Origin of the sequence: Edaphobacter flagellatus, assembly GCF_025264665.1 — a bacterium.
GTDB lineage: Bacteria > Acidobacteriota > Terriglobia > Terriglobales > Acidobacteriaceae > Edaphobacter > Edaphobacter flagellatus.
Map to the genome: position 1 here is coordinate 4013491 of NZ_CP073697.1, position 230686 is coordinate 4244176.

Genomic DNA, 230686 nt, shown 5'->3' on the forward strand with positions numbered 1-230686 from the left:
CTTTTGTGTTGTCGCGTTTTTCGCGCAATAGCACAAGGCTTAAAGCTGGAGTCCACGTCACGGCAAGCAGCAGTGATGTGAGGAGGGCGATGGTCATCGTGATGGCAAGGGCTCGGAAGAAACTACCGGTAACGCCGGTTACTGAGATCAGCGGAAGAAAGACGACAACTGGAGTGATGGTCGATCCGAGGAGCGGGACAGCAATTTCTTTCAGCGCAAGGCGAGCTGCTATTGCACGGTTTTCTCCATTATCGCGGTGCAGGACAATGTTCTCCACAACAACAATGGCGTCGTCGATGACCAGGCCTATTGCGGCAGCGAGGCCGCCTAACGTCATCAGGTTGAAGCTTTCGCCGATTGACTTCAGCAAAAGGATCGTAATCGCAACAGTGACGGGTATTACCAGACCAGCTACCAGCGAAGATGTCCAATCACCAAGGAAAATGAAGAGAACGATGCAGGCGAGTACTAATCCAGTGAGGATGGCATCCCGGACGCTACGGATGCTTTCGCGCACAAGCTCAGATTGGTCATAGTAAGTCTCGAGCTTAACCCCAGCGGGGAGCGTCTTTCGTAGCTTGTCGATCTGCGTGGTCACCGTATCTACAACGGCGACGGTGTTGCTTGATGGCTGGCGTGTGATATTCAGCAAGACAGCATCTTGACCATTTGCAGTAACGGTTGTGTAGACAGGGAGTACTCCAGGTTGAACGGTGGCAACGTCCGCGATTCTGATGACAACTCCAGATTGCGAAGTTTTTACCGCAAGACGGCCTAGTTGGCTTGCATCATGAGCTTGCGCGCCAACAAGGCCGAGGATCAGCTGATGATTTGCTTCATACAGCCCGGGGGAATCGACAATATTGGATGCATCGACAGCGTTGACAAGGTCAAGGATGGTAACGCCAGCGGTTTGCATGCGCGCCATATTTGGCACGATATGGAACTCAGGTATCTTCCCGCCCTGCACTGTGACCGTGCTGACGCCGGGAAGGCGATTCAGTTGCGGCTTCAACTGATATGTTGCAAGCTCCCAGAGCTGGGTCTGTGACAAACGGTCTGAGGTGAGGCTGTAGCCCGCAATTGGAAATGTTGCGAAGGTAAGGCGATTGGTGGTGATGACGGCAGTTGCAGGAAGTGTCTGACGGACCTTGCCGAGAGCAGCATCGACTAACTGGAGCGTCCTGAACATATCAACGTTCCAGTCGAAAAACAGGCTTACCTCAGCTGAGCCTCTGCTTGTTGTTGAGCGGACGGTAAGCAAGCCAGGGACGGCATTCACCGCGTCCTCAATGGGCTTGGTTACGGTTACCTGCATCTGTTCGACAGGCATCACTCCGTTATCGACGCCAATGACGACACGTGGAAAATTCGTTTCCGGAAAAACGGAGATTGGAACTTGCGTTGCAGCATAGAGCCCGGCGATCGTAAGGACGATCAGGAAAAAGAAGATTGGGCCGCGATAGCGTACAAGCCAGAAGTGTCCCTCGACGTTAGCAGGATGCTGATCCATCAATTTTTATCTCCGCTGGGCTTCTCTTCGTCCTCTTTGCCGATCTTGACTTTGGTTCCTTCGTCCAGACCATAGGCGCCGGTTGTGATCACTGTTTCGGAGCCGCCAAGGCCCTGAGTGATCTGAATATCAGTTCCGTCATTAATGCCTACCTGCACAGGCTTTTTGTGAGCAGTGCCGTCATCTCCGGCGACCATGACGAACTTGGAGCCGTCTTGGTTTGTAAGGACAGATGCCATCGGTACTTTTATGGCTTTTGTTACTGTCCTTCCGGTGATGGATGTCCGTACCGGAGTTCCAGCTTTGTACTTGTTCGAATCATTCTCTATGCGGAGCCAAACCTCAACCGTAGTGCTTCCTGGATCAAGCGCCGGACTGATGAGCGTGATTTTTGCAGGAACTGGCTCGTCAACACCGGGTATTGAGACGGATGCGGAATCGCCGACGTGCAACCTTTGAGCGAGAGTTTGTGAGAGATGGACCTTTGCAAGAAGTGCTGACGTGTCCATAACGGTGATGAGCGGACTGCCGGATGCAGCCGTTTCGCCAGGGAAGAGTGGCCTGTCTGTAACAACTCCGGAGATGGGGCTGTGAATTTCGGAATAAGACACTAAGGCTTCTGCTGCTAAATACTTTCCCTTTGCAGAGGAGAGCTGGCCTTGGGCCTGCTGCATTGTTGCCGTACGGCTCACTTTTTGCAATGAGTTGAGATGGTTCAACGCAACATCATAGGCCGACTTCGCTTGGACGAGAGCGGCTACAGCAGTGTCATAGTCTCTGCCTGCGATGGCGCCTTCATCGAGAAGCCTTTTGCGCGATGCAGTAATCTCTTCCTGCAGATGCAGTTGTGCCTTTGCCTGCGCGACATCTAATTCCGCCTTGTTGTAGTCCTCGGGAACCTGGGCCTTTGTCTGCATCTGAAACGCGGCTTCAGCAGCGTTGTATTGCCCTTTATTGTCCTGAGCCTGCGCAACGAGATCCTGATTCTCAAGGACAGCGAGCAGCTGCCCCGCTTTAACCTTTGAACCACGTTGAACATAAAAAGCCTTAACTGGCGCCGTAATTTTGGGCGAGATTGCGGCCTGCGCGAGGGGCGAGAGGGTAGCGTCGGCAGTGATGTGTTCAGATATCTCGCCAACTTCGGGGCGCTCAGCCTGAACTGTGACCAGGGGTGCCGTATCGGCGTCCGTGTTCTTTTTGCAGCCTTGCAATGAAAAGGCTGACAGCAATAACGAAGCTAGCGTGAGTGTACGAAAGAAGTTTTTATTTGGATTCACGTTCTGGCTCACAGTGTTCCTGTAAGAATTTGGAGTGCTGCAAGTGCTGACTGGTAGCGAACAGCCCCATCCGCCTGGGCTATCTGTGCTGCAAGCAAAGTATTTTGCGCGTCAACTACTTCCAGTGCCGTTGATTCGCCCGCTGAATAACGAAGCTTTGTAAGTCGCAAACTCTCGATCGAAGAGTGCACGCTCTGGTCGAGCAGATTGAGCTGATCGCGTGCGGTGTTGGCCTCGGCATAGGCTTCTTCCAGAGTTGCGATCAGGCGTCTCTGTGTAGCAGTCAACATCGTTTTCGCTGCGTCTCGCTGGATTTCACTTTGCTTGATACGTTTCTGAGTGGAGAGCCAGTCCCATACCGGGATATCGAGTGTTCCGCTGATGGAGTAGCCAAGATTTCGCACGCCATCCGGACCATACTTGGCAAATTGTGCGGCATCGATGCCATAGGAAAAATTCAGAGCCAGATCTGGAAGGTATCCGGCTTTGGCCGATGTAACCCCAGCATCGCCAGCCTGCACGCTTGCGAGTGCACTTCGTAAATCAGGATTATTGGCAAAAGCTGACTGATTCACTTCATCACGCGTCGGCATTGCAGGAGGCGCTCCGGGAGCTTGCGTGGTGTAGGCGGTTCGGGGATCGGGGAAGAGAAGAACTCCTAATTCCAGTCTGGCTTTGTCTGCGGCTAGAACTGCATCGCTAAGGTCTCGTTGGCGTTGCTGCTGCTGAAGCTGAGCTTTGACGACATCTGCATGCGCGATCTCGCGGCTGGCCTCGCGTTTTTGGGTTAAGTCCGCGAAGGTAGTGGCTTCGTCATAGGCTTCACGCAAAAGTTGTCTTTTGGTCTCTGAAGTCGATACCTGGTAGTAGAGATTGACAACCGCAGCGACTAATCCGCGCCGAGCTACTTCCAGGTCAGCTGATGCAACGGCCGCGTTAGCTGACGCAACGCGCGCATCGGCTAACTGCTTGACTCCGATTGTTTCGTTAATGGAGGCCTGGCTCACATATTCGTGAACGGCATTATTAGCGATGAAAGCTGGGAGCGTCATCGTTCCCTGGTTAGTCTGACCATTCGGCTGCGTATATAGCATCTGGTTGTGATACACCACCGATGGGAGAAGTGCCGCCTTAGCAAGGTAGCTATTAATTCCTGCATTCTGTTGCGCTGCGATTGCGCGAGCGAAGACTGGCTCATTTTGCTGTGCGCGATGGATAGCATCGGAGAGAGAGATGATCGGGCTGGTTGTTGCCTCCTGACCCCGAGCAAGCAGAGCGAGGCTTGAGAGAACCAGAACAGCTGGAAATCGAACTTTCGGCCAGCGACACCCTTTTTTTATCAACAGCATAATGAGAAGGATAAGCCCATAACCTTAAAGCTGGATGAAGCTTTAAAAGGGGGCAGAGTTCTGCTTTTTCGACAAAATCTATATATTTTGTGAGTTCATTGCCGGGTGGAGTTTAAAGTTTGTCGAGTTTGCTGCCGGCAAATAAATAGTAAAAACAGATCCTTGTGCAGGCTGACTCACCACGGAAATTGTTCCGCCATGGGCTTCTACAATAGCCCGGCTGATAGCAAGCCCCATGCCGGTTCCTTGTGCAGAGTGCTCTTGAAAACGGCCACGGTAAAAGCGTTCAAAGATCAAAGCTTGCTCGGTAGAATCGATACCTATTCCTCGATCTGCAACGCTGATGGCTACCATATCCATATGCCGTTCTGCGCGAACGATGATCGGAGTACCTGCATTGGAATATTTGGCCGCATTCTCGAGAAGGTTGCAGATCACCTTTTCCAGCAACGTGGCGTCCGCATGAATGGCCAGCTCATCATCAATTTGAGCCTGCAACGGATGTTGATCTTCTATCCAGGAGCAGGCATCGCGTGCAGCATTCACCAGATGGCGTACGCTTACCGTGTCAAAGTGCATCTGAACTTGCTGGGCATCCAGTTGTGCCATCTGCACTGCTTCGGAGACAAGCAGGTTAAGTCGATCGCTTTCCTCATTAATAATGCTTAGCAACTCTCGTTGATCGGTGGGACTGACCTCGCTTTGTAAGAGAGTAGTCGCGGCCCCTTTAATTGAAGTTAGAGGCGTCCGCAGGGCATGTGTGATGGAGTCGATCATCAGTGTGCGCAGCCGCTCACTTTCCTTTGCGGCATCGTTTCTCGCAACACTCTCCAGTGCCAGTGCGCGATCGATTGCAATGGATATCACTCCACCCAGAGCATCGGCTGTCTTTGCAGAGAGAGTTGCTCCTCGCAGCAGCAGCAGCCCTTTAGGGCGTACGCCAGAACGTAGCGGAACCTGTATCTCATCGTTTTCAACCTGTGTGTTTTGTAGAGAAGTGGCAAGTTGTCGAAAATGTGGAATTTCAATTTCTGAGATAGAGTCGTTGCCTGCCTGATATAAGCGGTCACCTTCTAGCAGGTAAAGCATGCCAAAGGGGGCTCCTGTTACTCCTACCACTGCCGAGGGCAATGAGGTTAGCAGGGCCGGAAGGCTTTCAGATTGCAAGATCTCCCGGCTTAGCTGAAATAAAATCTCAAGCTCTCTTTGTCGGGTGCGGGCATCATCGGCTTCGTCCCGCGCCTTCTGGGCCAGACGGCTGGCCGTTATGGCTGTAGATAAGAATGCAAAAAGTGCGATCCAGTTCTGAGTGTCCGCAATCGTAAACGTATTGAGCGGAGGAAGAAAGAAGAAGTTATAGCAGGCAGCAGCAGCAAAAGAGATAACTACGGCATAGCGTAATCCCCAGTTTGCTGCCAGAAGCAGAACAAGCAGTAGTAGAGTAAGTGCTACTGTCGTTGGGTTAACATGGAGCCAGCGCTTACATACGAGTACAATTCCGGCGAGAGCGCCGAGTGCAAGAAACCATTTGGTGGCAGCAAGTGTGCGCCGAGAGTTCATGGAGGCATTGTACGACTTGAGTGATCCCGTAAAGTCGCCAGAAGATTGGCTCTCCGTCTCGGAGACAGAAAAGCAGAGAGGGCGCTTTAAGATCTTTTTGGGCTATGCCCCAGGAGTAGGCAAGACATTCAGCATGCTGAGTGAGGGTATCCGACGCCGGAGCCGTGGCGAGGATGTCGTCATTGGTATTGTGGAAACGCATGGACGTGCGGGAACATCAGAGCTGGCTGCCAAACTTGAGCAGATCCCACGCAAAGAGGTCGAATACAAGGGCACTGTCTTTTATGAGATGGATGTCGACGGTATCCTTGCGCGAATGCCGCAAGTCGCTTTAATAGACGAATTGGCACATACGAACATTGAGGGTAGTCGATTCGCGAAACGCTACGAAGACGTTTTTCTTCTGCTCGAAAACAAGATCGACGTGCTGAGCACGGTCAATATTCAGCATGTTGAAAGTCTTTCTACACGCGTAAGAGCGCTCACCGGAGTGAGCGTGCGGGAGCAGGTGCCGGATTGGGTTTTGGACCGGGCTGATGAAATCGTGATTAGCGATTTGACTCCCGAAGCTCTCATCACGCGTATGCGACGTGGTGATATCTACCCCATGGAGCGTGTGGAGCGCTCGCTATCGAACTTTTTCCGCCGTGGGAATCTCATTGCACTGCGTGAGATGGCGCTTCAACGTGTCACTCGTGCAGTCGATCGGAATCTAGACGATTATGTAAGGCGTAAGAAGCTGGGATCACATTGGATGGTCTCTGAAAAGATTGCCGTGTGCATCAGCTCGGGCACGCAGTCCCGGGATCTTATCGCTCGAGGAGCGCGTATGGCTGAGGCGCTGGACGCGGAATTGTATGTGCTTCATGTGGCGAGCGAACGGGATGAAGAGCCTGATCGTAAGAGGCTGCTGGAAGCAAGTTTTCAGTTCGCGCGAAATCTCGGAGCATCCGTTATTGAGTTGACTGGTAATGATACGCCGAGGACAACAGCCGCCTTTATTAGAGAGAATCGAATTACACAGGCATTGGTTGGCCGCTCGGCTACGCATGGCCTTAGAAGCTATTTCTACTACCTTGCTATTCAGAAATTCATGTCAGAAGCGCCACATGTGGACCTTCATATTGTTACGCAGGAGAGCCATTGAAACGTATCCTGGTTGTAGATGATGAGCCCCAGATCAAAAGAATGTTGCGTACATCCCTGCAAAGTAGCGGGTACGAGGTCATTCTTGCCGCGAATGGTTTGGAGGGCCTCGCAGAAGTTGAAAAGCATCAGCCAGATTTGATTATCACCGATTTGGCCATGCCAGAAATGAATGGTTTGGAGTTGACGCAAGCAGTTCGGCGAATCACGTCCACACCCATTATTGTCTTGAGTGTCAGGGATACAGATGTGATGAAGGTATCCGCTCTCGATCAAGGAGCCGATGACTATCTCACGAAGCCCTTCAGCATGCCGGAGCTATTGGCCCGTGTCCGAGCGCAGCTTAGGCGCGTTCCTGATGCGGAGGTCATGGCATCACGTCTTGCGGTGGGAGATTTTACGATCGACACGGACGCTCATGAAGTGACGGTGCGTGGTGAAGTGGTTCATCTTACGCCAAAGGAGTTTGACCTCCTGCTCCATTTCGCTCGATCCCCCGAAAAGGTTTTAACGCATAAAGTCTTGCTAAAAGCGATATGGGGGCCTGCGGGAGAAAATCAGCCTGAATATCTCAGGGTCTTAGTCGCAGGATTGCGCAAAAAAATAGAGCGTGGTGAAGGGCTTCGGTATATTCAAAGCGAGCCTTGGGTTGGTTATCGGTTTCATCCAACGCTGGATTGATTTACGCTTTCTTAACTTTTTTTCTACGGACTTCCAATGCCTTACGGGATTTCAATAACCCATGAGGCGATAGATGAAGTCTCTGGAATTATTGAAGTCTCCTGCCCCCACTACTCTTCGCAAGTTGTACCCTACCTGTTTTTTCATAATGAAAAACGATAGAGAAGATCGCGCAGAGAAAAACCTGCGTGCCGTGCCCGTTTTTGAGGGCAATAAAAGTATTCGCTTCGTGCGCGTTTACAAAGAAAGACGCATAAACAGAGGTTGGAATGACTGACATTGTCTGCGTAGCTTCGCTAGCCTTTCTCTTTGCCCTGAGCGTGCTTTACGTATACGGCTGCGACGGCCTGAAAGGGAAGTCCCGATGATGATTAATGTTTTGCTTTTCGCCGTTTCCATAGCTCTGCTTGTCTATCTTGTCTATGCCCTCCTGCGTCCGGAGAAATTTTGATGTCAGTTAATGGTTGGCTACAAATCATTTTATTTATTGCCATCGTTGTCTTGTTAGCGAAGCCTCTGGGCATCTACATGGCACGTGTTTTTGAGCGGCGAAAGACTTTCTTGGATCCGGTGTTGCTCCCAATAGAGCGGCTTATTTACCGGATGACGGGTGTCCAGGCCGATACTGAGATGGTATGGACAGAATATGCTGTTGCCACAATAGCGTTCAGCGCGGCTACGTTGTTTCTGACATATGCCGTTGAGCGAGTTCAGCACCTGCTTCCTCTCAATCCGCAACACTTATCAGCCGTAGAGCCCATTCTGGCACTTAATACTGCAATCTCGTTTACAACGAATACAAACTGGCAGAGTTATACCCCAGAAACGACGATGAGCTATCTCACACAGATGCTCGGACTGGCAACGCATAATTTCTGGTCTGCCGGAGTGGGCATAGCTTTGGCTATAGCGTTTGTTCGCGGTATATCTCGCAAAGAGACTAGGTTACTGGGTAACTTCTGGGTTGATTTGACTCGGGCCACTCTTTGGGTCCTGGGACCGATTTCACTGATTCTCGCTCTGGCGCTAGTCTCACAAGGAGTTGTGCAGAATTTTCGGCCATACGATACCGCCAAGGTTCTTGAAGTTCAGAAAACGGTTGGAGCAGATGGAAAAGCTGCGACCGTAGCAACCCAAACAATTGCTCAAGGCCCTGTTGCTTCTCAGGAAGCAATCAAAATGCTTGGTACAAATGGTGGTGGGTTCTTCAATGCGAATAGCGCTCACCCATTTGAGAATCCAACGCCGCTAACGAACTTCCTGCAAATGCTGGCTATATTCATTATTCCGGCTGGACTGGTAATGACACTTAGCCAAATGGTTGGATCTCCCAGGCATGGATGGGCTGTTTTGGCTGCGATGATCTTCCTGTGGTTTGCGGGGGTGTTCACATGTTACTGGGCTGAATCGCAACCAAACCTTCTGGTACATGGTGTTGATCAGCATGTTTCGGTTCTTCAGGCTGGCGGCAATATGGAGGGGAAGGAGGTTCGCTTCGGTATTGCCAACTCGGCTCTGTTTGCGACCGTCACTACGGATGCAAGCTGCGGCGCAGTGAATAGTATGCATGACAGTTTCATGCCGTTGGGTGGAATGGTGCCCATGATAAATATCCTGCTGGGCGAAATTGTGTTCGGTGGAGTTGGTGCGGGGCTTTACGGCATGCTTATCTTTGTCATCCTGGCTGTCTTTATCGCTGGATTGATGGTAGGCAGAACCCCTGAGTATCTCGGGAAAAAGATAGAGGCGTACGACGTGCAAATGTCGATGCTTTACATCCTTATCTTCCCGCTGATCATTCTTGGGTTTGCAGCAGTCTCGGTGCTAATGCCGAACGTTGCCCTAACAAGCCTTACCAATCATGGTGCTCACGGGCTAAGTGAAATTCTTTACGCTTATGCTTCAGCGACCGGGAACAATGGGTCGGCCTTTGCTGGGTTAAATGCGAACACGCATTGGTACAACTACTCACTTGGCGTCGCCATGTTTTTTGGCCGATTCATGATGATGATTCCAATGCTTGCTGTTGCAGGGAATCTTGCCCGTAAGAAGATAGTTCCTGCATCGGCTGGAACATTTCCTGTGACAACATCTCTTTTCACGATTCTTCTTGTAGGCGTGATTTTGATCGTGGGCGCTTTGACGTTCTTCCCGGCACTGTCTCTCGGACCAGTTCTTGAACATCTGCTGCTGCACGCTGGAAAAGCGTTTTGAAGGAATTAGGAGATCTAAAGTGTCATCTCATCGACGTTCGTTATTTGATAAAAAAATCTTGCGCCGTGCCCTCGTTGACGCATTCGTTAAACTTAGCCCAAGCGTGATGATGCGCAATCCGGTGATGTTTGTCGTGGAGGTAGGAAGCGTCCTTACTGCAATCCTTCTTATTAAAGATAAGGTGACCGGAGCGGGCCATTTTGGCTTCAATCTGCAGATCACGCTGTGGCTGTGGTTTACCGTATTATTCGCCAATTTTGCAGAAGCGATGGCTGAAGGACGCGGCAAGGCACAAGCGGATGCGCTTCGTCAGGCAAAGTCCGAGACCACTGCATACCGTTTAGAAAAGGGGCAGATTGAGGAAGTTCCCAGCTCTCGCCTGCGTGTCGATGACATTGTTCAGGTTACAGCCGGCCAGATGATCCCTGGCGATGGCGAGGTAATCGAAGGTGTTGCTTCGGTTGATGAATCTGCTATTACGGGTGAATCTGCGCCAGTCATTCGTGAAGCGGGTGGTGATCGCTCTGCTGTCACCGGAGGCACGCGCGTTCTCTCTGACGTTATTACTGTCCGCATCACATCGAACCCGGGAGAAACCTTTCTCGATCGCATGATCGCGTTGGTCGAGGGTGCGGAGAGGCAAAAGACTCCAAACGAAATCGCGTTGAATATTCTTCTTGCTGGTCTCACGGTGATATTTCTTCTTGCAGTGGTGACGCTTCAGCCGTTTGCTGTGTATTCCGGAGCTCCTCAGACGGTATTTGTTCTTATCTCTCTGCTGGTCTGTCTTATTCCCACGACGATTGGCGGCCTTCTCTCGGCTATCGGTATCGCCGGGATGGATCGGCTCGTCCAGCACAACGTGCTTGCTACTTCTGGGCGAGCTGTTGAGGCGGCAGGCGATGTCAATACATTGCTGTTGGATAAAACCGGCACAATTACGATCGGGAACCGTCAGGCCGCAGAGTTTGTGGCAGCACCTGGCGTAAGTGATGAAACGTTGGCGGATGCGGCGCAGCTTTCTTCTCTTGCGGATGAAACTCCAGAGGGGCGCTCCATCGTCATTTTGGCGAAGGAGAAATACAATTTGCGCGCCCGCGAGCTTACTCAAGCCAAAGCGGAGTTTGTCCCCTTCTCCGCGACAACGCGCATGAGTGGAATCGAGGTGATGGGCCGCAGCATCCGCAAAGGTGCAGTGGATGCGATTGCGCGCCATCTGGAGGAGCATGGAGCGCATATGCCGCCAGAGGTACGTAGTTCGGTCGAAAGCATCGCGCGGAGCGGGGGAACGCCTCTTGTAGTTGCCGAAAACGGTCGCGCCCTTGGTGTGATTCATCTCAAGGATGTCGTCAAGGGAGGAATGCGCGAGCGTTTCGATCAGCTTCGCGCGATGGGAATCCGCACGGTAATGATTACCGGCGACAATCCCCTGACTGCAGCTGCGATTGCACGGGAAGCCGGCGTCGACGACTTCCTGGCTGAAGCAAAGCCCAAGGACAAGATGGATCTCATCAAACGCGAGCAGGCTGAGGGCAAGCTTGTTGCGATGACGGGTGACGGAACCAATGATGCTCCAGCTCTTGCACAGGCAGATGTAGGAGTTGCTATGAACTCGGGCACTCAAGCCGCAAAAGAGGCTGGCAATATGGTGGATCTGGACTCCAATCCAACCAAGCTGATTGAAATTGTCGCTATTGGAAAGCAGTTGCTGATGACGCGTGGTGCACTCACAACGTTTTCCATCTCGAACGACGTCGCGAAGTACTTCGCTATCATCCCCGCTATGTTTGCAGGAGTTTTCCCGGTATTGAACACGCTCAATGTAATGCACCTGCACAATGCGGAATCAGCGATTCTTTCAGCTGTCATCTTCAATGCTCTGATTATCATCGCTTTGATCCCACTCGCTTTGCGCGGTGTCTCATACAGACCGATGTCGGCTGCTGCGCTATTGCGGCGCAATCTGTGGGTTTATGGAGCAGGAGGGGTTGTAGTCCCTTTTATCGGAATCAAGCTGATTGATATGGCTATCACTGCTCTTCACCTCGCTTAGAAGGGACATGACATGAAAAGACATTTTGTTACCGCAGTCTTATATACGATTGTTACAGCGGTCCTCCTGGGCCTTGTCTATCCAATGGTTGTCGCTGGTCTTGGCCATCTTCTCTTTCGAGAGAAGGCGAACGGACAGCTTATGGTGAAGAACGGCGAAATCGTTGGTTCGCGCCTTATCGGGCAGCCCTTTACTGGGCCACGCTACTTCCATAGCCGACCTTCTGCGGCGGGTACTGGTTACGATGCTTCGTCTTCGTCCGGTTCCAATCTTGGCCCGACGAGCAAAACGCTGATCGACAGAATCAACAGCAGTGTCGCAACTGAAATGGCTGCAGGGGACGTTCCGGTTGATCTTGTGACGGCGTCGGGTTCGGGGCTCGATCCGGATATCACTCCGGCCTCCGCGCTCTATCAGGTGAGCAGAGTAGCCAAAGAGAGAGGTTTGCCCGACGACAAGGTTCGTGGGCTTGTTCTGCAGCACATCACTCCGCGGCAGTTCGGACTTCTGGGAGAGCCGCGAGTCAATGTTCTGGAATTGAATATGGCGCTCGATCAAATGAGCTGAGCTTCATTCATCCTGAATATCGCTAGAAGCGGAAGGCTATTGTGGCCTTCCGCTTCTTTGTTCTGCTCACAAGTGCTGCGATCTGGTCTCCGAGGCGCTTATGGTTTGGTTTACAGGTGAGAGTCAATTTCCGTCTGCTGATGGTAGCGTATACATCTGAAGTAGGATTTGGATACGCGATCCTAGTCCAGAGGACCTTTTCCATATGAAGAAACGCCTGCTAACTATCTCTGCCACCATTTTTGCGTGTGGTTTGAACGTCTTGGGTCAGGATGCTGTTCGGTCCGTCGATGCTTCTCAACAGTGGTATCTGAATGCAGGCGAGAGCACCTATGTTGTTGGCATTAATGAGCGTCACATGCTGCAGAGTCTCTACTGGGGACCAGCGCTTCCTGCGGATGCTCGCTTGCCGCAGGCGCACAGTTCAGGTGAATGGGCCTCCTTTGATACGCCAGCCAACACAACGGCGCTTGAGTATCCAGCGTGGGGAGAAGGTCTGTTTGCGGAGCCGGCGTTGAAGGTTGACTCGCCGAATGGCGATCGCACGCTGGTTTTGGTTTATGAGAGCGCGAAGGTCTCGAAGAGCGAGCTGGAGATCGTGCTTCACGATACGGTGCAGCCGATCAAGGTGCATCTTTTTTATGAGGTTTTTCCCCAAGGGATTCTGTCGCGTTGGTCGCGTATTGAAAATGCAGGCTCGCAGACCTTCGTCGTCGAGCAGGCGGCGTCGGCCGTCTGGAATCTTCCTGCGGCAGAGGATTATTCGCTTAGTTGGCTGACGGGTCAGTGGGCCGGCGAGTGGCAGCTGCATTCGGAGTTGATTCAGGCTGGTTCGCATGTGATGGAGAGTCGCCGCGGGAGCACAGGACATCAGGCTAATCCGTGGTTTGCTATCGGGCGGGAACATGCGACCACGGAAGATAACGGTCCTGTCTGGTTTGGCGAGCTTGGCTGGAGCGGAAGCTGGCGGATGAATGTCGAAGGTACATCGCAGAACAAAGTTCGTGTTACTGCGGGCTACAACCCGTTCGACTTCGCGTATGTGCTGGAGCCGGGCAAGAGCCTGGAGACGCCGAAGTTTTACGCAGGTTATACCTCGCACGGTCAAGGGGAGGCATCGCGCATTCTGCATCGCTTTCAGCTGGCTGAAATCCTTCCGACGCATCCCAATCCGAAACCGCGTCCTGTCATCTACAACTCGTGGGAGGCGACTGAGTTTGCCGTCAACGAGGCTGGTCAGATATCGCTTGCCGAAAAGGCAGCCAAACTCGGCGTCGAGCGATTTGTCGTCGATGATGGATGGTTCGGACAGCGTTTGACGGATAAGGCTGGTCTCGGCGACTGGTATGTCAATAAGACGAAGTTTCCGAACGGGCTGAAGCCGCTGATCGACCGTGTTCATGCGCTTGGGATGGACTTCGGCCTTTGGGTTGAGCCGGAGATGGTGAATCCTGACAGCGACCTGTATCGCGCGCATCCGGATTGGGCGATGCATTTCCCGGATCGCAACCGGACTGAAGCGCGCAATCAGCTTGTGTTGAATCTTGCTCGGGAAGACGTGAAAGAGTATGTCTTCAATTTTCTCGATCGTCTTGTTACCGAGAACGACATCGCATTTCTCAAGTGGGACTATAACCGCAATTGGAGCGAGCCAGGCTGGTCAGAGGCTTCCGGTTCTGCGAATGGTTCTGCTGAAGTTGCGAAGCAGAAGGAGATCTATGTTCGCTATGTAGAGAATCTCTACGACATTCTGGCGAAGCTGCGTGCGAAGCATCCTAAGCTGGAGATTGAATCCTGCTCAGGCGGTAGCGGCCGCGTGGATCTTGGCATCCTGCGCTATACCGATGAGGTTTGGACTTCGGACAACACGGACGCGCTCGACAGGCTTGCGATTCAGTATGGCTTCACGCACGCGTATGCGCCTGAGACGATGGCTGCGTGGGTGACAGACGTTCCGAACTTTCTTAATAGGCGCTCGATTCCGTTGCAGTTCCGGTTTCTGTCGGCGATGCAGGGAGCGCTTGGTATCGGCGGCAACCTGAATAAATGGACGACTGACGATATGGCTCTGGCGACAAAGCTGACTGCGTTCTATAAGGACATCCGAACGACGGTCCAGCATGGCAATCTTTATCGGTTGCAATCGCCGTTGAAGAGCGAGAGCAGTCACGTTGAGTATGTTGCACAGGATGGATCGCAGGCTGTGCTTTTCAGCTACCTGCGTTCGCAGCACTTTGGAATGGCTTTGCCGAAGGTGCAGCTGAAGGGGCTGGAGCCGAAGGCAAGTTATCAAGTGCGTGCGCTGGACGCGGGCAAATACAAAGGTGAAGCTGTGGTCTCCGGTGCGGTCCTGATGGGCGAGGGAATCAACCTGGGACTGGCAGGAGACTATGACAGCACGGCCGTGGTGCTGGAACGGCTGGAAACGCGCCGGTGATGCCAGCCCCCTCCCCCCGGGGTGGCTATATAAGTTGCTTGGTTTCAAAAAGTTGAGCGATTTGCACAGGCTAAAATATTGAGGGCAGGGGAGTTAACTCTAAAAATATAGATTCTAAATGAGTTAGCCTCCAGCAAGGGCTGGAGGCTAACTCATTTCTTTCTGATCTGTATTAAGTGTAGCAAAACGGGTAGGGGGAATCGGCACTTTAAAACGCCTCTATTTTATTTGAAATGAATGATTTGCGATTTCAGGGGGCTTGACAGGATTTTGGTGGAGAGCCGAGGAGGCCAGATACGACTTCCGCCAGATGCATGGGATAAAGAGAGCAGCTAGGATGAGAGCACAATGACATGTGGTAGCGATATAACGACGAAGGGATGCTGCACGCCTGCGTCAGAACGTGATGTTCCGGTGGCCCAGGCGGACAGTGGTGTGCACTCCGCTTCTGAGGTCTCATCCGCGACGCTTGAGGGGATGATTGCTCTGCCGGGCGGAAGTTTTTTGATGGGGACGGACTATGCGGAGGCGTTTCCGGCGGACGGTGAGGGGCCTGTCCGTGAGGTGACTGTGGATGCATTTCGCATCGACCGCTATCCGGTGACGAACAAGCGGTTCGCCGAGTTTGTTGCTGCGACCGGGTACAAGACCGAGGCGGAGCAGTATGGCTGGTCTTTCGTCTTCTGGTCGCATGTGCCGAAGGACCGTTTTTACGAGATGGTAGAGGATACGGTTGCTGCGGCTCCGTGGTGGTGCAAGGTGCGAGGCGCGTACTGGAATGCTCCGGAGGGGCCGGGTTCGAATGTTTTGAAGCGTGGCGATCATCCTGTCGTTCACGTTTCGTGGAACGATGCGGTGGCCTTTTGCCAGTGGTCGGGGCAGCGATTGTTGACGGAGGCGGAATGGGAGTATGCAGCGCGCGGCGGGCTGGAGCAGAAGCTGTATCCGTGGGGAGACAAGCTGCGGCCCAATGGAGAGCATCGCTGCAACATCTGGCAGGGTGAGTTCCCGAAGGTGGATACGGCAGACGATGGCTATGCGGGGACGTGTCCGGTCGAGGCCTTTCCAGCGAACGAATATGGTTTGTTTTCGATTACAGGAAATGCCTGGGAGTGGTGCGCGGACTGGTTCGATACGGCGTTTCATCGCGCGGCGACGGCGGCAACGAGGATCAACCCCAAGGGGCCGCCGACAGGTACGGGGCGGGTGGTGAAGGGCGGTTCGTTTCTCTGCCACAAGTCGTACTGCAATCGGTATCGGGTTGCGGCGCGCAGCTCGAACACGCCGGACAGCTCGACCTCGAATATGGGATTTCGTTGCGCCTTGTGAGGGAGCGGATACATCGCTACCCTATCGCAGGATTTCCGGCGGAATGGCTGGCACAATATTGCAGTAAAGGATAAAAAATAAGTCGAAAGTGTGAGGAGAAAGTTTGGCGTTCTATCTGGCGTTGGATGTGGGCGGTACGAAGACAGAGTATGTACTGGCGGATGAGACGAAGGAGCTGGCGCGCGTACGCGGAGGCACGATCAAGCGGATGCGAACGGATGCGGCTTCGGCGCAGGAGAACCTGGACAAGGCAATTGCCGAGCTTGAGGCGCAGAGCGGCATCGATCTGAAGTCTGTTACGCGGAGCTGCGTTGGCGCCGCTGGAATCACGGTTCCGATGGTGACGGAATGGATTGAAGAGGCATTTTCCAAACGCATCGGCGGCTCGCTGATTATGGTGGGCGATGTTGAGATTGCGTTGGACGCTGCGTTCTTTGGCGGTCCGGGTGTGCTGGTGATGGCAGGCACGGGCTCGAATGTGGCAGGGCGGACGACTTCGGGCAAGCTGATGACGGTTGGCGGCTGGGGGCCAGCGCTTGCCGATCAGGCATCGGGAGCGCGGATCGGGCAGCAGGCGCTGCGGGATACGTTTCTTGCGATCGATGAGCAGAAAGAAACGATGCTGCTGCCGGCGATTCTTAAGTTATGGGACCTGCCGGATGCGATGGCCATCGTGGACTATGCCAACAGAATTCCTTCACCCGATGTGACGAAGCTGGCTCCGGTCGTGGTGGCATGCGCGGCTGCGGGCGATGCTGTGGCGTCGCGGGTGCTACGCCGTGAGGCCGAAGAGCTGGGGCATCTTGCGCGGGTGATGATTGATCGTGTGCGACGCGAAGAAGGAAGATCGGACTGGATACCGGATCTGGCGTTTACAGGCAGCATTCTGGAGCACGTCGATGCTGTGCGAAACGGGATCGTCGAGGTGCTGCGCGTGGATTTTCCCGGCCTGAAGGTGCTGCCGGGGGTTGTCGATCCGCTGCAGGGTGCGCTGTGGCGAGCACGTCACGGCTGAGGTTCTACGGTTGCAGCAGCTCGGGGTGCGTTGCTGCAACCGTTCCAAGAAGCTCTCCGAAGAGCGTGTTGGCCCAGGCAAACCAGGCGCGCGTGAAGTTCTTCGGATCGTTTTTGAAGTAGCTCTCGTGCATAAAGCCGAAGCCCTGCGCGGAGCCTTTGAGCATGTGGAGCGAGCGGCGGATCTCGTCGGGGTTGCTGCTGGTGAGTGCATAGATGATCTGCGACATGGGCCAGATCATGTCGCGACCTACGTGCGGGCCGCCGATGCCTTCTCCTGCAGTGCCCTGGAAGAACCAGGGATTGCGCGGGCTCCAGCAGAAGGCGCGCGTGCGGTTGTAGAGCGCAGGATCGGGAGAAGCGTCGAGGTAGGGAAGGCCGAGCAGGCTGGGGACGTTGGCGTCGTCCATCAAGAGCTGGCTGCCATAACCGTCGACCTCGTAGGCCCAGATGGTGCCTTCAGGAGTTGTGGCAATGGCGTGTTGGTGCAGTGCCTGTTCGACCTCTTTGGCTAGAGAGGAAGCTTTGTTTGCAAGCTCATCGTCGTGCGCGACGGTGTGTGCCATCTCGGCGAGCTGGCGCAGCGAGGTGACGGCGAAGAGATTGGACGGCACGAGGAAGGGGAAGATGCAGGCGTCGTCAGAGGGGCGGAAGCCGGAGGCGATGAGGCCGACGGGTTTGACGGGATTGCCGAGGCCGGCTGCGGGCAGGGTCTCTGTCGAGGTGTCGGAGATGCGGCGGAAGATGTAAGGGCCGTCGCCATCTTTACGTTGCTGGACACGGAAGGTTTCGACGATCAGGTACATCGCCTGCAGCCAGCGCTGATCGAAGGGGCCAGTGTCGCCGGTGTGTTTCCAGTAGCCGTGCGAGAGGCGAATGGGGTAGCAGAGGGAGTCGACTTCCCACTTGCGCTCGCCGACGCCGCGCTTGAGGTCGGTCTTGTCCTTGAGGCTCCATGGGAGAGGCGGGGCATTGAGATCGGCCATGATGGCGTTGGCGTAGGGGTCGATGAGGATGCAGCGTGCCTGGCGGCGGATGACCCCCTCGAGGAGATCGCGGAGTGGGCGGTCGTTCTTCGCCAGAGGAAGGTAGGGCCAGACCTGTGCGGAGGAGTCGCGGAGCCACATGGCGGCGATGTCTCCGGTGAGGACGGCGGTGTCGGGCTTGCCCTGGTAGGTGCCGGGCTCAACGGTGGTGTCGAGTGTGTTGGGGAAACAGTTGACGAAGAGTGCGCGCAGGGCAGGATCGGCGATGCGCGTCTGGCGTTCGGTGAGGAACTGCTCGACGGCGGTGCTGCGGAATTTGCGCTGGGCGACAGGGGGACGTCCGTGGGCCATGTCCCACGGGGCTTTTACGGGTGGCACCTCGACGGAGGATTGCGCCTCGGCGAGAGCGGCTTCGCCGGCTGTGTTTACGAAGAGGGCGGCTGCGCTGGTGCTGTAGAGAAAATTTCTTCGGCTGATGGTCATGTGAGAAAAGGTTCGTCGCTCCGCTCGTGCCATTGTGTCATATTTGCTTGTGCTTTCTGCTTTGCGTGAGAATGGTTGCGGATAGTAAACAGCCAACGAAAACGGAAGATGGGGTAAGCATGATCAGTCGCAGGAATTTTTTGCAGGGAAGCTCCGCTGCTTGCGTCGTAGGCGCAACGACGATGAACAAATTTGCCGGCGCTGCTGTGCTTGGACAAAAGGCGGATGATCCGCTTCGCTGGGTGGACCAGCGGATTGGCACGGGCGGGCATGGTCATTGCTATCCCGGTGCTTCGATGCCGTTTGGTGCTGTGCAGCTAAGCCCCGACACATTCAACGATGGCTGGGACTGGTGTTCGGGCTATCACGTTTCGGACGATTCGATTATGGGGTTCAGCCATACGCATCTGAGTGGCACGGGGTGCGGTGACCTGCTGGATTTTCTGGTGATGGCGGGAACTGGGACGGCACATCTTGTGCCGGGAGATCGACGGTTTCCTGAGAAGGGATATCGTTCTCGTTTCGATCACGCGGACGAGCAGATGGAGCCGGGTTACTACTCGGTGCTGTTGAAGGACTACGGTGTGCGCGCAGAGCTGACTGCGACGGAGCGCGTTGGCGTGCATCGTTATACGTTTCCGGCAAGCGATAAGGCTTATCTGATTCTCGACCTGCAGCATGGATATGGGCCAGGAGAAGGGCCGGTGACTTCGGCTGAGCTGCGTCAGGTGGCGGCGGATACGCTTGCGGGAGGGCGACGGACTTCGGCATGGGGGAAGGACCGCCATGCGTACTTCACGATGAAGGTGTCGAAGCAGCCGGAGCGGATTGTGTTTTTTGTCGATGACAAAGAGGTTGCTGCGCCCGCCAGCAACGAAGATCTTCGCGGCAAGAATTTGAAGTGCGTTCTTTACTTCAAGACGAAGGCCAAGGAGACGATTCTGGTCAAGACGGGTATCTCCGGTGTGGATGCGGATGGCGCCGCGAAGAATGTGGCTGCCGAGGTTTCCGCGTGGGAGTTCGACAAGGTGCGTGCTGCCGCTCGCGAGGCATGGCGCCGACAGCTTTCGAAGGTGCGCGTGCAGGGCGCGAACGAGACGCATAAGAAGATTTTTTACACGGCGCTGTATCACATGTCGCTGGGGCCGACGTTATTTGACGATGTGGACGGGCGATATCGCGGCATGGACAACCAGGTCCATACGCTGGCGGCGGGAGAGCACAATTTCTCGACGTTCTCGTTGTGGGATACCTTCCGTGCGGCGCATCCTGCCTACACGCTGATTGAGCAGGAGCGTGTGCCGTTGCTGGTGAACACGTTGATCCGGATGGCGGAGCAGAGCCCGGAGGGCATGCCGGTCTGGCCGCTGATGTCAACTGAAACGGGAACGATGACGGGCTATCATTCTGCCGCGGTGATCTCGGAGGCGTGCAATAAGGGCTTCAAGGGCGTCGATTATGAGAAGGCTTACGGGCTGATGATGAAGCGCGCCATGGTCGATGACTTCCGCGGCCTGAGCTACTATCGCAAGCTCGGTTATATTCCGGCCGACAAAGAGGGCGAGTCGGTATCGAAGACCTTCGAGTACTGCTATGACGACTGGTCGATTGCGCATGTCGCGAAGAAGCTTGGTAAGACCGATGATGCTGCGATGCTGCGTAAGCGCTCGACCAACTATCGCAACTACTTCGATGCGTCGGTGGGCTTTATGCGTCCTAAGCTCGAAGACGGAAGCTGGACATCGCCGTTCCGGCCGATCGATATGGGCCACTCGAAGAAGTGGCGCGACTATACGGAATCAAACGCATGGCAGACGACGTTTGGTGTGCAGCATGACGCGGCTGGCCTGATTCAGCTCTTCGGTGGCAACGAGCCGTTTGTGGCGAAGCTGGATTCTCTGTTCACCGTTCCGTCGGATCTGCCGGAAGATGCTCCGCCGGATATTGCCGGTATGGTGGGGCAGTATGCGCATGGCAATGAACCTTCGCACCACATTTCGTATTTGTATGTTTATGCCGGTGCACCGCACAAGACGCAGGCCCGCGTTCGCAGCCTGCTGGAGACGATGTATGCGGCATTGCCGGATGGCATGCAGGGCAATGAAGATGTGGGACAGATGTCTGCCTGGTATCTGCTGAGTGCACTTGGTTTCTATCCGGTCGATCCGGTCAGCGGCAACTATATTCTGGGCTCTCCGTTATTCGAGGGAGCGACGGTCGATCTGGGACATGGCAAGAAGCTTGAGATTGTGGTGGAACGAAAGGATCCGTCGCATCGGTACATCCAGTCGTTCTCGCTGAATGGACAGCCGCAGCAGCGTGCCTGGTTCAACCATGCCGACATAGCGCAGGGAGGCAAGCTGGTCTTCACGATGGGTGCAGAGCCAAATCTGAAGTTTGGTTCGGATGCCGCATCGATTCCTCCGTCGCTGACGCTGTAGCGAGGGGGACCGAAGCGTAGAGGTCGTCAGAAGGATTCAAATCGGCAGTGCGGGTGGATTGTGCGATTCGTTGCGCGGTTTACTTTGCCTGCCGTTTCTTTTGCGTGCTGCTACGGATTGGCTTCCGGGTGGGCAGATCGTTGAGGTGAATCAACGCAGCGGCTGCGGTATAACGAACGATCTCTTTCGGGTTGTCGAGGTACATTTCTACGGTGCTTCGCGTGCCTGGATCGCCTCGCTGCGCGATGGCGGCCAGGGCCGCAACCTGAACCTGCCAGCTATTGTCTCTGCATGCTGCTTCAAGGGCGGCGAGAGATTTCGGGTCGGGATCTGCGGCCAGTATTCTGGCTGCGGCAGCTCGTATCGGCGAAACATCATCTTTGGTGAGCGAGCGAACGACGGTCAGGCCCAGGCCGCCGAAGGGAACAAAACCTACACCTTGTTCAAATCCAAATTGAGCGAGCTTCTGCGGATCCTTGAGCATCTTTTTCTGATCTTCCATCAAGCCACCACCGCTCTTTTTCTCGCCGGTCAGTACGGCGTAGAAGACGCCGTAGCCCAGGGAGTCGTCCATCGCGATAAGAGCACGCGCTGCTCCCAGTACAACGGGAGCTTCCTTATCGTGCTGAATGACTTCGGTGAGTTGGGGGATGGCGGACTTTGCCTTAAGGCGGCCGAGGGCATCGGTGGCTGCTTCGCGTACTTCGGGCTTCTCGTCCTTGAGTGCTTCGAGCGCGAATTGCGGTGCTTTCTGTTCCTCCGGCAGCAAACCGAGAAGCCGGACGGCGGCGGCGCGGCTTTCGGTGTTCTTGTCGGACAGGCCAGCCTGCAGTACTGTCCATGCCTGATCGAGGGATGCCTGCGGGTAGCCGATTCGAGTGAGGGCGATCAGTATGGCGAAGGAAAGCAGTCGGGAGCGCGGGATGATCATGGAGGATTCCTTTGGAGAAGCCAAGGTAGTATACGAAACGATAAAGGCTCGTTATGCGCTTCGGCCGTCGACATGGCTTTCGGCATTCTGCTAAATAAGTTTCATGGCATTCGATCCCACGAAGCAAACAGCGGCGTCCCTGCTTGGCAGGCTCAAAGGAAAGTTGATTGTCTCTTGTCAGGCGGATCGTGGCGATCCGATGGATCACGCCGAGACGATAATCCGGCTGGCTGCTGCGGTGCTGCGTGGTGGGGCGGAAGGTCTTCGCGCTGAGGGAGCTGAACGGATTCGTGCTTTTCGGGCGCTCTCTCCGGCGCCGATTCTTGGCATGGCGAAGACGTGGGATGCGCAAGGCGAGGTCTACATTACTCCTACGTTTGCGTTGGCCCGGGATGTAAACGATGCCGGTGCCGATATGATTGCGCTGGACTGTACGCGTCGCCGTTTGAGCGAGGCTGAGCCGTGGCCGGAGATGGTGAAGCGCATTCAGATAGAGCTGCAGAGACCCGTGCTGGGAGATATTGCATCGTTAGAGGACGGGATTATGGCAGAGGAAGCAGGGGTGGATGCGATTGCGACAACACTCTACGGATATACCGCGGAGACTGCCGGCAAACGCAGCTTTAACTGGGATTTGCTTGAGGCTCTGGTGGCGAGACTCCGCATCCCGGTTTTTGCCGAAGGGCATATCGAACAACCGGAGGAAGTGCAGCGCGCCCTAAAGCTAGGGGCACATGCTGTGGTGGTGGGTTCGGCTATTACGCGTCCGGAGAAGATCACGGCGCGCTTCGTTGCGGCGACTCGGTTGTAATCTGCGGCGATTATTCGATGGTTGTTGTTGGAACACGGATCAATGCTCGATAGCGATCGCCACGATATCGAGAGCACGCGATTTCGATCGGGACTTGTTCGGTTGTAATGATGACACGTGAGATGGAGAGAACGCTGGCGCGGCGGGGAATGGTCAGCAGCTCGGATTCTTCTTTGGTGGCCGGCAGCGCTTCGATGGTCTCGTCGGCCCAGGCGACACGAACACCATAGTCTTCGCGAAGGGTGTAGTAGAGAGACTGCTTCGCAAAGTTGATGCGTTCGAGATGAGGGAAGGGGCTGAGAGGAATATGGGATTCTTCGAGAGCCATTGGGATGTCGTCTGCAAGCCGTAGGCGGCGGAGCTTCATGACGGAGGCTGCCGGCTCAATCCTGAGTGTTTCGGCGAGTTCGTCGGTTGCCTGGATGACGGTCTGCTCCAGCAGCTTTGAGCTGGGTACCATGCCGCGCTGCTTCATATCTTCGGTAAAGCCGCGCAGGTGCATGATGTTTTTTTCCATCTTTGGCCGGGTAACAAAGGTTCCACGGCCTTTCTGGCTGTGGGCGTAGCCTCGTGACTTGAGGCCATGCAGAGCCTGACGGGCAGTCATCCGGCTGACCTGATAGGAGCGTGCGAGCTCTTCTTCGGAGGCCAGCAGGTCGCCCTCGGCGAGGGCGCCGGATTGAATCTTCTCCATGAGTACGCGCTGAATCTGGTAGTAGAGGGGGACAAACCCGTGCTTGTCGAGTGGGTGCACTTCGGTGGCTGGCCGTGCCTGAGTTTTTGCTCTGTGATGGTCTGGCATGTACGTGACTTAGGCTGCTTCTCCCCTAAACCTCTCTGGCTGCGGTCATATTCCCTTACGTATGAAAAGCGGATTAGTTCCGTATGAAGGGAAAAGTATAGCCATATAGACAGATTTTAGAAAGCGTGTTGTTTCAGCCGGTTGTGCTGGCCTCTATGAAAGCGGCCTTTCATATATGATCCGGTCGTGGCTGTTTTTCGCCAAACCAGCGTCGCCTGTTCAGCGGGTGAGCCAAATATTAAAAATCAGGGGGAAGCCGGATGCGGAAGATCGGCATCATCATGAACGGTGTGACTGGGCGCATGGGGACCAACCAGCACCTGGGCCGTTCGATTGCGGCGATTCGTAAGCAGGGCGGACTGGAGCTGCGCGATAAGACGGTTATCATGCCGGAGCCGGTGCTCGTAGGAAGAAATGCCGGAAAGCTGGAAAAGCTGGCTAAGGAATGGGAGATCGACCATTGGTCGACCGATCTGAACGAGTGCCTGGCAAAGAAAGAGAATCTGATCTACTTTGACGCGCAGTCGACGTTGCTGCGCGCCGAAAGCGTCAAGGCTGCCCTCAAGGCGGGCAAGCATATTTACTGCGAAAAGCCGCTTGCGGGAACTCTGGAGGAGAGCCTGGAACTTGCTCGCGAGGCGGCAAAGGCTGGAGTGAAGAACGGGGTCGTTCAGGACAAGCTGTTTCTGCCCGGGCTGCTGAAGTTAAAGCAGGTGATCTCGAGCGGCTTTCTCGGCAAAGTGCTCTCAGTGCGCGGAGAGTTTGGCTATTGGGTCTTTGAAGGGCCGACGCCGCCTGCGCAACGCCCTTCGTGGAACTACCGTAAGGAAGATGGCGGCGGCATCATCCTCGATATGTTTCCTCACTGGCAATATGTACTGGAGAATCTCTTTGGCCGCATTACAGGCGTAAGCTGCATCGCAAGAACAACGATCCCGACACGTATAGATGAGACGGGGGCCAGTTATAACTGCACGGCAGACGACGCGGCCTATGCGACGTTTGAGATTGCGGGTGGTGTTGTTGCGCATATTAACTCGTCCTGGGCAACGCGCGTCAATCGCGATGAGCTGCTGGAGCTGCATGTCGATGGAACGGAGGGAAGCGCTGTGGCCGGTCTTCGCGAGTGCAAAGTTCAGCCGCGCGTGGCGACGCCGAAGGCGATCTGGAATCCGGATATTCCTAATCCCATCAAGTTCCGCGACGGATGGCAGACGGTTCCGACTACGGGTGCTGAAGAAAATGCCTTCAGGATTCAGTGGGAGATGTTTTTCCGCCACGTGCTTGAGGATGCGCCGTTCCCGCACGGATTTCTTGAGGCCGCGAAGGGAGTGCAGCTTGCTGAGGCAGGCATCCAGTCGTGGAGCGAGAGACGCTGGGTGGAGCTGCCCGAGCTGACGTTGAACTAAGACTATCTTTGAGATCATTGATTGACCCATGAGCCTGCAAATTCGTCTTCCGCTCGCTGAAGGACTTTCTAACTATCGGCTGAATGAGGCTGGCCCGCTCCCCGTGATTGCGGGGCAACCTCCAACATTGCGCGTGGCCTATGCGGCAGCGCATGTTGTCGTCGATCCGCTGCGTCCGCAGGTGCTCGACATGGATGCGACGATGGCGTTTCGACGCTATCTCTGGTCGTTGGGTTTTGGCGTCGCGGAGGCGATGGACACCTCGCAGCGCGGCATGGGGCTTGATTGGGCGTCGGCGCGTGAGTTGATTCGGGTCTCTGCCGGGGAACGCGGTGGGGAGATCGCGTGTGGAGCGAACACCGATCAGCTTGACCCTGCGCAGCAGGCAACGATCGATGAGGTTATCGCTGCCTACGAGGAGCAATGCGAGACGATCGAGGCAGCGGGCGGACGCGTCATTTTGATGGCTAGTCGCGCGCTTGTGAAGTGCGCGAAGACTCCTGAGGACTATGCCAGGGTCTATGGAAGGCTGCTGCAGGGGCTGCGTCAGCCGGCGATTCTGCATTGGCTTGGCGAGGCCTTCGATCCGCAGCTTCGCGGCTACTGGGGAAGTAGGAATGTTCCCGATGCGATGGCGACATGCCTCCACATCATTCGCGAGAATCAGCACAAGGTCGATGGTGTGAAGATCTCGCTGCTTGATAAGCAGCAGGAGATCATCATGCGGCGGCAGCTACCGCATGGTGTCAGGATGTATACCGGCGACGACTTCGATTACGCGGAGTTGATTCGCGGCGATGAGGTCGGGCACAGTGATGCGCTGCTGGGTATATTTGACGGCATCGCACCTGCGGCGGCATTGGCTCTGCGCGCTCTGGATGTGGGCGATCTCGTCCAGTATGAGGAGCTGCTCGCACCGACGGTTCCGCTCTCGCGGCATATCTTTCAGGCGCCAACGTACTTCTATAAGACGGGCCTGGTTTTTCTTGCTTATCTCAACGGACGACAGCGTCACTTTGTGATGCTGGGCGGTCAGCAGAGCGCACGCTCGATTACGCACCTTGCCGAGCTGTTCGTACTGGCGGATAAGGCACGTCTCCTCGTTGATCCTGACCTCGCATGTCATCGCATGAGGCTGGTGCTTGAGCTCGCCGGAGTGGAAGGCTGATGGCCGATCTCTCCAGACTGAGCTTCAACCAGATGACGGCGGGAAAGGCTTCGCTGGGTGACGTCGTCAAGGCTTGCGTGAAGCACAACGTTGGGTGGATCGGGCCGTGGCGTCATGCCGTCGGCGTGAATCCGCAAGCCGCAGCACAGTTGATTCGCAGCGCGGGTTTGAAGGTGTCCAGCCTGTGCCGCGGCGGTATGTTTCCTGCTGCTACGGCAGAAGAGCGTCGCCGTCGCATTGAGGACAATCTTCGCGCTATCGATGAGGCTGCAGCGATCGGCACCGATCTTCTGGTGCTCGTCAACGGCCCTGCTCCAGGACGCGATATCGATGGGGCGCGTCAGATGGTTGTTGATGGTATTGCCGCCGTTGCAGGCCATGCGGCGCAGAGCGGAGTACGGCTCGGCGTTGAGCCGCTGCATCCCATGTTTGCCGCTGACCGTAGTGTGGTCGTGACTATGGGGGAGGCGAATGAGATTGCAGCTCGCTTTCCGGCGGGACAGGTTGGCCTGGTCGTCGATGTCTATCACATCTGGTGGGACCCGCAGGTGTATGCAGAGATCGCGAAAGCAGGTGACAGGATATTCGCGTTTCATGTGTCGGACTGGATCGTGCCGACTCCCGATTTTTTGATGGGACGTGGCATGATGGGTGACGGTGTTATCGAGCTGCAGCGTCTACGGGGCGCCGCCGAGCGCGCAGGGTACAAAGGGCCGATTGAGGTTGAGATTTTCAATGAGGCGCTCTGGGCTCGGCCGGCGGATGAGATCGTTGGGCTTGTGGCGGAACGCTTTCAGGAGTTTGTCTGAAAAGCCGGCCGTACGAATCCCTAGACGTGATAGAGATTAGGACATGAGAGCGCGATGGTCTGAACGGGTGGCAGTTTTGCTTCTTCTGTTGGCTGTAGTTCTGCCGGCAGTGTCGCAGACAAAGCGGACGGCTTTTCCGGCAGTCGTCATGGCTCCGGTTCAGGCTAGATTTCAGCCTGCTCCTGTCAGGGTCGACAATCGATCCATCATTGAAATCTCCTGGGGCTTTGGCAGTATCAGCCCTGAGGTTCGCGCCCGGGCGATCTCTGAGCGGCTCGACAAGCTTGCGCGGGATACATCGCAAGCCGTCCATTTCACCATCAATGAGACGGACACGAGCACGGACATTATGGAGGACGACCTCGTCATCGCATCGGTCTTCGATGGCGATGCGGCTGCTGCGGGTGTCTCACGGACTGCGCTTGCGAACCAGTGGCTGACGGCGCTGAGTGGAGCGGTCAATCAGTATCGCGCCGAGCACAGTCGCGAGCGACTGCTGTTGCGTATTGGACTGACGGTTCTGGTGCTTGTCGTGACGCTGGCTCTATTGTGGCTGCTGGTGCCGCTTACGCGCTGGCTCGCAGATGTAACGGCGCGTTCGGTCTTCGACCGGCTGGCTCACTCTCGCCGTCAGAGCTGGTCTTTGATCGATACGAAGGAGCTGAATGGCTTGCTTCGGCTTGTCTTCAGGACAGTGCGCCTGGCGGCTTCGGTCTTCGTTCTCTATCTTGCGTTCCAGATTTTGTTTTCTCTCTTTCCGCAGACTCGCCCGCTTGGCGAACGGATGCTCGATGGCGTTTTGCGGCCCGCGGAGCAGTTCGGACGGGCGGCGTGGAACAGTGCTCCTTCGCTGGTCTTCATTCTGATCATCGCGCTGGTCTGTCGTTATGTTCTGCATCTTGTCTCCTTTGCTTTTGCCCGCATTGGCGAAGGGCAAGTACGCATTGAAGGCTTCAGGCCGCAGTGGGCACCAGTCACGTCCAGGCTGGTGAGTCTTGCGCTGATTCTGCTGGCTGTTCTGATTGCTTATCCATATATTCCCGGGTCGGAGTCGGCGGCGTTCAAGGGCTTTTCGCTCTTTCTCGGAGTGCTGGTCTCGCTGGGATCGACGGGCATGGTTGCGAATGTTTTCAACGGCATTGTGCTGACGTATATGGACTCGTTTCAGACAGGCGATTTTATCCAGATCGGCGAGACGCAGGGATATGTAGAGTCGACTTCTTTGTTTGTTACGAGGCTGCGTACGCGACAGCAGCGGGTTGTGACGATTCCAAATGCTCAGGTGCTGAGCAGCCAGATTACGAACTTCAGTACGGCGGCGACGAACTCGCTGACGCTTTCGACGACTGCGGGTATCGGTTATGACACGCCGTGGCGACAGGTGGAGGCGATGTTGCTGGGCGCGGCGCGGAATACGCGGACGGTGCGCCAGACGCCGCCTCCGTTCGTGCTTGAGGTGTCGTTGAACTCGTTCGATATCACTTATGAGCTGACTGTCTTTCTGACGGGTGAGGTTCCGATTAATGTTGTGCGGGCTGAGCTCAACCGCAACATTCTGGATGAGTTCAATCAGTACGGTGTGCAGATTATGACGCCGTCGTATGTGGCTGATCCGGCCAAGCCTGCGGTTGTGGCTCCGGAGAACTGGTTTGCGGAGCCTTCGGAGAAGCCGGCTGCAAGTGAAAAGAAGCCCGATTTGCAGCCGTAATCGATGCAATTTGTGTCGATGCGTTTTACCATAGAGAGATGAGCGAAGTTCTGGAGCAGCAAGCGAACGCAGGGGCGGGGCACGCCCAAAAGTACACGCGGAACAATCCGTACCAGTCGAATGTCAATGTCAACTACCTTCTGACGGCTGAGGGTTCGGAGAAGGAGACGCGTCACGTCGAGCTGGCGGTTGAAGCGGGCATGACGTATACGCCGGGCGACGCGGTTGGCATTATTCCGGAGAACCGTCCTGAGGCGGTCGCGGATGTGCTGAAGGCGCTGAGTTATAAGGGTGACGAGCGCGTTCTGGACCACTACAAGGTTGAGATCTCGCTGGAAGAGGCGCTGCGCACGCGTCTTGGAATCGGCAAGCTGGCGCGCGGCAGCGTGGGACAGTATGCAAAGCTGGCTCCGAACGTCGAAGGGCTTCAGGTTCTGACCGGGCCTGACAATCGCGCCCGCGCTGAGGAGTATTGCTGGGGCCGTGAGTTTGTCGATCTGGCTACGGATTTTCCCGGCGTGATCACCGATCCGCAGCAGTTGTTCAACGTGCTGCAGCGCCTGACGCCGCGCATGTACTCGATCTCGTCGAGCCAGAAGGTTCATCCTGACAGCGTGCACACGACAGTGCGCGTGATTCGTTACGATTCGCACGGACGCGAGCGGCAGGGTGTGGCGAGCGGACATATTGGCGATCGCGCGGGTGAGGGAACGGTGATGCCAATCTTCCTGCACTCGAACAACAACTTCCGCTTACCGGAGGACTCGAATGCTCCGGTGATCATGATCGGGCCGGGAACCGGTATCGCGCCGTTCCGCGCGTTTCTTGAGGAGCGCGAGGCGACGGGCGCGAAGGGCAAGAACTGGCTGTTCTTCGGCGAGCAGCGCGAGAAGATGGACTTTCTGTATAAGGACCAGCTTCTGGGCATGGTGAACAAGGGCGTACTGACGCATCTGCATACCGCGTTTTCGCGCGACCAGCACAACAAGGTATATGTGCAGGACCGTATTCAGGAGAACGCCAAAGAGGTGTTCGACTGGCTGGAGCAGGGCGCTTACTTCTATGTTTGCGGCGATGCGACGCGCATGGCAAAGGACGTAGAGAATGCTCTGCTGGATGCGATTGCGAAGGGCTCAAACGGCACGCTGGAACATGCTGCCGAGTACCTGGCGACGATGAAGAAGCAGAAGCGCTATCAGCGCGACGTGTATTAGGCTCTGACCCCTCCCCCCAGGGGGTGGTTGGGAAAGTTGAATGGTTTCAATGTCTTGCGAGATTTCAACAAGGCAAAATATTGAAATCAGAGGCTTTAAGCCTAAAAATATAGATTCCAAACGAGTTAGCCCCGCTATGAAAAGACGGGGCTAACTCGTTTCTTTTGCGATCTGTATTAAGTTTAGCAAATCGGGCTGGGTGAATCGGCAGATTTTTTGACCTCTATTTCCTTTGGATTGTTGAGGTTGTGATTTAAGGGGGCTTGACTTAAATTCCTGACCCGATCATCCGGTGATGAGTGCGTTAGGGCTGAAGCCATCCTTTGGCAAGCAAGGCTGGAATGTGAATCTTGACAATCGATAGTCGAATGTCTACTATCGCCCTCTATCGAGGGTCGGATGTCTACCATGGATAAGAATATGCAGCAGCGTGCGAACGTACTCCAGGGAACTCTGGACATGCTCATTCTGCGAACACTTGTTTACGGCCCAGCTCATGGTCGTGAGATTGGCAAGCATATTCAGCGGACCACCAACGACTTCCTTCAAATGCAGCATGGCTCTCTCTATCCTGCGCTGCACCGTCTGGAAGCAAAGGGATGGGTTGTTTCCAAATGGGAGACGGCGCCTGATCGCAATCGGGAATTCAAGTATTACCGGCTTACCGAAAAAGGCAGAAAACAGCTTGTAATCGAAGAATCGCAGTGGAAGCAGATGGCCGAAGCTGTGGCGCGCGTCATGTGGCCCGCCGGTGAGGAGAGCTGAGATGAGATGGTGGGAGATCAGGAAACGGGATGCAGACCTACAGCGGGAACTAGACTCTGACCTCGAACTGGAAATGGAAGAGCAGCGGGAACGCGGCCTATCACCAGAAGAAGCCCGCCTCGCCGCCCTGCGTGCCTTCGGCAATCCGACACTTATTCGCGAGCAAAGTCATCTCGCCTGGGGCCTGGAATGGCTGGAAAGCTTTCTGAAGGATGTCGCCTACGGCATGCGCTCCCTGCTCCGCAGCCCCGCCCTCACCGCCGTCGCCGTGCTTTCGCTTGGCCTCGGCATCGGCGCCAACACTGCCATCTTCAGCTTTCTTGACGCAATCCTGCTCCGCAACCTGCCTGTCCAGCAGCCTTCGCAACTCGTCCTTCTTGGCACGGGCGCCTGGAGCGGAATATCAGATTCCTGGGCGATCACTGAGCTCCATTCCTATCCGTTCTACCGCGATCTGCAGAAGGACAACACTGTCTTCAGCGACACGGCTGCTGTTTTAAGCATGACGAACCCGGTCTTCGGCACAGTCGACCACCGCGACCACACCGAGCCGATGAAGGTTCAGCTCGTCTCGGGCACCTACTTTCCCACGCTCGGGGTCTGCCCGCTGATGGGCCGTCTTTTCACCGATGAAGACGACAACACCGAAGGCAACCATCCCGTCGCCGTCGTCAGCTACGCCTGGTGGGCCGGCAGTCTCTTCCGCGATCCGCAAGTCCTCAACCGCAAACTCAAACTCGGCGACACCACCTTCGACATCGTTGGGGTCGCTCCTCAGGAATTCTTCGGGACTACCGTTGGTCAGCAGCCCGATATCTGGGTCCCGATGTCGATGATCGCTTCAGTCCCACCAAACTGGGGCAGCTATACCGACAAGCGCAGCGAATCGCTTTACGTCTTTGGCCGACTCAAACCCGGTGTCTCGCTCGATCAGGCAACTTCCAACATCAATCTCGTCTTCCACCAGATCTGGCTTAGCTATCGCAATGAGCATGTCACCCAGCAAGACCTCGCCGACCTCCAAAAAACTCAAATCCCCCTTACGCCCATGGAGAAAGGACTCTCAGGCCTACGTCGCGAGTACTCCCAGCCTCTGAAGGTCCTCATCTCGCTGACCGGAATTGTTCTCCTCATCGCCTGCGCCAACATCGCAAACCTTCTCCTCGCCCGCTCCACCGTCCGTGTCCGCGAATTCGCCGTCCGTCAGGCTCTTGGCGCAAAACGCTCCCGTCTCATTCGCCAACTCCTCACCGAATCCCTTTTGCTCGCCGCTGCAGGTGGCGCACTCGGCATTGTCTTCGCAGGTCTCGCTGATCGCATTCTGCTCCACATGATCTCCGGCGGTCCCGATACCGTTCCACTCGATGTCTCCATCCATACCAACGTCCTGCTTTTCACGATCGCAGTCAGCGTATTCACCGCCCTTCTCTTCGGAACTCTCCCAGCTCTTCGCGCTACCAGGCTCGAGCTCACCGAATCTCTCAAAGACGGTCGCAACGCCAACAGTGGCTCTCCAAAAACGCCGCTCGCCAATGGCCTCATCATCACGCAGGTCGCCTTCTCGCTCGTCCTTCTGGTTGGCGCGGTTCTCTTCGTCCACAGCCTTATCAATCTCAACGAGGTCGATACCGGCTTCAACCGCGAAAATACCCTTGTCATCAACCTCGATCCCAGTTCCATCGGGTACAAGGATTTTGAACCCCGGCTCAACACCCTCTATCAGCAGATTGAGCAACGCGTTGCTGCCATCCACGGCATTACCTCTGCCAGCTTTGCCATGATCACTTTCAATCAGGGCGCCTGGACCAATTCCGTCATCATCCCAGGCATTGATCCGAGCCTTTCCCACAACATCATCCAGAATGTTGTCGGCAACGATTACTTCAAGGCGATGCAGATCCCACTCATCGCCGGCCGCTCCTTTGGCCCGCAGGACACATCCACCTCGCAAAAAGTCACCATCATCAGCGAGAGCTTTGCCAAAAAATTTTTCCCCAACACAAATCCCATCGGCCACCACTTTGCCATTGGCGCTGACCAAGATATTTCCCAGTACGACATGGAGATCATCGGCATCGCCAAAGACGTAAAGTCCCAGGGACTCAAAGAAGGCCGTATCGCTAGCGACTACCTGCCTTACGTCCAGCGTCCGCGATATCTCCACAACCTCGTAGTCCGTTATACCGGCGACTCCACCATGGTCTCGTCGGCTGTCCAGACCGCAATCCGCTCCATAGACCGCACCCTCCCCATCACCGGCGTCTCGTCACTCGATGAACAGGTCACCGGTTCCATTACCCAGCAGCGCACCGTTGCTCAGCTCTCCACCTTCTTCGGCCTGCTCGCCGTCTTCCTCTCCTGCATCGGGATCTACGGTTTGATGTCCTACATGGTCTCCCGCCGCACCAACGAGATTGGCATCCGGATGGCCCTCGGTGCCGAACGCTCCAACGTCAGCTGGCTCATCATGCGCGAGATTATGCTGCTTGTCGCCATTGGCGTTGTCATCGGCGTGCCCGTCACTCTCGCTGGCTCCCGCCTCGTCACCAACATGCTCTTCGGGATTCAAGGCGCAGACACCATCACTCTCATTGCCTCTGTCGCCGCCCTGCTCCTCGTCGGCCTCATCTCCGGCTACCTGCCTGCCCGCCGTGCCTCGCAAGTCGATCCTATGATCGCCCTACGCTACGAATGATGCACTGGCGTGCGCTGGCCGCTGTCGGTTTCCAGCGTTGTTTTCTAAACGGTGGCTCAGTGGAACGGCGCATAGTTACTTGAAGCGGCGCGAATCGCTCGTGTCACCCAAGAATGCTTTTGGATTCACGCAGGATCGCCGAGTATCAAATCGAGCAGCCTCATCGCACGCTTGTTCCGGTGTAATGAGGCTGCGATCGTTTCGCTCTCAGCTTCTCTCCAGAGTAAGGTGAGTCGCATATTCCGAGGTTTTACGGTCGGTCACCGAAAACCCAAGTTCCCGCAGGTCCAACCCCTGGAACAGTGCTTCACCTCTGCCCAGGAGAACAGGCGCCGACACGAGGTGAAGCGAGTCAATCAATCCAGCCTGCAGGTACTGTCGCACCGTCGAGACTCCGCCGCCAATCTTGACATCTTTCGTTCCAGCGGCTTTCTTCGCGCGATCCAGAGCTTCCTCGATTCCGCCGGTTACAAAGTAGAAGGTGGTTCCGCCTTCCATGACGATGGGCTCACGTTCATAGTGAGTCAGAATAAAGGTCGGCGCATGATACGGCGGATTGTCGCCCCACCAGCCCTTCCATGAATCGTCCGGCCAGGGACCACGTACGGGGCCGAACATGTTGCGTCCGAGGATGAACGCACCGAAGTTTTCCATTGCTCGAGAGCCAAAGACATCATCGATGTCGCCGACCGATCCACCCTCTTTGCCGACCATTGAACAGAAGGTCCGCGTATGGAAGAACCACTGAAAAATCTCCGGTCCTCGCTTTCCAAGCGGATCGGTCAGGCTCTGTTCAGGCCCTGCGCCGAACCCGTCCAAAGAGACCCCAAATCCAGCGACTCGCACTCTCGACATGTTTATTCCTTTCAAGTTCCTGGTGGCTAGTTTGTCTGGGTAGATGCAAAAGATGGGCAAATGGTGCTCGTCTTCGAATCTTTTATCTCGAGTTTGTGACGTGTGTCCATCTGCTCATGCCCAGACCGCCAGTCAAAGTGAATCTCTAGATCATGCCGAGTGATTGCAGCCATGTTCCTACCAGCTGGGGCCATGCAGTTACGGGAAGTTTGGTTCGGCGGAGGCCGAAGGCGTGTCCCCCTTGCGGATAGAGGTGCATTTCTACGGGGACACCGGCGTTTTTGAGCGCGATGTAGTAGGTGAGCGCGTCGTCGACGTTGTCGACGTGATCGTCTTCGTTCTGCAGCAGGAAGGTGGGCGGCGTTTGGCGTGTGATGTGCAGGTCGGGGTTCAGGGCCAGATATTTGTCAGTGTTTGGCGGATAGTGAAGCGGGATTTTTTTGGTGCCCTGTCTGGCGTCCCACTCGGTTGCTGAACGCGAGAGGTGGCCTGGGTAGATGGCAACTGCGAAGTCGGGGCGGCAGCTTAGTTTGTCGGCGGCGTCTAGGGCGGGGTAGAGGCGCTGCTGGAAGTGATTGCTGATGGCGGCGACCAGGTGTCCTCCGGCGGAGAAGCCGAGGACGCCGATCTTGTGCGGGTCGATGTGCCACTGGGCGGCGTGAAGGCGTACGAGCCCGAGGGTTCTTTGTGCGTCTTCGAGTGCCATGGGCGATTCCGGATAGGGGCCGGATTTTGGATAGTCGCCCATATCCGTGACGCGGTACTTGAGGAGGATGCAGGTGATGCCTCGTGGTATGAGCCAGTCGCAGACCTCTGTGCCTTCGAGATCGATGGCGAGCATCTGATAGCCTCCGCCGGGAAAGACGACGACGGCTGCGCCGGTGTTTTTTCCTTTTGGTGAGTAGACGGTCATGGTCGGTTGCGTCACATTGCTGACGCCGACGATAGGCTTGCCCGCAATTAGAGAAGTCTTATCTGTCGTTGTAGTCTCTGGCCCTTTGACGGGTTGAGGATCGGGAGCTTTTCCGGGCCATATCGGAATTTGTGTGTATCCGGGGGCAGGCTGCCAGGTCTGAGGATGGGCGCTGAGTGTGGAGAGGAGGAAGAGGGCGAGGAGAGGTTTCATTTGCGGGCTCCGCTGGTGTGGAAGGACTGAGCGGAGTGTAGGCCTGAGGCGGGTGGATAAAAGAGTGGATAACCTGTGACGGCGGGGATGGGGAATCGAGTCCATTAATACGTCGAATGTTATGGAGCGTGAACGGTGCCTGGTGCGTAGCCGTATGCAATGTTCACGCAATGCAGGGGCGGCAGGATTGTGTACGCCGATTGATCCTGGGGCGGCGACGCCGTTGGCTATGGGGAGTTGGATGTCTGATCTGGAGAAACGTTCAGGTTGTTCTGATGTGCTGTCTTTCCTGGGTGCGTGGGTGTCGGCACCTGTTTCGATCGGCGCGGTGGCTCCTTCGGGGAGGGCTTTGGCAGAGTTGATTGCGTGCGAGGTGACGCCTGCATCGGGCTCGGTGATTGAGCTTGGGCCGGGGACGGGTGTGTTTACGCGCGCGGTTCTGGCTCGTGGTGTGAGCGAGGAGAACATGACGCTTGTCGAATCGATGCCGGAGTTTGCAGAGGCTCTTCAGCAGAAGTTTCCGAAGGCGCGTGTGCTTTGCATGGACGCGGCACGTTTGCGCGAGCGGAATCTGTATGAGGAGGCTTGCGTCGGCAGTGTGATCAGCGGCCTTCCGCTGCTGAACATGTCGTCGAAGCGTGTGATGTCGATTTTGAAAGGCGCGTTCGGGTACATGGGAGCGCACGGCGCTTTTTATCAATTCACGTATGGTCCGTGGTGCCCGGTGCCCCGCATGCTGCTGGACCGGCTGGGCCTAAAGGCGACTCGCGTTGGCGGTACTGTTCTCAACGTCCCTCCAGCTACGGTGTATCGCATTACGCGGCGGCGTGTGCCGAGGCTTGCGCTAGTCTGAGGGATGGAGTGGTGAGGTATGCGGGTTCTGCTGGTGGAAGATGAGCCGGAGATGGCTTCGGCGTTGTCGTCGGCGCTGAAGAAGTATGACATTGTTGTTGACTGCACGCGTACGCTGCGTGAGGCGAAGGAACTGCTTGCGGCGGGTGTGCATGATGCGATTCTTCTGGATCGCCAGCTTCCGGATGGCGATGGGCTGACTCTGATCGCGGCGCTGCGTGCTCAAGGGGCGATTGTGCCGGTGATTGTGTTGACGGCGAAGGGAGAACTGACGGAGAGGATCGCAGGTCTGGATAGCGGCGCCGACGACTATCTTGCCAAGCCATTTGCGATTGAGGAACTGCTGGCTCGTCTGCGGGCTGTGTTGCGGCGGCCAAGTCGTGTTCCTGCCGATACGGTGCGAGTGGGCAATCTCAGCTTCGATTTCAGCCATCGTGAGGCGAGTGTTGAAGGGCAGGTGCTGGATCTGCCACGTCGCGAGCTGTTGGTATTGGAGGCGCTGCTGCGAAGGATGGGGAGAACGGTGCTGCGTTCGGCGCTGGAGGAGTCGGTCTTCAGCTTTGATGACGAGGTGCAATCGAATGCGCTGGATACGCATGTGTCGAGGCTGCGGCGAAAGTTATCGGAGTCGCGGTCGGGTGTGGAGATTCATGGAATCCGCGGTGTCGGCTATCTGCTGAGGCAGAGTGCATGAGGTGGCGGCGGGACGGATCGCTGCGCTGGAGTCTTATCTGGCGGCTGATGACGATGCAGAGTGTGGTGCTGGGAGTCATCTGCATCCTGATTGTTGGGGTGCTGTACTGGACGGGTGGGCTGCTGACGCTGGAGTCTGAGGACCAGGTGATCGGCGTTTTGCAGAAGGCTGTCGATCGCGATGCGAAGGGCGGATTGGTGCTGCGGCCAACGCCGGAGCTTGTGAGCCTGAGGAAGAAGGTTCCGGGGCTTTGGTTTGTTATCAGGGACAAAGAAGGGCACTCGTTATCCGAGGGGAGTGTGCCGCCGGAATTTTCGCATATTGGCGATTCGCTGGATGCGGTGAGTCAGGCGAGGCTGGGGTGGCAACTGGGTGATCCGCCGCGTCCGAATGCGGTGATGCGGTGGAGTAAGACGTCTGCGGGAAGAGTTCAGATCTTAACGGGTCCGGGGGGCAAGGTAAGGCTGCGTGCAGCGTTGCTGGCGATAGTGATTGTGATGATGACGTATATCGGGCCGTTGCTGATCCTGATGGTGATTGCGACGCTGATCGCGACACCGATTGTCATTCGCAACGCGCTGGCGGGTTTGGGGGCGGCTGCGTCGGAGGCTGCACAGATCGATATCGACCAGCGCGGAACGAGGCTGTCGGTGGAGCGTGTACCGGCGGAGGTGCGTCCGTTGGTGAAGGCCGTGAACGATGCGCTTGGGCGGCTGGATGAAGGGTATGAGCGACAGGGCCGTTTTCTTGCGGACGCGGCGCATGAGCTACGGACCCCGATTGCGATTTTGAATACGCGTCTGGAGTCGTATCCGGTCAGTCCGGAGAATGAGCGGCTGATGGAGGATGTTTCGCGGCTGTCGATTCTTGCGGAGCAACTGCTCGATCTGGAGCGCCTGAATCGTGGTGGGTTACGACTTTTGCAGGTCGATCTGGTGGCGATGGGAGAACGCGTGGCAGCGGACCTGGCTCCGCTGGCTATTGCTGCCGGTTACAGGCTGTCGTTTGATGCGCTGAGGCGTCCTGTGATGGTGATGGGGGATCGGGCTTCGTTGGAGCGAGCTTTGATCAATCTTGTGCAGAATGCGATCGAGCATGGCGGGCGCAGAGGAATGATCACCATCACGGTTCGGCCGTTAGGTGCGATCGAGGTGATGGACGAAGGGCCGGGGATTCCTGCAGCGGATCGCGAACGTATCTTCGAGCCGTTTTATCGTCTGGAGACGCGGGATCGAGGCGTTGGACTGGGGCTGAACCTGGTGCGGGAGATCGTTGAGCTGCACAAGGGAAGTGTGGTGGCTGTTGCCGGGGAGACGGGTGGAGCCTGTTTCAGGATGACGCTGCCACTCAGCGGAGAGTCAACAGCGAACTGACGCGATGCGCTACGCGCCGAGGTGCAGAAGGTGGAGTAGCCGGGTGCTGCCGAAGATGTAGAGCGCGGAGCATAGGCCTTCGCCGATGAAGACGCCGAAGAGGAGTTTGAGGATGTTGAGCTTCATGGCTCCACTGACGCAGCAGATGGCGTCGGTGGGGAGGGCGGGAAAGAAGCTCCAGCCGATGATGATGGGGAGCTGATGATGTTTCAGGCCAGATTCGATGGTGGCCAGGCGCCTGCGGTTTCTGCGCTGCAGGTGCTCGTAGAGCTTGAATGATGCAGAGAAGTAATAGATGCCTGCGGATGAGATGAGTGCGCCGATCATGGTGAGAGCAAAGAGCGGAACAGGAGGCAGAAAGAAGGAGCCTGCTCCGATCAGGACGAGCAGAGGCACGAAGGTGAATCCACGAAGGCAGCCGATAAGAAGATAAAGCGCGCAGGCGCTGAGCGTGGAGACAGAGGCAAGGTTGCGCGCTTCTGCTGGCGAAAGGAAGGCGTGGGTGAAGCGAAGGTAGAGCGCCGCTGTGACGCATAGGGCGAGCAGGCTATAGCGCAGCAGCGGGTTTTTCATCGGGTTTTCCATTGGCACAATCTCAGCGTCACAAGTGACGACTCCATAGAGCTTGCGGCTGGAGAATTGCGTGAACATTGCGTTCGAGGGGATCGCCTTCTGCGCTATGACCTGGGCGTGGCGGAGGAGCAAGACAGAGATTTTCACAGACATTTTCGCTAAAAGTAGGTTCTTGAGCGTAACGTATGAATCCTTCGGTAAATTGGCACATCTGTATAAACGACAAATGTTGTCGAATAGGAGGAAATAGCAATGAACGTAGTAGTTTACGGAGCGACAGGAAATGCGGGTTCGGAGATTGTGAAGGAGCTGGTAGCTCGCGGACATAAGGTGACGGGTGTGGCCAGGAAGGTGGACGCGTTGAAGTCGCAGCCGGAAGTTACGGCGAAGGTTGACGACCTTTCGAATGCGGACACGGTGGCTTCGATCATCAAGGGAGCCGATGTCGTGGTTTCGGCATATCAGCCTCCGGCAGACAATACGGACAAGCTGGTGGATGTGACGAAGCTGCAGATTGAGGCGGTGAAGAAGGCTGGTGGTCCGAGGCTGATCGTTGTCGGCGGAGCAGGGCAGCTGGAGGTAGCTCCCGGAGTGACGCTGATCAAATCGGGATATCTGCCGGCGGAGTACCTGCCGATTGCGACGTCGCATGAGAAGGCGGCGGAGGTGCTGAAGGGATCGGATATCAACTGGACCTACATTGCTCCGGCTGCGTTTTTTGTTCCGGGTGAGCGGACGGGCAAGTACCGTACGGGTACCAACAATCTGGTGGCAGATGCGAAGGGCGAGAGCAAGATCTCGTTTGCGGATTATGCGATTGCTCTGGTGGATGAGATCGAGAAGCCGCAGCACGAGAAGAAACTGTTTTCGGTTGGCTATTGAGGTTTTGCGGAAGTGAAGAGGCGGCCAAGGCCGCCTCTTTTTCGTGGGGAACTCATCAGAGACACACTTCTGGCTGCTCTTGAAGAGCAAGCCTTTTGAGCATGTCCGTCGGATTTGGCGTCAATGAAAGATTTGGACTAGAAGAGACGAACTGGAAGACGACGTACACATTAACTTCGTTGCAAAACCATGGAGGCTCCTCGGTCCCGATTTTGACCAGATCGGCGTAGGAACGGTCGTCGCCATAACAACATCTGCTAGAAAATTGAAGATTTTTCAGCCGCAAAGATGTCTCAACGTCGTTGCGGTTCATCCCCGGCATAAAAGCTTCTTCATAGGAACGAAGAGCTTGCTGATATGTCTTCTCGCGTTGTTGCCTGGAATGTTTCTTCCATGCTTGGTATACCGCGAAGCTCAAGACCAAGATGCAGCAAGACATCACTAAGATTTTGCCAATCTGTTTCATAACTTTCTACACGCGGTGGTTGTCGGGGCGCCAGTTGGTGATGGCTTGTTTGATGGCTTTAGGCTCGAGGTTCTGGGTGAGGGTCTTGTGGAAGAGAGCGGGCAGCTCGGCGTCAGAGGCGAAGCGGAGAGCGACGAACTGTTTGAGGGTGAGGTCGTCAATGTGCTGGCGCTGGTCGGGTGGGAGAAGCGCTTCGAGGCGCAGGCGCTCTTCGAGGCGGATGAGGCGGTCCTGCAGCTTGAGGTCGTTGATGCGGGATTTGAAGGCGAGGACGAGGAGGGCGAGCGCAACGATGATGGACCAGTGGCCGAGCCAGGGGTGTTCGTGCCGGAAGCGGATGGCGATGTAGACGGCGACTCCCAGGTTGGCGATGACGACTGGGAAGACGAAGAGGTGCATGGGGGAGTCGGTGCGAGCGTGGTTGCTGAAGCTTTGCGGGGCGGCCATCGTGCGGAGTCCTTTCGTTTTGGCGCAGCGGCATCAGCATAGCAGGTGCGTTAGGCTGGAAAGATGGCGAAGAAGCGTATTGGAGTTCATGTAGGAACGGGCGGCGGTGTTTGGACGGCAGTGGATCGCGCGGTAGCGGCTGGTGCGAACACATTTCAGATTTTTTCGGCGAGTCCGCGCATGTGGAAGGCTCCGGCAGTGAAGCCTGCGGATGCGGCGAAGTTGCTGGAACTGCGGGCGAAGCATGATGTGGGGCCGGCTGTGATTCATGCGAACTATCTGATCAATGTGTGCAGCCAGACAGAGGCGGTGCGGGAGAATTCGGTGACCGCGTTTCGTGGCGAGGTGGAGCGTGCGCTGGCGTTGGGCGCCGAGTATCTTGTGCTCCATCCGGGGAGCTGGAAGGGACTGACGCGTGACGAGGGGCTGAAGTTGGCGGCGGAGTCGATTGAGCGTGCGGTGCAGGGGATTGATTTTTCGAAGGCCATGAGCCCGGGGAAGGACTTTCATCTGCTGATTGAGAACACGGCGGGCGCGGAGTTTTCGCTGGGAGGGAAGCTGGAACAGGTAGCGGAACTGGTGGAGAAGCTGAAGGCGCATCTGCCGGTGGCGGTGTGTCTGGATACGTGTCATGTGCATGTGTCGGGGTATGACATCGTGTCGGCGGATGGGTACATCGAGACGATGAAGCTGGTGGAGTCGACGGTGGGTTTCGATGCGGTGAAGGTGTGGCACTGCAACGATGCGAAGGCGGCAATGGGATCAAAGCTGGACCGGCACGAGCATATTGGAGAGGGCACGATTGGGGCGGAGGCGTTCCGGCGGCTGCTGCATGATCCGAAGTTTGCGCATGCAGCATTTGTGGCGGAGACGCCTGTGGATTCGCCGGGGGATGAGGCGCGTAATGTGGGCGTGTTGCGAACGCTGGCAGCGGGGTGAAATTTCGCTGCTGCTATTTACGGCGCGACAGGATGCGGTTGTGTCATTCCGAGCGAAATGCGGGGGTTCCTCGCTTCGCTCGGAATGACGCGGGTTGTTAACTGACCGCTGCTAGGAGTAGAGCTCGGCGGAGATGAATTCGTTGCGGAATTTGCCTTTGGGGTCGTACTGCTGGACGAGGGCTTTGAAGTCGTCGAGCTTTGGGTAGACCTTGCGGAAGTGATCGGCTTTGAGGGTGGAAAGCTTAGCCCAGTGGGGGCGCGGGTTGAAGGGCGCGAGTTTGGCTTCGATGAGAGGGAGAATCTTCTGTACCTCGGGCCACTGGAGCTTCCAGGTGAAATGGATGGCGAGCGAATCCTGCTGGTAGGCCATCGAGAGCCAGAGGTTGTCGGCAGCGATGGTGCGCAGCTCGGTGGTGAGCAGGTGCGGGGTGATCTTGTCGTGCAAGGTTTCGACGGCGCGGATGACCTGATAGCCCTGGGCGCGAGGGACGAAGTATTCCGTCTGCAGCTCTTCGCCGCTGGAAGGTGTGAAGTTCATGCGGAAGTGCGGGAGGCGCTCGTACCAGGGGCCCGGAACATTCATCTGCGGTGTGCAATTGACGGGATCGAGTGCGGGGATGGGGTGGAGGTTTTTGGTGGCGAGCGTGGCGTTGTAGAAGAGCTCGGGCGTGTCGAGGGGATGATCAGCGGTGACGAGGCGCTTGAGCCAGAGCTCGGTGCCGCGTGCGTGCTGCCAGTCGGTGAAGATGCTGACGGAGTAGCCGGCGCCGAAGATCGCGTCGAAGTGATGCCCGAGCTCGGCGAAGGGAATGTCGGTGTAGACGGTCTGGGCGATCTGGAAGGAGGGTTCGAGATCGAGGGTGACCCGGGTCATGACGCCGAGCAGCCCGAGGTTGACGACGGCTCCGTTGAACTTGTCTCCGTCGGCGCGGGAGAGAGTGTGGAGGTCGCCGTTGGCGTCGACGAACTCGATGGCGGCTACGGACGATGACAGGTTTTTGTTGTGGAGGCCGGAGCCGTGGGTTCCAGTCGCGATGGCTCCTGCGACGGAGATGTGAGGCAGGGAGGCGAGATTGTGGATGGCGAAGCCTTTGGCGTCGATGACGGGGGCGAGGTCGCCGTAGCGGATGCCTGCGCCGACGGTGACAGTATGGGCCTTTTCGTCGATGGTGATGTCTTTGAAGTTCGAGAGCGCGACCTGGGCCTGCGTGCTGTCGGCGAGGGCATTGAAGGAGTGACGGGTGCCGAGGGGGCGGATGCTGGGGTGATCCTTGACGATCTGCTGGAGCTCGGCGAGGGTTGCTGGTTCGAAGAGGTTGTCGGTGTGGTAGGTCAGGTTGCCGGCCCAGTTGGTCCGCGGCTTTGCGCTGCGCTGTGCGGTATCCGGGTTGGCGAAGCGGGAGAGGAAGCTGCCGGTCACGAGGACTCCTGAGGACTTGAGAAACTGTCGTTTATCCATGATCACGCTCGAAGCGAAGGGGTGACGTGCTGCCTGGGCAGGATGATTGTAGTTGCTGATGGGAATGTGTGGCGGGCGAATCGATGCAGAGATTCTTTACAATGAAGAGATATGGCTGAATTTGCGAGAGATGAGAACGAGCGCCAGGGGCGTTATAACCCGGCGGAGATCGAACCGAAGTGGCAGGCGCGGTGGGACGCCGATCCGGCTCTTTATGCAGCCGAAGGACATGATTCGGGCAAGCCGAAGTATTACTGCCTGGAGATGCTGCCGTATCCGAGCGGGCAGCTGCATATGGGGCATGTGCGGAACTACTCGATCGGCGATGCGCTGGCCAGGCACATGTGGATGCGCGGGTACAACGTGCTGCACCCGATGGGATGGGACGCGTTTGGTTTGCCGGCTGAGAATGCAGCGCTGAAGAACAACACGCCTCCGCGCGAGTGGACGCTGAAGAATATTGCTGCGATGAAGTCGCAGATGCGGCGCATTGGCTTGAGCTATGACTGGTCGAACGAGGTGACGACCTGTCTGCCGGATTACTACCACTGGAACCAGTGGTTCTTCCTGAAGATGTACGAGAAGGGCTTGGCGTACCGGAAGAAGAGCAAGGTGAACTGGTGTCCTGATTGCCAGACGGTGCTTGCCAATGAGCAGGTGATCAATGGGCGCTGCTGGCGGCATGAGGATACGATCGTCGAGCTGCGCGATCTGACGCAGTGGTTTTTGAAGATTACGAAGTACGCCGATGAGCTGCTGGATGGGCTCGACAAGCTGGAAGGCTGGCCGGAGAAGGTGCGCACGATGCAACGCAACTGGATCGGTCGCAGCGAAGGCGCGCTGGTGGATTTTGCCGTCGACGGTGAGGTGAAGGCCGATTGCGGCAAGATCACAGTATTTACGACGCGTATCGATACGATTCTGGGTGCGACGTCGGTGCAGCTGGCTCCAGAGCATGCGGTGGCGAAGGCGTTTGCGGCTGAGGATGCGGAGTTGGCCGCGAAGGTCGAGGCTTTGCTGGCCGAGCAGCAGAAGGCGCGTGAGTCGGACGATTTGGGCAATATCGAAAAGCACGGAGTGAACACGGGGCGCTTTGCCGTGAATCCGTTCAACGGCAAGCGTGTGCCGATCTGGGTGGGAAATTACATCCTGGCCGATTACGGTACGGGCGCGATCATGAGCGTTCCGGCACACGATGAGCGCGACTACGAGTTTGCGATCAAGTATGGGTTGGAGATCAAGCGCGTCATTGCTCCGAAAGACGTGGCTCCGCAGGATGGCGGTGAGCCTGAGCTGCCGTATACGGCGGAAGAGGATGCGGTGCTGATCGATTCGGGTGAGTGGACGGGGTTGAACTGTGTTGAGGCACAGCAGAAGATGGCCGCGTTTGCGAAGACGAAGGGATTTGGCGAGCCGACGGTAACGTATCGACTGAAGGACTGGGGCGTGAGCCGTCAGCGTTACTGGGGCACGCCGATTCCGATGGTGTATTGCCAGAACGGACATGCGAATGTAGAACCGGGCGGTGTCGTTGCGTTGCCGGAGAGCGCATTGCCGGTATTGCTGCCGGAGAATGTGGAGATTACGCAGGAGGGCGGATCGCCTCTGGGTAAGCTGCCGGAATTCCTGAACACGACGTGCCCGGTGTGTGGTGGTCCTGCGAAGCGTGAGACGGACACGATGGATACGTTCGTCGATTCGAGCTGGTACTTCTACCGCTATACGGATGCGAAGGACGCATCGTTGCCGTTTGCGAGTGACAAGGCGAACTATTGGTTCCCGATCGATCAGTACATCGGCGGCGTGGAGCATGCAATTCTTCACCTCATCTATTCGCGCTTCTGGACGAAGGTTGCGCGCGACCTGGGCATGATCAAAAACGATGAGCCTGCAGAGCGGTTGTTTACGCAGGGCATGGTGATCAAGGACGGCGCAAAGATGTCGAAGTCGAAGGGCAATGTGGTTTCGCCCGACGACATGATTGCTCGTTATGGCGCCGATGCGACGCGTATGTATGCGCTGTTTGCGGCTCCACCGGACCGCGATCTGGAGTGGCAGGAGGAGGGCGTTGCCGGGATCAGCCGCTTCCTCGGACGCGTACATCGACTGGCAACGAAGTATGTCGGCCTTGTGCACAAAGGCCAGCAGCCGTTGCTGGAGAGCCGAACAGTCACTGACCAGAAGCTGCTGCGTAAGCTGCATCAGACGATTGCGAAGATCACGCAGGACTTTGGCGGGCGCTGGCACTTCAATACGTCGATCGCGGCGATCATGACGCTTATCAATGAGATCAGCGCGGCTGAACCGGCAATCGATGCGGGTGAGGTCTCACCTGCTGCAGTGGCGGAGATCTTCCGCAATCTGGTTCTTCTGCTCGCGCCGTTTGCGCCGTTCTTTGCGGCGGAGATGTGGGAGCAGATCGGTGGCGAAGGAGTCGTGTTCCGCGCACCGTGGCCCAAGGCTGACGAAGAGCTCGCACGTGAGGATGAGGTTGAGATCCCGGTGCAGGTGAACGGCAAGCTGGTGAACGTCGTGAAGGTTCCGGCTGGCAGCGATGATGGAACTGTGAAGGCCGCGGCGCTTGCGGATGAGAAGGTAAAGGCTCGCGTTGAAGGCAAGACGGTTGTGAAGGTGATCGTGGTGCCGAACAAGCTGGTCAACCTTGTGGTGAAGTAGTGGCGGCATCTTTTAATGACGGTAAGGGCACGATCGTCTCTGCGGGGGGCGGGGACGTTCGTGCGACGCAGTCGTTTGTCCGTGTGTTGTCGGAGTGCTGGAAGCGTCCGACGCTGACGGCGGTGGAGGTCCTGTGGCGGTGGCTGTATGGGATTCCAGCATTGCTGGTGCTGTGGCGTGCCGGAATGAGGATCGCTGCGGCGGCTCCGATGAGCATCAAGGCGCTGGAGTCGATGACGGTGACGCAGCCGATGAAGGTGGCGGAGACGATCGCGGAGGCGATGGCCGATCTGCTGCCTCCGATAGCGGCCGAAGCGGTGTGGCTTGGGCCGCTGCTGCTGGTGACGTGGGTGGTATGGTCTTCGCTTGGGCGGACGATGGTGCTTCGCAAGATGGACCCGGCTTTGCATGCGCGGCCCTGGACGCTGATGGTGCTGCAGGCGATCCGCATTGTCGCTTTGGCGGCGAGCTTTGTCGTGTGGTTTTTGTGTTTGCAGTGGGCTGCGAACATGACGGTGACCGGGCCGCTGTCGCACGGTGGTGAACCGAATCTGGTTGGGTACTTCGCGCTGGCGATCATCGCGACGCTGGTGTTGTTTGTGCTGTGGGCGGTGGTGAGCTGGGTCTTCAGCGTGGCTCCTCTGCTGGCGATGCTGCGTAATGTCGGCGTGGGGGCGAGCCTTGCGTCGGCGTTTCAGCTGGGTCCGCTGAAGAGCAAGCTGGTGGAAATCAATCTGGTGATGGGAATCGTCAAGATCGCGCTGATTGTGTTGGCGCTGGTCTTTTCATCGACGCCGCTGCCATTTGAGAGTGTGGCGACGCCGGAGTTTCTCTATACCTGGTGGGCCGGTGTGGCGGTGCTGTATCTGGTGGCATCGGACTTCTTCCACGTGGCCCGGCTGCTTGGCTACCTGAGGCTGTGGCGAGCCTACGAAACGCCTGAGAAGGAATCGCAGAATTGACGGGGCATTTACACTGGATGTGTGGACACCTCGACAATCGTTATCCTGGACTTTGGGTCGCAATATACGCAGCTCATCGCGCGGCGCATCCGCGAATTTAATGTCTTTTCGGTCGTGCTGCCGTGCACGACGCCGCTGGAAAAGATTCGTGAACTGAACCCTAAGGGATTGATCCTGTCAGGTGGGCCCAGCTCGGTCTATGACGCCGATGCTCCTGCGGCCGATCCGGCGTTGCTGAAGATGGAGCTGCCGGTGCTCGGTATCTGTTACGGGCTGCAGTTCATCACGCACCATCTCGGCGGCAAGGTGGAATCGGCTCCCGCGCGCGAGTATGGCCATGCGCAGGTGAGTGTGATTGCCGAGACGCCGCTCTTTCGCGGGCTGCCGCAGACACTGGATGTGTGGATGTCGCATGGCGATGAGGCGAAGATGCTGCCCGAGGGCTTCAGGCTGACGGCGCAGACGTCGAACGCCGTTGCAGGAATCGCCAACGAAGAGCGCAGGATGTGGGCAGTGCAGTTTCATCCCGAGGTCGCACACACGCGGCAGGGCATGGAGTTGCTGAAGAACTTCTGCATCGACATCTGTGGCGCGAAGCAGGACTGGACGCCGGAACATTTTATTCAGTCGACGGTGGAGCGGATTCGTAAACAGGTGGGTGATGGCCATGCGATCTGCGGTTTGAGCGGGGGGGTGGATTCGTCGGTTGCCGCGGTGCTTGTTGCCAAGGCGATTGGCGACAGACTGACGTGCATCTTCGTGAACAACGGCGTGCTGCGCAAGGATGAGTTTGCCAAGGTGCAGAAGACAATGCGCGAGGGCCTAGGCCTGAATGTCGTTGCCGTCGATGCGGGCGAACGTTTTCTGACGAAGCTGGCAGGCGTTACCGATCCCGAGAAGAAGCGCAAGATCATTGGCAATGAGTTCATTGCGGTGTTCGACGACGAGGCCGCGAAGATATTCCAGGCTGAGAAGAGCGCGGGGGAAGAGGTCGCGTGGCTGGTGCAGGGAACGCTGTATCCGGATGTGATCGAGTCGTCGAGTGTGCATGGCCCCTCACATACGATCAAGAGCCACCATAATGTGGGTGGTTTGCCGGAGAACATGAAGCTGAAGCTGATCGAGCCGCTGCGCGATCTGTTCAAGGATGAAGTGCGCAGGATCGGACGTGATCTCGGCATGCCGGATGAGATTCTGGAGCGCCAGCCGTTCCCAGGACCGGGGTTGGCGGTGCGTATTCTGGGCGAGGTGACGGCGGATCGCGTTGCTCTGTTGCAAGAGGCCGACGAGATCGTCGTTACGGAGATCAAGAAGGCGGGGCTCTATCGCAAGGTGTGGCAGAGCTTTGCCGTTCTGCTGCCGGTGAAGAGCGTGGGTGTGATGGGTGACCAGCGCACCTACGCGTTCACCTGCGCGATTCGTGCAGTAGAGAGCGAAGACGGCATGACAGCCGACTGGGCTCCACTGCCATATGAGGTATTGCGAACGATTTCGAGCCGTATTGTGAGCGAGGTGCGCGGCATCAATCGTGTGGTGTACGACATCACCTCGAAGCCGCCCGGAACGATTGAGTGGGAGTAGAAGTCCCTCTGATCGACTGACGCTATTTATTGTTGCTGCGAAGTACCGAAGCGTTGCGCGGCATGGCTTCAATGACGAGTCGCGTATCGCGTGCGAAGGTGACATCGTGCCCGTGTGCGATCCAGCGACGATAGAGCGATACGGCTGTACCGTAGGCGCCGATTCCAGCTGCAACATTGGGCGAGGTGCCGGACATCGCGATGATGCGTGCCGCGAGGCCGAATCCATTGGCGCCGACAAAATTTTTGCCAAGCTGTCCGTCGCGGTCCCGATCCAGAGGACGGGTTGCGAGCAAGGCGAGGAGCAGCGGCACGACAATCTTGTCCTGTGGCTTGGGCTTGACCTTGCCTTCGGAGTCCATTGCGAGATTGGCGGTCGAGGCAGTGTCTGCGCCGGTGAGTGCTGACTGTACGTTTTGCGTCTGGCCACCAGGCAGGACAATCTGGCGGAAGTCGAAGCCTAGCGTACCTGCACGTGCGAAGGAGCGCGCAGGCTTTGCCCGGGTGACGGCACCGATGAGAACGGCGCCTGCGGGAATCGCAAGTGTGTGGTCGGCGTTATAGATGGGTTCGGCGACGACAGCCTGGACGGGCTCACCCGTCTTTGCTGTTGCAGATGTGAGCTGGTCCCGCAGATAGGCCTGGATCATCCAGGCATCCTTGGTTGCGGGTGCTGGTGTTGTTGGGTCTGGTTTCGGCGCTGCATGAAGGACGGGGAAGGTGACTGGTTGCGTCGTCTCCACGGTCCATGCAGTACCCGATTCGATGCGCTCCGGATGGTAGGGAAGCTGATGATAGAAGAGCTGCAAAAGCCGGTCACCTTTTTCGGGCGCGGTGACGACGGCGATCTGGCCGTGCAGAATCTGCATGCCTGTATCCCACTGCTTGCGAATGAAGCCACCTTTGCGCGGCTCAGGAGCGGTGAGGCGCAGAATAGGGGCACCATTGGTTGCAGGGCCGGCTGTGAATGGGATCGAGGTGCCGTCGCTCAACATAATCTGAGTGAACTGAACGACAGGAATATGGAAGGGAGTGAAGTCCCCGTTCAGCCGTGCCTGCACACGCTGGGAGTGATTGGAGTTGAGCTGGATGACGGTACCGATGACAGCGGTCTTTTCAGGTAGAACAATCTCCTGGCCGATGTATACGGGATAGATCAGCTCGCCGCGGACTGTCTCTCCAATACGCATCGGAAGATGACCCACGATGCGAACAGGCAATGGGGTTCCTGCAGGGAGAGTCGCTGTCGGTGGATCACACCATGCAGCGCGGCCAGCAAGGAGGAGTAAAGGCAACAGAAATAGAAACTTGAACTGGCGCTGTGAGGAGGGCATTGAAGTCAAAGGTAGCGGCGATGGATTAAGCCGTGCTGAAGAGACGTAGCTGTCTACGGATCGTCACTGAAAATGTAAAAAGCGCACTTTTGCAGAAATATTTGATTCCTAGTGGTTGACAACTGCGTCTATATCGCTAGACTTCAGAATAGAATTGCCATGATGCGGCAGAAATCCATTTCGGACAGGTTGTTACTCGGCGCGATTTTCTTCGGGCTGAACCTGCTCTGCTTTTTTGGCGTCATGCACGGCCACCATGTGGTTCATCACACCCGTGTGAACTATTCGCATATCACAGCTCATGCGACGCGCAGAGCTGGATCGCGCAGTGGCCGCGACAGCGTAGCATTTGCTGTCGATGCAAACTTCGATCATTCGGCTGTCGATCATGCGCCGAAGGTGACGCTGTCGAAGGCGTCGCCTGCAGGGAAGACAATCTTTGCTCCGGTTGCAGTAGCAGCTGTTGCATTTGTGCTTCCTCGTCCTGAAGAGCGGACTGAACCGCTTGCTCAGGAAAACGTCATTGCTCTGGGTTCTGCTCCTCGTGCGCCCGGGCTTGGACGTGCCCCTCCTATCGCTGCTTAGTCCTCCATCGCAGAACTGCATTGTGCGTTCGGTATAGGTGCGTTTCAGCACCCATCGAATCGCAGGTTCTTCAACCAACAATGCGTGTATTCATGACGATTTTGCGCAGTGCCTGACCAGATTCGGGCCTGCAGCACGGAGAAATACTATGCAGCAGTTGATTGATGGCTACAGCCGTTTCCGTTCCAAGGTCTATCCGCAGCACTCCAAACTCTTCGAAAAACTTGCCAAAGGCCAGCAGCCGCAGGCTCTGTTCATCACCTGCGCAGACTCGCGTGTGATGCCCGAGATGATGATGCAGTGCGAGCCTGGTGTGCTGTTTTCGTGCCGCAATGCGGGCAACCTGATTCCTCCTCCGAGCGAAGTTGGCAGCGGTGTGCCGGCGACGATCGAGTATGCGATCCGCGTTCTGAAGATTCGTGACATTGTGGTTTGCGGTCACTCGGATTGCGGCGCTATGAAGGGCATTCTGAAGATAGATGAGCTGGAGTCGCTGCCGGTGGTTCGGGGCTGGCTGGAGCATGCGGGCCCATCGGCGCGCTGGCTGACGAAGATGCTGAAGAAGACGACCACGATGTCCTTTGAGGAGACGCTGGAGGCGGTGACCGAAGCCAACATCATCGTCCAGATGCAGAACCTGAGGATGCATCCGTCGGTGGATGAGGCGATCCGGCAGGGAGCGTTACATCTGCATGGATGGATGTACGACATCGGCAGCGGTGCGATCCGGCAGTTCGATCCTGAGACGGGAGCCTTCACCCCCTTGATTGCAGACGGCCGCACGGAAACGCACAGCGAGCCTGCGAAGAAGATCGCCTAACCACAGATCGCCAGCAAAGGAGAGCGACCGTGAACACTACAGTGGACATCATTACACCCAAGCATCAAGCAAACTCCGCAGGCGGCCCGCCGGGCGCATCGACGGGCTCGGCGAAGGCGGGAGCGTGGATGCGCGACCTCTCCGCTTCTCTCGTTGTCTTTCTGGTGGCGTTGCCGCTGTGCATGGGCATTGCACTGGCTTCAGGCATGCCTCCCGCCGCTGGCCTGGTGACGGGCATTATCGGTGGTCTCGTCGTTGGATTTCTTGCGGGGCAACCGCTGCAGGTTTCGGGACCTGCAGCGGGACTCGCCGTTATCGTCTTTCAGATGGTGCGTGAGCACGGCGTCGGCGCGCTTGGGCCGATTCTGATGCTGGCCGGTGCTGTTCAGCTTGTAGCCGGATTGCTGAAGACGGGCCGTTGGTTCCGGGCGATTTCGCCTGAGGTGATTCACGGCATGCTTGCCGGCATCGGCGTGCTGATTGTGATCCAGCAGTTCCATGTCGTTCTGGATCGTGCACCGGAACACAGTGGACCGGCAAACATCAAGGCGATGTGGGGCGCGATCTTTGGCGGACTGTTTCCGCTGAATGGCAGCAAGGAAGAGGCAGCCGCGCTGGTCGGTATTACGACGATCGCCGTCATGCTGCTGTGGGAGCGATTCCGTCCGGCGAAGCTGAAGCTGGTTCCGGGCGCGCTGCTGGGCATTACGGCTGCGACGACGATGGCACAGGTGCTGGGGCTGCATGTAAACCGCGTAAAGGTTCCAGCGAATCTGACGCAGATGATTTCGTTTCCCAGTCTGGATGCACTGCATGGGCTCAAGCTTTCCACAATTGTGGGCACCGCGCTTGCACTTGCATTTATCGCCAGCGCAGAGACGCTGCTTTCTGCCGCTGCCGTCGATCAGATGCAGACGCGCTCGAAGACGAACTACGACCGCGAGCTCGCGGCGCAGGGTATTGGCAATATTTTGTGCGGCCTGGTTGGATCGCTGCCGATGACAGGCGTGATTGTTCGCAGCTCTGCAAACGTACAGGCCGGGGCGGAGACACGGCGCTCGGCGATTCTGCACGGGGCGTGGATGTTGGTTTCCGTCGTGCTGCTTGGATCGATGCTGCGCTTGATTCCAACGGCGAGCCTGGCTGCGGTGCTGGTGCTGGTCGGTATCAAGTTAGTGAAGCCGGCAGAGATAAAAAAACTGGGCCGCTTCGGTGTGGTTCCGGTACTGATCTACTTCGCTTCGATGATCACGATTGTTGCTACGGACCTGTTGACTGGCGTACTGGTCGGCGTTGGATTGTCGCTGATGCGCCTGCTGTACACCGTCACGCACCTTGAGGCACGCGTCGTTGAAGAGGAGAACAACACCCATATTCATCTGAACGGGGTGGGCACATTCCTGGCGATTCCGCGGATTGCACAGGCGCTCGACAAAGTTGGCCCGGGCAAGGATGTGCACATCCACTGCGCGAATCTGCGCTACATCGATCATGCCTGCATCGAGGTGATCGAAGGCTGGACGGAGCAGAGAGAGCAGAATGGACAGCTTGTCCATGTCGAGATCGAGAAGCTGCATTTGCGGTATCGCGCACGGGTGAGCGAGTCCGTGAGCTAAACAAGATTGGTTTTTCGCAGGAGCGGGGCTGCAATCCCGTCGGCCCCGCTCTCTTTTTTCAAGTTCTTACGATGTTGTCCGAGAGCAGTACAGACGATGTAAATGCAGTAGATCAGTAGAAAAAGAGAGCGGCGAACTCATTCGTGGGTTCGCCGCTCTTATTCGTGGGTTCGCCGCTCTTAATTGATATTTCTGTTTTCGTTTTAGCCAAGCTCAGCGAGGCTCTTGGCACCGAATTTGAGGTACCAGGGGCTGGCGGCCTTGAGAGCATTATTGACGTTCTCGATGTTCTGCACCCCGGTGGTCTCGAGCCACTCGTGGAAGGCTTTTGCACCCTGCTTGGCGTAGATCGGGATGCCATCCTTCCAGGTGGCGCGGCCGCAGAGGACGCCGTTGAACTTGGTACCGGATTCGGCGGCGAGCTCGAGAGTTTCAATAAAGACCGGGTTGGAGACGCCAGCCGAGAGGTAGATAAAGGGCTTGTGGGTCATGGTTTCGGCGTCGCGGAAGTGTTGCAGCGCCTCAGCGCGTGTATAGGCACGCTCGCCCTTGAAGGCTTTGGTGCCCTCGACGAAGGCCATTTCGACGGGAACCTCAACCTTGAGGACGTCGACGTTGTAGCGCTCTTTGCCGAACTCGGCCATGGAACCAGAGACGACCTCGGGCTTCTTCTTGGCGTATTCGAGCGACTTCTCATCGCCGCCCTCGGCGTCGTAACCGACGGTTTCGAGGAAGAAGGGAATGTCGTGGGCGAGGCACTCGTCGCCGATACGCTCAACCCAGGCATGCTTGTGATTGTTGATGGAGCTCTTCTCGTAGGGGGTGTAGTAGAGAAGAATCTTGATGCAGTCGGCCCCGGCTTCCTTGAGGCGGCGAACGCTCCAGAGATCGAGCAGGTCGGGCAGACGGCCAGGGGTGGCAGCGTCGTATCCGGTCTTCTCATAGGCGAGCAGGAGACCAGCCTTGTTGCGTTCCTTGGAGGCGGGCAGGCCATATTCGGGATCGAGGAGGATGGCGGAAGCATGCTTTGTAAGCACTTCGGTGACGTTGATCTTGAACTGCTCGAGGTCGGCGGCGTTGGCCGCGGCGCCGCGCTCTTTGGCAAGGGATTTCTGGAGGGAGCCGCGCTGGTCCATGGCAGCGGCGGCGATAACGCCGCGCGAGTCGGATACGGCCTTGAGTCCTGCAAGTTTACCGGGGGTCAGCTTCGGCATTGCTGTGTATCTCCTGAAGTTTAGATATGGGGGTTCATTTTACACAGTGCGTTGAGGAGCTTGCGTTACAGGTGAGGGAAGCTGGGGAGCCACCGATATTGTTTTTGTGCAAACTATTCTTTTGTAAAGAGTTATTTGGACGGTTACCTTGTCGGTCTCGTTCTGTTACCGAACCTGATGGAAGCGCCTCGCTTTCTCTATCCCTCTTTAAGAATAGCGGATGAGCGGGAATGAATCGGCAAATGTAAGTTACTGGTCCTAAAAAACTTGACGTGCATCGGGGCTTGACAGGATTTCTGTGGAAATCTGGCCCGGATTTGTGTCGGTGAGAACGTCCTGGGACAGACTGTCGATCGCAAAGATTTCATGAAATTGGAGTTGATCTGTAACTGGATGGCAATACGGACTGCATAGGTTCTCCTCTGACGAGAGGAGCGGATGGAGAATGTGCTCTCTCGCACTAGGAGAACATTTATATGACGGGAAAGAATGTTGCGGTATGTTTGCTGGCTGCGTCCCTGGCCGGTTCCATGAACGCGCAGGAGGGCAGCGCGGCCAAGAGTATTCCTCACCTGGATCACGTCTTCGTGATCATGATGGAGAACCACGGGTATGGGCAGATTGTGAACAACCCGAATGCTCCGTTTATCAACGCCTATATGAAGTCGGCGAACACGGCGACCAACTACTTCGCCATTGCACATCCGAGCCTGACGAACTATCTGGAGGTCGTGGGCGGATCGAACTTCGGCGTCCACACCGACAACTATCCTGACTGGCACAACAAGAACTGCACGACGAACCTGGCGTCCGGCATCCCAGCGACGGACAACCCGGCCAGTCCGATCATCTGCCCGATCGAGGGCACGGGCACAGACGCCGCCACTCCGGCGATCGACTACACAAACGAGACACAGGGCCCTCCAGGAACGATCAACATCGACGGCAAGCAGAGCATTCCAGCGGACAAGAACATCACCGGCAAGACGATCGCCGACCAGCTGGCGGCGTACGGCATGCGCTGGAAGAGCTATCAGGAGAGCCAGCCCGAGAATCCGGATACGGTCAACATCAGCGACGGCTTCTATACGAACAACACGGACTTCAGCAAGGTGCTTCCGGCGCAGACCCCTGCGCTCTCGCAGAGCGACATCGTGGCGCTGTATGCGGTGAAGCACAATCCTTTTCTTTATTTCAGAAGCGTGCAGGAGGGATGGGATCCGCTGAACTCGATGAAGAACTCGGTAGGCTTCGATGGGCCTCGCGGGTTGTTTGCGGACCTGGCTTCGGGACATGTTCCGGAGTACTCGTTTGTCGTGCCGAACCAGTGCAACGACCAGCATGGCCGCGGCAATGCCGGCGCCTTCTGCAACTATGACCCGAATGACAACGGAACGCAGGCGGGACTGAACCCGGCGCTGATCTATCGCGGCGACGTGACGGTGAAGCGGCTGGTGAATGCGATCCATAAGTCGCCGGTATGGCATGAGGGCCGCACCGCCATTGTGGTGGTGTGGGATGAGAACGACTATGCGACGGTTCCGGAGACTAACCAGGTACTGCTGATCGTGGACACGAACTACGGTGTACGCGGTGTGCAGAGCTCGAAGCGGTACGATCACTTCGCGTTGCTGAAGACGATTGAGGCGGGTCTGGGGCTTCCGTGCCTGAACCATGCCTGCGACAGCAACGAGCAGGTGATGTCGGACCTGTTTGCGCGGGGCGGTGGCCGTGGTGATGGTGACGGCGATTGGGACGACCAGTAAGAAGCTTATCGAACGCTTATCAACGAGAGATGCCGCATGGGAAAGCCCCATGCGGCATCTTTATTTTTGCGTGGCGGACTGGAAAGAGGGCTGTAGCTATCGTGCTCTCTGGGGCATCCTATGGATGGGTGCCTGGAGGGAAGTTGCGGATGATGGCTCGGAGAGTTCTTCTGTTTTTTCTTGCGCTGCCGATGATGACAGTAGCCCAGACTGCAGCTCCGCAGCGTCCGGTCCCGCCAGCGTTGCCGCAGACGACATCGTTGACGGTAACGGGGCACGTGGGGCAGGCAACGGTGATTCGTCGCAATGGGCGATCGTATGTGGATGTCGAGGCGCTGGCCCGGGTGACGGGCGGGACGCTGGGGTTTGAAGGGAGCCGTGTTGTGCTGACACTGCCTGCTCCTGCTGCGCCAGCTCCGGTCGTGGTGCAGCAGGTGGCGCCTCAGACAAAGCCTGAGGAGAAGGGATTCACGCGGGAGTTTCTGCGGGCAGGGGTGGAGCAGCTCTCGGTGGTGCGGGAGTGGCGTAGCGCGCTGGAGAATGCGATTCGTACGAACAATCCAGTCGACGAGAGCTGGGTGAGGGAGTATCGCAGGACGGCGACCGACAAGCTGGCGATGGCCTCGGCTACGGCGACAACGGAGTCAGACAGGCAGGCGCTGCCCCTACTGCAGAATGCGGCTTCGATGGTGAATCAGCTGAGCGACCGGTTCCTCGCGCTACGCACGACCGCGACGTATGTGTCCCCGGACTCACTGGATCATGACGCGCTGGACCAGAAGATTCTGACGTGCGCCCAGGGGATGGCGGCGCAGGCGATTCCAGGTGGGCTGTTTGAGGATGTAGCCGCCTGCCACTAATCAGTTGTGACTACTGAATTCTCTTGAGTGTGCGATCCCAGCGGGTTTCGTCGAAGAAATGGAGAAACTCGTGAAGAGCAAAGCTGGTTTTGTCGGCAGTTGATGTCTTATATTGCTGCTCTTCTGACATCCTAAAGGACCAGTACACGAAGAGCGGCCGGCCGATAAGGTTGGCGCGTGGGACGAGGCCCCAGTAACGACTATCGAAGCTGTTGGTGCGGTTGTCTCCCATCATGAAGTAGTAACCGGGAGGAACGATGAGGTCTTCGCCCTGGATGTGAGTGGGAAGGTCGACGGACCATGTTGCGAGTACGTCGCGTCCCTCGTTGGCAGGAAGAGCGGGGAAGTCGTCGTTATAGGGATCGTAGTTGGTTGCGTTGGGCATGGCGGCGTAGGGCTCGTGTAACGCAACGCCGTTGCGGTAGACAACACCATGACGGAGGTGGATGCGGTCGCCGGGAATGCCTATGACCCGCTTGATGAGAATGTCATGGTCGCCCTGAGCGTTGGGTGCGGGACGAAAGAAGACGACGGGCTCGTCGCGCTTGAGGTCGCTGTAAGGGATGAAGTTCGGCAGAGAAGAAGAGGGCGAGAGGGAGACCCGTTCGACAACGACATGGTCACCTACCAGCAGGGTGCTGGCCATGGAAGCTGACGGAATGACGAAGTTCTGGAAGAGAAAGCTCATGACAAAGAGCCCGACGGCGAGGGTGGAACAGAGGGAAGCTAGTTCGTGAATGCTGGAGCCTTGCTTGTCTTTGCCGTGTTTGGTCATGGGGTGGCTTCCTGGTGGGTTAGAGTGCGGCGAGGATGGCGGATTGCTGCGCGGCGAGCAGCTGGTGGATTCCTTTTTCAGCATAGTCGAGCATCTCGTTGAGCTGGGCGCGTGAGTAGAAGTCCTTCTCGGCGGTGGCCTGGGTTTCGACGAGGCCTCCGTTGGCGAGCATGACGACGTTCATGTCGACGGTGGCGCGTGAGTCCTCTTCGTAGCAGAGGTCGAGCAGGACGTTGCCGTCGACGATACCGACGGAGGTGGCGGCGACCATCTGGCGCAGGGGTGAGGCCTTGAGGGTTCCGGCGGCGACGAGTTTCTGAAGCGCGATGGCGAGCGCGACGGCGGCTCCTGAGATGGCGGCGGTACGGGTTCCACCGTCGGCCTGGAGGACGTCGCAGTCGAGGATGACGGTGCGCTCACCGAGGGCCTTCATGTCGACGACGGAGCGGAGGCTGCGGCCGATGAGGCGCTGGATCTCGTGAGTGCGTCCGCCGATCTTGCCACGCTCGGCCTCGCGGGGGGTGCGGGTAAGGGTGGCGCGGGGGAGCATGCCGTATTCGGCGGTGACCCAGCCGCGGCCGGAGTTGCGGAGCCAGGCGGGGACGCCCTGCTCGACGGAGGCGTTGCAGAGGACGCGAGTGTTGCCGGTCTCGATGAGGACGGAGCCTTCGGCCATGGCAACGAAGCCGGGGGTGATGCGGACGGGGCGGAGGGAATCGGCGGGGCGGGAGTCCGGACGGAAGACGGGCGATGGTGCGTCGGGCATTCGGAGATTATAGAGGGGTTCAGGCTTGCATATCGGAGAAAGGTTGCTAATGTAGTAGGTTTTATTTGCAAAATTTGGGACAATTCGGCATACTTAGAAGAGTGTCTCGACTTGCCGTCGAGACCAGTCGATTACCACGCCCCGGGGATGTGATCCGAGTGGGGTGGGAGATGAGGAAAGATGGCTAGGAAGATTTCAAAGAATCTGGCGAAGGCGCGTGCGCTCGTTGAGCCCCGTTCTTACGTTCTGGCGGATGCGGTTCCGCTTCTGCAAAAAGCAAAGTACGCAAAGTTTGATGAGACGGTCGACCTGACGCTGCGTCTGGGTGTCGATCCCAAGCATGCTGACCAGATGGTTCGTGGCACGGTGGTTCTGCCACACGGTCTGGGTAAGACGAAGATCGTGGCTGTGATTGCTTCGGGTGACAAGGTGAAGGATGCACAGGCCGCGGGTGCTGAGTTCTTCGGTGGCGAAGAGCTGGTTGAGAAGATTCAGAAAGAGAACTGGACGGCATTCGATGCGCTGATCGCGACTCCCGACATGATGAAGTCGGTTGGCCGTCTGGGTAAGGTTCTCGGCCCGAAGGGTCTGATGCCCAACCCGAAGACTGGTACGGTGACCACGGATGTGGCCTCGGCGGTGAAAGAGATCAAGGCCGGTAAGGTTGAGTTTCGTACCGACAAGACGGCTCTGGTTCACGTTCCGGTAGGCAAGCTTTCGTTCGATCCGCAGAAGCTGATCGACAACGCGACGACCGTCATCACCAGCGTGGTGAAGGCGAAGCCTGCGGCGGCGAAGGGCAAGTACATCAAGGGCGTGACGCTGAGCTCGACGATGGGCCCCGGAATTCAGCTGGACTACGCGGCGGCTGAGGCTGCCGGCAAGGCGTAAACGCGCCGGTTCGGGTTTTGCCGCCTGATGCGCGGCGCACAAATTTCAGCTGGCGTTTGAGGGCCAGCAGTGAAGGCTAGGAATTTTATGGCACTGTCCAGATCACAGAAGTCGGATAAGGTAAAGAAGCTCGCGGCAGAGCTGGAGACCTCGACCTCGGCTATTATCGGTACGTTTACCGGGCTGACGGCGTCGAAGGACTTCGACCTGCGCAAGACGGTTCGTGCTGCCGGTGGCAGCTATCACGTGGTGAAGAACAAGCTGGCGGCGAAGTCGGCTGAGGGAACGAAGATCGAGGCGGCTCTGAAGGGCCTGAAGGGTGTGAACTCGGTTGCGTACACCTCGGGCGATCCGGTAGCGCTGGCCAAGGCTCTCTCGAGCTGGGTCAAGGAGAACTCGGAGTTCACCTTCAAGCTGGGAATCGTAGACGGCGAAGTCCTGACGGTTCAACAGATTGGTGAGCTGGCAACGATGCCGGGCAAGGAAGAGATCTTTGCCAAGCTGCTGTTCCTTATCAATGCTCCTGCGCAGCGGTTGGCGACGGTGATCAATGCGACCGGACGCGATCTGGCTGTGGTGATCAACCAGGGCGTGGAGAAGGGCAAGTTCACGGGTGCGGCTCCGGCGGCGAAGGCCGAGGCGGCAGCTCCTGTGGCTGAGGCTCATGCAGAGGAATCTGCGGCTGGCGAGCAGCCTTCGGGCGCAGCGCAGCCGGAGAATGCGACGGCATCGCAGGCTGGCGAAGCGGCAGACGCGGCGCCTGCTGAGGGGTAAGGTTTCGTTCAGTTCTCTTGAGGGTGCGCTTGTCTGGGCGCAACGGAAACCCTGAAGGGGCTGGACAACCGGAGCGGAACAAGGCTTCGGGCGAGGTAATCGGCAGTACAAGTTCAGAAGTAATTGGAGATAAACATGGCAGACATTCAGCAGTTGGAAGATCAGATTGTTAGCCTGAGCCTGCTCGAGGCTTCGGCTCTGGTGAAGAAGCTTGAGGAGCGCCTTGGCGTTTCGGCTGCAGCTGCAGCCGTTGCGGTCGCTCCGGCGGCAGGCGGCGGCGCAGCTGCTCCTGCAGCAGAAGAGAAGACCGAGTTCACCGTCATCCTGAAGGATGCAGGCGCGAACAAGATCAACACCATCAAGGCTGTACGCGAAGTCACCGCTCTTGGTCTGAAGGAAGCCAAGGACTTGGTGGACGGCGCTCCCAAGCCTTTGAAGGAGAATGTCTCGAAGGACGACGCGGCTGCGATCGCGAAGAAGTTCGAGGGCATTGCTACCGTCGAGATCAAGTAGTTTTTCTGGTAGTTGCACTTCCGGGCGGAACGAGGTATTCTTTATTGCTAGAGAAGATTCGTTCCGCCTCGTTGTGCTACACGGGCGAACAAAAGATTCGGGTAAATCGCAAAATATCGTGCATTCGGTGGTACTCCGGTCCATCCCCTAAAGAAGAAAGGGGTTAGGGGGCCGGCCATTATGCGTATCTAGCGGCGGATGCGTATAGTGCAACAGGTTTCAGGCAGACAGCAGCGAATTTGGGGCAAGGCGAGCCTCAAAATGGCGGCGGACATTCATCTCATTACGATCGAAATAGTGCACAAGTCGACCTTTGCGCTCGTGGGGCAAGCTGTCCCTATGAGCGCTTTGCCGTGTTTTCAAGCACTTCGACCCCTTGAGGGCGGGCCACAAACGGCCGGTACGCGTTCCTTATAGCAGATTCCGCCGGCAGCAGGCGAATGCATGCTGTGAAAAGTTTGAAGAATTATCGCCCAGATCGGGCGGGGCAGGACCAAAAGATTTTGCGCACGGGTGGCCGCAGTCGAGGGTGGCCGGACCCGAAGAAGCTTGAGGCGCAGGGAAATAACCAGGAGGGCCTGGACCGGGCTCTCCCCTTCGCGGAGACGGTTGCAACCGGCTTCGGGGAGGACCTCGAAGGTTCAGTTTTCAGGGAGAGAGCATGTCTGGTCAGAACAACAGCGAAATGCGCGCGATCCGCAGCCGTCTAGATTTTTCCAAGATTCCAACCGCAATCGAGATTCCCAATCTTATCGAGGTGCAGCGTCGCAGCTACGAGCGCTTCCTGCAGATGGACAAGCTGCCGCAGGAGCGTGAGGACAACGGCCTGCAGTCTGTGTTTACGTCGGTCTTCCCGATCACCGATTTCCGCAATGTATCGGAGCTCGAGTTTGTCGATTACTCCATCGGCAACTGGGAGTGCAAGTGCGGCTACCTCAAGGGGCTGAACCACCTGCGCACGGCCTGCACGCACTGCGGCCACATGGTGATCACCGACCCGTTCCATCCGGGCGACGTACTTTGCAACTTCTGCGGAACCTACAACAAGAACACTCCTGACTTCTGCACCAAGTGCGGCGACCCCGTGGGTCTGCAGCTGAAGTACGACCAGGCTGAGTGCGAAGAGCGCGGCATGACCTACTCGGCTCCGCTGAAGGTGACCATCCGCCTGAAGATCTACGACAAGGACCCGGAGACGGGTGTGAAGACCCTGCGCGATATGAAGGAGCAGGAAGTCTTCTTCGGCGATATTCCGCTGATGTCAGCCAACGGCACTTTCATCGTGAACGGTACGGAGCGCGTCATCGTTTCGCAGCTGCACCGTTCGCCCGGCGTCTTCTTCGAGACGGCGAACAACCGTACCTACTTCCTCGGCAAGATCATTCCGTACCGCGGCAGCTGGGTGGAGTTCGAGTACGACCAGAAGAACACGCTGTATGTTCGCATCGACCGCAAGCGTAAGTTCCTGGGCACGATCTTTCTGCGTGCTCTTGGCCTGCGCACGGACGAGGAGATTCTGAAGACCTTCTACACGGTCGACACGATCAACGTGAAGGACGGCAAGCTGAGCTGGAAGGTCGCGCCCGAGGGCACGCCGACCAACCTGCAGGGCACGCGTCCGGCTGGCGCGATCACGGTGAAGGGCGAGGAGATTGCTCCGGCGACGCGTAAGATTTCGGCGCACTCGATGAAGGGTCTGCGCTCGCACAAGATCGAAGCGGTCGAGGTGGAAACCTCGGAGTTTGATGGTGCGATGACGGCCGCTGATGTGGTCGATCTGACGACCGGCGAGCTGCTTTACGAAGCGAACCAGGAGCTGACTGCCGACAAGCTGCACAAGATTCTGCAGTCGGGCGTGAGCAGCTTCGAGGTCTTCTTCCCGGAGCGCGATGACGTGGGCAACATCATCACGAACACGCTGCGCCGTGACTCGGTGCGCAAGCCCGAAGAGGCTCTGATCGAGATCTACCGCAAGCTGCGTCCGGGTGACCCGCCAACCCTGGACACGGCCACGGCTCTGTTTGAGGGCATGTTCTTCGATCCGCGCAAGTATGACTTCTCGCGCGTGGGCCGTCTGAAGTTCAACATCAAGCTGTATGAGAACGCAGAGGCCACAGCGCTCGATCGTCGCACGCTGACCCCGGAGGATTTTTACGGCACGATCAAGTACCTGCTGAAGCTGCGTAAGAACATCGGCGTGGTCGACGACATCGATCACCTTGGCAACCGTCGCGTCCGTGCGGTGGGCGAGCTGATGGAGAACCAGTTCCGCATCGGCCTGGTTCGCATGGAGCGCGCGATCAAGGAAAAGATGAGCGTGTATCAGGAGATGTCGACGGCGATGCCGCACGACCTGATCAACGCGAAGCCGGTGATGGCTGCGATCCGCGAGTTCTTCGGATCGTCGCAGTTGTCGCAGTTCATGGATCAGACGAATCCTCTGTCGGAGATCACACACAAGCGCCGTTTGTCGGCCCTTGGGCCTGGTGGTCTGTCGCGTGAGCGAGCGGGCTTCGAAGTCCGCGACGTGCACCCGACACACTACGGCCGTATCTGCCCGATCGAGACGCCGGAAGGTCCGAACATCGGTCTGATCTCGTCGCTGAGCTGCTTTGCGCGCATCAACGAGTACGGCTTCATCGAATCGCCGTACCGCCGCGTCAAGGAAGGCAAGGTTCTCGACTACGTGCAGGTGTCCAACGCGGGTGAGAGCGGCCTGCGCCAGGGCGACTACCTTGAGATCAACGAGGCGAAGAAGATCAACGACCAGCTGAAGAAGGACAAGAAGCGCACGATGGATGTCACTCCATTCAGCTTCTACCTGTCGGCATGGGAAGAGGATCGTCACACGATCGCACAGGCGAACGTGGAGCTCGATGAGAAGGGGAACATCGTTCAGGACATTGTCGATGCTCGCCGTCAGGGCAACTTCGTGCTGGTAAATAAGGCTGAAGTTGACTATGTCGACGTTTCGCCGAAGCAGCTGGTTTCAGTTGCCGCTTCGCTGGTACCGTTCCTCGAGCACGACGATGCGAACCGCGCTCTGATGGGTGCGAACATGCAGCGTCAGTCGGTGCCCCTGCTGGTTTCCGAGGCTCCGTTTGTCGGAACCGGTATGGAAGGCGTCACGGCGCGCGACTCCGGTGCTGTCATTCTGGCCAAGCGTAACGGCATCGTGGATTCGGTCGACTCCGAGCGCATCATCGTGCGCGTCGAAGGCGAGCACCATCCGACACAGCTGTCGCGTGAGGTTGGTTCGGACATCTACCAGCTGACGAAGTTCAAGCGCTCGAACCAGAACACCTGCATCAACCAGAAGCCGGTGGTCCGCAAGGGCGACCGCGTGCTGAAGGGGCAGGTGATCGCGGACGGTCCGTGCACGGAGCAGGGCGAGCTTGGCCTTGGCCGTAACGTGCTGGTGGCCTTCATGCCGTGGCGTGGTTACAACTTCGAGGACGCGATCCTGATCTCGGAGAAACTGGTCCGCGAGGACTACTACACCTCGATCCACATCGAGGAGTTCGAGATTGAGGCGCGCGACACGAAGCTGGGACCGGAAGAGATCACGCGCGATATTCCGAACGTGTCGGAGCACGCGCTGCGTGATCTCGACGAGTCGGGCATCATCCGCATCGGCGCGAAGATCGGCCACAACGACATCCTCGTCGGCAAGGTAACGCCGAAGGGCGAGACGCAGCTCACTCCCGAAGAGAAGCTGCTGCGCGCCATCTTCGGTGAGAAGGCCGGCGACGTACGTGACGCTTCGCTGACCTGCCCTCCCGGAATCGAGGGAACGGTGGTCGACGTTCGCATCTTCTCCCGCAAGGGACAGGAGAAGGACGAGCGCGCCAAGCAGATCGAACAGGAGCAGATCGAGAAGCTCGAGCGCAACCTCGCCGATGAGATTCGTATTCTTACGGACGAGCGGTTGAAGCGTCTTGAGGCGATTCTTGGCGGCAAGGAAGTCCAGGCTGACCTGCATGACGAGCGCACGAACAAGAAGCTGCTCTCGAAGGGCGAGATTCTGAACCGCGATACGATCGAGTTGATTTCGACGCGTAACCTGAAGCGTATTCGCTACGCCGACAAGGACCCGCGCGTCAACGAGCAGATCGACGAGATCGAGGAGATGACCTCGCGCCAGATCGACGTACTGCGCAAGATCACCAACGAGAAGATCAACAAGATGGGCAAGGGCGATGAGCTTGCGCCTGGCGTGATCAAGATGGTGAAGGTCTATGTTGCGATGAAGCGTAAGCTTTCGGTCGGCGACAAGATGGCCGGACGCCACGGTAACAAGGGTGTTATCGCTCGCATTCTGCCTGAGGAGGATATGCCGTACCTCCCGGATGGAACGCCGGTCGAGATCGTCCTGAATCCGCTGGGCGTGCCTTCGCGTATGAACGTCGGACAGATTCTCGAGACGCACCTGGGCTGGGCCGCTCATGAGCTGGGTCAGCAGGTGGCCGAGGCTGCTGCGAAGATGCAGTCGGCGAACGAAGTCCGCGAGCTCTTCAAGGCGCGCTTCGCTGGCACGGCTGCTCTGAATCAGCTGCTGAAGCTGGATGACGAGCAGACGTTGCGTGTTGCCGCCGGCATGAAGCGCGGTATCTGGTTCGGCACGGCGGTCTTCGACGGCGCGCGCGAGAACGAGATCAAGGCGCTGCTGGCATCGGCGGGCCTGCCCACGTCGGGCAAGTCGACGCTGATCGACGGCATGACAGGCGATGCGTTTGAGCAGCCGGCTACGGTTGGCTACATCTACATGCTGAAGCTGTCGCATCTTGTGGACGACAAGATCCACGCTCGTTCGATCGGACCGTACTCGTTGATCACCCAGCAGCCGCTTGGTGGTAAGGCGCAGTTCGGCGGACAGCGCTTCGGTGAGATGGAAGTCTGGGCGCTTGAGGCCTACGGTGCGGCTTACATCCTGCAGGAGCTGCTCACTGCCAAGTCTGACGACGTTTATGGCCGTACGAAGATCTACGAGGCCATCGTCAAGGGCGAAGCTGCGATTGAGCCCGGCGTGCCGGAGTCGTTCAACGTGCTGATCCGCGAGCTTCAGTCACTCTGCCTGGACGTTGAACTGGTCAAGCAGGCCGATCAGAAGAAACAGCCGCTGCCCGCAGTTGCAGCAGCCGATTAACGAAACCAAAGGGACTCCGGGAGGGCAACTTCCCGGAGCGCTGCTCACCCTCAATTGAGCGGCACGACAACTGAAATTGAGCAACAGCACCAGAAGTGCGGCAACGCGATACGCCGCGAGTTATCGCAAAGGATTCAGCAACCGCAGCGTGATGCTGCACTGCATGCGCAGAAATAAGGGAGACGCAAAATATGTTCCGCTCCAGCCCCTTCGAATTGACCGGACCGATCGCTGACTTCGACGCGATCAAGATTCAGCTTGCCAGCCCGGAGAAGATCCGCAGCTGGTCTCACGGCGAAGTTACCAAGCCGGAAACCATTAACTACCGTACCTTCAAGCCTGAGCGCGATGGCCTGTTCTGCGCCCGCATCTTTGGACCCATCACGGACTGGGAGTGCCTCTGCGGCAAGTACAAGCGCATGAAGCATCGCGGCGTGATCTGCGACAAGTGCGGCGTCGAGGTGACGCTCTCGAAGGTTCGCCGCGAGCGCCTGGGCCATATCGAGCTGGCTTCGCCCTGCTCGCACGTGTGGTTCTTCAAGGGCCTGCCTTCGCGTATCGGCCACCTGCTGGACATCTCGCTGCGCGAGCTGGAGGCTGTGCTTTACTTCGAGTCCTACGTTGTCGTCGATCCGGGCGACGCTCCGGTGAAGGAGCGCGAGGTCATCAAGGACGAGACCAAGTTCCGTGAGCTCGACCAGCAGTATCGCCCCACCGGCTTCAAGGCCATGATGGGCGCCGAGGCGATCAAGGAGCTGTTGAAACGCGTTGACGTCGCAGAGCTCGCGACCGAGCTGCGCGAGCGCATGAAGCAGGAATCATCGCTGCAGAAGAAGCTTAAGTATTCGAAGCGCCTCAAGATCGTCGAGGCCTTCCGCAAGTCGGACAACCTGCCGCAGTGGATGATCCTCGACGTAATCCCCGTGATTCCGCCGGAGCTTCGTCCTCTGGTGCCGCTGGACGGTGGCCGTTTCGCGACCTCAGACCTGAATGATCTGTATCGCCGCGTGATCAACCGTAATAACCGCCTCAAGAAGCTCATGGATCTTCATGCGCCTGAGGTCATTGTGCGCAACGAAAAGCGCATGCTGCAGGAGGCCGTCGATGCGCTGTTCGACAACGGCCGCCGTGGCCGCGTGTTGCGCGGTGCAAACAACCGTCCGCTGAAGTCGCTTTCCGACACCCTCAAGGGCAAGCAGGGCCGCTTCCGTCAGAACCTGCTCGGTAAGCGCGTGGACTACTCGGGCCGTTCGGTGATCGTCGTTGGTCCTGAGCTCGCGCTGCACCAGTGCGGTCTGCCGAAGAAGATGGCGCTTGAGCTCTTCAAGCCCTTCATCTATCACCGTCTGGAGCAGACGGGCCACTGCACGACCATCAAGCAGGCCAAGGAGATGGTGGAGCTGCAGGAGCCTATCGTGTGGGACATCCTCGAAGAGGTCATCAAGGATCATCCGGTCCTGCTGAACCGCGCTCCGACGTTGCATCGCCTCGGCATTCAGGCCTTCGAGCCTGTGCTGGTCGAAGGTAAGGCCATCAAGATTCACCCGCTGGTCTGCACCGCCTTCAACGCAGACTTCGACGGCGACCAGATGGCTGTGCACATTCCGCTCTCGCCTGAGGCGCAGATCGAGGCTTCGGTACTGATGCTGGCATCGCACAACATCCTTTCCCCCGCATCGGGTCAGCCGATTACGGTTCCGACGCAGGACCTGGTGCTTGGCCTGTACTACCTGACCAAGGCCAAGATTGGCGCGAAGGGTGAAGGCCGCGTCTTTGCGAACATCGAAGAAGTGCTGATGGCGCTCGAGGCCAAGCAGGTGGAGACGCTGACGCCGATTCGTCTGCGCTACACCGGCCCTGTGCTCGACATGACCACAGCCTACGACGATCAGGACATCACGCACACCGAGCCTGTCGAGTTCAACAAGCAGTACATCAGCACCACGGTTGGCCGCGCGATCCTGAACGACGCGCTCCCCGAGGGCATGCCGTATATCAACGGCCTGCTGAAGAAGAAGGGAATCGGCCAGCTGGTGAACTACTGCTATCTGAACCTCGGTCTTGAGGTCACGGTGAAGACGCTGGACCGCATCAAGGATCTTGGCTTCCGTTATGCAACGCGTTCGGGGCTGTCGGTCGGTCTGGACGACATGGTCATTCCGGAGTCGAAGTACACCACGGTTGCCGATGCTGAAAAGCAGGTCATCAACGTGCAGCAGCAGTATCTTGACGGCGCGATCACCAATGGTGAGCGTAACAACAAGGTCATCCAGATGTGGTCGGGTGTGACGGAAAAGGTCGCCGACGAGATGTTCGCCAACATGAAGAAGGCGGACAAGGAAGGAGCCATGAATCCGATCTACATCATGGCCGACTCCGGTGCTCGTGGTTCGAAGCAGCAGATCCGTCAGCTTTCGGGTATGCGTGGTCTGATGGCGAAGCCGTCGGGTGAAATTATCGAAACGCCGATCACCGCGAACTTCCGCGAAGGTCTGACCGTTCTGCAGTACTTCATCTCAACGCACGGCGCACGTAAGGGCCTTGCGGATACCGCTCTGAAGACCGCGGACTCGGGCTACCTGACTCGCCGTCTGGTCGATGTGGCACAGGACGTCATCATCTCGCAGAAGGATTGCGGCACGGTGGAAGGTATCTATGTCACCCCGATCATCGAAGCAGGCGAGACCATCGAGCCGCTGCGCGACCGTATCATTGGCCGCGTGTCTCTCGAGAAGCTCAAGGACTTCGAGGGCAACGTGATCGTCGACGTCAACCAGGAGATCGACGAAGATCTGGCAAGCGCAATCCAGGCTGCCGGTATCGAGAAGGTGAAGATCCGCTCTGTGCTCACCTGCGAGTCCAAGCGCGGTGCTTGCATCCTGTGCTACGGCCGTAACCTCGGTTCGGGCAAGATGGTTGAGATGGGCGAAGCCGTTGGCGTTATCGCGGCGCAGTCCATCGGCGAGCCTGGAACGCAGCTCACGATGCGTACCTTCCACATCGGTGGAACGGCATCGCGCGTCTCTGACACCTCGCACATTGAGGCGAAGAATGCTGGAACGGTGCGCTTCATCAACCTCGTCACTGTTCGCTCGAAGACCGGCGATCTGGTTGCGATGAACCGTAATGGCTCGATCGCAATCGTCGATGACAAGGGCCGCGAGAAGGAGCGCTATGCGATCGTCTACGGCGCGAAGCTGAAGGTCGAAGACGGCGCAACCGTTGCACTCGGCGATCGTCTCGGCGAGTGGGATCCCTACACCTTCTCCATCCTTACGGAGATTGCAGGTACAGTTCAGTTCAAGGACCTGCAGGAGGGTGTCACACTGCATGATGAGATCGACGAGGTCACCGGCCTTTCGCGTCTGGTCGTTGCGGATTCTCCGGATGAGAAGCGTCAGCCGACCATCGTCATCAAGTCTGCGCAGGGTAATAAGCGCTACCTGATGCCGAGCCGCGCTCACCTGATGGTGGCCGATGGCGACGAGCTTTCGCCCGGCGATGTGCTAGCGAAGATCCCGCGCGAAACCACGCGTACGAAGGACATCACCGGCGGTCTGCCGCGCGTCGTCGAGTTGTTCGAGGCCCGCAAGCCACGTGATCCAGCGATCATTTCGAAGATCGACGGTGTGGTTCGCTTCGGCGATGTCACCAAGGGACAGCGTAAGGTCTACGTCACGGCCGACAACGGCCAGGAAGAGGAATACTCGGTTCCGCGTGGCGTCTACGTCAACGTGCAGGAAGGCGAGCGTCTTCGTGCAGGTGATGCGCTGATCGACGGACCGCGCAACCCGCACGACATCCTTGAGGTGCTCGGCGAGCGCGCACTGCAGCAGTACCTGGTGAACGAGATCCAGGAAGTCTATCGCTTGCAGGGTGTGGCTATCTCCGATAAGCACATCGAGGTCATCGTTCGGCAGATGCTCCGCTGGGTGAAGGTTGAAGAGGTGGGCGATACCACTTTCCTCATCGACCAGCAGACGGATCGCTTCCGCTTCAATGCAGAGAACCAGCGTGTGCTGATGAACGGTGGCAAGCCCGCGATCGGTCGCTCGCTGCTGCTCGGCATCACGAAGGCGTCGTTGTCGACCGACAGCTTCATCTCGGCCGCCAGCTTCCAGGAGACTACCCGCGTCCTTACCGAGGCTTCGATCAATGGCTCGGTGGATACGCTGAAGGGTCTCAAGGAGAACGTCATCGTCGGCCGCCTGATCCCTGCCGGCACGGGCATGGAGTATTATCGCAACGTCCAGCTCTCACCAGAGCTTGAGGAAGCGGCAGCTCAGGTCCAGGCCGAGGTCCAGGAAGCGCACGACGCCGAAGAGCGCGAGCTTGAGGCAATGCGCATGGAAGGCGAGCAGGAAGAGATGGCCGCCGAGTAAGGCTACACGTCCGGCGAAACTCGTTTCGCGCAAAACTGAGGGTGGACTCGAAAGAGTCCACCCTCTTTCTTTGAATGCGTTATCGAAACATGCATATTTCAAATCAGGTGAGCGCCATCACATCCCTAAAGTGATCCATGAACGATTGTTGCAGTCATGGGAGATGCCACGCACATTTAGCGTGGTTTATTGTGCTTATGACATTGCCATCTTCGCCGGATCGAAGTAAGGGACCAAGCTCCGCTCTCTTTGTTATTGCGGTAGCTTTTATTGTTGGAGCGATTCTCGTCTTTCTCGTCCTAAAGCCGAGCTCATCGAGCACTCTGCAGAAGAGTCCACCGGAACAACCCGCTCGTCAGCAATAAACCTTTATGCGTTTTCGACTTGAAACGCGACGCCTTCGTGTGTCTACAGCACTAAGCTGCATAAAGTAAAGGGCGGACTCGAATCGAGCCCGCCTCATGATTGTCCAGCTGAAAATTTTGTCTTAGCGATATGACGGCGGAACAAGGTTGATCGACAGGTTCAGCGGAATGGCGACCGGCTGATCGCTGACCGTGCCGGGCTTGAAGCGGTACTGGCTGACAGCAGCAAGTACGTCCTTGTCGACAAGCGGGCCGGCCGACTGAACGATCTTCAGGTCGGTGGGAACGCCATCGGTGCCGACGATCATGCCGACTACAACGATGCGAGGTCCTGCATAGTTGAAAGGGGAGGGGCTTTCTGTGGCTACGTCAATGACGTGGATGAGCTTGGGAGCAACGACGCCGGTGGAGACGCGACGAGGAGTGGTTGCCGTTGCGGCTCCACGGTCGACAGCGTCAGTAATCTCTTTCGGAGTGGCAAGGCGCGATTCAAGAGTGGTCTTCGGTTGGGTAAGCGAATTTGCTTGAGCGTGAAGCAGGACGGGGGACAGGGCGAGTGCAGCCAGAATTGCTTTACGCATAAAATTTCTCCTTAGACGTTAGTAGTAACCATCACCAATATATTTTTTCAAGCATACGATTGTCAATCAATTTATTTATTGAGATATAAGTAATTACTTTTCAGTGGTTTATTTGCAGGCTTGGGCGGGCAGTAAGGTGATTTTTACGACTCGATAAAAGATGGTAAGAAGTGGAACCCCGGCGTAATGGAGCGGCAGATGGGGTGATTTCCAAGGAAGTTCTATCGCCTGACAATGTCCGGGCATTGCATGGGAATAGGTGTTTTGCGGATACGAGTTCCATCCTTGTGGCGTGGCGCGATATGCTTTTCCGCATGAAAGAGGTTCTTGTAATTGATGTCGGAGGCACCAATGTGAAGGTGTCGTCCACGAGCCAGCGAGTCCCCTTGAAGATCCCTTCAGGGCCGACGTTGACGGCGAAGATGATGGTGGAGCAGGTGAAGCAGGCGACGCGCAGCTGGAAATATGATTGCGTTTCGATTGGCTATCCGGGGCCGGTTTCGCACGATCACCCACTGGCTGAACCGCACAATCTTGCGCCAGGCTGGATCGACTTCCAGTACAAAAAGTCCTTCAACAAGCCGCTGCGCTTTATCAATGACGCAGCGATGCAGGCACTCGGTGGTTATCGTGGCGGGCGTATGCTCTTTCTGGGAACAGGCACAGGGCTGGGGTCGGCGATGATCTACGAGGGCGTCGTGGTTCCGCTGGAGCTTGCGCATCTGCCTTACAGGAAGGGGCGCACGTATGAGGAATATCTCGGCAAAGAGGGCCTTGAGGAGCGTGGTAAGAAGGAGTGGCGTAAATCCGTGCTGGATGTCATTGCTCGCCTGCAGGCTGCACTGGTATGCGACTACGTCCTGTTAGGTGGCGGCAACGCCAAGCTGATGAAGGACCTTCCTGCGCATGTGATTCTCGGGGACAACAGCAATGCGGTGCTCGGCGGGATTCGGTTGTGGGATACGACGAATGAACGTAAGGTGCTGGTGGCGTTGCGGAAAGATGACGATATTCTGACTGCGCCGAAGGCGGTTGCAAACGGTGCCGGTCGCGGGGGAATTGTGAGGCGCAGCAGCTAGACGCGCATCTAAAGGTGTGAATCCCTCGGCGCTGGCATTTCTGGTTTAGTCTAAGTATCGCCACGCGCGAAAAGGAGCCCTGCAATCGCTACCGAGACGACATTCGATCTTCCCACTTCGCCGCAGGCTATCGGCCGCGTGCTTGCTGCTGCACCAGAGACGCCTACCTCGTTGGACAAGATCGTCGAGGCGTTGCGCACCGTGCCTGCTCTGGAGGGACTGGCCGACTCAGAGTATCGCTGGCTGGCAACGCACAGCACAGAGCGTGTCGGTGAAGACGGGGCATTGATCTTCTGCGAGAACGAGCTCGCGTTCCACATGAACATCATTCTGCGCGGCGACGTTATGGCGCACCGGCGAAAGTCTGGTCCGGTGGCCCGCTTCGTGGGGCGCACGTCGCGAGTTACGGGGAAGCTGCCGTTCTCGCGTATGAAGACATGGGGGGCGGATGGACGCAGCGTGGGACCAGTATGGGTTCTGGACGTCCACGAGGATCTCTTCGACGAGATGTTGTGTGTGATTCCGTCGATGGCGCAGCGCTGTGTAACGTTGCTGCTGGATCGTGTCCGCGACTTTACGCGTATGGATGAGCAGGCTGAGAAGCTGCTCGCATTAGGTAAGCTTGCTGCGAACCTGTCGCATGAGTTGAACAATCCCGCTTCCGCTGCACAGCGCTCCGCCTCGATGATCGCTGCTGGATTGGGCGAGGCAGACGAGGCGAAGTATCGTCTCGGCAGGCTATTCGCATCTGAGGAGGAGATGGAGCGTTACAACGCCTGGGCACGCGATGTGCGGAAGCAGGTGAAGAGCGCGCAAAGTTTTTCTCCGATTCCTAAGAGCCCGCTTGAGGCAAGCGACCAGGAAGAGGCCATGGTGCGCTGGCTGGAGCAACATCATGTGCCATCGCCGTGGGATATCGGTCCGGTACTTGCGGAGATGCGGGTATCGGTCGAGATGCTCGATCAGCTTGCATCGCAAATCAACGCGCAGGTATTGCCTGCCACGATCAGCACCTTTGCCAATTCGCTGCGCGTGGAGGCGATGGCGGATACGGTTGTGGATTCAAGCGAGCGTATCTTCGAATTGATCAGTGCAATTCGTGGCTACTCGTTTATGGATCAGGCGCCGATACAGGAGATCGATCTGGCGCAGTCGATCGAGAATACGCTGGCGATGTTCCGCTCGCGCATGAGCCGTGTGATAACGAAGCTGGAGTTTGAGCCGGACCTTTCGCGAGTAAGCGCATATGGCAGCGAATTGAATCAGGTGTGGTCGGCACTGATTGAGAATGCGCTGGATGCGATGCACGATCAGGGAGCGCTAACGATTGCGATTCGTCAAACCGGGCAGACGATGATCGTCGAGGTAAAAGATGACGGAACCGGGATTGATCCAGCTATCCAGTCCCGCATCTTCGAACCGTTCTTTACAACGAAGCCGTTAGGCACGGCGATGGGTCTTGGGCTAGATACGGTACAGCGCATCGTCAACAAGCATGCAGGTTCTGTCGCGATGGAATCGGTACCGCACAGCACGTGCTTCCAGGTGCGCATTCCGATCAATCTACTGCAGGCTTATTGAGCTTCTGCAAGCAGAGACTCAAGATGGAGCGGACGCGTGTACATGGCCAACTCGCCATGAGCATCTCGTGGCCATTCGTCTTTGGGCCGATCGCGATATAGCTCAACACCATTGCCGTCGGGATCGCGAAGGTAGAGTGCTTCGCTTACGCCGTGGTCCGCTGCTCCGTCGAGTTGAATACCGGCTTTGAGAAGGCGTTTCAAGGCATCGCCAAGCGCTGCGCGATCAGGGTAGAGAAGCGCGAGGTGATACAGCCCAGTGGTGCCGGGAGCAGGTGGCTCTCCATCACGGCTCTCCCATGTGTTCAGCCCGATGTGGTGATGATAGCCCCCAGCGGAGAGGAAGGCAGCAGAGTTGCCGATTCGCTGTGTGACTTTTAAACCAAGAACGTTCTGGTAGAAATTGAGGGCGCGCTCAAGGTTAGCTACCTTCAGGTGAACATGTCCTACCTGTACGCCGGGATGGATCTCGTGATGGTTCATAAACAGTTAGATGAATCTGTAGCGCGAAGGAATCGCAGCCTCGGCTTATAGGTAGGGGGCAAATATGCAAGCCGGGTGCGAATTTACTATTCCATTTTGCGCGTTCGCCGGTATGCTTATCTGCACTTGCGAATCGTCCGGAGAAATCCGGACACAATCTGAAGCATGGAGGACCTTTATGTTGAGTCTGTTGTGGACAGCCCTGATCGGTCTCGTTGTTGGTGCGCTCGCTAAATTGATCATGCCGGGTAAAGATCCTGGCGGCATTCTTATTACGATGGTCCTGGGCATTGCCGGATCCTTCGTCGGAACCTTCCTCGGCCGCCTGGTAGGACACTATCAGGAAGGACAATCAGCCGGGTTCATCATGTCGTTGCTGGGCGCAGTCATCCTGCTGGGTATCTATCACTTCATCAAACAGCGTCAGATGGTGTAACGTCCAGAATCGGAAGTTTGTAGAGCACCCACCACATTACAATCGCGGATCGAGTCGGTGAACTCGTAGGCAGGCACAGGGAGGCCAATATAGTTTCCCTGTGCTTCATCGCATTTACGGCGCATCAGGAAGCGCAGCTGCTCTTCGGTTTCGACTCCCTCAGCAACAACCCGGATCGCCAGGCCATGAGACATGGCAATGATGGTTCGAACAACGGCGGCAGCGTTCGGGTCGGTTCCAGCCTGCTTGACGAAGCTTTTATCAATCTTCAGTCGGTCGACCTGATATTGCAGCAGGTAGGAGAAGCTGCAGAAGCCGGTGCCAAAATCGTCGATGGAGATGCGTGCGCCGAGCTCACGAATCTTTTGCAGCTTCTCAAGATTGCCGTCGGAGTTCACCATCAGCATGTTCTCTGTGATCTCAATCTCAAGGTTGCGCGCAGCAAGTCCGCTGCTGGCGAGTGCGTGCGCGATCACATCCACTAAATTGCGTTGCTGCAGCTGACGTGGCGAGAGATTGACGGAGACAGTGAGATCGGATCCAGCTTCATCCTGTAGCGCCTTGCCTTCGCGGCATGCGGTCATAAAGGCCCATTCGCCGATGGGAACAATCAGGCCTGTCTCTTCTGCCAGGGGGATGAACTGTGCAGGAGGTACATTGCCCAGTCGCGGATGCTTCCAGCGAAGCAGCGCCTCCATGCCTGTAATCATGCCGGTCGTCAGCGAGAGCTGCGGCTGATAGTGAAGCGATAACTCACCGTTCGCAAGGGCATGGCGAAGAGCATGCTCCATCATCAGCCGGTCGGCTGTCTCTTTGAGCATGTCTTCGCTGAAGATCTGATGCTGGTTGCGTCCATTCTCTTTCGCCGCATACATCGCGGAGTCGGCACGCTTCAACAGATGCTTCGCGTCGGATGCAAAGTCTGGATAGACGCAGACGCCGATGCTGGCGGTGACGTTCACCAGGTGATTGTCGATGTCGATCTCCGGCGCAAACTTGCTCACCAGATTGACAGCGCACAAATCAACGTCGGCAAGGCTGGTGATGTCAGTCATCACCACGACGAACTCATCGCCTCCAACGCGGGCCACAATATCAGTACTGCGCACGGAACGCCGCAGGCGATTGGCTGCTTCAATGAGAATCTGATCGCCGGAAGTATGGCCGAGCGAGTCGTTGATGCGCTTGAACTGATCCAGATCGATGACAAAGAGCGCAACCTTGGTGCCGTATCTGCGTGCTCGCTCGACAGCTTCAACGGTCTTATCGCGCAACAGAGCACGGCCCAACAACCCGGTCAGCTGGTCGTGGGTTGCCAGATGTGTGACGTACTGCAGCATCTGCCTGCGTTCCGTAATGTCGAATGAGATGCCGACAAATCCGCTCACTTCGCCAGCTTCAGATCGTACAGCGCGCATTGCGAGATTGATGGGGATTTTGCTTCCATCGCGCTTGACCAGGGTCCACTCTTTTTCTTCGATCTCACCCGCTGCCGCACCGGCGGAAAGAACTTCAAAGCCGATGCGATCCATACTGTCGGCAATATCGAGAGCATCGCCGGCCTTCGCCGCCAGTTCTCGCTCGTCATGCAGAATTGTCAACGGCGCTTTGCCGATGAGCTCTTCACGTGTATAGCCGGTCAGTTTTTCGGCGGCGAGATTCATCTCGGTAATCGTGCCGCTCACGTCGGTAGCGATGATGCTGAAGGGGGCGTTCTGGATGACAGAATCGGTAAATTCGACCAGGTGCTCGTATCGCTGATGCGTTGCCTTGGATTCGCTGATGTCGCTTACAGTAACGGCGAGTCCATCCGACAGGCGAACTACCTGCACTCGAATCCACGGGGCTTTGAGTAGGTTTCCTTCCGGTACCTGAAGCTCTTTGCTGAAGGGAACTCCCGTCTCAACGACCTGACAGCAGCGGTCAAACATTGGCCCGGCCTTCAGGATGGGCATGGCGTCGCAGAGGCTATGCTGAAGCAGTTCCGCGCGCGGACGCCCGGTTAGTTTTTCCGCATTGGCGTTAACATATTGGAAGCGAAAGTCGGTGATGCGTCCGTTCGGATCGCGGACAGCTTCAAGGATGGAAAAAGTATCCAGGCTGGCTTCCGCGGCTGCCAGGAACTTCGATTCGGCATCTTCGACACCTTTATGAGCAGCCTTGCGCTCTCGCTCGCGTTCAATGGTCCAAAAAACGATTGCGGCGCCCGCGCAGATGGTCGCGGTGATGATGAGCGCATCCAGACGCGTTCCGCGGACGAGGCTCCAGGACGCTGTCAGCGCCAGACCCACAAGCGCCACTGACAGACCAGCCTTCCACATCCACGGTCGTGGGGAATCGAGCACCCAAGCCCTCAAAGAAGTTATCTCAACTGAAGAAGTGTACCGCTATCAGAACCCATTCCTTATCTTTTCTCTGATTCTGATGCTGCATTTGGTGTTTCTGTTTGCACCGTAGCATTCCGACTTTCGTTTTCAAAGAAATCTTCTTATCAAAATCGTTCTTCTGTATTTACCCGTTTGAGTCAACTGGCCTTTTATGAAGCACTTCTATCCTCCCACGAAACGCAAGGAGAGGCGTAAGAACGAAGGTCTATAGACTTATGGGTGCCTGTAGAAATTTTGGATGTTACAAAAGCAGGGTTTCGTTAACTTGAACCTTGGCGCAACGATCGTCGTCTATACCGATATGTTGCGAATCTGCGCTGCTCGATATGCGCCTTTTGGTCGTTACTTTGGAGTTCTCCTGGTCTTTGCTGGCCTGGCCGCAGCTCAAACCCCAGCGGCATCGCCCCCGGCCTCCGGCTCGCCTACACCAACCATCTCCGTCGATGCCCGACTTGTAAATATGCCCGTCGTCGTCAGGGATAAGAAAGGCGCACTTGTTCATAACCTGACCAAAGAAGACTTCGTGCTCCAGGTCGATGGACATCCGCAGACGATCCGTTACTTCGACATCGATGCGAACCTTCCTCTGACGCTGGGACTGCTGATCGATACCAGCTTCAGCCAGCGCGATGCGATTGACGAGGAACGTGCTGCCAGCGGAACCTTTCTCGACCAGATGCTGAAGACGGGCAAGGACCAGGCGTTCGTTATCCAGTTTGCCCGCCAGACGGAGTTGCTGCAGGATTTGACGAACTCCAGAGCCAAGCTGCAGGCTGCGTTGAAGGAAGTGGATACTCCCAGTCCGAACGCTCCCTCGGACAATTCATCGGATCAGACCAGCGATTCTGGCAGTGGAAGTGGCCGGAGAGGGCGTCGGGGCGGACATGGAGGCGGTACGGCCCTCTACGATGCGACCTTTCTTGCCTCCGACGAACTGATGAGCAAGCAGAAAGGCAGGAAGGCCCTCATCATTCTCTCGGATGGTGTGGATAGCGGCAGCAAGGAGACGCTGGTGAAGTCGATCGAGGCTGCGCAGCGTGCCGACACGATCCTCTACGCTATTTATTTCAAGGGGAAGGAGCAGAGCGGACAATGGGATGACCGCTCACGTGGTGGCGGCGGATTCCCGGGTGGTGGTGGACGATTCCCCGGCGGCGGAGGAGGCTATCCCGGAGGACATGGCGGCGGTTATCCCGGCGGCGGCGGGCAGGGTGGTGGCCGCGGTGGTGGCGGGGGTACCAGCCATGTCGATGGCAAGAAGATTCTGGAGCGCATGACGCAGGAGACCGGCGGACGGCTGTTCGAAGTCAGCAAAAAACAGACCGTGGCCCAGATTTACGACCAGATCGCCGAGGAGCTGCACGCTCAGTATCGGTTGGGATACACGCCCGATGCGAGACCGTGGCCCAGATTTACGACCAGATCGCCGAGGAGCTGCACGCTCAGTATCGGTTGGGATACACGCCCGATGCGACAACCTCGACGGACGGCTATCACCAGATCGATCTGAGCACCCGCCAGAAGGACCTGCGCGTGCAGACCCGCGACGGTTATTACGCCGGGCAGTAGGAGGCGGGTCTTTGTAAAGTGCTCTTGTGACCACCGCCGTGCTGATGCATCTTATTAGATGGATGTATTTTTAAGCGCGTAAAGGTGGATATCGCATGTACGCAATATCGCGGAATGTTTTGACGGCGGCGGTTCTTGCTCTGTTGATTGCACCGGCTGGCGCCGGCGCGCAGATGGCGCCTCCATTTGTGAAGAAGCACCTCTATTCAGCGGAGGCCGATCCGAAGGCAGATATCGCCGCCGCGCTCAAAAAGGCAAGAGCAGAGAAGAAGCGCGTCATCCTCGACTTTGGCGGCGATTGGTGCGGTGACTGCCAGGTGCTCGACATCTACATGCATCAGAGCCCGAATGCACAGCTGCTCGATAAGCACTTCGTTGTTGTGCATGTCGATATAGGCCGTTTCGACCACAACGTGGATATCGCGACGAAGTACAAGGTCCCCATTAAGAAGGGTGTACCTGCGCTTGCTGTGCTCGATGCTAATGGCAGGCTGCTCTATTCGCAGGAGAACAAAGAGTTCGAGAACATGCGAGAGATGAAGTCCAGTGATGTCACGGACTTTTTGAATCGTTGGAAGGCCTGATCGACCTCACGTCAACGTGTATGCTGTCGGACAGAACCCTTGGGAGAATCTGACTTCATCTGTGAGACGGCTGCTTCGCACACACGTGATTCTGCACCGCGCTGTCGTAAGCTCGGCAGACCACGACATTGTCAATCTGGCGCAGTCGGCAGCGTATTCAGCCATCATCGCTCTTTTTCCCGCATTAATCGTCGCCGCGGCCATTATTGCGCTGTTGCCTGATACCGCGCCCGTTCGCGGCCAGTTAGGCGCTTTTTTCGATAGAGTTCTTCCGCCGGATGTCGTGCCCATGCTTGAGGGGTACTTCGATAACCACCGATCCAAATCCACGCAGGCTCTGATCGTTGCCTTCCTGGTCTCTATTAGCGGGGCATCGACGGTCATCACAACGTATATGGAAGGCATACGACGCGCCCACGGTCTTCCAGATGATTGCTGGACTTTCTGGAGCCGCCGCTGCCGGGCCTTTGCTCTGGTTCCGCTCTCTCTGGTTCCGCTCAGTATTGCCAGCCTGATGGTTGTCTTTGGCCATGTCTTTACGACATGGCTCGTGCATCACGTCATTCCGACGATGCGCACGGAGGTCTACATCATTGCGTCGGTTGCGCGTTGGCTGGTGGCGTTGGCTGGATCAATAGGACTGATGGCGCTGATCTACCACATGGGTACGCCGATACGGCAGCCCTGGCGTCGAGTGCTCCCGGGAGCAGTTGCCGCGACCATCATGTGGTTTGTGACCACACTGATCTTTGGCTGGTACGTTACTCGATTTGCGAACTACTCCCAGGTCTACGGCTCGCTCGGAGCAGGCATAGCACTTCTTTTCTGGTTGTTTATTGTCTCCCTCAGCGTCTTCTTCGGAGCGGAATTCAACTCGCAGTTCCACCTGCACGGAACTTATCCGGATTCCCCGGAGAACTCTTCTGAAGCGATTTAGGTTCTTGTAGCCTTGCGCGGTTAGAATGACCAACGGACACAAAAATCAGTGGACAGAGCGGTGGAACATCTTCCCCTGTGATGCTTTGAAAGGGAACTCAGCAGCAATCGTATGGCGACCTCAGTGAAACCTGTTTTTCTTGACACCATCTCCGGCGCAAGTGGACGTCCACGCCGCGCTAAGATCGTTGGCACTCTTGGTCCGGCATCGAGCTCCGTGGATGTCTTTCGCCAGCTCGTACGAGCGGGACTCGATGTGGCCCGTCTGAACTTCTCGCATGGAACGCACGCACAGAAGGCCGAACTGATTCGTATGGTCCGTCAGGTCTCGAAAGAGGAAGGGAAGCCTATCTGCATCCTCGCCGACCTGCAAGGCCCCAAGATTCGTACCGGCAAGCTGAAGGATCACAAGCCTGTTCAACTGGTGGCGGGTAAGCAGCTCATTATCACTCCACGCGAGATCGCCGGTACCGCTTCCATGGTAGGCACTACTTTCACGACACTGGCTGAGAACCTTGAGCCCGGCTCGCGCATTCTGCTCTCCGACGGCCTCATCGAGCTAAGCGTCGAGCAGGTCAAGGGCGGCGATGTTGTCTGCAAGATCATCAATGGAGGCATGCTCGGGGAAAATAAAGGCATCAATCTTCCCGGTATTCCGGTCAAAGTACCGTCGCTGACCGCGAAGGACGAAGATCAATCTTCCCGGTATTCCGGTCAAAGTACCGTCGCTGACCGCGAAGGACGAAGAAGACCGGACTGCCGATGATATTCGCCACGTCAAGAACCGTCTGGCGGCGCTTAACTCGGACGCATGGATCGTCGCCAAGCTCGAGAAGCCGCAGGCAGTCGAGCATCTCGACTCCATCCTTGAGATCACCGATGCCATTATGGTTGCCCGTGGCGACCTTGGCGTCGAGGTGCCGCCGGAAAAAGTGCCTGCAATCCAGAAACACATCATTCGCCGTGCTTCGGAGTACCGCAAGCCGGTGATCACTGCGACCCAGATGCTTGAGTCGATGATTGAAAATCCGCGGCCGACGCGCGCTGAGGCCTCCGACGTTGCCAACGCCGTCTACGACGGAACGGATGCCGTCATGCTCTCTGCCGAAAGCGCCGCAGGCAAGTATCCCGTCGAAGCCGTCGCCATGATGGCAAAGATCGTTGCCGAGACAGAGGAGCAGATTCGCATCGATCCTCCGTCCATTCGCCATCCGCGCGGCATCCAGCTTTCCGTGGCCGAGACCATCTGCGAGTGCATGGCGCACTCGGCAGAAGATCTCGATCTTGCAGCCATCGCCATCTTTACCGAGAGCGGTGCTACCGCGCGCCTACTGTCGAAGTACCGCCCCGACCCGCCGATCTACGCGCTCTCGCCCTTCCCGCATGTCATCAATCGCTGCATGTTGTTGTGGGGCACGTATCCTCTGCTCTGCGGCCGCTTCCACGATACGGACTCGCTCGTGAACATGGCCGAGGACATGCTGGAAACGCATGGTCGCGTGCAGGACAGGCAGATCGTCGGCATCGTCGCCGGAACCCGTACTCGCTCTGGCGCCACCAACTTCATGCGCCTGCATATGATCGGTGATCGCGATGCCGACATTCCGGGCAAGGCTGCGAAGACCAACGGTGCAAAGAAACCGGCAAAGAAGAAGGCTGCAAAGAAGCCCTAGCTGTGATCGTCTCACCCAACAAAAAGCCGCCTCAGGAGATCGAGGCGGCTTTCCTGTCAGCTGCGGATTTGCGTGTGAATACGGTTACTTCGCCTGTGCTTCAAATGCGGCGGATGCTTTATTCATCTCATCGGCTGTGACGTCATGCGACGAGATGACGACGCGATAGTGGAAGGTGACCGACTTACCTTTCTCCACCGTGTAATCCAGCTGCGGCTGCTTTGAATCGAAGATCTTCTGCCCCAGCGGGTTCGCCGCAAACAATCCATAGCCACGCGCATGCCAGTACGTCGGATAGTTCGGATTCTCCGTATGGTCGAGGATGGCAATCGTCTCCGTGTGCCCATCTGGCGTGGTGCCGGTCAGCTTGCACCACTTGCCGCGTGTGGACCACACTGCATCGCCCTGCACGCCTTGGCTGGTCAGGTAGACACCCGTCGCTCCAGCCGTATTGCCTTCCACCTTCGTTGGGCGTCCACTGGCATCGGCGAAGGTGCCACCCTTCTCCGTCGGTGATTCGAGGAAGTGTGCCACACGAATGCCCAGTACGCCTTCCTTGTCATCGTGAAAGACAACCTTGTCGAGAGCAGTCAGTGTCACGGTCATATCGATCGTGCGCGCATCGCCCATCTGCCAGAAGACATACTTCGTCCGCTGGTTCAGAATCTTCTGTCCTGCGCCCGTCTCCCACACCGAGTCCGTCACCAGCTCGCCTTTGGCTCCGCTCTTTGCGGAGACGATCTTTTCCTGGTGGATCGTCCCCATCTTCGGTCGCTGGTCTTCCTTGATCGCGTCCGAGTTGTTCCAGAAGTCGAAGCCGTTTGCGTTGCCATAGTTAAACCACAGCCCCGCATGATGCGGATGATCGACGCGTTCGGTATCGCGCGGAGCCAGGGGATATCCGCGCGTCACCGTAACGCCATCGGCTGCAACCAACGGAAACAATACCGGCTTCTTGAGCGTGTTCGGCCACACATAAGCGGTGAAAAGCTTGCCGTCGATCGTGACATCGACGCGCTGCTTCGCCTCGTCTGTTTTGACCTCTACTCTCGAAGCCGCCGTTGCCATCTGCAAGCCGCTCATCACCAGCACAGAGCCCAGAAGCAGCTTATGCATACACCTTGCCTCCGGCCAGAATCTGCTGCGTCTTCTGGTTGAACGTGATCTTCTGCCCGCTTTGCATCGCAGCAATGCACATGCATAGCGCGACCGAGTGGCTATAGCCCGCATCGACGTTTGCATTCGGCTGCTTGCGCGACCGCACGCATTCCATCCAGTTCCGCATATTGGCCGAGGTCTGGTTATCTGCACCAGTATTGGCTGCGGTCGAAACCTCCTCCGCCTGCCCGAGTGAGAACGAGCCCAGCAGATTTGCCTTCATGCCCATCTCAGCCGCCGCCTTCGCCGTCAATCCGCCGGTGGAGTTCACCACCTGCTTATCCATATCCAGCGAGCCGCCGTTCGAGTAGTAGATCTCCTTCACGCCGCCTGCCGAATTCGTCTGCCGCGACGAGTACAGCACCTGGAAACCTTTGCTCAAATCATCCTCTGGGCCATAGTCGAAGACCGCCGTCAGCGTGTCCCAGTTCTTGCGTCCATCATGCCACTGGTAGATGCCACCGTTGGCAACGACGCTGCGCGGATTCGGATAGCCCGAGAACCAGTGAACCGTGTCGATCTGGTGCACCAGCCACTGATCGGGAATGCCCGACGAATATGGCCAGAAGAGGCGGAACTCAAGATACTTCCTGGCATCGAACGGCTCATATGGCTGGTCCATCAGATAACGCTTCCAATCCGTGTCCTGTTCTTTCAGCAGAGGCACCACATCCGGCCTGCGCCAGCGTCCGGGCTGGTTTACGTTCCACGTCATCTCCACCATATTGATGTCGCCGAACTGGCCGCTCTTGATGTAGTCGTACGCCTTCATGTAGCTCGGCGTCGAACGGCGCTGCGTGCCGATCTGCACAATCTGCTTGTTCGCATGCACCGTATTGCGAATCGCCAGCGCATCCTTCATCGTATGCGCCAGCGGCTTCTCCACATACGCATCACGTCCGGCCTTCACCGCCTCCACTCCATGCTTGGCATGCTGGAAGTCAGCGGTTGCGATCAACACGGCATCGACATCCTTGCGCGCATAGAGCTCGTCGTTATTGCGTACCGTATCGACCTTCGGGCCGCCGTGCTTCTGAATATAGGCAACGCCGTCTTCGCGACGCTTGCTCCAAAGATCTGAGATGGCGACAAACTCGAAGTTCATCTCCTTCGAGTGCTGCAGAAAGGAGGGAATCAGCGCGCCCTTCATGCGGTCGCCGCAACCCACCACGGCCGTACGAACGCGATCGTTCGCGCCCACGATTTTTGCATAGCTGGTGGCGCTCCACGTCGCGACAGTGCCTGCAACCGCGGCTCCCATCTTCACGAACTCACGCCGGCTCGTCTGCTCCAATGCCATCTTCCTGCTCCTTTAGGACAAAACGTATGCGCTCAGGAAGACAGTCCATCGCCTCTGTCGGGCACCAAAGCACGCATAACAGCACCAGAACGCGGACGCTTCACTTAGCGTCGAAAGTGTACAGAATCCGAGAGAGGTTTGACCACTAAAGAATGAAGATCACGGAAAACATTCATTCTTATGTATCAATAGAGAGAGGCAACAGGCGTGGTTATGACACGTGGAGAGGAAGTGGTATAGCCATTTCCCCGCGCGCAGACTTAGTGACGCTTGAAGTACTGGATCTGCCTCTCATGCTGAACGGCCTGCTCCCGAGTCGCAAATGTCCCAAGATTTCTTCGCTTTCCCGTCCTTGGGTCGACATGCCGGGAATAAATCCTGAACTCGCCTGTCTTCAGTTTGCGGATCACTGGATCTGCCTCTCATGCTGAACGGCCTGCTCCCGAGTCGCAAATGTCCCAAGATTTCTTCGCTTTCCCGTCCTTGGGTCGACATGCCGGGAATAAATCCTGAACTCGCCTGTCTTCAGTTTGCGGATCATCGATGGATACCTCTCACACAGAGTTGGATGCATAAATTCGGCAGCCTTGCCGTTCCTGTTATCGATGACATTCATTTTCTTATGCAAAATGAAATTTTCATTGACAGTTGATCGCCATCTCTGCAATGGTGCTTCAGTCCGAGAATGCACCAACAGATAGAGATCAAACCTGATAGGAGACTTTTGTTGTTATCCGTTCAGGCGAAGGTCCCAACACGTCGTTAGAAGCACAGCCACTGCGGTGGCTCAATTCAGGAGGCTTGATGAAGCTCAAACGCTTTTTTGCCGCCCACACCGTGGGCTTATCTCTTCTTGTCTTTGGAGCGGCCGTTTTTGCTCCTCACGCATCGGCTCAGGCAACCAGCCTTGTCGTCGACTCATTCACCGGCGAGGTCACCCAGAACGAAGTCGACACGTATATCAGCTTCCTGAACAGCGGGACGGGCAATGCAGCTCTGCCGACCGTTGCGACTTCCATTGGCAACGACAATCTCTCCTACGGCTCGCCCGGCCTCACGCTTGAAGGGCTCAATTACATGTACCGCATCACCGGTGACATCCCCAGCATGGCAACGGAGCATATGCAGCTTCTGAACTTTGCCATCACCTGGTCGGATCGTGTCATCCTCCTTCGTAACGATCAGGCCATGGGCTCAAAACAGGTCATGTGGACCGGTAACGTCGATCCCGTATGGCTCACCAAGACCGGCACCGGCGTCGGCTATGCAGGTTCCGAGAACGGCGACATCGCAGGACATGTCGTCTACACCGCGCTCAACATTCTGCAGACACCTTCTATCTGGAATCAGATTGTCCCCGACGGCGACCCCAACGGCTTTGGTGCGACCTACCAGCAGCGCGCCATGACCTACATCAGCATGATGGAGTACACCACGCAGAACTACTTCACCAAGTACTTCGTCAACCCCACGACCTATAAGATTCTTCCGCCGAACTCCGCCGCCTGGGCCGTCTATGGCGAAAACATGGACGCATGGAACCGGCAGTTTCTGTTCACCAACGTCTACCTCCGTCTCGCGCAGTGCCATGCCATCCTCGGCGATAACCCCACGCTGCAGGCCTTCTATACCAACGTCGTCAAAACCGTCGCCGATGCCTTCGTCGCCAACGTCGTACCGGTAACCGGGCTCGCAGGCGAGGCTGCTTACGACTGGGGATACGGCAATGAAGGCGATCTGATGGGCCAGATCACCGGTGAAAGCCCCAGCCATGCCTCCTACGATATGCAGGGCCTCGCACGCGTCTTCGAAGCTGGCCCGCAGTTCACCTCTACTACGCTCGAGAACATGGAGCGCTACGCCAACACCATCGAGTACGTTCTCTTCGACTTCCAGTCCAACCAGTCCAATCCCAAGACGACCAACTACTACAAGAACAACATCGACAACGGACTCCCACCGGTCACGCCAGGACAAGCGACGCAGGACTACCTCTATCCGCAGTTCTATTTCATCTCTCCATACAACACCCTCTTCTGGGCACCGGCCGCCTATGGAGCCAGCCCCTCCGATCACAACAATTACTGGAACAATCCCTACATGGTCGCGGGCATTCTGTACTCCAAGCACTGGGTGTACATGCATCCGCAGACCATCGTTGCCGTTGCGTCCAACTCGCAGACCGTTGCGCAGGGAGGAACCGCAACCTACTCCATCACCACGCAGTCACCCATCCCTGTGACGCTGAGTGTGAACGGCCTGCCTGCCGGTTCGACTTCGTCCTTCAGTTCAACGACGATCAGCAATGGCAGCGGCGCAACACTCTCCGTCACGCTTCCCGCCAACACCGTCAACGGCAGCACGTTGTTCACGCTCTCCGGTACCGATGGAACCAATGTGCAGAACTTGGGTATCTCGCTCGTTACCACAGCGCCTGATTTTGCCATCAAGGTCTCTGGCACAAGCACGGTGAACGCGGGCGCGACCGGCAGCTACACCATCACCATTACTCCATCGAATGGCTTTACTGGCCCCGTCTCGCTCAGCGCGGACAGCTTCCTCGCTCCTGCGGGCACCGGCTACAATTTCACGCCCCAGGTCATCAACATCACATCAGCCACCGCAGGAACCGCGACCGTAGCTGCAACCACCAGTGCCACCACAACTCCCGGTGGACAGTGGCCTATCGGCTACATTGCAACCAGCGGAGCCACCACGCACGAAGGTTACTCGCGGCTCACCGTCAAGGCCGCCGCGCAGTCCATTACCTTCCCGCCGGTGCAAAACGTAGTCTACGGAACGGCTCCGATTGAATTGCAGGCGACCGCAGGATCGAACCTGCCGGTCACCTATACCGTCACCGGCCCGGCAACGCTCGTTGGATCGCCGACGCTGCAGGGACAGGCGCTGGCCATCACCGGAGCAGGAACCGTTACGGTTACGGCTTCACTTGCAGCCAGCACCTACTACAGCGCAGCGCAGCCGGTCACGCAGAGCTTCACCGTCGCGCCTGCCGTGCTCACCGTCACCGCACAAAACGCCAGCATGGCTAAGGGAGCAGCCGTACCGCCGCTCTCCGCCGCCATCACCGGCTTCGTCAACGGAGACACGGCAAGCGTCGTCTCCGGCTCAGCGGCTCTCAGCACCACGGCCACCAGCAGCTCGCCTGCGGGAGCCTACGCCATCACTGCGGCTCAGGGAACACTCGCCGCGACCAACTACACCTTCAATTTCGTTAACGGAGTGCTCGTCGTCTCCGGGCGACGCTAAGCCCAACCCTGGCACATGAATCAAACCATGTGCCGGGTGATTTCTATAACAAGATCAAGCTGAAAAGGACCCTATCCATGCGAATCCATCTGAAGAAACTTCTCTCTGTCGCGGCTGTTGCCATCGTTGCGCTCGCCGCACCATTTGCCAGCGCCGACTCAATCGTCACTGGCAGCGGAACCTGGGACACCAGCGCACCCATCACCTCCTATAGCGCACCTGGAGCAACATGGCAGTTCGTCTTCAGAGTGGCCGATCCCGTCCCCGACAACAACATCTCCACCCCCGTCTCCTACTATCAATTCATCCTCAACGGCACCGTGGTTTCCACAACTCTGCCCGGTGGAGCAGCCTTCTACATCGATTCCGATCCCACACTCGGCGGCTTCGATCTCTACACCGATCTCAATAACTCCTCGCCCGATGGAGTCAACGTCGTTAGCCTCTATCTGCCGGTTCCCAGCCTCAACCTCGTCAACGGAACTTTCAATGCAACTATCGGCCTTAACGATGGCGATCTGCCCGGCTCAGGCTCCGGTACCGTTGTCGTCGCTTCAACACCGGAACCTTCGAGCTTCATCCTGCTCAGCACGGCAGTGCTGTTGGGTGGCAGCCTGCTCTATGTTCGCCGCTCCAAGCTTGCAACGCAGCCCGTCCGCCGCGTTCTCTAACTGCAACAACGCGGCGGAGACACCTGTCGTCTCCGCCGCGTAGCTCTGCCTGCTCTTCAACCCGTACAATCTCTTCATGGGCCGCATTCGTATCCTCTCCGATCTGGTCGCCAACCAGATCGCCGCTGGCGAGGTCGTCGAGCGTCCCGCCTCCGTCGTCAAAGAGCTGCTCGAAAACTCCCTCGATGCCGGAGCCACCCGCATCCGCATCGAAGTTGAAGCCGGGGGCCGCAAGCTCATCCGCATCGCCGACAACGGCCACGGCATGATGGCCGACGATGCGCTGCTTGCCTTCGAGCGCCACGCCACCTCCAAGCTGCGCACCTCCGACGATCTCCTCTCCATCGCCACCCTCGGCTTTCGTGGGGAAGCGCTGCCCTCCATCGCCTCCGTCTCGCGCCTCACGTTGGAGACTCGTGCAGCCGAGGAAGACGCTGGAACCATCGTCGAGATTAACGGCGGCAACATCCAGCGCGTCGAGCCTGCGGGCCTGCCTGTCGGAACGACGATCACCATTCGCGACCTCTTCTACAACACACCCGCGCGCCGCAAATTTCTGCGCTCCGAGCAGACCGAGCTCTCCCACATCGCCGCGCTCGTCACGCACTACGCGCTCGCCAATCCCGACCGGCACTTCGAGCTGCATTCGGCAACGCAGGCATTACTCACCGCGCCCATCACCGCTAACGCAGGCGACCGCCTCTTCCAGATCTTCGGACGCGACACCACCACGCACATGATTCCCGTCGCGGCAGAGATCGACTTCGCCCGCGCCGGACTCCCCGAGCCTCCACCCTGGAAGCGCGAGCCCGACTACGAGCCACCCGCGCCGGGCTTCCTTCGCATCTCCGGCTTCGTCTCCAAGCCCGAGCTGCAGAAGCTCAACCGTAATTCGATCTACATCTTCGTCAACGGACGCCTCATCCGCGACCGCCTCATCCTGCACGCACTCACCGAGGCCTACCGCAACATCATTCCGCCGACGTCGTATCCCGTCGTGCTCCTCTTCCTCGAGATGCCGCCACAGGAGGTCGACGTCAACGTGCATCCTGCCAAAACGGAGGTGCGCTTCCGCCAGTCAGCCTTCATTCACGACTTCGTGCGCGACACCGTGCGCAACGCGCTGATGCATGCGCGCCCGGCGGCGGACTTCCTGCATGCCCTCAACAACAACTCACCGATGGCCAGCGCGTCTCTACTCGTCGATGTCAGTCCGCTGCCGAACGGCCCGGATCAGCCCGTCTTCGATCCGCAGATGCCTGCGGCAACCTTCGGCGACGCACAAGCTGCATCGGGCGAGGCCTTCGCCTTACAACCAGAGCGCCAACTCCTAACTGCCGAGCGCCTCGCCTTCAACGGAGCCACGATCCCAGTCGGCTACTCGGATAACTCCACGCTCACCCCGGACGGGGAAGCACAGACACTCAACGAGCTCGCCAACCTTCGCCCACTCGGCCAGCTCCGCGACTCTTTCATCCTCGCCGTTAATGATGAAGGTCTCTGGATCGTCGATCAGCACGTCGCCCACGAGCGCGTCCTCTTCGAAAAAATCCTCCGTGACCGCGAAGTAGAGAAGGTCCAGCGCCAGCGCCTCCTCATGCCGCTGCTCATCGACCTGCAGCCCGCACAGATGATCACCTTCGCGAGCCTCGCCGGCGAGCTTGAACGTAACGGCTTCGAGGCCGAACCCTTCGGCCCGCGGACCATCGCCATCAAAGCCGCGCCTGTCGGCCTCGAAGGTCGCGAGCTCGAACGCATGCTCGAAGAAGTTCTCGCCGTGCCCGACCGCGAACAGCAGGCCGAAAACGCCGAGGCTCGCCGTCACCGCATCGCCGCCTCCATTGCCTGTCACGCGGCCATCAAAATCAACACGCCACTCGAGCCCTCCAAGATCGACTGGCTCCTTGCCGAGCTTGCCAAAACCGAACATCCCACCAGCTGCCCCCACGGCCGCCCCATCGCGCTGCGTTACTCGCTCAAAGACATTCAAAAAGCCTTCCAGCGCATCTGAGTTTTTCTTCTCTGTAAGCCCTTGATAAATAGATCCTTATGGTTAATTAAAAATAGCGACGCTGATTCAAATGAACTCAGCGAGTAACGTCATCGCACCACACCTCCCGCAGGCAATCCTCACTGCTGATATCCTTGAAAAGACATGTTGTGTGCGTTCACTTTCATCTTGCACACAGCCCCCATCGAAGTTTTAGAAACGTCCATCCTCGGCCCAGGCTGGGGATCGCCGTGCGCGTATGCCGCACCGCAGGAAAGGCAACACCTTGAGTAACTCAGGCACTCCCACTGTCGGCCAGCTCGCCGCCACGCGTTTGAAGCACTGGCATCACGACGCACAGCCCATCCTCACCACCAACATGCTGCGCGACTGGCTCAACACCTGCGGCCTCGTCCTCTATACGCCGCGCCCGCAACAGATTCCCGCGTCCGCACCATCCTTCGCCGAAGCTGTCCTCGGAGCCGCAACACCCGCACCGACACTCCCCGAACTCGAGCAGCCGCGCACCCTCCTCGCGCGCCTCATCGCCGACGCCGGAGTCATCCCGCTCCACCTCCTCGGCTCGCCCACCGGCGCAGGCACCGAGACGCCCGACTTCATCGTCTCCCCGCTCTCCTTCTCCTACATCTTCACCCTGCGCGGCGACAAGCTGTGGAAGCAGCCGCCGACCACCAGCGGCTCCGCTAAAGTCTCTCCACTCGCGCTCGCCACCTACAACCTCATCGCTGCCAAAGGCCAGCTCAGCGCAGCCGAACTCGCCTCCGAGCTCGGCAACGAGGTCACCGAGTCTGCCACTCTTCGCGCGCTCACCGAACTCTGGCAGCACCTCCGTGTCCTGCCCATCCTGCAATCCGACGGCTCGCCCACGCTCTGGGAGCTTACCGCCACGCGTTACACCAAGCAGATCAAGGCCGGAGCCAACGCAGGCCAGCCCTCCGCTCTCTCCGCACTCATCTCCCTCTACCTTGCGCAGTCCGTCCTTCCCACCGAAGAAGAGATCGAGACCTTTCTCTCGCCGCTCGCCTCGCGTTCGCGCATCCGCGAAGTCGTTCGCGCCCTCATCGCCGCACGCCAGCTTGAAAGCGTTGTCATCGACGGCAAGTCGCACCTCTATGTCACAGGCGAGCTCCCCGAGCTCGTCGCCGAACCACAGCCTGTCATAGAAGAAAATGCCTCCGGCGAAGAAGTCGCCGCAAGCGCAGAGCCGGCCCAGGAACAGGAGCGCATCAAAAAGTTCGCGCCTGCCGCACGCGAATTCAAAAAGCCGCGCCGCGACTTCGCAGCAGGCGAGTCCTCTGACCGCCGCCCCCGTTTCTCCGACAAAGAACGTCGCCCCTTCCAGCGCGACCGCCGTACCGACTTCACCAAGCCATGGGATGAAGACCGCCGCGACCGCAGTCGTAGCGAAGAGTCTGCCGAGCGCACCGGGAGACCTGATTCTGATCGCGAAGCGCGCCGTCCTCCTTTCCGTTCCGATCGTGGCGCCGGCAAACCGCGCAGCTTCGCCGAGAAAGCACGCGGCGGCTTCGACCGCGGCCAGCGCAGCGGGCCGCCGTTCCGCAAGTTCGACTCACCGCGTCGCCCTCCACGCACCGAAGTTCCTGGTCAGGATCAAGCCGCTGAATCTGCAACGGGCTCCAGCGAAGAGCGTCCGCGCCGCAGCTTCGATCGCAATAAGCCCTTCGGTGCCAGGAAGCCGTTTGGAGAGAAGAAGCCCTTCGGTGAGAAGAGGTCGTTCGGCGAACGCAAATCCTTCGGTGACAGAAAACCCGCAGGCGACCGCAAGCCATTTGGCGAGCGCAAGGCGTTCGGCGACCGCAAGCGTACAGAAGATCGCGAGTCCTCTGGAGAGCGGAGATCGTTTGAAGGCCGCAAGCCTTTCGGTGACCGCAAACCGTCGGGCGACCGTAAACCTTTTGGCGACCGCAAATCTTTTGGTGATCGCAAGCCCTTCGGCGAGCGAAAGTCCTTCGGTGATCGCAAACCATCCGGCGACCGCAGACCCTTTGGCGAGAGAAAGCCCTTCGGCGACCGTAAGCCATTCAAGCGGGATGACGCCTCCGGAGATTCGCCTCGCCGAGAGTTTTCCGATAAGCCAAGACGTACCGCATCCTCTGGTTCCAGCTTCGCAGGCAAGAAATCCTTTGGCGAGAAGAAGTCCTTCGGCGAAAAGAAGCCGTTTGGCGACCGCAAGCCTGCGGGTGATCGCAAGCCGTTCGGCGAAAGAAAGTTTGCAGGCAAGGGAACTGGTCGCAGTGACCGGCCAACCGGTAAGCCGCCCCGCAAAGCTTCGGGTTCATTCGATAAATTCAAAGGTGGCGCCAAGCCCTTCGGCAAGCGTGGAGCACCGCCCAAAAAGCGGCGGGACGAATAGAACCAGGTACCCCTCACGAAAAACCTGCAACGCTCTACTAACCAGACGAGTAAGATTAGCCGCGCATGAGCCAGAGCCAGGACGCACCGCACAACAACACGCCCTCATCCAACACCTCCAGCCGCCAGCGTCCCGTCATCGCCATCGACGGACCTGCCGGCGCAGGGAAAAGCACGCTGGCGGCCCATCTCGCACGCCGCTTCGGTTTCCTCAACCTCGAGACCGGAGCCATGTATCGCGCACTCGCGCTCAAGGCCATCGAAAGCGATCTCTCCTTCGACGAAGAGGCGCCGCTTCTCGATATTGCCGCCTACACCACCATCCGGCTCGAGCCGCAGCTTGAGGGCAATCGTGTCCTGCTCGATAATCGCGACGTCTCCCGCCGTGTACGCGACGCCGATGTTACCGCCGCCGCTTCGCGCATCTCCGTCCATCCCAAACTCCGTGCCTGGATGGTGAAGCAGCAGCGCGCCCTCGGCGCATCCGGCGGAGTCGTCATGGAAGGCCGCGACATCGGTACCGCCGTCTTCCCCGACGCCGAGGTCAAGATCTTCCTCGACGCCTCGCCTGAGGTTCGCGGTGACCGGCGCTACCGGCAGGTCTCCCTCCCTCCCCAGCCCAACGAAGGTGGTCAGGCCACTCTCTCCGCTGAGGAACAGGCTGCGCGCGCCGCAGCGCAGGAAAAACTTCTGCGCGAGATGAAGGAGCGCGACGAGCGCGATCGCAATCGTGCCGAGTCTCCCCTCAAACCCGCTGCCGATGCCATTGTTCTCGACTCCACCGCGCTCACGCTGGATCAGGTGCTGGCCAGGGCGGAAGAGGTCGTCCGCTCCCATCTCCCACACACTTCCTCGTAACCACAAAACGGCCAGTTAGAGTGCACCGAAATCAGTGCAATCAAAAGATTTCTCAAAAAAACTTACTGAATATGCTAACCTTCACACATCGTTTGAAACAGATTGGTTTTCTGAGACGTTCGTCTGCACGGAACACCGTTTGGATCTAGCGGCAATTCATTTAGTTGGAAACAAGGAAGAAACATGGAACAGGGAACAGTTAAGTGGTTCAATGATGCGAAAGGCTTTGGCTTTATCAGCCGTCAGAACGGCGAGGATGTGTTCGTGCACTACTCGGCGATCAACTCCAGCGGCTTTAAGAGCCTTCAGGAGGGCCAGGCAGTTCAGTTCAACGTGGTGAAGGGACCGAAGGGGTGGCAGGCCTCTGACGTTCAGCCGCTGTAAAAACGTTCTACCGGCTTCGAGCATACAAGGTTCGACCAGCATTGCGAGGGGATAGCTTCGGCTGTCCCCTCGCGTGTTTAAATCCACAAAAACCTTGTCAAGAGGTAAATCGTGTAAAGCCATTATTTTCAATGGCTTGAATGTGCGCATTAACCCCCTGCATTTTGCTACACTTAAATCAGGTTCTAAAAAAGGATGGCCGCCGATAGATTGTCGGCGGCCATCTCTTTTGGAATCAATATTTTGATGGTTAAACCCTTACCCTTCAATATTTTACAGTTTTGATTGAAAGGTAAGACTTTATATATCAATATTTTGCAGAAAAAGGGTAGGGGGGACTAGCGCTCCCCCGCGGTTCCCAGCGCCAGATCGATCAGGGTCTTCTCTTCGATATCGTGCGCCTTTGCCGAACCGGTCGCTGGTGTTGCGCTCGCGCTGCGCGTTACTCGCAGTACAGCGCGATCACGAGCCACACGCCGCAGCAGAGGCATCACGTAGAACTGAGCGCCCATGTTCGCCGGCTCTTCCTGCACCCAGACGATCTCCTCCGCTCCCGGATGCTGATCGAGAGCGGCCTGCAGCTCTGCTTCCGGCCACGGATACATCTGCTCCAGGAAGATGATGCCGACGCTCTTGTCCTTGCGCTTTTCGCGCTCCACGCGCAGATTGTGGCCGATTTTGCCGCTGCAAACCAGCAGGCGGCGAGGATTGACCACATCGTTGTCTGGAAGCACATTCAGGAAGTGATCGCGTCCGAACTCCGCAACCGGCGATGAAGCATCCGGATGACGCAGCATGCTCTTCGGCGTAAAGACGACCAGCGGCTTGCGCCAGCTGCGCATCACCTGACGCCGCAGCAGATGGAAATACTGCGCCGCGGTCGAAGGCTGGCAGATCTGCATATTGTCATTTGCAGCCAGTTGCAGGTAGCGCTCGATACGTGCGCTCGAGTGCTCAGGTCCCTGTCCTTCGTAACCATGAGGAAGCAGCATCACAACGCCCGACAGCAGACCCCATTTCGCCTCGCTCGCTGAGATGAACTGATCAATGATGATCTGCGCGCCGTTCGCGAAGTCGCCAAACTGAGCCTCCCACAGCACTAGAGCCTCAGGATAATCGCGCGCAAAGCCGTACTCGAAGCCCAGAACCGCAGCTTCCGACAGCGGCGAGTTGTAAACCTCCCAGCGTCCTTGCTTCTTCGCCAGGTGCGACAGCGGAGAGTAGCGAACCTCCGTCTCTGTATCCACCATCACCGAGTGGCGCTGATTGAATGTGCCGCGCTGCGAGTCCTGCCCGGTGAGGCGCACAAGCGTGCCGTCCTCGAGCAGCGAAGCAAACGCAACCAGCTCTGCCGTGCCGTAGTCGAACGGCTTCGCGCCCGAGCCCATCTCCTGCCGTTGCTCGAAGAGTTTCTTCACCTTGGGGTGAATATGAAAGTCCTTTGGATACGAGGTGATCTGCTGCACTAACTCGTTAATGCGCTCGGCCGAAAGGCCGGTCGTCACCTCATCCGCAGGATCGAACTCGCAGCCCTTGTACGGATCCCAGTAGTCGGGCAGCTCGGAGAGCTTCGGCTTGTGCTCGGCCTTGGTCGCGGCCTTCTGATCGTCGAGCAGCTCCTTCTGGATCTGATCGGCCTCTTTCGCAGGATTCACACCAATCTGCTCCGCGTAGAGCTGATACAGCGGCTTGCGGTCTTTGATAATCGCGTAGCGGCGAGGCTGCGTGACCGTTGGATCGTCCACCTCGCTGTGGCCATGCTTGCGATAGCCGATCAGGTCAACCACGATGTCGGAGCTGAACTTCTGGCGATACTCCATAGCAATCGCCGCAACGCGCACAACCGCGTCCGGGTCCTCGGCATTTACGTGGAAGATCGGAATCGGAAGCCGCTTCGCAAGATCGGTCGAGAACCGCGTTGAGTTCGACTCCTCAGGAATTGCGGTAAAGCCGAGCAGGTTGTTGACGATCACATGAATCGTTCCGCCGATATCGTAGCCCTCGAGCGTTGCCATATTCAGACACTCAGCAACGATGCCTTGTCCAGAGAATGCTGCGTCGCCATGAACGATGATCGGCAGTACCTGCTTCTTGCCGCCTTCGCCGATACGTTCCTGCTTGGCGCGTGTGCGGCCCATCACAACTGGATTGACTGCCTCGAGATGGCTTGGGTTTGAAGCCAGATGAAGGTTGATCACCTTGCCGTCCGGAGATGTGTACTCGCCCGTTGCGCCCATGTGATACTTCACGTCGCCGCCGCCCATGGTGCTGCGCGGATCGACGTCTTCAAACTTGGTGAAGATCTCCGAAGGGTCGCGACCGATGGTGTTCGTCATCACGTTCAGGCGGCCGCGATGGCTCATGGCCAGCATCGCGGTCTTTACGTTGAGGCCAGCGCCAACTTCGAAGATGCGATCGAGGAAGGGAATGAGCGCGGTCAGTCCTTCGAGCGAGAAACGCTTCGTGCCGAGATAGCGGGACTGAATGACCTGCTCGAAGAGATCGGCCTTGATGAGCTGGGTGAGGATATGCGCCTGGTTCTGCTTCGCAGGCTTCTGCTCCATCTTCTCTTCCAGCCATTGACGCTGCTCGGGGCTGGGGATATGCATGAACTCTGCGGCGACGGTTCCACAGTAGTAGCCACGGGCCTCTGCGGCGAACTCGCCTTCAGGCGCGGGGGTAGGAAATGGCTCCGGTGGAAGATACTGGCCGAGCGGATCGAGCGAGGCCTGCAGGTAACCCCACCGGCGAAAGATGTCGAATACAACGTCGCGTTCCTGTTGATCAGTGCCTGTGGGTGATTGTGTCAGTGCCCCTGCCTTCGTGGCCATTGCTTCCTCGATTTCAAAAAGATCAATTGGGCGCGCGACCAGCGTTCTCCTACGCCGGAGACGGCCTGCTTCTATGCTAGTCCTTTCCACGCGCTCTCGCACGGCAGTTCATGGAACTTCCGCGAGGAATGACTACAAAGTGGCACCCAGAATCCAGGGTTGAAACTCCTCTTCGCCGAACCCGTGGACCTCGCTACGTGTCTGCTTGCCGGAAGCAGTAGCCAGAATCTCAGCAAATATCGCTTCTCCAAGAGCTTCCACTGTCTCCGCGCCGTCGATGATGGTTCCGCAGTTGATGTCCATATCGTCAGACATCCTTCGAAACAGTGCGGTATTCGAAGCCAGCTTGAGCGATGGTGTGGGCTTGCAGCCGAATACCGAACCTCGCCCGGTCGTAAAGCAGATCAGGTTCGCTCCCGCGGCCACCTGGCCCGTTGCTGAAACGGGATCGAAGCCGGGCGAATCCATAAAGACCAGTCCGCGCTCACGTACCTGCTCAGCGTAGAGATACACCTCGTTGAGGTTTGTTGTGCCGCCCTTCGAAACGGCGCCGAGCGATTTCTCGAGAATCGTCGTCAAACCTCCGGTTTTGTTGCCCGGCTGGGGATTGTTATCGATCGAGCCATTATGTCGCGCCGTGTACTGTTCCCACCAGCGAATGCGCTCGATCAATCGCTGGCCAACCTCAGGCCGTGCAGCGCGGCGCGTCAGCAGATGTTCTGCGCCATAGATCTCCGGAGTCTCCGAGAGAATTGCTGTTCCGCCATGACGGACGAGCAGGTCGACGGCTGCTCCAAGCGCAGGATTTGCGCCAATGCCTGAGTACGCATCCGATCCTCCGCATTGCAGACCGACGACGAGATTTGCGGCAGATGCAGGAGTGCGTACGCACTGGTTTGCTTGCTCCAGCATGCGATAGACCGTCTCGATGCCGGAACGAATAGTCGCAGTCGTTCCGCCTTCATCCTGAATTGTGGATCTGTAGATGGTGTTCGATTGCCCGGTCAGCGAGACGAGTTGATCGACCTGGTTGGTCTCGCAACCAAGCCCCAGCAGAAGGACTGAAGCAAAGTTCGGATGCGTAGCGTAGCCAGCAAACACACGGCGCAGAAGATCGGCTGGCTCACCATGCTCGGCCATGCCACAGCCTGTGCCGTGTGTGATGGCTACGACGCCGTCTACGTTTGGAAATGCGCTGAGCACCTGAGGGGTAAAATGGGCAGCCACTCGACGAGCAACCGAAGCGGAGCAATTGACCGTGGTCAGAATGCCAACGTAGTTGCGCGTGCCTATGCGGCCGTCCGCGCGAAGAAACCCCTGAAACACAGCCTGCTGATCGGTTTCCAGAAGTTTGAGCGGGTGGGTATCGGAGCCGATGGCGTAGTCCCGCTCAAAGCTGGCAGCGACCAGGTTGTGCGTATGGATGTGTTCACCCGTCTGTATCGGTTGTGTCGCAAAACCGATGATCTGGTTGAATTTACGAATCGGATCGCCAGCTGAGACAGTTCGGAGTGCCACCTTGTGCCCGGCCTGAATGTCGGAGAGCAGAGCCAGATCGAGATCGTCGAGGTATTCGCCCGCACTTACAGACTCCAATGCAACCGCGACATCATCGGCGCTACCAAGTTTGAGGATACGGGGCATCGATTCTCGATCGTTCGCTGTCCGATAAGGAACAGTGGTATGACCAAATTTACTCCTAAGTCGGATGCAACGGGGAACTTATTGTGGAGCTGGCCGTGTAGGCTGGCTGTCCGGGTTTGAGGCTTCCGGTGAAGATTCGTTGACTGTGGCAACGCCGGGAAGGATCGTAGCGGTCGCCTTGAACTTCCGATAGTTCGAGTAGTCGGCGTGGACAGAGCCATTGAAGTTGATGAGTAGCAGGGCGCGTATGGAGCCCTGACCCTCAACCTGTGAAGGAAGCCATACCTCGTTGTTGATCTTCTTCTGCTGCATCGAAAACGTTGAGCCCTGTTTGACGTTGATCACGAGGCCCGCGCCGATCTTGAAGTTATTCACGAAGCGCCCTTCGGCACGTGTGATGACGCGGTCCTGCTCATCCAGCCAGACAGTGCCTGCCATCTGGCGGATGGCGTCTTCGGCCCGATTTTGCGTCTTGGCTTTCGGATCGCCAGTGAAGTCGACAGCGATGGTGTCGCGGCCATCGATCTGTACGCGACGTGGATTGGTGAAGTTGCCCAGCGCGAAGAAACGCGAGACGGTGATTTCTTCGTGTCCGTTGGCGTCTGTCTCTTTGCCTTTTGCATCGGCTTTACTTTTGCGCTCTTTGGCTTTGGCGACTTCCTTATCAATATGTTCGTCTTCTTTCCTCTGCTCATCGGCCGTGAGATCGCGGCCGTCTTTGCGAGTCAGCTTTTGTACCTCCACTCCATTCAGCCAGAAGATGTCGTACTCTCGGACTTCGGTTTTGCCGTTGTTCTGCCGTTGGGTCGCGATCTCGTGATAGAGGTAGTTCTTCTGAATTGCTTCGGAGTCACGTTGGTGATGTTCGACATCAAGCAAAAACTGATGGATGTCGGGAAGCGGACGCTCGGAACTATCGGGAGCGTTAGCGTTGACCTGGCCCAGCGCAAGTGGCGATATTGCCAGGCAAAGCGCAAAAGAGCGAAGTTCCCTCGTGCTCATAAAGAAGAGGCGCATCATCTACGCCTACTATAGACGTACACGTGTAAGAACCGTTTTCTACATCCTCTGCGCTTGCCTTTGGGCGGGCGCGGTGCAGGTCGGGTTATGAATCTGAATAGAGTTTTTCGTATCTGGTGCGTACTAGCACTGATCCTTGTTGCAACATCTTCTCAAGGTGTTGCGCAGACGGCGCAACAGGCTGAGGTGGATGAGCTTCGCCAGATGGTTCGCGAGTTGTCGGCGCGCGTCGCTGCGCTTGAAGCAGAGCGTCGTCAGCATCAGCACGGCGTGGAAACAGCAACGCCAACAACTGCTCCTCAGGCTGTGGTCGCGTCTGCCGCACCAGAGACAACGGTGGTCGCCTCGTCTTCTGTAGCACCATCTACGGAGCCAAAACCCGTTGCAGAGGCGCGAGTCGCCTCGACTCTGCCGAATCCGCCAACGCAGTCGGTCGCGTCGCAGCCTGACAAAGTCAATGTGGTTCCAGCGACTCTGCCAGGAGGAACTACATTAAATTACTTCTTCGATGGCTACTACGGTTATGATTTCAATCATCCGATAGGAAGAGTGCAGTATCTTCGCGCCTATGATGTGTTGAGCAACGCCTTCAGCGTTAACCAGACAGGCATCATTCTTGCGCTCGATCCAAGTGTGGAGGAAGGCCGCCGTTATGGTGTGCGTCTGGATCTGCAGTTTGGGCAGGCGACTGAAACGACACAGGGCAACCCGGCAAATGAGCCCAGACCCGATATCTATCGGAATATTTTTCAAGCGTATGGAACATATGTCTTTCCGTTGGGCAAAGGGCTGACAGTGGATGTCGGCAAGTGGTCGAGCTCGATCGGTATTGAAGGAACATATGCGAAGGACCAGATGAACTACTCGCGTTCATTCCTCTTCGGTTTTCTGCCGTTCTACCACGCAGGAGTGCGAGCCAACTATAAAGTCAACGACAAGCTAGGGCTGAACTACTGGCTGGTGAATGGAACGCAGCAGTCGGAGCCTACGAACTCGTACAAAGATGAAATGTTTGGTCTGGCATTGCAGCCCAGATCGAACCTCTCCTGGACGGTGAACTACTACAACGGACAGGACCATCCGGATTCAGCTCCAGCGACGGACTGCGCTACAGCGCCGATTCAGAACGGCCTGTGCCTCAAGGCCATCTCTCCAGCTCCTGATGGCAAGCAGCATATCTTCGACACGTATGCGACATGGAATGTGACGCGGAAGACGACACTTGCAATCGAAGGAGACTATGTCATCTCGCGGCAGTGGGCGAAGGCGGCTTCGGGGCAGTCCTCCGCTCCATCGCACGTGGTTGGTGGAGCAGCTTATGCTCGCTACCAGTGGACGAAGCAGTCGGCGTTCGCAGGCCGAACGGAATATTTGGCTGATAGAGATGGTTTGTTCAGCGGTACCAGCCAGGCACTGAAAGAGTTCACTGGAACCTACGAGTACAAGGTTGCCGACGGCCTGCTGACGCGATTGGAATACAGGCGAGACTGGTCGAATCTGCCGTTCTTCCTGACGAACAAGCCCGGCGTACTCTCACCCCATCAGGACACATTTACGGTTGGCATGGTGTGGTGGTACGGAGGCAAACGAGGGGCCTGGTAGAGCTAGTCTTCCACTGCGTCGTGCGGTGTAATCTCCCGGGCGTAGATCTGGTAGGAGATCTTCGGCGCATCGTTGCCCTTGTGCAGCGCGCGTACACGGGCGCGGATCGCCTCGTCGGCTGCGGTAATGCGTTCACGCGAACGCAGATAGTCAAGCCACGATTCCATGAGGAAGGTTTCGTTCAGCCGTTCGGGGTCGATGACATCGCGATAGATGCCCCAGCGGATGGCTCCATCCCGCAAGCGCACACCACGCAGTTGATGAATTGCATGCGTAAACTCCGCGTAATTTTCTGCTGGGACACGATATTCGATGGAGACCCGTACTGGACCGGAATGGACTGGATCGTCAGCCTGTGAATCGACGATCGGGAAGGGAGCAGGTTGTGGCGCAGGACGTGGCGAGAGATGCGGTGTCAGGTCGGGAATCGGGCCGCGAAGAATATGGAAGCGTCGGATGAATGGATAGGTGACGGCGAGTCCGCAGGCCGAGGCCGCCAGAGCTGTTGGTGTGGATGTGTGCTCGGCAACGAAGCCCCAGAGTATGGAGCCGAAGGCCATGCCTCCCTGGAAGGTCATCAGATACGTACCGAGCGCACGTGCTTGTACCCAGGCCGGTACAGCAAGCTGTACCGAGGTATTGAGCGTCGACATCGTACTGGTCCATACAAAGCCTGAGCCAATCAGAATAGGAATGATGATCCACGGACGATGGACATAGGCCAGCACCAGAAGCGTGATGGCTTCAAATGCAGTGCTTACGGCAATGATCTGGTCGGCTGTGAGGCGACGCCGTACTTTGGGGAGCTGCGTGGCGCCAAGGACGGCCCCGAGACCCAGCGAGCCGTTCAGGATGCCGTATCCGATAGCGCCTTCGTTGAGGTCGCGTTTGGCCACCAGAGCGAGCAGAGACCATATTGCCGAAATGAAGAATGGAAAGGTGAAGGCCCGCGCAAGCGATGCTTGCAGTTCTGGCGCATGGCGGACATAGCGCAGCCCCGTCATGATGGATCCGGCGATGCGCTCTGATGGCAGAGCCGACTTGAAGAGCGGCGTGCGCTTCCAGTTGTAGAGCACCCAGATCACGCCGGCGAATGACAACGCATTCAAGAGGAAAACGGAGCCAGCACCGATAAAAACGTTGGCAAAACCTGCCACCATCAGTCCGCCGAGCGCAGGTCCGAGCGCGCGGGCAAGATTGTTGGATGCGGCGTTGAGCGAGACACTGTCGGGGATCAGCTCGCGCGGGACAAGCTCCGGTACGATGGCCTGCCACGCAGGATTGTTCATCGCCGAGCCGATGTTCAGCAGAAACGTAAACGCCAGCAGCGCCCACGGAGAGATGTGTCCAAGCAACGTGAGCACGGCAAGAATCGCGACCGATCCGAGCATCCACGCCTGCCAGAAGATGAGCAGCTTGCGGCGATCGAAGATGTCGGCCGTTGCTCCGGCAAGCAAGCCGAGAAGAAGAACAGGAAGCGATGCGGCCGTTTGCATCAGCGCAATCAACAGAGGGGACGCGGTAAGCGAGGTCATCAGCCAGGTTCCGGCTGTGTCCTGCATCCACGTACCGACAGAGGAGACCGTCGAGGCGATCCAGCGGTCGCGGAAGAGCGGGATGCGGAGCGGGGTGAATCCGCTTGGTGTCGGGTTGGCGACGGCGACGACTGGGCCAGTGTTGGGCGTCTCAAGAGGCATTGCTCCTCGTAGTTTACGAGACTGAGGAAAGCGATGGTGTTGTGAAAAGAAAGGGCGCTTTCCGAGGCAGATGCATTTTTGAGTTGACATAGTTATTTTATAACTAGTATTTGTTTAACTATGAAGATCAAGAGTTCAAAACGCTCTCCGGTTGGCCTGGCCGTTCTGACGATGTTGTATGAGGCTCCGATGCACCCTTACCGCATGCAGCAGCTGATCAAGGAGCGCGGCAAGGACGAGGTAATCAACGTAGGACAGCGGGCGAGTTTGTATCAGACGATCAATCGTCTGGAGCGCGATGGGCTGATCGTGGCGCGGAGGGTTACGCGAGAGGAGAACCGTCCGGAGCGGACGGTCTATGAGCTGACAGCGATGGGGGAGCAGGCGATGTTCGAGTGGATGCGGCAGATTCTTTCAACGCCATCGAAGGACTTTCCAGAGTTTCCAGCGGCCCTGTCGTTCCTGCCGGTGCTGACTCCGAGTGATGCGCAGCGCCAGTTGGTGCAGCGGGTTGTGGCGCTTGAGGCTGAACTGAAACGGATTGATGACGAACTGGCAAAAGTTACCTTCCTGCCGCGGTTGTTTCTGCTGGAGATAGAGCTATTGAGGGAGTCGCTGGTAACTGAGCTGAAGTGGGTTCGTTCGGTTGTGAGTGATTTGCGATCGGGCAAGCTGACGTGGAGCAAGGCGTGGTTGCACAAGATGGCGGCTGAGTTCGGCAGCCAGCACGGAGAGACGGAGTAACGGAGAGGTGTGATGGAGATGGAGAAGAAACTGCGTGTATTGATTATTGGTGCGGGCACAGGTGGGCTGTGCCTGGCACATGGACTGAAGCGGGCAGGGATTGCTGTCCGCGTCTTCGAGCGTGACCGCACACGCCAGGACGGACTTCACGGATATCGCGTGGGCATCAGCCCTGCAGGAAGTTATGCGATGAAGCAGTGTCTGCCGCCGGAGCTGTTTGACCTGTTCGTGGCAACCTGCGCGCGGGCTCCACGGTACTTCAACATGCTGACGGAGCAGTTGAGCGAGGTGCTGTCCTTTGATGCTCCTGAAGGCGATGATCCGATCGACAGCGAGAAGTCGGTGAGCCGGATGACGCTGCGGCAAGTATTGCTGACGGGGCTTGAGGATGTGGTTGAGTTCGACAAGAAGTTTGAGCGTTTCGACTACAACACCGATGGAACCGTGACGGCGTTCTTCGAAGACGGCAGCAACGCAACGGGCGATGTGCTGGTGGGGGCCGATGGTGCAGGTTCACGCGTGCGGAAACAGCGGTTGCCGAACGCCCGTATGGAAGAGACGGGCATACTCTCAGTTGGTGGGAAAGTTGCTATGACGGCTGAGGCGAAGGGTCTGCTGTCAGACAAGGTATTCAATGGGATATCACTGGTGATGGCTCCAAGGGGGTATGGAGCCATTCTGCATGTGATGGAGTTCAAGTGGGATCGCCACGGCGTAAAGACTGGAGTTGGAGGCAACGATGCCGAGCTCATCTCGCAGTGGCCGGGGATGCTCTACGACAATACGCGCGACTACATCATGTGGGGTGTCTGGGGAGCGCGGCAGCGGCTACCGCAGGACCCCACGAAGCTGGCGCAGGTGCAACAGTTGGAAATGGTGAAAGAGATGGTGAAAGGATGGCACCCGAATATGCGGCGGCTGATCGAGCTGACCGATCCATCGACTGTTTTCTCGATCAATATCCGTACATCGGTGCCGCCGGAGCCGTGGTCCAGCTCGTGCGTAACCCTGTTAGGCGATGCGGTTCATACGATGACGCCGGGGCGTGGAGTAGGAGCAAATACGGCACTGCGCGATGCCGAGCTATTGTGCCGCAGATTGATTGAGGTGCGTGATGCTAAAGCGGAGTTGGTGGCTGCGTTACATGCCTATGAGGCGGAGATGCTGGAGTACAGCAGGGATGCTGTGATCGATTCGCGTAAACAGATGGATGCGAAGGATCCAATCCATAAGCCGGTGCTTGGCAGTGTGCTGCTTGTCGGGATGCGTACGGGGATGAGGCTGGTGAATGCCGTCCCTGCCTTGAAAAAGAAGATGGCTGAGAAGCAGATGCGCCTGCGCAAGATCAAAGAAGAGAGTGGTCTGCAGAAGCAGGCAAGCATGGCATGACGAAGAGAGGGCGCTGCTTTGGCAGCGTTCTATAAGTAGCGCCCCCCTCATTTTTAGAAGAGTAATTTAAGGCCGAACTGAAGCTGTCGCGAGGTAGTTGAGGTTGCTGTGATGACTCCTGCTGTTGGACTGGCGACAACCGCAGCGGCCTGATTTGCCGGTGTGCCCTGGGTTGGGCCAGACGTAAAGACGACAGGGTTGGGTGTTGTGAAGTTTGTGTGGTTGAAAACGTTGAAGAATTCGGCGCGGAACTGTGCGCGAACCCGCTCGGAGATCTGCGTCACCTTGAGTAGAGACAGGTCGGTGTTAGTGAGCCCAGGTCCGGTGAGCGTATCGCGGCCAAGGTTGCCCACCGTTCCGTAAGCAGGGGCGAGAAATGCTGCGGGATTGAAGTACTGCTGCGGTGTGCGCGGATAGAGATTGCCGCGGAAGTTCGGGTTGATATCGGGGCGTACCGGGTTACGCGTATCGCCCGACCCCGTGGGGTTGTAGCCAAGCTGTGGCGAGAAGGGAAAGCCGGATTGGATGGCGATGATGGTGCTCAGCGTCCAGCCGCTGACGGCACGGTTGGTGAATCCGCTTAGGTTCGACCCGATCAGGTGGCCGCTGCCGAAAGGAAGATCGTAGGTTCCATTGATCGATGCCAAGTGGCGAATATCAGTAGCTGCGGGACCATAGTCGATGTCTGGATTCGTCGGGTAGGAGACGAAGGCGGGGGTGTTTGCACTAACGCTGGTGTTCCATGCCGAGCCGTTGTCGAGATTCTTCGAGAAGGTGTAGTTGCCGCGAATCTGCAGACCGCGTGTGAAGCTGCGTCGCACATCGACGACGAGGCCGTTATAGTTGCTGTAACCCTTCGAGAACCACGAAGTGGTGTTGGCAACGTTCGGGTTCACCTTGACGGTGGTGGGGTAGTAGATTCTCCCATTGACGATGGTCGCCTCGGGTTCGTTAAGGTCGCCTGAGAGGATCTGGTTATAGCCATGCGAGCCGATGTAACCGAGTGTCAGCGATGTACTGGGAGCAAGCTGTTGCTCGATATGCAGGCTCCATGAAAGTACGGTTGGCGTGGCGATATCGGTTTGCACATTGGAGGGGGAAATGAGAGTACCCGGTGAAGGCTTCGTGGAAGAGGTGATATTGAGGCTCGATACTGGTACATTCGCGAGCGAAAGCGTTGTGTTGTAGGGTGCGGTCTGATCGAGACGGTAGTTCAGGTTGTCGAGCAAGGAATAGTGAATGCCGAAGCCAGCGCGCACACTGGTCTTGCCATCTCCATGTACATCCCATGCGATTCCTGCGCGTGGAGCAGGGAGGAATTTGGCGCGATTGTCGGTGAAGGGAGACGAGCCGATGGTTGGATTTGTGTTGATGATGCCGTTGGTGAAGCCATAGTTGGAGGCACGCCCCTGGGCTTCGTTGAAGCCGTTGGTGGCTTCAATGCGCAGGCCAGCGCGGAGTTCGATGCGCGGAGTCAGGCGGATGGTGTCTTCGAGGTATCCGGCTCCCATCCACGAGCGCCAGTTCAGACGAGTGGGTGATGGAACGACGGTGAAGGTCTTCACGGTGCCTTGCAGAAATGTTGTGAGCGATGCAAATGACGCCTGACCGAACTGGTTCTGCGCCAGGTTGTCGTTCGATTGCAACCGCTGCAGCCAGCCGCCTGCTTCGATCTGATGGCGTCCGATGGTCCAGAAGATGTGATCGTCGAACGTGAATAGATTGCGCGTGGTGGCATTGTTGGAGCCAACGTTTGCGCCGGCTCCAGTGATCTGCGAAGAGCCGTTGGAGGCAGTCGAACCGGCGATAACGATGGCGCCGACAGGCTTGCCGGCAACCCAGCCATTTACAGTGGCTCCGCCGAGTGGAGAGGACGAGCCGAGGAAGAAGAAGGATGCGCGTGAGAAGCCGAAGCGTGCGGTGTTGAGCAGGTGCGGGGAGAAGACGTGCTGCTCCTGCAGGCTGGCGACTTGTTCACGCAGGTCTTCGTTGATGGAGGCGAGCGGGTTTTGCGTTGGGGTGTCGGCAGTCGAGTCGTCGACGGTGTAAACCCCAAAGAAGAGATCGCTTGGCGTCACGTTGTAATCGAAGCGCGCCGTGGCGAAGTCTTCGCGGATGCGCTGCATGGGGTTGGAATACGCAAGTCCGATGCCGGTCTGGTTGCCGGTTGCATCGAGCAGGGCAGGGCCGTTTTGTGTAGGCCAGAGATTGAAAAGTGGAGCGACGCCTGATGCGACTCCGTAGTTTTTGCGCGGGCCCGAGGGGTTGGACGGATCGGGGAGGAAGCCCTGGCGTGCCTGTGTGTCGGGGACGAAGGTGACATTCGAGAGGCCGAGGTTCTGGCGGTAGCCTTCGTAGTTGGCAAAGAGGAAGAGCTTGTCTTTGCGGATAGGGCCCCCGAGGGAGCCACCGAAGTTGTTGCGCTGAAAGGCAGGAATGTGTGCCTGATCGAAGTAGTTGCGTGCATCGAGTGCGGAATTGCGCAGGTATTCGTAAACTGCACCGTGCAGATGGTTTGTCCCCGAAGCCGTCACGATGGAGATCTGTGCGCCCTGACGTTTGCCGTAGCTGGCGGAGTAAGTGTCGGTGACGACGTTGAACTCGCGCACGGCATCGACGCCGAGCAACTGGCCGCTGGTTCCGCCGGGCGTAACGTTGATCAGTGAAGCACCGGTATACTCCACGCCGTTCAGCAGGAAGAGATTGTCCTGTGGGCGGCGGCCGGAGATTGCAAACATATTGCCGACGGAAGAGTTCGATGTGCCGATCGAGCCAGAGCGCTGGTTGGTGTAATTGACGACGCCGGGATTGAGCGTGATCAGCTGATCGTAGCTTCGTCCGTTGAGGGGAAGCTGCTTGATCTGCCGCTCATCGACGAGGCCTGCTGTCTGTTGTGTCGATAGATTGACGACGGCAGGCGTATCTTCGACACTGACCTGCTGCTGTACGGCATCGACGGTGAGCTGGATATCGATCTGCTTGCTTTGGCCGACAGTCAGCGGGATGTCGGTGCGATGCTGAACGGAGAAGCCTTCGTGCTCAACGGTGATGGTGTAGGTGCCGATGGGGATCGAGGGTGCGGAGAAGCGGCCGTCGGGGCCGGTGGTGAGGCGACGCTCGTTGCCGGTTTCATCGTTGTGGACGGTGACGTTGCTGTCGGAGAGCGCGGCTCCGGTCGGGTCGGTGACAATGCCAGAGAGTGTGCCTCCGACAACCTGGGCGTGGCTGATGCGTGGTGCGACAGCAGTGAGGACAAACAGTGCGGTCAGTAGAGTCTTTGCAGATGCGAGTCTGCGAATGGGGGCGTGCATAAACGGTCTCCAGTGAGAAAGGAGCGTTCGCCTGCCAATGAGGCGAATCGCAAGGATGAATGTTGTTAGAGGGGAGAGACGGTGCGGCTTTCGCGCTTTAGAGGCGACAACAACAGATCGGCATGAAGCTAAACCGGGTCATCGAGCGACTCCGTGGTTATAGCTCCAGTAGACGAGGCCGAGTGTAATGAGGGCGATGACGATTTCACCGAGGATGCCGACGACGAGTGGCCGCCAGCCCTGTCCAGTAAGGTCGCGCAGATTGGTGCGGAGGCCGACTCCTGCGAATGCGGGAAGGAAGGCCCACTTCGACAGGTTGGCGAGACTGGCGAGTTGTCCGCGGCTGAAGAAACCCAGCGTTGCCAGAATGGCCAACGCGATGAAGCCGAGAATGAACTTCGGAAACTTGCGCCAGAGGAAGAGGCCCTTATGTTCAACATCAGGTGCGAGTCCTCGCGACGACCAGTAGATGGCGTAGGCCAGCACGATAAAGCCGATAAAGCCGGAGCGTGCCGTCTTCGCAAGTACGGTCCAGCGTCCGGCCTCTTCGCCGTAGAGCGAGCCGGTGACGAGTGATTCGGCCGTGTTGTCGACGGCGAGGCCTGCCCACATACCATAGCCCTGCTGGCTCATATGGAGTGCGTGGCCAATCGCAGGAAAAGTAAAGAGAGCAATAGCGCCGAGAGTGAGGATGGCGGCGATAGCGGTTGAGGTGTCCTCTTCTTCAGGCTCGATAGCTCCGCGTGCGGCCATGATGGCAGTAACGCCGCAGATGCTGGAGCCGATGGCAAGCAGGCTGGTCAGTTTGGGAGGCAGACGAAAGATACGCCCCATCAGGTGCATGAACGAGAGCGAGAGGATGAGTTCGACGGCGACGAGCAGCAAAGAGAGCCCGCCGATATGAAGGATGTCCTGAAGTAGAAAACGCGTACCGACGAGGACGATGCCGAGCTTGAGCCAAAGTTCATAGGTGGCGACGCCGGGACGAAAGATCGACGCGACTCCCAGTGTGTTGCCAATGGCCAATCCCAGCAGGATCGCCCAGAGGACATATTCCAGATGCGGGAAGGGAATGCTGGGATACGTCGCGCGAAGATGCGTGAAGGTGTGTTCCAGTAACTTGCCCAGGAGGCCGATTCCGAAGAGCAACACAATGCCCGGCAACACTCGCAAAAAGCGAGCGGCCAGAGATGACGCAGGTGCTTCGATCGGAGCCGGAATGGTGTGGGCGGACATGCTCGAGCTTAGAAGGAAATGGGCGGAATGATATTGAAGCGGATCAGCCCGGCAAGGGTGAGAGCGATAACGACGGCGATCAGGTCGATATTGATGCGGCTCTTGATGGTGGTATCTGGAGTTGCCATCCGGTTCCTCAGTTCTGTCGGTTCAGGTTTTATGGGTATGCGTGGAGGCAAAAAATAAAACCCACGCAGGCTTCGAGCGCTGTACGTGGGTTCCTGAGATTCTCTAAGCGATGTTTTCTAGCTTAGGAGAGGGAGAGTCCAACGCAGCAGCAACAGGTGCCCATACAACAGAGGCAACAGGTGCTGGTCGCGATGTTCTTCGATCCCATATCTAATTAGAAGAGTAGAGGGTTCCTTAGGATGCGTCAAGTTACGAAGTTTTTGCGGGGTAAAAAGGAAACCCACGCAGCGCGGTGGGGGCTGTTGCGTGGGTTTTCCATTTGTAGCAACGAAGTGGGTGGACTTCGTTATGGCCGACTCAACCCGAAGGGAGTCCTGCCACCTGAATAAGATAGCGGGAAGCTGTTCGGGAGTCAAGAGTTACACAGGCATGAATGCAATACGATTTTCCTGATTTCTCTTAGCTCGTTTGGAGTCGCTTTCTCTTTTTAGATCAGCATTTTGCATGATTTGTAGCAGGTAGCAGTTTAGAGATTCATTAAGCGAAGCCTGATCTGCCCCGTTACAGGCGGCAGATCAGTAGCTCGCGCTCATAAATCATTTCGGGCGGCAGGTGATCGTGGAGAGCAAGAAAGAGCTCTTCGTGGTCCATGACCTCCTTACGCCATGCCGCGCGATCGACGGTTTGGAGCTCGTCAAAGATCTCACGCAGCCGCTCGCGTGGAAGCGTGATGCCTTCCCAACGGATGTCCTCGAAGTGCGGCGTCCAGCCGATGGGGGTCTCCTTGCCCTGGGCGCGGCCACGGACGCGGTCGACGATCCACTTCAGCACACGCATGTTTTCGGAGAAGCCGGGCCAGAGGAAGCGGCCGCTCTCATCTTTGCGGAACCAGTTGACATGGAAGACGCGGGGAGTTGAAGAGAGGGCGCGCTGCATCTTGATCCAATGCCGGAAATAGTCACCCATGTGATAGCCGCAGAAGGGCAGCATGGCCATAGGGTCACGGCGTACCTTGCCGAGTGCTCCACCGGCAGCGGCTGTGGTCTCCGAGCCCATGGTTGCTCCGGCGTATACTCCACCAGACCAGTTGAAAGCCTGGAAGACGAGCGGCATGGTGGTGGAGCGGCGGCCGCCGAAGATGATGGCGGAGATGGGCACACCCTCCGGGGCCTCCCAGTGTGGATCGATGGTGGGGCACTGGCTGGCCGGGGCGGTGAAGCGTCCATTGGGATGCGCGGCGGGTTTGCCGGTGTTCTTGCCGATCTCGGGCGTCCATAGATTGCCCTGCCAGTCGAGACACTCGGCGGGAGGCGTATCGGTCATGCCCTCCCACCAGACTCCGCCGTCTGGGGTAAGTGCGACGTTGGTGAAGATGGTGTTCTTCGCCAGCGTGGCCATCGCGTTCGGGTTCGTCTTTGCAGAGGTGCCAGGAGCGACGCCGAAGAAGCCGGACTCGGGGTTGATAGCGCGAAGCTGTCCGGTAGAGTCGGGCTTGATCCATGCAATGTCGTCGCCAACGGTCCATACCTTCCATCCTTCGAAACCTGCGGGCGGGATCATCATGGCAAAGTTCGTCTTGCCGCAGGCGGAGGGGAAGGCAGCGGCGACGTAGGTCTTCTCGTGCGTAGGGGACTCGACGCCGAGGATGAGCATGTGCTCGGCCATCCAGCCCTCGTCGCGGGCTATGTTGGAGGCGATGCGCAGGGCGAAGCACTTCTTGCCGAGCAGAGCATTGCCGCCGTAGCCGGAGCCATAGCTCCAGATCTCACGGGTTTCGGGGAAGTGGACGATGTACTTCTCGTCGTTGCAGGGCCAGGGAACGTCCTGCTGGCTAGGCTCGAGCGGGGCGCCGACGGAGTGCATGCACGGGACGACGCGCTTGATGTCTTTATCGATCTCGGCGAAGACCGGGGCGCCAATACGAGCCATGATGCGCATATTGACGACGGCATAGGCGGAGTCGGTAAGCTGCACACCGATCTGCGACATCGGCGAACCGATCGGGCCCATGGAGAAGGGGAGGACGTACATCGTGCGTCCGCGCATGCAGCCGCGGAAGAGTTGCTTGAGCTTGCGCCGCATGACGAAGGGGTCTTCCCAGTTGTTGGTGGGACCGGCGTTGTCTTTGGAGAGGGAGCAGATGAAGGTCCGGTCTTCAACGCGGGCGACATCGTTGGGTGTTGAGCGGGCATAGTAGCAGCCGGGCCAGAGCTTCTGATTGAGGCGGATAAAGGTGCCAGCGTCGATCAAGCCCTGGCAGAGAGCGTCATATTCGGCCTGCGAGCCGTCGACCCAGTGGATGGAGTCGGGCTGCGTGAGGTCGGCCATCTTTTCGACCCAGCGAATGAGGTGCTTGTTTGTGGTGGGAGGGGCCGAGATCAGAGTGGCTTCGGATTTTTCGTTCTTCATAGAGAAAGCTTTCCTTCGCTAATCAGTGTTCGCTTCTGCAAACGGGCTGTCAAACAGGAAGGATTCGATAACCGTACAGGGTTAGGAAGCCGTTGTAGCTGTTCTATCTTTCCAGATATCGAGGAGCGTGGATGCGACCGTAAAGGCTACAGGGCCAAGGACGATACCGGTAATTCCGAACAGAGCGATGCCCCCGAGGATAGAGATCAGGACGGCAACGGTGTGCTGCTGGAGCCTTGGCCCGATGAGGACGGGGTAGAGGAAGTTGTCGATGAGGCTGACAACTCCACCGCCCCAGGCTGCGAGCAGGGCGGCCTTGCCCCAATGTCCGTTGAAGCCAAGATAGAGTGCAATGGGTACCCAGACGAGGAAGGCTCCAAAGGCTGGAACCATCGCCATGACCGCAGTGAGGATCGCCCAGAAGAGGTGGTTTGGAACGCCGAGGACCCAGTAGGAGAGTCCGGCGAGCGCACCTTGTACGCCAGCAATGGCGAGGCGTCCGAGTGCGGTTGCGTAGATGGTGTCTCCGACACGCGAGACGAGGCGGTCGGAGTCGTCAGATTGTAGCGGCAGTAGAGAACGAACGAAAGAGACGGCGAGTTCTCGGTCTCGGAAAAGGAAGAAGAGGATAAAGAGCATCACAACGATCTGCGTGATGGCGGAGAAGGAGCGTCCAATGAAGCCGGCGAGTTTGCTCCCGATGAAGGTTGCTACTGAGCGAGCCGTGTTGCCAAGGTCAAGCGAGTCCGTTACGGCGTTGATGCGAGTTGCTAGCGTGGGGTGGTGGTCGAAGTAGTTGCTGATCTTCTGTTGTGTCGAGTCGCTGCGCAGGGCGGCGACGACATCGATGGCCTGGCCGGTAAGGCTTTGCGCGAGAAGGTAAATCGGAGTAACGATGACAAGAATGATAAGAAGGAGTGCGACGGCGGCACATACGCTGCGGTTCGAGATCTTCGACCTGAGCCATTGGTAGGGACGCTGCGTAATAACCGCAAGAACGGTTGCGCCGACAATGGCAGATAGAAATGGCTGCAGAATGAGTGCGCAGACGACGAGGGCCGCAAGCGTGAGCAGGAAGAGGGTGACTTGCTTCCAGTGAGTGTCATTGCTGGTTTGCATCGGTTTGCTCTCCTGTTGCCATTACGGGCTTCAACGGACTCTTCCAGAGTACTTTGCATCAAAGAATTCAAAAGACTTTACAGGCACTCGATAGATTTGAACAGAGGTACGACAGGGAATGGCGCGGAAACATGTTCGACGTTTGTTGCATGTAGTGATGAATCGCGGCGTCTGGGGATTTGTTGCGCTGGCTGGGCAGAAGGTTGGACAGCGGCTGCATCTGGTGAAGGTGGACAAAGAGCAGGCTGCGCTGTCGAAGGGGCAGGGCGGGCCGGAGATTCATCCCTTCGATCTAGAACATGGAACAGATACGAGCGGGCTGGTGTGGGGTGAATTTCTATCTTCAGGCAAGGGGAACGATCTATGGAGCACGGCGTATTACGGCATTTCGCCTTCGCTGTTGACGCGAGCTATTGAAGCGCTGGAGATTCAAGCAGAAAGGTTCACGTTTGTCGATCTGGGATCCGGGAAAGGGCGGGCACTGCTGGTGGCCTCGCGGTTTCCGTTCAGGAAGATTGTCGGTGTCGAATTTATTCCTGAGCTGAGTGCTGCCGCAGCGCAGAATATCGCAGAGTTTGCAGCGCCATGGCGGGCGTGCAAAGACATTGAAACCGTAAACGGAGACGCCACGGAGTATGCCTATCCAAAGGGACCGCTGGTGATCTATCTCTACAATCCGTTTCTGCCGCCGGTGTTGAAGCGTTGCCTGAAGCATATCGCCAGGTCTCTGGAGAATGAGCCGCGCGAGGTCTATCTGATGTATGTGAACCCTGCGTTTATGAAGCTGGTGACAAGGTGCGTCCCAAAGTTGGAGAAACAGTGGGAGACGGTATTCGCATTTACGCCGGAGGAGGCGGAGGCGGACAAGTTCGGAACACACGAGGAGCGGGTAGCTGTGTGGCGATTTGTCGGGTAGCTAAAGCTCCATGGCGAACTGGAGGGATGGATCAAATAGCGATGGCTTCGGCTCGGCGCACAGGTCGAGGACAAGGCGTTCGAGGACGAGGAGCTTGTTTGCAGGGGAGCTACGCAACTCGAGGTCGGCGCGGGCGACAAGGCGCAGGGCACGGGTAAGTTCGCGGCGTGATTTATAACGACGAGCTTGCCGGATGAGGTCGTCGGCGGCGAAGGGCGGCATGCGGAAGCCCTGCCAGAGTGCCTGCCATATGGCGCGTGAATCGCGTACGTTCTTCTCAAGAATAATCAGCATCTGCCGGAAGGTCCGGGCAAGCATATAGAGATGACCGATGGCAGCGTCCTCGCCACCGTCAGAGGCGTTGAGCAGCCCGTGGAGCAGGGCAAGAGCGCGGGGCCGATCCTTGGCGGAGATCGCGTCGGTGAGTTCGTAGAGGGAGCGTTGTTTGGCGGCCAGCACCATGGTTTCGACATCGCCCAGAGTGACGCGGTTCTTTGCTTCTACATAGAGAAGAAGTTTTTCGAATTCGCTGGAGATGAGCATCATGTCGGCTCCGAGAGAGTCGACGAGCTCGCGAGCAGCGTCGGGATCGAAGCGAACGTTACGAGCCTCGGCAGCGGAAACCACCCAGCGGGTGGCATCATTTTCGTCGACACGGGCCAGCTCAACCATGCCGCACCATTCGCCGAGGGTCTCACGGATGCGATCAAATCGCTCCTTGTCCTGGTAGTCCATCTTGCGGATGTCGGTAGGGATGCGGATATGGTCGGCGACGAAGAGGAGAAGCGCCTGCGGGTTTGGCGAACGAAAATATGCGTCGATGGCGGCAAACTCTTCTTTTTTCGAGCCGCGGCCGTAGAGGTTTTTGATGTTGCGGATAAAGAGAACCTGAAAGGGAGCCATCAGCGATGGCGTCTGCGCGCGGTCGAGTGCCTCGAAGATGTTGGTTTCGGAGAGATCGATGTCGTGGAGCGAGAAGTCGCGTGCGCCTTCGGGGACGAGTGTGGAGAGAACGGCGCGGCGGCAGCGATCGTAGAGGAAAATCTCGTCACCGACGAGGACATAGCCGGGGCGGGGGGATGGCGACGCGATCTCGGTGATGAACCGATCAGTGGAGGCAAAGCTGCGTAAGGACGTAGCCATTAGAACGACTCCAGCATATCGCTGACGACGGCCAGGGCGAAGTCCTTTGACATGCGATTGATGGCGGGGGAACCTTCCTGGATAAAGCCGCTGAGGTCCTGCGTGGATTGGTACTGCTCGCGGAAGGTGATGGCGCTGTTGCGATAAAGTACATGGCCGTCTCGCGCAGTGAGGATGACACGGGCGGTAACGGATACGAGATAGCTGGAGGTCTGACCGGAGGTGGCGTCGTAGGTGAGCGGAGTGATCGTCTCGGAGAGGATGGTGCCATTCAGCGTAGCATCCGTGTCGGCAGAGTCGTTGCTGACAATGCGGTATTTGGTGCGTGTATTCAGCTCGCGGACGATGGCCTGCGTGAAGGCGACCTCGGTGCGGTAGGCCTGTACGTTGGTGGCGAAGATGGGGACGGAGAGGGTACGAACATTTGCGGGGATATGCGTCGCCGAGCCGGCAGTGTGATAACCGCATCCGGCGAGGAATGTCGTAAGAGCGAGCAGGATAACGGCGCGAAGGTTCATGCGATCTGAGTTCTATTGTCGCATTGAGTCGAGATGTTGAAGATGCGTGTCTTTAAAGTGGGTTGGATATTTGAGGCCGTAGCCGAGAACTCGGTCGAAAGCGATGTGGCTTGCCCAGATGAGCGCGATAGTGAGCAGGAGCGATGTGCTGCGATAAAAACCTATGGCTGCGAGCAGGATGGGCAGGAAGTAGGTATGGGCGAGATTGTAGATAGCCGATCCGGTGCGCGGGCCACTGAGGTAGCCAAGCATGAAGAGGTCTGGCGCGAGGAAGAGAATAGCGAAGAGCAGCCACGAGAGATGCAGGTGAAAGTAGACAAACAGGATGGCCAGAAATAGCAGCGCGTCTTCTAGCTTGAGCAGGTGGGAGGGGCGCGTAAGCATCTTGTCTCCAAACATACACCGTGGAAATCGCATAAGTACAAAAAGAAGAGGTAGCCCCGGAGCTCTCCTTTGATGCCGATACCGGAAAAGGTTGAGGCTCTGTCAAGAGTGAGCAGGATGGCAGCGGGAGGTTCATGCGATCCGAGCTCTATTGTCGCATTTGGGATAGATGAGTTGCTTCTGCTCCGCATAGAATGCAGCCATGCGTTTTGAGAGATCGAGCAAACAGTTTGTTGTGTTGACCTGGATGATATTTTTGTTGCTTATTGTCATAGCTGTATTTATTTGTTACGGGAACGATTGGGTACAGACAACTCGTGAGCCTTATCCCTTTGGAGTTCGACTTAAATTAATCGGATTGGTTCTTATTCTTGCGGTTCTAGCAAACCTGTTCCTACGATTGATTCCCCGCCTGTCTGATCTTCGTGCTCTTCTTGCCGGAATACTGGTTGGAGCAGGCGTTTATTGGGTGAGTATTTCCCATGCACATAGTTATCTGGGTTGGAATGGGATATGGAAGGCCGATTACCGTGGTTTCTATCTGTTGATGTATGAGGGATGGGGAATGATATTTCCTCTTTTGTGTATGGGCTTCGGCGTCCTGGCTGCGCTTCGTGAAGGTATGGAAAAGCGGACAGAATAAAAAGAAGAGGCAGCCACGTGGGCTGCCTCCGCTTTGATGCTGGGTTAGAAGTTATGCCGGTGAAGGCTGGCCCTCGCCGAAGCCGGGCTTGCGGCCTGACTCGGGCTTGAGGATCTTCTGCGCCTCGCCTCCCGAACCGGGATCGACAGCGGCCAGAGCGGACTTCATGGGCGGAAGCTCCTTGCCTTCGATGATCAGCTTGATCTCGTTAGCGTCGAGTGTTTCGCGCTCCAGCAGGGCGGCGGCGAGCCGGTGCATGATGTCCTGGTTGGTGTTGAGCAGGTTGTAGGCCGACTGATACGCCGTATCGACGAAGCTGCGAACCTCAGCGTCGATCTGCTTGGCTGTCTCGTCGGAATAGTCGCGGTGCTGGGCGATCTCACGGCCGAGGAAGATCTGCTCTTCCTTCTTGCCGTAGGTCATCGGCCCAAGCTTCGACATGCCGAACTCGCAGACCATCTTGCGGGCGAGCTCGGTGATGCGCTCGATGTCGTTGCCGGCACCGGTAGTCATCTTGCCAAGGAAGATCTCTTCTGCGCATCGGCCGCCCATCAGGGTGGCGAGGCGTGTCTCGAGGTACTCCTTGGTCACGGTGTGCTGGTCTTCTTCAGGAAGATAGACTGTGACACCCAGAGCCATTCCACGCGGAATGATCGTGACCTTGTGCAGAGGATCGGAGTGATCGCGCAACGCAGAGACAAGCGTGTGGCCAGCCTCGTGGTAGGCGGTGACGCGCTTCTCTTCATCGGTCAGAAGCATCGACTTGCGCTCTGCACCCATCATCACCTTGTCTTTAGCAACCTCAAAGTCATACATATGTACGGCCTTGCGGTTATAGCGAGCAGCGGTGAGGGCAGCCTCGTTGACCATGTTGGCCAGGTCGGCACCAGAGAAGCCCGGGGTCCCACGAGCCAGCACGTTCAGATCAACGTCCTCAGCCATGGGAACTTTCTTCGAGTGGACCTTCAAGACCTCTTCGCGGCCGCGAATATCCGGGCGATCGACGACGACGCGGCGGTCGAAACGGCCGGGACGGAGAAGCGCGGGATCGAGAACGTCAGGCCGATTGGTTGCGGCAACGAGGATAACGCCGTCATTGGACTCGAAACCGTCCATTTCAACCAGAAGCTGATTCAGGGTTTGCTCCCGCTCGTCGTGTCCGCCACCCAGGCCAGCACCACGGTGACGGCCAACAGCGTCGATTTCGTCGATGAAGATGATGCAGGGAGCGTTCTTTTTGCCTTGCTCAAACAGGTCACGGACGCGGCTTGCGCCGACGCCGACGAACATCTCGACGAAGTCTGAACCGGAGATCGAGAAGAAGGGAACGTTGGCTTCGCCGGCAACAGCGCGGGCGAGCAGGGTCTTACCGGTTCCTGGAGGTCCGACGAGCAGAACACCCTTGGGAATACGTCCGCCGAGGCGCTGGAACTTCTGGGCCTCGCGAAGGAACTCAATGATCTCCTTGAGCTCTTCCTTAGCCTCATCTACACCAGCGACGTCCTTGAAGGTGATCTTCTTCTGCTGCATCGAGAGCAGGCGGGCTCGCGACTTACCAAAACTCATCGCCTTGTTGCCGCCGGACTGCATCTGGCGAATCAGGAAGAACCAGACGCCGAGGATCAAAGCGAAAGGTGCGAGCTGGATCAGGAAGCCGATCCATGCATTCGAGTTCTGGTCCTTGATGGTGATATTGACGCCGTGATCGCGCAGCGTCTTGTACATGTCCGGATAGTTGGCCGGAATGGTGGTGTGAAACTGGGCGTTGCCGTCACGATACTTGCCTGTGACCTCGGAGCCGTTGACTGTGACCTCGGAGATCTTGCCCTGATCGGCGTCATTCAGCAGTGTGGTGAGGCTGATGTCCTTGGTCTGGCCGGCGCCCGTTCCCTTGACGACGAACTGCCACAGGAACACCACGCAGGTGATCATGAAGACCCAGATCAGAATTTGCTTTACGGTCGAGTTCAAAGCGTGTTCCTCATTTTCCGGTCTGTCGGGCCACAGAAATGGCTGATAAGACCCGGTCTCCTCTATGGGCAAAGCCCGGCAAAGGAGCCTTCTTCGTTAGACGATTGGGATAAAGGAAGGTTCCGCGGAGAGGCAGACATAAACGACGCCGCGGGAGCAGTCCTGCCCCCATACACCTACTTAAGATTCTACTCTCACATGTGAAGATTCAAGGGGCGAAAAGCGAAGGCTGCTGCAACTTAGGGGTGACGGTGATCGGACATGCGCGAAAGCTGGAGTCTCGGTTGCGTGCAGACGGCTTGATAGCTGGTTCTACAGGACTTGTGGTTCTCGGGAGAGCCGCACCTCACGGAGCGACCGCTTAGCGCGCAGGCCGTTGGCCAGATGGACAGCTGAGCCAGTTCTGGCAGCCACGGTCGGCAGAGAGGCAAATCCGGCAAGAGCAAGCAGGCGGGTCGTGTCGTCGAAGGAAAGGCGAGAGCCAAGCTGACGTGCGGCGGCGCGGAGGACGCGGCGACGGAGGGCGGGGTCAAGTGTGCGAAGCCGCTCGATCTCAATCGCGACTGCGGATGAGTCGGTAGAGGTGGATACGGTGCGGCCGCCTCCGCGGACAGGTTTGCCAGGCAATAAGAGTTGGGGGAGGATGCGGGTGAGCTCGGCTTGCCAGCGTACCTCTTCCTCGCGGGCGATTTCGGCGAGGTTCGCAAGCGTCTGGTTGATGGAAGGGTTGAACGTTCGTAGCAGGGGAAGAAGCTCATGCCGGATGCGGTTGCGGGTGTATGTAGTGTCGGCGTTGGTAGAGTCGGTGCACCATGACTGAGCGCGTTCGCGAAGGAAGGACTCAATTTCGGAGCGGCGTGTAGCGAGCAGAGGGCGGAGGATCTTGCCGCTGCGCGAGGCTGAATCGCCGGGACGCGAGGCCGTGGCACTGACTTCGACAACGGGATGGATAGCGGAGAGGCCTTCCGTCCAGGCTCCGCGGAGGAGCTTCATCAGGACGGTTTCAGCCTGATCGTCGAGGGTATGAGCTGTGAGTATGGAGTCGGCATGACCAGAGGCAATCAGCGAATGAAAGTAGCTATAGCGGACCTCGCGTGCAGCCTCTTCCAGAGTCTCGCGGTTTTCTGATGCGCGAGCAGGGACATCGGCATGGTGGATGTGCAGCGGAACGTCGAGCTGAATGCAGAGGTTCCGGACGAAAGCGAGATCTGCATCGGATTCGGCAGCCGACCGGATACCGTGGTGGACGTGAGCTGCGGAGAGCCCGACACCCAGTGCGTTGCGGGGTGCTGCATTGGCTTCATGAAGTGCGAGGAGAAGGGCGACAGAGTCGGCCCCGCCGGAAACAGCTACGCAGAGGCGGTCGCCTGGGGAGATGTGTTCGCGATTGAAGGGAAGAGATGTAGATTGAGCCATTGCTTCTTCATGTTAACGGTGCGATGTGTGGATCCCTATCCGTTCCTATACTAGGAAGATGTTTGAGATACGAATGGCGACGGAGGCCGATGCCGAACTGATTGGCGTGCATAGGCGCAAGATGTTTATCGAGATGGGCCAGCCAGATGACTCTGCGATGCAGGCGATGGTGAGCTCCTTCGTCCCCTGGGTTAGGCAGAAGCTTACTGACCGACACTATCTGGGATGGTTAGCGGTAAAAAATGGCGAGGTGGTGGGCGGCGGAGGCATGTTGTTACTGGATTTTGTTCCACATTGGCGTGATCCGAAGCCGTTGCGGGCGTATCTGCTGAACTTTTACGTCTCGCCCGAAGCGCGAGGGCAGGGGCTGGCGAAACGCCTGCTGCAGACAGCGGTTGAGGAGGCTCGCCGTCGGGACATTGGCGTTGTAGCCCTGCATGCATCGTCGGCGGGAAGGCCAATCTATGAAGCTGCGGGCTTTGAAGCCAGCAACGAGATGATGCTGATGGTGGAGAACCAGAAGCCAGACTGAGAGTTTGCCTCAACAATCTTGTATACTTCGCTGGTTATGCGAGTTTTTGTCATTATCCCGGCAGCGGGTATCGGTACGCGGATGGCTGCGGGTTCTCATGCAGCGGCCCCGAAGCAATTTTTGAGTGTTGGTGGGGTTCCGGTGCTGGTGCGGTCGGTAAGAGCCTTTCTTGAGGTACCTAGAGTCGATGCTGTTTGTCTGGCGGTGCGCGGTACAGAGCGCGAGCGAGTCGAATCGCAGATTCATGAGTACAAGCTGGGGCCGCGCGTTCATTTAGTAGAGGGCGGCGAGAACCGGCAAGGGTCGGTCAACAATGCCTTACTGGCGCTGGAGTGCGACGACGATGATGCCGTGCTGGTGCATGACGCGGTGCGGCCGCTGATTGACGAAGCGACAATTGAAAGGACGATCGACGCGATCGAGCGGCATGGAGCGGCAATCGTTGGTCTTCCTGCGGTGGATACGATCAAGCAGGTAGAACGCACGGCCGATGGCGCGATTATTACAGCAACGGTGCCGCGGGAGCGGGTGGTCCTGGCGCAGACGCCGCAGGGAGCGCGATTCGGATTGTTGCAGCGCGCATTTTCCGAGGCGGAAGCCGACGGTTTTGCTGGGACGGATGAAGCGAGTCTGCTGGAGCGAGCAGGGATTGAGGTTGCGGTGGTGGCGGGTTCGGCGAAGAACTTCAAAATCACACAGCCGGGAGATATTGAACTGGCCGAGTTTTATCTTAATCAGGCAGCAGGGGCAGGTGCGCGATGAGTATGAGGATCGGATACGGCTTCGACTCGCATGCGTTCAAGCCAGGTGTACCACTGGTGATTGGCGGATTGAAGATCGAGCATCCTGAGGGGCTTGCGGGCCACTCCGATGGCGACGTGTTACTGCATGCGATTACGGATGCACTTCTGGGCGCGGTCTCAGCTGGTGATATCGGAACGTTCTTCCCGCCGAGCGATCCTCGGTGGAAGGGCGCGGCTTCGCACGTCTTTCTGGAGACGGCGCTGGAAGAGGTGGCAACCGCCGGATACAAGATCGTCAATGTGGACACCGTGCTAGTGATGGCGCAGCCGAAGATTGTGCCGATCGCAGGTGAGCTGCGCGAGCGTGTTGCCGAGCTGCTTGGAGTTAAGCCCGGTGAGGTTGGCATCAAAGCCAAGACGCCGGAGGGGCTGAACCAGGATCATGTGGCCGTGGCTCATGCGACGGTGCTGCTGGAGAGTGTGAAGTTGGCCGACCCACCGGCTCGGATGGTTGCTTCTGCCGATGTCGATGATGAGATCGATGAAGTAGTGAAGGGGTTGGTTGGCGGCGCGCACGATGTTTCGGCACTTGGCCGCAAGCGGCCGCCATTTGATACCGACGATCTGACTTAGTTGAGGAGATTAGGGTTTTACGACGGCAAGTGCGAAGCCGTCGTAGCCTTTGCTGCCCACGGTCTGGATGGCGGTGGCGTCGAGGCGCGGGTGTGTGCCGAGCTTTTCAAGGAAGGTCCGTGTCCCTGCAACGCGCTCGTCGGTGCTGTTCTTGTCGACAATCTCGCCTTCGCGGACCACATTGTCTCCGATGATGACGGTGCCGGGGCGGGAGAAGCGAAGCGCCCAGTCAAGATAGTTCGGATTGTTTGGCTTGTCGGCATCGAGGAAGATGAAGTCAAACGGCGCTGGGTTCTCAGCCGCAAGCTTTTCGAGGGATTCGAGCGCGGGGCCGACGCGGATATCGACCAGCGAACTGAGTCCGGCTCGCCGAATATTGTTGGCGGCGACGGCAGCATGTTTGGGATCGAGCTCAAGGGTGATGAGCTGCCCGTCAGATGGAAGCGCACGGGCAAGCCAGATAGACGAGTAGCCGCCAAGGGTTCCAATCTCGAGGATGCGTTTTGCCCCCTGAACGCGGGCGATCAGATGCAGTAGTTTGCCTTGGTTAGGGGCTACATCAATGGCAGGAAGACCCGCGCAAGCATTGGCGTCCAGCGCCTCGGCCATGTTGTGATCGGCGGGGATAAGCGTGTCGGCGAGATAACGATCGACGGTGACCCAGAGACCTTGATCCATAACCTCAAGATAGATTCATCCGGCGCGGTGAGCAAGTGACTCCGGGATGCTAGCGTGGTGTGAAGAGCTTTCTGTGAGGAACATGATGCGGATCGGATTCGGTTTGCTGGTTGCAACAGTATTGGGTTCGGCGATGTATGGGCAGACCGTGGCTTCGCCGCAGTTGATAGATGCTCCAAAGGTAGCGCGAGACTGCGCCACAGGCGGAGAGTGGGCGACTCCGGCGGAGAGGGAGTGTTATGCCATCACGCCAGACTATACGGCTACGATGAGCTATCTCCAGCGTGTAGAGGCTGCGACCCCGGGGCAGGTGAAGATTGAGTCATTCGGGAAGACAGGCGAAGGACGCGATCTGGATATCGTGATTGTCTCGCGAGATGGCGTCTTCGACCCGGTAGCGATTCATGCTGCGAAGCGTCCGGTCGTGCTGGTGCAGAACTCCATCCACGCAGGCGAAATGGATGGCAAGGATGCGTGTCTGGCCCTGCTGCGCGATATGGTGATTACGAAGTCGAAAGCGGCCTTACTGGAGCGGGCGGTGTTCATCTTCATCCCCATGTACAACGCCGATGGGCACGAGCGTCGCAGTCGGTATAACCGTATCAATCAGGATGGTCCAGCGGAGATGGGGTTCCGCGGCAATGGGACGAATCTGAATCTGAACCGCGATTATCTGAAGGACGATGCTCCCGAGACGAGGGCGTTCATGGCGATGTTTCACCGCTGGCTACCGGACTTCTTTGTCGACGATCATGTGACGGACGGTGCGGACTATCAGTACGACGTAACGTTCACGATCGACGATGGGCCGAACATGCCATCGGCGACAGCAAAATGGGTGGACGATGTCGTAACGCCGGGGCTGGAGAAGTATGTCGATGCGCACGGGCATCTGGCTGCACCGACTTATATCAATCTTGTGAACGACAACGATCCGGCGCAAGGGCTTGGCTTCAACGACGATCCACCGCGCTTTTCGACGGGGTACATGATTCTTGAAGGGCGTCCGTCAATGCTGGTGGAGCTGCACATGCTGAAGGATTACAAGACGCGTGTGATAGGGAACTACGAGATTCTTGCGGGTCTGCTGGATCTGGTAAATCGTGATGCTGACAAGCTGATTGCGATGAACGCGGCTGCGGATAAAGAAGCCGAAGCGATGGGCGCGCATCCGCTGAGTAATGTGAAGTATCCGCTGGCGCTCGGCTGGGGCGGGCAGACGACTCCGTTTTTGTTTCGCGGATATAAGTACACGCGTGAGCTGAGTGCGGTTTCCGGCGCGATGTGGGTGAAGTACACGCATGAACCGTGGAATGTTTCGCTGCCATTCCAGACCGGGTTTAAGGTGACGGCGGAAGCAACGCTTCCGGCGGCCTACATCATTCCGGCGCAGTGGACGAAGGTGATCGATGTGCTGTCTGCGCATCAGGTGGAGATGGCGCGCACGACGGCTGCGTGGTCTGGCGATGTGGAGACGTATCGCTGCGCGGGAATGATGTGGCAGGAGCCTCCGTTTGAAGGGAGGCATCCGACGTTTAACGGTGAGGCACTTCACGATCCGGGTAAGTTCGGAAGCTGTGCTCTGGTGCGTGAGCGGATGAGTTTTCCGGCTGGCTCGGCGGTGGTGCGCCTGAATCAGCGATTGTCGAAGGTTGCGGTTGAGTGGCTGGAGCCTGCGGCTCCTGATTCGGCGATGCAGTGGGGCTTCTTCGACGCAATTTTCGAGCAGAAGGAGTATGGCGAAGCCTACGTACTGGAGGATCTGGCGCGGGAGATGATGGCCAGGGACCCAAAGCTGAAGGCTGAGTTTGAGAAGAAGGTGGCCAGCGATCCGGTGTTTGCCGGTAGCCCTTCCGCGAGGCTGGAGTTCTTCTACGAGCGATCGCCTTGGTATGCGGCGAATCGCGTGGGGTTGTATCCAGTGGGACGGCTTGGAAGCCTGGATGGGATTCCAGTAGGACGATGAAAATTTTTTGAGGAGAAAGTGCTGTAGACTTCGGTTCATCCCGAATCTCGGTGTACAAGGATGAATCAATGAAGGCAGTACTTTCTTTTGCGATAGCTTTACTTGTCTCCTCCTGCGTCGGCTGGTCGCAGGCTCCGGCTGCTCCGTCTGATGATTTTGTCAGGACGCATTATACGAAATATGAGTATCGGATTCCGATGCGCGATGGGGCGAAGATGTTTGTTGCGGTGTATGTGCCGAAGCTGGGCGCGTTCAAGGATGCGGGGCCGTATCCGTTCCTGGTGACGAAGACGCCGTATAGCTGCGGGCCGTATGGCGTGGACAAATATCCGGCTCGCGTGGGGCCTAGCCAGCTGTTGATGGAGTCGGGCTACATCTTCGTGTGTGAAGATGCTCGTGGGCGCTATGGAAGCGAAGGCGTCTTTCAGGAGATGAATCCGCATATCGACGACAAGAAATCGTCGAAGGATGTGGATGAGTCGAGCGATATGTACGACACGGTGGAGTTTCTGCTGAAGACGGTGGCGAATAACAATGGCAAGGTGGGCATTACCGGCATCAGCTATCCGGGTTTCTACACCTCGGCGAGCATCATCGATTCGCATCCGGCGATCAAGGCTGCAAGTCCGCAGGCTCCGATGACGGACCTGTTCTTCAACGACGATGGCTATCACGGCGGCGCGTTTATGCTGGGCGCGAACTATGGGTTCTATCGCTTCTTCCTGCCTCAGAAGAATCCGCTGATTCCGACGGGTGGTGGCGCAGGGCGCGGCGGCGCTTCGAGTACGGAGAATCCAGATACCTACGCGACGCTGCTGGAAGCGGGGCCGACGGGAAATCTGGATACAGGCAAGGTGTATCTGGACGGCAAGAACTGGCTGTTTCGCGACCAGCTGATGCATACAACCTACGACGACTACTGGCAGAAGCGCGATCTTTCGCGGCATATGAAGAATGTTCATGCGGCGACGATGGAGGTCGGCGGCTGGTTTGATGCTGAGGACCTGTCGGGGCCGTTCAAGACATTTCATGCGATCGATCAGTTCAATCCAGGCAATACGAACACGCTGGTGGTCGGGCCGTGGACGCATGGTGGTTGGTCGCGCGGGGATGGCGATCATCTGGGCGATGTGGAGTTCAATGCAAAGACGTCGCTGTTCTATCGCGAGAAGATCGAGCTGCCTTTCTTCGAGCATTATTTAAAGGACAAGCCTGAGCCTGCGCTGCCGAAGGCTTATGTGTTTGAGACGGGCACGAATGTGTGGAAGACATACGATGCGTGGCCTCCGAAGCCTGCGGTTGTGAAGACGCTCTACTTCCGCGCGAATGGAGGGTTGAGCTTCGATCCTCCGGCGGAGAAGGCGGGCGTTGATGAATACGTCAGCGACCCGGCGCATCCGGTGCCATTTGTCGGGTATCCGACGGATACGGTGCCGCAGCGATATATGGCGGACGATCAGCGGTTCGCGACGACGCGATCGGATGTGCTGGTGTATATGTCGGAGCCGTTGACGCAGGATGTGACGATCGTCGGGCCGGTGAAGCCGAAGCTGAAGATTGCTTCGACGAGCACGGATGCGGATTTTGTGGTGAAGCTGATTGATGTGTATCCATATGACGCCGCGAATCCTCCGGGGATGGAGTCGGGGAACAAGCGCATTCTTGGAGCGGCTCCGCTGGTGATGGGTGGCTATCAACAGCTTGTGCGCGGCGAGCCGATGCGGGCGAAGTTCCGCGACAGCTGGGAGAAGCCGACGCCTCTCACTCCGGGGAAGGTAACTGCCGTCAACGGCGAGATGCCGGATGTGAACCACACCTTCCGCGCTGGGCACCGGATCATGGTGCAGGTGCAGAGCTCGTGGTTCCCGCTGGTGGATCGCAATCCGCAGACGTTTGTCGATATTCCGCAGGCGAAGCCGGAACAGTTTGTGAAGGCTACTGAGAGTGTGTATCGGAATGCTGGCGCTGCCAGTGGAGTCGAGGTGCTGGTGCTGCCGTGACCCCCTCCCCCCTTATTTTCGCAAAATATTCATGAATAAGGACTTGCGGTCGTACTATTTCGGCAAAATATTCAAAACAGTAGACTTATGCGTAAAATATAGATAATAAAAGAGAAATCCAGGATCAACGCCTGGATTTCTCTTTTTGTCTACTGGTTTTATTGTAGCTACCTGGATGGAATTAATCGGCACTTTGGGTTGTGGCTGGAAGTGATTGTTTTTGATTGGGTTGTGCAAATTTTTCAATGCGTGGGGGCTTGACAGGTGTTTTGCTCAAGCTGGCGGTTGGTCGTTCCGCCCTTCGGGCTTCACTCCGGCCTTCGGCAGAGCGGTTGCCGCTTCGCGGCGACTTGTTTTCGGCACGGCTGAAGCCGTGGCCCTTTTATTAAGGCAGAGAGAGCCAAGCCTGAAGGCTTGGCGTACCTATAGGTAATTCGAGTATTCGCTCGAATGGCCCACCCATGTCGCGATAAGGTCGCGCCATGAATGGGGCACCCGGCTGAACCAACTCTCGTGGGGAGGCAATACTCGCCGAGGACCCGATTTCGAAATGCGGGGGTTCCTCGGCTTCGCTCGGAATGACACCTTGTTGGACAGCGGGTGCTGCTGTGGTCACCAGATGCGGACTCGGTCGTTGGGGGCGAGGTAGAGTTTTTCGTTGGGTTTGACGTCGAAGGAGGTGTACCAGCCGTCGATGTTGCGGACGGTGGCGGCGCGGTACATGCCTGGCGCGTGCGGGTCGGTGAGGATCTGTTGGCGGAGTGCGTTGTCGCGGATCTTGAGGCCCCAGTTCTGTCCGAAGGCGATGAAGAACTGCTGGTCGCCGTTGTAGGAGCCTGCGGCCGGTGGTGCCGAGCCTTTGAGGGATGTGTGGTAGGCGTCGTAGGCGGCGGCGAGTCCCGCTACGTCGGCGATGTTTTCGCCGAGGGTCTGGTGGCCGTTGACGGAGACATCGGGGAAGGGTTTGTAAGCGTCGTACTGGGCGGCGAGAGCTTCGGTCGCGGTTTTGAAGTGCGCGAAGTCTTCGGGGGTCCACCAGTTGCGGACGCGTCCCTGGGAGTCGAAGGCAGCTCCTTCGGAGTCGAAGGTGTGGGAGATCTCGTGGCCGATGACGGTGCCGATGGCTCCGTAGTTAGCGGCGGCGGGAGCCTTGGGATCGAAGAACGGCGGCTCGAGGATGGCGGCAGGGAAGTTGAGGGCGTTGTGGAGTGGCAGATTGACGGCGTTGACGGTCTGCGGTTCCATGGTCCACTCTTTGCGGTCGACGGGTTGACCGATGCGGGAGATCTCGTAGCGTGTTTCAAAGATATTGCTACGCCAGAGGTTGCCGAAGATGTCGTCGGGTTTGACTTCGTAGCCTGCGTAGCTGCGCCAGTGGTCGGGGTAGCCGACGGAGACCTGGAGGGTGCCGAGTTTTTTGATGGCTTCGGCTTTGGTGGCGGGCGCCATCCAAGAGAGGTTTTCGAGGCGCTGGTGGAAGGCTACGAGTAGATTGGCGACGAGTGCCTGGGCCTGGGCTTTAGCTTCGGGGCTGAAGTACTGCTTGGCGTAGAGCTGGCCGACGGCGTCGCCGAGGAGTCCGTTGACAAAGGTGATGCCGCGGATGTCGCGCGGGCGCTGCTGAGAGACGCCGGTGAGTGTGGTGCCGACGAAGGCGAAGCGCTCGTCGGCGATGGCTTTGGGCAGGGTGGTGCCGTAGGCCTCGAGCATGTGGAAGGTGAGGAGGTCTTTCCATGCATCAATGGATTCAGACTGAACGAGCGCAGCTTCGGCGGTAAAGGCGGAGGGCTGCCAGACGATGAAGCTAGTCTGCTTGTCGAGCGAGGCGGCGCGGAAGAATTCGGGCCAGTCGAGGCCGGGGGCTTTGGCGGAGAAGTCGGCGACGGTCCAGACGTTATTGGCTTTGTGGATGTCTTCGGATTCAGCGAGGGAGACGTGCTTTTCGGCGATGGCGTGCTCGAGGGCGAGGACGCGGGTGGCGCGGGCTTCGGGCTCGGAGAGTCCGGCGAGCGAGAACATCTTTGCGATGTGGGCCTGGTACTTCGCGCGGACTTCCTTCATGTGTGGGGTGTCGGCGAGGTAGTAGTCGCGGTTCGGGAGCTGGAGTCCGCCCTGGAGGAGATATGGGGCGTAGTGGTCGGGGTCGTTGAAGCCGGGTGCGACCCAGAGGCCGAAGATGTTTGCAGTATGGAAGTTGGTGTTGTTGAGCGCGTCGACGTCGGCGCGGAGAGAGAGGCCGAGGGCGTGGGCGAGCTGCTGCGGTGTCTTGATCGCAGCGATGGCGTCGAGGTGAGGCTTGATGGGAGCGAGTCCGTGGGCCTCGATGGTGGCCTCGTCCATGTAGGAGTGGTAGAGGTCGGCGATGCGGCGGGTGTCGGTGCCGGGTGCGGCGTTGGATTTGGCGGCCTGCTCGATGAGGGCGGCGACGCGCTTGTTGCTGCGGTCAGCGAGGATGTTGAAGGTACTGAGGGCGGCACGGTCGGCGGGGAGCTCGGTGTGCGCGATCCAATTGCCGTTGGCGAAGAGGTAGAAGTCGTCGCCGGGACGGACGGCGGAGTCGATGCGGGAGAGATCGATGCCGCGAGAGGTGGTTTGTGCGGAGGCGGAGAGGGGAAGTGCGAGAGTGAGAGCGAGGAGGGTTTTAGTGGTGAGGTGCATGCGTGCTCCGATGAAGATTGTGCGATGCGCTGGCAGTGATGATGCGCACAATCCATGAGAGTACATGAAATGAAGGGTTAGAGGGGAGGAGTTGGGACGATTGAGCGCCGAGGTGTGACCGATCGCGCGCAATTTGAGTTATGAAGCTATGCAGGTTTTACCTTTTGCCACATTTGCCATACCTGACGTGCCAGTTCATCATCGTGCTTATTGCCGCTCATCAAAGCCCAGTCGGCAAAGGTGCGGACGGCCCACGTGTAGTTCACGCCTTTTGGCGTTCCATCACGGTTCTTTTCTTCACCGCCGCTGCGCGTATTGCCTGCAGACGATATGGTGCCGTCCGGTTGGACACGGCTGGATAGCCAACGCACTCCGTTCTCGAGATGCGGTTTCATCTCTGACTGGAGCTCGGGAGTTGCTACGAGCCGGTAATAGCGCAGGGCATAGCTAAGGCCAACTGCCTGGTAGTTGCTGTCGAAGCCGTCCTTTTCGGGGTTGACTCCATTGGGCAACTGGAGAGCGAGACCCTCGCGGATATATTCTTCGGACTTTTGTTGAAGCTGTCTGTCTTTCAGGACGACGGATGCTTCACCCAGTGCCGCGCCTACGAGAAACCGGCGATGCGTGAAGGGGCGATTGCGGGCCTTACCTGCGGCTTCTATGTCGGGGCGCGTCATCCACTGTGCGGTGAGGGCAAGCTTCTTTTGGATTGCGTTCAGACGTGGAGCGAACGGCTCTCCCATGGGATCTGTGCGGAGAAGGATGAGGCTATGCGCGGCGGCTTCAAGAAAAAATGAAGTGCTGTGGAAGGCATCCTGGCAGGAGAAGGAGCCATCGGGGTTTTGCTGGCGGAATCCCCACTCAAGCACTCGGATTCCGCGGTCGACCACAGTGGTGTCGTGGAAGGCGAGACCGATGGCGATGATATCGAATGCATCCCGTTGCTGCTCGATGAACCAGCTTCCGGTGTGGTTTTTATCCCACTCGATATTCACGCTGGAGTGCGCGCCGTTGGCTGCGGTGTCTCGTTCGCCCCAGGAACGATTGGCGTGGATGGTCTCGCGCAGGGTGCCCGTTGTTTCAAAGAACAGGTCTTTCTGTTCCCGATTTGAAGAGAGTTGAGCGAACGCAGGTGAAAGGAGTGACGCGAGAAGAACAAGGCCGATACATGGATGGCAAAGGATGAATTTTAGCCGCAAGAAAACCACCGATCGATTGCGATATGTGTCTGCACCATAACGAACACAGGCCTGCGCGCAATGTTGCGGCTGCGGTACGTTACCGGTTTATGAAAAATGTGTTCGGTTAGCAGGATGAAAGGGTGGTCAGGATTTGGCGAAGGGGTCTTCGAGCGAGTGGCTTTGCGGAGTGAACATGTCGCCTCCGTCGGGGGTGACGACCCAGTCGTCTTCGAGGCGGATGCCGAACTCGCCAGGGATGTAGATGCCGGGCTCGTCGGAGAAGGTCATGCCGGATTCGAGGAGAGTGTTGTTGCCACGGACGAGATAGGGCCACTCGTGGCCGTCCATGCCGATGCCGTGACCGAGGCGGTGGGTGAAGTGCTTGTAGTCGGGGCCGTAGCCGGCGTCGGTGATGACTTTGCGTGCGGCGTCGTCGACGGCATGGCAGGGGGCTCCTGCGCGGCCTGCGGCGAGTGCGGCGGACTGGGCGCGATGGACGATATCGAAGACTTGCTTCTGCTTGTCGGTGGCTTTGCCGAGGACGAAGGAGCGTGTGATATCGGACTGATAGCCTTCGACGGTGCAGCCGTCGTCGAGCATGATGATCTGGCTTTCTTTAATGACCTGTGGCTGGAGCGAGCCGTGAGGGAGAGCGGAGTATTCGCCGACCTGGCAGGAGGCTTCGCCGGGGAAGCTGGTGCGGGCGTAGGCGGCAGAGATGAGCTCGGAGACCTGGCGGTTGGTCATGCCGGGTTCGATGGACTTGAAGGTGGCCTCGTAGACCTTGAGCGTGTTGTCGTTGGCGAGACGCATGAGGGCGAGCTCGGCTGCGGATTTGACGGCGCGGCAGCCTGCGGTGATGGTGGTTCCGCTGACGGCGGTGATGGTGGGACTGGCGTGGGCGATGCCGTCGGAGAAGGCGAACTGCGTGCGTTCTTCCACACCGACGCGGCCGGTGGAGATACCAGCGTCTTTGAGTGCGCGGGCTAGCAAAGCGTAGGGATTCTCGTCTTCGTTCCAGGTGTAGATCTTTGTCGTGGAGGCTTGCGGAAGTGTGGCTGGTCGGGCGTCGATGCGCTCGCGAACACGGCCTTCTTCGAAGACGGGGCAGACGATGAAGGGGTTCCCTTTGGCGGGGAGGACCCAGGCGAAGAAGCGTTCGGACTGGCCCCAGCGGAGGCCGGTGAAGTAGTTGAGCGAGGTGCCGGTGCAGATGACGAGCGCGTCGATTTTATTTTTGGTGAGAAGCTGGCGGGCGCGTTCGATGCGCTGTTCGCGTTCTTCGAGCGTGATGGGGATGGCTTCTTTGCGTCTGCTGGCGAGGGCAGCGATGGCGGGAGGAAGTTTGATATCGGAGGGAGGTGTGGCGGTGGGGCGTTGTGCCTGAAGTTCGATGGACGGGGCTACAGCTGCTGCGGAGGCGGCGAGTAGGAAACTTCTTCTAGAGGGCATGAGGGGATTGTAATGAATCGCCGCGGGATGCGCGGATGGTGTTTCAACTTGTTTTCGGAGGGCTGCGATAGGCTACGTACATGGTGAGATGGCTTGTTGCGGTAATGATTGCCGGCTTAGTGGCGACGACCGGGCTTCGTGCGCAGGAAGAGGTGCTGCGGCCGAAGGTGGTTGTAGTGAGCTACTTTGAGGTGGGAGCAGACACGGGGGATCGTCCGGGAGAAGCGCAGTTCTGGATCGAACGTGATCATCTGGATCGAGTGATTGAAGTGCCGGGAATGACGCACGTGGTGCGAGCGAACGCGGATGGATCGGAGATTGCCGTGGTTGTGGGGCCGGGACAGATTCGGCCAGCAGTAAATTTGATGGCGCTTGGTTTCGACAACCGATTCGATCTGAGAAAAAGCTATTGGCTGATCAATGGAATCGCAGGAGTTTCGCCGGAGGATGGCTCGCTCGGCATGGCTTTCTGGACAGACTATGTGGTGAATGGAGATTTGCTGCACTTTATTGATCCGCGCGAGATGCCGAAGGAATGGGAAGACGGGTACTATGCGATCGACAAGAGCAGGCCGGAGGAGCAGCCGCGCGTGGATGCGGGGTCCGCAGAGGATGTGAGGACGTGGTCGAAGGATGCGGCGCAGATCAACTGGCGCGGCACGGTGGTGCAGATGAATCCACAGTTGCTGGATTGGGCCTATGGCCTGACGCGAGAGATGAAGCTACCGCAGACAGAGCCGATGCGGGCATTGGGTGCGCGCTATAAGGGGTTTCCGAAGGCGCAGGCGGTGCCTGGAGTAAGTGTTGGCGCGAACATTGCAACGGAGACCTTCTGGCATGGCGCGAAGATGGATGCGTGGGCTCACCGGTGGGTGAGCTATGCGACGGATGGGCGTGCGCGTATGGGAACGACATCGATGAATGACTCGGGCGCCATGGTCGCGTTGTATTCGCTGACGAAGGCGGGCCGCGCGAATTGGAACCGCGCTCTGCTGTTGAGGACAGCGAGTAACTTTGACAGGCAGCCGGATGGCATGACGGCGGAGCAGAGCGCGAACGGCGAAAAGCATGCCGCGTTTACAGGGTATGCGATGTCGTTGGAGGCCGCATATCGCGTGGGCAGTAAAGTCACGAAGGCAATTCTGGCTGGAAATGAACCTGCGTTGAATCCATAGGAGATGCGCGGTTATCGCCGGAGTGGTGAGAATCGCCTATGTTCTGATAGGTTCAAGGTCTGGATTGGCTTTAGAAAGAATTTCAGGCGGATACGACCCATGGCAATGATTACGACCGTTCAGCAGCATATTCTGCAGCAGCAACAGGCGCTTTTGAAGTCGACCGGACGCGAGGCGACGGGAACGTTCAGTTGGCTGCTGAGCGGTATTACGCTTGCGACGAAGATGATTGAGGCAAAGATTCGTTCGGCTGCGCTAAGCGATGTGCTGGGTGCTGCCGGCGCGGAGAATGTGCAGGGAGAGCAGCAGCAGAAGCTGGACGTATATGCCAATCAGGCTATGCTGCACTGTCTCGGTCTGCGCGATAGTGTTGCGGCCCTGGTGAGCGAAGAAGATGAGCAGCCGGTGACGTTCAACCGCGATGCGGAGACAGGGAAGTACATCCTTGTTTTTGATCCGCTGGATGGGTCCAGCAATATTGACGTGAATGTGAATGTAGGGACGATTTTCAGTGTGTTGCGGCGATTGCCCGCTGAGCTGGGAACACTGGAGGAGTCGATTCTGCAACCGGGGTTCAGGCAGGTTGCCGCGGGATACGTCGTATACGGACCTTCGACGGTCTTGGTTTATACGACGGGCAATGGCGTGCACGGATTCACGCTTGATCCTACGATTGGCGCGTTTGTACTGAGCAACGAGCGGATGATGATGCCGGAGCAGGGAAGCTACTATTCGGTGAACGAGGCGAATGCTGCGGGATGGCCGGAGGAGTACCGGCGCTATGTCACGATGTTGCGTGAAGGTGGTTTGGGGAAGACGTATAGCTCGCGCTATATCGGTAGTCTGGTGGCGGACTTTCATCGAACGCTTTTGAAGGGTGGCGTGTTTTTGTATCCTCCGACGGAGAAGCAGGCGAAGGGCAAGTTGAGACTGCTGTATGAGGCGAATCCGTTGGCATTTATCGCTGAGCAGGCAGGAGGCGCGGCGACGAATGGCGCGGGGAGAATTCTGGAGATCAAGCCAGAAGGAATACATCAGCGCACGCCCTTCTGTGTAGGCAGCAAGCGCGAGATGGAAGCTTTGACGGGGATGTTGACAGGGGCATTGGCAAATTGAGCTTTTCAGCGGTAGTTGTCGACATACTGGAAGAGAGCCGTGTCGCTGGACTTCAGCGATGGCAGATTCTGTTGGACCATACGGAGTTTGGTGTTGGCGATACGGGCGAGCTTGAGGCTGTGGCGAAGAGTGGTGCCCGGTTGGTGATTCCTGTACTTGAGGTCGTGCGCGATGGGAGCCAGATGTGGCATCTGGTAGAGAAGCCGATTACCGTGGGTACGGTGATCCGTGCAGAGGTCTCAGGCGCGGGAGAAGAATAGGCAGCAGAGGTTTGAGGCGAAACAGTCTTCCTGATACACTCGCTAGAGTGATTTCGATGCGATGTGCCGGGGTGGCGGTCGCGAGTTCGAAGCATGTTTGGGGCTGTAGCTCAGTTGGGAGAGCGCCTCGTTCGCAACGAGGAGGTCAGCGGTTCGATCCCGCTCAGCTCCACCAAAGAATTCATCTCTTACAGTAAAATCCGAGGTCAATTTAGAGGCCAGAAAGTGATTGGGTCCAATCACGGTCGGTTTCTCCCTGCACCTACATCTCGCGGCTTGGCCTTCGCTCGTCGGCTGCGCTCGACTGGCGACTATGGTGTTTATCGGGCGACTCGAATGCAACCATTGACGATGCGCTGACTTTCTCATGATTCATCAAATGAGATCAATGATCGGCATCAACTTACACTCATCGAGCCAAATCGGCATCGTTAAGTCCGGTTCGCCGCGTCAGAACATATATCGCAACCAGGGCAGCGGCAAACCCCGATGACGCGCCTACCCCCAGTGCCCACCGGGGACCGAAACGGTTTGCCACCCACCCCACGATCGGAGCTCCTATCGGCGTACCTCCTAGCGCGACGGCGAGCCGAAGGGCCATGACCCGGCCTCGCATGGCAGGCTCCGTCGTGAGCTGCATCATGCTGTTGGTTGCGTTGGTGAGTGTCAGGGCCGCAACACCAATGACCATCAGAGCCGCGGCGAACCACCAGTAACCGGGGGCCAGCGCAGCGAGAGTGCATCCAATCCCGAAGACTGTTGAGCCGACAAATAACGACCCGAACTTCGGCTTGTCGCGACCTGCGGCAAGCAGCGCTCCGGAGATGGTGCCAATCGCCATGATGGAGGATAGAAGTCCGAAGCCGCGCGCATCGGTATGGAAGACGTTGACAGCCATTGTCGAAGTAAAGATCGGGAAGTTAAGCCCGAAGGTCCCAATTAGAAACAGCATGACCAGGATGGCCCGGAGATCCTGGCGGCTCCAGACATAGCGGAATCCTTCCAGAAATCCTCCGGCGGTATGGCGAGCTCTCATGTTCGGATACAGTTCGGACACGCGGAACAGCGACATCGAAATCAAAACTGCAGCGAATGATATGCCGTTGATCGCAAACGCCCAACCAGTTCCCACCTTCGCAATGACCAGACCAGCAATTGCGGGGCCGACCATACGGCCGGCATTGAATGATGTCGAATTGAGCGCGACTGCATTATGCAGATGGTCGTCACCCACCAGCTCGGCCACGAACGTCTGGCGCACGGGAGCATCCAATGCAGCCGCCGAGCCAAACAACAATGCAAATACGTAGACCTGCCAAAGACGGATGTTCCCCATGATCGTAAGGATTCCCAAAGCCAGCGCCAACACTCCCATCGTCGCTTGGGTCACCATCAGGAGCTTGCGTTGGTTGAGATGATCTGCAGCAAATCCGGTCCAGGGCAACAAAAGAAGCTGTGGTGCAAACTGCAGCGCCATGACGATTCCCATAGCGGAGGCATCATGATGAGTGAGCTGCGTAAGGACGAGCCAGTCCTGAGCAACACGTTGCATCCATGTACCGATATTGGAAACCAGAGCACCCGCTGACCACACCCGAAAATTAAAGATGCTCAAAGCGCGGAAAGCACCCGCCACCGGATTCTTCATGAACGCTCCGGCGCGTTGCCCCCATGAAACTGGCCGAAATGCCGCGCTGAGAACAAGCTGATCAGTAGTACGCCAGCCGCTAGAGCAAGGACGTCTCTTGTCGATCTGATATCAAAGTTGCCAACGCGTACTACGAGAAGGTAGGCGGCCACGGTGTTGAAGAAGCTCCATACAACGTTCACCGTAGATGAGGAGAGTCCCTGGCCTGGAGGCTTCGCGAAAGGGCTCTGAAAAGGCCGTCCCATGATGCCGCTGACAAGATGGGGAACGGCGTTGGCCAGGAACATTCCTCCGAAAAAATACGATGCAAGATAAAGCCAGTTCATGGTTATGCGCTCCTAGTCGCCAGTAGGTTAAGGATGTCCTGGGTTGAGCCCGTTTCCCCGAGACGGGGAAAGACGCTCGCAAGGCTGTATTCGTGCGCTTCGGGACGCGCATCGGTCATGGCGTCGAGGGCAAGCGTGACGTTGAAGCCTGCTTCATACGCTTGGCGAGCCGTTGCTTCGACGCCAGTACCAGTGGCCACTCCTGTGATAACAACCTGCGTTACCCCGATGGCCTTCAGTTGCGCCTCTAGATCCGTACTCGCTAACGCGCCCCATGTGCGCTTCGTTACTACGATATCGCTGGCTTGGCGATCCAGCTCCGGAATCAGATCACTGAACCCTTCGGTGAGCGTCGAGAAACGGCGCGGCTGCTCCGTCCGGCCAGTTGCGCCTCCAGCAACATTGACCAGAACGACCGGGAGATCACGTTGACGAAAAGCATCAAGCAAAGCGCAGGTTCGCTCAATGACTCCGGCGATCGGATGGATAAACGGTGCATTGATAAGGCCTTTCTGAAGATCAACGACAATAAGAGCGGTCTTCGGATCAAGCGTTGTAAGGGGCATTCGGTTCTTCTCCTCGACAGGATTGAATGAGAGTTGAGTGGCCATACTTGAAGGCATCAATCTTCGATGAGGCGTGCGAGCAGATTGACGGCAACAGCAAGCTTTTCCTGTTCCTGGGTGGAAAGCTTCTTTTGGATTGTTGTTGTGAGCCAATCCTGTCTTGCGGCACGGCCGTCACGGAGCAATTTCTGGCATTTCCGGGAGAGCGACATCAAGGTCTGCCGTCTATCGTTCGGGTCTGGCGAGCCGCTCACCAATCCGGCTTCCAGCAACGATGTGATGATGGCGCTCATCGACTGAGGACGCATGCCCTCAGCTCGGGCGAGTGTCGATACGGCTGCAGGACCGTCATTCTCAATGCGAAGCAGAACGGAGACTTGCGAAGGCGTCAAATCGTTCTGTCCACCCTGTTCGCGCAGCTTCCTCTTGAGTTTGCCAAAGACTGCCCGAAGCTCTGCCGCAAGTGCGGAGGACCGTTCGACTTGAGAAGAACTTACCCGATCATTCATGAAACAAGTATGGCATATATGCAGTTTATCTGTACAGGTAAACTGCATACAATAAACATGCCTGCTGTCTGATACTACGAATCAGTCGGTCACCACGAAGGGGTATCTCAAAGAGGAATGCGGTCCTGTGCGTCACCGTTTTTCGATGAGCGCGAAATCGCCAATGTACTCATCTACACCGATTCCTAACGATAGATCGGCTTATCGTCTGCAACGGCCAACCGACGAGAAGTGCGTTTTACAGGGACCGATCGAGGCCTGCCTCTCTACGCTTGAGGTATTCCCCAGGATTTGCTCCAACCACTCGCTTGAACGCCTTACTGAAGGCGGCATCAGATTCGTAACCGACAGCCCGAGCCACGTCGATGAGCTTCTTGTCACGCTTCTCGAGTAAGTGCATCGCCTTTTGCATACGCCACTCGGTCACATATTCCAGCGGTGTCTGTCCGAGCAGTTCCTTGAATCGCACTGCAAACAGGGAGCGGGACACGCCCGCCGCTTCCGATAGGGATTCGACCGTCCATGGCGCACCGACATGATCGTGAAACGCAGTCAATGCAGTGCCGATTTGAGGATCGAAAACAGCACGAAGCCAACCACGGTTGCGTTCCGGTTCTGATGCGATGTATGCCCGGAGTATCTGGATAAACAGAACCTCCGCCAGTCGACTGGCGACGACCCCAGATCCCGGCGCCTGTTCTGCCATCTCCGAGGCCAGCGCCTGCATGGTTGTGTGAAGTGCAAGCGTGCGTGCCTGATCGGCCTTGATCAGAATGAACTTCGGCAAGAACTGAGTGATCGGCTTAAGACCGCCGCGATCAAAGCTCAAGGACCCACAGACGATGGTCGTCGGCGCGCCACCTTCTCCACAATGAGTGATATTGCCGTTGGCGCCGGCACCGATCTCGCGGAAAGTCCACCGCGGACGTGTTCGAGGGCTATCGCGCATGACGATTGAAGTACCCGGAGCAAGCAGGAAACAGTCGCCACCAGTGAGGGGAATTGGCTCTGAAATCCCTTCCACGCTGAGCCAGCAGTTGCCACGCGAAAGCATGGCGAAGTGCGCCGCATCTATGGTGGTCTTTTTGCCGGAAAGCGTGACGGTTTCTTCGGTCTGATTTTCCTGCCTTACACCCCAAGGAGCCGTTGCTTCGAGCCTGTGGAGGCCGAAGGCATTGACGTGCATTGTACGGAATATGTCTGTTATCGGATCCAACATTGCCTCTCTGTTCTGGACGAATAGACAAAATTCTTGGACGTCCGAGCAGTTCTCATCCACCGCGACGGCTATCTACTCTCCTGTAATGGATGCTACACACATTCGGAAGGAGTCATTTATGGGAAAGCTGGAAGGTAAAGTTGCGGTCATCACGGGCGGATCGAGCGGCCTCGCGCTGGCTAGCGCCAAACGGTTCGTCGAAGAGGGCGCCTATGTCTTCATCACGGGCCGCAGACAAGATGCGCTCGATGATGCCGTCAAACTGATCGGCCGGAACGTAACCGGCGTGCGGGGCGACGCGGCGAATCTCGACGACCTCGATCATCTGTTCGACACGGTCAAGCGCGAAAAAGGCAAGATCGACATCCTGTTCGCGAGCGCAGGCAAGGGCAAACCCGCCGTGTTAGGCGAGATCACGGAACAGCATTTCGATAGTGAGTTCGGCCTTATCGTGCGAGGAACGCTCTTCACAGCTCAGAAGGCGCTGCCGCTGATCAACGATGGCGGGTCGGTCATCATGACCGGATCCGTAGCTTCATTGAAAGGCTTCCCTGGCTTTGGTGTGTATGCGGCGAGCAAGGCCGCATTGCGCTCGTTTGCACGCACGTGGCTTAACGAATTGAAGGGCAGAAATATTCGGGTGAATGTGCTGAGCCCGGGTCAGGTCGACACGCCGGACTCCCAGCGACTCGACAAGGCAACGAGGGAGATGTTCGAGTCGCTGATTCCTCGCGGAAAGATGGGCCGTCCTGAGGAGATTGCAGCGGCAGCACTATTTCTTGCTTCCGATGATTCGAGCTACGTGAATGGAATGGATTTCGCTGTCGACGGCGGCTTCTCGGCTATCTGAGTTTGCCTGTTCGACAGAGGAGGCTGATCTCCGGCCATCACCAATGCCTTTTTGCACTGAAGATCACACATCGATCAAAGGAAAAATCATGGGAAAGCTTGAAGGAAAAGTTGCAGTCATCACGGGCGGATCGAGCGGCATGGCGTTGGCGAGCGCCAAGCGGTTCGTGGAAGAAGGGGCTTATGCGTTCATCACAGGTCGCCGGCAAGAGCAGCTCGATGAAGCCGTCAAGGCGATAGGGCGGAACGTAACCGGCGTGCGCGGAGACGCAGCCAAACTTGACGATCTGGACCGCCTATTCGAGACGGTGAAGCGCGAGAAAGGCAAGATCGACATCCTCTTTGCGAGCGCCGGCAAGGGGGAGCCGCTGCCGCTAGGCCAGATCACCGAGGCGCACTTCGATGCGGCATTCGACCTGAACGTGCGTGGCACACTGTTCACCGTTCAGAAAGCGTTGCCGCTGCTCAGCGATGGTGGATCGATCATCATGACCGGATCCAATGCTTCGGCGAAGGGCTTCCCGGGTTTCGGCGTGTACGCCGCGAGCAAGCTGGCGTTGCGCTCCTTCGCACGCACCTGGGTCAACGAACTGAAAGGTAGAAATATTCGAGTGAACCTGCTGGTGCCGGGGGCTGTCACCTCGCCGATGCAGGAAGAAGTTCTCACCAAGGAAGCGCGGGAGTTCTTCGAGTCGCTCATTCCGCGCGGCAAGATGGGCCAACCTGACGAAATCGCCACGGTTGCATTGTTCCTTGCTTCCGACGACTCCAGTTACGTGAACGGGGTGGAGTTGTTCGTCGATGGCGGCATGACGACCGTCTGATCCGGCGCCCGTTGAGTGAGGTCACTACGCACTCAACGGGCGCCGGATCAGCGCAGTGCAACTGCAATAGATATTGGAGAACTTATGAGCTACGCAATTGTTGGATTCGGCAAGATAGGTCAGGCCCTCGCCCACGCGTTCGCCCGTAAAAACATCAACGTGACCGTCGCGAGTCGTAGGCGACCCGAAGAGCTGGCCCCGCAGGCTCGGGCGATCGGTCCCACTGTCGTTGCTGGGTCGCTGCAGGAGGCACTCAAGGCCGACACCATCTTTCTGGCAGTCCCGTTCGGCGAACATCGGAGTGTTGCGCAGGTGCTGCCGAGCTGGAATGGTAAAACGATCATCGACGCGATGAACTCGTCTCCTATCCCGCCTGAGGAACTCGACGGTCTTCCGTCGTCCGCCTTCTTGGCGAAGTCATTTACTGCTGCCAAGCTGGTAAAGGGCTTCAACCACCTGGGCGCGGCCAAGCTGGCTACCGACCCGATCGTAGAAGGTGGCCATCGCGTCGTCTTTCTTTCGAGCGACGACGAAGACGCAGTCGCTCCCGTGGCAGACCTGGCCAAACAACTCGGGTTCGCACCCGTCAATCTGGGAAAGCTGAACGAGGGTGGATGGCTGGTGCACGCACGCGGGCGCTCTTGGGGCCATCTCATATTCCAGGATGTGTTTAAGAAGCAGCAATAATTGGTTTGTAGCCGTGTAATTCAGGCCGAGAAGGATGGGACCGAAACGTTCCATGCAATCGGACGCACTTGACAAGAAAAGGAAAGATGCGAGGTTCTCATTGGGAACGTTCGGTGTATTATAAGCCCTTCAACCATTCGGATTTGCGTAGATACTGCGTTAGGGAGAAGCGGAACCAAGAAACGGCGGTGATCTACCAATAGACGGCGGCCACAACTTGCGGCGCATAATCCACCGATAGTGCGTGATGGAATCGGATCACGAGTTGCAAATTTTTCTGTGGCCAATCATTTGGCGCTTCTTTGAGAAGATTGTTGAGCGATTCAGATGATAACAGTGCAACTCCACTAGCTCCTTTAAGGAGTCTTCATTCCCTCGATAAAACGCTTCGACGATGTGACGTAAAAATGCCTGAGAGCATTGGCTTCTCCAAACTCCTCGCTGGACAGAATTGCCTCAATTTCTTCGAGTACGTCAGTTGGAACGAGCGTTTCCTCTGAATAAACTTTAGGTAGATTCCGTACTACAGTCGACATGCCAACCTCTGGCTGCTTTTACCCATTACCGTAATAAAACTAGCATTCTCCGAAACCGGCTAAGTTTGCGGCCAGCAGAGTCAAGGAGAAGCTGCCTGATGAGCTTATTCCTACATTATGAAAACTGTCGCTACCGGAATTCATGAGCAAGAGACGAAATGAGCGGAATGCCTTTGATGAAAATTCGGTGACAAGCCGACGTTAGAGGTGTTCCCAATACGGTATTTGACCGTGCGAGTATTGGCTCTAGTACATCTTTTCTACTAGTCCGTCCACTTCTTTGGGCAATGCTGCCACTCTGCTGCAGTATCCCGCCATTCAGGTTACAGGCTGCAATAAGATATCGGCCACCTTTGCCTATCTGTTCACCCCTAGCCACACCGCACAGTTCCAGTGGACAGAGAGTAATCAGCGCTCTCGGTTTACGGTTTTTGTGTCACGAGATCCTCGGCTCATCCAATTGACCAGTAGAGCGATCTTTGAGAAGGGCTGGCATCGCTCATTCTTTCGACATTCATACCTGGAACATTCCAAGTGTCTTAGAAGTTCGCTCATAACTCAAAAGAAGAACACACGACCAATACGGGACCGCCGAAGTGGCGAAACGCCTTCCGTTCAAATGTTGATTTGAAGTCGCGCCAGAAACGCTGTCTAGCCACTAATAATGTCTATGATCGAACCCCCTTCTAGCTGAGGAGAGAGGGTTTTACCTAGAGGGCGTTCCATGTAGCGTTCGGGCTGCAGAAGGGGAGCGAAGCCAAGGGGCTTGTAGAATGTTTGGGCATCGTGGGTAAGCAGCGATATTCGACGCAGACCTTGCAACTCGGGGTGTTCAAGAACGCATTGGATTAGCCATGAGCCGAGTCCCTGTCCTCGAAACTCCTCGAGGATGTAAACGTCGCAAAGATAGGCGTACGTAGTGTAATCGGTAATCACTCGAGCAAGCCCAATCTGGACGTGATTCTCTAACAAGCTGAAGCACAGGGAGTGGCGCAGGGCTTTTTTTAGTTTGCTCAGGGGAAGGCCGTAGGACCAGGGAGCATTGTTGAGAAAGCTTTGAATTGCAGTAAGGTCCAATGCATTTTGGTCGGTAAGGATGTGAAAAGTCCCTCGGCTCCATTGCATAGCTTCTCGCACGGTGATCAACCCAGCTCCTTCCAATTGCGAGTTGATTCTAGCGTCGCGCCATGATTGCTGTGTGAAAAAATCACAGAATGTGAGGCTGCACCTAGACCGCATAGTCGTTGCGGAGGACGACGCACATTCCGAGGAGGACTACTCCGAAACCAAGGAAGGCTTGTGAGGAGATTCGCTCTCCGAGCATGACCACAGCTAAAAAGACGCCAAAGATGGGGACCAGATAGAGAGAGGCGGAAGCCACGACAATATTGACGTAGCGAAGGGCATGAAGGAATAACAGCATGGAGATGCCGTACATAAAGATGGCCAGAAAGGTAAAAGCAGCCCATTGACGAGGCATGAGAGTGCTGAAGTCGTGGAGACAGTGGGGATCGAGCGTGATAAGCAGAGGGATGCTGAAGATGGCTGCGGCGAGGTAGCTGAAGAAGAGGATGTCTACCTCGGAGAAATCGGTGAGGAGGCGTTTGGAATAAACGTTATAGAAGGCCGACCCCAGACAGCCGCAGGTAATGAGAAGGTTGCCGGTAAGGCCTCGTACGAGGCTGATACCGGTGGTGGACCAGTGCATGGGGGAGAGAAGGACGACGCCGGAGAGACCGAGGAGGAGCGCACCGATGCGTAGGAGAGTCAATCGCTCGCGCAGGAAAAGAGAGGCAAAGAGAACGCTCAAGATGGGGATGAGGAGGTTGAGGATCGCTCCGTTAGCTGCAAGTGAACGCGAGATTCCAAGCGTCATTCCAGCCTGAGCGACGAGTTGGCCTCCCACTCCGGTGATAAGGAACTGATTGCGATGACGCCACGCGGCACTGAGTTTGCCGCGATGGCTTTGACGTCTTATCAGGACGAAGGGGACGAGGAGAAGCGTGACGAGATAGAGCGGGAGAAGAGCAATCGCGATGGGAGTCATCTCGCCGTTGAGTATTTTGATCGCCACTCCCTGTCCCGCCCAAAGCAGATTGGCAAGGATGAGAAGAGCGACGGCGCGGATCGACTGAAGACGCGAATTGGCTCCCTGCATGTCAGCTTGCCTGTACGACGGATCGATGGAGGTTCGTGGGGCAAAATATATCTGCTCCGGCGGAGCTGCCTTCAAAGACGTGTGGTGTCGCACCGTGGCGGCGAGTAAACTCCCCGACGATTGATCTCAGGGCATAGGCGCCGTCTGGAGTGCCAAAGACTGCGACGGTTCCACCGGCTCCTCCCCCAGTCATCTTGGCTCCATGAAGTCCGCTGCCAGGGCCGCCCTGACGGACCATCTCGACAAGCTCGTCACAACGATCAGAGCCAAGCCCGCACTCCCGATAGGCATGATGGGACTGGTAGAGGAGCTCGCCGAGCCGGGGTAGTTCTGTTGGGCGTTCTCGAATGATAGAGGCGAACTGACGAATGCGCTCGTTTTCTTCGATGGCATATCTCGCAGCGGCTCGGACTGGGTAGTCGAGATTTTCTTTGACGGTAGTGAAAGGGTCAGCGTGATGGGTGTGGGCCTGGAGGAAGGCCGCTCCGGAGAGTGTTTCGGGAAGATATGCGGCGTATTCCGCGCGGAAGATAGAGGGCTCGATATTGGAAAGGTATCCGTTCCAGAGAGAGTCTTTCCAGCGGGGTATACCACTGGAGGTATCGAGAGCAAACGGGAGTTTGAGCTGATCGCAGAGCAAGGTGTATGCGATGAAGGCTGCGGCACGGGCCCGCTCGTATTCGGTGCCGATGGTTGAGCGGGGCGCCATCGAGTCGACCCCCCAGATACGAACTCCTGGCGGCAGGGGGAGGGGAGGATAGATCTGGAGCGGCTGGCAGAGGATAGGGAGCAAGGTATCCTGCTGGCCAAACACAATGGCTGCCTGATCCATAATTCCGCAGGCAGCTTGAGCGATCTCGTTTTCGACCCATTGGCCGGCCACGGCTAATTCGGCTCCTGTGAGAGGTGTTCCGCAGGCGATGGAGGCGGCCTTGAGGACGGCGATTTCGAGTGCTGCGGAGGAGCTGACACCTTTGTTGGGAGGGAGGTTGGAGTGAATAAAGATATCCGCTCCATGATGGGTGAATCCAAGCCCTCTTTGCTGGAGGAGATGAAGTCCGCCGACCACGTAAGCAGTCCATCGCGTGGCTTCGGAGCGATGACAAAGTTCACGGAGAGAGCTGGCGTGGTTGAGATCGTCGGGGCTTAACTCAAACTCCGGCTGCCAGCCGAACAGGGCTGCCTGGGGGTTATGGAGGCGGATGCGATGGTCCTGCCGGAGTTGGACTGCGACCCAGGTAGCCTCACGGATAGTGCTTTGAAGAACGAAGCCACCGGTATAGTCGACATTGCCTCCCATGAGATCGAGGCGCCCAGGGGCCCGCGCGACGATCAACTTGCGCGCGCAATCAAAGAAAGTCTGCTCGGCCAGATGGTCGGCGAACTCGAGCTCGTTTGGAGTCATGGGCAAGGAAAGATGGTGGTTTGCCGATAACTCTACATACCGGATTGAAAGAGAAGATGAATTTCAGGGGGCATTAACGATCTGGACGGTGGTTTTCTGGCGGAGCCTGGTGAGATCGTCAGGTTTGATGCCGTTATCGGTGAGGATGAGGTCACACTCTTCGATGCCGCAGAGGCGATAGGTGGCCTCGATACCAATTTTGCTGCTGTCGACTACGAGGACACGTTGTTTGCCGGAGTGCAGGAGCTCGCGCTGAGCGTCGGGATCGTGGACCATGACACCACGGGTAAGAGAGACAGCGGCGGCTCCGAAGATGACATGATCGGCACAGATGGAGGAGAGATATTCTCCGACGGCGTGGCCGACTAGGTCATGACTGCTGGCGCGATAGACCCCGCCGGTCAACTCGACGCGAACCGAGTCGGCGGAGGCGAGCTCTTCAAGCGCGGCGAGAGAGAAGGTGAAGACTGTGATGTTCTGGCGGGCGCGCAACTGGCGGGCGACGTAGAGGGTTGTGGTGCCGGAGTCGAGTACGACGGATTCTCCATCGCGAACAAGAGCAGCCGCGGCTTCTCCAATGTTGCTTTTGGTGGGAGACATCTTCTGGAGGCGTTCTACAAATGTGCGCTCCATGCCGCGCCAGCGTTCGATGCGAACGCCTCCTGGGATACGGATCACCTGTCCGGTTTCGGCTAATTTCTGGATGTCACGCCGGATCGTCATCTCGGATACGGCGAATTTTTCAGCGATCTCCCCGATGGAGGCAGTCGTGTGCTCCTTGAGGAGTTGCAGGATCTCATTTATTCGAGAGTGCTCGGTTGTATCGGGCATGAAAGTGATCTTTAACGTTACGAAATAACATCGGCTACTTCAGGGAAATATTAGCAAAACATTTGTTTTCCTCGCTAAATAGTTATTTATCTATGGAGTGTGGTCGTTAGAAGTCCAAGTCATCACTCTTATTTGTTAAAAATGAACTATTTGGCGTGATATTTTTGTTCCTTATTAACATTGCTTAGCTATGGTGAATTTCGTGGCTCATTTATGAGGTTCGATTCGGAGTTCATCCATGTGTAAAAAGATTTACCCCCTTTTCTCTCTGATCCTGATTTTGTTGCTTGCAACAACCACACAAGGTTTTGCGCAAACTTACAGCGGCTCGATTCGCGGGCGTGTTACCGACACGACAGGAGGCGCCGTGGTCGGAGCCGACGTTATGGCCAGCAGCCTCACTACGAACTCTGTGGAGAGAACGAAGACGAACCAGTCCGGTGATTACACACTTTCTTTCCTAAACGAAGGAAGGTACAGGATCGAAGTATCCTTTGCCGGTTTCAAATCGCACATGGAAGACAACATCAAGCTGGACCTGAATCAGCATGCGACGATCGACATCGTGCTCCAGACCGGGGCGATCTCTGAGTTGATAAGCGTCAATTCAGAATCGTCTCAGTTGAACGAGGTTTCGTCCGAGATTGGGGACGTGATCGATAAGGAAAGACTCTCCGAGCTTCCAGTGCAGACCGGATCGAATGGGCGCTCGCCATTGCTATTAGCGAAGCTCTCGCCGGGTGTAAGTTCGACCAGCAGCAACAACAGCAATATTAATGCTTTCAGCCTGGGCGGAGGGCGAGCTGTCACAAACGAGATTCTCGTAGATGGCCTGCCTACGACCAATCCTTCGGACGAGACCTATACTTTGACGCCTGCCCCAGAGGCGTTGAGTGAGATGAAGGTGATTACCACACCCTTTTCGGCGCAGTATGGGCACACAGGCGGGGGGGTGCTGCTGCTTACGACAAATGCAGGAACCTCGCAGATGCATGGTTCCATCTTCAATTTCAACCGTAACCGCGTGTTGAATGGGCGTAACTACTTTGTTCCGACACAGAGCACGGTGAAATATATTCTCAATGATCCGGGCGGCACGTTTGGTGCACCGATTTCATTACCGTGGGAGCGGAACAATCCAAGGACATTCTTCTTTGGCGCTTACAATATTACGTTGCTCTCGCAGGGCAATACATATAGCACTCTGGTTCCTACCGACGCGCAGAAGACTGGAAACTTCTCTTCGTCACTGAACACGGCGGTGAGCTATGGAACGAATCCTTGCGACGGCAGCCAAATCTACCAGGGGCAAATCTTCGATCCCTCTACGGCAACGACGATCGGCAAAGTAACCTGCCGCAAGGCGTTTCCCGGAAACATCATTCCCGCCAGCAGTATTGACAAAGTGGGAACGAAGATGATGGGCTACTTTCCCTCGCCGAATGGATCGTTCGCGAGCGGCAATAACTACCAGGTGTATCCCAGCAAGTTTCACTCAACCGGACAGTGGATTGCGCGTATCGATCACAACTTCAGTGATCGCGATAAAGGATTCTTTCGCGTGGGAGGCTTTCACCCTGCGGGAAACGCGCCACAGAATATTCCAAATGCAGCGAACAATACGACTGCCGGTGGATGGGTGGATACGCAGGCGGTCGTAACCGAGACGCATGTGTTCGCTTCAAATCTTTTCAATGACTTCCGGGTGGGCTTCGTGCAGGAACATAACTTCAGCAATGAAGGAGACGGATCGGGCACGGAGCTGGGATTGCAGGGCGTTCCGCTTACATATTTTCCGGTGATTACAACAACGAACTACGCGAACCTTGGATCATCCGCTCTCTCCCGTGATCGTGACCGGAGCTGGATCTTCTCGGATGCATTGAATTGGCAGCTCGGCAAGCATGCGCTGACGATCGGTGGCGAGTATCGCAGACAGATGTACAACACCTATAGCCCGGGAAAGACGGCTGGTAACTATGCTTTCAGCCCGACGTTCTCTGGCTATCCGGGGAACGCAAACACAGGTACTGCACTGGCCGATATGCTTCTTGGTTTTCCTGCAACGACACAGATCAACGTTGCTGACTATACCTATCATCTGAATATCAATAGTGCGTCGCTCTACTACCAGGACGACTGGAAGCTGCGTTCCAATCTGACGGTGAATCTTGGGTTGCGCTGGGAGTATGACGGCCCCTACTCCGAGGCAAACAACCAGTTTTACAGCTTCAGCCCTAACTTGATCGATCCGACGACGGCGGTTCGGGGAGCTACGCAGTTTGCCGGTTACAACGGAGCTCCAAAGCACTTTACACCAAATATCTACTACAACTTTCTTCCCCGAATTGGCTTTTCGTGGAAGGCGTTGCCCAAGACGGTTGTCCGTGGTGGATATGGGATCTATCGGCTTCCGAGTATTGGTTTTTCCGGTAGCGGTTTGATTACGAAGTATGGGATCAGTACGACCTTCTCCAGCAACAACAGCGGTATTACGCCGTTCTATCAGCTACAGAACGGAGTGCCGGCTTACTATTACAACGTTGATGCGCAGGGGAACCCAAGTATTCCTACGAGTCTTACGAACCCGACGCAAACCGTGACTCAGCTCGAGCTCAGGAGCCGTACGCCGTATGACCAGAACTTTCAGATCGGAATTCAGCAGGAGTTCGGGCATGGATGGTTCACTGAAATAAATTATCAATCAGCACTGGGGCGGAAGCTTCCAGCGAACTTCAATCTGAATCAGTTATTGCCGAGCCAGTTTTCTACGTCGGCGCTCCAGTCGAGCCGCCCTTATCCTCAGTACAAGGGAGTAAGCGGTTTGCTGAACGGGGCGGGATCAAACTATCAGGCATTACAGACCAAGCTGGTGCATCGGTATAACAATGGCCTGGTTGTAGAGGTTGCATATACCTTCAGCAAGACAATGGATGATGTCGATGCGCCTTCACGGTCCAATGGCGCCAGTACGCAGAATGTCTATAACCTCCGTGGAGAATATGGAATCGCCGGCTCTGATGTTCCGCAGCGAGCCGTGGGCAGCTACTACTGGATTCTTCCTGTTGGGCGAGGAGGAAGATTTCTCAACAATGTCCCGATTCTTAAGGATGTAATTGGAGGATGGTCTACTTCAGGGATCGTGGAGTTTCAAGTCGGGTTGCCAGTGACGGTGACGCAGTCTGCGAATGCCCTGGGCGGCTTCACAGATGTTCAGCGCCCCACCATGAGGGGTAATCCGACGCTGGATCGGGGGCAGAGAACGATCGCGAAGTGGTTCAATACAGCGGCGTTCGTCAACTCCGGCGCTCTGCAGTTGGGTAATGCTCCACGGTTTCCGTTCCATGGACCCGGACTCGAAAATTGGGACCAGGCTGTGATGCGAACCTTTCCGGTGTATGAACGCGTGAGTCTCCAATTTCGCGCGGAGTTCTTCAATTCGCTGAATCATACGAACCTCAGCGCTCCGAATAGTCAGCTTGGAAATAAGAATTTCGGCGTGGTTACTGGTGCACTGGATCCACGCATCACAGAGTTCGCCGCCAAGCTGCAGTTCTAGCAAACAAGATAAGGAATGGAAGAGTATGAATAAGCTGATCGTTTTAGGCTGCCTTCTAAGTGCGGCAATCGAGGTTCAGGCGCAAAATCGTCCTGTCCAGGCTGGTATTGCTATTCCAGGTAAGATCATGGCGATCTCCCACCGAGGCGAGCACCTTCATCATCCGGAGAACACGCTTCTCGCGTTCCAGGCGGCGATTGATGCCGGAGCAGATTTCTTTGAGGGAGACATTCGCACCACGTCGGATGGCAAGCTTGTCCTGATGCATGACAGCACGGTGAACCGCACGACCAACGGTACCGGGACTGTCCAGGATATGACCTTCGGCCAGATCCGCTCTCTCGATGCTGGAGCGAGGTTTCCGGAGTTCAAAGGGACCAAGGTTCCAACGTTTGATGAAGTGCTCGATCTGGCGCATGGCAAAATCAACATGTACGTCGACACGAAGAATGCAGATGCAAAGCAGCTGATCGATACGATCGTCCGCCATGATATGCAGGATCATGTCGTGATCTATGGCAATCCGTTTTTTCTCTACGAAGTGCACAAGATTCGACCAGATCTGAAGATTATGCCGGAGGCCGGTTCTGCCGACGTCTGCAAGCTGCTTATTCGGGCCTTGCAGTTACAGGTCATCGCCTTCAGTGAGGACGATTTTAAAGAGGATGTGATTCAGTTGGCGAAGCAGGCAAACGCTCAGATTTATGTGGACCGACTGGGACGCCAGGACAATGTGGAGGCTTGGCAGAAAGCAATCGACATGGGTGCGACCGGAATTCAAACCGATCATCCGGCCGAACTTGTGAACTATCTGAAGGAGCATCAGATGTCGTCACGGTAAGGCTTCGTCCGTGATGCCGGTCGATGGTCTGCCTGCAATTCCAGCATTTGACCAAGACAATGTTGGGCTTGCCGAAATCTTGGTAGTGTCTCAGTTTGGATTCAAACAATCCCTAATGGTTGGCATATGGCATCGGTCATAACTCTCAAGTATGCGTATGTGACCGTGAATTAGTGGGGTGTTGACTTCGATCCCCATAATGCGCGGCGAAAGGGTAAGCCAACGGAAAACTGCAGATTCGGTGTGTCTGGGGTTAGACCAACTCCGAAACTGAGATCGATGGTGCGGCCCGGTGCATACATATAGGAGGCCCCCAATCTCAGAGACCCCTCAACAAGATATGAGGCGGGGATGACCTGTCCGTTCAGTGTGGTCGAACGCGTAAACCTCTGATCCCACCCAATCGTCATAGAAGTTTCCGGATTAAGCGCAAGAATCGATCCGAGCTGAAAGCCGATGGCATCCCCTGGCTCAAAGTGGCCTGGGATCATTTGCCCTACATTCTGCGGATCGGGAATCTGATGTGTGCCGTTCAGATTGGCTGTGTAGGAAAGATTACCGAAAAAGACAACCGGGTCATTGGATTTTGCGGCTGTCAGATTGCCCTGGACGGCATAGAACCCTGTACCGAGAGCTGTCTGACTACTGTTGAGGTTGAAGCTGTCGATTCCAGTTGTAGTTTTGAACCGAACATTGGCGAGCAGGTCCGGTACGCGGCCGTGTTCGAAGGTCAGTTGACGAGAGAGGCCGAAGGTGATGTCCCCCATACCGAATGTGCCTTGTGATGTCTGTACATTATTCGTGTCGACTGTGCGGTTGAGTTCGTATCCATATGGGATGTAGGCTTCAAACTGAAGCTTGTGAGGCAAGCCAAGGCGAGCGGTGAAGGTGGGGAGCAGGAGATCTTTGCGCGTTCGCTGCGAAGTGATATCGCCAACTACCAGTACAGGCAAAAGCGCGAATCCGTTGATGCTGAGGTGGTCTGCGGAAGAGCTGAAGTAAGAGGTCGAGTGATCGATCTCGATCGTTCCTGGCGGCAACAGCAGGCCGCCGCGAACAATAAGTGCCTGGTCGAGCGCCTGACTCGCCTGACGTTCTTCAGCATCGTAACCTGCATTCGTAACGACAGCATTGATGGAGGAGGCAGTGCCTGAGTGTGCTGCGGTGGGCTTTAATGCAACATCCTTTGGAGCGGTCGTGAAGCCTCCATTGACTCTCCATTCAAGCTCCTGCACGCGTTCCAACAGATTGCGAATGATCGCATCTCTTTCGCGCAAGGCATCCTGCAATCGTTGATTGATGGCAGCATTCATGGGATCCTGCAGCAGTGCCGGTACCTGCTGTGGGGAAGCTGTCTGTGCCGCATCGCGTGATTGTAGCTGCGTTTGTTGAGGAGCTCCTTCCTCCCCGAAGGCCCCGGCTGTCATCTGGAAAGCCGTAGCGAGCAGGGCCATGCGAAGTAAATAGATCGTCAAGTTTTTTGTCTGTCGTAAAGCTGTCGGTTCAAATCGCACATATCTCATGGCGACACCCAAGGCTTGCGTCAATAAAGAGGATTGGACGGAGCGGTAATATCGATTCTCCGTTGAATGATGGTTTCGTCCGGAACAAGACGGGAGGCCATTACAGACCGTTTCTCAGTGAGCATCAGCTCCGTGGGCGGATGCACAATAAAGACGATGCCTTCTTTCCAAAGAGTCTGAAAGCGGTCGACCTTCATGGTGAGATTGCCGAATCCAGGGTCCGCAACGATGACGCGACCACCGGTAATCTGGCGGACCACGATGAAGTGGTCGAATCCTTTCAAGCGAATGGGCACGATGACGGATGTCTTTTCGAGAGCCAGTTCCTCAATGGACATTCCTGTAAACCCCTCTGCGCTGTATCCGCGCGCCTGCGCGAATCGTTTAAGATCAAGCAATGAAAACCCCCCACGGGCGCGGACGCGCACCGGATCGACGCGGTGCAGTATCCATACCACGATGGCGCTTTCGGGGGTGTTGTCCTTAAAGTCGTAAGTAAGAAGCGTGCTCAGTGCGGCTGCTCCACAACTCATATCCCACTTCTGCCGCACCACGCCTTCACCGCGAATTTCCTTCAAGCTCCGGATGCTCTTGCTTGCTCCCTGAACGCCTTCGTTCTCCCATGTCTGGCAAAAAGATGTTTCTGAAATAAGAGAGACGCTCGCCATCGCTAGCGCGAGCGTCCAAGGCCGTATCCAGAACCATTGAGAAGAGCAGTACATCATCCACTCATTTCAGGTTTGTCTGCGTCAGCGTCCCCACAGACGAGTTGATGTTGACGTTCAGGTTCAACAGAACATTGATCTTCGAGTTCACGGCATTGATATTTACCAGAGAACTCAGATTCTGCTGCGCATTGCCATTGATGCTGAGAGTTCCCGTTGTGCTTGACAGCGGAGAACTATCCAAGGCAAGCGATCCTGAACTCGATACCAAGCCATTGGGTGTCGGCGTCTGCCCCTGAAATTTGATGACGCCATCGGAGACGCTGGCCGTAACCGTACCGGCCGTCACGCGATCGAGTGCCGCATCGTTGAGGGGCTTGGCGTGTCTCTGAACCCTGGCTTGGCAAAGGCCGGCAGAAGTCCATAGCATCATGGTCGCTATTACAAGAATTCGTCGCATAGACCACTCCTTGTGGAGAAGTATGCGCAACGCCGCAATTACTATTCATTGCAGCGCTGCGCAACTCTGTTTAGCGGGCCTGGCTGATGCTGTTGGACTGCGTCAGGCTTGGTGTCGAGTTCATGTTCGACGTCCGCGCCACGTTGACTCCGTTTGCAACCATGCCGCCGGCTGCGTTGACGATGTTCATCGCCGTCGCGTTCTGCATTGCCGATCCAGCCAGGGTTACGGAGTAGTTGTTGGTTGCTGTTACGTGCGATCCATCGACTGCGACATTCTGCGCGCTCGCTGAATCGAGACTAACCGCTCCTTGCACGTCATACGTTTTGTGGTAGGCCTTGACGGAGTGCGAGGCATCCGCCTTAGCGTTCTTCGTCGACAGGCTGGAGGAATCGCTCTTCGCGGTCGTCTCCGTTTCGCTTGTCGCATGGGTAGAAGAATCGCTCTTTGCTGACATTGTTGCATTTGTGCTCGCGCTGCTATTCGACGACGCGCTCTGCGAAGCATCCTTCGTGCTCTTCGACGAGGCATCCTGCGCGGCATTGTTCGAGGCGGAAGCATCTGCATCGGTACTGGAATGACCGCTGGTGGAGTTGCTTGCCGATCCAATGCCGGAGGTGGTTAGAGCATTGGTCTGGTTGCCCGCTGTCGACGATGTCGCTCCGCCGCCAGCACCACTATTGGTGTGGGTTGAGCTGCCGCCGGATGAGGAACTGCCGCCGCTTCCACTGGAAGCGGTAGCACTCGTTGCGTTGGAAGAAGAAGTATCGTTCGAGGAAGACGTCTTGCTTGCACTATTTGAGGCCGACGCTGTTGTGTCGGTCGAAGAGGACTTGCTGGCACTTTCCATTGAGCTGGCATTCTTCGTGGAGCTTGCGCTATTTGAAGAAGTGCTGTTGCTCGTTCTATTGTCAGTCTCGGTCTCTGTATGGTTCCACGATTTGGTCGAGGATGAGTCGAGACTTGAGGAACTGCTGCTGCTCGTGGTGACATCCGATGAACTCGTTACATCCAGTTGTGAGTTCGTGCCACGTTTATAGCCAGTAAGTGTGGCCTGACGCGCGCTTGACTGGTCGATATCGTTGCTCTGATCGACATCGGCGCTGCCTGAGTTGGCAACTGTCGTTAGACTGCCGTTGTAGACGTTGACTCCGTTAGCTACCAGGGCATCTGTTGAGTTCACAATATTGATGCCTTTGGCTCCATTAAGTACGCTGCCGGAGATATTGACTGCTCCAGTGTTAGATTCTGTGACCGTGGAGTTATTCGCAGCAAGTGCTGAGCTTTCCTCGCCTGCCGCAGTAACACGATCCATTTGGTTGTCACGCAATTCCCGCGTCTTGGTTTGCTTCTTGTCGTGGGAAGCGTTCGATGCGCTCTGACCATATGCTGAGCCAGAGACGACTAAGGCTGCAACTAGAGTAATAACAAGTTTCTTCATATTCGCCTCCAAGGCGTTTGTTGATAAAACTCCGCCGCTTACGCAGCTGTCGCTGCATATTGGGCAATTCGATGACAGTCCGTGCCCACAGGCGCGGGAAACAGACTGCATCAACCTGTTCGGGTAGGCTTCAGAGCGAAAGAAGAGAGAGAAAAACGCAAAATGAGTGCGAGGCAAAAAGAATTGTGTTCACTCGCCGCAGGGAATCAAGGTCGTATTCGGAGCCCATCCGAAGATTTCGCTGATGTCATTTCCACATCGCATTCAGCCCAATGCCTAAGTGGATAAGGCCCGTACAACACGCGTAGCTAAGAGCAACTGGGGTGCCAAACTCTGTCTCTTTCGAATCTGTTACATCCACGTGCTTGGATTTTTCCATTGCAGTATTTTGCAGAAATAATGGAAATCTTAGGGCAAACGATGTCAATTTGAAGGCCTGCCAATCACACAACTGAAGTGATTGCTAGCTGAACAGGAACTCCTTGGTGCGTAGCTCTTTGACTGTATCGCGCAGCCTGGCAGCCTTTTCGAACTCAAATTTCTTGGCGGCTTCGCGCATCTCGATTTCAAGTTTGGCGATGTATGTGTCGAGCTCCTGTTGTGTGGTGAAGTCCGGCATGTCGCTGGTTTCTTCAGTAAGATCGGCATAGTCGGCTTTGAGAATACCTGCCAATGCCATCTCGGTGGGACGGCTGATCGATTGTGGCGTAATGCCGTTCTCCTCGTTATATGCCTGTTGAATCTCGCGACGACGATTCGTCTCGTCGATAGCGCGTTGCATCGATTCGGTCATTGTGTCGGCATAGAGAATCGCTCGGCCTTCAAGATGTCGTGCCGCTCGACCGATTGTCTGGATGAGCGATCCCTGGGAACGCAGGAAACCCTCTTTATCAGCATCGAGGATAGCGACGAGTGAGACCTCAGGCAGATCGAGCCCTTCACGAAGCAGGTTGATGCCGATAAGTACATCGTACTCACCTTTACGTAGATCGCGGAGAAGCTTGATTCGTTCGAGGGTTTCGATTTCAGAGTGCATGTAACGGCAGCGAACGCCAACCTCGGTGTAATAGCCTGCGAGATCTTCTGCCATGCGCTTTGTCAGTGTTGTGACCAGCACGCGCTGATTTTTCGCAGATCGTTCACGGATTTCAGCGAGCAGATCGTCGATCTGACCTTTAACAGGGCGGATCTCCACTTCGGGGTCGGTCAGGCCAGTCGGGCGGATGATCTGTTCGACAACCACTCCTGCCGACTTAGTCAATTCGTAAGGTCCTGGCGTTGCAGAAACGTACACGATCTGTCCGGTGCGCGACTCGAACTCCTCGAAGCGCAATGGCCGGTTGTCGAGTGCTGAGGGCAGACGGAATCCGTAGTCAATAAGATTCTGCTTGCGCGAACGGTCGCCGTGCCACATGCCATGCAGCTGTGGAACGGTAACATGCGACTCATCAATAAATATGAGGAAGTCACGAGGGAAGTAATCGAGCAATGTCGGCGGGGGCTCGCCCGGCAGTCGGCCAGAAAAGTGCCGGGAGTAGTTTTCGATGCCGTGGCAGTAGCCCACCGATTTGATCATCTCCAGATCAAATCGTGTGCGTTGATGGATACGCTGCGACTCGACGAGTCTGCCTTCTTTTTCTAGCTGAGCCTCCCAGTCGAAGAGTTCCGCCAGGATGGAATCCATGGCCGAAGTCTTACGCTCCGGCTGCACGACATAGTGTGACTTTGGATAGATGGGCAGACGCGAGTAGCGCTGTTTGACAGTGCCGAAGAGCGGGTCGATCTGTGAAAGCGAGTCTATTTCATCGCCAAAGAGTTCGATGCGATAAGCTGATTCGTCGTAGGTTGGATAAACCTCAATGATGTCTCCACGAACGCGGAAGGTTCCGCGACGGAAGTCGACATCGTTGCGATCGTACAGAATTTCAACCAGCCGGCGTGTGATGTCTTCGCGCTTGATGCGCTGGCCTTTTTCCAGCAGAAGCAGCATGCCGTAGTAGGCTTCCGGCGACCCGAGGCCGTAGATGCAAGAGACCGAGGAGACAATGATGCAGTCCCGCCGCTCAAAGAGCGAGCGTGTTGCCGAAAGCCGCAGCTTGTCGAGCTCTTCATTGATGGTGGCTTCCTTCTCAATGTAGAGATCTCCGGAGGGTATATAGGCCTCGGGCTGGTAGTAGTCGTAGTACGAGACGAAGTATTCGACTGCGTTATTCGGGAAGAACTGCTTGAACTCATGGTAAAGCTGCGCGGCCAGCGTTTTGTTGTGTGCGAGCACCAACGCCGGGCGGTTGACCTCGGAGATGATCTTCGCCATGGTGAAGGTCTTGCCTGATCCGGTTACGCCGAGCAGAACCTGGTCTTTTTCGCCGGCGTTAAGTCCGGCGACGAGTTCGGTAATGGCGCGCGGTTGATCGCCCTGTGGCTTGTAGGCTGTTGTTAATTGAAAGTCCATCACCACATAAGATATTAGAAGTGAGGCGGAGGATGCTGAATGAGTGAAGGAACCCAATTGTGGCTGGTGCGGCACGGCGAGACGGAGTGGAGCAAGAGCGGGCAGCACACCAGCCGGACGGATATCCCCTTGACAGAACAGGGGCGCAAGCGAGCAGAGGCTTTGCGGGAGTACTTGAAGGGAACGAAGTTCGATGCGGTCTTCGTCAGCCCGATGCAGCGCGCCCGCGAGACGTGCGCCATCGCAGGTTTTGCTGGCCAGGCGCAGGTTGACGACAACCTGAAGGAATGGGATTACGGCATCTATGAGGGTAAGACGACGGCGCAGATTCGGGCTGAGGTATCGGGATGGAGTGTATGGAAGGACCCAATTATTGGCGGTGAGACGGCTGAGCACGTAGGCGAGCGCGCGGACGCCGTGATTACCAGAGCGCTTGCCTCGGCGCCTGCCGGCGGCAATATCGCTTTGTTTGCCCATGCGCACATTCTTCGCATTTTGGCTGCACGTTGGCTGCTGTTAGCCGCGACAGGAGGCAGTCTGTTTGCGTTGGGCACGGGAAGCGTCAGCGTGTTGGGTTGGGAGCGCGAGACCCGTGTGATTCAGAGCTGGAATCGTGTGTTCGATGAGTAACATGTTTACGCGCTCCTAGTTTCTGGGAGCGATAGATGCCATTGTGTCCGCTGAACAGGTAGCTGACCACACAGGCGATGGCGGCAAAGGCTCCGGCCTCGGGTCCAAACAGCTCGAGGGCCATGAGGCCGCCTGCGATGGGTGTGTTGGCTGCCCCGGCAAAGACGGCGACGAAACCCATCGCGGCCAGGAGGGAAGCCGGCAGCGGAAAGATTCCTGAGAGGGAGTTACCTAGAGTGGCGCCGATAAAGAAGAGCGGCGTGACTTCGCCTCCTTTGAAGCCGGAGCCGAGAGTAAGGGCGGTGAAGGCAAACTTGGCGGCGAAATCATAGCGCGGCAGATGTTCAGAAAATGCGGCGACAATGGTTGGTATGCCGAGGCCGATGTATTTCGTTGTGTGTATAGCGAAAACGGCGAATACAACGACAATGCCTCCAAGGAATGGCCGCAGTGGGGCATAGCGGATGTTCTTCTTGAAGAAGGCGGTAATGGCATGTGTCGTTCTGGCAAAGAGCAGTGCGGTAAGGCCGAAAATAATTCCAGCTGCGATGGCTGAAAGGATCGACTTCAGATTGATTGGCGCAGTCTGGGTGACGGTGTAGACCGTGTGGTGAATACGCCAGAGGCGTGTGGTGTAGTCTCCGATGAATGCGGCGACGAAGCAGGGGAAGATGGCGTCGTAGCCAACATTTCCAATAGTGAGGACTTCGAGGCCGAAGACTGCACCTGCGAGAGGTGTTCCGAAGACGGACCCAAAGCCGGCGCTGATTCCGGCCATCAATAGGGTCCGCCGATCATGATCGGGGAAGTGGATGCCAAGGCGGCGAAGGATGCGTGTGACCTGGTCGGCGAGTGAAGCGCCGGTTTGGATGGCTGTGCCTTCTCGGCCGGCGGACCCTCCGAAGAGATGCGTGACGATGGTACCCACCAGAATAAGCGGAGTCATGCGCGCCGGTATGGTGCGTGGGGCATCGGGCGTGTTTGGAATCTCGGTATGAATCTCGTCGAGGATGAGGTTGTTTCCACCCTCGACGGATTTGCCGAAATAGTAGTAAAGCGCGCCAATGGCGAGCCCAGCGAATGGAAGGAAGACTATGAGCCATCGATGCGACTCTCGCGTATCAGTCGCCCAGTTCAAGCTAGCAAGAAGAAGTGCAGAAGCCGATCCAGCAAGGATGCCTGCAAGTGTTGCGAGTACAAACCAGCGCAGAGTGTGGCGGAGCAGGCGATATTGGCGATGAAACGCGGCAAGAATAAAGGACATGGGCCTCCTACAGAGATCGTAGGAGTCATCAGCAGCTCAAAATGCCTGCGGTTAGAGGCGGTACCCCATCGCCTTTGGAATGTGATTTTAAGTTAACAATCCTATGGGTTAAGGTCAAAGAGTTTCTGCATGTTGTGCGATGTGCTGTGGTTGAAGACCCATTCCGATAAAACGCGCCGTGAGGTATTTGAAGCCCGGAATATTCACGACGAAGCGAAAGATGAGCGGTGCGTGAAACGGCTCTGGGTTCTGCAGAATCCGGTTGAGGATGCGATGCGCGAAGATTTGGAATGCCTGCGTCCGTCGAACCGCTTTCTCGCGATAGTGCTGCACCTGTACCAGGTGATGGGGAGTGAGCGAGTTGGAGCGTAGAGCTTCTGACAACATATTTGCGGTGGCGACTGCGTCCTGAAGCGCGATATTGATGCCAATGCCTCCGACTGGCGACATGGCGTGGGCTGCGTCGCCGATACACAACAGGCCGGGAGACGACCATTGTGAAAGATGATTGATCTGCACAGTGAGCAGCTTGACCTTGTCCCACGAGTCAATCTCGGCAACGCGGTCGGAGAGAAATGGGACGATACGCGCCAGACTCTGCTGGAATGCAGGGAGCCCAGCTTCTTGCAACTGTGGAAATGTACCTTTGGCGATCAGGTATGCCACCTGAAAATAGTCGATTCGATTGATCAACACCACAAGGCGTCCATAGTTGACGTATCCCAATCCATTCTCGGGATCGGAGTCATGGCGGGGAAGGCGCAGCCATAGAACATCGATCGGTACACCCTCTTCGATAACGGGCAGATGGGCAGCCATTCGGGAGATGGCATGGCGTCCGTCACAGCCAACTGTGAGCGTGGCGGGAATGGTAGCAGGACCGTCGGGCGAGTTGGCCATGACTCCCGTGATGACGCCATCGTGCTGTGTCAGCCCAGTTGCTTCCCATCCCATCCGAAGAGTGAAGGTGGGAAGCTTTGTGGCTTCGGATGCGAGAAAGTTCAGGAAATCCCACTGCGGCATCAAGGCAACATATTTTGCGTGGGTTGGCAGGTGAGAGAGGTCGGCCATGACGGCGCTGCAGTCGCCAGCCTGCACGGACATTTTTGCGATCTTCGAATGGCGAATCTGCAACAGGCGCTCGAGAATGCCGAGCTCGTACATCAGTTCCAGCGTTGAGGGATGAATCGTGTCTCCGCGAAAGTCGCGAAAGAAGTCCTGATGTTTTTCAAGTACAGTGACCTCGACTCCGGCACGGGCCAGGAGGAAGCCAAGCATGATTCCGGCTGGTCCACCGCCGATGATGCAGACGGTTGTTTTGGGAAACGTGATCATGGACGATGCCTCGTTGGGTTGAGAGGAGGCTGACGACATACACTTGAGATATGTCTCCGGTTTCTCCTCGACTGATTGTCTTCGATCTGGATGGTACGCTGATCGATTCGCGACAGGATCTTTGTAACTCAGTGAACGCGATGCTGGTGCATCTCGGCAAGCCGGAGCTGCCGGAGAAGGTGATTGCCAGCTATATCGGCGATGGTGCTTCGATGCTGGTGCGGCGGGCGCTGGGCGATCCAGAGGGCGACGTTCATGATGCGGAGTATGTGAACGAGGCGCTCGAGTTCTTTCTGGACTACTACCGCGAGCACAAGCTGGATTTCACGTATGTGTATCCGGGCGTGATGGAGTCGCTGGAGGCGATTCGTACGGCGTGGCCGGAGACGTTGATGGCGGTGCTGACGAACAAGCCGGTGAATCCGTCGCGGGCGATCTGCGATCACTTTGGGCTGACGCCGTTCTTCTTCCAGAATTACGGCGGCAACAGCTTTCATACGAAGAAGCCCGACCCGCATGGGTTGAAGACCCTGATCGCTGAGGCGAGCGCGATTGCCGGTTTAGCGATTGCGTCGGGGGAGACGCTGATGATCGGCGACTCGGACGTCGATGTGTTGACAGCGCGCAACTGCGGAGCGCAGTCCATCGGCTGCACCTTCGGGCTTGCGCCCCATTCGCTGGAGGCGGCTGAGCCGGATCACCTGGCGGCGGCGCCTGTGGACTGGCTGAGGATTCTGGGTATTTCGGGGCTGTAGGCCCTCCGTACCAATTTGCGCAAAGTATTCCAAACAGATGGGTTATTGCGACACCCCTGTCAATTCCAGTGGGAAGCATCTGCCTGTATCTATTTCTGAACCCTATATCTATTTTAGTGAGTATCGAGGGGTAAATCGGCACTTGGGAAGTGCTTTGGATTGATCAGGTTAGGCAGAATGGGGGCTTGACAGGTTTTGTTCGGGATCATCCAGAACCGGAGGGGGTTCGGAGGAGGAGCCGGAGTTGCCGGGCTCCTCCTCCGAGAGGGGATCGGTTCGCAGCTCATCGGGACGTTCCCGATGGAGGCGCGAGAGCAGTTCTGACCAAAAATCCATATTGACGATCTCCCGGTCGTGATCTGCTCATGGTTAGCGGATGGAGATGTCTCCGGAGCCAGTGTTCGCGCGAATGGTGGGTCCGCCTCCGTTGACCGTTCCGCTGATGTGGTGCCGGTTGAGCGTGCCCTGCATGGAGATGGGCTGCGCGACGTTGACCGAACCCGAACCGGTATCGGCGACGAGATTGAATTTGGCGCTGCCGCCGAGGTCCATGCGGATGGAGCCGGAGCCGGTGGAGAGCTTCCAGTCGGTGGCGGGGTTGCCTTCGACCTGAATGTCACCCGAGCCGGTGGAGGCTTTGAGAGCACCGTTGACTCCGTGGAGGCGAACAGAGCCGGAGCCGGTTTCGGCGCGCACATCGCCGGGGCCAGCTTCGTGCAGCTCGACATCGCCGGAGCCGGTGCCGAGAGTGGCCTGTCCCTGGATGCCGGTGGCGCGGACGGAGCCGGAGCCGCTCTGTGCCTTGAGCGTGGCGCCGACGTTATCGATGGTCATGTCGCCGGAACCGGTGGCGGCGTTGATGTTGGAGGCGCGGGGAAGGGTGACGTCGTAGTCGATGGAGATGTTGCGGAAGAGGTCGTCGTCGTGGGTTTTGCCGATGATGACGTCGTTGCCGTTCTGGGTGATGGGCGGGTTGTTAACGATCTGCTGGACGCGGGAATCGGCGTCGCCGTTCATCCAGCCGTGATTGGCGTGGACGTGGCCGACGACGTGAACCTGATTGTCGGAGCCGGGCTTGAGGCGGATGTATCCGGAGCCGGTGGCGACAGATACATTGGGCGAGCCTGAGACCGAGAGGGTCCGTTCGAAGTTGCCGTCGGCTGCATAGGCCGCGGTAGTGAGGGCGAGGCTGGCTATGGCCAGGAAAAGCTTTGTGTTCATAAGTGAGCCTCCGTACGGATGGGATTACGCTGAAGGGCTGGGGTTTGTTCCGTTATTTGTGACGAATGGTTTTTGTGGTTGGAATGATAAACCGCGAGGCCCTGGACTGCTTGTCCGTGGGGTTTCTGTCAGGCATTGCACGGATGCGAGAAGGCCCGACCTTTGGCCGGGCCTTCTCGTTATTATTGGGCTGTATCGTTACTGCTGAAGGATGACGGTATCGCCTGCGTTGAGCCCGGAAAGGACTTCGGTACGGGTTCCGTTGGAGATGCCAGCTTTGATGGAGACCTTGCGGCGGCCTTTTTTCTCCTTGGGATCGGGAACTTCGACAGAGGCGTTGCGGTCCTTGTCGTAGATGACGGCCTGCTCGGGAACGGTGAGGACGCCCTTGTGTTCTTCAAGGAGGATCTCAGCGTTGGCGGTCATATTGGCCTTGAGCTCGCCGCCGGGGTTGTCGATGGAGACGCGAACCTCGAAGGTGGTGACGTTGTCCTTCTCGACGCCGAGGGGAGCGATCTTGGTGACTTTGCCCTGGAAGGTCTTGTCCTTGAAGGATTCGACCTTGATGCGCGCGGGCTGGCCGAGATAGACCTTGCCGATGTCGGACTCGTCGACCTTGCCCTGCACATAGACCTGGTTGATATCGCCGAGGGTCATGACGAGAGTGGCTGTGGAACCCATGACGAGGATGGAGGAGACGGCGTCGCCGAGTTCGACATCGCGGGACAGGACGACTCCATCCATGGGCGAGGTGATGGTGGTGTAGCTGAGCTGCTCTTCCAGCTGCTTGAGGGAGGCTTCGGCCTGCTGGACCTGCGCCTGTGCCTGATGGAGCTTGGAGGTGTCGACAGTGATCTGGGCGACGGCCTTGTCGCGGGTGTTGGCAGCGGCAAGATATTTCTGCTGCGCGTCGTCAAGGGCCTGCTGGGAGACGACTCCGTCCCTGGACATGGAGAGTGCGCGATCGTAGGTGTTCTTGAACATGGGCAGGTCGGGCGCTTCGGCGTTGACCTTGTCGTACTGGATAGCAGCCTGGGCGGCGCGAGCGTTGGACTCGGCAGCGGCGAGCTGGGCCTTCTGCGCGTTGACCTGCGCGAGAATTTCGACCTGGTCGAGCTGAGCGAGGAGCTGACCCTGCTTCACGTGAGCATTGATGTCGGTATAAAGCTTGGTGACGATGCCGGAGGCCTTGGATTTAACCTCGACCTTGGTGATGGGCTGGACCTTGCCGGTGGCCACGACGGAGCGGGCGATGTCGCCTTTTTCCACCTTGGCAAGCTGCGAGGGTTCGATCTTGGCATTGTTGCCGCGCGCCGCTACGGCGACCCCCAGAACGACGGCGACGACGAGGGCGATAAGGCCGCCCCAGATCCAGAGTTTGCGCTTTTGCTTTCGCTGTGTGGCCAAGGTCGAGCTCCAAATATTTAAATACCGCTTCGGAGGTAGGGTACGCAGGAGGGTGCGACCCGGTTCCATGAAAGTTTCGGGATGAACCGATCTTTAGACGGATCGGCAGGCAAAGGGAGAGGGACGTGAAACCGCTTATCCGTCTTTATTTATAGCTGAGGGAATTTTAATCTGAATACCCTCTGATGGCGGATTACCGGAAGGTGTCAGGCGTATTTACGCAGGACGCCGAGGACCTTGCCCTGAATGCTGACGCTGTCGGCAGGGGCGAAGATGGGTGCCATCTCCGTGTTGGAGGGCTGGAGGCGGATCATGCTGCCCTCGCGGTAGAAGCGCTTGAGGGTGGCGTCGGAGCCGTCAACGAGCGCGACGATGATTTCGCCTTCGCGAGCGGTGCGGGTGCGTTCGACCAGGACGTAGTCTCCGGAGACGATGTGCTCGTCGCGCATGGAGTCGCCACGGACTTCGAGGGCGAAGACCTCGCGGTTGCCGATGATGTCGCCGAGCGAGATGCTTTCAGCGGTTTCGATTGCCTCAACGGGCTTGCCTGCGGCGATGCGTCCGAGCAGGGGAAGGCGCTCTCCGCCACGTTTGGGGCGAGCGGGGAGGACGTCGATGGAGCGACTGCGATTATGCGCACGTTGCAGCAGGCCTTTGTTCTGCAGGTTGGTGATGTGTTTATGCACGGTGGCGAGCGAGCTGAGGCCGAGGCCGCTGGCGATCTCTTCGTACGAAGGCGAGTAGCCGTTCTTTTGCGTGAAGCTGGAGAGAAAGTCGATGACCTCTTTTTGCCGCCGTGTGATAGCCATGCGGGAATTGTAGCGAATAAAAAGCGAATTGCAATAGCTAAGTTGATTCCACGAAAAGGAGGGCTCAAGCAGGGTGCGTCATTCCCGTTTTGAAAACATGTGTCGCAAAAAGATTCACAGGACTCTTGATTGCAAAGGAGCAATCGCACAAGGTAAGAGGACGCCGCGGGGTTGGTCGTACCGGTCCAAAGAGATCTGCGAGCCTGGCGGTGTTCTGCTGAACCGAGGAGATGCGATGCAGGTTTTGATTGTTGAAGATGATGCTGCTTTGGGTGTGTTTCTTGAGAAAGGACTGAAGCTTGAGGGACACGAGGTGACACGGGTTGAAGACGGAGAGGCCGCACTGGAGCGGGCACGGCAGGACAGGCCGGACCTGATGGTGTTGGATCTAAGTCTTCCTAAAAAAGACGGTGTGGAGGTGCTGGAGGAGCTGCGCGGTGAACTCGACGGTACGGCTGTGCTGGTGCTGACGGGGCGGAGCATGGTGGAGGAGAGAGTCCGGTGCCTGAACCTGGGTGCGGACGATTGTCTGCTGAAGCCTTTCAGCTTTCATGAGCTGACGGCGCGTTGCCGGGCGCTGCTGCGCAGGAAGGAACGCTTTGCCGATCCAGTGCTGCGTCAGGCGGGGGTGGAACTGAATCGCATGGAGCGGCGTGTGCTGCACGGTGGCCAGCATGTGGAGCTGACGGTCAAGGAGTTCAGCCTGCTGGAGTACCTGATGCGGCGTCCGGGGCGTTGTGTCAGCCGTGCGGAGCTGCTGCGAGAGGTGTGGCAGATGTCCCCGGATGCGGGCACGAACGTGGTGGACGTGTATGTGAACTACCTGCGCAGAAAGCTGGGTGCGGTGTCGGTTGCCGAGGATGCGGATGGACACTCGGTGATTGAGACGGTGCGCGGCGAAGGCTATCGCGTAAGAGTAACGGCTGCGAAAAAGCCCGTTGCTCGTATCGGCAATTATGCAGCCAGCGCTGCGATGGCTGGTGCATAGTATGGCCGCGTCGCATGTGATGGAAGAGGGGCTGACCGAGCGAATCGATGAGATGCTGCATAGTCTTTGCCAGCCATTGACGGTGCTGCAGTGCAGGCTCGCGTTGGGTGAACTGAATGGGGAGCCTGCTGCGATGCGTTCGGCGATTGGCGAGGCGCTGAACCAGTGTGCGCGCATAAACCGTATGGTTGGCGCGATGCGCGAGATGCTGCTCGAGGCCGGCGATCGAGAACAACAGACGAAGTAGAGAGTTGATGGGGGCCATGATGAACGGGACAGGTGCGTTGTTGGAAGAAACGCTGGGGTTAGAGGCGATGTCGGCGCGTACGGTGGTACTGGCGAGTGCGGATGCTGCGATCCGTTCGCGTCTGCGAATCTCGCTGACAGAACTGCGATGGGAGGTGCATGAGGCTGCGGGTGGAGCAGAAGCGATCGCGCAACTGGAGTTGTTGCGCCCAGAAGCGCTGCTGGTGGATAGCTGGTTGCCCGATCTGGAAGCGAGCGAGTTTGCCGGACAGATACGCATGATGTATCCGGGTGTGGACTTGATGCGGATGGATGGGGGAGAGGCAGGAGAAGCACGCAGCCCGAGGAGGAATGAACTTCTTCACGCACTGCGCGAAGTGCAGGGCGGTGCGGCGAACGATACGGCGGCATGGAATGCGGCCCCTGCGGCTGTGCCGCTGTCCTCAGTGCGCGTTCCGGGGCAGGCTCCTGTGGACGAGGTGCGGGTGACGGCCCTGTTGCCGGAGATGGTAGGGGCGAGTGAGCCGATGCGCGAGCTGTCGGAATTGATCCGGCTGGTGGCTCCGCGATCTTCGACCGTACTGATCGAAGGTGAGACGGGAACGGGCAAAGAGATTGTGGCAAAGGCGATTCATCGGCTGAGTGATCGCGCGTCGAAGCCGTTTGTTGTGTTGAACTGCGCGGCGATTCCAGAGTCTTTGCTGGAGGCCGAGCTGTTTGGACATACGCGGGGTGCATTTACCGGAGCGGTGCAGTCGCGGACGGGGCGCATTGAGGCAGCGCATGGAGGGACGCTGTTTCTCGACGAGATTGGAGAGATGCCGCTGGCGCTGCAGGCGAAGATGCTGCGCTTCCTGGAGTATGGCGAGCTGCAGCGTGTCGGCGACAACGAGACGATGCGCGTGGATGTGAGAGTGGTGGCGGCGACGCATCAGCCGCTGGAGCTGAGAGCTGCGGAGGGAAGTTTTCGACTGGACTTGTATCACCGGCTGGCGGTGTTTCCGGTTGAGGTCCCTTCGCTGCGTGCGCGGATGGAAGATATACCGCTGCTGGCAGAGCACATTCTTTCGATGCTGGGACAGAAGGCTCCGCGCAAGCGACTGAGTAGTGAGGCTCTGGAAAGATTGAAGGGGCATTACTGGCCGGGCAATGTGCGTGAATTGATGCATGTGCTGGAGCGCGCTGCGATTCTTGCGGCGGACAAGATGGAGATTGGCCCGGATGAGATACGGTATCGACGGGCTTCACGGGGATAGTTTCAGACAAGGTTGTCCATTCGCTTAGAGCGCTCTCATTCGAGGGCGCTTTTTTTTGGCGCGCGAAGTGCATAGAGACAGGCGGAGGAGTTTCTATGCAGGTGACGACGGCTTTGAGCGATGCGTTAGGGCGGTATCTAGACCTGACGGGGGAACAGATGAAGCTGACGGCAAGCAATATGGCCAATGTGGACACGCCTGGGTACAAGACGCAGGGGTTCGATTTTGAGCAGGAGTTTGCGCGGCAGCTTACGGGGGCAGGCTCGACGGGCTTCGCGCAGCCTGCGGCCCAGGATGTGGATGGGTTGGTGACGCGGCCGGATGGCAACAATGTGTCGATGGATCGCGAGGGGATTCAGCTGGCGAAGTCGCAGCTGCAGTTTCGGCTTGGCGTAGAGCTATTGAAGCATGAGTATTCGACGGTGATGAGCGCGATCCATGCGGAGGCGAAATAAGCGATGAATCTTTTTGGCGTGATGGACGTGAGTGCGTCGGCGTTGAAGGCTGAGCGTGTGCGCGCTGAGGTGGTCGCCGCGAATATGGCGAATGCGGAAACGACGCGAACGGCGGACGGCGACCCGTATCAGAGGCATCATGTGGTCTTTGAAGCAGAGGGCGCTGAGAGTTTCAAGCACTCGCTGGTGAACCATCTGGGTGGGTCAGGGGTGGGCTCGATGCGGTTGGGCAGATCGGTGACGGCGGATACGTCGGTGGACGGAGGCGTTGCGGTGACGGGAGTGATCAGCGATGCAAGCGCGCCGCTGCGCCGCTATGACCCGCAGCACCCGGATGCAGGGCCAGATGGCTATGTGTCGTATCCGGATATCAATCCGCTGACAGAGATGGTGGATCTGATGGGAGCGCAGCGCTCGTATGGAGCGAATGCGTCGGCGATACAGGCGGAGAAGAACATGGTGGCTTCTTCGCTGGACATTCTGAAGTGATACAGCGTGAGCAGAGAGACGGAGGCAAGCGATGAGTGGAGCGAGTGTGTTTTCTAGTGTTGCGCAGCAGGTGAGCTCGATTGCCAGCGGAGTGAAGAGTGAGCAGAAGCGTACGCCGGATGCTCCGTTTGCCGGAGTGCTGAAGACGATGGTGGACACGACGAACGAGCTGGATCGCAAGGCGTCGGAGACGGTGACCGGACTGCTGAACGGGAAGGGCGTGGAGATTCACGATGCAATGATTGCGACGCAGAAGGCGGACATGGCCTTTGAGCTTGCATTGCAGGTGAGGAACAAGGCGGTCGCGGTCTATCAGCAGATGATGACGATGCAGTTTTAGTTTTGTGCGAACAGAACTCCTTCGAATGTGAGCGAGGCAGATGGCAGAGACGGAACAGCAGCAGAGCGCGGGACTCGAAAGAGCGGAGCGGGCTGGTATAGGCGTTCAGGCGGGCGCAGCAGGAAAAGTGATGGCAGCCGTTACGGTTCTGCGTGAACGGCTGATGGCACTGCCTGCGGCAAAGCGGACGTGGCTTTTGGCCGCTGCCGCATTTGTTGCTGCGGTGGGAGCTGCGATGGCGTGGTATGCGGGGCGCACGGATTGGCGGCCGCTGTTCAGTGGCCTGGATGCCAAAGACATGCAGCAGGTTTCGCAGGAGTTGTCTGCGGCAGGGATTCAGTACCGCATGACAGCGGATGGCGGCGGAATCGAGGTGCCTGCCGAATCGGTGGACAAGGCGCGCATGGAAGTTGCGACGAAGGGAATGCCGCAGACGGGAAGGCTGGGGTTCGAGCTGTTCGACAAGCCGAACTGGGTAGGTAGTGAGTTTGACGAGAAGGTGAACTATCAACGGGCGCTTGAGGGCGAGCTGGAGCACACGATTGCAGCGCTGGGTGCGGTGCGTTCGGCGAGAGTACATCTGGTGCTGCCGCAGCAGTCGTTGTTTACGTCGGAGGAGCGGGCAGCGAAGGCTTCGGTGGTGCTGAAGCTGAAACGTGCATCGCTGAGCGAAGAACAGGTGGAGGCGATTCGCAGCCTGGTGGCGGGCGCGGTAGAGAACCTGAGCCCGGAGAATGTGGCTTTGGTGGATGCAGATGGGCGGGCGAATTTTCGTCCTCGATCGAAGAGTGGTATGGAGGCGGATGTTGAGCAGGCGATGGAGGCGAAGCTGGTGGCAATGCTGGAGCCATTGGCAGGCCGTGACAATGTCCGCGCAACGGTGAATGTGAGCTATGAAGAAGGATTGGAAGAGCGAACGGATGAGGTTTACGATCCGAACCAGTCGGCGACGCTGAGTCTACAGAAGAGCGAGCAGACACAGACGCAACCAGTGAAGGCGACAGGGGTGCCAGGTACGGCGAGCAACTCGCCTGCGGGTGCGCCTGCGGGTGCGGTGCAGGGTTCGGCGGCTGCGGCTGCTCCGGGGACGCCGCCGCTGCTACAGAAGGAGGCACTGCCGGTGTATCCGCAACAGGGATATGGTGCGGGGCAGAGTATTCATGAAGAGAACGGAACATATGGTGTGAGCAAACATGTTGTTCACACAGAGCAGGCTCCGGGGCGAGTGCGACGCGTGACGGCTGCAGTGGTTGTGAATGATCGCGCGATGGCTGAGGGGACAGGTAAGGCTGAGCACACGGTATGGAAGCCACGTAACGCGGATGAGATGCGCAGGCTGGAACAGTTGGCGGAGGCCGCCGTGGGATATGACGTCAAGCGTGGCGACCAGGTCGTGGTGGAGAACGTAAGCTTCAGTTCGAACGCGCCTGACGTGAAGCCGCCAGTCATGACACAGGTGATGGAGCAGGCGCGAGCGCTGGCTCGCACGCAGCCAGGTTTGGCACGTACAGCAGTTCTTGGTGCACTTGGAGTGTTGCTGGTGCTGTTTGTTTTGCGGCCGATCGCAGGGCAGGTGACCGCGACGTTGCGTGAGCCGATGTTGCTGGAGAAGGGAAGAGAGACGGCAGAGCTTGGTGCTGGAGCATCTGAGCCGGAGTTGCTGGAGCCTACGGTTCCGATTCATGCGAGTTTGCCGGTAGCGACACGCGCCGGAATGAAAGAACAGTTGCAGCAGAAGGGGATCTTTGAGCAGGTGGCGGAGCATATCCGTCGCGAACCGGCGCAGAGCACGAGGCTGCTTGAGGCGTGGATCGGGTCGGGAGAGGAGACGGAGGCATGATGGCAGGGATGCAGAGCGCAACAACGCAGCGTATGCCGCTGATGCTGCCCGAGGATGCCGGTTTTGCTCCGGCAGAGATACCTGGGCTGCGTAAGGCCGCGATTCTTCTGGTAGCAGTTGGCGATGAGCTGGCCAAGACATTGCTGCAAAGCTTGTCGGAGGGTGATGTGCATCGCGTGACGGAAGAGATCACGCGGCTGGGTGAGATTCCGGCGCAGCAGCTGACACAGGTGATGACGGAGTTCTACGGCCTGCTGGAGACGCAGCAATACATGGTGCGCGGCGGTCCGGAGTTTGCTTTGCGCGTGCTGACGGAGGCCTTCGGTGCGACGAAGGCAGAGAGCATGCTGGCACAGGTGAAACGGATTCGCGAGCGCGCCAACAGCGATATGGCGGTTCTGCAGAGGATGGATCCGCAGCAGCTAAGTAAGTTTCTTGAGACGGAGCATCCGCAGACAATTGCACTGGTGCTGGCGCATGTCGATGCCAAGCGTGGCTCGATGATCTTGATGCAGTTGGCGCCAGCGTTGCGTGTGGATGTGGTGAAGCGATTGGCGGAGATGCGGCAGTTCTCGTCGGAGATGGCGCAGAAGGTGGCGTTCGTACTGCATCGCAGGCTGGAAGGGGCCGGCTCGGGCCGCAAGTCGTACTCGGGATTCAAAGCCGTTGCCGAATTGTTGAATCGTGTGGAGCAAACGGCGAGCAAAGGAATTCTGGAAGAGATTGAACAACAGGAGCCGCAGCTGGCCATTGGCATCAGGAATCTGATGTTCACCTTTGAAGATTTGTTGACTGTTCCGCCGGAGAGTATTCGCGAGTTTGTTGCGGCTGCGGATAAGCGGGTGATCGCCATGGCCTTGAAGGGGAGCCGGGAGAATCTGCGGGCGCATCTGTTTAAGGCTATGAGCTCGCGTGCGGTGGAGATGCTGAAGGAAGACATGGAGGTGATGGGCCCGGTGCGGATGAAGGACGTCGGACTGGCTCAGCAGGAGCTGCTGGCTTTGGCGCGGCAACTGGAGGCCGAGGGCAAGATGATCTTGAAGATGGGGGCCGACGATGACCTTGCAGTATGAAGCTGCTCCGATGCTTGAGTGCGTGGACGAAAGAGTAGTGTCGCCACTTGAGTTTGAGCTATTGGAGGAGGCAGCCGCGCTGGCGGAGGTTTCGGTCTCTACCGGAGTGGTCGATGCCGAGGCGGGGTGGAAGGCTCAGATCGAAGCACTTGAAGCAAAGCTTGAGGCCGTCATCGAAACGGCAACGCGTGATGTCGAAATCGCACGGCACGAGGCAGAGATGCGAACGCGTGAGGACCTGCGCTCCGAAATGGAGCAGCAGGTTGCGGCGAAGCGCACCGAAGTTGTCAGGTTGATGGAGCAATTTGGTCGCGAACGAAAACAATATTTTGCTGCGGTTGAGAGTGAAGTGGTAAGTCTGGCGCTAACGATTGCAGGGCGGGTATTGCATCGTGAGGCAACGCTCGATCCGATGCTGCTGCGTGGAGTGGTGCATGTTGCTTTGAGCAAGGTTGAGGGAGAGAGCCGCGTAACGCTTCGCGTACCGGAAGGGCAGGCAGAAGAGTGGCGCGAGATATTTGCAGCCGAGCGGAGCGATGTAGTTGTGTCGGTGATGTCAGACGGCCAGCTCGTGACCGGAGATGCTGTGCTTGAGACGGCCGTGGGAAGAGTGCAGATGGGAATACGTGATCAGCTGAAGGAGATCGAGCGCGGGTTCTTCGATCTGCTGGAGAAGAGGCCGTCATGACAGGTGTTATGGGGCAGAGCGCGCTAGGAGGAATGCTGGCGCCATATTTCGTGATGCTTGGGCAAAGGCCAGCCTGGCGGTGGCAAGGACGCGTTGTCGAGGCGAACGGACAGGCGGTGGAGTCCGAGGGGCCACTCTGCTCGGTGGGTGAGTGTTGCGGAATCGTGGATGCGGAAGGCGTGCGGCATGAGGCCGAGGTCATCGGCTTTCGCGGGAGAAATGTGTTGGCGATGCCGTTGAATGCCACACACGGTATTCGCTATGGCGATGCGCTGGAGGCGATGGGGAAATTTCCGTCGATCGCTGTTGGTGAGATGGAAGGAAGAATTCTGAACGCACTGGGTATGCCATTGGATGGCAAGGGAGCGCTGCGCACGGTGGAGATGCGAAGGCTCGATGGGGAGATACCGCATCCGATGGAGCGGCTTCCTATCTGCGAGCCGCTGGGTACGGGTGTTCGCGTGATTGATGGATTGCTCACAGTGGGACGTGGTCAGAGGATTGGTGTATTCGGCGGGTCGGGTGTGGGAAAGAGTACGTTGATCGGGATGATGACGCGAAGCACCCAGGCGGATCTGACGGTTGTTGGGTTGGTGGGGGAGCGTGGCCGAGAGGTGCGCGAGTTTGTAGAAGAGTCATTGGGCGAAGAAGGGTTGCGACGCTCGGTGGTGGTCGTGTCCACTTCAGATCAGAGTCCCCTGCTGCGCATGCGGGCAGCGCAAACGGCGACGGCGATAGCTGAGTTTTATGCTGCGCAGGGGAAACATGTTTTGCTGGTACTGGATTCGCTAACGCGCTATGCAATGGCCGCACGCGAGATTGGACTGACGGCAGGGGAGCCTCCAACGAATAAGGGATATACACCCTCCGTGTTCACACGCCTAGCTCGATTGGTGGAGCGGGCAGGAAATTTTGAGCGGGGAAGCATCACAGCCTTTTATACGGTGCTGATGGAGGGAGACGATCAGCAGGATCCGGTGGTGGATGCGGTGCGGTCATTTGTCGACGGGCATATTGTTTTGTCGCGCGCTTTAGCCTCTGGGGGAAGATATCCGCCCGTGAATGTACTGGATTCGCTGAGTCGCTTGATGCCGGCAGTTGCAACAGGCGAGCAAGTGAAACAGGCTGTGACCGTGCGGAGCCTGCTGGCGGCGTATGCGCGATCGGAAGATCTGATGAGGATCGGCGCATACAAGGCAGGGATGGATAGCGAACTGGATCGTGCAATCCGTGCCATGCCGGTGCTGCGTAGCTATCTTGAGCAGGGTTCGAGCGAGAGAACAACGTTGGAAGATGCCGTTGATCGGCTGTGCACAATGGAGTTGTAGCCATGCGCGAGCGATTGGGATCAATGCGTCGTTTGCTTCGCGTTTATGAAGCAGTCGAGAAGATGCATGAAGCCGATGCTTCACGAGCTGCGTCAGAGGTACGCGAGGTAGAGGAGGCCATCGCTGTGGAGAGTAGAAGCTCCCGTATCGCGTTTGAATGCGAGATGCAGGCGATGGCAGCAGGAGATTGCTTCGGCAGGTCCGTTGCAGCCGTTCAGCAGAAGGCTGGGGGATGGCGGCGGACGCGACTTGCTGGTGTGTTGCACGAACGGGAAGAACGAAGCTTTGTCGCCCGCCAGCGACATATGGATAGCAGGCAGTGGAGCGAGAGAGTGCAGCGGTTAGCCGACCAAGCCACGGAAGATGCAGAAAAAGTAGAGGCGAAGCGAGAGCAGATGGCTGCGGATGACAGGTTCCTCTCAAGAAGCCGATGGAAGCGTCTCAGTTTGAAAGACAGAGTAAGCGAATAAAGGTTTCCTAATGCAGTTCCAGATGGCTTTGGCACGGTAGGTGCAACTTAGCGAGCTAACAGGCAGGAGGGGTGATTGTGATGGTGAACTCGGCAAGCGTGAAGTCGCTCCTGGCCAGACTGAGTGATGAGCTCCAGGCGAAGCAGGGAAGTAGTGGAACGACGCTCCCTTCATTTGCTGTGAGCCTGGACGAGAGCTTGCTGGAGATTCCGGCGCCTGGAGGTTCAACGCTACCTAAGAGCAAAGATTCTGTGGGACGTAGTGATCTTCCCCGTATGAGTGTTCCCGGAAAAGTGGAGCGAAAGAATGATGGTAGCTCGGAGCGCTTGTCGGAAAACAATCTGCCGCAGGGCGGCCTGAATCATCCCGTGAGCGTACTCTCTTCTGCTCCGATAAAGACGGGTAATGAGGCAGGCGATCAAATGCCGAGTGATCTAGTAATGCCGGTGACGAAGGCGGGCGGCGATGTAAGTCTTATCGCAATTGCGAAACCCGTTCTTGTTGACGAAAACACAAAAATGGATGCGCCTGCGATTGAGCTTCCGCTTGAGCCTCCTGCGGCAAAACCCAGGGATAACAAGGAAGCAACGATATCTGCGCCGAGTGGAAAGGCGAAGACGATTGGAGAGAAAGCGCACAAGACACGCGAGATCGGGAAGGCGGAGAAGCATGTAGAGGTACAAGGGCACGGCGAGCTGAAAGCTCCGTCTGAAGGGCAGGCTATTATTGCGCGGAACCAGCAGACCTTCGTGATGGATATTTCAGCGCAGCAAGCCTGCGTCACTGACGATGGTGAGAAGCCCAAAAGCGATGTGACAAGCAGCATGAAAATCGCAGACGGAACTTTGATGATGCCGCGTAAAGCAGTCGATTCTCCTGCTTCGAACGGTTCCGGCAAGCCAGCAATTCCAAGGAATGCAGTGGAGATCGTAGCGACTGCGGGAGATGTAGCAAAGGGTGAGAGTGTTGGCGGGCAGCGGCCGAAGCCAGCCATTGAACATGTCGAGGCCAATACCGTGCCGAAAGCCGGCATGCAGATTGAGGGGCCAGATGCTGTCCAAAATGCGCCAGTTATCAATCTGAACGACAGATTGCCGTTTCATATAGTGGCAACTGGCGATGGCATTCACAGTGCTACGCAGGCGACGGCGAAAGAGGCATCTACGAACGGGATGCAACAGACGAGTGTGGATGCCAGTTCAGCGCCCCTCGCGGAGAGAAATACAGGAGCCGTTGAGCATAGAACTCTTTCGGCTACACCTTCGATGCTTGAGGTTGGTGTGGCAAATGGGAGCAATGGCTGGTTGAAGATCCGGGCGGAGCTGACTGAGTCGGGAGCGGTGAAGGCGGCGTTGTCGTCGAGCTCTGCGAGTGGCCAGGAGATGCTGCATCGTGAGCTGCCGGCACTCTCCGGATTTCTGGACCAAGAGAGAGTGCCGGTAAGCTCCCTGGTCGTTCATGCGAATGCAATGCCAATGTACGATGCTACGGGGCCGAGCACCTTTGATGGAGCAGCAGGGCAGCAGGCACCGGGAAATCATGCTGGCGGTAATCATCAGGATCGGCCAAGGGAACTCGGAAGCTTCGATGAGATTCCATTGCCGAAGGATGTAGGCGAGCTACAGCCGATTGACTTTGTGCAAAGCAGCAACGGCCTGTCGGGCGGGAGCTGGGTGAGTGTAAGGGCTTAAGCGAATCAGAACAATTTTGTATTCAGAGGAAGGATAGAGATGGATTTATCACAGTTGAATTCGATAGCAGGTGCAGGCACATCTGCTGAGCGCGTTGCTTCTGCCCTGGCTCCGCATGCCAGAGCTTCTACTACAGCGAAGAGTGCGTCTGGCAGTGATAGCTCGTCGAGTAGTTCATCCAGCACGGCAACTGACAACACGACCGTAACGGCGAATGATTTTTTGACGCTGTTAGTGAGTGAGTTGAAAAACCAGGATCCAACACAGCCTACGGACCCCACGACCTACATTCAGCAGCTTGTTGGCGTGAACAGCCTGCAGCAGTTGATCCAGATCAATCAGGGCCTGACGAACTTTGAGAAGGCTGTTACAGGGTGAAAGCGCCTCCTGATCCATATTCAGGAGACGCTTTACGAGATATCGATTATTTGCAGGAGAACAAGGAGAGAACAGGATGCCATCTTTTTCGATAGCACTTAGCGGTTTGCAGGCCGATTCCGTGTCGCTGAACACCATCGGTAATAACCTGGCAAATCTAAATACAACGGCGTTCAAGAAGCAGGGAACGACGTTTGAGGATCTGTTTTATCAGCAGATCGGTACATCGGGCTCGAACAATCCACTGCAGGTGGGAGCAGGTACGCGCGTTTCGGGGACAGCTACGAATTTCCTGCAGGGCACGCTGTTGCCAACGGGGAACTCAACGGATATGGCGCTGAGCGGCGATGGCTTCTTTGTCGTTCAACAGGGCGGACAACAGTCGCTGACACGAGCCGGCGATTTTCAGCTGAGCCAGTCTGGTCAACTGATTACAGGGGATGGTGCCAGTGTGATGGGATATCCGGTTCAGAACGGCGCGGTAAATGTGAATGCCGGACTGACCCCGATGAACCTTCCGGTTGGTGTGACGCAGGCAGCGCAGGCAACGCAGAATATCTCAATTACGGCGAACCTGAATGCAGGCGCGACGGTCGGTACGCAGTTCACGACGCCGGTCAAGATCTACGATTCACTTGGACAGAGTCATGCAATGACGGTGACCTATACCAAGACAGGGTTGAACACGTGGGACTATAGCATTGCTTTGCCTGCGGGTGATGCGACCGGAGCTCCTGTCAATAACACAGGAACGATGACCTTCGATTCGAATGGAAATCTGGTGTCGCCGACGGGTTCGATCAACGGTATCAGTTTTCCTTCGTTGACGAACGGTTCCAGCAATCTAACCTTTGACTGGAATCTGACAAGCGGCGGTAATCCGACTATTACGCAAACGACGGCGGCTTCGACGACAGGAGCTACCCAGCAGGATGGCTATGCCAGCGGCAACTACCAGGGCTTCACGGTGGATTCGAGTGGTGTGGTTACGGCTACCTTTGACAACGGACATAAAGCTGTTGTCGGCCAGATCGCCGTCGCTCGCGTCACCAACACGCAGGGCCTGGTAATGACAGGGCACAACAATTATGCGACGACATCCGCCTCAGGCGATGCGGTGATTGGCGTAGCAGGTACCGGTGGGCGCGCTTCGATTGAAGACGCAACCTTAGAGCAGTCTAATGTGGACATCGCTCAGGAGTTTTCGGATCTGATCGTGGCACAGCGATCCTTTGAAGCCAACTCAAAGACGATTACTGCCTTCGATTCAATCACGCAGACGACGCTGGGAATGATCCGGTAGCGCGTTGGGTTGAAGTCGATTGATTGTGGGCGCCGCGCGCATATGCGGCGCCCACAATATTTAAGGTTTAAGCACACTCCGGAGATCGTAAAAAATCGCTAATCCTTCGTACTCCTAAGATGGCCTGCCAATTGCACTGTCCAATGGCATTGAGGTCAGGCAAAGATGGCGACGACTCCTACTGTTGTGCAGGAAACCCCAGTCGGGCAGATTAAGCTCCCAGTTCTTTCACTTGTGATCGCAGTGGTGCTAGGCGTACTTCTCTCCGTTGCAGTTGTCGGAGGAGCGGGGTACTACTTGGTTCATTCTGGGAAACTAAAACTGCAGACTGCCACGCAGCAGGCTGAGGCTGCCCCAAAGGCTCCTGAGAAGACGCATGCCGTTGTATTGGAGCCGCTAGTGGTGAATCTCGCCGACAGCGCGGGCGGAGCCTATCTGCGTGCATCCATCACGCTGAATATTGCCGATGCCAAAGGCGGTCCGAAGGACGAGAAGAAGGCAGAAGACGCGAAGGCAGGCAAAGAGACGGACGCAGCTGTGCGCGATACGGCGCTGACTGTTATGGCGCAGCAGACCTCGGATAGTCTGCTTGCCGCAGATGGGAAAGACCGTTTGAAGCGTGAGCTCAAGGCTGCTCTTGCTGCACGTAACCCGGATGTCAAAGTGACCGATCTGTTCTTCACAGAATTTCTGGTTCAGCGATAGGCATTTGGACGGAACGGAGAGGCTATGGCAGAAGCGGAATTGGTAAGGGTGCCGATGGAAGAGCAGCCAGTGCTGCAGACAACAATTGCACCGGCAGCAAGACCAGGGATAGAGCGCATTGAGCTGCATCCTTCATGGCCGGTGCTCGCAGGATTGACGATTCCAATTAGCGCTGAGGTTGTGCTGGCAGATTTTAAGGTACGCCATCTGCTGGCTCTTGAAGCTGGGCAGGTGATCGAAAGCAAGTGGCCGGAGACGGAAGATGTGCCGGTCAAGGCAGGCAGTGTCCAGGTGGGGTGGAGCGAGTTTGAAGTTGTAGATCAGCAGCTTCTGGTGCGGCTGACACGGCTTGCCTAAGTGAGATCGACGATGAAAGAGACGGCACAGAGTATGGAGTTGCTGAACGTAGAAGGTGGACTCAAACGGCACGGATTTGCCGGATGGCTGATTCAGAGATGGAACCTGGGCATAACGTCTCGTCGCGCGAATGTGAAAAAGATGCAATTGCTGGAAACACTGCATGTTGGCAAGAGTCAGTTGATGTTGCTGCGGTGCGGGGGCGAGCAGTTTCTTGCTGGAGGGGGCGCAGAGGGAATTACAACAATCGTGAAGATTAACGCAGACGAGGTGGAGTGATGCGCTTCATGAGGCTGCACCGAACCTGTCTTAGAGTGGCATGCCTGGCTACTCTGCTGGTGGTCGCAGGTGTTTTGCATGCAGAGACGGGTGTTAAAGCAGCCGAAGGATCGGCCCAGTCGTTCTGGGTGCGACGAAATGCATCTGGCTTACAAGTGGTGCATGCTCGTGCAAAGAAGCTGGCGGGCAAGCCGGTTCGGCCATCGCGCGAAGCGCAGAATATTACGGAACCACCTGTGCCGAGTCGTGAAAAGCAGTCGATCGAAGACAGCTTGAAAGCGAACAAGAGTACGCCATGGGCCATCGTCGTGGGACTTACGCTGCTGACGCTTCTGCCTGCACTGCTGCTTTCGATGACTCCGCTGGTGCGCCTGCTTGTGGTCTTTCACTTCCTGCGCCAGGCGCTTGGAACGCAGACTGCTCCTTCCAACCAGGTGCTGATGGGGCTGGGGTTGATGATGACGTGGTTTTTGATGCAGCCCGTCCTGCTGCAAGTCGAGCAGCAGGCCGTTGCGCCATATCGCGCAGGCACAATTGCAGGCGAAGACGCGATCACCCGCGGCATTGAGCCGGTGAAGCAGTACATGCTGCGTTATACGCGCGAAAAGGACTTGTCGGTATTTGCTGCTGCGGGTATGACGGCACGTCCTGCGACGAAAAACGATCTGCCAATTCAAGTGGTTGTTCCCGCTTACATCTTGAGCGAACTGAAGGCGGGTTTCCAGATCGGCGCCATTCTCTTTCTGCCGTTTTTGCTGGTGGATCTGGTCGTGGCCAGTGTAACGACGTCGATCGGCATGATGCAGCTTCCGCCTGTTGTCATCTCTACGCCGCTGAAGATTCTTCTGTTTGTGATGGTGGATGGCTGGAACCTACTGGCAGATCAGCTGATCAAGAGTTTTTAACGAGGGAGTGGCGATGGGTCCTGATCTATCGGTGGAGATTATGCGAAAGGTATTGCTGGAAGCGATGTTATTGAGTGCGCCGCTGTTGATCAGTGCATGTGTGGTGAGTTTGCTGGTGAGCCTGCTACAGACATTGACCGGAGTGCAGGAACAAACACTGACATCCGTACCACGTTTGGTCACCGTCTTTGTAGTCACCATGATTTCGATGCCCTGGACCATTCATCGGCTCATCGGATTTACGTTGCGGCTATTCAGCAATGGGTTTCACAAATTTCTAGGATAGAGAATGACTGCCGATTACGCATCACTTCTTCATGACTGGCCGCAATATATGACGGCGGCGCTGCTGGTGATGATCCGGCTTAGCGGATTGATGGTCTTTGCTCCTGTCTTCTCGTCGCCGGCCATTGCTCCACGTATTAAAGCCGGATTTGTGTTTGCGATGACGATTTTGCTCGCGCCAGCAGTTGCGGTAATTCCCAATGCGAGAGCGGAGCTGGATATGACGGCCATATTCGGTGAGATAGGAGTGGGCCTCGTTTTTGGGCTCTCCCTGACGCTGTTGAATGAGGCACTCTTGTTCGCTGGAACGCTGCTGGGAATAGAGTTCAGCTTCTCGCTGGTGAATCTGATGGATCCCAACTCATCGATTGAGACTCCAGTGCTTGGGCAGATGCTGGGGTGGCTGGGTGTGTTGGTGATTATCGGTGCTGGATTAGACGGGACGTTACTCACTGCTGTGATGAGAAGTTTTGTAGCGGCACCGGTTGGGCACGCCGTGATGGGGGCAAGGACAGGGCCTGCGTTGGCTTCGATGGCGAGTGGAATTTTTCTTGCAGGCCTACAGCTTGCAGCACCGGTAATAGCTGCGTCGATGGTTGTCGAGGTGACGGTGGCAATGGTCTCCAGGCTTTCGCCACAGCTACCGGCGATGGTTGTTGGAATTCCACTGAAGACTCTTGTTTCTTATGTGGTATTGATTGCAAGCCTGGCGGTATGGCCGTCGTGGATCGAGCGTCACTTCACGGCATTGCTTGATGCGGCGGGAAGGTTGATCGCAACCGCATGAGCGAACAGGGAACAGAGCAGGCAACACCACAGCGAAAGAAGAAAGCGCGCGAAAAGGGCGATAGCGTTCGCAGCCGCGAGCTGCTTTCTGCGTTGGCCATGCTGGGAGGAGTATTGGCACTGGGAGCAATGTCGCCAAGTTTCTTTGCGAACTGGGGCAAAGTCTATCGTGAGAGCCTGCATTCGGCTGCCGTCGGCCAGGTTGCAGGAGAGCGTCAATGGAACAGCGCTGTTTTTCAGATGCTTGAGCCGGCTTTGCTACCGATTGGGTTGGTCATGGCAGCCAGTTTTAGTTGCGCACTGTTTGCCGGAGTCGCGCAATCCGGAGGCATACAGCTGCATCCAAACGCGATTGAGCTGAAGCTGACCCGACTGAATCCGGCGACGAATATTAAGAATATTTTTAGCCTTCGTTCGGCAACCCGTGTAGTGAAGTCGCTGGTCCCGGCAGCCGTCATGGTGGTTCTGGGATGGGTGGCATTGAAGGCGTTGATGTTGCCGATGCCGGTGATGAGCATGGTTCGGCTGCCAGCGACGTTTTCGACTGCATACGGACTAGCACTTGATGCGGCCTGGGTGACGCTGGCGTGGTCGGGAATGGACTACGCGATTGAATGGCGAGCCTGGAATCAGCGCCTGAAGATGACCAAGCAGGAGGTCCGCGAAGAAGCAAAAGAATCCATGGGCAATCCGGAGATCAAGGGCAGAATCCGGCAGATTCAGCGTGCCATGCGCAGGCGCAAAGTGAAGGCCGATATGTCGCGGGCCAGCGTCGTAATTACGAACCCCACGCATTATGCGGTTGCGCTCGAATTCAGCTTTGAGAGTATGCAAGCCCCCACCGTGTTGGCGAAGGGACGCGATCTGTGGGCTGCGGAGATTCGTGAAGAAGCCCGATGGGCGGGGGTTCCCATCGTTGAAAATCCACCGTTGGCTAGAAGCTTGTATCGCATGGTGGAACCAGGGCAGTCGATCCCATTTGAGCTGTACGCGGCTGTGGCGGGCATTCTGGCATTTCTCTACAGGCAAAAGGTTGAAGAGAGCATGAGGCGCGAGCGGCAGATGCGACAGAATACTGTGCATCAAGGAACGGCTCAGTTGAGCATGGTTGGATTTGGAGGCGGTATATGAAAGAAACGAAAGCGCCATCGAGATGGTCGCCGGCCAATTTGCAGGCGTTGTTGCTGCCTGTTGCAGCGATCAGCATGGTCTTCGTTATGTTGATACCGGTGCCGGGTGTAGTGTTGGACGTTTTGCTGGCTGCGTCCATTACGGCATCAGTCATTGTTTTTCTGACGGCGGTGCAGGTGAAACGCGCCGTGGACTTCTCCGTCTTTCCGACGCTGTTGCTGCTGCTGACCCTGTTTCGTCTGTCGCTCAATCTGGCATCGAGTCGAAGAATTCTGTTGCATGGCCACGAAGGGACAGGCGCTGCCGGCTCAATGATTGAATCATTTGGGCAGTTCGTCGTCGGTGGAAATTACGTCGTCGGTTTTGTGCTGTTTCTTGCTCTCATTGCGATTCAATTTCTCGTTGTCAGCCATGGTGCCGTGCGGACGGCCGAGGTGACGGCACGATTTACGCTCGATGCCTTGCCGGGCAAGCAGATGGCGATTGATGCGGACATGAACGCTGGTCTGATTGACGAGCAGGGAGCCCGTAAGCGGCGCGAAGCGATTGCGCGCGAAGCGGAATTCTATGGTGCGATGGATGGCGCTGCGCGATTCAACCAGCGCGACGCCATGGCAACCATTCTGATTACGGCAATCAATATTATTGCGGGATTGTTGATTGGGGTCTTTCAGCAGGGCGTCGACCTGGTAACGGCAGTGAAGACCTACACGATATTAACGGTTGGCGACGGATTAGTGACGATGATCCCCAGCCTGCTGGTGTCGATTGCCGGTGGTGTGGTGCTGACGCGTGCTTCAACAGCTGGATCTCTTGACAAGGAGCTTGGGACCCAGCTCTTCCGCGCGCGCAACACATTGTGGATTGCATGCGGCGTGCTTGTTGCTCTTGCATTGGTCCCTGGTTTGCCGAAGCTGTCCTTCCTCCTGCTTGCTGCCGGAGTCGCCATGCTTGCGCGTAGGATTCCGGCAAGTCAGGCAGACGCAGCAGAGAAAGATGTGGCTGGTGGGGCAAAGGCGAAGCAGGCTGAAGCCGCGAAGGTTGAAAACCTGGCATCGCTGCTGAAGATGGATGAGCTGACGCTCGAGATCGGCTTTCAGTTGATTCCGTCGGTCGATGAGAAGCAGGGCGGCCAGATGCTGAACCGCGTGCGCGCTCTAAGGCGTCACCTTGCGACAGAGTTGGGCTTCATCGTCCCGCCAGTTCACATTACAGATAACCTGCGGTTGAAGCCAAGAGAGTATGTGGTTAGCCTTCGCGGGGTTGAGATCGCTCGCTGGCAGACCGAGCAGAACTGTTTGCTGGCGGTAAATGGCGATCCCAAGGCTCGTCCTCTACCAGGAATCGAGACGAAGGAACCAGCGTTTGGTGTCACCGCGCGATGGATCGATCCAGGCCTGGAAGAGCAGGCGCTTGCGGCTGGATATTCCGTCGTCGATCAGACGACGGTAATTGGAACGCATCTAGGCGAATTGATTCGACGGCATGCGTACGAGCTGCTGAGCCGGCAGGAAGTAAAACGTCTGCTGGACAGTCTGAACGAGAGTCATCCAAAGCTGGTGGAAGAGCTGGTGCCGAAGCTGATGTCGTTGGGCGAGGTGCAGCGCGTCCTGCAGCAGCTTCTGCGCGAACAGGTCTCGATCCGCGATCTGGGAGCAATTCTTGAGGTTCTCGTCGAAACGTCACAGCAGTCGAAAAACGTCGTGCACCTTGTGGAGAGTGTGCGCCAATCGCTGGGGCGCGGGCTTGTGCGTCCGCTGCTGGACGCCGATGGAGGGCTTCGTGTGTTGATGCTTGACCAAGAGATGGAGAGCGAGCTGATTGGAACGTTTGATCCGCAGAGCGCGGGACATCTGCTGGGAGATGGCGCGCATGGAACGGCGATGCCGGGTGATTTCCTGCGACGTCTTGTGGAATCTGTGAAACGCCTAACCGGACAGGGAAGCATATCGGCCCTTCCCGTGCTCTTGTGTCCGAGTCCGGCGCGTTATCACGTTCGCCGTTGGCTGGAGCCGTTTCTGCCGAAGATAACGGTGTTATCGCCGGTCGAGATACCGCCAGAGGTTCGTGTGCGAAGCATGGGAACAATCGGCTGATGCAGGACGAGTGAAAGGGGAGTAAGCAGATGGGTGCAGGGAGATCGATACCAGTGAATGTGCTGTCTGGTTTTCCACGATTGGAATGGAGCGGCGATTTGGATGTGGAGATCGCAACCGGAAAAGGAGCGGATATGCCGGCCTTTGCCCCGTTTACCGAAGCGGTAGGAGATGGCGCAGCGACGGAGCGCGACGTGTTGTTGATGGAGCATCTGCCAACAGTGCGTTATATTGCGCGGCGCATTCATGAGAGGCTGCCGCAGCACGTCGATCTCGACGACTTGGTGTCGGCTGGTGTTGTCGGCCTGATCGATGCCTTCTCGAAGTTCGATCACACGAAGAAGGTGCAGTTCAAGAGCTATGCGCAGTTTCGTATTCGCGGTGCGATTCTGGATTCTTTGCGCACGTTGGACTGGAGCCCCAGAGAGCTGCGCCGCAAGGGACGCGCGGTAGAAGAAGCCATACGGGCCGTGACGCAGAGAATTGGCCGATCTCCATCTGAGCAGGAGATCGCCGCGGAGATGAAGCTCAGCTTGAATGAGTATCAGCAGCTGCTCGGTGATTTGAAGGGACTCGAGATTGGCAGTCTTCATATCGAGCGCTCGGAGGATTCCGGCGATGAGGAGCTGGCCTATATCCCAGGTTCGCCGGAAGAAGATCCGCTATTCCGTTGTCTGAAAGGTGAGATGAAGCAGAGGCTCGCCGATGCGATCGATGAGCTTCCGGAGAGAGAGCGGATGGTGCTGACACTCTACTACTACGAAGAGCTGACGATGAAGGAGATTGGCCTGACGCTTGGAGTGGTGGAATCGCGTGTCTCCCAGATCCACTCATCGGCTGTGTTGCGGCTGCGTGCTGCGCTGGGTGGTTTGAGGGCGACCGATGCAGCTCCAGTGAAGAACGGTATGAAGCGTAAGTCTACGCGCTAGACGGATTGAAGGCCACGAATGGAAAAGAAGCTCGGACAGGAAGATATTGATGCGCTATTTGCTGCGGCGAATGCTTCAGCCAAGGCAGTGCAGGAAGACAAGAGCGAACAGCTTCCGGAGACCTATGTCTTCAGTCGCGCAGGCAAAATCAGTAACGATCAGATGCGTGCCATCAGCACGGTAAACGACCTGTTTGCGCGCAACCTGATGCACTCGATGAGTGGATGGTTGAGGACACCGTTTCGCGCCAAGCTGGTTGCGGGTGAGCAGCTGCCCTTCAGTGAGTTCCTGGAGCGGCTGTCGACTCCGACATATCTCTATTCCGTACGGCTTGAGCCGCTTGGAGCCGTTGGGCTGATCGAGCTGGATTTGTCGCTGGCCTCACCGATGGTCGATGTACTGCTTGGCGGGAATGGGCAGACGACACCGCTTCGCGAGTTGACCGAGATCGAAGAGTCCATCATGACAGCTGTCATCGAGATGGTGGTGCAGGAGCTGACGCTGGCGTGGCAATCCGTCGGCCTGGAGTTCGCTCTTGAGAAGCGTGAGACAGAGGCGCAGGCAGCACGCACGATGACGCTTGGCGAGAAGACCCTGTGTGTGAGCTTTGAGTTGAAAATGACAGCTGCCCAGGGTGTGCTGAACCTGTGTTTGCCTGCAGTGGTGCTGAACGCGATCCTGCGCAGGCTGATTGCAGAGGGAGATCGGCCGCGGCGCCGCTCGCTCGACGCGACATCCCGAATACGCGAACTGATGGCTGGAGCACGCGCTGGCATAGCGCTGCAGTTGCCTGCAATGCGTCTGCGCGCTTCCGAGATTGCCGCTCTGGAGCCGGGAGCGATATTGCGCCTGCCGATATCGCGGCATGAGTGCTCGGATCTGTACGTTGGCGGTCTTCAGCTTGCGCAGGCCTACCCGATGAAGAGCGGTGAGCATCGTGCGGCACGTTTGGTTGGTACAGCCGAAAGCGTGCAGACAATGCAGGTTAGCCCGCAGACTTCGATGGCGAATTGAAAGGAGAACGAGATGGAAATGGCTGGAAGCACCGACACGAAGATCAGCCGGCTGAACGATATTGATCTGGATGCCACGCTCAGATTTGGTTCATGTGAGATGACGCTTGAAGAGGTTCTCGCGCTGGGACCTGGCGCGGTGATCGAGCTGGACCGTCACGTCAACGAACCAGTGGATCTGGTGGTTGGAGACAGGATCGTGGCCCGCGGAGAGGTAGTTGTCGCCAGCGGAAACTTTGCGCTGCGCGTAACCGAGGTAGCTGCGCCGCAACTGCGGCTGGAGACAATTCGATGCTTTTTCTAAATAGAAGACCAGAACAGCAGGGGCCGGAGCTCTCGCAAGGCATCGAGGGTGCATTGGCGTGGGCAGGCGATACCTATCGCTCGTCTGCGATGAACACAGCGCAGTCCGTCGTAACAAAGCGTATGTGTGGCAGCCCGGAGTGCAGTGGCTCGCGCCTGTCTCCATGGAGGAACAGAAAACGTCCCATTTTTGAAGGAGAGTGGGCATGCAGTGGACGTTGTGTGCTGGGGCTGGTCAGCGCCGCCATTCGTCGAGAGGCGAATGACATGGGCGACACGCTACCGATACAACACAGGCATCGTGTACCTCTTGGACTGGTGTTGCTGTCGCAGGGATGGATCACGCAGGCACAACTTCAGCAGGCACTCAGCGCGCAGCGTCAGCAGGGAGGCCGTATCGGCGAGCGCCTTATAGCCGACTGCGGTGTAGAGGCTACGCAGATCATGCGCGGTCTGAGCATGCAGTGGGGATGCCCGGTCCTTTCGACCAAAGGTTTTACCCCAAGCGCGATGGCTCTGGTGATGCCGAAGCTGTTTATTGAGGAGTTCAGTCTTCTACCGCTGCGCGTCGCCGGGTCGCGCATTCTGTATCTCGGTTTTGAGGATCACCTGGATGCTTCTGCCGCGCTTGCCCTGGAGCAGATGACAGAGTTGAAGGTGGAGAGCGGCCTGGTGCCTGCGGAGGATTACTTTACGGCTCGTCAAAATCTGCTGGAGTATGAGGGCGTCTCCGCGAAGATGATGGGTGTCGACGAGCAGGACGTTCTCGCGGCGAAGATCACCGCAATTCTCGAACAGAAACAACCGATGGCATCACGACTCGTACGCATGCACAAGTACTATTGGCTGCGGCTTTGGTTGGAGAATGGAGCGAAACGCAGCCAGGGAGCATTGCCACACAATCGCGAAGACATGCTGGACTATGTCTTTACAATCGGTCGCAGTTTCTAAGGTCTTATTGTTGCGAGAAAGTGGAAGCGCTTGCTGTCTCGGGAAGCGTATGTGCCGATCCGGAAAGAGCAGGTGTTCCTGTTGCAGTGCTGCTCTGCGATGAGCCACCAAGACCAAGCTTGATGATCGCTCGGGAGTCGGGCATGAGCTTGGTCTGCCAACCATTGTCGGCCTGATACTTCTGCATTGCGCTCTCGGTTGCCGAATCCCAGTGTCCGCTGCCTTCCGACATGTATCCGGACCGGACGAGCGCTGACTGAATCTGCGTTGCACGTGCATCATCGATCGAGCGCTGACCGCTGACACGCTTCGCAGCTGGTTTAGAACGCTTATTGATACTCTTCGGCGAGGTAGGACCACGCCGGGAGTGAGTCATGGCAACACAGGGAGTAAGAGCTGTAGCCAGAAGCAGGGCTGAGCAGAGAATTCGGCCTAACCGCATCGATAGGAACCTCGCGTAGGTTTGTTGTGCAGGAGTGACTGCCTCGCTGCCAACCCCTCTATGCAGACTACCTGTGAATATCAGGGGATGCAAGAAAAAGCGGAGGATCGGAATACCACTTTAGACCCGCGCCATCTTATTGATAAGAATAGGATTAATTTAGGCTGGAACCTGCATGGAAAAGGGGAGACAAGAATGTCTCCCTCTATCTGTGGCTGGACCACGGGTTACGGCAGGGTACCCCCGACGTAGGAGTTACCGCCGCCCTTTTGTGAAGGAAAGCGGACGACGAAGACAACATCTTCCTTCGACTTGAGACTGCTAACGGCAGCCCGATAGGAAGCTTCGTCGGTGACGGGCTTCTTGTTGATTTCGGTAATGATAGCTCCCTTCGGGAGGGAGATCTCATCAGCAAACGAGCCGGGGCGAACGCTGGTAACGATCACACCTTTGCTGATGCCTGCTTTTTGAGCAATCGCCGGCGGGATCGCCGAGACGGTGATACCCAGCTTGCTCTGGCCAGCATCGGACTCCTGCGGAGAGTTGTCATCGTCGTCGCTGTTGCCTGCCAGATCGGCGTACGTCTTTGCACGATCACCAATGGCGACGTTCGCTGTGTTCTGCTTGCCGTCGCGCAGATAGCCGAGCTTCACCGTGGAGCCCACCTTGCGGCTGGAGATGTCATTGACCAGATCGTCGCCGTCCTTGATCTGACGTCCATCGATGGAGACGATGACATCGCCGGGCTGAATGCCCGCCTTGGCTGCGCCCCCATTTGGCGTAATCGTCGAGACGATGACACCGTTCTTGAATCCATACATACGGCCGACTGCCGAACTAAGCTGCGACTGGAAGCTGATACCGATCGAGCCGCGCACCACCTTGTGCTCCGGTCCAATCAGCATGTTATAGACGTTGGCGATGATATTGGACGGCATGGCGAAGCCGACGCCCTGCGAGCCCATAGACTGCGTATATATCGCCGTGTTCATGCCGATGACCTGGCCAGCCATATCTACCAGCGGGCCGCCGGAGTTACCCGGGTTGATCGCCGCATCAGTCTGGATAAAGCGCTGGAACTGAGACTGCGAGACGCCGCCAGGGCCGGGGGCTTCATCGATCGAGCGATTCTTCGCCGAGACGATCCCGGCGGAGACAGTCTGCGAAAGGCCGAACGGGCTGCCGATGGCGAGCACCCAGTCGCCTACCAATGCGCCATCAGAGTTGCCGAGTTTAATCGTAGGCAGTGGCTTGTCGGCGTCGATCTTGATGACGGCGATATCCGTGTCCTTATCGGTGCCGATGACCTTCGCCGGACGACCCTCGGTATCCGGTCCGCCGTCAGGATCGGTAGAGAGGCGGACGTAAATTTTGTCGGCCTTGTCGATGACGTGATTGTTGGTGATGATGTAGCCGCTCGGGTCGACGATGAAGCCCGAGCCGAGTGCACGGCGCTCAGAACCTGGCATGCCATCGCCATCGTCATCGCCACCCTGACCGCCCTGGCCACCGAAGAAGCGGTTGAAGAAGTCCTGCATATCGCCCTGCTGGTCGTCCCCGCCAGGAGTCCGCTGGTTGCGGCGGCGATTTTTGTTGGCTGACTGCTTGGGCAGTGATTCGGTGTTGATATTCACAACTGCCGGACCGACCTGCTTGACGATCTGCGAAAAACCATTGGAGAGCGTCGTCGGCGAAGGCACGACGAGCGGCTTGGCGTTGGAACTATCGACTGCAGTTTGTTCCTTGCCGCTGACTCCATGCGTCAGCACCGAGCCGAGCAAAATACCGGCCGAAAGTGTTGCAAGAAGAGCAAAGCTGGTCGTTAGACGGTGGCTGCGAATGCGTTCCATCCAGGTAGGAGTCGTGCTTGTGGGTGTATCCATCAGTAGATCGAACCTCTTTGTTTACGGCTGAGTCTTTGGTTTTCCGAAGGGACGGAGTAACCAAAGCCCGGAAGAGTTAAGTATATGACTTTCCTGAGCAGCTCTGTTAGAGCCTTCCGGAAGCGCTTCGGTTGGCCATTAGGCCCTTTGATTGGATTAGACGCGAATTGAGGACAAAATGTGGCGCAGTAATTCATGAACGATTTAGCGGGCAAGTTTGCTGTCAGGAGGCGGGATAAGTCGGTACAGGTGTCGCGGAAGGAAGGAGTTCGGTTATCAGGATGCCGGCAAAAATCAGTGCTGCACCGGCTAAAGAACGCGCTCCCAGGCGCTCTCCAAGGAAAAGAAAGGAGACCAGCCATGCGAAAACCGGTTCCAGGGTAAGCAGCAGGGCAGTATGTGTCGGCGGAAGATGTTGCTGTGCCCAGCTTTGGATGGTGAACGCCGCTGCTGTCGCGATCAGGCTGGTAATCGCCAATGCAACGATTAGCCTCGGCGTCAGATGCAGATAGAGTGGGCCTCCCAGCGGAAGGGTGAGTGCCATGACCAAGGCCGCTGCAGTGATCTGCAGCGTGGCTAACTGGGCAATTGGAACTCGCGGTGACGTGTGGGCAAGCGAGAGCAGGTGTCCTGCAAAGGCAATGGCGCAAAGCAGTGTCAGCAGATCGCCCATACCAATAGAGGTGAAGAGATTCCTCCACGTCGTTCCCGCAGGAGTCGTAAGCAGGAGCAGACCCGTAAAGGCGAGCAGTGCGCCCAGCATGGTTGTCCAACCGGGTGCATGTGCCGAAGGCGGACGAATAGCCGGAATTTCTGTCAGCAGGGGAACGAAGACCACAACCAGTCCGGTGATGAAAGCGGATTTTGCGGCAGTGGTGCGGGCCAGTCCGGCTGTCTGCAGTTGATATCCCGCAGCGAGAAAGAGGCCGACGACGAGACCCGCCAGCCATGTGCTACGAGTCAGGTGGCGAAGACTGCGGCGGTTGAAAATGATCAGCGCGAATGCCGCAAGCGTCATACGCATCAGGTTGAAGAGCAGCGGAGAGGCATCGCGCAATGCATCTTTGACAAGCACAAAGGTCGCTCCCCAAATGGCGACGACCGCGAGAAGCAGAAGATGCGCGAGTGTGGATGGGCTAAGACGGCGCAATGCTTATTTGCCCGCTGTGTAGATAGTTTCGCCGCCGACGATGGTTTGCACTACCTTCGTGTGCAAAAGTTGCTGCGGCGAGGCCTTTGTGATGTCGCGGTCGAGCACGACGAGGTCGGCATAGAAGCCAGGCTCAAGGCGGCCAAGATCGTGCTCACGGAACGCAGCGAAGGCTGAGCCCTGGGTGTAGGCGTAGATTGCTTCATGGAGCGTCAGCTTTTCTTCCGGGACGTAAGTCTTGGTGCCGGCCTCGTTCTGGCGTGTGATCGCGGCATAGAGTCCACGGAAGGGATCGATGGATTCCACCGGGTAGTCGGTGCCGAAGGCCAGAGGGATATGGTGCTGGAGCATGGATCGCCATGCATACGAGGAATGAATGCGTTCGGGCCCCAGGCGTTCCTCGGCCCAGTTCATGTCGGTGAGCAGGTGCGATGGCTGCATCGATGCGATGACGCCAAGCTTCGCGTAGAGGTCGAAGTCGCTCGGTAGTAAGACTTGTGCGTGTTCGATGCGGAAGCGGCGCGCTGGGGTGACGCCCGCGGCGTGAAATGCGTCGAGCGCCATATGATTGGCGCGGTCGCCGATGGCATGGAAGCCCAACTGAAAGCCCTCCGTAGCTCGCTCCTTCGCCATCACGTCAAGCTTCGACTGCTCATAGCGCGGAATGCCGGAGTTGCCGGGATCGTCGGCGTAAGGCGCGGCAAGTGCCGCCGTACGCGAGCCGAGTGAGCCATCCATATAGCCCTTGAGCATGCCGGTGCGTAGGAGGGAATCGTTAGCAGAGTGAGAGGCCCGTTCCTTCTTAAGCGTGTCGAGTGGTGCGTCAAACCGCAGGGCCTCGGTGACGCGCAGGTGAAGCTGGCCATGTCTCTCAAGATCTTCGAGGACAAGGAAGTCGTCCCAGTCAGAGATATCCTCGACCGTGGTGACGCCATGGGCAAGCGCGTCATCGATGGCCAGAAGCAGTGCCTTACGGCGCATCTCCGGAGCAGGTGGAGGGATGACTCTAGTGAGGAACGACATCGCCGGACCCTCACGCACAATGCCCGTCAGAGAGCCGTCGGCGGCATGGTCGATTTTTCCGCCCGGCGGGTCGGGCGTCGTGTTGGTAATGCCAGCCGCAGCGAGCGCAGCAGAGTTCGCGATTAGGATATGCCCATCGGTGCGCTCCAGAATGGCTGGATGTCCAGCTGTGACCGCGTCGATATCCTGCCGTGTGGGCAGCTTTTTGCTGGCCCACTTGGTGTGGTCCCAGCCACCACCCTGCAGCCATACGCCTGCGGGAGCCTTGGCAGCGAAATCGCGGATGCGTTGCTGCATCTCTTCGAGAGACCGTGTGCCGTCGAGATCGATAGCGAGCTTTTGTTGTCCCGCGCCTGCAATATGGGTGTGCGCATCGATGAAGCCAGGCATGGCGAAGGCGCCTTTGAGGTCAATGATCTTCGTCTGCGGTCCTTTTCGTTTCAGGACGTCAGCATCCGTGCCCGCGGCAACGATCTTTCCATGCGCGACGGCGAGGGCGGTGACCCGCTCGGGTGTGCGCGATGTGTCGCCAGCGGTGAGATGCGTGCCAGTGAGGATGTTGCCGTGGACATAGATCGTGTCAGGCGTCGAGGCGGCCTGTGCCCCCGCCAGGGCCGTAGCCAGCAAAAGAGAGAGCAGAAGTGTGGGCTTCACGGAGTCGAGTGTACCGCAGCAGTACGTGCGGCCGAAGAGGCTTCTTCGCCCAGCTCGGTAGCGATCTGCGTGGCCGCGAGCAGGAGAAGAAGGATGCGGCGAAGTGCCGTCTCTCGTCCAGCCGGGTCATACCATTCGTCGAGTGTGTGGATGCTGCCGCCATTGCCTCCGGTGCCGATGGCAAGCGCAGGAATGCCGAGCGAGAGCGGAAGGTTGGCATCGGTGGAACCAATACGCTGCTCCGTGTGGAGGCGCAGGTGGCGATCGACGGCACGCAGGGTGCTCAGAAGGGCAGAGCCTTCAGGCAGGACCGCTGCAGGGCGGTCGCCGATGATGTCGATGGTGAGCGATGCGGGGCCGATGACGGGAGCAACCGTCTCGTGCAGGATGCGTCGGATCTCGTGTGCCGCTTCGTGCATGTGCGCAGCATAGGTGGAGCGCAGCTCGATCAGTGCAGTGGCCGAGGCCGGGATGGAGTTGACCGATGTTCCACCGGAGATGTGACCCACGTTCAACGTCGTGAGCGGAGATCGGGATAGCGGGATCTCCGCGATGGATGCAAGGGCGCGGCTCAAGAGCAGGATCGGGTTGGGAGCGCCGGCATCGGACCACGAGTGCCCGCCTGGGCCGTTGATCGTGACGCGATATCGCAGGCTCCCCAGGCCTTTGGTGACGACTGTCGAAGTCCCGCTGCCTTCCAGAGCGATTGCAGCTGCAATGCGTCCACGATAAGAGCCGCGTGTGAAGAGATATCGCATACCGCGCAGATCGCCTTCACCCTCCTCGCCAACATTGGCCGCGAAGAGGATCGTCGCCGGGGGATTGATACGTGCGAAGCGGAGTGCAGCAGCCAGCGCTAGTAGTGCGGACAGTCCCGCAGCGTTGTCGCAGACTCCCGGGCCATAGATACGCGACGACTCTTCATCCTCAACCGGGTCGCATAGTGTACCGGCAGGGAAGACCGTATCCAGGTGAGCCGAGAGGAGAACAACCGGGGAGTGCTCCTCCATCGGTTCTCCATCCGGTGCAAGCTCGGCCAGTGCATTGCCTTCTTCATCCAGATGGACATTTGTCAGCCCAAGTTCCCGAAAGCGGTCCAGAAACGCGGTCGCCCGTTCCTGCTCCCCAAAGGGAGGAGCCGGGATGCTTACCGTATCCAGCAACCACCGGCGTATCTGCGGCTGATGCAGATGCAGCCAGTAGAAAGCACGATGTACCGCGGTAAGCGTGGCCAGCCGTGTAACGCGTTGATGGATGGTGGCGCTCATTCCTGTATTTGAGAGTAGCGCGAGTCCTGAGATGGCCCGTAGTCAACCTCGATAAGGAACAATCCTTGAGGTGGAGCCGTGGGCCCCGCAGCCGACCGTGAACGCGCTGCGACGATGGCTGGGATCGCGCTGGCAGGAGTACGTCCTCGCCCCACATCAACGAAAGTGCCGACAAGATTTCTCACCATATGGTGCAGGAAACCGGAGCCGGTGACGCTGTAGATCAGAAGCCCATCCTCACTGCGCCTCCACGTCGAGGCAAAGATGCTGCGAACAGCGGATTTGCCTGCCGCGGGTACATCGTTGTCCTCGCCGTCGTCCTCGACTGTCCGCAGGCGGAGATCCGGATCACTTGCGGCAAAGGACGTGAAATCGAACTGGCCGACGACATGCGCCGCCGCCTGCTGCATCGCGGCTAGATCGAGCGGCCAGGCGCAGTTCCATACAAAGGGAGCAAGCGTAGGCAGACAGATGACCTGGGGAGCAATGCGATATTCATAGGTCTTGCGGCGGGCACTGTGCCGGGCGTGAAAGCTGGACGGAGCCTCTTCAATCGAGAGAATGCGGATGCTGCCCGGCAGAAAATTATTCAGGGCGCGCTGCAGATTCGGGCCGGGGATGGGCGATTCCAGGCTGAAAGAGGCGACCTGCCCCAGGGCATGCACTCCAGTATCGGTTCGTCCCGAACCCTGAGGCAGCACGGTTTCACCGGTGATCTGGTGCAGGGCCTGGGCGAGCGTGCCCTGGATGGTAGGCAGACCCGGCTGAATCTGCCATCCGTTATAGGGGGTGCCATCGTAGGCAACCGTAATCTTCCAGTGGGGCATGAGGCTTCATTTTGCACGGTATCACGAAGAGAATGCGAATACAGAACAGTCCCGCAGAGCAGTGAACAGGTGGGATTGATATACTTAGCGCGTCGCAACTCAGTGAAAAAAATAGTGTAGACGGTGGAACGAAGCGAAGTAGGACTGCGTATCAGTGGCCATCCGTCTTTCTTCGGTTCGGAAAAAGAGTGTCAGACCGGTAACGATGATTTAAAGAGTCCTCGGATAGATACCAAACGTCTTAAGAAGCTACGGATGCAAAATCTGGTTCAGAAAAGCCACTGAAGTTTAGAGGCACTCAGGCCTGCTACTCGTAGTGTGAGTCCAGCCAGAGAAAACTTTGTGAGATCCGGCGATCATGCCCTGGCATGGCGTCCCGGGTAAATGAAACCGGTGAGAAGAGTTGGAGAGCGTATCGTGAGAGTAAAGGACATGCAGGCAGCAGTAAGCACCGTTTTGCTGCTGATGAGCGTGAGCACACAACCAGTCATGGCGCAGCAAACCGCGCCGAGCCCAACCACTCCGGCACCGGCACAGCAGACCGTAACCGACACAACGGGTACACCCGGCCTGCCACAGGCTCCGGCCCCCAAGTTGACTGAGCCGCTTTATCTGCGGAACACGAAGGTGGACTATACCCAGCCAAAGAGCCACCTCTGGAATCCCCTTGCTCCCTATACCACGACCACCGTGCCCCAGGAGCGGCTGGGCAACACGGCAAGGCTCGATCAGCTATTGCGTGACGGCAAGATCTATCTGAGCCTCTCCGACGCTGTGACCCTGGCTCTTGAGAACAACTACGATATCGAGATCGCGCGTATAAACCTCGATATCGCTGATACCGATATCCTGCGTACGAGGGGTGGTTCAACCCTGCGTGGTGTCTCGACTGGCCTTGTCGCCAACACACTCGGCGGTACGACATCGACGATCACCGGCGGCGGCGGCCCTGGAGGAACCTCGACCTCCTCGGGTGGCAGCGGCGCCGGCGCATCGGGCCTCGTGCTGAGCACCAATGGTGGTGGTCCGGCGGTAGAACAGCTTGACCCCGTGCTGACCGGAAACATCCAGTACGATGCCTCCAACACCCAGCAGACCACGACCTTCATCACCGGAACGGACACGCTGAAACAGAACACCGGAACCTACAACTTCGGATATCAGCAGGGCTTCCTCACCGGAACGCTGTTCAACTTCACCTTCAACAATTCGCGTACGACGACCAACAGCATCCGGTCCAACTACAGCCCGCAGGTGAACTCCTACTTCCAGGCCAAGGCAACGCAGCACCTGTTGCAAGGCTTCGGACCCTGGCTCAACGGCCGCTATATTCTGCAGGCGAAGAACGACCGTCGCATCACCGACTCCGCCTTCCGTCAGCAGCTTCTCTACACCGTCACCCAGGTGGAGAACATCTACTGGGGCCTGGTGAGCGCTTATGAGGACGAGCAGGCCAAAGAACGCGCTCTCACGCAATCCACACAGTTGACCTCCGATAACCGCAAGCAGCTTGAGATTGGCACACTGGCTCCGCTCGACGTCGTAAACTCCGATTCACAGGTAGCGGCCGACAAGCAGGCCCTCGTCGCTTCGCAGACCAATCTTGAGTACCAGCAGCTTCTGATGAAGCAGGCCATTGCGCGCAATCTGAATGATCCGCAGCTTTCGGCTGCTCCAGTGATTCCTACCGATCGCGTTGGACTGGATCGCCTTCCGGAAGAAGACACCCCCATCGAAGATCTTGTTCGTCAGGCCTACGCCAACAATCCTCAGATTGAGCAGGCCACGCTGAACATGAAGAACAACGAGATCACGATCAAGGCCTTTAAAAACGGTTTGCTGCCGACGGTAGATGCTTATGCCTACTATGGTGGATCGGCTCTCGGTGGTGCACAGAACCCGGCTCTTGCCTGCGGAACGGATACCAATGGCAATCCGATCACCTGCCCGCCCGGCACGGTGAAAAACACGGGCTATAGCGATGCGCTGAGCAACGCCTTCAACAATACCTATCCCGATAAAGGCGTGGGTGTAAACATTACCATCCCGTTGCGCAACCGTGTTGCACAGGCCGACCAGGCTCGTTCGCAGATGGAGTATCGTCAGTCGCAGATGCGTCTGCAGCAGCTCTACACGCAGATCCGCATTCAAGTCATCAACGGCCAATACGCGCTGACGAACGACCGTGCGCAGGTGCAGGCAGCCCAGGCCGCTCGCGACTTTGCTGCACAGAGCCTGGACGCCGAGCAGAAGAAATACAAGCTTGGCGCCTCGACAACCGCATTGGTTCTCCAGCAGCAACGCAATCTGGCAACCGCAGACAACAATCTGATCTCGTCAACGGCTGCTTACGCCAGAGACCGCGTGGCGCTTGGTCAGCTGCTCTCAAACCTGCTGGATAAGTACGGCATCAATATTCAGGACGCAGCAACCGGCAATATCACGCAGCCGCCGGTGGTTCCGGGCCTGACGGCTCCTAAGCAGCCTGAGGCGCCGAAGCCGATTTCAACCACTCCTGCACCACCTCAGCAATAAATTGACGTGGTAGTATCTCCACATAAGCCCGGGCCCCCTGTGGGACCGGGTTTTCTCTTTTGAGCGAACGTTTCTGTTTCTTGCCGGTGTCACTGCAGGGACAACAGATGAAAGAGTGACTCGACTACACTTAGATAGACATGGAACAGAAACAGGAAGAGAAACAGTTGAATGGATTATCGAAGGCAGCCTCTGCCTATCTTCGCTCGGCGATGCATCAGCCGGTTGACTGGCACGAGTGGAGCGAGGAGGCCTTTGCCCTCGCAGCCGAGGAGAACAAGCCGATCCTTCTGGATATCGGGGCTGTCTGGTGTCACTGGTGCCATGTTATGGATCGCGAGTCCTACGAGAATGAGGAGACTGCGAAGCTCATTAACGAGCATTACGTTGCGGTCAAGGTAGATCGAGACGAGCGCCCCGACGTGGATGCGCGCTATCAGGCTGCTGTCGCTGCCATCAGCGGACAGGGCGGCTGGCCGTTGACCGCTTTCCTGACTCCTGAAGGTAAACCGTATTTTGGCGGCACATATTTTCCGCCGGACGACCGGCACGGCCGCCCCGGCCTTCCGCGCGTGCTGCGGACCATGGCTGAGGCCTTCCGCAAGCGCCGCGATGAAGTGAACGAATCGGCTGGAAGCGTCATGGCGGCTATCGAGCACAACGAGAGCTTCATGGGGCGCATTGGAAATCCCGGCCCGGAGCTTGTGGCCAAGCTGGTAAATGCCATCCTGAAGCAGTTCGACGCACGCTCCGGTGGCTTCGGTTCGCAGCCCAAGTTTCCGCATTCGGGCGCCATCGACCTCCTGCTCGACGCCTCTTCGCGTGTCTCCGTCGGGGATGGAGAAGTCGTCGGCGAACAGTCAAAAAATGCTGCCATGTCGACCCTGCAGAAGATGTCGCGCGGCGGCATCTACGATCATCTTGCCGGAGGGTTCCATCGCTACTCCGTCGACGACCGATGGGTCGTGCCGCACTTCGAAAAGATGGCCTACGACAACAGCGAGCTGCTGAAGAACTATGTTCACGGCTTTCAAAGCTTCGTAGAGCTGGACTTCGCACGCGTCGCCAAAGAAATTATTCGTTGGATGGATGAGTGGCTGAGCGATCGGGCCCGCGGCGGGTTCTACGCTTCACAGGATGCCGACTTCTCGCTCGACGACGATGGCGACTACTTCACCTGGACGCGCGAGGAAGCGGCGGATGTGCTCTCCGTCGAAGAGCTGGCCGTCGCCAGCGCCTACTACGACATCGGCGAGATCGGCGACATGCACCACAATCCCGCGAAGAACGTTCTGCACATTCGTGGGACCATCGAGGGCGTTGCCAAATCCAACGGTATCTCCGTCGACCGTGCAAAGGAGCTGCTCGCTTCAGCGAAAGAAAAGATGTATGCGGCGCGCTTGAAGCGCCCCACACCCTACGTCGATAAGACGGTCTACGTTAGCTGGAACGGCATGTGCATTTCGGCCTACCTCGAAGCGGGCCGCGTTCTCGATCTTCCTGAAGTACGCGCCTTTGCGCTGAAGTCGCTTGATCGTGTGTTGATGCATGCGTGGGACCCGCAGCGTGGCTTGGCTCATGTTGTTGCCTACGGAGAAGGCGAGACTGCCCGGCAGCGGATCGCAGGCATCCTCGACGACTATGTTTTTCTCGGCCATGCAGCCTTGGACGCATGGGAGATGACCGGCGAGATGCGTTACTTCAGCGCGGCACAGGCGATTGCCGATGCCATTGTTCAACGCTTTTACGATCCCGTCAGCGGAGGATTCTTCGACACCGAGACAGCTGCCGATGGTGAGAAACGGATCGGCGCCCTCGCAACACGGCGCAAGCCATTGCAGGACACGCCTACTCCTGCGGGCAATCCCGTCGCTGCCGCGCTGTTGCTTCGTCTTGAGGCGCTGAATGGACGCGAAGACTACGCTGTGAAGGCCCTCGATACGCTTGAGACCTTTGCGGGCATCGTCGAGCACTTCGGGCTGTATGCCTCCAGTTACGGTCTGGCGCTGCAGCGTATGGTGCAACGGCCGGTGCAGATATGCATCATCGGCGATGGTGCCGATGCACGCCGGCTTGAGGCGGTTGCGCTGGCCCGCTATGCGGTAAACAAGAGCGTCATTCGCTTCCGCCGCGATCAGCTTGCCGAACTGCCGCCTATGCTTGCCGAAACCCTGCCGCATCTGCCGCAGTTGAAAGACCCTGCATCAGGAAGCATCGCAGTCGTGTGCAACGGCAAGGGTTGCCTCCCGCCCGTGCACACCGTCGATGAGCTGATCGCTGCCATGAATCAGGCCCTGTAAGCCGCAGCCGGTTAGGTTTTGATTGCCGGTTGTTGTGGCGCAGCCGTAGGGTCTGCCTTCTGAGTAAGCACCATGTTGGTGGTCACACCCAGGGGGATGCCTTCTTTATCGAAGGCGAGAATGATGCGTCGGCGCAGTTCGCGCAACACCGGATCGCGCTGGTTTGCACGCACACGGATGTTGATCGGATAAATCACCTCGCGTCCTCGTATATCGTTCACGCCAAGGATGTCAGGATCATTGATGGCAATATCCTTGAACGCCGAGTCGTTGCGGATCTCGCCTGCCACCTTGCGTAGGAGAGCCATGACCTGATCAGGATTCGCGCTGGCGTCGACAGAAACGGGCAGCGATGCGATAGAGAAATCGCGTGACAGATTCGCAACGACGCCGATCTGGCTGTTGGGAATGACATAAAGTGTCCCATCGCTGTCGCGCAGCCGCGTGCTCCGCAAAGAAAGCGCCTCCACCGTACCCTTCTGGCCAGCGATCGTAATCACCTCGCCGACGTTGTACTGGTCTTCCAGCAAAATGAAGATTCCATTAATCATGTCCTTAAAAACAGACTGTGCCCCCAGGCCAACGCCAACACCCAGGATGCCGGCCGACGCCAGAATCGGCTGATAGGGGATATCGAAGATCGTCAGCACTTGAAGAAAAGCGAGAAAGCCCAACACGCCATAGGCCGTTGCCCGCAGGATCGACGCCATCGTCCGAAGCTGTGCCGCGCGACGGAAGTTGCCCACCTGCTGCTCGGCCCTCTGGTTCAGACGTTTGACGAAGAATTGAACGACCCTCCACAAAATGAAGAAGATAATCAGCACGGCCACCAGCTTTGGCAGCTTTGTGCTGATGAAGGACGCAATATCCTGGTGCCATTCTGAGGCCAGGATGCGGGAGAGCCGTTCGTCCTGGGCAATCTCTTGCGGTGTAAACGTCAGAAGGAGCATGATACAAACAACTCGCTTTCGCTAAAGGTCTGCATCCAGAATGCAGGAGTTGCTCTGCTGAATGCAAAAGTACAGTCAGGCAAGGGAAGGAGGGCTACAGATGAGAAAACAATGGTTAGGGTACGGAACGCTGACAGTTCTCGTCGCCGCCTCGTGCACTCTTGGTTTTGGCCAGCGGTCCGGCAGTGGTAGCACCACAACAACGATGCAGCCTCCCGCTACATCCACCTACCCACCTGTTATGTCCCCGATGGGAGGAATCAGTCCAGCTGCAGGCGACATTCCCGACATGATGAATGGCCGCATCGCTGCGCAGCAGGCCAAAACTCGTAACTTCGAGCGGCAAAAAAAACTGGAATCCGACACGCAAAAGCTGGTAGGGTTGGTGACCGACCTGAAGGCACAGGTCCAGGGCGATAAGCAGCTATCACCCGCCGATATCAGCAAACGGGCCGAAGAGATTGAAAAACTGGCCCGTAGCGTGAAAGACAGGATGAAGGGATGAAACACGCAGTTGGATGGATCGTTTTGGCTCTGCTGATGTGTAGTTTCCAGGCAGTTCCAAAGATACAAGCCCAGCAGGGGGCAATCTCTACAAGTTCAGCTATTCAAGCAATGCCCGCCACCGTCGGCGGGCATTCCTCTTGGATGAATGCTTATCTCGACATTCTCTCTGCTCGCATGATCAACGAGCGCAGGCAGCAACAAAACGCCAATCGACAGAAGCAAATCGAGACCGACACAAGCCGCCTTGTAGATCTGGCGACGGATCTCGAAAAGCAGATGCAGGGAGAGAAGACGTTATCTCCGGAAGACCTCGGCAAGCGCGCCGCAGAGATCGAAAAGCTCGCCCGCAGCGTGCGTGAGCACATGAGGGGCAGCTCCTGACGCTATTTGTATAACAACGCTGCTGGCAGATTGATCTCCAGTGCTGGCAGTGTGGGTGTGGCCGGAGTCGCGGTTGCTCGCAGGGCCGTGACAATCGTAGCCGCGTCCCATTCAGAATGCGCCGCGCGCAGCAGTGCTGCCGCGCCCGCAACCAGTGGAGCTGAAGCGCTGGTACCGATTGCCTGCACATAGGCAGAGTGGCCAAGGTTGAAGCAGCCGAAGCTATGCTGGTGGTCGGCCGGAAGTCCATCCTGTGTACCCGGTATGCCTGAGCTGCACGCCCCCCGCACCCATCCGCTCACGGCCATCTCACCCCCCATCGGATAGCTGCCTCCCGGAGCAGCCAGTGCATTCAGCGGTGCTCCATAGTTGGAGTAATAGCTCAGCGAAAGTGGTCCCGCCTTGCACATGGCCCCGTTCTGCGTATCCTCCATGCAGTCCGGATTCGTAGAGGCGACCACGGCGAGCACTCCCCGCGCTTGTGCCGGAATCTCGATATAGCGTGGATTGGCGAGGTTGTAGCCATCGTTGCCTGCTGCCGCCACCAGCACCGCGCCAGCCTGCATCGCTGCATAGGTCACACGGTCGAACGCAGTCTTCGTTCCCGCGCCGTCTCCTGTTGCAAGATCGATCGTGGTTCCCAACGACATCGAGATCACATCGGCGTGGTTTGCAATCGCATCGTCGATGCCCTGGATCACCCAGCTCAAAAGACCACTGGCCGTGCCTGCTACGCAGCGGTCCGTGTCTGTGCCTCCGCTCATCGCAGCCGGTACACGCTCCAGCACCTTGATGTTGAGAATTGTCGCCGCAGGAGCCACACCAATCACGCGGCCAGTGCCCGGCCCCAGAGCAGCCGCAGCAAGCGATGCCGTCCATGTGCCATGTCCCGCCTGATCGCGCGGAGAGCCGTCATCGCAGATGCTCGGCAACGCGCTCTGATCCACCTCAGACAGGTTGAGCGCCAGGTTTGGCGCCAGGTCGGGATGCGATGCATCCACGCCACTGTCGAGGATGGCAATGCGAACCCCCTTGCCCGTCGTCGTGTCCCACGGACCATGTATCGGCCCTCCCGGAACATTGTTTCCATACCCTCCGGCCTGACGTACTGCCCATCCCTGCGGTGAGTTGTAATAGGTATCAAAAGCCGCCGCCCCGATGGCAACAGAGAAGACCGGCTCAGGCAAGGCAGGAGCAACACGAACCCTGTGCGCCGTTACGATGCGGTCGTGCAGCACGTACTCCACTCCGGGTTGCGCAGCCAGCCGCTGCATCGTCGCACGGTCGTCTCCAATTTGATAACCATGCACGCGGGCCTCAGGTCGTCGCGCGACCGTGATGGTGACCATACCAAGCTGCTCGTGCCTCGCCAGCACTCTCCCGCCCGCAGCCGCTATGCGAGCCTCGACATCGCCGGGAACTCCTGTCTGCTGGTAGACCACGATATAGCGGTCGGGCACAATCCCGGTCGAATCCGCCGCACTCTGCGCGCCGACATGCACGGCAGAAAGAACAAGAATTGGCAGAAAACTGCAAAGACGGCGGCAGATCGACACAGGAAATTACCTCGGCGGTTGACTCTTCTCTCCTATAGATCGGCACGAGTGAAAAAGACTCGAGAGCAATCCCTGCGGATGTGCTATTACTTGGGTCAATGTTCCCCCGTTCGATAACCGGTGGAACCCTTCGAGTACATTGACCCTGTTTAGAGACCCATGCTCTAATTGCGCCTTCAATGAAAGCACCCCTTCATCTGTCGAACTGAAGTTGGTAAATCGCAAGGAGATCAGTGCATGCATCATGTAGTAAGCGGGATAGCTTTGTTTGTTCAGGAGACGCCTTTTACTCCTGCCGTAACGGATGGAAGTGATGGAAGAGTCTGGCTTTGGGTGGCGCTGGGCGTGGGTGTGCTGGCCCTGCTTGCAGCCTTCATGCTGGCCCGTACAGTGATTGCGGCTGATACCGGCACAGCCGATATGCAATTGATCTCAAATGCGATACGCGAGGGTGCCGAGGCATTCCTGCGCAGGCAGTACAGAACCATCGGCACGATCGCTGTCGTTCTGGCCATCGTGGTCTTCATCGGTTACCACCTCTCCGACAGGACCGCTCCTTATGCGCTCAAGACAGTGATTAGTTTCCTCGTCGGTGCTCTCTGTTCCGCGGCTGCCGGATACACCGGCATGTACTGCTCCATCCGTGCCAACATCCGCACCGCCTCTGCCGCACGCTCCAGCCTCAACCAGGCGCTCCAGATGGCCCTGCGCGGAGGAGCCGTTACCGGCCTCGTCGTTGTCGCGCTCTCGCTGCTTGGTGTCGGTATTCTCTTCCTCTTCTTCGGCGGCCTGGAGAACCCGCAGACGGTCCCCTACCAGCTCGTCGGCTTCGGCTTCGGAGCCTCCCTCGTCGCTCTCTTCGCCCAGCTCGGCGGAGGCATCTATACCAAGGCAGCCGACGTCGGCGCCGACCTCGTCGGTAAAGTCGAAGCCGGCATCCCCGAAGACGATCCACGCAACCCGGCCGTCATCGCCGACCTCGTCGGAGACAACGTTGGCGACTGCGCTGGGCGCGGTGCCGACCTCTTCGAATCGACCGCAGCCGAAAACGTCGGCGCCATGATCCTCGGCGCGGCGCTCTATCCTGTATTCGGCGTCAAGGGCATCCTCTTTCCGCTCATCGTTCACGCCATCAACCTGATCGCCAGCACAGCGGGCGTCTTCATTGTGAAGTCATCTGAGAACGAAGACCCGATGCACGCGCTCAATCGCGGCTTCTACCTCACCTCCGGGCTCGCGCTTGCGGGCCTCGCCGGAGCGGTCTACACCATGCTCAACGGTCCTGGCGTCCAGCCGATGTGGCTGCTCGGCTGTGGCATCATCGGCCTCGGAACCGCATTCCTCTTCGTCTGGATCACCGAGTACTACACCGAATCCAACTTCCGCCCCGTCAAGTCCATCGCCGAGGCTTCGCTCACCGGCCCGGCCACCAACATCATCAGCGGCATTGCCGTCGGTATGGAAACTCCCGCTCTCCCCGTCATCGTCATCTCCGCCGCGCTGCTTCTCAGCTACTACTTTGGAGTGCGAGCCCTCGCAGGAATCTCCGGCGTTGGCGACTACGAAAAGGGAATCTACGGAACCGCGATTGCCACCATGGGCATGCTCAGTTGCGCGGCCTACATCCTCGCAATGGACACCTTCGGCCCCATCACTGACAACGCCGGCGGCATCATCGAGATGTCGCATCAGCCGCATGAGATCCGCGAGCGTACCGATAAGCTCGACTCCGCAGGCAACACCACCAAGGCGCTCACCAAGGGCTACGCCATCGGCTCGGCATCGCTCGCAGCCTTTCTGCTCTTCTCGGCCTACCTTGAAGAGATCAAGACCATCGTCGTCGATAAGGTCACACACGCAGGTGGCTATCTTCCCGATGGCTGGACCTTTTCCAACGTCAACCTCGCGCAGGTGCCCGTCTTCGTCGGCGCGTTGCTCGGCGCGATGCTGACCTATCTTTTCAGCTCGCTCGCTATCAAGGCCGTAGGACGCACGGCGCAGATGGTCGTGCAGGACGTGCGCGCGCAGTTCAAAGAGAACCCTGGCATCATGGAAGGAACCTCCAAGCCCGACTACGGACGCTGCGTCTCCATCGTTACCGGAGCCGCCCTGCGCGAGATGGTCGTTCCCGGCATCCTTGCCGTCGGACTTCCCGTAGCCGTCGGACTCATCTTCCGCCACTTCAGTGGCAGCTATCAGGCAAGTAACGCCATGTATGCTCCGGGCACCATCCTGCCTGTGCCTGCTATTGGAGGCAAGGCCGTCAATCTCGCCGGTGCTGAGGCCGTTGCGGGTCTTCTGATGGTGGGAACCATCTCCGGCGTCCTGCTGGCCATGCTGATGAACAACAGCGGCGGAGCCTGGGACAACGCGAAGAAGTTTATCGAGACCGGCCAGTACGGCGGCAAGAAGAGCGATGCCCACAAAGCAGCCGTTGTCGGCGATACCGTCGGCGATCCCTTCAAGGACACCGCCGGTCCAAGCCTTCACGTGCTCATCAAGCTGTTGGCGACAATTACTCTCGTCCTCGCACCATTGTTTGTCTAACGTTGCAGCCAGACGAAATCGTCAGTCAACAAGGGAGCGGCCATTCAAAGTGGTCGCTCCTCTTTTTATTTTTAAGAACCGTTTTATACCTTTCAAACATCGCCTTTTGTATATCCTGCATATCTTTTCGGTGAGGCCAATCCGCTGGATTAACCGGTACAATCTTCTTCGGCAGTGCTCGTCCGGGCTGCCGAGGGTAGGTGCATGGCTCGTCAGTCTTCAAGCAGCGTAGTGGAAAAGAAAAAATCCGCAGACGTCGTCGCAGGAACATCGTTGACGCGTGAGCAGTTAGTGGAGTTCTACCGGCTGATGTATCTCTCGCGTCGCACCGACGACCGCGAGATCGTACTCAAGCGCCAGCAGAAGATCTTCTTCCAGATATCCTGTGCGGGCCACGAAGCTCTGCTCGTCGCGGCAGCCATGGCCATGCGTCCCGGCTATGACTGGTTCTTTCCCTACTATCGCGACCGCGCACTCTGCCTCGCATTGGGCAACACCGTCGAAGATCAATTGCTGCAGGCCGTCGGTGCCGCCGACGATCCCGCAAGCGGCGGACGCCAGATGCCGTCGCACTGGTCCAGCCCGAAGCTGCACATCGTCAATCCCTCGTCGTCCACTGCAACGCAGTGCCTGCACGCCGTGGGCTGCGCCGAGGCTGGCCGCTACTTCTCGAAGCATCCCGAGGCTGCTGCAAAGCACGAAGGCGACTACCGCCAGTTCAAGAACGTCAGCTTCCACGGCGACGAAGTCGTCTACACCTCCATCGGCGAAGGCTCCACCAGCCAGGGTGAGTTCTGGGAGTCGCTCAACACTGCCAGCAACGGCAAGCTGCCCGTCCTCTACGTCGTCGAAGACAACGGCTACGCCATCTCCACCCCGGTCGAAGCCAACACGCCCGGCGGAAACATCTCGCGGCTCGTCGCCAATTTCCCGAACTTCCACTTCGCCGAGATCGACGGCACCGATCCCATCGCCAGCTACAACGCGATGGTCGAAGCCGTAGCCTGGTGCCGCGCCGGCAAGGGCCCTGCGCTCGTACATGGACATGTCATCCGTCCCTACTCGCACTCACTCTCTGACGATGAGCGGCTTTATCGCTCCGCCGCCGAGCTCGAAGCCGACGCACTGCGCGACCCCATCTCACGCATGCAGATGTGGCTGCTGCGTGAAGGCATCCTCGATGCCGAAGCGATCAATCGTCTCGAGCGTCAGGTCGACGAAGAAGTGCAGCGTGCGGCCGACAAGGCTGTCATTGCTAAACTGCCCACACCGGACACCATCCTTAAGCACGTCTACTCCGAAGACCTCACGCCGATGGACGCTCGCTTCGACCGCGAGCCTGAGAAGACGGCCGACTCCAGTGAGCGCACCATGGCCGATCTCATCAACGCCTGCCTCAAAGACGAGATGCGGCGCGATCCGCGTATCGTCGTCTTCGGCGAAGATGTCGCCGACGCCACACGCGACGAGCCTTTGCGCGAAGGCAAGCTGAAAGGGAAGGGAGGCGTCTTCAAGCTCACTTCCGGTCTCCAGCTTGAGTTCGGCAACGACCGCGTCTGGAACTCGCCGCTCGCCGAAGCCAACATCGTAGGCCGCGCCATCGGCATGGCCGTCCGCGGCCTCAAGCCCGTTGTCGAGATTCAGTTCTTCGACTACATCTGGCCCGCAATGCACCAGATGCGCAACGAGCTCTCCGTTCTCCGCTGGCGCTCCAATGGAACCTTCAGCTGCCCGCTCGTCATGCGCGTTCCCATCGGCGGCTATCTCACCGGAGGCTCCATCTATCACTCGCAGTCCGGCGAAAGCATCTTCACGCACACGCCCGGCGTGCGTATCGTCATGCCGTCGAACGCGCTCGATGCACTCGGTCTGCTGCGCACCGCCATTCGCTGCGACGACCCCGTGCTCTTCCTTGAGCACAAGCGCCTCTACCGCGAAACCTTCGGCCGTGCCGTCTATCCCGGCCCGGACTACACCATCCCCTTCGGCAAGGCTCGAATCGCGCGCTCCGGCAAAGACGTCACCGTGATCACCTACGGAGCCGTCGTTCCACGCGCACTCCAGGCCGCACAAAAGATCCACCGCGACAAAGGCATCGACGTCGAAGTCATCGACCTGCGCTCCCTCTCTCCTTACGATTGGGAAGCCATCGCCGAAAGCGTACGCAAGACCAACCGCGTTATCGTTGCGCACGAAGATATGATGAGCTGGGGCTACGGAGCCGAGATCGCCGCGCGTATTGCCGACGAGCTCTTCCACGATCTCGATGCTCCCGTTCGTCGCGTCGCCGCCATGGATACCTTCGTGGCCTATCAGCCGCTGCTCGAAGACGTTATCCTGCCCCAACCGGAGGATCTGTACCGCGCCATCGGCGACCTGGCAGCGTTCTAAGTCCGCTTTCAACGCCTACGAACGCAACTGCCGCTCCATGCGCGTGTCAGTACCTGTGCAGCCCACGTTCGCTTCCGGCGCGGCAAGGGGAAAAGTATGTCTCACGTGAAGTCTTTCAGCCGCCGCATCCACAGCTCGTTTGAGGCCGGCATAGCCACCGGCCTCTGCGCTCTGCTGCTCCTGCAGCCTCTGCCCGCTTCAGCCGCAAAGAAGAAAAAGATACCCCCAAGCACGCAACTCCAGAGCGACGAACGCATCCTGCACGCGCTTAACCGCTTCACCTTCGGCCCGCGCCCCGGCGACATCGACCGCGTCCGCCAGATCGGCCTCGACCGCTGGTTCGACCAGCAGCTTCACCCCGCCAAAATCGACGACTCCGCCCTCGACGCCCGCCTCGACAGCTTTCCCGCCATGAAGCTCCAGCAAGCCGAGCTTCTCCACCGCTATCCCAGCCCGCAGGTTCTCCGTCAGGTGATGGACGGCCGCCTCCCCATGCCCACCGACCCTGTCGAAGCTGCCATCTACCGCGACGGCATCGCCCGCTATCAGCAGGCCAAGGCCAAACAGGATGCCGCGCAGAAGTCTGCCGAGATGGCGAAGAACGATCCACAATCCATGAACAAGGCAGACGACGATCAAGTCACGGCATTCCCCGGTGACCGAGTCGATCCCGCAACGCCCGCCATGTCTGCCCACGAAGAGCAGCTCTACTCCGGCCTCGAAGCCATCAAGATCGTCAACCTCCCGCCCGAGCAGAGGATGCAGCGCATCCTCTCCATGACTCCCGCCGAGCTCGCCGTCTTCCGCCGCAGCCTCACTCCCGCCGAACTCGCCGCCGCCGGTGAAGGACTCACCCCGCAGCAACGTGAAATCCTCATGGCCCTTGGCGGAGGCCCGCGTCTCGTCGGCTCCGAAGTCCTCGCCACGCGTCTCATCCGGGACGTCTACTCCGAACGCCAGCTCGAAGCCGTCATGACCGACTTCTGGCTCAACCACTTCAACGTCTACATTCGCAAGAACCAGAACGAGCCTTACCTCCTTCCCGCCTACGAGCGCGACACCATCCGTCCGCACGCTCTCGGCAAGTTTGAAGACCTCCTCGTCACCACCGCCAAAAGCCCCGCGATGCTGCTCTATCTCGACAACGCACAGAGCATCGGCCCCAACTCCATCGCTGCCACACGAGGAGCCCGAGCCCGCGCCTTGATGCCCGCGAACCCCGCGGCCAAAGGACGCCCACAAGGACTCAACGAAAACTATGCCCGCGAGCTGATGGAGCTCCACACCCTCGGCGTCAACGGCGGTTACACGCAGGCCGACGTCACGCAAGTTGCACGCGTCTTTACTGGTTGGACTGTCGAGCCTCTCCGCAACGGCGAGTTCCAGTTCGAAGAGCGCCGTCACGAGCCCGGCACCAAAACCGTTCTCGGCACGCAGATCCACGAAGGCGGCGAGCGCGAAGGACTCCAGGTGCTGCACATGCTGGCCACCAGTCCGGCTACTGCAAAATTTGTCTCCCGCAAACTCGCCATCCGCTTCGTCAGCGACGATCCGCCACAGTCGCTCATCGACGCCATGTCCGCCGCCTGGCTCGCCAGCAACGGAGATATCGCCACTGTCCTGCGGACCATGTTTGACGCACCCGAGTTCTGGTCACAGCAGGTCTACCGCGCCAAGATGAAGACGCCGCTTGAATTCGTCGTCTCCTCGCTTCGCGCCAGCAACGCCGACGTCACCAACCCGCTCCCGCTCGTCAACGCACTCGACCGCCTGGGCATGCCTCTCTACGGCATGCAGACGCCCAATGGCTACAGCTGGCTCGCCGAGCCCTGGGTCTCGACCGGCGCACTCGTCAATCGCATGAACTTCTCCATCACCCTCGCGGGCGAACGCGTCGGTGGAACCTACATCGACTGGACATCGCTTCTCGCAGCTTCTCCCGCGCAGGTAAAGCCCGCCGCCATGGACGACACGACTTCTTCCGCATCCGCAAAGGAGTCGCAGTTGGAAAAACTTCTCCTCGGTCAGCCTGCCTCCGAGCAAACCCGCTCAACAGTGCTCAATCAGATCGATTCGCAAGCCACACAGCAGGAAGCAGAAAAGCAGTTTGGCATTCGCACCCGCGATGTCGAGCCGATGGGAGCCATCCTCAACGCGGCCGCTCCGGCACAACCGCCGCGTCCTCCAGTCGATCGTGAAGCTGCCACAATGGCCGGCCTGTTACTAGGCTCTCCCGAATTCCAGCGCCGCTAAGGAGGCGCATCGACATATCTGGTTGACTTGAATGATGTGTCATTCCGAGCGAAGGCCATAGGCCGAAGCCGAGGAACCTCCGCATTTCGTATCGGGCAGGCATGAATCTCGATGCCGCCCACACCGTGTCATTCTGAGCGGAACATAGCCGAATCGAAGGATCTGCGGTTTCCCAGTACCCGCAAGGATGGTCGTGTAAGTGACATAAGCACCCTTCAGGAATCCGGGAAGATAAGCGAAACTTACTGATCAGGAGCGAGTTTCTACAGAGTAGGATATAGGCCCAAGATACAAGGCCCCAGGGAGAGAAGAAAATGCCCAGCAACTCCGGAATCACAAGACGAGGCTTCATGAAGGGTGGTGCGCTTGCGCTGGTTGGGACCTCCACCATTCCCAGCTTCCTCTCTCGTAGCGTCCTGGCCGAGGTCACCACGGCGGCTGCCAATCATAAGAAGCTTGTCATCCTCTTCCAGCGCGGTGCTGCCGACGGACTCAACATTGTCGTGCCCTACCGCGAGCCCAACTACTACGCCATGCGGCCCTTCATCGCCATCAAGCAGAACGAGGTCCTCAACCTCGACGGCTTCTTCGGTCTGCATCCCGCTATGGCCTCCTTCAAGCCTCTCTACGAGCAGGGCCATCTAGCCATCGTTCACGCCGCTGGCTCTCCCGACTCCACCCGTTCGCACTTCGACGCACAGGACTACATGGAGAGCGGCACGCCCGGTGTGAAATCCACCGACGACGGTTGGCTGAACCGCGCCCTCCAGGCCGAGCCGCTCGCCAGCAAGCCCTCCGCCTTCCGCGCCGTCGCCCTCGGAACCCAGGTGCCTCGTACCTTGCAGGGCAAAGTCTCCGCCATCGCCGTCAACAACCTCGCCGACTTCTCCGTCGCCGGACGCGGCCCGCAGACCTCACCCATTTCCAACGCCTTTCAGGCCATGTACGACTCCAGCTCCGACTCCATCCTCCACGGCACCGGGCAGGAGACCTTCGAAGCCGTCAAGATGCTCAAGGCCGCCAACCCGGCCAAATATCAGCCCGCTGCCGGCGTCACCTACCCAAACACTCCGTTTGGCAACAGCCTCAAGCAGATCGCCCAGCTTCTTAAAGCCAACCTCGGCGTCGAGGCCGCCTTCTCCGACATCGGCGGCTGGGACACCCACCAGAACCAGGGCAACGTCAACGGCCAGCTCGCCAACCGCCTCCGCGAGTTCTCCGACACCATCGCTGCCTTCTGGCGCGACATGGGCGATGACGCCCAGAACATCACCCTCGTGACGATGTCTGAGTTCGGCCGTACCGCACGCCAGAACGGTACCGGCGGAACCGATCACGGACACGCCAACGTCATGTTCGTCCTCGGCGGCCAGGTTCGTGGAGGCAAGGTCTACGGCAAGTGGCCCGGCCTCGCCAACGAGCAGCTTAACGAGGGGCGTGACCTCGCCGTCACCACCGACTTCCGCCGTGTCCTCGGCGAAGCCGCCTATAAAACCCTCGGCTCCCGTAATCTGGATCTTGTTTTCCCCGGCGGCAAGGTCGATCCCTCCCAGTTCCTCAACATCGTCTAAAATAGCTATCTAACTGATTCTGCGTGATATTTTCCACAACCCTTACCGGGACCCGGTAGGGGTTGTCTGTCTTGATACATTTTTTTGAATATGAGCCATCATTCAATTCAAAAAAATGGAAAACCCGCACAACTTTTATCGCACACCAGCGTCTTATTGAATGTAACAAGCAATTGCCGAGGTTAGCAGTTCCCACAGCTTCGGTTTCCCATATCCGCAAGGCAACTTCCCCACCAATATGAGGCCCTCAGAACACCGAGGGCCTTCTCTCCTTAAAGCTCCAACTCGATAAACGCCCGCCCGCGCATAGCGGAGTCGAAGGACTGCGATACCCAAACCTTGTCAAGCCCCACAAAATCTCAAATCATTCATTATAAATGGGATAAAGTTCAGAAAAAGTGCCGATTTGCCTCGGTCGCTTTGCTACACTTTAAACATAGACAAAACATACAGTTAGCCCCGGCATCATGCCGGGGCTAACTCCTTCTGAATCAATATTTTGATGTTAACTCGCCTGTTTTGAATATTTTACCTTGTTGAAATCCGGCAAGTCGAAGAAAATAAACGCCTTGTTTGAAAAGATAGGGGGAGGGGGGACTAGCTAAGCCCAAACCGCCGGTCCATCGCGCAGGCGCCTGCTCCATAAAAGAAAAGCATCACCGCGATCGCCAGTAACGCCAGCGAATACTCCGATCCGGCATAGCCGTGATGCCGATTTACCATCACAATCGCGACCAGCATGTTGACCGCGACCAGGAACGCCGCAAACCGAGTCAGAAGCCCCAGCACCAGCAGAATGCCGCCAACAAACTCTGTCAGCGCCGAAACGATTCCCAACCAGTAGGGAAGTCCCAGCGAAGCAACATAATGGCTGTGTCGCTCCAGCGCCGAAAACATATTGCCTCCGTGAAAACCGCCCGCCGGAATCACCTTGCTGTAACCGTGATAGATCATCGCCGCACCCAGCACCAGTCGCATCAGAAGCGCGCCCCAGGGCTGCAGATTATTCAGTGTCTTGGACATATAACCTGAGGCTAAACCGGATCGGCAGACCTCAGCGCGTCTTTGTTCCCACAGGTGCCACGGAAGGCACAACCTGTCCGCCTGGAACGGCAACATATTGATCAAGAAACCGCGTCACTGCCTGGTCATAAAGAGGCCAGCTTCCCGTTGGAAGAGAAACGGCCATCTTCGGTGTCGCTGCCGCCGCAAACGCTGCAGGTTCCGGCTTATTGGCTGGCGATAAAAGCAACTTTGGCGTCTGCAGCGTCGCTAAAGGAGCAGCCAGCGGAAACCGTTCGTTGAACAGCATCGAGATAGGCAACAACCCCGATCGCGAATCCTTCCTCGCTACCTCAAGCAGGTCTGTAAAAGGGGAATCGAGAATGACCGCCTGAATCTCGCCATGCTTCGCCGCCAGAGCCGCAGCCAGCGAAGCGCCAACTCCCGTTCCATAAGGAATGATCCGCTGCGGCGCAACGCCTCGAGTACCGGTCAAATAGCTCCAGGCCGAATCAGCATCCTCCATCAGACGCTGCTGGTTGGGATGGATATCCGCGCTCAGCCCGTAACCGCGATAGTCGAACCACAACACATTCAGCCCGACATAATTCAGCGCCGCAACAGTATCCGAATAATTCTTCCGCGATCCATCGCCGCCGCCGAGAAACAGAATCGTAACGCTGTTGTATCTCCCACCAGGAGGCGCAACGAGAAACTCGCCAGTCAGCTGCGGACGACCCGACTCGTCGGGACCGAAACGAAGCATATCTGCTGGAGCGCTTTGCGACCTCGCCGCGCGATCTGGATGCAACACAATCTGCCACTGTCCAATGCGGTAAAGCAGGCAAAGGCTCAGGTAGCTGCACACCAGCGCCGCCAGAATGACGATAGCCATTGCCTTCGCCAGCCAGCGTCCGCTGATGGTCTGCGGAGCTGCTGAGGAATGCTTATGCGTTGGTTTTCGTGCAGAACGGGACATCGAAAGGGCGCTTTCTACGAGAGTAGCATCCACACCGGATACCATGAAGACAGTGGAGGCAAGGCAAGTGTCGAAGTGGGTGAAGTTATGCAGTTTGTCCGAGGCGCCAGCGCCTGGCAGCGTGGGTGAAGCTGAAGTCGAAGGCCACGCCATCTGTCTCGCCAATGTCAACGGGGAGCTCTCGGCTCTCGATAACGTCTGCCCCCACCGCCACGGCCCACTCGGCCAGGGATGGCTCGAAGGCGACCTCGTCGTCTGCCCCTGGCACGCATGGATGTTTCACGCGAAGACCGGCATCGCCGAATATCCGTCGAATGAGCGCGTAGCTGCATTTCCGCTGCGCATCGAAGGCGGTGATGTGGTCATCGAGATCGAATAACGGTGGTTTCGGGAAGTGGATGTGCCGGCAGATTTTCACCGCGCGTTCATCAAGGCACTCCTGATCGCAACAACACACAGCAAATCGTTCCGCAGGTATCGAAAACCACGCTCATTGCTGATAGAATCTATTAAATCCACTCCTCGGTGAGGCAATGCAGGCAATCCTGGCGCTCGAAGACGGGCGCATCTTTCGCGGCAAAAGTTTTGGCGCACAAACGGAGTGCGTCGGCGAAGTGGTCTTCAATACATCTCTGACCGGCTATCAGGAGATCTTTACCGATCCTTCCTACGCAGGACAGATCGTGGTTCTTACCAATCCTCACATCGGCAACTATGGAACGACACCGTCCGATGCAGAGTCGAGAAAGCCCTTTATCGAAGGCTTGGTGACACGCGAGTTTTCGCCGGTCAGCTCCAACTGGCGCTCAACCCAGGTCGCCGATGAATATCTTGAGCGCTACGGCGTTCCCGTAATCGCCGAGGTCGATACACGTGCCATCGTGCGCCATCTGCGCGCTAACGGCGTGATGCGCGGTGTGCTCGCCAGTGGCGACAATCTCGATGTCGATGCTCTCATTGCTAAAGCGCGCTCGATCCCGAAGATGGAAGGCACCGATCTGGCAAGCGTCGTCACCACGAAGGAACCTTACAAGTGGGATGCGACGGAGCCGAAGAACCAGACCGGCGATCCGCTGCTGAAGCCCGCTGTTGAAGGCGAAACACTGCACGTCGTCGCCTACGACTTCGGCATCAAAGAGAACATTCTGCGTATGCTCGCGCGCGAGAACATCGACGTCACGGTTGTTCCGGCGAAGACGACAGCAGAAGAGGTACTCGCGTTGAATCCCGACGGTGTCTTCTTTTCGAACGGCCCCGGCGATCCGGAGCCGCTCGACTATGCGATTGAGAGTGTGAAGAAGCTGAAAGGCAAGAAGCCGCTCTTCGGCATCTGCCTCGGGCACCAGATCTTCGGGCTCGCGCTCGGCGGCAAGACCTACAAGCTCAAGTTTGGTCATCATGGCGGCAACCATCCGATCATGAACCACCAGACGGGCAAGGTCGAGATCACGGCGCAGAATCACAACTTCAACGTCGATCCCGAGTCACTTCCGGCAGATGTAGAAAAAACACATACCAATCTCAACGATCACACGCTGGCGGGCCTCAGGCACAAGACGGACCCCATGTTCAGCGTGCAGTACCATCCCGAGGCCAGCCCCGGACCGCACGATTCGCATTATCTCTTCCAGGACTTCCGCAAAATGATGATGGAGTGGAAGAAGTAGTTGGATTTCAGGCATTGGACAAAGGGCGCAGAATAGGCGCCCTTTGAAACGCCGCGCAGATCAACAACCAGAAAGATGTAAAGATGCCACGCAGAAACGACATCGCGAAGATACTTGTGATCGGCTCCGGGCCGATCGTCATTGGCCAGTCGGCGGAGTTCGACTACTCCGGCACGCAGGCCTGTAAGGCGCTCAAGGCCGAGGACTATGAAGTCGTGTTGATCAACTCGAATCCGGCCTCGATCATGACTGACCCCGAGGTTGCCGACCGCACCTATATCGAGCCACTGAGCGCTGCTTATCTTGAAGAGGTTATCCGCGTCGAGGCTGCGATGATGAAGCCTGGCGACGGCAAGTTTGCTGTGCTGCCGACCGTTGGCGGACAGACCGCACTCAACCTCGCCGTCGATCTCGCCGACTCTGGCTTTCTCGAAAAGCAAAACGTCGAGCTGATTGGCGCGAAGCTCGAAGCCATCAAGAAGGCTGAAGATCGCTTGCTCTTCAAGGATGCGATGAACAAGATCGGCCTCGATATGCCGAAGTCGCAGTTAGTGAATACGGTGAGCGCAGGGCTGGAATTTGCCGCGAAGATCGGTTTCCCAACGGTCATCCGCCCAAGCTTTACCCTCGGCGGATCGGGCGGTGGCATCGCCTACAACCGCGAGGAGATGACCGAGATCCTCTCGCGCGGGCTCGATCTCAGCCCGGTTCACGAGTGCCTGATCGAAGAGAGTGTGCTTGGCTGGAAGGAGTACGAACTTGAGGTTGTCCGCGATCTGAAGGACAACGTCATCATCATCTGCTCGATCGAGAACTTCGACCCGATGGGCGTGCATACCGGCGACTCCATCACGGTCGCCCCGGCACAGACGCTGACCGACCGCGAGTACCAGGTAATGCGCGATGCTGCCATCCGCGTCATTCGCGAGATCGGTGTTGAGACCGGCGGCTCGAACGTGCAGTTTGCCGTCAATCCCGTTACGGGCCGCATGACCGTGATCGAGATGAACCCTCGTGTCTCGCGCTCATCCGCTCTCGCCTCGAAGGCCACCGGCTTCCCGATCGCGAAGATCGCCGCGCGTCTCGCTGTCGGCTACACGCTCGACGAGATTCAGAACGACATTACCAAGGCCACACCTGCCTGCTTCGAGCCGACGATCGACTACGTGGTCGTCAAGATTCCGAAGTGGCAGTTCGAGAAGTTCCCCGGCGCCGACGAGACGCTCGGTCCGCAGATGAAATCGGTTGGCGAAGTGATGGCTATCGGCCGCACCTTCAAGGAAGCGATGATGAAGGCCGTGCGTTCGCTTGAGACCGGCAAAAAAGCGACTGCCGACGACATCGAGCCACGCCGCCTGACGCAGCGCCTCGTAACGCCGCATCCGGAGCGCCTCGCTTATGTGCGTTATGCCTTCGAACGCGGCATGACTGTTCGCGAGGTCGCGCGCATCACGACGATGGATCCGTGGTTCCTCTACCAGATCAAGCAGATCACCGACGAGATCAAGGCCATCGGCGACACAAGCGTCGATACTGTCACCGCCGAACAGCTGCGCACCGCCAAACGTATGGGCATTTCCGACGAACGGCTCGCTGCCGTCTGGGGGTTGGTTGGAGCGGCAGGCACAGCAAAGGTGCGCGCTCTGCGCAAGAAGCTCGGCGTCAAGCCGGTCTATAAGCTGGTCGATACCTGCGCCGCAGAGTTCGAGAGTTTTACGCCGTATCTCTATAGCTGCTACGACGAGGAAGACGAGGCAGCGCCGACGGACAAGAAAAAGATCATCATCCTCGGCAGCGGCCCCAACCGTATCGGGCAGGGAATTGAGTTCGACTACTGCTGCTGCCACGCGGCTTTCGCTCTGCGCGAAGATGGTTACGAGACGATCATGATCAATTGCAATCCTGAGACCGTCTCGACCGACTATGACACGTCCGATCGTCTCTACTTCGAGCCGCTGACACTTGAGGACGTGCTTGCCGTCTATGAGCACGAAGCATCGGCTGGTGCAGAGATCGGCATGATCGTACAGTTTGGCGGACAGACACCGCTCAATCTATCGCTGCCGCTCAAGAACGCTGGTGTGCCGGTCATCGGCACTTCGCCGGAATCCATCGATCTCGCAGAAGACCGCAAGCGTTTCGGCAAGCTGATCGAAGACCTCAAGATTCCGCAGCCGCAGGGTGCGATGGCGACCAGCGTGGACGAGGCCGTAGCCGGTGCGAACCGCGTCGGTTATCCCGTGCTCGTGCGTCCCTCCTACGTGCTCGGTGGGCGTGCGATGGTCATCGCATATGATGACGCCTCCGTGCTGCACTACATGACGACTGCGATCGAATACTCGCAGGAGCGTCCAGTTCTGATCGATCATTTCCTCGAAGATGCGACAGAGGTCGACGTCGATGCACTCTGCGATGGAGACGATGTCATCATCGCGGGCATCATGCAGCACATCGAGGAGGCCGGCATTCACTCCGGCGACTCCTCCTGCGTGCTTCCGGCCGTCGATCTCAGTGCCGACGTGCTCGACACGATCCGTGACTACACACGCAAGCTGGCGATGGCACTCGAAGTCCGCGGTCTGGTCAACATCCAGTTCGCGATCCAGCACGGCAAGGTGTACGTAATCGAAGTCAATCCACGCGCCTCGCGCACGGTGCCGTATGTCTCGAAGGCGACGGGCGTGCCGCTGGCGAAGATTGCCTCGCGCATCATGGTTGGCCAAAAGCTCAAGGCGCTTCTTCCAGCACAGGTTGCCTCGGGCAAGGACCTCGGCACGGGCGCGCACTTCTTCGTCAAATCGCCGGTCTTCCCATGGGGCAAGTTTCAGGGAGTCGATCCGGTGCTCGGACCTGAGATGCGCTCGACAGGCGAGGTGATGGGCGTTGCCGACAACTTCGGCGAGGCCTTTGCCAAGGCCCAGATCGCAGCCGGACAAGTATTGCCGACCCAGGGTAACGTTTTCCTCAGCGTCAACGATCATGACAAGGCAGGCGTTGCAACGCTGGCGCGTCAGTTCGTCGAGATGGGCTTCCACCTCGTTGCAACACACGGAACTGCGGCCGTGCTTGAAGAAGCTGGTCTGCAGCCGGAGCGTGTCTACAAGGTGAAGGAAGGCCGTCCCAACGTGGTGGACTTCATCAAGGGCGGCCGTATCCAGCTCATCATCAATACGCCGCGTGGCCAGGATACCTTCTTCGACGAGAAGGCGATTCGCCGCGCCGCTGTGCTCGCACGTATCCCGACGATCACCACGCTGGCCGCTGCACGCGCCGCAGCCGAGGGCATCGCTGCCTTACAGCGGGGTACGTTGAATGTGATTGCGTTACAGGAGCTTCACGCCAGCCGGAGCGAAGTGACGGTCTAGTTCTTATCGAGACCCAGCTTCGCTCCCATGGCGTAGCCGATCATCGACAGCGGAATCCAGGTTCCGGCGAAGAGGCCGTCACCAGCCATCAGGCCACTGCCGTGCTGTATATCGAAGAAGGTGCGCCACAGCTTCTCTAGCGCGCCGCAGTTCTCGCACAGGCCATTGCCCGTGGGCAGGTCGAGCACCCAGACGCAGACGATTGCGAAGATGACCATGCCGGAGATCCAGACGTATCCGGCGATGTCGTTCTGTTGCTTTTTGGCGATGATAAAACCGCCAACCAGAGGCACCAGGAAAGCCAGCACCGTTGCCAGCAGCTTCGGGTTCTGGGCATCGGGGTCTGGGTGATTGATCGTCATCACGGTAACAACGCCGACAAGAAAGAGAAATGCCAGCGTCGTGTGCAGCAGGAACCAGAGGGCCTCGCGGCCCAGATCGCCTATGGACTTCCCCTGCGAGATGTCGTGATAGCCTTCCATCACTTCAAAGGGTACCCCAAAGCGGTGCCAAAACGGCAGCATCAACTTACGTCTTTCGTGTCATGCTTGTTGTCATTTGCGGTGACCATTCATGCGTGGTTCCAATCGCTTTAGAATGGAGTCATGTTGCTTGAAGGTCTCCACCTGCCCGTTACGACCCCGTTTTATTCCGATGGCCGTCTGAACCTCCGCAAGATCGAACACAACGTCGATCGTTACTCGCGGACGCCTGCCGCCGGAATCGCCGTGCTCAGCGATGTCGGGGAGCCGGAAATGCTCTCCGACGAGGAGACCCGCGAGGCATTGAGCGCCGCCATCAGCCTGGCAGCCGAGACAAAGGTGATGCTCGCAGGTGTTTCGCGCGCCAGCGTTGCAGGGGCACTCAATCTGGCTGAATTTGCCGCAAAGGCGAATTACGACGCCGTGCTTCTCAAGGCTCCTGCAAGACGACCTGAAGCCGAGCGGCTGCTCTTCCTGCAGGCCGTTTCCGACCGCTCCGCATTGCCGGTCGTGATGTACTCGACGAATGATGCTCCGCTTCCGGTGGAGGTGATCGCCGAAATGGCTGCACACTCACAGGTGCTTGGATTAGCGGATGAAGACGCAGCGGCTAGCCGCATCGCGGCGGTTCGCGCGGCCACGGCAAGCGTAAGCCGCCAGGTGACGGTGACTACAGTATTCGCCGCTGCCACAGGCCGCATGTTGGCCACGCAGGCCGGAGAGGGAGCCGCAACCTTCATCGCTGCCGAAAACCTTGGCGGAGGGGCCGCCGTAGCCACAGCGCCCCCCAAGCCTGCGCTGAAAACGCGCACCAAGACCGTTGGCTTTCAGATCTTGACGGCCAACTCCGCAGGAATGCTTGCAGGACTTCGTGCCGGAGCGGTTGGAGCGATGCCCGCTTTCGCTGCCTGTGCTCCGCAGGCGACCTACGAGGTCTTTGCTGCATGGAAGGACGATGACGAGCCGCTGGCCGACGAGAAGCAGGCACGAGTGGCTCCAGCCATTCAGCTTATTGAGAACGAGCTGGGCGTTGCTGGCATTCGTTACGCTTCCGACCTGAACGGCTACTTCGGTGGACGCCCACGCCTCCCCGGACTTCCCATCAACGGAGAAGCGCAGCGCCGCGTCGAGCGCGTGATGCAAGGAGTTAGGAACTAATTCTTCAACTCAAAGCTAATTTTTAGGGGAGATTTCGATCTGCTCTGTAGTTGGGGACGCAGTCCGATGTATGCCTGCTTGTGTTTTCATTGCTGCAAGCCCCACGATTGTAAGGAGTAGCATGATTGCGACCAACGGATAGAAGACATAACGTCCTATAGGCCATATCCGGGAAGGCAGGATATTTGAAAATTTGTCGGTTATTGTTTCCGTTAGCCTCTCCGGGATCTCTTGATCGAGTGGTTCGGCGGATTGTGCCATCCAGTGTCGAGATAAAATCGTCGCTCTTACATTTGCAAACAATAGCATTACAACTACAGCTTGTATGAATGGGTTGCCGGGCGATCCAACAATCATTCCTCCAACAAAGTTAGCCAAATAGAGAAGGCAAACTAAAAGAGAGGCGGCAGTGCTCCGCTGACGTACTCCACAGCCACCTAGGAAGAATGTCAGGGCGGTTAACAAAGCTGCTATGGGCGTCCCCATGATCGACAGCAAGACTAGCGACATAAGGGCAATGACGGTGCAAACCCAGAACCCTTGTTGGCCCAAGAGATCTACATCGTATTGACTCTCAATTGCAGGCCAGAAAAGTCTCTTAAAAAGATTGTCAGCCGGTTGCGGTTTCGACGAAAGGCCAAGGGTCTGCATTTGGATGATTCAAGTAGATTCTTGATCTTTTGTCCATCAAATTTTCCGAATTTATACGACTCCGAGCTGCGTCAGCAGGAACGCATAGTCGAAGGCGATTTCCTTCAGGTAGTCGTACCGGCCTGAGGCGCCTCCATGCCCTGCGTCCATGTTGATGTGCAGCAGCAAGGGAGTGGAGTTCTGCTTCAGCGTCCTCAGCTTCGCCACATATTTAGCTGGCTCCCAATACATCACCTGCGAGTCATTCAGGCTGGTCTTCACCAGCATCGCCGGATAGTTCCCAGGCTTCAGGTTGTCGTATGGCGAATACGAACGCATGTAGGAGAACGCCTCAGGCTCATTCGGGTTTCCCCATTCCTCATACTCGGCTACCGTTAGCGGCAGTGTGGCATCCAGCATCGTGTTCATCACGTCCACAAAGGGGACGTGGGACAGGACGACGCTGAAAAGATCCGGCCGCTCGTTGACCACGGCTCCCATCAGCAGTCCGCCAGCGCTTCCGCCTTCGATGGCAACGCGGTCTTTTGCTCCGTAGCCTTCGGCGACCAGCGTCTCAACAACGGCGATGAAGTCGGTAAAGGTGTTGCGCTTCACCATCATCTTTCCGGCATCATGCCAGGCATCTCCCAGGTCGCCGCCGCCGCGGATGTGGGCGTAGGCTAGCACCACTCCGCGGTCAAGAAGCGAGAGCCTCGCAGCACTGAATCCGACTGGAAGCGGATAGCCATATGACCCGTATCCATAGATATAGAGAGGATTGCTCGAGTCTTGCTTGAAGGAATCTCGTCGATAAACAATCGACACCGGCACCTTCACTCCATCTTTTGCCGTAGCCCAGATGCGCTCCGAAGCGTACCGCGATGAGTCGAAGCCGCCGGGTACTTCCTGCTGCTTCAGTAGTGTGGAGGCGCCGGTTCTGACGTCATAGTCATAGATCGATGCCGGAGAGACAAGAGACTGGTAGCTATATCGGAACTTCTCTGTGGCAAACTCCCGGTTGATGTTGCCCAGCGCAGTATAGGTGGGCTCAGGAAAGCTGATCTTTCTGCCCGGAAGAAGCGTTCCGTCCGGATGGAACGCGCAGACCTCAAGCGTCGTCAGTCCCAGTTCACGCTTGGATAAGACACAGAAGTTGGCGAAGACGTCGAAGTCCTCCAGCGGCACCTCCTTGTCCTCCGGGACGAACTCCTTCCAATCCTCGCGCCCACCGCCGTCCACTGGTACAGTCACGACGCGGAAGTTTTTGCCTGTGTCATTGACGCGGATATAAAACAGACCATCGCGATGATCGACATAATATTCCTGCTCGTCCTTGCGAGGCGCAATCACCAGAAAGACGCCGCCCGGAGTATCCGCGGGGAGATAGCTGCATTCGTTCGTTGTATGGCTGCCGGCCTCCATAAACAGGTACTTGCCATCGCGCGACCGGCCGACACCGACATTGAACCGCTCATCCTTTTCTTCGTAGATCAGCGCGTCATCGTCGATTGGATCACCCAGCCGGTGACGGAAGAGCTTGTCCTGCCGCTTCGTGATCTCGTCTTCGGTCGTATAGAAGAGCGTGTGCGAGTCCGCCGCCCACACCAGCGATCCGACTCGCTCGGCTGTGTCCGCCAGATCGGCGCCGGTACTCAGATCGCGAATATGCAATGTGTACTGCCGAAAGCCTGTGTTGTCGGTTGAGTAAGCCAGTTTCTGTCCGTCCGGGCTGACTGTCATGGCTCCGACGGCCATGAACGGCTGTCCTTCAGCCAGCTTGTTGACGTCGAGGATGATCTCTTCCGTCTGCTCCTGATCGTAAGTGCCGTTGACGGCCTTTCTCCTGCATTGGATCGGATACTGGCTGCCCTCAACCGTGCGTGTGTAGTAGAACCAGCCGCGATCGAGGAAGGGAACAGACTCGTCTGTCTCTTTGATGTGCGAGAGCATCTCCGCGTAGAGCTTCGTTTGCAGCTCTTCGGTGGACTTCATGACGGAAGCGGTGTAGGCATTCTCGGCCTCAAGATAGGCGGTTACCTCAGGGGAGCCCTTGTCCCGCAGCCAGCGATAGTCGTCTTCGAGCGTTTGTCCATGCAGCGTGGTGGGGGTGGAATCACGGCGGGCAACCGGAGGCAGAGTAGCACTTTCAGTCATTGTCAAAGCTCCAGATGACAGGATACAGTGCATCGGCAAAGAACTCGGTGTTGTAACAGGCAACCAAACCGGAGAGTGAAGATACCAAAACTGTGGGCGAGGTTTTCAGCCACGGGCCAGAAGGAGTTGAATCATGAAAGCCAATGTAAGTTATTTGATTATTTTTGGAGCAATGGCAGTTTTTCCCTCGACAAATCTTTTTGCGCAGAACGATCCGATGGCGCCGCCTGCATCGCAGACACAGCCCAACCAGCCGGGACGCGCGCAGGCTCCCACCGTGTCCATGCGCGATTCCAGCGGAGCGCCTGACGATGCAGCTCAGGAAATGAAGGACAAGATGTTCCTGCGCAAGGCTACCGAAGATGGTCTCGCGCAGGTGGAGCTTGGGAAACTGGCTTCGACGAAGGCCAGTTCGTCGGACATCAAGGAGTTTGGGCAAAAAGTAGCTGACGACCACGCCAGGCTCAATGACTCGATGGCGCAGGTAGCGGATGCGATCGGCATGCGTCTCCCAAAGAAGCTCAACAAAACAGATCAAGCCCAGTATGACCGGCTCAACGGGCTAAGCGGAGAGGCTTTTGACAAGGAATACCTGGCTTGCATCGTCAAAGAGCATCACGAAGACCTGCGCGCATTCCGCTTTGAATCGCAGACGACCAACGATTCACAGCTTAGGGCTGCCGTCGATAAAGCCGCCAAGGTGATTCACGAGCATCTCGTGATGGCCAATAAGCTTGCGGAACAGAATGGAGTTCCTCTGCCGCATCGCGAAAACAAACCGGCGCCTCCAACACCGTAGTGCATATCTGGAGCACTCACCTCGCTTGAGCGGGGACGGCGTAGAATAGTCGGACAATGAATCGCGTCCTCCGATGGTTGAGCGTCGTCATCCTGCTTCTTGCGCCGGCGGCGCCGCTTGTCGCGGAATCGGTCAAATCTCTTCCGGCTCCGGCTGGTTATATCAACGACTTTGCCGGAGTCCTGTCACCTGCGACAAAAGACAATCTGGAATCGCTCTGCACCCAGGTCGATCGCCAGGCACATGCGCAGATCGCCGTCATCACCGTCAACACGCTCGACAACGATCAGACCATCGAAGAATTTGCGACCGAGCTTGAAGATAAATGGGGCGTAGGGAACAAGGACGACCGTGGTGTCCTGATGATCTTCGTCATGAAGCCGCGGAAGGGTCGCATCGAGGTAGGCTACGGTCTTGAAGGCATTTTGAACGATGCCAAGGTCGGCGACATCGGCCGCTCCATGGTCCCGGCCGCCAATCAAGGCGACTACAACACCGCAATCCCTCTGGGAGTTCGCCAGATAGCAAACGTTATTGCTACGGATGCTGGTGTAGCGTTGTCCTCTGACGGTCATGTTTACAGAAGGCAGAGAGCCTCTGGGCAGCAGCCTGTTCAACTCTCGCTGATGCAGGTGGTTATCGGTGGCGGAGTTATCCTCCTGCTGTTGATCGTCCTCGCCCGCACAGGGAATATGGGCCTGATCTTCTTTCTGCTCGGAAACCTGATGGGTGGTGGCGGTGGAGGAGGCTACCGCGACCGTGACGGTGATGGTGGCGGCTTTGGAGGCTTCGGCGGAGGACGTTCCGGAGGTGGCGGCGCTAATTTCTAAGGTGAAGAATTCAGGGCTCAGCAGGCAGTTGGAAAACTATGGGAGTGATACAGTTACACCGTAAACCTTCCAGGAATCGCACGAAAATTTTTAAACGAAGGGAATACCCGAGAGAACATGAAACCACTATGGATTGTGCTGGGTGTCATTGGCCTCATCATCCTCGTGCTGCTTTTTGCAGGCGGCAGCTACGTCAGCACCAGAAACACACTGGTCGAAAAGAACGAAGCCATTAATCAGGCTTACTCGCAGGTCAATGTCGTCCAGCAGCGCAGGCTCGACCTCATTCCGAACCTCGTCGCTTCGGTGAAGGGATATGTTGCTGAGGAATCAACCATATTGACCAACATCGCCAATGCCCGCGCTGGTGTCCTCGCTGCGGGGTCTGACCACGCGGCAAACATCGATGCCAACCGCAAGCTCGACGTCGCCCTGGGGCCGTTCTTCCGCCTGCAGGAGCAGTATCCCAACCTGAAGGGCAACGACCAGTTCATGCGCTTGAACGACGAGCTGGCAGGAACGGAAAATCGTATTGCCGTCGAGCGCCAGCGTTACAACAAGGTGCTTGAGGACTACAATGTGTACGTTCGGCAGTTCCCCAATAACATCTGGGCAGGCATGTCCGGATTCCACTATCGCGATGAGTACTTCAAGGGGGACGCCTCAAACAGCGTCGCGCCCAAGGTCGACTTCTCAAAATAGATGAAGCCGAGTGAACCTTGGCACGAAGAAAGGCCGTCGCAGTTCATCACGCGACGGCCTTCTTGTTTAAGCGTGGAAAAATTTACTTGCTGAAGGAAGAGATCGCCGAAGCCTCGTCGTCCTTGACGTCGAATACCGTGTACAGTTTGGTAATCTGCAGCAGATCCTGAACCTTCTTCGTCAGGTTTAACAGCTTCAGTTCGCCGCCGGCATTCTTCACTGTGGTGAATGCGCTGACCAACTCACCGATGCCTGAGCTGTCGATGTAGCTGATGTCGGCAAGGTTCAGCAGAATCTTCTTCTGCCCCTTGGCCAAAAGGTCGCGGACTGCGTCGCGGATCGTAACGCTGCCTTCGCCGAGAGTGATACGGCCGCTGAGATCCAGAATGGTGACGCCGTCCACTTGGCGAGTAGAAACTTTCATGCTCATGTTTGCCTGTTCTCCTTAGGTCCCCGACTTCGCGGGTGTGCGGTGCTTGATAAGTGTCAGCTCGGTTCCTGGGTGTAACTGCCGAAAGTTTACCTCATCCATGAAGGCCCGAATGAGAAAGATGCCCCGGCCCGAGCCTCGAAGAATGTTTTCCGGGGCCAGAGGGTCTGGCAGCGTGCTTGGATCCAATCCCGGCCCCTGGTCGGTGATGCGAATCACCAGAGCGTCCGAGGTCGTTTCGAACGATGCGGTGATGTGTTTGTTCACGTCATAGGCGTTGCCGTGCAACACTGCGTTTACGGCTGCCTCCCGCACTGCCATAGCAATGTGGGGAATCGTGTCTTCGTCGAAGCCCGCACGCTGTGCGTACTGCTCCGCTGTCTGCTCAATCTTGTTGACACTGTCCAGAGTCGAGTCCAGCGTGAAGCTGATGCGGCTTGTCGTTGAGTCGGCCAAGGCTGTCCTTGAAATCTGTGAGTGCCCGTCGTCAACGGCAGACAACAGCAATGATGGCAGTGTGCTTGTGCTGGCTCTGATTGTCAAGATTGCCTCCGTCGGCAGACCCGTTTTCTGCGTCCTTCCGATATATCAGGAATGGCCAATATGCCGCAATCCCTCAGCCGTCCGCACCCATGCGATAACATGCCAGAACGAGGAACAAACGAAGATGAAGAGACACCTGGCATCCCTATCCATCTGCCTTCTGTTGACTTTACCTGCAGCGGCGCAACAAGCGGCTGCGAGGCCTCCGGCGCGCCCCCTTGCAGAGATGCCCTACTCTCCATCGCTCGATCTGACCTCGCTCGATCGCTCAGTAAATCCCTGCGACGATTTCTACAAATTCTCCTGCGGCGGCTGGATGAAGAACAATCCCATCCCCGCAGACCAGCCGCGCTGGGATGTCTACTCTAAACTCGCCAATGACAACCTCCAATTTCTATGGGGCATCCTCGAGGCCGACGCCAAGGCTACCAATCGAACGGCGACTCAGCAGAAGGTAGGTGACTACTTTGCCGCCTGCATGGATACCGCAGCTATCAATAGGCGAGGAGCGGAGCCGATCAAGCCCACACTTGTGGCAATTGATAATCTGGCCGATCGCAAAGCCCTGATTGCCTATCTCGGACCGCTCAATCGAAGCACGCGAGGAACGTTCTTCTTCAACTCAGGCTCAACGCAAGATCCAGGAGATTCAAACTCCGTCATTGCAGAAATCGCCGCCGGCGGCCTCGGCCTGCCCGACCGCGACTACTACGTGAAGACAGATGCCAAGAGTGAAGAGACCCGCAAAGCCTATGTCGTCTATATCCAAAAGATCCTGACGCTCACCGGCGAGTCCGATGCACAGGCACAAAAAGATGCCGCTGCCGTCATGCATATCGAAACCGATCTGGCAAAGGCCTCGCTGACCCGCGTCGAGCGCCGTGATCCCTATAAGCAGTACCACAAGATGTCTGTCGCGCAGCTGGCCTCCCTTAGCCCGGTCATCGACTGGAATGACTACCTCCGAACGCAGGGCGTTGCCGACGTAAGCACACTCAACGTCGCGCAACCTGCTTTTCAGAAGGCGGTCGATCATGCTCTGACAACCGAGCCACTTGCGGACCTGAAGGCTTACCTGCGCTTTCACGCACTGACTGGCGCTGCGACATCGCTCTCGTCTCCGTTCGAGGATGCTTACTTCGATTTCTATAGCCGCTATCTAAGAGGGACGCAGCAGAAACCGCCACGCTGGAAGACCTGTGTCCGTCAGGTAGACCGTTCTCTGGGTGAAGCGCTGGGGCAGGAATTCGTGGCTCGAACCTTCTCACCCGAAACCAAGCAAAAGACCGTGCTCATGACCGATCAGATCGAGCAGGCGATGCAAGCCGAGATCGAGCACCTTGACTGGATGAGTCCGGCCACCAAACAGGAGGCTCTCCGCAAGCTGCACACCGTCCGCAACAAGATCGGCTATCCCGACAAATGGCGCGACTACTCGAAGCTTGAGATCAAGGCCGGAGATTACTTTGGCAACTCTGTTCGCGGCGCCGATTTCGAGACAACACGCGACTGGGCCAAGGTCGGCAAGCCTGTCGACCGCGACGAGTGGGACATGACCCCACCTACCGTCAATGCCTACTACAACCCGCAGATGAACGACGTGAACTTTCCCGCAGGCGTGCTGCAGCCGCCGCTCTACGACCCGAAGATGGACGACGCGCCCAACTACGGCAACACCGGTTCCACCATCGGGCATGAGTTGACGCATGGCTTCGACGACGAAGGGCGCCAGTTCGACGCCAACGGCAACCTGAAAGACTGGTGGACAAAGGACGATGCCAAAGGCTTCGAGGATCGCATCAACTGCCTGCGTGAGCAGTTCGCTTCGTACGTCGTCGTCGACGACATTCACATCAACTCCAAACTCACCAGCGGCGAAGACGTCGCCGACCTTGGCGGAACCCTCATCGCTTATATCGCCTGGAAGAAAGCTACCGCAGGCATGAACCTACAGCCGTCTGAAGGATTCACCCCAGACCAGCGCTTCTTCATCGGCTTTGCCCAGTGGGCCTGCGAGAACACGCGCGAGGCCAACAGCCGTCTGCAGGCAGCGACAGACCCACACTCGCCTGGTTTCGCGCGCATCAACGGTATCGTCACCAACATGCCACAGTTCGCCACTGCCTTCGGGTGCAAAGTCGGTCAACCCATGGTGAAGGCGAAAGTCTGCAAAGTCTGGTAATCTCGCGCGAGCGGACCCGCGCATGACGAAACAGGGCAACCACAAGACGATCACGGTCTCCTCGCTGATGGGCACCCCCGTGCGCGATGCTGCGGGGAACGTCCTCGGCCGTGTGCGCGAGTTGGCCGTGATGCCATCGCAGGACTCAGGCCGCGTGCACGGTTTTCTCCTCAAGCTCGCTGGCTCTGTCTCCAAAGAACGGGGCAATATGCTCGCGGTTGAGGCTGTGGAGCCTTTTGCCGGTGGTCTTCGTCTGCTGTCCGGTGCAACCTTCATCTCCGCGCCCGATGATCAGTCGCTTGTGCTGCTGGAACGCGATCTGCTCGATCAGCAGATCATCGATGTCAATGGCCGCAAGGTCGTTCGCGTCAACGATGTGAATCTCGTATGGGAGGTATCTTCAGACGAGCCATCCAGGACGACCCTGCGCATCACCGAGGTTGAGGTCGGACTGCGTGGAGCGATTCGCCGCCTCCTGAAAGGGCTTCCATCTGCTGCCGTAGACCAGTTGGCCCATCGCACGAAGGCGAGCATCATTCCCTGGGAGTTCGTCGATATCATCGACCCCTCGCGCCGCGTCCGCCTGAAGGTAGGGCAGGATCACCTCGCGCAGATGCATCCATCTGATATCGCCGATATTCTCGAAGACCTCGCTCCGCCAGAGCGACAGGCACTCTTCGAAAGCCTCGACGAGGAGACCGCCGCCGAGACCCTCGAAGAGGTCGAGCCGAAGCTGCAGAAGGCGCTCGTGCAGGCGCTCGACTCCGAGCATGTCGCGGGCATCGTCGAAGAGATGGACCCCGGAGCAGCCGCCGACCTCCTCGCTGAGCTTCCGGAGGAAAAATCCGAGGCCATCCTCGAAGAGATGGATCCGGAAGAGCGTCAGGAGGTCGAGGAACTCCTCGAGTTCTCGCACGACTCCGCTGCCGGTCGCATGACCACGGAATACATTGCCTTGCCGGAGAGTGCAACAGTCGCCGATGTCCACACAGCCCTGCATGACTTTGAAGGCGATATTGAGCTGATCACCGATGTCTACCTCACCGGCAACGAGGAAACCATGACTGGCCTCGTCCCGATCGTGAGGATTCTTCTCGCGTCTCCGACAACGCCACTGACCGACCTACCTCGTGGACATCTTGTCACCTGCCATGGTGATACTTCAGGACACAAAGTTGCCGAGCTCTTCGATAAGTACAATCTGCGTTCGCTTCCGGTGATTGATGCAAAGAAAAAGCTAATTGGTGTCGTTCATGCGGAGCAGGTGATTGCTTTGCTGCGCGATAGCTTGTAATTGCTCCTGAATCTGCCCTTCCGCTCACACCGGTATTCATCGGATAATCGAAGCTGAATGAAGATTCTTTACGCTGCGGGCCTCTCCCCAAACGACTCGTCGCTCTATCGCCTGTGGGCGCTCGAACGTCTCGGCCACCAGGTCATCCCCATCAACGCATACGAGTATGAGTCCAAAAATCCGTTGGTGCGCAAAGTGATCTTTCGTCTCTCCGCCGGTCCGCATGTCGATCGCCTGAATCGCGATCTCCTGCGTCTTGCCGAAGTCGAGAAGCCCGACCTCCTGTGGGCCGACAAGCTCCTCTGGATGCGTCCCGCCACGCTCGATCGCCTCCGTGCTCTTGGCGTTGCCACCGTGAGCTACATGATCGACAACCCTTTCGGCACCCGGCAGGACCCCGGCTGGCGGCTCTACATGAAGTCCATCCCGCACTACGACCTGCACGTTGTCCAGCGAGACAAGAACATCGCCGACTACAAGGCGCGTGGAGCCCGCGATGTCATCAAGATCCAAACAGCCTACGAGCCGACGATTCACTTTCCCCCGGCGGCAGGTTGGTCCGACAAAGACCGCAATCGCGACGTCTCCTTCGTAGGAACCCCCTACGATGACCGTGCCGAGACCCTCACTCGCCTCTCTTCTGAGTTCGGCGTCGTCATCTCTGGTAACCAACGTGCGTGGCAGCGCGCGCTCTCACCCGAAGCCTTCAGCAAGCTCTACCGCGAGGGAGAGCTCTACCAACAGCAGTACCGCGAGGCCATCTGGCGCTCGAAGATCAACCTCAGCTTCATCACCCATTCCAACCAGGACGAGTTCGTCCACAAAAGCTTCGAAATCGCCGGTTGCGGTGGCTTTCTGTTAGCTGAGCGCTCCGCGGGCCACATGGCTCGTTTCAAAGAGGACGAGGAAGCCGTCTTCTTCACCGGTTTCGATGAACTGGAAGCCAAAATTCGCCGCTATCTTCCTGACGAAGCTGCCCGCACCCGGATCGCCGCAGCAGGCTATGCACGAGGAGTCCGCGACGGCTACCACAATGATCGCCAGGTTGGCCTAATCGTCGAGCGGGCAGAGTCCATCCTTCGTCATCTGGCTGCAACGAAGTAAATTGTCATCTCACTGTATGCTGAATCAAGGCCGGTATGGATCCGGTCCCACGCAAACATTGGGGCTGGCTTTGGACGTTGCCAGGCCCTTACATTTGTCCAGACACTGTCCTTTTCAGGGAGAGCCAGACGACGCATGGCATTGTGGAGAAGATGGCGAACGCGGGTGATGCTCTTCCTGGCCGTGCTGGGCCCTGGCTTCATCACAGCTAACGTCGATAATGACTCCGGCGGCATCCTCACCTACTCGCAGGCAGGCGCGCAGTACGGCTACAAGATGCTCTGGACGATGATCCCCATCACTCTCGCCCTCATCGTTGTGCAGGAGATGTGTGCCCGTATGGGCGTCGTCACCGGCAAGGGGCTCAGCGACCTCATCCGCGAAGAGTTCGGCCTGCGCATGACCTTCGTCGTCATGATCCTGCTGGTTATCGTGAACTTCGGCAACGTCATGGCCGAGTTCTCCGGTATCGCTGGCTCGATGCAACTCTTCCACGTCAGTAAATATTTCAGCGTTCCCATCTGCGCTTTCATCGTCTGGATTCTGGTCGTCAAAGGCGACTACAAAAGCGTCGAAAAGGTCTTCCTGCTTGCAAGCAGTGTCTACATCTCTTACATCTTCGCCGGCGTTCTCAGTGGGCCTGACTGGCACCTCGCTCTCGCACAGACCGTCAAGCTGCCCGAGCGCTCTGTCTGGAGCGACCGCAACTATGTCTACATGGTGATTGGACTCATCGGCACAACCATTGCGCCCTGGATGCAGTTCTACCTGCAATCGTCCATCGTCGAGAAGGGAATTGAGGTCAGCCAATACAAGGACTCCCGGCTCGACGTCATCGTAGGCTCCTTCTTTACCGACATCGTCGCTTGGTTCATTATCGTCGCCTGTGCCGCAACACTCTACCTCCACGGCATGCGCAACATCACCGAGGCCGCTGACGCTGCAGAAGCCATGAAGCCCCTCGCCGGACAGTACGCCTTCATTCTCTTTGCGGCTGGTCTCTTCAACGCCTCGATCT

General features: G+C 57.4%; 188 protein-coding genes, 1 tRNA gene and 1 riboswitch (2 of these 190 running past the window's edge). Of the genes, 116 read left to right on the forward strand and 73 right to left on the reverse strand.

Annotated features, from left to right (window positions below):
- From KFE13_RS16800 to KFE13_RS16815, 4 genes are all read right to left on the reverse strand, one after another.
- Nucleotides 1–1513: the start of an efflux RND transporter permease subunit gene (locus KFE13_RS16800; RefSeq protein ID WP_260704745.1), read on the reverse strand. The gene continues 1580 nt to the left of window position 1, outside the view; the window shows 1513 of its 3093 coding nt (coding positions 1–1513); it begins with the start codon at nt 1511–1513; the stop codon falls past the left edge of the window.
- Nucleotides 1513–2790 carry an efflux RND transporter periplasmic adaptor subunit gene (locus KFE13_RS16805; protein ID WP_260704746.1) on the reverse strand — a complete coding sequence of 426 codons (1278 nt, stop codon included), beginning with the start codon at nt 2788–2790 and terminating at the stop codon, nt 1513–1515. The genes KFE13_RS16800 and KFE13_RS16805 overlap by 1 nt, the downstream gene beginning before the upstream one ends.
- 8 nt (nt 2791–2798) lie before the next feature.
- Nucleotides 2799–4139: a TolC family protein gene (locus KFE13_RS16810; protein WP_260704747.1), complete on the reverse strand. Its 1341-nt coding sequence runs from the start codon at nt 4137–4139 to the stop codon at nt 2799–2801.
- 78 nt (nt 4140–4217) lie between these two features.
- A complete protein-coding gene (locus tag KFE13_RS16815; protein ID WP_260704748.1) occupies nt 4218–5699 on the reverse strand; it encodes an ATP-binding protein in 1482 nt (493 codons plus the stop codon).
- A 16-nt stretch (nt 5700–5715) separates the two neighbouring features.
- Between KFE13_RS16815 and KFE13_RS16820 the strand changes: the two genes are divergently transcribed.
- From KFE13_RS16820 to KFE13_RS16855, 9 genes are all read left to right on the forward strand, one after another.
- A complete protein-coding gene (locus KFE13_RS16820; RefSeq protein ID WP_260704749.1) occupies nt 5716–6846 on the forward strand; it encodes a histidine kinase in 1131 nt (376 codons plus the stop codon).
- Nucleotides 6843–7526 carry a response regulator transcription factor gene (locus KFE13_RS16825; RefSeq protein ID WP_260704750.1) on the forward strand — a complete coding sequence of 228 codons (684 nt, stop codon included), beginning with the start codon at nt 6843–6845 and terminating at the stop codon, nt 7524–7526. The genes KFE13_RS16820 and KFE13_RS16825 overlap by 4 nt, the downstream gene beginning before the upstream one ends.
- Nucleotides 7527–7893: 367 nt before the next feature.
- Nucleotides 7894–7977 carry a K(+)-transporting ATPase subunit F gene (gene kdpF / locus KFE13_RS18730; RefSeq protein WP_390891626.1) on the forward strand — a complete coding sequence of 28 codons (84 nt, stop codon included), beginning with the start codon at nt 7894–7896 and terminating at the stop codon, nt 7975–7977.
- A complete protein-coding gene (kdpA, locus tag KFE13_RS16830) occupies nt 7977–9740 on the forward strand; it encodes a potassium-transporting ATPase subunit KdpA (protein WP_260704751.1) in 1764 nt (587 codons plus the stop codon). Before kdpF ends, kdpA begins: the two co-directional genes overlap by 1 nt.
- A 55-nt stretch (nt 9741–9795) precedes the next feature.
- Nucleotides 9796–11793, forward strand: coding sequence for a potassium-transporting ATPase subunit KdpB (kdpB, locus tag KFE13_RS16835; RefSeq protein WP_449240099.1), 1998 nt, complete (start codon nt 9796–9798; stop codon nt 11791–11793).
- A 12-nt stretch (nt 11794–11805) separates the two neighbouring features.
- Nucleotides 11806–12360: a potassium-transporting ATPase subunit KdpC gene (gene kdpC / locus KFE13_RS16840; RefSeq protein ID WP_260704753.1), complete on the forward strand. Its 555-nt coding sequence runs from the start codon at nt 11806–11808 to the stop codon at nt 12358–12360.
- Between the two features lie 205 nt (nt 12361–12565).
- A complete protein-coding gene (locus tag KFE13_RS16845; protein WP_260704754.1) occupies nt 12566–14797 on the forward strand; it encodes an alpha-galactosidase in 2232 nt (743 codons plus the stop codon).
- Nucleotides 14798–15145: 348 nt separating this feature from the next.
- Nucleotides 15146–16126: a formylglycine-generating enzyme family protein gene (locus KFE13_RS16850; RefSeq protein WP_260704755.1), complete on the forward strand. Its 981-nt coding sequence runs from the start codon at nt 15146–15148 to the stop codon at nt 16124–16126.
- A gap of 103 nt (nt 16127–16229) precedes the next feature.
- On the forward strand, nt 16230–17141 hold the full coding sequence (locus KFE13_RS16855; protein WP_260704756.1) for an N-acetylglucosamine kinase: 912 nt from the start codon (nt 16230–16232) through the stop codon (nt 17139–17141).
- A gap of 4 nt (nt 17142–17145) precedes the next feature.
- Here KFE13_RS16855 and KFE13_RS16860 read toward each other — a convergent pair whose 3' ends face one another.
- Complete coding sequence (locus KFE13_RS16860; RefSeq protein ID WP_260704757.1) at nt 17146–18609, reverse strand: glycoside hydrolase family 125 protein; 1464 nt, start codon at nt 18607–18609, stop codon at nt 17146–17148.
- 119 nt (nt 18610–18728) lie between these two features.
- Here KFE13_RS16860 and KFE13_RS16865 point away from each other — a divergent pair, with 119 nt between their 5' ends.
- Nucleotides 18729–21050 carry a GH92 family glycosyl hydrolase gene (locus KFE13_RS16865; RefSeq protein WP_260704758.1) on the forward strand — a complete coding sequence of 774 codons (2322 nt, stop codon included), beginning with the start codon at nt 18729–18731 and terminating at the stop codon, nt 21048–21050.
- Nucleotides 21051–21129: 79 nt separating this feature from the next.
- On the opposite strand, the gene KFE13_RS16870 is transcribed toward KFE13_RS16865, so the two are convergent.
- Nucleotides 21130–21981, reverse strand: coding sequence for a HEAT repeat domain-containing protein (locus tag KFE13_RS16870; RefSeq protein ID WP_260704759.1), 852 nt, complete (start codon nt 21979–21981; stop codon nt 21130–21132).
- 103 nt (nt 21982–22084) lie between these two features.
- Between KFE13_RS16870 and KFE13_RS16875 the strand changes: the two genes are divergently transcribed.
- The gene (locus KFE13_RS16875) at nt 22085–22792 is read left to right on the forward strand and encodes an N-acetylmannosamine-6-phosphate 2-epimerase (RefSeq protein ID WP_260704760.1); all 708 of its coding nucleotides are present in this window, start codon (nt 22085–22087) and stop codon (nt 22790–22792) included.
- A 10-nt stretch (nt 22793–22802) separates the two neighbouring features.
- Here the strand turns inward: KFE13_RS16875 and KFE13_RS16880 are convergent, their stop codons facing one another.
- The gene (locus KFE13_RS16880; RefSeq protein ID WP_260704761.1) at nt 22803–23594 is read right to left on the reverse strand and encodes a GntR family transcriptional regulator; all 792 of its coding nucleotides are present in this window, start codon (nt 23592–23594) and stop codon (nt 22803–22805) included.
- A 260-nt stretch (nt 23595–23854) separates the two neighbouring features.
- On the opposite strand from KFE13_RS16880, the gene KFE13_RS16885 reads away from it, so the two are divergent.
- The 7 genes from KFE13_RS16885 (at nt 23855) to KFE13_RS16915 (ending at nt 33362) form a co-directional block, all read left to right on the forward strand.
- Complete coding sequence (locus tag KFE13_RS16885) at nt 23855–25003, forward strand: Gfo/Idh/MocA family protein (RefSeq protein ID WP_260704762.1); 1149 nt, start codon at nt 23855–23857, stop codon at nt 25001–25003.
- A gap of 28 nt (nt 25004–25031) precedes the next feature.
- Nucleotides 25032–26171: a dihydrodipicolinate synthase family protein gene (locus KFE13_RS16890; RefSeq protein WP_260704763.1), complete on the forward strand. Its 1140-nt coding sequence runs from the start codon at nt 25032–25034 to the stop codon at nt 26169–26171.
- Entirely contained in the window at nt 26171–26980 is an 810-nt protein-coding gene (locus KFE13_RS16895) for a sugar phosphate isomerase/epimerase family protein (protein ID WP_260704764.1), read from the forward strand. Before KFE13_RS16890 ends, KFE13_RS16895 begins: the two co-directional genes overlap by 1 nt.
- Before the next feature lie 43 nt (nt 26981–27023).
- Entirely contained in the window at nt 27024–28688 is a 1665-nt protein-coding gene (locus tag KFE13_RS16900; protein WP_260704765.1) for a mechanosensitive ion channel family protein, read from the forward strand.
- A 38-nt stretch (nt 28689–28726) separates the two neighbouring features.
- Nucleotides 28727–29902, forward strand: a complete 1176-nt coding sequence (locus tag KFE13_RS16905; protein ID WP_260704766.1) for a diflavin oxidoreductase — start codon at nt 28727–28729, stop codon at nt 29900–29902.
- A 408-nt stretch (nt 29903–30310) separates the two neighbouring features.
- Nucleotides 30311–30667: a PadR family transcriptional regulator gene (locus KFE13_RS16910; RefSeq protein WP_260704767.1), complete on the forward strand. Its 357-nt coding sequence runs from the start codon at nt 30311–30313 to the stop codon at nt 30665–30667.
- 1 nt (nt 30668) lies between these two features.
- A complete protein-coding gene (locus KFE13_RS16915) occupies nt 30669–33362 on the forward strand; it encodes an ABC transporter permease (protein ID WP_260704768.1) in 2694 nt (897 codons plus the stop codon).
- Between the two features lie 207 nt (nt 33363–33569).
- Here KFE13_RS16915 and KFE13_RS16920 read toward each other — a convergent pair whose 3' ends face one another.
- Together KFE13_RS16920 and KFE13_RS16925 are read right to left on the reverse strand one after the other, a co-directional pair.
- Entirely contained in the window at nt 33570–34217 is a 648-nt protein-coding gene (locus KFE13_RS16920; protein ID WP_260704769.1) for a dihydrofolate reductase family protein, read from the reverse strand.
- Nucleotides 34218–34362: 145 nt separating this feature from the next.
- Nucleotides 34363–35343 (reverse strand): alpha/beta hydrolase, encoded by a 981-nt coding sequence (locus KFE13_RS16925; RefSeq protein WP_260704770.1) that lies wholly within the window; start codon nt 35341–35343, stop codon nt 34363–34365.
- Between the two features lie 277 nt (nt 35344–35620).
- Between KFE13_RS16925 and KFE13_RS16930 the strand changes: the two genes are divergently transcribed.
- The 3 genes from KFE13_RS16930 to KFE13_RS16940 are packed head-to-tail and all read left to right on the forward strand — an operon-like array spanning nt 35621 to nt 38262.
- Nucleotides 35621–36196: a class I SAM-dependent methyltransferase gene (locus KFE13_RS16930; RefSeq protein WP_260704771.1), complete on the forward strand. Its 576-nt coding sequence runs from the start codon at nt 35621–35623 to the stop codon at nt 36194–36196.
- Between the two features lie 18 nt (nt 36197–36214).
- Nucleotides 36215–36889 carry a response regulator gene (locus KFE13_RS16935; RefSeq protein ID WP_260704772.1) on the forward strand — a complete coding sequence of 225 codons (675 nt, stop codon included), beginning with the start codon at nt 36215–36217 and terminating at the stop codon, nt 36887–36889.
- Nucleotides 36886–38262 (forward strand): sensor histidine kinase, encoded by a 1377-nt coding sequence (locus KFE13_RS16940; protein ID WP_260704773.1) that lies wholly within the window; start codon nt 36886–36888, stop codon nt 38260–38262. Before KFE13_RS16935 ends, KFE13_RS16940 begins: the two co-directional genes overlap by 4 nt.
- 9 nt (nt 38263–38271) lie before the next feature.
- On the opposite strand, the gene KFE13_RS16945 is transcribed toward KFE13_RS16940, so the two are convergent.
- The gene (locus KFE13_RS16945; protein WP_260704774.1) at nt 38272–38982 is read right to left on the reverse strand and encodes a VTT domain-containing protein; all 711 of its coding nucleotides are present in this window, start codon (nt 38980–38982) and stop codon (nt 38272–38274) included.
- Between the two features lie 105 nt (nt 38983–39087).
- Here KFE13_RS16945 and KFE13_RS16950 point away from each other — a divergent pair, with 105 nt between their 5' ends.
- Nucleotides 39088–39717, forward strand: a complete 630-nt coding sequence (locus tag KFE13_RS16950; protein WP_260704775.1) for an NAD(P)-dependent oxidoreductase — start codon at nt 39088–39090, stop codon at nt 39715–39717.
- A gap of 55 nt (nt 39718–39772) precedes the next feature.
- On the opposite strand, the gene KFE13_RS16955 is transcribed toward KFE13_RS16950, so the two are convergent.
- Entirely contained in the window at nt 39773–40183 is a 411-nt protein-coding gene (locus KFE13_RS16955) for a hypothetical protein (RefSeq protein WP_260704776.1), read from the reverse strand.
- A gap of 6 nt (nt 40184–40189) precedes the next feature.
- Complete coding sequence (locus tag KFE13_RS16960) at nt 40190–40630, reverse strand: DUF6526 family protein (RefSeq protein WP_260704777.1); 441 nt, start codon at nt 40628–40630, stop codon at nt 40190–40192.
- A gap of 63 nt (nt 40631–40693) precedes the next feature.
- On the opposite strand from KFE13_RS16960, the gene KFE13_RS16965 reads away from it, so the two are divergent.
- The gene (locus KFE13_RS16965) at nt 40694–41569 is read left to right on the forward strand and encodes a deoxyribonuclease IV (RefSeq protein ID WP_260704778.1); all 876 of its coding nucleotides are present in this window, start codon (nt 40694–40696) and stop codon (nt 41567–41569) included.
- A gap of 111 nt (nt 41570–41680) precedes the next feature.
- On the opposite strand, the gene KFE13_RS16970 is transcribed toward KFE13_RS16965, so the two are convergent.
- The gene (locus KFE13_RS16970; protein ID WP_260704779.1) at nt 41681–43030 is read right to left on the reverse strand and encodes a D-arabinono-1,4-lactone oxidase; all 1350 of its coding nucleotides are present in this window, start codon (nt 43028–43030) and stop codon (nt 41681–41683) included.
- A 111-nt stretch (nt 43031–43141) separates the two neighbouring features.
- Here KFE13_RS16970 and leuS point away from each other — a divergent pair, with 111 nt between their 5' ends.
- From leuS to guaA, 3 genes are read left to right on the forward strand one after another with little or no spacing between them, the layout of a single operon-like run.
- Nucleotides 43142–45706: a leucine--tRNA ligase gene (leuS, locus tag KFE13_RS16975; RefSeq protein ID WP_260704780.1), complete on the forward strand. Its 2565-nt coding sequence runs from the start codon at nt 43142–43144 to the stop codon at nt 45704–45706.
- Nucleotides 45706–46668 (forward strand): hypothetical protein, encoded by a 963-nt coding sequence (locus KFE13_RS16980; protein ID WP_260704781.1) that lies wholly within the window; start codon nt 45706–45708, stop codon nt 46666–46668. Before leuS ends, KFE13_RS16980 begins: the two co-directional genes overlap by 1 nt.
- 21 nt (nt 46669–46689) lie before the next feature.
- A complete protein-coding gene (gene guaA / locus KFE13_RS16985) occupies nt 46690–48249 on the forward strand; it encodes a glutamine-hydrolyzing GMP synthase (RefSeq protein WP_260704782.1) in 1560 nt (519 codons plus the stop codon).
- Between the two features lie 22 nt (nt 48250–48271).
- On the opposite strand, the gene KFE13_RS16990 is transcribed toward guaA, so the two are convergent.
- A complete protein-coding gene (locus KFE13_RS16990) occupies nt 48272–49582 on the reverse strand; it encodes a hypothetical protein (RefSeq protein WP_260704783.1) in 1311 nt (436 codons plus the stop codon).
- 159 nt (nt 49583–49741) lie between these two features.
- On the opposite strand from KFE13_RS16990, the gene KFE13_RS16995 reads away from it, so the two are divergent.
- From KFE13_RS16995 to KFE13_RS17005, 3 genes are all read left to right on the forward strand, one after another.
- Nucleotides 49742–50167, forward strand: a complete 426-nt coding sequence (locus KFE13_RS16995) for a hypothetical protein (protein ID WP_260704784.1) — start codon at nt 49742–49744, stop codon at nt 50165–50167.
- Between the two features lie 148 nt (nt 50168–50315).
- The gene (locus KFE13_RS17000) at nt 50316–50987 is read left to right on the forward strand and encodes a carbonic anhydrase (protein WP_260704785.1); all 672 of its coding nucleotides are present in this window, start codon (nt 50316–50318) and stop codon (nt 50985–50987) included.
- Nucleotides 50988–51016: 29 nt separating this feature from the next.
- Nucleotides 51017–52603, forward strand: a complete 1587-nt coding sequence (locus tag KFE13_RS17005; RefSeq protein ID WP_260704786.1) for a SulP family inorganic anion transporter — start codon at nt 51017–51019, stop codon at nt 52601–52603.
- Between the two features lie 203 nt (nt 52604–52806).
- Here KFE13_RS17005 and KFE13_RS17010 read toward each other — a convergent pair whose 3' ends face one another.
- Nucleotides 52807–53817: a tagatose 1,6-diphosphate aldolase gene (locus tag KFE13_RS17010; protein WP_260704787.1), complete on the reverse strand. Its 1011-nt coding sequence runs from the start codon at nt 53815–53817 to the stop codon at nt 52807–52809.
- Between the two features lie 476 nt (nt 53818–54293).
- Here KFE13_RS17010 and KFE13_RS17015 point away from each other — a divergent pair, with 476 nt between their 5' ends.
- Nucleotides 54294–55583 carry an alkaline phosphatase family protein gene (locus KFE13_RS17015; protein WP_260704788.1) on the forward strand — a complete coding sequence of 430 codons (1290 nt, stop codon included), beginning with the start codon at nt 54294–54296 and terminating at the stop codon, nt 55581–55583.
- Between the two features lie 149 nt (nt 55584–55732).
- Nucleotides 55733–56443, forward strand: coding sequence for a hypothetical protein (locus tag KFE13_RS17020; protein WP_260704789.1), 711 nt, complete (start codon nt 55733–55735; stop codon nt 56441–56443).
- 10 nt (nt 56444–56453) lie between these two features.
- Here KFE13_RS17020 and lepB read toward each other — a convergent pair whose 3' ends face one another.
- Nucleotides 56454–57218 carry a signal peptidase I gene (gene lepB / locus KFE13_RS17025; protein WP_260704790.1) on the reverse strand — a complete coding sequence of 255 codons (765 nt, stop codon included), beginning with the start codon at nt 57216–57218 and terminating at the stop codon, nt 56454–56456.
- A 19-nt stretch (nt 57219–57237) separates the two neighbouring features.
- The gene (gene rph, locus KFE13_RS17030; protein WP_260704791.1) at nt 57238–57984 is read right to left on the reverse strand and encodes a ribonuclease PH; all 747 of its coding nucleotides are present in this window, start codon (nt 57982–57984) and stop codon (nt 57238–57240) included.
- A 180-nt stretch (nt 57985–58164) separates the two neighbouring features.
- Here rph and rplA point away from each other — a divergent pair, with 180 nt between their 5' ends.
- The 5 genes from rplA to rpoC all read left to right on the forward strand — a co-directional run bounded on the left by rplA (nt 58165) and on the right by rpoC (nt 69690).
- The gene (gene rplA, locus KFE13_RS17035; RefSeq protein ID WP_260704792.1) at nt 58165–58875 is read left to right on the forward strand and encodes a 50S ribosomal protein L1; all 711 of its coding nucleotides are present in this window, start codon (nt 58165–58167) and stop codon (nt 58873–58875) included.
- Between the two features lie 87 nt (nt 58876–58962).
- A complete protein-coding gene (gene rplJ / locus KFE13_RS17040) occupies nt 58963–59649 on the forward strand; it encodes a 50S ribosomal protein L10 (protein WP_260704793.1) in 687 nt (228 codons plus the stop codon).
- Nucleotides 59650–59784: 135 nt separating this feature from the next.
- A complete protein-coding gene (rplL, locus tag KFE13_RS17045) occupies nt 59785–60162 on the forward strand; it encodes a 50S ribosomal protein L7/L12 (RefSeq protein ID WP_260704794.1) in 378 nt (125 codons plus the stop codon).
- A gap of 661 nt (nt 60163–60823) precedes the next feature.
- Complete coding sequence (gene rpoB / locus KFE13_RS17050; RefSeq protein ID WP_260704795.1) at nt 60824–65308, forward strand: DNA-directed RNA polymerase subunit beta; 4485 nt, start codon at nt 60824–60826, stop codon at nt 65306–65308.
- Between the two features lie 191 nt (nt 65309–65499).
- Nucleotides 65500–69690, forward strand: coding sequence for a DNA-directed RNA polymerase subunit beta' (gene rpoC, locus KFE13_RS17055; RefSeq protein ID WP_260704796.1), 4191 nt, complete (start codon nt 65500–65502; stop codon nt 69688–69690).
- Between the two features lie 487 nt (nt 69691–70177).
- Here rpoC and KFE13_RS17060 read toward each other — a convergent pair whose 3' ends face one another.
- Entirely contained in the window at nt 70178–70636 is a 459-nt protein-coding gene (locus KFE13_RS17060; RefSeq protein WP_260704797.1) for an energy transducer TonB, read from the reverse strand.
- A gap of 314 nt (nt 70637–70950) precedes the next feature.
- Here KFE13_RS17060 and KFE13_RS17065 point away from each other — a divergent pair, with 314 nt between their 5' ends.
- Both KFE13_RS17065 and KFE13_RS17070 read left to right on the forward strand, forming a co-directional pair.
- A complete protein-coding gene (locus KFE13_RS17065) occupies nt 70951–71715 on the forward strand; it encodes an ROK family protein (RefSeq protein ID WP_260704798.1) in 765 nt (254 codons plus the stop codon).
- A gap of 138 nt (nt 71716–71853) precedes the next feature.
- Complete coding sequence (locus tag KFE13_RS17070) at nt 71854–73296, forward strand: ATP-binding protein (RefSeq protein ID WP_260704799.1); 1443 nt, start codon at nt 71854–71856, stop codon at nt 73294–73296.
- Here the strand turns inward: KFE13_RS17070 and KFE13_RS17075 are convergent.
- On the reverse strand, nt 73290–73778 hold the full coding sequence (locus tag KFE13_RS17075) for a VOC family protein (protein ID WP_260704800.1): 489 nt from the start codon (nt 73776–73778) through the stop codon (nt 73290–73292). The genes KFE13_RS17070 and KFE13_RS17075 overlap by 7 nt on opposite strands.
- A gap of 178 nt (nt 73779–73956) precedes the next feature.
- Between KFE13_RS17075 and KFE13_RS17080 the strand changes: the two genes are divergently transcribed.
- Nucleotides 73957–74214 (forward strand): GlsB/YeaQ/YmgE family stress response membrane protein, encoded by a 258-nt coding sequence (locus tag KFE13_RS17080; RefSeq protein WP_260704801.1) that lies wholly within the window; start codon nt 73957–73959, stop codon nt 74212–74214.
- Here the strand turns inward: KFE13_RS17080 and KFE13_RS17085 are convergent.
- Nucleotides 74202–76559, reverse strand: coding sequence for a sensor domain-containing protein (locus KFE13_RS17085; protein WP_260704802.1), 2358 nt, complete (start codon nt 76557–76559; stop codon nt 74202–74204). The genes KFE13_RS17080 and KFE13_RS17085 overlap by 13 nt on opposite strands.
- A 307-nt stretch (nt 76560–76866) precedes the next feature.
- Between KFE13_RS17085 and KFE13_RS17090 the strand changes: the two genes are divergently transcribed.
- The 5 genes from KFE13_RS17090 (at nt 76867) to pyk (ending at nt 81363) form a co-directional block, all read left to right on the forward strand.
- Nucleotides 76867–78111: a VWA domain-containing protein gene (locus KFE13_RS17090; RefSeq protein WP_260704803.1), complete on the forward strand. Its 1245-nt coding sequence runs from the start codon at nt 76867–76869 to the stop codon at nt 78109–78111.
- Between the two features lie 154 nt (nt 78112–78265).
- Nucleotides 78266–78754 carry a thioredoxin family protein gene (locus tag KFE13_RS17095; protein WP_260704804.1) on the forward strand — a complete coding sequence of 163 codons (489 nt, stop codon included), beginning with the start codon at nt 78266–78268 and terminating at the stop codon, nt 78752–78754.
- Between the two features lie 61 nt (nt 78755–78815).
- Nucleotides 78816–79691 carry a YihY/virulence factor BrkB family protein gene (locus tag KFE13_RS17100; RefSeq protein ID WP_260704805.1) on the forward strand — a complete coding sequence of 292 codons (876 nt, stop codon included), beginning with the start codon at nt 78816–78818 and terminating at the stop codon, nt 79689–79691.
- A gap of 111 nt (nt 79692–79802) precedes the next feature.
- Nucleotides 79803–80456: a pyruvate kinase gene (locus KFE13_RS17105; RefSeq protein WP_260704806.1), complete on the forward strand. Its 654-nt coding sequence runs from the start codon at nt 79803–79805 to the stop codon at nt 80454–80456.
- Nucleotides 80419–81363, forward strand: coding sequence for a pyruvate kinase (pyk, locus tag KFE13_RS17110; RefSeq protein ID WP_260706990.1), 945 nt, complete (start codon nt 80419–80421; stop codon nt 81361–81363). The genes KFE13_RS17105 and pyk overlap by 38 nt, the downstream gene beginning before the upstream one ends.
- A gap of 84 nt (nt 81364–81447) precedes the next feature.
- Here pyk and KFE13_RS17115 read toward each other — a convergent pair whose 3' ends face one another.
- Together KFE13_RS17115 and KFE13_RS17120 are read right to left on the reverse strand one after the other, a co-directional pair.
- Nucleotides 81448–82479, reverse strand: a complete 1032-nt coding sequence (locus KFE13_RS17115; protein WP_260704807.1) for a DUF6807 domain-containing protein — start codon at nt 82477–82479, stop codon at nt 81448–81450.
- Nucleotides 82472–83821: a Gfo/Idh/MocA family protein gene (locus KFE13_RS17120; protein ID WP_260704808.1), complete on the reverse strand. Its 1350-nt coding sequence runs from the start codon at nt 83819–83821 to the stop codon at nt 82472–82474. The genes KFE13_RS17115 and KFE13_RS17120 overlap by 8 nt, the downstream gene beginning before the upstream one ends.
- Nucleotides 83822–84625: 804 nt before the next feature.
- On the opposite strand from KFE13_RS17120, the gene KFE13_RS17125 reads away from it, so the two are divergent.
- The 6 genes from KFE13_RS17125 (at nt 84626) to KFE13_RS17150 (ending at nt 93388) form a co-directional block, all read left to right on the forward strand.
- Complete coding sequence (locus tag KFE13_RS17125) at nt 84626–87091, forward strand: MBG domain-containing protein (protein WP_260704809.1); 2466 nt, start codon at nt 84626–84628, stop codon at nt 87089–87091.
- A 77-nt stretch (nt 87092–87168) separates the two neighbouring features.
- A complete protein-coding gene (locus KFE13_RS17130; protein ID WP_260704810.1) occupies nt 87169–87762 on the forward strand; it encodes a hypothetical protein in 594 nt (197 codons plus the stop codon).
- Nucleotides 87763–87838: 76 nt separating this feature from the next.
- The gene (gene mutL, locus KFE13_RS17135) at nt 87839–89773 is read left to right on the forward strand and encodes a DNA mismatch repair endonuclease MutL (protein ID WP_260704811.1); all 1935 of its coding nucleotides are present in this window, start codon (nt 87839–87841) and stop codon (nt 89771–89773) included.
- A gap of 265 nt (nt 89774–90038) precedes the next feature.
- Entirely contained in the window at nt 90039–92147 is a 2109-nt protein-coding gene (locus tag KFE13_RS17140; protein ID WP_260704812.1) for a hypothetical protein, read from the forward strand.
- A 65-nt stretch (nt 92148–92212) separates the two neighbouring features.
- Nucleotides 92213–93004 carry a (d)CMP kinase gene (gene cmk, locus KFE13_RS17145; RefSeq protein ID WP_260704813.1) on the forward strand — a complete coding sequence of 264 codons (792 nt, stop codon included), beginning with the start codon at nt 92213–92215 and terminating at the stop codon, nt 93002–93004.
- A 183-nt stretch (nt 93005–93187) separates the two neighbouring features.
- Nucleotides 93188–93388 carry a cold-shock protein gene (locus KFE13_RS17150; RefSeq protein WP_022845525.1) on the forward strand — a complete coding sequence of 67 codons (201 nt, stop codon included), beginning with the start codon at nt 93188–93190 and terminating at the stop codon, nt 93386–93388.
- A 338-nt stretch (nt 93389–93726) separates the two neighbouring features.
- On the opposite strand, the gene KFE13_RS17155 is transcribed toward KFE13_RS17150, so the two are convergent.
- The 3 genes from KFE13_RS17155 to KFE13_RS17165 form a co-directional block, all read right to left on the reverse strand.
- Nucleotides 93727–96219, reverse strand: coding sequence for a 2-oxoglutarate dehydrogenase E1 component (locus tag KFE13_RS17155; protein ID WP_260704814.1), 2493 nt, complete (start codon nt 96217–96219; stop codon nt 93727–93729).
- Nucleotides 96220–96351: 132 nt separating this feature from the next.
- Nucleotides 96352–97863, reverse strand: a complete 1512-nt coding sequence (locus KFE13_RS17160; protein WP_260704815.1) for a UxaA family hydrolase — start codon at nt 97861–97863, stop codon at nt 96352–96354.
- 78 nt (nt 97864–97941) lie between these two features.
- Entirely contained in the window at nt 97942–98865 is a 924-nt protein-coding gene (locus KFE13_RS17165) for a hypothetical protein (RefSeq protein WP_260704816.1), read from the reverse strand.
- A gap of 105 nt (nt 98866–98970) precedes the next feature.
- On the opposite strand from KFE13_RS17165, the gene KFE13_RS17170 reads away from it, so the two are divergent.
- Nucleotides 98971–100485: an outer membrane beta-barrel protein gene (locus tag KFE13_RS17170; protein ID WP_260704817.1), complete on the forward strand. Its 1515-nt coding sequence runs from the start codon at nt 98971–98973 to the stop codon at nt 100483–100485.
- Nucleotides 100486–100487: 2 nt separating this feature from the next.
- Here the strand turns inward: KFE13_RS17170 and KFE13_RS17175 are convergent, their stop codons facing one another.
- Nucleotides 100488–102182, reverse strand: coding sequence for an MFS transporter (locus KFE13_RS17175; RefSeq protein WP_260704818.1), 1695 nt, complete (start codon nt 102180–102182; stop codon nt 100488–100490).
- A 120-nt stretch (nt 102183–102302) separates the two neighbouring features.
- Between KFE13_RS17175 and KFE13_RS17180 the strand changes: the two genes are divergently transcribed.
- Nucleotides 102303–102926, forward strand: a complete 624-nt coding sequence (locus tag KFE13_RS17180; RefSeq protein ID WP_260704819.1) for a PadR family transcriptional regulator — start codon at nt 102303–102305, stop codon at nt 102924–102926.
- 18 nt (nt 102927–102944) lie between these two features.
- Nucleotides 102945–104315, forward strand: a complete 1371-nt coding sequence (locus KFE13_RS17185; RefSeq protein WP_260704820.1) for an FAD-dependent oxidoreductase — start codon at nt 102945–102947, stop codon at nt 104313–104315.
- 53 nt (nt 104316–104368) lie between these two features.
- On the opposite strand, the gene KFE13_RS17190 is transcribed toward KFE13_RS17185, so the two are convergent.
- The 4 genes from KFE13_RS17190 to KFE13_RS17205 all read right to left on the reverse strand — a co-directional run bounded on the left by KFE13_RS17190 (nt 104369) and on the right by KFE13_RS17205 (nt 112519).
- Nucleotides 104369–107626 carry a carboxypeptidase-like regulatory domain-containing protein gene (locus KFE13_RS17190; RefSeq protein WP_260704821.1) on the reverse strand — a complete coding sequence of 1086 codons (3258 nt, stop codon included), beginning with the start codon at nt 107624–107626 and terminating at the stop codon, nt 104369–104371.
- A gap of 138 nt (nt 107627–107764) precedes the next feature.
- Nucleotides 107765–108862, reverse strand: coding sequence for a YeiH family protein (locus KFE13_RS17195; protein WP_260704822.1), 1098 nt, complete (start codon nt 108860–108862; stop codon nt 107765–107767).
- Nucleotides 108863–109552: 690 nt separating this feature from the next.
- A complete protein-coding gene (locus KFE13_RS17200) occupies nt 109553–111400 on the reverse strand; it encodes a phosphoenolpyruvate carboxykinase (GTP) (protein WP_260704823.1) in 1848 nt (615 codons plus the stop codon).
- Nucleotides 111401–111481: 81 nt separating this feature from the next.
- Nucleotides 111482–112519 (reverse strand): AI-2E family transporter, encoded by a 1038-nt coding sequence (locus KFE13_RS17205; RefSeq protein ID WP_260704824.1) that lies wholly within the window; start codon nt 112517–112519, stop codon nt 111482–111484.
- 157 nt (nt 112520–112676) lie between these two features.
- On the opposite strand from KFE13_RS17205, the gene KFE13_RS17210 reads away from it, so the two are divergent.
- The gene (locus KFE13_RS17210; protein WP_260704825.1) at nt 112677–113435 is read left to right on the forward strand and encodes a class I SAM-dependent methyltransferase; all 759 of its coding nucleotides are present in this window, start codon (nt 112677–112679) and stop codon (nt 113433–113435) included.
- Here the strand turns inward: KFE13_RS17210 and holA are convergent, their stop codons facing one another.
- From holA to KFE13_RS17225, 3 genes are read right to left on the reverse strand one after another with little or no spacing between them, the layout of a single operon-like run.
- Nucleotides 113436–114578 carry a DNA polymerase III subunit delta gene (gene holA / locus KFE13_RS17215; protein WP_260704826.1) on the reverse strand — a complete coding sequence of 381 codons (1143 nt, stop codon included), beginning with the start codon at nt 114576–114578 and terminating at the stop codon, nt 113436–113438.
- A complete protein-coding gene (gene lptE, locus KFE13_RS17220; protein ID WP_260704827.1) occupies nt 114578–115096 on the reverse strand; it encodes an LPS assembly lipoprotein LptE in 519 nt (172 codons plus the stop codon). The genes holA and lptE overlap by 1 nt, the downstream gene beginning before the upstream one ends.
- Nucleotides 115097–115108: 12 nt before the next feature.
- Nucleotides 115109–115480 carry a DUF4260 domain-containing protein gene (locus KFE13_RS17225; RefSeq protein WP_260704828.1) on the reverse strand — a complete coding sequence of 124 codons (372 nt, stop codon included), beginning with the start codon at nt 115478–115480 and terminating at the stop codon, nt 115109–115111.
- A gap of 202 nt (nt 115481–115682) precedes the next feature.
- On the opposite strand from KFE13_RS17225, the gene KFE13_RS17230 reads away from it, so the two are divergent.
- Nucleotides 115683–116123 carry a hypothetical protein gene (locus tag KFE13_RS17230; RefSeq protein ID WP_260704829.1) on the forward strand — a complete coding sequence of 147 codons (441 nt, stop codon included), beginning with the start codon at nt 115683–115685 and terminating at the stop codon, nt 116121–116123.
- 51 nt (nt 116124–116174) lie between these two features.
- On the opposite strand, the gene ftsH is transcribed toward KFE13_RS17230, so the two are convergent.
- Nucleotides 116175–118094, reverse strand: coding sequence for an ATP-dependent zinc metalloprotease FtsH (gene ftsH / locus KFE13_RS17235; protein ID WP_260704830.1), 1920 nt, complete (start codon nt 118092–118094; stop codon nt 116175–116177).
- Between the two features lie 312 nt (nt 118095–118406).
- Complete coding sequence (tilS, locus tag KFE13_RS17240) at nt 118407–119510, reverse strand: tRNA lysidine(34) synthetase TilS (RefSeq protein ID WP_260704831.1); 1104 nt, start codon at nt 119508–119510, stop codon at nt 118407–118409.
- Between the two features lie 58 nt (nt 119511–119568).
- Between tilS and KFE13_RS17245 the strand changes: the two genes are divergently transcribed.
- The 3 genes from KFE13_RS17245 to ispF are packed head-to-tail and all read left to right on the forward strand — an operon-like array spanning nt 119569 to nt 121418.
- Nucleotides 119569–120042 carry a GNAT family N-acetyltransferase gene (locus KFE13_RS17245; RefSeq protein ID WP_260704832.1) on the forward strand — a complete coding sequence of 158 codons (474 nt, stop codon included), beginning with the start codon at nt 119569–119571 and terminating at the stop codon, nt 120040–120042.
- A gap of 36 nt (nt 120043–120078) precedes the next feature.
- Nucleotides 120079–120804: a 2-C-methyl-D-erythritol 4-phosphate cytidylyltransferase gene (gene ispD, locus KFE13_RS17250; RefSeq protein ID WP_260704833.1), complete on the forward strand. Its 726-nt coding sequence runs from the start codon at nt 120079–120081 to the stop codon at nt 120802–120804.
- Nucleotides 120801–121418 carry a 2-C-methyl-D-erythritol 2,4-cyclodiphosphate synthase gene (gene ispF / locus KFE13_RS17255; RefSeq protein WP_260704834.1) on the forward strand — a complete coding sequence of 206 codons (618 nt, stop codon included), beginning with the start codon at nt 120801–120803 and terminating at the stop codon, nt 121416–121418. The genes ispD and ispF overlap by 4 nt, the downstream gene beginning before the upstream one ends.
- A gap of 9 nt (nt 121419–121427) precedes the next feature.
- On the opposite strand, the gene KFE13_RS17260 is transcribed toward ispF, so the two are convergent.
- Nucleotides 121428–122096: an O-methyltransferase gene (locus tag KFE13_RS17260; RefSeq protein ID WP_260704835.1), complete on the reverse strand. Its 669-nt coding sequence runs from the start codon at nt 122094–122096 to the stop codon at nt 121428–121430.
- Between the two features lie 82 nt (nt 122097–122178).
- Here KFE13_RS17260 and KFE13_RS17265 point away from each other — a divergent pair, with 82 nt between their 5' ends.
- The gene (locus KFE13_RS17265; RefSeq protein ID WP_260704836.1) at nt 122179–124062 is read left to right on the forward strand and encodes a M14 family metallopeptidase; all 1884 of its coding nucleotides are present in this window, start codon (nt 122179–122181) and stop codon (nt 124060–124062) included.
- A gap of 68 nt (nt 124063–124130) precedes the next feature.
- Nucleotides 124131–126062 carry a CocE/NonD family hydrolase gene (locus KFE13_RS17270; RefSeq protein WP_260704837.1) on the forward strand — a complete coding sequence of 644 codons (1932 nt, stop codon included), beginning with the start codon at nt 124131–124133 and terminating at the stop codon, nt 126060–126062.
- A gap of 612 nt (nt 126063–126674) precedes the next feature.
- On the opposite strand, the gene KFE13_RS17275 is transcribed toward KFE13_RS17270, so the two are convergent.
- From KFE13_RS17275 to KFE13_RS17285, 3 genes are all read right to left on the reverse strand, one after another.
- Entirely contained in the window at nt 126675–128720 is a 2046-nt protein-coding gene (locus KFE13_RS17275; protein ID WP_260704838.1) for a M13 family metallopeptidase, read from the reverse strand.
- A gap of 146 nt (nt 128721–128866) precedes the next feature.
- Nucleotides 128867–129919 (reverse strand): hypothetical protein, encoded by a 1053-nt coding sequence (locus KFE13_RS17280; RefSeq protein WP_260704839.1) that lies wholly within the window; start codon nt 129917–129919, stop codon nt 128867–128869.
- A gap of 126 nt (nt 129920–130045) precedes the next feature.
- Nucleotides 130046–131353, reverse strand: a complete 1308-nt coding sequence (locus KFE13_RS17285) for a M24 family metallopeptidase (RefSeq protein WP_260704840.1) — start codon at nt 131351–131353, stop codon at nt 130046–130048.
- Between the two features lie 80 nt (nt 131354–131433).
- Here KFE13_RS17285 and KFE13_RS17290 point away from each other — a divergent pair, with 80 nt between their 5' ends.
- The 4 genes from KFE13_RS17290 to KFE13_RS17305 all read left to right on the forward strand — a co-directional run bounded on the left by KFE13_RS17290 (nt 131434) and on the right by KFE13_RS17305 (nt 134079).
- Nucleotides 131434–132528 carry a purine-nucleoside phosphorylase gene (locus KFE13_RS17290; protein ID WP_260704841.1) on the forward strand — a complete coding sequence of 365 codons (1095 nt, stop codon included), beginning with the start codon at nt 131434–131436 and terminating at the stop codon, nt 132526–132528.
- Between the two features lie 99 nt (nt 132529–132627).
- Entirely contained in the window at nt 132628–133644 is a 1017-nt protein-coding gene (fbp, locus tag KFE13_RS17295) for a class 1 fructose-bisphosphatase (protein WP_260704842.1), read from the forward strand.
- Nucleotides 133641–133904, forward strand: a complete 264-nt coding sequence (locus KFE13_RS17300; RefSeq protein WP_260704843.1) for an alanyl-tRNA editing protein — start codon at nt 133641–133643, stop codon at nt 133902–133904. Before fbp ends, KFE13_RS17300 begins: the two co-directional genes overlap by 4 nt.
- A gap of 99 nt (nt 133905–134003) precedes the next feature.
- Nucleotides 134004–134079 (forward strand) — tRNA-Ala (locus KFE13_RS17305).
- 234 nt (nt 134080–134313) lie between these two features.
- Here the strand turns inward: KFE13_RS17305 and KFE13_RS17310 are convergent.
- The 5 genes from KFE13_RS17310 to KFE13_RS17330 all read right to left on the reverse strand — a co-directional run bounded on the left by KFE13_RS17310 (nt 134314) and on the right by KFE13_RS17330 (nt 138169).
- Nucleotides 134314–135552 (reverse strand): MFS transporter, encoded by a 1239-nt coding sequence (locus KFE13_RS17310; RefSeq protein ID WP_260704844.1) that lies wholly within the window; start codon nt 135550–135552, stop codon nt 134314–134316.
- Complete coding sequence (locus KFE13_RS17315) at nt 135549–135878, reverse strand: hypothetical protein (RefSeq protein ID WP_260704845.1); 330 nt, start codon at nt 135876–135878, stop codon at nt 135549–135551. Before KFE13_RS17315 ends, KFE13_RS17310 begins: the two co-directional genes overlap by 4 nt.
- Before the next feature lie 2 nt (nt 135879–135880).
- Complete coding sequence (locus KFE13_RS17320) at nt 135881–136444, reverse strand: cysteine hydrolase family protein (protein ID WP_260704846.1); 564 nt, start codon at nt 136442–136444, stop codon at nt 135881–135883.
- Between the two features lie 56 nt (nt 136445–136500).
- Nucleotides 136501–136953 carry a MarR family winged helix-turn-helix transcriptional regulator gene (locus KFE13_RS17325; RefSeq protein ID WP_260704847.1) on the reverse strand — a complete coding sequence of 151 codons (453 nt, stop codon included), beginning with the start codon at nt 136951–136953 and terminating at the stop codon, nt 136501–136503.
- Nucleotides 136954–137191: 238 nt separating this feature from the next.
- A complete protein-coding gene (locus KFE13_RS17330; RefSeq protein WP_260706991.1) occupies nt 137192–138169 on the reverse strand; it encodes an AraC family transcriptional regulator in 978 nt (325 codons plus the stop codon).
- A gap of 121 nt (nt 138170–138290) precedes the next feature.
- Between KFE13_RS17330 and KFE13_RS17335 the strand changes: the two genes are divergently transcribed.
- The 3 genes from KFE13_RS17335 (at nt 138291) to KFE13_RS17345 (ending at nt 140532) form a co-directional block, all read left to right on the forward strand.
- Nucleotides 138291–139022, forward strand: a complete 732-nt coding sequence (locus tag KFE13_RS17335; RefSeq protein WP_260704848.1) for an SDR family NAD(P)-dependent oxidoreductase — start codon at nt 138291–138293, stop codon at nt 139020–139022.
- Between the two features lie 88 nt (nt 139023–139110).
- Nucleotides 139111–139845, forward strand: coding sequence for an SDR family NAD(P)-dependent oxidoreductase (locus tag KFE13_RS17340; protein WP_260704849.1), 735 nt, complete (start codon nt 139111–139113; stop codon nt 139843–139845).
- An 84-nt stretch (nt 139846–139929) separates the two neighbouring features.
- Nucleotides 139930–140532 carry an NADPH-dependent F420 reductase gene (locus KFE13_RS17345; protein WP_260704850.1) on the forward strand — a complete coding sequence of 201 codons (603 nt, stop codon included), beginning with the start codon at nt 139930–139932 and terminating at the stop codon, nt 140530–140532.
- 1187 nt (nt 140533–141719) lie between these two features.
- On the opposite strand, the gene KFE13_RS17350 is transcribed toward KFE13_RS17345, so the two are convergent.
- The 4 genes from KFE13_RS17350 to KFE13_RS17365 form a co-directional block, all read right to left on the reverse strand.
- Nucleotides 141720–142205, reverse strand: a complete 486-nt coding sequence (locus KFE13_RS17350; protein ID WP_260706992.1) for a GNAT family N-acetyltransferase — start codon at nt 142203–142205, stop codon at nt 141720–141722.
- Nucleotides 142206–142296: 91 nt separating this feature from the next.
- On the reverse strand, nt 142297–143226 hold the full coding sequence (locus KFE13_RS17355; RefSeq protein ID WP_260704851.1) for a DMT family transporter: 930 nt from the start codon (nt 143224–143226) through the stop codon (nt 142297–142299).
- A 1-nt stretch (nt 143227) separates the two neighbouring features.
- Nucleotides 143228–144631, reverse strand: coding sequence for a galactokinase (locus tag KFE13_RS17360; RefSeq protein WP_260704852.1), 1404 nt, complete (start codon nt 144629–144631; stop codon nt 143228–143230).
- Nucleotides 144632–144694: 63 nt separating this feature from the next.
- Nucleotides 144695–145462, reverse strand: a complete 768-nt coding sequence (locus KFE13_RS17365; RefSeq protein ID WP_260704853.1) for a DeoR/GlpR family DNA-binding transcription regulator — start codon at nt 145460–145462, stop codon at nt 144695–144697.
- Nucleotides 145463–145700: 238 nt separating this feature from the next.
- Between KFE13_RS17365 and KFE13_RS17370 the strand changes: the two genes are divergently transcribed.
- Complete coding sequence (locus KFE13_RS17370) at nt 145701–149021, forward strand: TonB-dependent receptor (RefSeq protein WP_260704854.1); 3321 nt, start codon at nt 145701–145703, stop codon at nt 149019–149021.
- Nucleotides 149022–149046: 25 nt separating this feature from the next.
- Nucleotides 149047–149862, forward strand: a complete 816-nt coding sequence (locus KFE13_RS17375) for a glycerophosphodiester phosphodiesterase family protein (RefSeq protein WP_260704855.1) — start codon at nt 149047–149049, stop codon at nt 149860–149862.
- A 170-nt stretch (nt 149863–150032) separates the two neighbouring features.
- Here the strand turns inward: KFE13_RS17375 and KFE13_RS17380 are convergent, their stop codons facing one another.
- The 5 genes from KFE13_RS17380 to uvrB all read right to left on the reverse strand — a co-directional run bounded on the left by KFE13_RS17380 (nt 150033) and on the right by uvrB (nt 156403).
- Entirely contained in the window at nt 150033–151337 is a 1305-nt protein-coding gene (locus KFE13_RS17380; RefSeq protein ID WP_260704856.1) for a transporter, read from the reverse strand.
- 68 nt (nt 151338–151405) lie between these two features.
- Complete coding sequence (locus KFE13_RS17385; protein ID WP_260704857.1) at nt 151406–152053, reverse strand: C39 family peptidase; 648 nt, start codon at nt 152051–152053, stop codon at nt 151406–151408.
- Between the two features lie 61 nt (nt 152054–152114).
- Nucleotides 152115–152510: a hypothetical protein gene (locus KFE13_RS17390; protein ID WP_260704858.1), complete on the reverse strand. Its 396-nt coding sequence runs from the start codon at nt 152508–152510 to the stop codon at nt 152115–152117.
- Between the two features lie 70 nt (nt 152511–152580).
- A complete protein-coding gene (locus KFE13_RS17395) occupies nt 152581–153951 on the reverse strand; it encodes a hypothetical protein (RefSeq protein WP_260704859.1) in 1371 nt (456 codons plus the stop codon).
- 463 nt (nt 153952–154414) lie between these two features.
- Entirely contained in the window at nt 154415–156403 is a 1989-nt protein-coding gene (gene uvrB / locus KFE13_RS17400; RefSeq protein ID WP_313900660.1) for an excinuclease ABC subunit UvrB, read from the reverse strand.
- Between the two features lie 39 nt (nt 156404–156442).
- Between uvrB and KFE13_RS17405 the strand changes: the two genes are divergently transcribed.
- Nucleotides 156443–157033: a histidine phosphatase family protein gene (locus tag KFE13_RS17405; RefSeq protein WP_260704861.1), complete on the forward strand. Its 591-nt coding sequence runs from the start codon at nt 156443–156445 to the stop codon at nt 157031–157033.
- Here the strand turns inward: KFE13_RS17405 and KFE13_RS17410 are convergent.
- Entirely contained in the window at nt 156966–158297 is a 1332-nt protein-coding gene (locus KFE13_RS17410) for a voltage-gated chloride channel family protein (protein ID WP_260704862.1), read from the reverse strand. The two genes, KFE13_RS17405 and KFE13_RS17410, sit on opposite strands and share 68 nt — an antisense overlap.
- Nucleotides 158298–158309: 12 nt before the next feature.
- A riboswitch (Fluoride riboswitch) is annotated at nt 158310–158379 on the reverse strand.
- A 32-nt stretch (nt 158380–158411) separates the two neighbouring features.
- Nucleotides 158412–159632 carry an FAD-dependent oxidoreductase gene (locus tag KFE13_RS17415; RefSeq protein ID WP_260704863.1) on the reverse strand — a complete coding sequence of 407 codons (1221 nt, stop codon included), beginning with the start codon at nt 159630–159632 and terminating at the stop codon, nt 158412–158414.
- Nucleotides 159633–159682: 50 nt separating this feature from the next.
- On the opposite strand from KFE13_RS17415, the gene KFE13_RS17420 reads away from it, so the two are divergent.
- The gene (locus tag KFE13_RS17420; protein ID WP_260704864.1) at nt 159683–160387 is read left to right on the forward strand and encodes an HAD family hydrolase; all 705 of its coding nucleotides are present in this window, start codon (nt 159683–159685) and stop codon (nt 160385–160387) included.
- Nucleotides 160388–160756: 369 nt separating this feature from the next.
- On the opposite strand, the gene KFE13_RS17425 is transcribed toward KFE13_RS17420, so the two are convergent.
- The 3 genes from KFE13_RS17425 to lexA form a co-directional block, all read right to left on the reverse strand.
- Nucleotides 160757–161608: a DUF4097 family beta strand repeat-containing protein gene (locus KFE13_RS17425; RefSeq protein WP_260704865.1), complete on the reverse strand. Its 852-nt coding sequence runs from the start codon at nt 161606–161608 to the stop codon at nt 160757–160759.
- Nucleotides 161609–161806: 198 nt separating this feature from the next.
- Entirely contained in the window at nt 161807–163015 is a 1209-nt protein-coding gene (locus KFE13_RS17430) for an efflux RND transporter periplasmic adaptor subunit (protein WP_260704866.1), read from the reverse strand.
- A gap of 206 nt (nt 163016–163221) precedes the next feature.
- Nucleotides 163222–163824 carry a transcriptional repressor LexA gene (gene lexA / locus KFE13_RS17435; RefSeq protein WP_260704867.1) on the reverse strand — a complete coding sequence of 201 codons (603 nt, stop codon included), beginning with the start codon at nt 163822–163824 and terminating at the stop codon, nt 163222–163224.
- Nucleotides 163825–164059: 235 nt separating this feature from the next.
- Here lexA and KFE13_RS17440 point away from each other — a divergent pair, with 235 nt between their 5' ends.
- The 26 genes from KFE13_RS17440 (at nt 164060) to KFE13_RS17565 (ending at nt 186109) form a co-directional block, all read left to right on the forward strand.
- Nucleotides 164060–164812, forward strand: a complete 753-nt coding sequence (locus KFE13_RS17440; protein WP_260704868.1) for a response regulator transcription factor — start codon at nt 164060–164062, stop codon at nt 164810–164812.
- A gap of 1 nt (nt 164813) precedes the next feature.
- A complete protein-coding gene (locus tag KFE13_RS17445; RefSeq protein ID WP_260704869.1) occupies nt 164814–165059 on the forward strand; it encodes a hypothetical protein in 246 nt (81 codons plus the stop codon).
- A 16-nt stretch (nt 165060–165075) separates the two neighbouring features.
- A complete protein-coding gene (locus KFE13_RS17450) occupies nt 165076–166314 on the forward strand; it encodes a sigma-54 interaction domain-containing protein (RefSeq protein WP_313900661.1) in 1239 nt (412 codons plus the stop codon).
- Between the two features lie 95 nt (nt 166315–166409).
- Nucleotides 166410–166769 carry a flagellar basal body rod protein FlgB gene (gene flgB / locus KFE13_RS17455; RefSeq protein WP_260704870.1) on the forward strand — a complete coding sequence of 120 codons (360 nt, stop codon included), beginning with the start codon at nt 166410–166412 and terminating at the stop codon, nt 166767–166769.
- Nucleotides 166770–166772: 3 nt separating this feature from the next.
- Nucleotides 166773–167258: a flagellar basal body rod protein FlgC gene (flgC, locus tag KFE13_RS17460; RefSeq protein ID WP_260704871.1), complete on the forward strand. Its 486-nt coding sequence runs from the start codon at nt 166773–166775 to the stop codon at nt 167256–167258.
- A gap of 31 nt (nt 167259–167289) precedes the next feature.
- Complete coding sequence (gene fliE, locus KFE13_RS17465; protein WP_260704872.1) at nt 167290–167598, forward strand: flagellar hook-basal body complex protein FliE; 309 nt, start codon at nt 167290–167292, stop codon at nt 167596–167598.
- A 40-nt stretch (nt 167599–167638) separates the two neighbouring features.
- A complete protein-coding gene (gene fliF, locus KFE13_RS17470) occupies nt 167639–169438 on the forward strand; it encodes a flagellar basal-body MS-ring/collar protein FliF (protein WP_260704873.1) in 1800 nt (599 codons plus the stop codon).
- Nucleotides 169435–170511: a flagellar motor switch protein FliG gene (fliG, locus tag KFE13_RS17475; RefSeq protein ID WP_260704874.1), complete on the forward strand. Its 1077-nt coding sequence runs from the start codon at nt 169435–169437 to the stop codon at nt 170509–170511. The genes fliF and fliG overlap by 4 nt, the downstream gene beginning before the upstream one ends.
- Nucleotides 170495–171199 carry a FliH/SctL family protein gene (locus KFE13_RS17480; RefSeq protein WP_260704875.1) on the forward strand — a complete coding sequence of 235 codons (705 nt, stop codon included), beginning with the start codon at nt 170495–170497 and terminating at the stop codon, nt 171197–171199. The genes fliG and KFE13_RS17480 overlap by 17 nt, the downstream gene beginning before the upstream one ends.
- The gene (locus tag KFE13_RS17485; protein ID WP_260704876.1) at nt 171196–172527 is read left to right on the forward strand and encodes a FliI/YscN family ATPase; all 1332 of its coding nucleotides are present in this window, start codon (nt 171196–171198) and stop codon (nt 172525–172527) included. Before KFE13_RS17480 ends, KFE13_RS17485 begins: the two co-directional genes overlap by 4 nt.
- A gap of 2 nt (nt 172528–172529) precedes the next feature.
- Nucleotides 172530–172997: a hypothetical protein gene (locus tag KFE13_RS17490; RefSeq protein WP_260704877.1), complete on the forward strand. Its 468-nt coding sequence runs from the start codon at nt 172530–172532 to the stop codon at nt 172995–172997.
- Between the two features lie 77 nt (nt 172998–173074).
- The gene (locus KFE13_RS17495; protein ID WP_260704878.1) at nt 173075–174688 is read left to right on the forward strand and encodes a hypothetical protein; all 1614 of its coding nucleotides are present in this window, start codon (nt 173075–173077) and stop codon (nt 174686–174688) included.
- Nucleotides 174689–174727: 39 nt separating this feature from the next.
- The gene (locus KFE13_RS17500; protein ID WP_260704879.1) at nt 174728–175066 is read left to right on the forward strand and encodes a flagellar hook assembly protein FlgD; all 339 of its coding nucleotides are present in this window, start codon (nt 174728–174730) and stop codon (nt 175064–175066) included.
- A 76-nt stretch (nt 175067–175142) separates the two neighbouring features.
- Nucleotides 175143–176369, forward strand: a complete 1227-nt coding sequence (locus KFE13_RS17505) for a flagellar hook protein FlgE (protein WP_260704880.1) — start codon at nt 175143–175145, stop codon at nt 176367–176369.
- A gap of 165 nt (nt 176370–176534) precedes the next feature.
- Entirely contained in the window at nt 176535–177074 is a 540-nt protein-coding gene (locus KFE13_RS17510) for a flagellar basal body-associated FliL family protein (protein ID WP_260704881.1), read from the forward strand.
- 24 nt (nt 177075–177098) lie between these two features.
- On the forward strand, nt 177099–177431 hold the full coding sequence (locus tag KFE13_RS17515) for a FliM/FliN family flagellar motor C-terminal domain-containing protein (protein WP_260704882.1): 333 nt from the start codon (nt 177099–177101) through the stop codon (nt 177429–177431).
- Nucleotides 177432–177443: 12 nt separating this feature from the next.
- Nucleotides 177444–177710, forward strand: a complete 267-nt coding sequence (locus tag KFE13_RS17520) for a flagellar biosynthetic protein FliO (protein ID WP_260704883.1) — start codon at nt 177444–177446, stop codon at nt 177708–177710.
- A gap of 8 nt (nt 177711–177718) precedes the next feature.
- Nucleotides 177719–178615, forward strand: a complete 897-nt coding sequence (fliP, locus tag KFE13_RS17525) for a flagellar type III secretion system pore protein FliP (RefSeq protein WP_260704884.1) — start codon at nt 177719–177721, stop codon at nt 178613–178615.
- Nucleotides 178616–178655: 40 nt separating this feature from the next.
- Entirely contained in the window at nt 178656–178901 is a 246-nt protein-coding gene (locus tag KFE13_RS17530; RefSeq protein ID WP_260704885.1) for a flagellar biosynthetic protein FliQ, read from the forward strand.
- Nucleotides 178902–178904: 3 nt separating this feature from the next.
- Nucleotides 178905–179687 carry a flagellar biosynthetic protein FliR gene (locus KFE13_RS17535; RefSeq protein ID WP_260704886.1) on the forward strand — a complete coding sequence of 261 codons (783 nt, stop codon included), beginning with the start codon at nt 178905–178907 and terminating at the stop codon, nt 179685–179687.
- Entirely contained in the window at nt 179684–180817 is a 1134-nt protein-coding gene (locus tag KFE13_RS17540) for an EscU/YscU/HrcU family type III secretion system export apparatus switch protein (RefSeq protein ID WP_260704887.1), read from the forward strand. The genes KFE13_RS17535 and KFE13_RS17540 overlap by 4 nt, the downstream gene beginning before the upstream one ends.
- The gene (gene flhA, locus KFE13_RS17545) at nt 180814–182913 is read left to right on the forward strand and encodes a flagellar biosynthesis protein FlhA (RefSeq protein WP_260704888.1); all 2100 of its coding nucleotides are present in this window, start codon (nt 180814–180816) and stop codon (nt 182911–182913) included. Before KFE13_RS17540 ends, flhA begins: the two co-directional genes overlap by 4 nt.
- Nucleotides 182914–183047: 134 nt before the next feature.
- Nucleotides 183048–183842 carry a FliA/WhiG family RNA polymerase sigma factor gene (locus KFE13_RS17550; protein ID WP_260704889.1) on the forward strand — a complete coding sequence of 265 codons (795 nt, stop codon included), beginning with the start codon at nt 183048–183050 and terminating at the stop codon, nt 183840–183842.
- A gap of 18 nt (nt 183843–183860) precedes the next feature.
- Nucleotides 183861–184856: a flagellar motor switch protein FliM gene (locus KFE13_RS17555; RefSeq protein WP_260704890.1), complete on the forward strand. Its 996-nt coding sequence runs from the start codon at nt 183861–183863 to the stop codon at nt 184854–184856.
- 12 nt (nt 184857–184868) lie between these two features.
- The gene (locus KFE13_RS17560) at nt 184869–185159 is read left to right on the forward strand and encodes a FliM/FliN family flagellar motor switch protein (RefSeq protein WP_260704891.1); all 291 of its coding nucleotides are present in this window, start codon (nt 184869–184871) and stop codon (nt 185157–185159) included.
- Nucleotides 185147–186109, forward strand: coding sequence for a hypothetical protein (locus KFE13_RS17565; RefSeq protein ID WP_260704892.1), 963 nt, complete (start codon nt 185147–185149; stop codon nt 186107–186109). Before KFE13_RS17560 ends, KFE13_RS17565 begins: the two co-directional genes overlap by 13 nt.
- Nucleotides 186110–186113: 4 nt before the next feature.
- On the opposite strand, the gene KFE13_RS17570 is transcribed toward KFE13_RS17565, so the two are convergent.
- From KFE13_RS17570 to truA, 6 genes are all read right to left on the reverse strand, one after another.
- On the reverse strand, nt 186114–186485 hold the full coding sequence (locus KFE13_RS17570; protein WP_260704893.1) for a peptidoglycan-binding protein: 372 nt from the start codon (nt 186483–186485) through the stop codon (nt 186114–186116).
- 293 nt (nt 186486–186778) lie between these two features.
- Nucleotides 186779–188434, reverse strand: coding sequence for a trypsin-like peptidase domain-containing protein (locus KFE13_RS17575; protein WP_260704894.1), 1656 nt, complete (start codon nt 188432–188434; stop codon nt 186779–186781).
- Between the two features lie 223 nt (nt 188435–188657).
- Nucleotides 188658–189584, reverse strand: a complete 927-nt coding sequence (locus KFE13_RS17580; RefSeq protein WP_260704895.1) for a DMT family transporter — start codon at nt 189582–189584, stop codon at nt 188658–188660.
- Nucleotides 189585–189587: 3 nt separating this feature from the next.
- Nucleotides 189588–191261: an amidohydrolase gene (locus KFE13_RS17585; protein WP_260704896.1), complete on the reverse strand. Its 1674-nt coding sequence runs from the start codon at nt 191259–191261 to the stop codon at nt 189588–189590.
- The gene (locus tag KFE13_RS17590; RefSeq protein ID WP_260704897.1) at nt 191258–192529 is read right to left on the reverse strand and encodes a M20/M25/M40 family metallo-hydrolase; all 1272 of its coding nucleotides are present in this window, start codon (nt 192527–192529) and stop codon (nt 191258–191260) included. The genes KFE13_RS17585 and KFE13_RS17590 overlap by 4 nt, the downstream gene beginning before the upstream one ends.
- Nucleotides 192526–193356, reverse strand: a complete 831-nt coding sequence (gene truA, locus KFE13_RS17595; protein ID WP_260704898.1) for a tRNA pseudouridine(38-40) synthase TruA — start codon at nt 193354–193356, stop codon at nt 192526–192528. Before truA ends, KFE13_RS17590 begins: the two co-directional genes overlap by 4 nt.
- A 417-nt stretch (nt 193357–193773) precedes the next feature.
- Between truA and KFE13_RS17600 the strand changes: the two genes are divergently transcribed.
- Both KFE13_RS17600 and KFE13_RS17605 read left to right on the forward strand, forming a co-directional pair.
- A complete protein-coding gene (locus tag KFE13_RS17600) occupies nt 193774–195891 on the forward strand; it encodes a TolC family protein (RefSeq protein ID WP_313900662.1) in 2118 nt (705 codons plus the stop codon).
- A 140-nt stretch (nt 195892–196031) separates the two neighbouring features.
- A complete protein-coding gene (locus tag KFE13_RS17605) occupies nt 196032–198191 on the forward strand; it encodes a thioredoxin domain-containing protein (RefSeq protein WP_260704899.1) in 2160 nt (719 codons plus the stop codon).
- An 11-nt stretch (nt 198192–198202) separates the two neighbouring features.
- Here KFE13_RS17605 and KFE13_RS17610 read toward each other — a convergent pair whose 3' ends face one another.
- Nucleotides 198203–199141 (reverse strand): mechanosensitive ion channel family protein, encoded by a 939-nt coding sequence (locus KFE13_RS17610; RefSeq protein ID WP_260704900.1) that lies wholly within the window; start codon nt 199139–199141, stop codon nt 198203–198205.
- A gap of 100 nt (nt 199142–199241) precedes the next feature.
- On the opposite strand from KFE13_RS17610, the gene KFE13_RS17615 reads away from it, so the two are divergent.
- Both KFE13_RS17615 and KFE13_RS17620 read left to right on the forward strand, forming a co-directional pair.
- On the forward strand, nt 199242–199646 hold the full coding sequence (locus tag KFE13_RS17615; RefSeq protein WP_260704901.1) for a hypothetical protein: 405 nt from the start codon (nt 199242–199244) through the stop codon (nt 199644–199646).
- Complete coding sequence (locus KFE13_RS17620; protein WP_260704902.1) at nt 199643–200029, forward strand: hypothetical protein; 387 nt, start codon at nt 199643–199645, stop codon at nt 200027–200029. Before KFE13_RS17615 ends, KFE13_RS17620 begins: the two co-directional genes overlap by 4 nt.
- A gap of 2 nt (nt 200030–200031) precedes the next feature.
- Here KFE13_RS17620 and KFE13_RS17625 read toward each other — a convergent pair whose 3' ends face one another.
- The gene (locus tag KFE13_RS17625; RefSeq protein WP_260704903.1) at nt 200032–201585 is read right to left on the reverse strand and encodes a S8 family peptidase; all 1554 of its coding nucleotides are present in this window, start codon (nt 201583–201585) and stop codon (nt 200032–200034) included.
- Nucleotides 201586–201822: 237 nt separating this feature from the next.
- Here KFE13_RS17625 and KFE13_RS17630 point away from each other — a divergent pair, with 237 nt between their 5' ends.
- The 4 genes from KFE13_RS17630 to KFE13_RS17645 all read left to right on the forward strand — a co-directional run bounded on the left by KFE13_RS17630 (nt 201823) and on the right by KFE13_RS17645 (nt 210347).
- The gene (locus KFE13_RS17630; RefSeq protein ID WP_260704904.1) at nt 201823–204132 is read left to right on the forward strand and encodes a sodium-translocating pyrophosphatase; all 2310 of its coding nucleotides are present in this window, start codon (nt 201823–201825) and stop codon (nt 204130–204132) included.
- A gap of 204 nt (nt 204133–204336) precedes the next feature.
- Nucleotides 204337–206523, forward strand: a complete 2187-nt coding sequence (locus KFE13_RS17635) for an alpha-ketoacid dehydrogenase subunit alpha/beta (RefSeq protein WP_260704905.1) — start codon at nt 204337–204339, stop codon at nt 206521–206523.
- Nucleotides 206524–206619: 96 nt separating this feature from the next.
- A complete protein-coding gene (locus KFE13_RS17640; RefSeq protein WP_260704906.1) occupies nt 206620–208776 on the forward strand; it encodes a DUF1800 domain-containing protein in 2157 nt (718 codons plus the stop codon).
- A 314-nt stretch (nt 208777–209090) separates the two neighbouring features.
- Nucleotides 209091–210347 carry a DUF1501 domain-containing protein gene (locus KFE13_RS17645; protein ID WP_260704907.1) on the forward strand — a complete coding sequence of 419 codons (1257 nt, stop codon included), beginning with the start codon at nt 209091–209093 and terminating at the stop codon, nt 210345–210347.
- A 597-nt stretch (nt 210348–210944) separates the two neighbouring features.
- On the opposite strand, the gene KFE13_RS17650 is transcribed toward KFE13_RS17645, so the two are convergent.
- Together KFE13_RS17650 and KFE13_RS17655 are read right to left on the reverse strand one after the other, a co-directional pair.
- Nucleotides 210945–211370 (reverse strand): DoxX family protein, encoded by a 426-nt coding sequence (locus tag KFE13_RS17650; RefSeq protein ID WP_260704908.1) that lies wholly within the window; start codon nt 211368–211370, stop codon nt 210945–210947.
- 31 nt (nt 211371–211401) lie between these two features.
- Entirely contained in the window at nt 211402–212328 is a 927-nt protein-coding gene (locus tag KFE13_RS17655) for an alpha/beta hydrolase (protein WP_260704909.1), read from the reverse strand.
- Between the two features lie 94 nt (nt 212329–212422).
- Between KFE13_RS17655 and KFE13_RS17660 the strand changes: the two genes are divergently transcribed.
- From KFE13_RS17660 to carB, 3 genes are all read left to right on the forward strand, one after another.
- Entirely contained in the window at nt 212423–212707 is a 285-nt protein-coding gene (locus KFE13_RS17660; protein WP_260704910.1) for a Rieske (2Fe-2S) protein, read from the forward strand.
- 154 nt (nt 212708–212861) lie between these two features.
- Nucleotides 212862–213995, forward strand: a complete 1134-nt coding sequence (gene carA, locus KFE13_RS17665) for a glutamine-hydrolyzing carbamoyl-phosphate synthase small subunit (protein WP_260704911.1) — start codon at nt 212862–212864, stop codon at nt 213993–213995.
- 83 nt (nt 213996–214078) lie between these two features.
- Nucleotides 214079–217360, forward strand: a complete 3282-nt coding sequence (carB, locus tag KFE13_RS17670) for a carbamoyl-phosphate synthase large subunit (protein WP_260704912.1) — start codon at nt 214079–214081, stop codon at nt 217358–217360.
- Here carB and KFE13_RS17675 read toward each other — a convergent pair.
- Complete coding sequence (locus KFE13_RS17675; protein ID WP_260704913.1) at nt 217357–217884, reverse strand: hypothetical protein; 528 nt, start codon at nt 217882–217884, stop codon at nt 217357–217359. The genes carB and KFE13_RS17675 overlap by 4 nt on opposite strands.
- An 81-nt stretch (nt 217885–217965) precedes the next feature.
- On the opposite strand from KFE13_RS17675, the gene KFE13_RS17680 reads away from it, so the two are divergent.
- Entirely contained in the window at nt 217966–219000 is a 1035-nt protein-coding gene (locus KFE13_RS17680; protein ID WP_260704914.1) for a dihydrodipicolinate synthase family protein, read from the forward strand.
- A 15-nt stretch (nt 219001–219015) separates the two neighbouring features.
- Here the strand turns inward: KFE13_RS17680 and KFE13_RS17685 are convergent, their stop codons facing one another.
- Both KFE13_RS17685 and KFE13_RS17690 read right to left on the reverse strand, forming a co-directional pair.
- The gene (locus KFE13_RS17685; RefSeq protein WP_260704915.1) at nt 219016–219651 is read right to left on the reverse strand and encodes a hypothetical protein; all 636 of its coding nucleotides are present in this window, start codon (nt 219649–219651) and stop codon (nt 219016–219018) included.
- A 51-nt stretch (nt 219652–219702) separates the two neighbouring features.
- A complete protein-coding gene (locus KFE13_RS17690) occupies nt 219703–221784 on the reverse strand; it encodes a S9 family peptidase (RefSeq protein ID WP_260704916.1) in 2082 nt (693 codons plus the stop codon).
- A 172-nt stretch (nt 221785–221956) separates the two neighbouring features.
- On the opposite strand from KFE13_RS17690, the gene KFE13_RS17695 reads away from it, so the two are divergent.
- The 3 genes from KFE13_RS17695 to KFE13_RS17705 all read left to right on the forward strand — a co-directional run bounded on the left by KFE13_RS17695 (nt 221957) and on the right by KFE13_RS17705 (nt 224115).
- On the forward strand, nt 221957–222583 hold the full coding sequence (locus KFE13_RS17695) for a DUF4142 domain-containing protein (RefSeq protein WP_260704917.1): 627 nt from the start codon (nt 221957–221959) through the stop codon (nt 222581–222583).
- Between the two features lie 56 nt (nt 222584–222639).
- Complete coding sequence (locus KFE13_RS17700; protein ID WP_260704918.1) at nt 222640–223413, forward strand: TPM domain-containing protein; 774 nt, start codon at nt 222640–222642, stop codon at nt 223411–223413.
- A gap of 117 nt (nt 223414–223530) precedes the next feature.
- Nucleotides 223531–224115 carry a LemA family protein gene (locus KFE13_RS17705; protein WP_260704919.1) on the forward strand — a complete coding sequence of 195 codons (585 nt, stop codon included), beginning with the start codon at nt 223531–223533 and terminating at the stop codon, nt 224113–224115.
- Between the two features lie 82 nt (nt 224116–224197).
- Here KFE13_RS17705 and KFE13_RS17710 read toward each other — a convergent pair whose 3' ends face one another.
- The gene (locus tag KFE13_RS17710; RefSeq protein WP_260704920.1) at nt 224198–224545 is read right to left on the reverse strand and encodes an STAS domain-containing protein; all 348 of its coding nucleotides are present in this window, start codon (nt 224543–224545) and stop codon (nt 224198–224200) included.
- 15 nt (nt 224546–224560) lie between these two features.
- Nucleotides 224561–225088 (reverse strand): ATP-binding protein, encoded by a 528-nt coding sequence (locus tag KFE13_RS17715; protein WP_313900663.1) that lies wholly within the window; start codon nt 225086–225088, stop codon nt 224561–224563.
- A gap of 124 nt (nt 225089–225212) precedes the next feature.
- Between KFE13_RS17715 and KFE13_RS17720 the strand changes: the two genes are divergently transcribed.
- The 4 genes from KFE13_RS17720 to KFE13_RS17735 form a co-directional block, all read left to right on the forward strand.
- Nucleotides 225213–227270: a M13 family metallopeptidase gene (locus KFE13_RS17720; protein ID WP_260704921.1), complete on the forward strand. Its 2058-nt coding sequence runs from the start codon at nt 225213–225215 to the stop codon at nt 227268–227270.
- 22 nt (nt 227271–227292) lie between these two features.
- Entirely contained in the window at nt 227293–228564 is a 1272-nt protein-coding gene (locus KFE13_RS17725; RefSeq protein WP_260704922.1) for a magnesium transporter MgtE N-terminal domain-containing protein, read from the forward strand.
- Between the two features lie 57 nt (nt 228565–228621).
- A complete protein-coding gene (locus KFE13_RS17730; protein ID WP_260704923.1) occupies nt 228622–229668 on the forward strand; it encodes a CgeB family protein in 1047 nt (348 codons plus the stop codon).
- Nucleotides 229669–229803: 135 nt separating this feature from the next.
- Nucleotides 229804–230686, forward strand: partial view of an Nramp family divalent metal transporter gene (locus tag KFE13_RS17735; protein WP_260704924.1) — the 5' portion only. The gene runs 368 nt beyond the window's last position; 883 of the gene's 1251 nt are visible here — the first part of the coding sequence; the start codon lies at nt 229804–229806; the stop codon falls past the right edge of the window.

Excerpts from the sequence above, each read along its gene's own strand:
- KFE13_RS16810 (WP_260704747.1), bottom strand. The coding sequence starts at position 4,139 with ATGCTGTTGATAAAAAAAGGGTGTCGCTGGCCGAAAGTTCGATTTCCA.
- KFE13_RS16815 (WP_260704748.1), bottom strand. The coding sequence starts at position 5,699 with ATGAACTCTCGGCGCACACTTGCTGCCACCAAATGGTTTCTTGCACTC.
- kdpF (WP_390891626.1), top strand. The coding sequence starts at position 7,894 with ATGATTAATGTTTTGCTTTTCGCCGTTTCCATAGCTCTGCTTGTCTAT.
- kdpA (WP_260704751.1), top strand. The coding sequence starts at position 7,977 with ATGTCAGTTAATGGTTGGCTACAAATCATTTTATTTATTGCCATCGTT.
- kdpC (WP_260704753.1), top strand. The coding sequence starts at position 11,806 with ATGAAAAGACATTTTGTTACCGCAGTCTTATATACGATTGTTACAGCG.
- KFE13_RS16845 (WP_260704754.1), top strand. The coding sequence starts at position 12,566 with ATGAAGAAACGCCTGCTAACTATCTCTGCCACCATTTTTGCGTGTGGT.
- KFE13_RS16850 (WP_260704755.1), top strand. The coding sequence starts at position 15,146 with ATGACATGTGGTAGCGATATAACGACGAAGGGATGCTGCACGCCTGCG.
- KFE13_RS16860 (WP_260704757.1), bottom strand. The coding sequence starts at position 18,609 with ATGACCATCAGCCGAAGAAATTTTCTCTACAGCACCAGCGCAGCCGCC.
- KFE13_RS16865 (WP_260704758.1), top strand. The coding sequence starts at position 18,729 with ATGATCAGTCGCAGGAATTTTTTGCAGGGAAGCTCCGCTGCTTGCGTC.
- KFE13_RS16870 (WP_260704759.1), bottom strand. The coding sequence starts at position 21,981 with ATGATCATCCCGCGCTCCCGACTGCTTTCCTTCGCCATACTGATCGCC.
- KFE13_RS16875 (WP_260704760.1), top strand. The coding sequence starts at position 22,085 with ATGGCATTCGATCCCACGAAGCAAACAGCGGCGTCCCTGCTTGGCAGG.
- KFE13_RS16880 (WP_260704761.1), bottom strand. The coding sequence starts at position 23,594 with ATGCCAGACCATCACAGAGCAAAAACTCAGGCACGGCCAGCCACCGAA.
- KFE13_RS16885 (WP_260704762.1), top strand. The coding sequence starts at position 23,855 with ATGCGGAAGATCGGCATCATCATGAACGGTGTGACTGGGCGCATGGGG.
- KFE13_RS16890 (WP_260704763.1), top strand. The coding sequence starts at position 25,032 with ATGAGCCTGCAAATTCGTCTTCCGCTCGCTGAAGGACTTTCTAACTAT.
- KFE13_RS16895 (WP_260704764.1), top strand. The coding sequence starts at position 26,171 with ATGGCCGATCTCTCCAGACTGAGCTTCAACCAGATGACGGCGGGAAAG.
- KFE13_RS16900 (WP_260704765.1), top strand. The coding sequence starts at position 27,024 with ATGAGAGCGCGATGGTCTGAACGGGTGGCAGTTTTGCTTCTTCTGTTG.
- KFE13_RS16905 (WP_260704766.1), top strand. The coding sequence starts at position 28,727 with ATGAGCGAAGTTCTGGAGCAGCAAGCGAACGCAGGGGCGGGGCACGCC.
- KFE13_RS16910 (WP_260704767.1), top strand. The coding sequence starts at position 30,311 with ATGGATAAGAATATGCAGCAGCGTGCGAACGTACTCCAGGGAACTCTG.
- KFE13_RS16915 (WP_260704768.1), top strand. The coding sequence starts at position 30,669 with ATGAGATGGTGGGAGATCAGGAAACGGGATGCAGACCTACAGCGGGAA.
- KFE13_RS16920 (WP_260704769.1), bottom strand. The coding sequence starts at position 34,217 with ATGTCGAGAGTGCGAGTCGCTGGATTTGGGGTCTCTTTGGACGGGTTC.
- KFE13_RS16925 (WP_260704770.1), bottom strand. The coding sequence starts at position 35,343 with ATGAAACCTCTCCTCGCCCTCTTCCTCCTCTCCACACTCAGCGCCCAT.
- KFE13_RS16935 (WP_260704772.1), top strand. The coding sequence starts at position 36,215 with ATGCGGGTTCTGCTGGTGGAAGATGAGCCGGAGATGGCTTCGGCGTTG.
- KFE13_RS16940 (WP_260704773.1), top strand. The coding sequence starts at position 36,886 with ATGAGGTGGCGGCGGGACGGATCGCTGCGCTGGAGTCTTATCTGGCGG.
- KFE13_RS16950 (WP_260704775.1), top strand. The coding sequence starts at position 39,088 with ATGAACGTAGTAGTTTACGGAGCGACAGGAAATGCGGGTTCGGAGATT.
- KFE13_RS16955 (WP_260704776.1), bottom strand. The coding sequence starts at position 40,183 with ATGAAACAGATTGGCAAAATCTTAGTGATGTCTTGCTGCATCTTGGTC.
- KFE13_RS16960 (WP_260704777.1), bottom strand. The coding sequence starts at position 40,630 with ATGGCCGCCCCGCAAAGCTTCAGCAACCACGCTCGCACCGACTCCCCC.
- KFE13_RS16965 (WP_260704778.1), top strand. The coding sequence starts at position 40,694 with ATGGCGAAGAAGCGTATTGGAGTTCATGTAGGAACGGGCGGCGGTGTT.
- KFE13_RS16970 (WP_260704779.1), bottom strand. The coding sequence starts at position 43,030 with ATGGATAAACGACAGTTTCTCAAGTCCTCAGGAGTCCTCGTGACCGGC.
- leuS (WP_260704780.1), top strand. The coding sequence starts at position 43,142 with ATGGCTGAATTTGCGAGAGATGAGAACGAGCGCCAGGGGCGTTATAAC.
- KFE13_RS16990 (WP_260704783.1), bottom strand. The coding sequence starts at position 49,582 with ATGCCCTCCTCACAGCGCCAGTTCAAGTTTCTATTTCTGTTGCCTTTA.
- KFE13_RS16995 (WP_260704784.1), top strand. The coding sequence starts at position 49,742 with ATGATGCGGCAGAAATCCATTTCGGACAGGTTGTTACTCGGCGCGATT.
- KFE13_RS17000 (WP_260704785.1), top strand. The coding sequence starts at position 50,316 with ATGCAGCAGTTGATTGATGGCTACAGCCGTTTCCGTTCCAAGGTCTAT.
- KFE13_RS17010 (WP_260704787.1), bottom strand. The coding sequence starts at position 53,817 with ATGCCGAAGCTGACCCCCGGTAAACTTGCAGGACTCAAGGCCGTATCC.
- KFE13_RS17015 (WP_260704788.1), top strand. The coding sequence starts at position 54,294 with ATGACGGGAAAGAATGTTGCGGTATGTTTGCTGGCTGCGTCCCTGGCC.
- KFE13_RS17020 (WP_260704789.1), top strand. The coding sequence starts at position 55,733 with ATGATGGCTCGGAGAGTTCTTCTGTTTTTTCTTGCGCTGCCGATGATG.
- lepB (WP_260704790.1), bottom strand. The coding sequence starts at position 57,218 with ATGACCAAACACGGCAAAGACAAGCAAGGCTCCAGCATTCACGAACTA.
- rph (WP_260704791.1), bottom strand. The coding sequence starts at position 57,984 with ATGCCCGACGCACCATCGCCCGTCTTCCGTCCGGACTCCCGCCCCGCC.
- rplA (WP_260704792.1), top strand. The coding sequence starts at position 58,165 with ATGGCTAGGAAGATTTCAAAGAATCTGGCGAAGGCGCGTGCGCTCGTT.
- rplJ (WP_260704793.1), top strand. The coding sequence starts at position 58,963 with ATGGCACTGTCCAGATCACAGAAGTCGGATAAGGTAAAGAAGCTCGCG.
- rplL (WP_260704794.1), top strand. The coding sequence starts at position 59,785 with ATGGCAGACATTCAGCAGTTGGAAGATCAGATTGTTAGCCTGAGCCTG.
- rpoB (WP_260704795.1), top strand. The coding sequence starts at position 60,824 with ATGTCTGGTCAGAACAACAGCGAAATGCGCGCGATCCGCAGCCGTCTA.
- rpoC (WP_260704796.1), top strand. The coding sequence starts at position 65,500 with ATGTTCCGCTCCAGCCCCTTCGAATTGACCGGACCGATCGCTGACTTC.
- KFE13_RS17060 (WP_260704797.1), bottom strand. The coding sequence starts at position 70,636 with ATGCGTAAAGCAATTCTGGCTGCACTCGCCCTGTCCCCCGTCCTGCTT.
- KFE13_RS17065 (WP_260704798.1), top strand. The coding sequence starts at position 70,951 with ATGAAAGAGGTTCTTGTAATTGATGTCGGAGGCACCAATGTGAAGGTG.
- KFE13_RS17075 (WP_260704800.1), bottom strand. The coding sequence starts at position 73,778 with ATGAACCATCACGAGATCCATCCCGGCGTACAGGTAGGACATGTTCAC.
- KFE13_RS17080 (WP_260704801.1), top strand. The coding sequence starts at position 73,957 with ATGTTGAGTCTGTTGTGGACAGCCCTGATCGGTCTCGTTGTTGGTGCG.
- KFE13_RS17095 (WP_260704804.1), top strand. The coding sequence starts at position 78,266 with ATGTACGCAATATCGCGGAATGTTTTGACGGCGGCGGTTCTTGCTCTG.
- KFE13_RS17105 (WP_260704806.1), top strand. The coding sequence starts at position 79,803 with ATGGCGACCTCAGTGAAACCTGTTTTTCTTGACACCATCTCCGGCGCA.
- KFE13_RS17115 (WP_260704807.1), bottom strand. The coding sequence starts at position 82,479 with ATGCATAAGCTGCTTCTGGGCTCTGTGCTGGTGATGAGCGGCTTGCAG.
- KFE13_RS17120 (WP_260704808.1), bottom strand. The coding sequence starts at position 83,821 with ATGGCATTGGAGCAGACGAGCCGGCGTGAGTTCGTGAAGATGGGAGCC.
- KFE13_RS17125 (WP_260704809.1), top strand. The coding sequence starts at position 84,626 with ATGAAGCTCAAACGCTTTTTTGCCGCCCACACCGTGGGCTTATCTCTT.
- KFE13_RS17130 (WP_260704810.1), top strand. The coding sequence starts at position 87,169 with ATGCGAATCCATCTGAAGAAACTTCTCTCTGTCGCGGCTGTTGCCATC.
- mutL (WP_260704811.1), top strand. The coding sequence starts at position 87,839 with ATGGGCCGCATTCGTATCCTCTCCGATCTGGTCGCCAACCAGATCGCC.
- cmk (WP_260704813.1), top strand. The coding sequence starts at position 92,213 with ATGAGCCAGAGCCAGGACGCACCGCACAACAACACGCCCTCATCCAAC.
- KFE13_RS17150 (WP_022845525.1), top strand. The coding sequence starts at position 93,188 with ATGGAACAGGGAACAGTTAAGTGGTTCAATGATGCGAAAGGCTTTGGC.
- KFE13_RS17155 (WP_260704814.1), bottom strand. The coding sequence starts at position 96,219 with ATGGCCACGAAGGCAGGGGCACTGACACAATCACCCACAGGCACTGAT.
- KFE13_RS17160 (WP_260704815.1), bottom strand. The coding sequence starts at position 97,863 with ATGCCCCGTATCCTCAAACTTGGTAGCGCCGATGATGTCGCGGTTGCA.
- KFE13_RS17165 (WP_260704816.1), bottom strand. The coding sequence starts at position 98,865 with ATGAGCACGAGGGAACTTCGCTCTTTTGCGCTTTGCCTGGCAATATCG.
- KFE13_RS17170 (WP_260704817.1), top strand. The coding sequence starts at position 98,971 with ATGAATCTGAATAGAGTTTTTCGTATCTGGTGCGTACTAGCACTGATC.
- KFE13_RS17175 (WP_260704818.1), bottom strand. The coding sequence starts at position 102,182 with ATGCCTCTTGAGACGCCCAACACTGGCCCAGTCGTCGCCGTCGCCAAC.
- KFE13_RS17180 (WP_260704819.1), top strand. The coding sequence starts at position 102,303 with ATGAAGATCAAGAGTTCAAAACGCTCTCCGGTTGGCCTGGCCGTTCTG.
- KFE13_RS17185 (WP_260704820.1), top strand. The coding sequence starts at position 102,945 with ATGGAGAAGAAACTGCGTGTATTGATTATTGGTGCGGGCACAGGTGGG.
- KFE13_RS17190 (WP_260704821.1), bottom strand. The coding sequence starts at position 107,626 with ATGCACGCCCCCATTCGCAGACTCGCATCTGCAAAGACTCTACTGACC.
- KFE13_RS17195 (WP_260704822.1), bottom strand. The coding sequence starts at position 108,862 with ATGTCCGCCCACACCATTCCGGCTCCGATCGAAGCACCTGCGTCATCT.
- KFE13_RS17200 (WP_260704823.1), bottom strand. The coding sequence starts at position 111,400 with ATGAAGAACGAAAAATCCGAAGCCACTCTGATCTCGGCCCCTCCCACC.
- KFE13_RS17205 (WP_260704824.1), bottom strand. The coding sequence starts at position 112,519 with ATGCAAACCAGCAATGACACTCACTGGAAGCAAGTCACCCTCTTCCTG.
- KFE13_RS17210 (WP_260704825.1), top strand. The coding sequence starts at position 112,677 with ATGAATCGCGGCGTCTGGGGATTTGTTGCGCTGGCTGGGCAGAAGGTT.
- holA (WP_260704826.1), bottom strand. The coding sequence starts at position 114,578 with ATGGCTACGTCCTTACGCAGCTTTGCCTCCACTGATCGGTTCATCACC.
- lptE (WP_260704827.1), bottom strand. The coding sequence starts at position 115,096 with ATGAACCTTCGCGCCGTTATCCTGCTCGCTCTTACGACATTCCTCGCC.
- KFE13_RS17225 (WP_260704828.1), bottom strand. The coding sequence starts at position 115,480 with ATGCTTACGCGCCCCTCCCACCTGCTCAAGCTAGAAGACGCGCTGCTA.
- KFE13_RS17230 (WP_260704829.1), top strand. The coding sequence starts at position 115,683 with ATGCGTTTTGAGAGATCGAGCAAACAGTTTGTTGTGTTGACCTGGATG.
- tilS (WP_260704831.1), bottom strand. The coding sequence starts at position 119,510 with ATGGCTCAATCTACATCTCTTCCCTTCAATCGCGAACACATCTCCCCA.
- KFE13_RS17245 (WP_260704832.1), top strand. The coding sequence starts at position 119,569 with ATGTTTGAGATACGAATGGCGACGGAGGCCGATGCCGAACTGATTGGC.
- ispD (WP_260704833.1), top strand. The coding sequence starts at position 120,079 with ATGCGAGTTTTTGTCATTATCCCGGCAGCGGGTATCGGTACGCGGATG.
- ispF (WP_260704834.1), top strand. The coding sequence starts at position 120,801 with ATGAGTATGAGGATCGGATACGGCTTCGACTCGCATGCGTTCAAGCCA.
- KFE13_RS17260 (WP_260704835.1), bottom strand. The coding sequence starts at position 122,096 with ATGGATCAAGGTCTCTGGGTCACCGTCGATCGTTATCTCGCCGACACG.
- KFE13_RS17265 (WP_260704836.1), top strand. The coding sequence starts at position 122,179 with ATGATGCGGATCGGATTCGGTTTGCTGGTTGCAACAGTATTGGGTTCG.
- KFE13_RS17270 (WP_260704837.1), top strand. The coding sequence starts at position 124,131 with ATGAAGGCAGTACTTTCTTTTGCGATAGCTTTACTTGTCTCCTCCTGC.
- KFE13_RS17275 (WP_260704838.1), bottom strand. The coding sequence starts at position 128,720 with ATGCACCTCACCACTAAAACCCTCCTCGCTCTCACTCTCGCACTTCCC.
- KFE13_RS17285 (WP_260704840.1), bottom strand. The coding sequence starts at position 131,353 with ATGCCCTCTAGAAGAAGTTTCCTACTCGCCGCCTCCGCAGCAGCTGTA.
- KFE13_RS17290 (WP_260704841.1), top strand. The coding sequence starts at position 131,434 with ATGGTGAGATGGCTTGTTGCGGTAATGATTGCCGGCTTAGTGGCGACG.
- fbp (WP_260704842.1), top strand. The coding sequence starts at position 132,628 with ATGGCAATGATTACGACCGTTCAGCAGCATATTCTGCAGCAGCAACAG.
- KFE13_RS17310 (WP_260704844.1), bottom strand. The coding sequence starts at position 135,552 with ATGAAGAATCCGGTGGCGGGTGCTTTCCGCGCTTTGAGCATCTTTAAT.
- KFE13_RS17315 (WP_260704845.1), bottom strand. The coding sequence starts at position 135,878 with ATGAACTGGCTTTATCTTGCATCGTATTTTTTCGGAGGAATGTTCCTG.
- KFE13_RS17320 (WP_260704846.1), bottom strand. The coding sequence starts at position 136,444 with ATGCCCCTTACAACGCTTGATCCGAAGACCGCTCTTATTGTCGTTGAT.
- KFE13_RS17325 (WP_260704847.1), bottom strand. The coding sequence starts at position 136,953 with ATGAATGATCGGGTAAGTTCTTCTCAAGTCGAACGGTCCTCCGCACTT.
- KFE13_RS17335 (WP_260704848.1), top strand. The coding sequence starts at position 138,291 with ATGGGAAAGCTGGAAGGTAAAGTTGCGGTCATCACGGGCGGATCGAGC.
- KFE13_RS17340 (WP_260704849.1), top strand. The coding sequence starts at position 139,111 with ATGGGAAAGCTTGAAGGAAAAGTTGCAGTCATCACGGGCGGATCGAGC.
- KFE13_RS17345 (WP_260704850.1), top strand. The coding sequence starts at position 139,930 with ATGAGCTACGCAATTGTTGGATTCGGCAAGATAGGTCAGGCCCTCGCC.
- KFE13_RS17355 (WP_260704851.1), bottom strand. The coding sequence starts at position 143,226 with ATGCAGGGAGCCAATTCGCGTCTTCAGTCGATCCGCGCCGTCGCTCTT.
- KFE13_RS17360 (WP_260704852.1), bottom strand. The coding sequence starts at position 144,631 with ATGACTCCAAACGAGCTCGAGTTCGCCGACCATCTGGCCGAGCAGACT.
- KFE13_RS17365 (WP_260704853.1), bottom strand. The coding sequence starts at position 145,462 with ATGCCCGATACAACCGAGCACTCTCGAATAAATGAGATCCTGCAACTC.
- KFE13_RS17370 (WP_260704854.1), top strand. The coding sequence starts at position 145,701 with ATGTGTAAAAAGATTTACCCCCTTTTCTCTCTGATCCTGATTTTGTTG.
- KFE13_RS17375 (WP_260704855.1), top strand. The coding sequence starts at position 149,047 with ATGAATAAGCTGATCGTTTTAGGCTGCCTTCTAAGTGCGGCAATCGAG.
- KFE13_RS17385 (WP_260704857.1), bottom strand. The coding sequence starts at position 152,053 with ATGGCGAGCGTCTCTCTTATTTCAGAAACATCTTTTTGCCAGACATGG.
- KFE13_RS17390 (WP_260704858.1), bottom strand. The coding sequence starts at position 152,510 with ATGCGACGAATTCTTGTAATAGCGACCATGATGCTATGGACTTCTGCC.
- KFE13_RS17395 (WP_260704859.1), bottom strand. The coding sequence starts at position 153,951 with ATGAAGAAACTTGTTATTACTCTAGTTGCAGCCTTAGTCGTCTCTGGC.
- uvrB (WP_313900660.1), bottom strand. The coding sequence starts at position 156,403 with ATGGACTTTCAATTAACAACAGCCTACAAGCCACAGGGCGATCAACCG.
- KFE13_RS17405 (WP_260704861.1), top strand. The coding sequence starts at position 156,443 with ATGAGTGAAGGAACCCAATTGTGGCTGGTGCGGCACGGCGAGACGGAG.
- KFE13_RS17410 (WP_260704862.1), bottom strand. The coding sequence starts at position 158,297 with ATGTCCTTTATTCTTGCCGCGTTTCATCGCCAATATCGCCTGCTCCGC.
- KFE13_RS17415 (WP_260704863.1), bottom strand. The coding sequence starts at position 159,632 with ATGATCACGTTTCCCAAAACAACCGTCTGCATCATCGGCGGTGGACCA.
- KFE13_RS17420 (WP_260704864.1), top strand. The coding sequence starts at position 159,683 with ATGTCTCCGGTTTCTCCTCGACTGATTGTCTTCGATCTGGATGGTACG.
- KFE13_RS17425 (WP_260704865.1), bottom strand. The coding sequence starts at position 161,608 with ATGAACACAAAGCTTTTCCTGGCCATAGCCAGCCTCGCCCTCACTACC.
- lexA (WP_260704867.1), bottom strand. The coding sequence starts at position 163,824 with ATGGCTATCACACGGCGGCAAAAAGAGGTCATCGACTTTCTCTCCAGC.
- KFE13_RS17440 (WP_260704868.1), top strand. The coding sequence starts at position 164,060 with ATGCAGGTTTTGATTGTTGAAGATGATGCTGCTTTGGGTGTGTTTCTT.
- KFE13_RS17445 (WP_260704869.1), top strand. The coding sequence starts at position 164,814 with ATGGCCGCGTCGCATGTGATGGAAGAGGGGCTGACCGAGCGAATCGAT.
- KFE13_RS17450 (WP_313900661.1), top strand. The coding sequence starts at position 165,076 with ATGATGAACGGGACAGGTGCGTTGTTGGAAGAAACGCTGGGGTTAGAG.
- flgB (WP_260704870.1), top strand. The coding sequence starts at position 166,410 with ATGCAGGTGACGACGGCTTTGAGCGATGCGTTAGGGCGGTATCTAGAC.
- flgC (WP_260704871.1), top strand. The coding sequence starts at position 166,773 with ATGAATCTTTTTGGCGTGATGGACGTGAGTGCGTCGGCGTTGAAGGCT.
- fliE (WP_260704872.1), top strand. The coding sequence starts at position 167,290 with ATGAGTGGAGCGAGTGTGTTTTCTAGTGTTGCGCAGCAGGTGAGCTCG.
- fliF (WP_260704873.1), top strand. The coding sequence starts at position 167,639 with ATGGCAGAGACGGAACAGCAGCAGAGCGCGGGACTCGAAAGAGCGGAG.
- fliG (WP_260704874.1), top strand. The coding sequence starts at position 169,435 with ATGATGGCAGGGATGCAGAGCGCAACAACGCAGCGTATGCCGCTGATG.
- KFE13_RS17480 (WP_260704875.1), top strand. The coding sequence starts at position 170,495 with ATGACCTTGCAGTATGAAGCTGCTCCGATGCTTGAGTGCGTGGACGAA.
- KFE13_RS17485 (WP_260704876.1), top strand. The coding sequence starts at position 171,196 with ATGACAGGTGTTATGGGGCAGAGCGCGCTAGGAGGAATGCTGGCGCCA.
- KFE13_RS17490 (WP_260704877.1), top strand. The coding sequence starts at position 172,530 with ATGCGCGAGCGATTGGGATCAATGCGTCGTTTGCTTCGCGTTTATGAA.
- KFE13_RS17500 (WP_260704879.1), top strand. The coding sequence starts at position 174,728 with ATGGATTTATCACAGTTGAATTCGATAGCAGGTGCAGGCACATCTGCT.
- KFE13_RS17505 (WP_260704880.1), top strand. The coding sequence starts at position 175,143 with ATGCCATCTTTTTCGATAGCACTTAGCGGTTTGCAGGCCGATTCCGTG.
- KFE13_RS17510 (WP_260704881.1), top strand. The coding sequence starts at position 176,535 with ATGGCGACGACTCCTACTGTTGTGCAGGAAACCCCAGTCGGGCAGATT.
- KFE13_RS17515 (WP_260704882.1), top strand. The coding sequence starts at position 177,099 with ATGGCAGAAGCGGAATTGGTAAGGGTGCCGATGGAAGAGCAGCCAGTG.
- KFE13_RS17520 (WP_260704883.1), top strand. The coding sequence starts at position 177,444 with ATGAAAGAGACGGCACAGAGTATGGAGTTGCTGAACGTAGAAGGTGGA.
- fliP (WP_260704884.1), top strand. The coding sequence starts at position 177,719 with ATGAGGCTGCACCGAACCTGTCTTAGAGTGGCATGCCTGGCTACTCTG.
- KFE13_RS17530 (WP_260704885.1), top strand. The coding sequence starts at position 178,656 with ATGCGAAAGGTATTGCTGGAAGCGATGTTATTGAGTGCGCCGCTGTTG.
- KFE13_RS17535 (WP_260704886.1), top strand. The coding sequence starts at position 178,905 with ATGACTGCCGATTACGCATCACTTCTTCATGACTGGCCGCAATATATG.
- KFE13_RS17540 (WP_260704887.1), top strand. The coding sequence starts at position 179,684 with ATGAGCGAACAGGGAACAGAGCAGGCAACACCACAGCGAAAGAAGAAA.
- flhA (WP_260704888.1), top strand. The coding sequence starts at position 180,814 with ATGAAAGAAACGAAAGCGCCATCGAGATGGTCGCCGGCCAATTTGCAG.
- KFE13_RS17550 (WP_260704889.1), top strand. The coding sequence starts at position 183,048 with ATGCCGGCCTTTGCCCCGTTTACCGAAGCGGTAGGAGATGGCGCAGCG.
- KFE13_RS17555 (WP_260704890.1), top strand. The coding sequence starts at position 183,861 with ATGGAAAAGAAGCTCGGACAGGAAGATATTGATGCGCTATTTGCTGCG.
- KFE13_RS17560 (WP_260704891.1), top strand. The coding sequence starts at position 184,869 with ATGGAAATGGCTGGAAGCACCGACACGAAGATCAGCCGGCTGAACGAT.
- KFE13_RS17565 (WP_260704892.1), top strand. The coding sequence starts at position 185,147 with ATGCTTTTTCTAAATAGAAGACCAGAACAGCAGGGGCCGGAGCTCTCG.
- KFE13_RS17570 (WP_260704893.1), bottom strand. The coding sequence starts at position 186,485 with ATGACTCACTCCCGGCGTGGTCCTACCTCGCCGAAGAGTATCAATAAG.
- KFE13_RS17575 (WP_260704894.1), bottom strand. The coding sequence starts at position 188,434 with ATGGATACACCCACAAGCACGACTCCTACCTGGATGGAACGCATTCGC.
- KFE13_RS17590 (WP_260704897.1), bottom strand. The coding sequence starts at position 192,529 with ATGAGCGCCACCATCCATCAACGCGTTACACGGCTGGCCACGCTTACC.
- truA (WP_260704898.1), bottom strand. The coding sequence starts at position 193,356 with ATGCCCCACTGGAAGATTACGGTTGCCTACGATGGCACCCCCTATAAC.
- KFE13_RS17605 (WP_260704899.1), top strand. The coding sequence starts at position 196,032 with ATGGAACAGAAACAGGAAGAGAAACAGTTGAATGGATTATCGAAGGCA.
- KFE13_RS17610 (WP_260704900.1), bottom strand. The coding sequence starts at position 199,141 with ATGCTCCTTCTGACGTTTACACCGCAAGAGATTGCCCAGGACGAACGG.
- KFE13_RS17615 (WP_260704901.1), top strand. The coding sequence starts at position 199,242 with ATGAGAAAACAATGGTTAGGGTACGGAACGCTGACAGTTCTCGTCGCC.
- KFE13_RS17620 (WP_260704902.1), top strand. The coding sequence starts at position 199,643 with ATGAAACACGCAGTTGGATGGATCGTTTTGGCTCTGCTGATGTGTAGT.
- KFE13_RS17630 (WP_260704904.1), top strand. The coding sequence starts at position 201,823 with ATGCATCATGTAGTAAGCGGGATAGCTTTGTTTGTTCAGGAGACGCCT.
- KFE13_RS17635 (WP_260704905.1), top strand. The coding sequence starts at position 204,337 with ATGGCTCGTCAGTCTTCAAGCAGCGTAGTGGAAAAGAAAAAATCCGCA.
- KFE13_RS17640 (WP_260704906.1), top strand. The coding sequence starts at position 206,620 with ATGTCTCACGTGAAGTCTTTCAGCCGCCGCATCCACAGCTCGTTTGAG.
- KFE13_RS17645 (WP_260704907.1), top strand. The coding sequence starts at position 209,091 with ATGCCCAGCAACTCCGGAATCACAAGACGAGGCTTCATGAAGGGTGGT.
- KFE13_RS17650 (WP_260704908.1), bottom strand. The coding sequence starts at position 211,370 with ATGTCCAAGACACTGAATAATCTGCAGCCCTGGGGCGCGCTTCTGATG.
- KFE13_RS17655 (WP_260704909.1), bottom strand. The coding sequence starts at position 212,328 with ATGTCCCGTTCTGCACGAAAACCAACGCATAAGCATTCCTCAGCAGCT.
- carA (WP_260704911.1), top strand. The coding sequence starts at position 212,862 with ATGCAGGCAATCCTGGCGCTCGAAGACGGGCGCATCTTTCGCGGCAAA.
- carB (WP_260704912.1), top strand. The coding sequence starts at position 214,079 with ATGCCACGCAGAAACGACATCGCGAAGATACTTGTGATCGGCTCCGGG.
- KFE13_RS17675 (WP_260704913.1), bottom strand. The coding sequence starts at position 217,884 with ATGCTGCCGTTTTGGCACCGCTTTGGGGTACCCTTTGAAGTGATGGAA.
- KFE13_RS17680 (WP_260704914.1), top strand. The coding sequence starts at position 217,966 with ATGTTGCTTGAAGGTCTCCACCTGCCCGTTACGACCCCGTTTTATTCC.
- KFE13_RS17685 (WP_260704915.1), bottom strand. The coding sequence starts at position 219,651 with ATGCAGACCCTTGGCCTTTCGTCGAAACCGCAACCGGCTGACAATCTT.
- KFE13_RS17690 (WP_260704916.1), bottom strand. The coding sequence starts at position 221,784 with ATGACTGAAAGTGCTACTCTGCCTCCGGTTGCCCGCCGTGATTCCACC.
- KFE13_RS17695 (WP_260704917.1), top strand. The coding sequence starts at position 221,957 with ATGGCAGTTTTTCCCTCGACAAATCTTTTTGCGCAGAACGATCCGATG.
- KFE13_RS17700 (WP_260704918.1), top strand. The coding sequence starts at position 222,640 with ATGAATCGCGTCCTCCGATGGTTGAGCGTCGTCATCCTGCTTCTTGCG.
- KFE13_RS17705 (WP_260704919.1), top strand. The coding sequence starts at position 223,531 with ATGAAACCACTATGGATTGTGCTGGGTGTCATTGGCCTCATCATCCTC.
- KFE13_RS17710 (WP_260704920.1), bottom strand. The coding sequence starts at position 224,545 with ATGAGCATGAAAGTTTCTACTCGCCAAGTGGACGGCGTCACCATTCTG.
- KFE13_RS17720 (WP_260704921.1), top strand. The coding sequence starts at position 225,213 with ATGAAGAGACACCTGGCATCCCTATCCATCTGCCTTCTGTTGACTTTA.
- KFE13_RS17725 (WP_260704922.1), top strand. The coding sequence starts at position 227,293 with ATGACGAAACAGGGCAACCACAAGACGATCACGGTCTCCTCGCTGATG.
- KFE13_RS17730 (WP_260704923.1), top strand. The coding sequence starts at position 228,622 with ATGAAGATTCTTTACGCTGCGGGCCTCTCCCCAAACGACTCGTCGCTC.